This window comes from Dyella sedimenti, from assembly GCF_022760995.1.
GTDB classification, from domain to species: domain Bacteria; phylum Pseudomonadota; class Gammaproteobacteria; order Xanthomonadales; family Rhodanobacteraceae; genus Dyella; species Dyella sedimenti.
On sequence record NZ_JAKWJO010000008.1, the window covers coordinates 1 to 208,859 of the forward strand.

The 208,859-nt window shown below is 65.3% G+C and carries 192 protein-coding genes, 2 tRNA genes and 3 pseudogenes; 86 read left to right on the top strand and 111 right to left on the bottom strand.

Annotated elements, in window-relative coordinates; genetic code table 11:
- Nucleotides 1–21 precede the first annotated feature (21 nt).
- From MJ605_RS15495 to MJ605_RS15505, 3 genes and pseudogenes are all read right to left on the bottom strand, one after another.
- Nucleotides 22–713 (bottom strand): annotated as a pseudogene (locus MJ605_RS15495) (IS5 family transposase); the annotation flags it as partial.
- A gap of 46 nt (nucleotides 714–759) precedes the next feature.
- Nucleotides 760–1,659, bottom strand: a complete 900-nt coding sequence (gene ligD / locus MJ605_RS15500) for a non-homologous end-joining DNA ligase (protein WP_243042451.1) — start codon at nucleotides 1,657–1,659, stop codon at nucleotides 760–762.
- Between the two features lie 67 nt (nucleotides 1,660–1,726).
- A complete protein-coding gene (locus tag MJ605_RS15505; protein ID WP_243042452.1) occupies nucleotides 1,727–1,963 on the bottom strand; it encodes a hypothetical protein in 237 nt (78 codons plus the stop codon).
- Between the two features lie 345 nt (nucleotides 1,964–2,308).
- Here MJ605_RS15505 and MJ605_RS15510 point away from each other — a divergent pair, with 345 nt between their 5' ends.
- The gene (locus tag MJ605_RS15510) at nucleotides 2,309–2,542 is read left to right on the top strand and encodes a hypothetical protein (RefSeq protein WP_243042453.1); all 234 of its coding nucleotides are present in this window, start codon (nucleotides 2,309–2,311) and stop codon (nucleotides 2,540–2,542) included.
- Nucleotides 2,543–2,787: 245 nt separating this feature from the next.
- Here MJ605_RS15510 and MJ605_RS15515 read toward each other — a convergent pair whose 3' ends face one another.
- Nucleotides 2,788–3,372, bottom strand: coding sequence for an FMN-dependent NADH-azoreductase (locus MJ605_RS15515; protein WP_243042454.1), 585 nt, complete (start codon nucleotides 3,370–3,372; stop codon nucleotides 2,788–2,790).
- 119 nt (nucleotides 3,373–3,491) lie between these two features.
- Here MJ605_RS15515 and MJ605_RS15520 point away from each other — a divergent pair, with 119 nt between their 5' ends.
- The 3 genes from MJ605_RS15520 to MJ605_RS15530 are packed head-to-tail and all read left to right on the top strand — an operon-like array spanning nucleotide 3,492 to nucleotide 6,439.
- A complete protein-coding gene (locus MJ605_RS15520) occupies nucleotides 3,492–4,445 on the top strand; it encodes a LysR substrate-binding domain-containing protein (protein ID WP_243042455.1) in 954 nt (317 codons plus the stop codon).
- Between the two features lie 60 nt (nucleotides 4,446–4,505).
- Nucleotides 4,506–5,651 (top strand): pyridoxal phosphate-dependent aminotransferase, encoded by a 1,146-nt coding sequence (locus tag MJ605_RS15525; RefSeq protein ID WP_243042456.1) that lies wholly within the window; start codon nucleotides 4,506–4,508, stop codon nucleotides 5,649–5,651.
- Nucleotides 5,639–6,439 carry an amidohydrolase gene (locus MJ605_RS15530; protein ID WP_243042457.1) on the top strand — a complete coding sequence of 267 codons (801 nt, stop codon included), beginning with the start codon at nucleotides 5,639–5,641 and terminating at the stop codon, nucleotides 6,437–6,439. The genes MJ605_RS15525 and MJ605_RS15530 overlap by 13 nt, the downstream gene beginning before the upstream one ends.
- A 60-nt stretch (nucleotides 6,440–6,499) precedes the next feature.
- Here MJ605_RS15530 and arsC read toward each other — a convergent pair whose 3' ends face one another.
- From arsC to MJ605_RS15550, 4 genes are read right to left on the bottom strand one after another with little or no spacing between them, the layout of a single operon-like run.
- On the bottom strand, nucleotides 6,500–6,847 hold the full coding sequence (gene arsC / locus MJ605_RS15535; protein WP_243042458.1) for an arsenate reductase (glutaredoxin): 348 nt from the start codon (nucleotides 6,845–6,847) through the stop codon (nucleotides 6,500–6,502).
- On the bottom strand, nucleotides 6,847–8,226 hold the full coding sequence (locus tag MJ605_RS15540; protein WP_243042459.1) for a pseudouridine synthase: 1,380 nt from the start codon (nucleotides 8,224–8,226) through the stop codon (nucleotides 6,847–6,849). Before MJ605_RS15540 ends, arsC begins: the two co-directional genes overlap by 1 nt.
- Entirely contained in the window at nucleotides 8,223–9,098 is an 876-nt protein-coding gene (gene scpB / locus MJ605_RS15545; protein ID WP_243042460.1) for an SMC-Scp complex subunit ScpB, read from the bottom strand. The genes MJ605_RS15540 and scpB overlap by 4 nt, the downstream gene beginning before the upstream one ends.
- Nucleotides 9,099–9,136: 38 nt before the next feature.
- Complete coding sequence (locus tag MJ605_RS15550) at nucleotides 9,137–10,042, bottom strand: segregation and condensation protein A (RefSeq protein ID WP_345779542.1); 906 nt, start codon at nucleotides 10,040–10,042, stop codon at nucleotides 9,137–9,139.
- Nucleotides 10,043–10,512: 470 nt separating this feature from the next.
- Here MJ605_RS15550 and MJ605_RS15555 point away from each other — a divergent pair, with 470 nt between their 5' ends.
- Both MJ605_RS15555 and MJ605_RS15560 read left to right on the top strand, forming a co-directional pair.
- Nucleotides 10,513–11,688, top strand: a complete 1,176-nt coding sequence (locus MJ605_RS15555) for a DNA polymerase IV (RefSeq protein WP_243042461.1) — start codon at nucleotides 10,513–10,515, stop codon at nucleotides 11,686–11,688.
- 83 nt (nucleotides 11,689–11,771) lie between these two features.
- Entirely contained in the window at nucleotides 11,772–12,140 is a 369-nt protein-coding gene (locus tag MJ605_RS15560) for a PilZ domain-containing protein (RefSeq protein ID WP_243042462.1), read from the top strand.
- A 27-nt stretch (nucleotides 12,141–12,167) separates the two neighbouring features.
- On the opposite strand, the gene MJ605_RS15565 is transcribed toward MJ605_RS15560, so the two are convergent.
- On the bottom strand, nucleotides 12,168–13,853 hold the full coding sequence (locus MJ605_RS15565) for a long-chain-fatty-acid--CoA ligase (protein WP_243042463.1): 1,686 nt from the start codon (nucleotides 13,851–13,853) through the stop codon (nucleotides 12,168–12,170).
- 134 nt (nucleotides 13,854–13,987) lie between these two features.
- Between MJ605_RS15565 and MJ605_RS15570 the strand changes: the two genes are divergently transcribed.
- Entirely contained in the window at nucleotides 13,988–14,425 is a 438-nt protein-coding gene (locus tag MJ605_RS15570; protein ID WP_345779543.1) for a hypothetical protein, read from the top strand.
- A 146-nt stretch (nucleotides 14,426–14,571) separates the two neighbouring features.
- Here the strand turns inward: MJ605_RS15570 and acnA are convergent, their stop codons facing one another.
- Nucleotides 14,572–17,325, bottom strand: coding sequence for an aconitate hydratase AcnA (gene acnA / locus MJ605_RS15575; RefSeq protein ID WP_243042465.1), 2,754 nt, complete (start codon nucleotides 17,323–17,325; stop codon nucleotides 14,572–14,574).
- Between the two features lie 477 nt (nucleotides 17,326–17,802).
- On the opposite strand from acnA, the gene acnB reads away from it, so the two are divergent.
- Both acnB and MJ605_RS15585 read left to right on the top strand, forming a co-directional pair.
- On the top strand, nucleotides 17,803–20,394 hold the full coding sequence (acnB, locus tag MJ605_RS15580) for a bifunctional aconitate hydratase 2/2-methylisocitrate dehydratase (protein WP_243042466.1): 2,592 nt from the start codon (nucleotides 17,803–17,805) through the stop codon (nucleotides 20,392–20,394).
- A gap of 250 nt (nucleotides 20,395–20,644) precedes the next feature.
- Entirely contained in the window at nucleotides 20,645–21,556 is a 912-nt protein-coding gene (locus MJ605_RS15585; RefSeq protein WP_243042467.1) for a LysR family transcriptional regulator, read from the top strand.
- A 121-nt stretch (nucleotides 21,557–21,677) separates the two neighbouring features.
- Here the strand turns inward: MJ605_RS15585 and MJ605_RS15590 are convergent, their stop codons facing one another.
- Nucleotides 21,678–22,364 carry a DUF2461 domain-containing protein gene (locus tag MJ605_RS15590; protein WP_243042468.1) on the bottom strand — a complete coding sequence of 229 codons (687 nt, stop codon included), beginning with the start codon at nucleotides 22,362–22,364 and terminating at the stop codon, nucleotides 21,678–21,680.
- A gap of 7 nt (nucleotides 22,365–22,371) precedes the next feature.
- Nucleotides 22,372–23,820 (bottom strand): exodeoxyribonuclease I, encoded by a 1,449-nt coding sequence (gene sbcB / locus MJ605_RS15595; protein WP_243042469.1) that lies wholly within the window; start codon nucleotides 23,818–23,820, stop codon nucleotides 22,372–22,374.
- Nucleotides 23,821–23,924: 104 nt separating this feature from the next.
- Here sbcB and orn point away from each other — a divergent pair, with 104 nt between their 5' ends.
- From orn to MJ605_RS15615, 4 genes are all read left to right on the top strand, one after another.
- Nucleotides 23,925–24,485 (top strand): oligoribonuclease, encoded by a 561-nt coding sequence (orn, locus tag MJ605_RS15600; protein ID WP_243042470.1) that lies wholly within the window; start codon nucleotides 23,925–23,927, stop codon nucleotides 24,483–24,485.
- A gap of 20 nt (nucleotides 24,486–24,505) precedes the next feature.
- Nucleotides 24,506–25,417 carry a dihydropteroate synthase gene (gene folP / locus MJ605_RS15605; RefSeq protein WP_243042471.1) on the top strand — a complete coding sequence of 304 codons (912 nt, stop codon included), beginning with the start codon at nucleotides 24,506–24,508 and terminating at the stop codon, nucleotides 25,415–25,417.
- 57 nt (nucleotides 25,418–25,474) lie between these two features.
- Nucleotides 25,475–26,827, top strand: coding sequence for a phosphoglucosamine mutase (glmM, locus tag MJ605_RS15610; protein WP_243042472.1), 1,353 nt, complete (start codon nucleotides 25,475–25,477; stop codon nucleotides 26,825–26,827).
- 98 nt (nucleotides 26,828–26,925) lie between these two features.
- The gene (locus tag MJ605_RS15615; protein ID WP_243042473.1) at nucleotides 26,926–27,861 is read left to right on the top strand and encodes an isopenicillin N synthase family dioxygenase; all 936 of its coding nucleotides are present in this window, start codon (nucleotides 26,926–26,928) and stop codon (nucleotides 27,859–27,861) included.
- Between the two features lie 184 nt (nucleotides 27,862–28,045).
- Here the strand turns inward: MJ605_RS15615 and MJ605_RS15620 are convergent, their stop codons facing one another.
- On the bottom strand, nucleotides 28,046–28,861 hold the full coding sequence (locus MJ605_RS15620; protein WP_243042474.1) for an SDR family NAD(P)-dependent oxidoreductase: 816 nt from the start codon (nucleotides 28,859–28,861) through the stop codon (nucleotides 28,046–28,048).
- 122 nt (nucleotides 28,862–28,983) lie between these two features.
- On the opposite strand from MJ605_RS15620, the gene tpiA reads away from it, so the two are divergent.
- From tpiA to MJ605_RS15645, 5 genes are all read left to right on the top strand, one after another.
- The gene (gene tpiA, locus MJ605_RS15625; RefSeq protein WP_243042475.1) at nucleotides 28,984–29,733 is read left to right on the top strand and encodes a triose-phosphate isomerase; all 750 of its coding nucleotides are present in this window, start codon (nucleotides 28,984–28,986) and stop codon (nucleotides 29,731–29,733) included.
- A gap of 23 nt (nucleotides 29,734–29,756) precedes the next feature.
- Nucleotides 29,757–30,197, top strand: coding sequence for a preprotein translocase subunit SecG (secG, locus tag MJ605_RS15630; RefSeq protein ID WP_243042476.1), 441 nt, complete (start codon nucleotides 29,757–29,759; stop codon nucleotides 30,195–30,197).
- Between the two features lie 11 nt (nucleotides 30,198–30,208).
- A tRNA-Leu gene (locus MJ605_RS15635) sits at nucleotides 30,209–30,293 on the top strand.
- 419 nt (nucleotides 30,294–30,712) lie between these two features.
- A complete protein-coding gene (locus MJ605_RS15640; RefSeq protein ID WP_243042477.1) occupies nucleotides 30,713–32,095 on the top strand; it encodes an ATP-binding protein in 1,383 nt (460 codons plus the stop codon).
- On the top strand, nucleotides 32,092–33,087 hold the full coding sequence (locus tag MJ605_RS15645) for an O-methyltransferase (protein ID WP_243042478.1): 996 nt from the start codon (nucleotides 32,092–32,094) through the stop codon (nucleotides 33,085–33,087). Before MJ605_RS15640 ends, MJ605_RS15645 begins: the two co-directional genes overlap by 4 nt.
- Before the next feature lie 24 nt (nucleotides 33,088–33,111).
- On the opposite strand, the gene MJ605_RS15650 is transcribed toward MJ605_RS15645, so the two are convergent.
- The 12 genes from MJ605_RS15650 to MJ605_RS15705 all read right to left on the bottom strand — a co-directional run bounded on the left by MJ605_RS15650 (nucleotide 33,112) and on the right by MJ605_RS15705 (nucleotide 52,652).
- Nucleotides 33,112–33,534 (bottom strand): very short patch repair endonuclease, encoded by a 423-nt coding sequence (locus MJ605_RS15650; RefSeq protein ID WP_279237616.1) that lies wholly within the window; start codon nucleotides 33,532–33,534, stop codon nucleotides 33,112–33,114.
- A gap of 15 nt (nucleotides 33,535–33,549) precedes the next feature.
- Complete coding sequence (locus MJ605_RS15655; protein ID WP_243042480.1) at nucleotides 33,550–34,680, bottom strand: DNA cytosine methyltransferase; 1,131 nt, start codon at nucleotides 34,678–34,680, stop codon at nucleotides 33,550–33,552.
- A 251-nt stretch (nucleotides 34,681–34,931) separates the two neighbouring features.
- Complete coding sequence (locus tag MJ605_RS15660; RefSeq protein ID WP_243042481.1) at nucleotides 34,932–35,315, bottom strand: hypothetical protein; 384 nt, start codon at nucleotides 35,313–35,315, stop codon at nucleotides 34,932–34,934.
- Nucleotides 35,316–35,763: 448 nt separating this feature from the next.
- Nucleotides 35,764–36,162, bottom strand: a complete 399-nt coding sequence (locus MJ605_RS15665; RefSeq protein ID WP_243042482.1) for a hypothetical protein — start codon at nucleotides 36,160–36,162, stop codon at nucleotides 35,764–35,766.
- 166 nt (nucleotides 36,163–36,328) lie between these two features.
- Nucleotides 36,329–37,027 (bottom strand): hypothetical protein, encoded by a 699-nt coding sequence (locus MJ605_RS15670; protein WP_243042483.1) that lies wholly within the window; start codon nucleotides 37,025–37,027, stop codon nucleotides 36,329–36,331.
- Entirely contained in the window at nucleotides 37,024–46,314 is a 9,291-nt protein-coding gene (locus tag MJ605_RS15675) for a two-partner secretion domain-containing protein (RefSeq protein WP_243042484.1), read from the bottom strand. The genes MJ605_RS15670 and MJ605_RS15675 overlap by 4 nt, the downstream gene beginning before the upstream one ends.
- A 63-nt stretch (nucleotides 46,315–46,377) precedes the next feature.
- Nucleotides 46,378–48,012, bottom strand: coding sequence for a ShlB/FhaC/HecB family hemolysin secretion/activation protein (locus MJ605_RS15680; RefSeq protein ID WP_243042485.1), 1,635 nt, complete (start codon nucleotides 48,010–48,012; stop codon nucleotides 46,378–46,380).
- 414 nt (nucleotides 48,013–48,426) lie between these two features.
- Nucleotides 48,427–48,744: a hypothetical protein gene (locus MJ605_RS15685; protein ID WP_243042486.1), complete on the bottom strand. Its 318-nt coding sequence runs from the start codon at nucleotides 48,742–48,744 to the stop codon at nucleotides 48,427–48,429.
- 14 nt (nucleotides 48,745–48,758) lie between these two features.
- Nucleotides 48,759–49,544: an alpha/beta fold hydrolase gene (locus MJ605_RS15690; RefSeq protein ID WP_243042487.1), complete on the bottom strand. Its 786-nt coding sequence runs from the start codon at nucleotides 49,542–49,544 to the stop codon at nucleotides 48,759–48,761.
- A 95-nt stretch (nucleotides 49,545–49,639) separates the two neighbouring features.
- Complete coding sequence (locus MJ605_RS15695; protein ID WP_243042488.1) at nucleotides 49,640–50,149, bottom strand: cytochrome P460 family protein; 510 nt, start codon at nucleotides 50,147–50,149, stop codon at nucleotides 49,640–49,642.
- Between the two features lie 24 nt (nucleotides 50,150–50,173).
- On the bottom strand, nucleotides 50,174–51,208 hold the full coding sequence (locus MJ605_RS15700) for an alpha/beta fold hydrolase (RefSeq protein WP_243042489.1): 1,035 nt from the start codon (nucleotides 51,206–51,208) through the stop codon (nucleotides 50,174–50,176).
- Nucleotides 51,209–51,308: 100 nt separating this feature from the next.
- A complete protein-coding gene (locus MJ605_RS15705) occupies nucleotides 51,309–52,652 on the bottom strand; it encodes an epoxide hydrolase family protein (RefSeq protein WP_243042490.1) in 1,344 nt (447 codons plus the stop codon).
- Between the two features lie 276 nt (nucleotides 52,653–52,928).
- Here MJ605_RS15705 and MJ605_RS15710 point away from each other — a divergent pair, with 276 nt between their 5' ends.
- From MJ605_RS15710 to MJ605_RS15720, 3 genes are read left to right on the top strand one after another with little or no spacing between them, the layout of a single operon-like run.
- Nucleotides 52,929–56,270, top strand: coding sequence for a PAS domain-containing protein (locus tag MJ605_RS15710; RefSeq protein WP_243042491.1), 3,342 nt, complete (start codon nucleotides 52,929–52,931; stop codon nucleotides 56,268–56,270).
- The gene (locus tag MJ605_RS15715; protein WP_243042492.1) at nucleotides 56,270–56,641 is read left to right on the top strand and encodes a response regulator; all 372 of its coding nucleotides are present in this window, start codon (nucleotides 56,270–56,272) and stop codon (nucleotides 56,639–56,641) included. Before MJ605_RS15710 ends, MJ605_RS15715 begins: the two co-directional genes overlap by 1 nt.
- Nucleotides 56,642–56,673: 32 nt before the next feature.
- The gene (locus MJ605_RS15720) at nucleotides 56,674–57,339 is read left to right on the top strand and encodes a response regulator transcription factor (RefSeq protein WP_243042493.1); all 666 of its coding nucleotides are present in this window, start codon (nucleotides 56,674–56,676) and stop codon (nucleotides 57,337–57,339) included.
- Between the two features lie 162 nt (nucleotides 57,340–57,501).
- Here MJ605_RS15720 and MJ605_RS15725 read toward each other — a convergent pair whose 3' ends face one another.
- The gene (locus MJ605_RS15725; RefSeq protein WP_243042494.1) at nucleotides 57,502–59,871 is read right to left on the bottom strand and encodes a glycosyl hydrolase family 95 catalytic domain-containing protein; all 2,370 of its coding nucleotides are present in this window, start codon (nucleotides 59,869–59,871) and stop codon (nucleotides 57,502–57,504) included.
- Nucleotides 59,872–60,190: 319 nt separating this feature from the next.
- Between MJ605_RS15725 and MJ605_RS15730 the strand changes: the two genes are divergently transcribed.
- Together MJ605_RS15730 and MJ605_RS15735 are read left to right on the top strand one after the other, a co-directional pair.
- The gene (locus MJ605_RS15730) at nucleotides 60,191–61,123 is read left to right on the top strand and encodes an ATP-grasp domain-containing protein (protein WP_243042495.1); all 933 of its coding nucleotides are present in this window, start codon (nucleotides 60,191–60,193) and stop codon (nucleotides 61,121–61,123) included.
- Nucleotides 61,120–62,148, top strand: a complete 1,029-nt coding sequence (locus MJ605_RS15735; protein ID WP_243042496.1) for an LLM class flavin-dependent oxidoreductase — start codon at nucleotides 61,120–61,122, stop codon at nucleotides 62,146–62,148. The genes MJ605_RS15730 and MJ605_RS15735 overlap by 4 nt, the downstream gene beginning before the upstream one ends.
- Before the next feature lie 26 nt (nucleotides 62,149–62,174).
- On the opposite strand, the gene MJ605_RS15740 is transcribed toward MJ605_RS15735, so the two are convergent.
- From MJ605_RS15740 to MJ605_RS15755, 4 genes are all read right to left on the bottom strand, one after another.
- Nucleotides 62,175–62,840 carry a hypothetical protein gene (locus MJ605_RS15740; protein ID WP_243042497.1) on the bottom strand — a complete coding sequence of 222 codons (666 nt, stop codon included), beginning with the start codon at nucleotides 62,838–62,840 and terminating at the stop codon, nucleotides 62,175–62,177.
- Nucleotides 62,841–62,856: 16 nt separating this feature from the next.
- Nucleotides 62,857–64,128: a hypothetical protein gene (locus tag MJ605_RS15745; RefSeq protein WP_243042498.1), complete on the bottom strand. Its 1,272-nt coding sequence runs from the start codon at nucleotides 64,126–64,128 to the stop codon at nucleotides 62,857–62,859.
- Nucleotides 64,129–64,228: 100 nt separating this feature from the next.
- On the bottom strand, nucleotides 64,229–64,870 hold the full coding sequence (locus MJ605_RS15750; RefSeq protein WP_243042499.1) for a hypothetical protein: 642 nt from the start codon (nucleotides 64,868–64,870) through the stop codon (nucleotides 64,229–64,231).
- Complete coding sequence (locus tag MJ605_RS15755) at nucleotides 64,867–65,652, bottom strand: hypothetical protein (protein ID WP_243042500.1); 786 nt, start codon at nucleotides 65,650–65,652, stop codon at nucleotides 64,867–64,869. Before MJ605_RS15755 ends, MJ605_RS15750 begins: the two co-directional genes overlap by 4 nt.
- A 178-nt stretch (nucleotides 65,653–65,830) precedes the next feature.
- On the opposite strand from MJ605_RS15755, the gene MJ605_RS15760 reads away from it, so the two are divergent.
- From MJ605_RS15760 to MJ605_RS15770, 3 genes are all read left to right on the top strand, one after another.
- Nucleotides 65,831–68,560, top strand: coding sequence for a protein kinase domain-containing protein (locus tag MJ605_RS15760; protein WP_243042501.1), 2,730 nt, complete (start codon nucleotides 65,831–65,833; stop codon nucleotides 68,558–68,560).
- Nucleotides 68,561–68,731: 171 nt separating this feature from the next.
- On the top strand, nucleotides 68,732–71,497 hold the full coding sequence (locus MJ605_RS15765; protein WP_243042502.1) for a glycoside hydrolase family 31 protein: 2,766 nt from the start codon (nucleotides 68,732–68,734) through the stop codon (nucleotides 71,495–71,497).
- A gap of 172 nt (nucleotides 71,498–71,669) precedes the next feature.
- Nucleotides 71,670–71,885 (top strand): hypothetical protein, encoded by a 216-nt coding sequence (locus MJ605_RS15770; protein WP_243042503.1) that lies wholly within the window; start codon nucleotides 71,670–71,672, stop codon nucleotides 71,883–71,885.
- 97 nt (nucleotides 71,886–71,982) lie between these two features.
- On the opposite strand, the gene MJ605_RS15775 is transcribed toward MJ605_RS15770, so the two are convergent.
- The gene (locus tag MJ605_RS15775) at nucleotides 71,983–72,162 is read right to left on the bottom strand and encodes a hypothetical protein (protein ID WP_243042504.1); all 180 of its coding nucleotides are present in this window, start codon (nucleotides 72,160–72,162) and stop codon (nucleotides 71,983–71,985) included.
- A 216-nt stretch (nucleotides 72,163–72,378) separates the two neighbouring features.
- Between MJ605_RS15775 and MJ605_RS15780 the strand changes: the two genes are divergently transcribed.
- From MJ605_RS15780 to asnB, 4 genes are all read left to right on the top strand, one after another.
- A complete protein-coding gene (locus tag MJ605_RS15780; RefSeq protein ID WP_243042505.1) occupies nucleotides 72,379–72,657 on the top strand; it encodes a 2-hydroxyacyl-CoA dehydratase in 279 nt (92 codons plus the stop codon).
- A 100-nt stretch (nucleotides 72,658–72,757) separates the two neighbouring features.
- The gene (locus tag MJ605_RS15785) at nucleotides 72,758–73,150 is read left to right on the top strand and encodes a SpoIIAA family protein (RefSeq protein ID WP_243042506.1); all 393 of its coding nucleotides are present in this window, start codon (nucleotides 72,758–72,760) and stop codon (nucleotides 73,148–73,150) included.
- Complete coding sequence (locus MJ605_RS15790; RefSeq protein WP_243042507.1) at nucleotides 73,147–73,314, top strand: hypothetical protein; 168 nt, start codon at nucleotides 73,147–73,149, stop codon at nucleotides 73,312–73,314. Before MJ605_RS15785 ends, MJ605_RS15790 begins: the two co-directional genes overlap by 4 nt.
- Before the next feature lie 97 nt (nucleotides 73,315–73,411).
- Nucleotides 73,412–75,085, top strand: coding sequence for an asparagine synthase B (gene asnB, locus MJ605_RS15795; RefSeq protein ID WP_243042508.1), 1,674 nt, complete (start codon nucleotides 73,412–73,414; stop codon nucleotides 75,083–75,085).
- A gap of 54 nt (nucleotides 75,086–75,139) precedes the next feature.
- On the opposite strand, the gene MJ605_RS15800 is transcribed toward asnB, so the two are convergent.
- On the bottom strand, nucleotides 75,140–76,447 hold the full coding sequence (locus MJ605_RS15800; protein WP_243042509.1) for an aspartyl protease family protein: 1,308 nt from the start codon (nucleotides 76,445–76,447) through the stop codon (nucleotides 75,140–75,142).
- A 165-nt stretch (nucleotides 76,448–76,612) separates the two neighbouring features.
- Here MJ605_RS15800 and prfB point away from each other — a divergent pair.
- The 4 genes from prfB (at nucleotide 76,613) to MJ605_RS15820 (ending at nucleotide 80,163) form a co-directional block, all read left to right on the top strand.
- Nucleotides 76,613–77,738 (top strand): peptide chain release factor 2 gene (prfB, locus tag MJ605_RS15805; RefSeq protein ID WP_243042510.1). Its coding sequence is split into 2 segments (ribosomal slippage): nucleotides 76,613–76,687 and nucleotides 76,689–77,738, totalling 1,125 coding nucleotides; the frame shifts between segments, so codons are not numbered across the junction.
- A gap of 23 nt (nucleotides 77,739–77,761) precedes the next feature.
- Nucleotides 77,762–78,157 (top strand): four helix bundle protein, encoded by a 396-nt coding sequence (locus MJ605_RS15810; RefSeq protein ID WP_279237617.1) that lies wholly within the window; start codon nucleotides 77,762–77,764, stop codon nucleotides 78,155–78,157.
- A 40-nt stretch (nucleotides 78,158–78,197) separates the two neighbouring features.
- Entirely contained in the window at nucleotides 78,198–79,727 is a 1,530-nt protein-coding gene (lysS, locus tag MJ605_RS15815) for a lysine--tRNA ligase (RefSeq protein ID WP_243042512.1), read from the top strand.
- Nucleotides 79,728–79,731: 4 nt separating this feature from the next.
- Nucleotides 79,732–80,163 (top strand): hypothetical protein, encoded by a 432-nt coding sequence (locus MJ605_RS15820; protein WP_243042513.1) that lies wholly within the window; start codon nucleotides 79,732–79,734, stop codon nucleotides 80,161–80,163.
- Nucleotides 80,164–80,241: 78 nt separating this feature from the next.
- Here MJ605_RS15820 and MJ605_RS15825 read toward each other — a convergent pair whose 3' ends face one another.
- Nucleotides 80,242–80,859: a YidC/Oxa1 family membrane protein insertase gene (locus tag MJ605_RS15825; protein WP_243042514.1), complete on the bottom strand. Its 618-nt coding sequence runs from the start codon at nucleotides 80,857–80,859 to the stop codon at nucleotides 80,242–80,244.
- A gap of 175 nt (nucleotides 80,860–81,034) precedes the next feature.
- Between MJ605_RS15825 and MJ605_RS15830 the strand changes: the two genes are divergently transcribed.
- The 9 genes from MJ605_RS15830 to MJ605_RS15870 all read left to right on the top strand — a co-directional run bounded on the left by MJ605_RS15830 (nucleotide 81,035) and on the right by MJ605_RS15870 (nucleotide 90,227).
- A complete protein-coding gene (locus tag MJ605_RS15830) occupies nucleotides 81,035–81,340 on the top strand; it encodes a YciI family protein (RefSeq protein ID WP_243042515.1) in 306 nt (101 codons plus the stop codon).
- Nucleotides 81,337–81,603 carry a BolA family protein gene (locus MJ605_RS15835; protein ID WP_243042516.1) on the top strand — a complete coding sequence of 89 codons (267 nt, stop codon included), beginning with the start codon at nucleotides 81,337–81,339 and terminating at the stop codon, nucleotides 81,601–81,603. Before MJ605_RS15830 ends, MJ605_RS15835 begins: the two co-directional genes overlap by 4 nt.
- Nucleotides 81,604–81,922: 319 nt before the next feature.
- The gene (smc, locus tag MJ605_RS15840) at nucleotides 81,923–85,432 is read left to right on the top strand and encodes a chromosome segregation protein SMC (protein ID WP_243042517.1); all 3,510 of its coding nucleotides are present in this window, start codon (nucleotides 81,923–81,925) and stop codon (nucleotides 85,430–85,432) included.
- An 11-nt stretch (nucleotides 85,433–85,443) separates the two neighbouring features.
- The gene (gene zipA / locus MJ605_RS15845; protein ID WP_425601025.1) at nucleotides 85,444–86,436 is read left to right on the top strand and encodes a cell division protein ZipA; all 993 of its coding nucleotides are present in this window, start codon (nucleotides 85,444–85,446) and stop codon (nucleotides 86,434–86,436) included.
- Nucleotides 86,437–86,623: 187 nt separating this feature from the next.
- Nucleotides 86,624–87,196 carry a TetR/AcrR family transcriptional regulator gene (locus tag MJ605_RS15850; RefSeq protein ID WP_243042518.1) on the top strand — a complete coding sequence of 191 codons (573 nt, stop codon included), beginning with the start codon at nucleotides 86,624–86,626 and terminating at the stop codon, nucleotides 87,194–87,196.
- 51 nt (nucleotides 87,197–87,247) lie between these two features.
- A complete protein-coding gene (locus tag MJ605_RS15855; RefSeq protein WP_243042519.1) occupies nucleotides 87,248–88,108 on the top strand; it encodes an oxidoreductase in 861 nt (286 codons plus the stop codon).
- Nucleotides 88,109–88,118: 10 nt separating this feature from the next.
- On the top strand, nucleotides 88,119–89,072 hold the full coding sequence (locus MJ605_RS15860) for an SDR family oxidoreductase (RefSeq protein WP_279237619.1): 954 nt from the start codon (nucleotides 88,119–88,121) through the stop codon (nucleotides 89,070–89,072).
- On the top strand, nucleotides 89,069–89,740 hold the full coding sequence (locus MJ605_RS15865; RefSeq protein WP_243042521.1) for a Rossmann-fold NAD(P)-binding domain-containing protein: 672 nt from the start codon (nucleotides 89,069–89,071) through the stop codon (nucleotides 89,738–89,740). The genes MJ605_RS15860 and MJ605_RS15865 overlap by 4 nt, the downstream gene beginning before the upstream one ends.
- Before the next feature lie 169 nt (nucleotides 89,741–89,909).
- A complete protein-coding gene (locus MJ605_RS15870) occupies nucleotides 89,910–90,227 on the top strand; it encodes an antitoxin Xre/MbcA/ParS toxin-binding domain-containing protein (RefSeq protein WP_243042522.1) in 318 nt (105 codons plus the stop codon).
- 13 nt (nucleotides 90,228–90,240) lie between these two features.
- Here MJ605_RS15870 and MJ605_RS15875 read toward each other — a convergent pair whose 3' ends face one another.
- From MJ605_RS15875 to MJ605_RS15895, 5 genes are read right to left on the bottom strand one after another with little or no spacing between them, the layout of a single operon-like run.
- A complete protein-coding gene (locus MJ605_RS15875; protein ID WP_345779544.1) occupies nucleotides 90,241–90,636 on the bottom strand; it encodes an addiction module antidote protein in 396 nt (131 codons plus the stop codon).
- A gap of 12 nt (nucleotides 90,637–90,648) precedes the next feature.
- Nucleotides 90,649–90,966 (bottom strand): type II toxin-antitoxin system RelE/ParE family toxin, encoded by a 318-nt coding sequence (locus MJ605_RS15880; protein ID WP_243042523.1) that lies wholly within the window; start codon nucleotides 90,964–90,966, stop codon nucleotides 90,649–90,651.
- 48 nt (nucleotides 90,967–91,014) lie between these two features.
- A complete protein-coding gene (locus tag MJ605_RS15885; RefSeq protein ID WP_243042524.1) occupies nucleotides 91,015–92,613 on the bottom strand; it encodes a PepSY-associated TM helix domain-containing protein in 1,599 nt (532 codons plus the stop codon).
- Nucleotide 92,614: 1 nt separating this feature from the next.
- A complete protein-coding gene (locus MJ605_RS15890) occupies nucleotides 92,615–92,872 on the bottom strand; it encodes a hypothetical protein (protein ID WP_243042525.1) in 258 nt (85 codons plus the stop codon).
- Nucleotides 92,869–93,141, bottom strand: a complete 273-nt coding sequence (locus MJ605_RS15895) for a hypothetical protein (protein WP_243042526.1) — start codon at nucleotides 93,139–93,141, stop codon at nucleotides 92,869–92,871. Before MJ605_RS15895 ends, MJ605_RS15890 begins: the two co-directional genes overlap by 4 nt.
- A 214-nt stretch (nucleotides 93,142–93,355) precedes the next feature.
- Here MJ605_RS15895 and fabV point away from each other — a divergent pair, with 214 nt between their 5' ends.
- On the top strand, nucleotides 93,356–94,561 hold the full coding sequence (gene fabV / locus MJ605_RS15900; RefSeq protein WP_243042527.1) for an enoyl-ACP reductase FabV: 1,206 nt from the start codon (nucleotides 93,356–93,358) through the stop codon (nucleotides 94,559–94,561).
- A 430-nt stretch (nucleotides 94,562–94,991) separates the two neighbouring features.
- On the top strand, nucleotides 94,992–95,168 hold the full coding sequence (locus tag MJ605_RS15905; protein WP_243042528.1) for an FAD-binding domain-containing protein: 177 nt from the start codon (nucleotides 94,992–94,994) through the stop codon (nucleotides 95,166–95,168).
- 6 nt (nucleotides 95,169–95,174) lie between these two features.
- Here the strand turns inward: MJ605_RS15905 and MJ605_RS15910 are convergent, their stop codons facing one another.
- The gene (locus MJ605_RS15910; RefSeq protein ID WP_243042529.1) at nucleotides 95,175–96,350 is read right to left on the bottom strand and encodes a cation:proton antiporter; all 1,176 of its coding nucleotides are present in this window, start codon (nucleotides 96,348–96,350) and stop codon (nucleotides 95,175–95,177) included.
- A gap of 50 nt (nucleotides 96,351–96,400) precedes the next feature.
- Nucleotides 96,401–97,879, bottom strand: coding sequence for an MFS transporter (locus tag MJ605_RS15915; protein WP_243042530.1), 1,479 nt, complete (start codon nucleotides 97,877–97,879; stop codon nucleotides 96,401–96,403).
- Nucleotides 97,880–98,129: 250 nt separating this feature from the next.
- On the opposite strand from MJ605_RS15915, the gene rnk reads away from it, so the two are divergent.
- The 4 genes from rnk (at nucleotide 98,130) to gloA2 (ending at nucleotide 102,387) form a co-directional block, all read left to right on the top strand.
- A complete protein-coding gene (gene rnk / locus MJ605_RS15920; protein WP_243042531.1) occupies nucleotides 98,130–98,540 on the top strand; it encodes a nucleoside diphosphate kinase regulator in 411 nt (136 codons plus the stop codon).
- Nucleotides 98,541–98,643: 103 nt separating this feature from the next.
- A complete protein-coding gene (gene ligA / locus MJ605_RS15925; RefSeq protein WP_243042532.1) occupies nucleotides 98,644–101,034 on the top strand; it encodes an NAD-dependent DNA ligase LigA in 2,391 nt (796 codons plus the stop codon).
- The gene (gene epmA / locus MJ605_RS15930) at nucleotides 101,031–101,987 is read left to right on the top strand and encodes an EF-P lysine aminoacylase EpmA (RefSeq protein WP_243042533.1); all 957 of its coding nucleotides are present in this window, start codon (nucleotides 101,031–101,033) and stop codon (nucleotides 101,985–101,987) included. Before ligA ends, epmA begins: the two co-directional genes overlap by 4 nt.
- A gap of 4 nt (nucleotides 101,988–101,991) precedes the next feature.
- Nucleotides 101,992–102,387, top strand: a complete 396-nt coding sequence (gene gloA2 / locus MJ605_RS15935; protein ID WP_243042534.1) for an SMU1112c/YaeR family gloxylase I-like metalloprotein — start codon at nucleotides 101,992–101,994, stop codon at nucleotides 102,385–102,387.
- A gap of 14 nt (nucleotides 102,388–102,401) precedes the next feature.
- Here gloA2 and aqpZ read toward each other — a convergent pair whose 3' ends face one another.
- Nucleotides 102,402–103,103 carry an aquaporin Z gene (gene aqpZ, locus MJ605_RS15940; protein WP_279237621.1) on the bottom strand — a complete coding sequence of 234 codons (702 nt, stop codon included), beginning with the start codon at nucleotides 103,101–103,103 and terminating at the stop codon, nucleotides 102,402–102,404.
- A gap of 211 nt (nucleotides 103,104–103,314) precedes the next feature.
- Here aqpZ and MJ605_RS15945 point away from each other — a divergent pair, with 211 nt between their 5' ends.
- Nucleotides 103,315–104,643 (top strand): MFS transporter, encoded by a 1,329-nt coding sequence (locus MJ605_RS15945; RefSeq protein WP_243042535.1) that lies wholly within the window; start codon nucleotides 103,315–103,317, stop codon nucleotides 104,641–104,643.
- A gap of 28 nt (nucleotides 104,644–104,671) precedes the next feature.
- Here MJ605_RS15945 and hflD read toward each other — a convergent pair whose 3' ends face one another.
- Genes hflD through MJ605_RS15960 form a run of 3 tightly spaced genes read right to left on the bottom strand, consistent with a single transcriptional unit; the run spans nucleotide 104,672 to nucleotide 106,933 of the window.
- Nucleotides 104,672–105,295, bottom strand: coding sequence for a high frequency lysogenization protein HflD (gene hflD, locus MJ605_RS15950; protein WP_243042536.1), 624 nt, complete (start codon nucleotides 105,293–105,295; stop codon nucleotides 104,672–104,674).
- Between the two features lie 10 nt (nucleotides 105,296–105,305).
- On the bottom strand, nucleotides 105,306–106,445 hold the full coding sequence (gene mnmA, locus MJ605_RS15955) for a tRNA 2-thiouridine(34) synthase MnmA (protein WP_345779545.1): 1,140 nt from the start codon (nucleotides 106,443–106,445) through the stop codon (nucleotides 105,306–105,308).
- On the bottom strand, nucleotides 106,442–106,933 hold the full coding sequence (locus MJ605_RS15960) for an NUDIX hydrolase (RefSeq protein WP_243042537.1): 492 nt from the start codon (nucleotides 106,931–106,933) through the stop codon (nucleotides 106,442–106,444). Before MJ605_RS15960 ends, mnmA begins: the two co-directional genes overlap by 4 nt.
- 132 nt (nucleotides 106,934–107,065) lie before the next feature.
- On the opposite strand from MJ605_RS15960, the gene clpS reads away from it, so the two are divergent.
- A complete protein-coding gene (gene clpS, locus MJ605_RS15965; RefSeq protein ID WP_019466735.1) occupies nucleotides 107,066–107,392 on the top strand; it encodes an ATP-dependent Clp protease adapter ClpS in 327 nt (108 codons plus the stop codon).
- Nucleotides 107,393–107,534: 142 nt separating this feature from the next.
- Entirely contained in the window at nucleotides 107,535–109,802 is a 2,268-nt protein-coding gene (gene clpA / locus MJ605_RS15970; protein WP_243042538.1) for an ATP-dependent Clp protease ATP-binding subunit ClpA, read from the top strand.
- 158 nt (nucleotides 109,803–109,960) lie between these two features.
- Here clpA and infA read toward each other — a convergent pair whose 3' ends face one another.
- Both infA and MJ605_RS15980 read right to left on the bottom strand, forming a co-directional pair.
- A complete protein-coding gene (infA, locus tag MJ605_RS15975; RefSeq protein WP_019466733.1) occupies nucleotides 109,961–110,179 on the bottom strand; it encodes a translation initiation factor IF-1 in 219 nt (72 codons plus the stop codon).
- 158 nt (nucleotides 110,180–110,337) lie between these two features.
- Nucleotides 110,338–110,613 carry a polyhydroxyalkanoic acid system family protein gene (locus MJ605_RS15980; protein WP_243042539.1) on the bottom strand — a complete coding sequence of 92 codons (276 nt, stop codon included), beginning with the start codon at nucleotides 110,611–110,613 and terminating at the stop codon, nucleotides 110,338–110,340.
- 416 nt (nucleotides 110,614–111,029) lie between these two features.
- On the opposite strand from MJ605_RS15980, the gene MJ605_RS15985 reads away from it, so the two are divergent.
- From MJ605_RS15985 to kdsB, 5 genes are all read left to right on the top strand, one after another.
- On the top strand, nucleotides 111,030–111,797 hold the full coding sequence (locus MJ605_RS15985; RefSeq protein ID WP_243042540.1) for an FHA domain-containing protein: 768 nt from the start codon (nucleotides 111,030–111,032) through the stop codon (nucleotides 111,795–111,797).
- Nucleotides 111,798–111,896: 99 nt separating this feature from the next.
- Nucleotides 111,897–112,982 carry a 3-phosphoserine/phosphohydroxythreonine transaminase gene (gene serC / locus MJ605_RS15990; protein ID WP_243042541.1) on the top strand — a complete coding sequence of 362 codons (1,086 nt, stop codon included), beginning with the start codon at nucleotides 111,897–111,899 and terminating at the stop codon, nucleotides 112,980–112,982.
- Between the two features lie 80 nt (nucleotides 112,983–113,062).
- Nucleotides 113,063–114,151, top strand: coding sequence for a prephenate dehydratase (pheA, locus tag MJ605_RS15995; protein ID WP_243042542.1), 1,089 nt, complete (start codon nucleotides 113,063–113,065; stop codon nucleotides 114,149–114,151).
- Nucleotides 114,152–114,187: 36 nt separating this feature from the next.
- Nucleotides 114,188–115,489: a 3-phosphoshikimate 1-carboxyvinyltransferase gene (gene aroA, locus MJ605_RS16000; protein ID WP_243042559.1), complete on the top strand. Its 1,302-nt coding sequence runs from the start codon at nucleotides 114,188–114,190 to the stop codon at nucleotides 115,487–115,489.
- A gap of 142 nt (nucleotides 115,490–115,631) precedes the next feature.
- Entirely contained in the window at nucleotides 115,632–116,408 is a 777-nt protein-coding gene (gene kdsB, locus MJ605_RS16005; protein WP_243042543.1) for a 3-deoxy-manno-octulosonate cytidylyltransferase, read from the top strand.
- Between the two features lie 6 nt (nucleotides 116,409–116,414).
- On the opposite strand, the gene MJ605_RS16010 is transcribed toward kdsB, so the two are convergent.
- On the bottom strand, nucleotides 116,415–116,573 hold the full coding sequence (locus tag MJ605_RS16010) for a hypothetical protein (RefSeq protein ID WP_243042544.1): 159 nt from the start codon (nucleotides 116,571–116,573) through the stop codon (nucleotides 116,415–116,417).
- Between the two features lie 131 nt (nucleotides 116,574–116,704).
- Between MJ605_RS16010 and MJ605_RS16015 the strand changes: the two genes are divergently transcribed.
- The 5 genes from MJ605_RS16015 (at nucleotide 116,705) to MJ605_RS16035 (ending at nucleotide 122,065) form a co-directional block, all read left to right on the top strand.
- The gene (locus MJ605_RS16015) at nucleotides 116,705–117,190 is read left to right on the top strand and encodes a low molecular weight protein-tyrosine-phosphatase (RefSeq protein ID WP_243042545.1); all 486 of its coding nucleotides are present in this window, start codon (nucleotides 116,705–116,707) and stop codon (nucleotides 117,188–117,190) included.
- A 9-nt stretch (nucleotides 117,191–117,199) separates the two neighbouring features.
- Nucleotides 117,200–119,026 carry an excinuclease ABC subunit UvrC gene (gene uvrC, locus MJ605_RS16020; RefSeq protein WP_243042546.1) on the top strand — a complete coding sequence of 609 codons (1,827 nt, stop codon included), beginning with the start codon at nucleotides 117,200–117,202 and terminating at the stop codon, nucleotides 119,024–119,026.
- 124 nt (nucleotides 119,027–119,150) lie between these two features.
- Entirely contained in the window at nucleotides 119,151–119,759 is a 609-nt protein-coding gene (gene pgsA / locus MJ605_RS16025; protein ID WP_243042547.1) for a CDP-diacylglycerol--glycerol-3-phosphate 3-phosphatidyltransferase, read from the top strand.
- Nucleotides 119,760–119,819: 60 nt separating this feature from the next.
- Nucleotides 119,820–119,895, top strand: a tRNA-Gly gene (locus MJ605_RS16030).
- A 226-nt stretch (nucleotides 119,896–120,121) separates the two neighbouring features.
- Nucleotides 120,122–122,065, top strand: a complete 1,944-nt coding sequence (locus MJ605_RS16035; protein WP_009876631.1) for a tyrosine-type recombinase/integrase — start codon at nucleotides 120,122–120,124, stop codon at nucleotides 122,063–122,065.
- 37 nt (nucleotides 122,066–122,102) lie between these two features.
- On the opposite strand, the gene MJ605_RS16040 is transcribed toward MJ605_RS16035, so the two are convergent.
- The gene (locus tag MJ605_RS16040) at nucleotides 122,103–123,071 is read right to left on the bottom strand and encodes a Dyp-type peroxidase (RefSeq protein WP_020924940.1); all 969 of its coding nucleotides are present in this window, start codon (nucleotides 123,069–123,071) and stop codon (nucleotides 122,103–122,105) included.
- Between the two features lie 118 nt (nucleotides 123,072–123,189).
- The gene (locus MJ605_RS16045) at nucleotides 123,190–124,005 is read right to left on the bottom strand and encodes a substrate-binding domain-containing protein (protein WP_017514781.1); all 816 of its coding nucleotides are present in this window, start codon (nucleotides 124,003–124,005) and stop codon (nucleotides 123,190–123,192) included.
- On the opposite strand from MJ605_RS16045, the gene MJ605_RS16050 reads away from it, so the two are divergent.
- Nucleotides 123,963–124,256, top strand: a complete 294-nt coding sequence (locus MJ605_RS16050) for a helix-turn-helix domain-containing protein (RefSeq protein WP_009459591.1) — start codon at nucleotides 123,963–123,965, stop codon at nucleotides 124,254–124,256. The genes MJ605_RS16045 and MJ605_RS16050 overlap by 43 nt on opposite strands.
- Before the next feature lie 22 nt (nucleotides 124,257–124,278).
- Here MJ605_RS16050 and MJ605_RS16055 read toward each other — a convergent pair whose 3' ends face one another.
- The 3 genes from MJ605_RS16055 to MJ605_RS16065 form a co-directional block, all read right to left on the bottom strand.
- Nucleotides 124,279–125,169, bottom strand: a complete 891-nt coding sequence (locus MJ605_RS16055) for a LysR family transcriptional regulator (RefSeq protein WP_023103878.1) — start codon at nucleotides 125,167–125,169, stop codon at nucleotides 124,279–124,281.
- Between the two features lie 483 nt (nucleotides 125,170–125,652).
- The gene (locus MJ605_RS16060; RefSeq protein ID WP_023093406.1) at nucleotides 125,653–126,867 is read right to left on the bottom strand and encodes a glutathione-independent formaldehyde dehydrogenase; all 1,215 of its coding nucleotides are present in this window, start codon (nucleotides 126,865–126,867) and stop codon (nucleotides 125,653–125,655) included.
- A 760-nt stretch (nucleotides 126,868–127,627) separates the two neighbouring features.
- A complete protein-coding gene (locus MJ605_RS16065) occupies nucleotides 127,628–128,275 on the bottom strand; it encodes a LysR family transcriptional regulator (RefSeq protein WP_243042548.1) in 648 nt (215 codons plus the stop codon).
- A 484-nt stretch (nucleotides 128,276–128,759) separates the two neighbouring features.
- On the opposite strand from MJ605_RS16065, the gene MJ605_RS16070 reads away from it, so the two are divergent.
- Nucleotides 128,760–129,191: a DUF488 domain-containing protein gene (locus MJ605_RS16070; protein ID WP_023835768.1), complete on the top strand. Its 432-nt coding sequence runs from the start codon at nucleotides 128,760–128,762 to the stop codon at nucleotides 129,189–129,191.
- A 373-nt stretch (nucleotides 129,192–129,564) separates the two neighbouring features.
- On the top strand, nucleotides 129,565–131,541 hold the full coding sequence (uvrB, locus tag MJ605_RS16075; RefSeq protein ID WP_023657200.1) for an excinuclease ABC subunit UvrB: 1,977 nt from the start codon (nucleotides 129,565–129,567) through the stop codon (nucleotides 131,539–131,541).
- Nucleotides 131,542–131,692: 151 nt separating this feature from the next.
- Here uvrB and MJ605_RS16080 read toward each other — a convergent pair whose 3' ends face one another.
- Complete coding sequence (locus MJ605_RS16080) at nucleotides 131,693–132,598, bottom strand: LysR family transcriptional regulator (protein ID WP_023657201.1); 906 nt, start codon at nucleotides 132,596–132,598, stop codon at nucleotides 131,693–131,695.
- 154 nt (nucleotides 132,599–132,752) lie between these two features.
- Between MJ605_RS16080 and MJ605_RS16085 the strand changes: the two genes are divergently transcribed.
- The 12 genes from MJ605_RS16085 (at nucleotide 132,753) to MJ605_RS16140 (ending at nucleotide 146,526) form a co-directional block, all read left to right on the top strand.
- Nucleotides 132,753–133,160, top strand: coding sequence for a ketosteroid isomerase-related protein (locus tag MJ605_RS16085; RefSeq protein WP_017514126.1), 408 nt, complete (start codon nucleotides 132,753–132,755; stop codon nucleotides 133,158–133,160).
- Nucleotide 133,161: 1 nt separating this feature from the next.
- Complete coding sequence (locus tag MJ605_RS16090) at nucleotides 133,162–133,770, top strand: N-acetyltransferase (RefSeq protein ID WP_043860152.1); 609 nt, start codon at nucleotides 133,162–133,164, stop codon at nucleotides 133,768–133,770.
- On the top strand, nucleotides 133,767–134,657 hold the full coding sequence (locus MJ605_RS16095; protein ID WP_007182547.1) for a carbon-nitrogen hydrolase family protein: 891 nt from the start codon (nucleotides 133,767–133,769) through the stop codon (nucleotides 134,655–134,657). Before MJ605_RS16090 ends, MJ605_RS16095 begins: the two co-directional genes overlap by 4 nt.
- 282 nt (nucleotides 134,658–134,939) lie before the next feature.
- Entirely contained in the window at nucleotides 134,940–135,215 is a 276-nt protein-coding gene (gene frmR / locus MJ605_RS16100) for a formaldehyde-responsive transcriptional repressor FrmR (protein ID WP_007182548.1), read from the top strand.
- A 59-nt stretch (nucleotides 135,216–135,274) separates the two neighbouring features.
- Nucleotides 135,275–136,384 (top strand): S-(hydroxymethyl)glutathione dehydrogenase/class III alcohol dehydrogenase, encoded by a 1,110-nt coding sequence (locus MJ605_RS16105; RefSeq protein ID WP_007182549.1) that lies wholly within the window; start codon nucleotides 135,275–135,277, stop codon nucleotides 136,382–136,384.
- A 43-nt stretch (nucleotides 136,385–136,427) separates the two neighbouring features.
- Nucleotides 136,428–136,826, top strand: coding sequence for a VOC family protein (locus MJ605_RS16110; protein WP_017514589.1), 399 nt, complete (start codon nucleotides 136,428–136,430; stop codon nucleotides 136,824–136,826).
- A gap of 182 nt (nucleotides 136,827–137,008) precedes the next feature.
- Nucleotides 137,009–138,343: a DUF3422 family protein gene (locus MJ605_RS16115; protein ID WP_023106334.1), complete on the top strand. Its 1,335-nt coding sequence runs from the start codon at nucleotides 137,009–137,011 to the stop codon at nucleotides 138,341–138,343.
- Between the two features lie 58 nt (nucleotides 138,344–138,401).
- Nucleotides 138,402–139,232, top strand: a complete 831-nt coding sequence (gene fghA / locus MJ605_RS16120) for an S-formylglutathione hydrolase (RefSeq protein ID WP_023464790.1) — start codon at nucleotides 138,402–138,404, stop codon at nucleotides 139,230–139,232.
- An 18-nt stretch (nucleotides 139,233–139,250) separates the two neighbouring features.
- Nucleotides 139,251–140,558 (top strand): NAD(P)/FAD-dependent oxidoreductase, encoded by a 1,308-nt coding sequence (locus MJ605_RS16125; protein WP_023657207.1) that lies wholly within the window; start codon nucleotides 139,251–139,253, stop codon nucleotides 140,556–140,558.
- A gap of 51 nt (nucleotides 140,559–140,609) precedes the next feature.
- The gene (locus MJ605_RS16130) at nucleotides 140,610–141,923 is read left to right on the top strand and encodes a replication-associated recombination protein A (protein ID WP_023657208.1); all 1,314 of its coding nucleotides are present in this window, start codon (nucleotides 140,610–140,612) and stop codon (nucleotides 141,921–141,923) included.
- A 60-nt stretch (nucleotides 141,924–141,983) separates the two neighbouring features.
- A complete protein-coding gene (gene nhaA / locus MJ605_RS16135; protein ID WP_023657209.1) occupies nucleotides 141,984–143,849 on the top strand; it encodes a Na+/H+ antiporter NhaA in 1,866 nt (621 codons plus the stop codon).
- Between the two features lie 25 nt (nucleotides 143,850–143,874).
- Nucleotides 143,875–146,526: an excinuclease ABC subunit UvrA gene (locus MJ605_RS16140; protein WP_023657210.1), complete on the top strand. Its 2,652-nt coding sequence runs from the start codon at nucleotides 143,875–143,877 to the stop codon at nucleotides 146,524–146,526.
- An 80-nt stretch (nucleotides 146,527–146,606) separates the two neighbouring features.
- On the opposite strand, the gene mobH is transcribed toward MJ605_RS16140, so the two are convergent.
- Nucleotides 146,607–148,445: a MobH family relaxase gene (gene mobH, locus MJ605_RS16145; protein ID WP_023657211.1), complete on the bottom strand. Its 1,839-nt coding sequence runs from the start codon at nucleotides 148,443–148,445 to the stop codon at nucleotides 146,607–146,609.
- A 317-nt stretch (nucleotides 148,446–148,762) separates the two neighbouring features.
- Between mobH and MJ605_RS16150 the strand changes: the two genes are divergently transcribed.
- From MJ605_RS16150 to MJ605_RS16160, 3 genes are all read left to right on the top strand, one after another.
- Nucleotides 148,763–149,389 carry a hypothetical protein gene (locus tag MJ605_RS16150; RefSeq protein ID WP_023657212.1) on the top strand — a complete coding sequence of 209 codons (627 nt, stop codon included), beginning with the start codon at nucleotides 148,763–148,765 and terminating at the stop codon, nucleotides 149,387–149,389.
- 12 nt (nucleotides 149,390–149,401) lie between these two features.
- Nucleotides 149,402–150,034: an RES family NAD+ phosphorylase gene (locus MJ605_RS16155; RefSeq protein ID WP_023657213.1), complete on the top strand. Its 633-nt coding sequence runs from the start codon at nucleotides 149,402–149,404 to the stop codon at nucleotides 150,032–150,034.
- Nucleotides 150,035–150,119: 85 nt separating this feature from the next.
- Nucleotides 150,120–150,485 (top strand): DUF3742 family protein, encoded by a 366-nt coding sequence (locus MJ605_RS16160; RefSeq protein WP_023657214.1) that lies wholly within the window; start codon nucleotides 150,120–150,122, stop codon nucleotides 150,483–150,485.
- An 11-nt stretch (nucleotides 150,486–150,496) separates the two neighbouring features.
- Here the strand turns inward: MJ605_RS16160 and MJ605_RS16165 are convergent, their stop codons facing one another.
- From MJ605_RS16165 to MJ605_RS16245, 17 genes are all read right to left on the bottom strand, one after another.
- Nucleotides 150,497–152,017 carry a conjugal transfer protein TraG N-terminal domain-containing protein gene (locus MJ605_RS16165; protein WP_023657215.1) on the bottom strand — a complete coding sequence of 507 codons (1,521 nt, stop codon included), beginning with the start codon at nucleotides 152,015–152,017 and terminating at the stop codon, nucleotides 150,497–150,499.
- Between the two features lie 15 nt (nucleotides 152,018–152,032).
- Nucleotides 152,033–152,380 carry a hypothetical protein gene (locus MJ605_RS16170; RefSeq protein WP_086247884.1) on the bottom strand — a complete coding sequence of 116 codons (348 nt, stop codon included), beginning with the start codon at nucleotides 152,378–152,380 and terminating at the stop codon, nucleotides 152,033–152,035.
- A gap of 5 nt (nucleotides 152,381–152,385) precedes the next feature.
- Nucleotides 152,386–153,780, bottom strand: a complete 1,395-nt coding sequence (locus MJ605_RS16175; protein WP_023657216.1) for an integrating conjugative element protein — start codon at nucleotides 153,778–153,780, stop codon at nucleotides 152,386–152,388.
- 9 nt (nucleotides 153,781–153,789) lie between these two features.
- The gene (locus tag MJ605_RS16180) at nucleotides 153,790–154,737 is read right to left on the bottom strand and encodes a TIGR03756 family integrating conjugative element protein (RefSeq protein WP_023657217.1); all 948 of its coding nucleotides are present in this window, start codon (nucleotides 154,735–154,737) and stop codon (nucleotides 153,790–153,792) included.
- A complete protein-coding gene (locus tag MJ605_RS16185; protein ID WP_023657218.1) occupies nucleotides 154,734–155,180 on the bottom strand; it encodes a TIGR03757 family integrating conjugative element protein in 447 nt (148 codons plus the stop codon). The genes MJ605_RS16180 and MJ605_RS16185 overlap by 4 nt, the downstream gene beginning before the upstream one ends.
- Nucleotides 155,181–155,342: 162 nt before the next feature.
- Entirely contained in the window at nucleotides 155,343–155,837 is a 495-nt protein-coding gene (radC, locus tag MJ605_RS16190; protein ID WP_023657219.1) for a RadC family protein, read from the bottom strand.
- A 178-nt stretch (nucleotides 155,838–156,015) separates the two neighbouring features.
- On the bottom strand, nucleotides 156,016–156,780 hold the full coding sequence (locus MJ605_RS16195; protein WP_023657220.1) for a DsbA family protein: 765 nt from the start codon (nucleotides 156,778–156,780) through the stop codon (nucleotides 156,016–156,018).
- A gap of 13 nt (nucleotides 156,781–156,793) precedes the next feature.
- Entirely contained in the window at nucleotides 156,794–159,661 is a 2,868-nt protein-coding gene (locus tag MJ605_RS16200; RefSeq protein ID WP_023657221.1) for a conjugative transfer ATPase, read from the bottom strand.
- Nucleotides 159,661–160,101 (bottom strand): TIGR03751 family conjugal transfer lipoprotein, encoded by a 441-nt coding sequence (locus MJ605_RS16205; protein ID WP_009459662.1) that lies wholly within the window; start codon nucleotides 160,099–160,101, stop codon nucleotides 159,661–159,663. Before MJ605_RS16205 ends, MJ605_RS16200 begins: the two co-directional genes overlap by 1 nt.
- Nucleotides 160,082–161,512 (bottom strand): TIGR03752 family integrating conjugative element protein, encoded by a 1,431-nt coding sequence (locus tag MJ605_RS16210; RefSeq protein ID WP_023657222.1) that lies wholly within the window; start codon nucleotides 161,510–161,512, stop codon nucleotides 160,082–160,084. Before MJ605_RS16210 ends, MJ605_RS16205 begins: the two co-directional genes overlap by 20 nt.
- Nucleotides 161,502–162,428, bottom strand: a complete 927-nt coding sequence (locus tag MJ605_RS16215) for a TIGR03749 family integrating conjugative element protein (RefSeq protein WP_023657223.1) — start codon at nucleotides 162,426–162,428, stop codon at nucleotides 161,502–161,504. Before MJ605_RS16215 ends, MJ605_RS16210 begins: the two co-directional genes overlap by 11 nt.
- Nucleotides 162,425–163,114, bottom strand: a complete 690-nt coding sequence (locus MJ605_RS16220; protein ID WP_023657224.1) for a PFL_4703 family integrating conjugative element protein — start codon at nucleotides 163,112–163,114, stop codon at nucleotides 162,425–162,427. The genes MJ605_RS16215 and MJ605_RS16220 overlap by 4 nt, the downstream gene beginning before the upstream one ends.
- Nucleotides 163,111–163,509 (bottom strand): TIGR03750 family conjugal transfer protein, encoded by a 399-nt coding sequence (locus tag MJ605_RS16225; protein WP_023103905.1) that lies wholly within the window; start codon nucleotides 163,507–163,509, stop codon nucleotides 163,111–163,113. The genes MJ605_RS16220 and MJ605_RS16225 overlap by 4 nt, the downstream gene beginning before the upstream one ends.
- A gap of 11 nt (nucleotides 163,510–163,520) precedes the next feature.
- Nucleotides 163,521–163,880 carry a TIGR03745 family integrating conjugative element membrane protein gene (locus MJ605_RS16230; protein WP_012248080.1) on the bottom strand — a complete coding sequence of 120 codons (360 nt, stop codon included), beginning with the start codon at nucleotides 163,878–163,880 and terminating at the stop codon, nucleotides 163,521–163,523.
- A gap of 16 nt (nucleotides 163,881–163,896) precedes the next feature.
- On the bottom strand, nucleotides 163,897–164,130 hold the full coding sequence (locus MJ605_RS16235; RefSeq protein WP_009459672.1) for a TIGR03758 family integrating conjugative element protein: 234 nt from the start codon (nucleotides 164,128–164,130) through the stop codon (nucleotides 163,897–163,899).
- The gene (locus MJ605_RS16240) at nucleotides 164,127–164,510 is read right to left on the bottom strand and encodes an integrative conjugative element protein, RAQPRD family (protein ID WP_023657226.1); all 384 of its coding nucleotides are present in this window, start codon (nucleotides 164,508–164,510) and stop codon (nucleotides 164,127–164,129) included. The genes MJ605_RS16235 and MJ605_RS16240 overlap by 4 nt, the downstream gene beginning before the upstream one ends.
- 239 nt (nucleotides 164,511–164,749) lie before the next feature.
- Complete coding sequence (locus tag MJ605_RS16245) at nucleotides 164,750–165,571, bottom strand: LysR family transcriptional regulator (protein WP_226008419.1); 822 nt, start codon at nucleotides 165,569–165,571, stop codon at nucleotides 164,750–164,752.
- Here MJ605_RS16245 and MJ605_RS16250 point away from each other — a divergent pair.
- The gene (locus MJ605_RS16250; RefSeq protein WP_023657228.1) at nucleotides 165,570–166,580 is read left to right on the top strand and encodes an MFS transporter; all 1,011 of its coding nucleotides are present in this window, start codon (nucleotides 165,570–165,572) and stop codon (nucleotides 166,578–166,580) included. The genes MJ605_RS16245 and MJ605_RS16250 overlap by 2 nt on opposite strands.
- A 102-nt stretch (nucleotides 166,581–166,682) precedes the next feature.
- Here the strand turns inward: MJ605_RS16250 and MJ605_RS16255 are convergent, their stop codons facing one another.
- Nucleotides 166,683–167,591 carry a LysR family transcriptional regulator gene (locus MJ605_RS16255; RefSeq protein WP_023657229.1) on the bottom strand — a complete coding sequence of 303 codons (909 nt, stop codon included), beginning with the start codon at nucleotides 167,589–167,591 and terminating at the stop codon, nucleotides 166,683–166,685.
- Between the two features lie 149 nt (nucleotides 167,592–167,740).
- On the opposite strand from MJ605_RS16255, the gene MJ605_RS16260 reads away from it, so the two are divergent.
- The 3 genes and pseudogenes from MJ605_RS16260 to MJ605_RS16270 all read left to right on the top strand — a co-directional run.
- A complete protein-coding gene (locus MJ605_RS16260; protein WP_023657230.1) occupies nucleotides 167,741–168,436 on the top strand; it encodes a type 1 glutamine amidotransferase domain-containing protein in 696 nt (231 codons plus the stop codon).
- Between the two features lie 3 nt (nucleotides 168,437–168,439).
- Nucleotides 168,440–169,633, top strand: a complete 1,194-nt coding sequence (locus MJ605_RS16265; RefSeq protein ID WP_023657231.1) for an MFS transporter — start codon at nucleotides 168,440–168,442, stop codon at nucleotides 169,631–169,633.
- A 7-nt stretch (nucleotides 169,634–169,640) separates the two neighbouring features.
- Nucleotides 169,641–169,745: pseudogene (locus MJ605_RS16270) on the top strand (LysR family transcriptional regulator); the annotation flags it as partial.
- Here MJ605_RS16270 and MJ605_RS16275 read toward each other — a convergent pair.
- Nucleotides 169,743–170,546 (bottom strand): helix-turn-helix transcriptional regulator, encoded by an 804-nt coding sequence (locus tag MJ605_RS16275; protein ID WP_023657232.1) that lies wholly within the window; start codon nucleotides 170,544–170,546, stop codon nucleotides 169,743–169,745. The pseudogene MJ605_RS16270 and the gene MJ605_RS16275 overlap by 3 nt on opposite strands.
- Nucleotides 170,547–170,644: 98 nt before the next feature.
- On the opposite strand from MJ605_RS16275, the gene MJ605_RS16280 reads away from it, so the two are divergent.
- Nucleotides 170,645–172,099 carry an MFS transporter gene (locus tag MJ605_RS16280; RefSeq protein WP_033894827.1) on the top strand — a complete coding sequence of 485 codons (1,455 nt, stop codon included), beginning with the start codon at nucleotides 170,645–170,647 and terminating at the stop codon, nucleotides 172,097–172,099.
- Between the two features lie 141 nt (nucleotides 172,100–172,240).
- Here the strand turns inward: MJ605_RS16280 and MJ605_RS16285 are convergent, their stop codons facing one another.
- The 38 genes and pseudogenes from MJ605_RS16285 to MJ605_RS16470 form a co-directional block, all read right to left on the bottom strand.
- Nucleotides 172,241–172,990 carry a TIGR03747 family integrating conjugative element membrane protein gene (locus MJ605_RS16285; protein ID WP_023093439.1) on the bottom strand — a complete coding sequence of 250 codons (750 nt, stop codon included), beginning with the start codon at nucleotides 172,988–172,990 and terminating at the stop codon, nucleotides 172,241–172,243.
- Nucleotides 172,987–175,176, bottom strand: coding sequence for a type IV conjugative transfer system coupling protein TraD (traD, locus tag MJ605_RS16290; protein WP_023657234.1), 2,190 nt, complete (start codon nucleotides 175,174–175,176; stop codon nucleotides 172,987–172,989). Before traD ends, MJ605_RS16285 begins: the two co-directional genes overlap by 4 nt.
- Nucleotides 175,177–175,180: 4 nt before the next feature.
- On the bottom strand, nucleotides 175,181–175,720 hold the full coding sequence (locus MJ605_RS16295; protein WP_023657235.1) for an integrating conjugative element protein: 540 nt from the start codon (nucleotides 175,718–175,720) through the stop codon (nucleotides 175,181–175,183).
- On the bottom strand, nucleotides 175,717–176,322 hold the full coding sequence (locus MJ605_RS16300) for a transglycosylase SLT domain-containing protein (RefSeq protein ID WP_023657236.1): 606 nt from the start codon (nucleotides 176,320–176,322) through the stop codon (nucleotides 175,717–175,719). The genes MJ605_RS16295 and MJ605_RS16300 overlap by 4 nt, the downstream gene beginning before the upstream one ends.
- Nucleotides 176,304–177,029: a TIGR03759 family integrating conjugative element protein gene (locus MJ605_RS16305; protein ID WP_033894830.1), complete on the bottom strand. Its 726-nt coding sequence runs from the start codon at nucleotides 177,027–177,029 to the stop codon at nucleotides 176,304–176,306. The genes MJ605_RS16300 and MJ605_RS16305 overlap by 19 nt, the downstream gene beginning before the upstream one ends.
- A 14-nt stretch (nucleotides 177,030–177,043) precedes the next feature.
- Nucleotides 177,044–177,685 carry a hypothetical protein gene (locus tag MJ605_RS16310; RefSeq protein WP_033894831.1) on the bottom strand — a complete coding sequence of 214 codons (642 nt, stop codon included), beginning with the start codon at nucleotides 177,683–177,685 and terminating at the stop codon, nucleotides 177,044–177,046.
- Complete coding sequence (gene pilL2, locus MJ605_RS16315; protein ID WP_023657238.1) at nucleotides 177,682–178,281, bottom strand: PFGI-1 class ICE element type IV pilus protein PilL2; 600 nt, start codon at nucleotides 178,279–178,281, stop codon at nucleotides 177,682–177,684. Before pilL2 ends, MJ605_RS16310 begins: the two co-directional genes overlap by 4 nt.
- Nucleotides 178,282–178,441: 160 nt before the next feature.
- Nucleotides 178,442–179,311: a hypothetical protein gene (locus tag MJ605_RS16320; RefSeq protein ID WP_023657239.1), complete on the bottom strand. Its 870-nt coding sequence runs from the start codon at nucleotides 179,309–179,311 to the stop codon at nucleotides 178,442–178,444.
- A 113-nt stretch (nucleotides 179,312–179,424) separates the two neighbouring features.
- On the bottom strand, nucleotides 179,425–181,704 hold the full coding sequence (locus MJ605_RS16325; RefSeq protein ID WP_033894833.1) for a helicase-related protein: 2,280 nt from the start codon (nucleotides 181,702–181,704) through the stop codon (nucleotides 179,425–179,427).
- 135 nt (nucleotides 181,705–181,839) lie between these two features.
- Entirely contained in the window at nucleotides 181,840–182,145 is a 306-nt protein-coding gene (locus tag MJ605_RS16330) for a hypothetical protein (protein WP_023103916.1), read from the bottom strand.
- Nucleotides 182,146–182,235: 90 nt separating this feature from the next.
- Nucleotides 182,236–182,556 (bottom strand): hypothetical protein, encoded by a 321-nt coding sequence (locus tag MJ605_RS16335; RefSeq protein WP_023657241.1) that lies wholly within the window; start codon nucleotides 182,554–182,556, stop codon nucleotides 182,236–182,238.
- Nucleotides 182,557–182,606: 50 nt separating this feature from the next.
- A pseudogene (locus MJ605_RS16340) lies at nucleotides 182,607–183,731 on the bottom strand (DUF6094 domain-containing protein); the annotation flags it as partial.
- Nucleotides 183,732–183,779: 48 nt separating this feature from the next.
- Nucleotides 183,780–184,427 carry a hypothetical protein gene (locus MJ605_RS16345; protein WP_023657243.1) on the bottom strand — a complete coding sequence of 216 codons (648 nt, stop codon included), beginning with the start codon at nucleotides 184,425–184,427 and terminating at the stop codon, nucleotides 183,780–183,782.
- 76 nt (nucleotides 184,428–184,503) lie between these two features.
- Complete coding sequence (locus MJ605_RS16350) at nucleotides 184,504–184,764, bottom strand: hypothetical protein (RefSeq protein WP_023657244.1); 261 nt, start codon at nucleotides 184,762–184,764, stop codon at nucleotides 184,504–184,506.
- A gap of 16 nt (nucleotides 184,765–184,780) precedes the next feature.
- A complete protein-coding gene (locus MJ605_RS16355) occupies nucleotides 184,781–185,188 on the bottom strand; it encodes a hypothetical protein (protein ID WP_023657245.1) in 408 nt (135 codons plus the stop codon).
- 101 nt (nucleotides 185,189–185,289) lie between these two features.
- Nucleotides 185,290–185,616: a hypothetical protein gene (locus MJ605_RS16360; protein WP_023093457.1), complete on the bottom strand. Its 327-nt coding sequence runs from the start codon at nucleotides 185,614–185,616 to the stop codon at nucleotides 185,290–185,292.
- 94 nt (nucleotides 185,617–185,710) lie between these two features.
- Complete coding sequence (locus tag MJ605_RS16365) at nucleotides 185,711–186,403, bottom strand: DUF3275 family protein (RefSeq protein WP_023657246.1); 693 nt, start codon at nucleotides 186,401–186,403, stop codon at nucleotides 185,711–185,713.
- Nucleotides 186,404–186,460: 57 nt separating this feature from the next.
- Nucleotides 186,461–187,378 (bottom strand): DUF3577 domain-containing protein, encoded by a 918-nt coding sequence (locus MJ605_RS16370; protein WP_023657247.1) that lies wholly within the window; start codon nucleotides 187,376–187,378, stop codon nucleotides 186,461–186,463.
- 366 nt (nucleotides 187,379–187,744) lie between these two features.
- Nucleotides 187,745–188,098 carry a DUF3085 domain-containing protein gene (locus MJ605_RS16375; protein ID WP_023657248.1) on the bottom strand — a complete coding sequence of 118 codons (354 nt, stop codon included), beginning with the start codon at nucleotides 188,096–188,098 and terminating at the stop codon, nucleotides 187,745–187,747.
- A 123-nt stretch (nucleotides 188,099–188,221) separates the two neighbouring features.
- Nucleotides 188,222–189,034, bottom strand: a complete 813-nt coding sequence (locus MJ605_RS16380) for a hypothetical protein (protein WP_023093461.1) — start codon at nucleotides 189,032–189,034, stop codon at nucleotides 188,222–188,224.
- Nucleotides 189,035–189,317: 283 nt separating this feature from the next.
- Entirely contained in the window at nucleotides 189,318–189,596 is a 279-nt protein-coding gene (locus MJ605_RS16385) for a hypothetical protein (RefSeq protein ID WP_023657250.1), read from the bottom strand.
- Nucleotides 189,597–189,692: 96 nt separating this feature from the next.
- Entirely contained in the window at nucleotides 189,693–190,430 is a 738-nt protein-coding gene (locus MJ605_RS16390; protein ID WP_023657251.1) for a DUF5983 family protein, read from the bottom strand.
- Nucleotides 190,431–190,510: 80 nt separating this feature from the next.
- On the bottom strand, nucleotides 190,511–191,197 hold the full coding sequence (locus tag MJ605_RS16395) for a hypothetical protein (protein WP_033894834.1): 687 nt from the start codon (nucleotides 191,195–191,197) through the stop codon (nucleotides 190,511–190,513).
- 174 nt (nucleotides 191,198–191,371) lie between these two features.
- Nucleotides 191,372–191,764, bottom strand: coding sequence for a hypothetical protein (locus MJ605_RS16400; RefSeq protein ID WP_023657253.1), 393 nt, complete (start codon nucleotides 191,762–191,764; stop codon nucleotides 191,372–191,374).
- Between the two features lie 21 nt (nucleotides 191,765–191,785).
- The gene (locus MJ605_RS16405; RefSeq protein ID WP_023657254.1) at nucleotides 191,786–191,998 is read right to left on the bottom strand and encodes a hypothetical protein; all 213 of its coding nucleotides are present in this window, start codon (nucleotides 191,996–191,998) and stop codon (nucleotides 191,786–191,788) included.
- A gap of 329 nt (nucleotides 191,999–192,327) precedes the next feature.
- Nucleotides 192,328–192,885 carry a hypothetical protein gene (locus tag MJ605_RS16410; protein ID WP_023657255.1) on the bottom strand — a complete coding sequence of 186 codons (558 nt, stop codon included), beginning with the start codon at nucleotides 192,883–192,885 and terminating at the stop codon, nucleotides 192,328–192,330.
- 243 nt (nucleotides 192,886–193,128) lie between these two features.
- Nucleotides 193,129–194,736, bottom strand: coding sequence for a DNA cytosine methyltransferase (locus MJ605_RS16415; protein WP_033936685.1), 1,608 nt, complete (start codon nucleotides 194,734–194,736; stop codon nucleotides 193,129–193,131).
- Between the two features lie 519 nt (nucleotides 194,737–195,255).
- Nucleotides 195,256–197,268 (bottom strand): DNA topoisomerase III, encoded by a 2,013-nt coding sequence (locus MJ605_RS16420; RefSeq protein ID WP_023657257.1) that lies wholly within the window; start codon nucleotides 197,266–197,268, stop codon nucleotides 195,256–195,258.
- A 279-nt stretch (nucleotides 197,269–197,547) separates the two neighbouring features.
- Nucleotides 197,548–197,988 (bottom strand): single-stranded DNA-binding protein, encoded by a 441-nt coding sequence (locus tag MJ605_RS16425; protein ID WP_033894836.1) that lies wholly within the window; start codon nucleotides 197,986–197,988, stop codon nucleotides 197,548–197,550.
- A 71-nt stretch (nucleotides 197,989–198,059) separates the two neighbouring features.
- Entirely contained in the window at nucleotides 198,060–198,587 is a 528-nt protein-coding gene (locus tag MJ605_RS16430; protein WP_033894837.1) for a DUF3158 family protein, read from the bottom strand.
- A complete protein-coding gene (locus MJ605_RS16435) occupies nucleotides 198,584–199,363 on the bottom strand; it encodes a PFL_4669 family integrating conjugative element protein (protein ID WP_023093472.1) in 780 nt (259 codons plus the stop codon). Before MJ605_RS16435 ends, MJ605_RS16430 begins: the two co-directional genes overlap by 4 nt.
- A 318-nt stretch (nucleotides 199,364–199,681) precedes the next feature.
- Complete coding sequence (locus MJ605_RS16440) at nucleotides 199,682–200,914, bottom strand: STY4528 family pathogenicity island replication protein (protein WP_243042549.1); 1,233 nt, start codon at nucleotides 200,912–200,914, stop codon at nucleotides 199,682–199,684.
- A 3-nt stretch (nucleotides 200,915–200,917) separates the two neighbouring features.
- Nucleotides 200,918–201,478: a DUF2857 domain-containing protein gene (locus tag MJ605_RS16445; protein ID WP_023093474.1), complete on the bottom strand. Its 561-nt coding sequence runs from the start codon at nucleotides 201,476–201,478 to the stop codon at nucleotides 200,918–200,920.
- Between the two features lie 15 nt (nucleotides 201,479–201,493).
- Entirely contained in the window at nucleotides 201,494–203,152 is a 1,659-nt protein-coding gene (locus MJ605_RS16450) for a ParB family protein (RefSeq protein ID WP_033936687.1), read from the bottom strand.
- A complete protein-coding gene (locus MJ605_RS16455) occupies nucleotides 203,145–203,393 on the bottom strand; it encodes a hypothetical protein (RefSeq protein ID WP_019726333.1) in 249 nt (82 codons plus the stop codon). The genes MJ605_RS16450 and MJ605_RS16455 overlap by 8 nt, the downstream gene beginning before the upstream one ends.
- A complete protein-coding gene (locus tag MJ605_RS16460) occupies nucleotides 203,377–204,252 on the bottom strand; it encodes a ParA family protein (protein WP_023657261.1) in 876 nt (291 codons plus the stop codon). Before MJ605_RS16460 ends, MJ605_RS16455 begins: the two co-directional genes overlap by 17 nt.
- A gap of 42 nt (nucleotides 204,253–204,294) precedes the next feature.
- Entirely contained in the window at nucleotides 204,295–204,507 is a 213-nt protein-coding gene (locus MJ605_RS16465; protein WP_009459729.1) for an AlpA family transcriptional regulator, read from the bottom strand.
- Nucleotides 204,508–204,625: 118 nt separating this feature from the next.
- A complete protein-coding gene (locus MJ605_RS16470; RefSeq protein ID WP_023093477.1) occupies nucleotides 204,626–205,378 on the bottom strand; it encodes a hypothetical protein in 753 nt (250 codons plus the stop codon).
- 1,024 nt (nucleotides 205,379–206,402) lie between these two features.
- Here MJ605_RS16470 and MJ605_RS16475 point away from each other — a divergent pair.
- Nucleotides 206,403–208,199 (top strand): tyrosine-type recombinase/integrase, encoded by a 1,797-nt coding sequence (locus tag MJ605_RS16475; protein ID WP_243042550.1) that lies wholly within the window; start codon nucleotides 206,403–206,405, stop codon nucleotides 208,197–208,199.
- Nucleotides 208,200–208,859 lie beyond the last annotated feature (660 nt).

Below are 208,859 nucleotides of genomic sequence, written 5' to 3' on the forward strand. Positions count from 1 at the left end.
GGCTGTCGCTTGCCTGCTCGATCATCTGCTTACGGAATCTTCCGGAGTTTTGTTAGCGGCTCTTAGAGCCTGTTCAAAATCTTTTAAGCAAGAGAGGGTGAGGAAGGTCAAGTGGATGGACTGCAGGCTGGTGTTGAGCTTGCGCTCGGCGTTCTTCCACAAGCGCCGGTTCTTCTCCAGCCAAGCGAAGCTGCGCTCCACCACCCAGCGCTTGGGCATGGCCTTGAAGGTGTGCAGTTCGCTGCGCTTGGCGATCTGCACCGTGACATGCTTGCCCAAGACCTCTTTCACCCCCAAGGCGAAGGGTCGGCCCACATAGCCGCTGTCGGCCAGCACGCTTTGCACCCGACCCAGACCAGCCTTGCAACGCCCGAACGCCTGCAAGGCACCCCGGCGGTCGGTCACCTCTGCCGTGGTCACCGCGATGGCGTGCGGCAACCCTTGCGTGTCCACCGCGATGTGCCGCCTGATCCCGACACCTTCTTGCCCGCGTCATAGCCCTTCTGACCGGCCGTATCACTGTTCTTCACGCTCTGCGCGTCCACGATCAAGAACCTGCTGCAGCCGTTGCACCCCTGTTTCTCGCGGGCCGCGCCAACCTGATTTTTGAGCGCCCGCTCCGGCAGGCTCACCTCCTCTTTGTCCACCTCGCTCCAGATCTGGAAGTACGCGTGCACCGTGCGCCATTTCGGAAAGCTCTCGGGCAACATCCGCCTAGTTTCGGGCAGAGCAGGAAGATTTTGAACAGGCTCTGAGCAGTCACGCCGTCGCGCCGTAGGTCCTGAGCGCCTTGCCCAGGTCCTGGCGCAAGGAGGCGAAGCCATCCCAGGGATCGCCATGCAACTGCGCCAGCCGCCGCCGCGCGGCGAGCCAATGGAAATCCTGGCCGCCACGGCAGCGACCCAGCTCCTGCCAGCGCAGCGGCATCGCCACCGGCGCGCCGCGACGGGCGCGCAGGGAATAGGACGCCACGCTGGTGGCGCCGCGGCTGTTGCGCAGGTAATCGATGAAGATGCGGCCCTCGCGCTCCTCCATCGCCGCGCGAGAGGTGAATCCCCTGGGCTCGTCCCGCGCCAGCGCACGCGCGAATCCCTGGGTGAAGCGCTTGGCGTCGTCCCAGGCGCAGGCGTGGTGCAAGGGCGTCACCACGTGCAGGCCCTTGCCGCCGGTGGTGCGCACGAAACTCTTCAGGCCCACGCCGGCCAGGCGTCCCCGCACCAGCCGCGCCGCCTCGATCACGTCGCGCCATGCCACGCCGGGGCCGGGATCGAGATCGAACACCAGGTAGTCCGCCTCGTCCGGCGCATCGGCGCGCGCCGCCCAGGGATGGAATTCGAGCGTGCCGAACTGCACCAGCTCGATCACCGAGCCGGCATCGGCGGGACAAAGGTAATCGGCCCATCCGCCGCCTTCCTCGCGCAGGTGGACCGCCTCGGTATGGCGCAGCCCGGGCATGGGATGTTTCTGGAAGAAGCCTTGTCCGCCGATGCCTTCGGGAAAGCGCAGCACCGACGTGGGACGATGCGCGATGCCGGGCAGGAAACGCCGCATGGCCTCATGGTAATACGCCGCCACGGCCTGCTTGGTGATGCCGTCGTCCGGAAAGACGACGCGCTCGGGATGGGTGATGACGATGCCCTCGATATCGTTCGGCGCCATGGAACGGTCGGCTCCATCAATGGATGCGGCATGGTAGGCGCTGGGAAGCGCGGTACGCGTGAAATCGCTAGCTGGACAGCGAGGCGAGCAGGGCCCGCAGGCGCTCCTGCGTGGCCGGGCGCACGCCGCCGTTGACCTCGCACATGCGGCGCTCGATATCGCGTATCTGCAGCTCGCCTGCCGAATGCCTGCGCAACTGGTGGCGCAGCAGCTCGTTTTCCGTGGCGAGCAGGCGGAGCAGGTGCAGCAGTTCGTCCTGGAACGATGAACATCCTTCGCGTGGTTCGCGGGTCGAATCGCTCATGGGTGTTTTCCCATCGTGGGATTCCGACACTGCCGGCGCGGCGGTTAACGACGGGTGACGCATGCGGAAACCGCGCTACGTCCATTCATGTGCGGGCGCGCGCGGGTTAAAGAGAGATCAGTACGATCTGTATCAACGGTGAAACAGTTGCATGACACCGGAAATGTCGGCACCGTATCGCGTGACCAATGTCGCTGTATTCCTGCGCACTACACAGTGAGGGACTAGGTAGGTTCCTCGGTTGGATGAGCGCACTCTTGGTCGGTCCATTCCGGACACTCCTGCAGGTTCTTCGCCTGCTCGGTCAAGCGGTGGCGGGGCTCTCTCTTTTCACAGGGGTGGTACATGGTCACCTATTCGCTCAAGTCGTCCGCCGAAGGCCGGTGGAACGTATGCCGCTCCGGCTTTTCCCTGTTCAGCGACCTGCCGTTGACTGATGCCATCAAGCTGGCGCGCGAAGTGGCGCGCGACGAATACCTGCGTTCGGGTCGCACCGTGTACGTGGAGATGCCGGGTACCGGATCGACCATCCGCCTTGCCCAGTTCGCCAAGCCGGCATCGCAGGTGCAGGCGGCCTGAGTGCTCGTCGTCCCGGCGAAGGCTGGGACCCAGGACCTCAGTATCTGGAAGGGCGATCTGTTGACCGCTATCGCTTCGGGTGAAGATTGACGCTGCTGGATCCCGGCCCTTGCCCCTTTTGTGGGGTGCGCCGGGATGACGGGTCGGGTCGCGCACTGGGTGCGCTCCTACAGCAGCCTAGGGGCAAAGCGAGGGGCGCGCACCGTTGGCACGCGCCCCTCGTCAACCGCACCTTCGTGGCGTGATCAGGCCGCCTTGCGGGCTACGACGCCGATTGTGGCGTGGGCCGACTTCACCGACTCGGCCTTGTTGTCCTCACTGATCGCCACGCCCTCGGCGCGCACGAACTCGATGTCGGTCACGCCCAGGAAGCCGAACAGGGCGCGCAGGTAGGTTTCCTGGAAGTCCATCGGCGCGGCGGTGCTGCCCTCGGTGTAGATGCCGCCGCGCGAGGAGGCGACGATCACGCGCTTGCCGCCGGCCAGGCCCTCGGGGCCGTTGGCGGTGTAGCGGAAGCTCTTGCCGGCCACCGTGATGCGGTCGATCCAGGCCTTCAGCTGGCTGGGGATCGAGAAGTTGTACATCGGGGCGCCGACCACCACTACGTCGGCGGCCAGGAATTCCTCCAGCATCTGGTTGCCCAGCGCCGTGGCCGGGTCGGCGGCATCGGCCACCGGGGTCCAGTGCGGCAGCGGCTGGGCCACCAGATCGTGGTAGATCACCTCGGCGGCCGGCTCATGACGCTTGAGTTCCGCCACAATGGCCGTGGTCAGGCCGCGCGAGACGGAATGGCTGCCCAGCGCGCTGGCATCGATATGCAGGAGTTTCATGGTCCAAGTCCTCGGTCAGGGCCGGGAAGAAGCCCGGCGACAAGGACTAAAGATAATTAACGAACAATTGCTCGATAAGACGGGTAAAATCGAACGTATTGTTCCTTGAGGGAAACGACATGACGGTGTTGGATGGCGCCTTGCAGGATCTGAATGACCTCTATTTCTTCGCCGCCGTCGTGGAACATGGCGGATTCTCCTCGGCGGGTCGGGCGCTGGGCATCCCCAAGTCGCGCTTGAGCAAGCGCATCGCCCAGTTGGAGGAGCGGCTCGGGGTGCGCCTCCTGCAGCGCACCACCCGCCGCTTCGTGGTCACCGAGGTGGGCGAGCGCTTCTATGCCCATTGCCGGGCCGTGCTGGAAGAAGCGCGGGCGGCCCAGGAGGCGGTGGAGGAACTGCGCTCGGAACCGCGCGGCATGGTCCGCGTCAGTTGCCCGGTATCCCTGGTGCAGACCGTGGTGGGGCACATCCTTCCCGATTTCCTGCTCCAGCACCCGAAGATGCAGGTGCGCCTGCAGGCCACCGACCGGCGCGTGGACGTGATCGGCGAGGGTTTCGACGTGGCCATCCGCGTGCGCAGCAAGCTCGATACCGACGCGACCCTGGTGATGCGCACCTTCGGGCAATCGCGTGTACTGCTGGTAGCCAGCCCTGAATTGCTCAAGCGCCATGGCCACCCCAAGGAACCTTCGGACCTTTCCCGCCTGCCCGCGTTGAGCATGCAAGAGCACGAGGGCGCGCAGAGCTGGGAACTGCTGGATGCGCAGGGCGAACGCATCGTGGTGGACATCCAGCCACGACTGATCTGCGGCGACTTCGCGGCGCTGCTGCAGAGCTGCAAGCGCGGCATCGGGGTGACCCTGCTGCCCGAGTTCATCTGCGGCCCGGCGGTATCGCGCGGTGAGCTGGAGCTGGTGCTGCCAGACTGGAACGTGCCCCAGGGCACCATGCATTTCGTCTACCCCAGCCGGCGCGGCCTGCTGCCCGGCGTGCGCGCCTTCGTCGATTTCCTGGCCGAGAAGCTGCCCGACACCGTGCGCGAGAAGCACGCCCAGTGCGGCAAGTACGTCTGACCGGGGCGTGTCATCCCGGCCGTGCTAGCATCGACATTTAGCCATCCAAACCTTCGGACCATGCAGATCGAGACCAAGCTGCCCAAAGTGGGCACCACCATATTCAGCGTGATGAGCCAGCTGGCGCTGGAACACAAGGCCGTGAACCTGGGGCAGGGCTTTCCGGATTTCGAGCCCCCGCAGCCGCTGCGCGACGCGATCACCCGCGCCATGGCCGAGGGACGCAACCAGTACGCGCCCGGCATCGGCCTGCCGATCCTGCGCGAGCAGATCGCGCTCAAGACCGAGCGCATGTACGGCCACCGGCTGGACCCCGGCACCGAGGTGACGGTGACCTCCGGCGCCACCGAAGCGCTGTTCGCCGCCATCGCCGCCGTGGTGCGCGCGGGCGAGGAGGTGATCGTGTTCGATCCCGCCTACGACAGCTATGAGCCGGCCATCGAGCTGCAGGGCGCGCGCGCCGTGCACATCCCGCTGCAGGCGCCCACCTTCGCGGTGGACTGGCAGCGCGTGCGCGATGCGGTCACGCCCAGGACGCGCATGATCCTCATCAACAGCCCGCACAATCCCACCGGCGCTGTGCTGTCGGCGGCCGACCTGGACGAGCTGGCCTCCATCGTGCGCGATACCGGGATCGTGGTGCTGTCCGACGAGGTGTACGAGCACATCGTCTACGACGGCGCGCAGCACCAGAGCGTACTGCGCCACGCCGAACTGGCAGCGCGCAGCTTCGTGGTGTCCTCTTTCGGCAAGACCTATCACTGCACCGGCTGGAAGGTCGGCTACGCGGTGGCGCCGCAGGCGCTGTCGGCGGAGTTCCGCAAGGTGCACCAGTACCTCACCTTCTGCACCTTCCACCCGGCCCAGGTGGCGTTCGCCGAGTTCATGGCGAGCACGCCCGGGCACTACCTGGAACTGCCCGCGTTCTACCAGGCCAAGCGCGACCGCTTCCGCGGGCTGATCGAGCCCTCGCGCTTCAAGCTGCTGGACGTGCCTGGCGGCTATTTCCAACTGGTCGACTACTCGGCCATCAGCGACAAGGACGACGTGGCGTTCTGCGAGTGGCTGGTGAAGGAAGGCGGCGTTGCCGCGATCCCGCTCACCCCGTTCTACGACCAGTCGCCGGGCACGCACCTGTTGCGCCTGTGCTTCGCCAAGAGCGACGCCACGATGGAAGCCGCCGCGGAGCGCCTATGCAAGCTCTGAACGTGAGCCTGGTGCAGGGCGCCACGCGCTGGCACGATGCGCCGGCCAACCGCGACTACTACGGCGCCCTGGTGCGCCGCGTGGCGGGCAGCACCGACCTGGTGGTGCTGCCGGAGACCTTCCTGTCCGGCTTCAGCAATGACACCCGCGCCAGCGCCGAGACCATGGATGGCGAGGGTGTAGCGTGGATGCGCGCGCTGGCGCAGGAGGTGGACGCCGTGCTGTGCGGCAGCCTGGCCATCCGCGAAGGCGACACCGTCTACAACCGCCTGATCTGGGCGCGCCCGGATGGCAGCTACGCGCAGTACGACAAGCGCCATCTGTTCCGCATGGCCGGCGAGCACACCCGCTACGGTGGCGGCAACGAGCGGCTGATCGTGGAGTTGAAGGGCTGGCGCATCCTGCCGCAGGTCTGCTATGACCTGCGCTTTCCGGTATGGCTGCGCAACGGCCGCCGCGCGGAAGCCGCGGGCGGCATGGAGTACGACCTGGCGATCTTCGTGGCGAACTGGCCAGCGCCGCGCCGCCAGCCGTGGCGTACCCTGCTGCGTGCCCGCGCCATCGAGAACCTGAGCTACGTGGTTGGCCTCAACCGCGTCGGCGTGGACGGCAACGACCTGCCGTACGCGGGCGACAGCGCGGTGCTCGATCCGGTGGGCGAGCCGCTGGTGGAACTGGGACCGCAGGAACAGGTGGTGACGGTGACGCTGGACCCCGCGCCGCTGCTGGCCCATCGCGAGCGCTTCCCCGCCTGGATGGATGCGGACCGCTTCACGCTCGACGACTGACCTGGCCCGGACTACGGATGGACGCCCAGTGGTGTCCGCCGTTGGTGCGCCGCGGTGTTTTCAGAGGATGTCCAATACCGCTTCCGGCGGCCGGCCGATGGCGGCCTTGCCGCCGGCGACCACGATGGGGCGCTCGATCAGGCGTGGATGGCTGGCCATGGCCGCGACCAGCGTGGTGTCGTCCAGCGAGGGATCGTCCAGCCCGAGTTCGGCGTACTCGGGTTCACCCTTGCGCATCAGCTCGCGCGGCGTCATGCCGAGCATGTCCAGCAGCCGGGTCAGCTCCTCCGCGCTCGGCGGCGTGTCGAGGTAGTTGACCACCTCGCACGCGACGCCGCGCTGCTCCAGCAGCGCCAGGGTGGCGCGTGACTTGGAGCAGCGGCTGTTGTGGTAGATGCGTACCGGCATCAGCGGTGGCCGTTGCGGTTGCCGCCGCCACCGCCACCACGGCCACCCTGCGGGCGATTGCCGCCGCGGCCCTGCGGACGACCGCCCTGGCCGCCACCGCGCCCCGGCTTGCCGCGTCCGCCAGCGTTGCCGCCGCCGAAGCCGCCATAGGGATTGCCGCCACGGCTTTCGCCGCCGGCGCGGGCGCCGAAGGCCTTGCCGCCGCCGGCACCGCCACGGCGATTGCCGCCGCCGGCAGCGCTGCGGCCGCCATCACGGGCTTCGCCGGCGAACCAGGTGCGTACCGAGGGCAGTTCCTGGCCGGGCGCGATGCCGCGCTTGTTCTTGCGGGGCAGCGCATTGGACGGACGCTCGGGGCGCGCCACGTTGCCATTCACTTCCTTGCCCGGTTTGCGGCGCTTGGCGCCGCGCACGGGTTCCTCGCGGATGCGGTCATAGGCGCGCAGCTCGCGGGCCTCGTCCTGGTGCGCGCTACTCCACCCGCCGGTGGCGCCGCGCTCGGGGCGGTACTCGGTGACGTTGCGCGGCGCGCGGCGCTGGTGCAGCACCGGGCTCAGGGTCAGCACTGGCTGCGGCGCGCCCAGGCCGGTGGTCTTGCGCAGCTCCTTGACGGATTCCTCGTTCAGCGCCTCGCAGTCGCCACGGCGCAGGTTGCGCGGCAGCTCCACGGAACCGTAGCGGATGCGCTTGAGGCGGCTGACCAGGAAGCCCTGCGAATCCCACAGGCGGCGCACCTCGCGGTTGCGTCCCTCGCGGATCACCACGCGGAACCAGCTATGGCTGCCGCCGCGGCTGATCACCGCGATCTCGTCGAAGCGGGCGGGGCCGTCCTCCAGCTCCACGCCGGCCTTGAGCTTCTCGATCACCTCGTCGGGCACTTCGCCGTGCACACGGCACAGGTACTCGCGTTCCAGGCCGCTCTTGGGATGCATCAGCGCGTTGGCCAGCTCGCCGTCGGTGGTGAGCAGCAGCAGGCCGGTGGTGTTGATGTCCAGGCGGCCCACCGCGACCCAGCGCGCGCCCTTCAGGCGCGGCAACTGCTCGAACACGGTGGGACGGCCTTCAGGGTCCTCGCGGGTGGTCACCACGCCCTCGGGCTTGTGATAGACCAGCACCTCGGTCTCGTCGCGGTTGTCGGTGGCGACGACGAACTGCTTGCCGTCCAGCACCACGCGGTCGCCGGAGTGCACGCTGGCGCCGATGGTGGCCGGCGCGCCGTTGAGTTCGACCTCGCCGGCCTGGATGCGCTGTTCGAGCATGCGGCGCGAGCCCAGGCCCGCATTGGCCAGCACCTTGTGCAGGCGTTCTTCCAGGGTGGGGGCGCTTTCGTCGCGCTGGGGGCGTTTCAGGGTCAACAGGGATTTTTGGGGCGCAGTCATGCGCGGTACTCCTCGGTGTCTTGCGTGGCGTCGCCGTGGCCGGCGTCCGCGTGGGTCTCTGCCTCGTCGGCAGTGGCGTCTGGGATATCGGCGTGCGGGGCATCGCCGGGTTCATGGGGGGCGACTTCCGTCGCGGTGGTTTCGTCGGCCGCTTCCCCGACGATGGGCGCTTGGCCCTCGGCGGGTTCGTCGGCGGGTGTTTCGCCGGTGGCGGGTTCGGCGACGGCCTCGCTGGCCTCCTCGCCCGACACCACCAGGGTTTCGTCGGTTTCGTCGGGATCGATCGGCAGGTCGCGCACCACGCGGGCGGGCAGCGGTTCCGGCGCGATGCTCATCTGCGGGTCTTCCATGTCGCGGATTTCCGACAGCGGCGGCAGTTCGTCCAGCGACTTCAGGTTGAAGTAGTCCAGGAAGGCGCGGGTGGTGCCGAACAGGGCGGGCTTGCCGGGCACGTCGCGGTAGCCCACCACGCGGATCCATTCGCGCTCCTCCATCGTCTTGATGATGTTGGAGGACACCACCACGCCTCGGATCTGCTCGATCTCCGGGCGGGTGATCGGCTGGCGGTAGGCGATCAGCGCCAGCGTCTCCAGCAGGGCGCGCGAGTAGCGGCTGGGCTTTTCCGTCCACATCCGCGAGATCCACGGATGCACGTCCTGCCTGACCTGGTAGCGGAAGCCGGAGGCCACCTCGCGCAGTTCCACGCCCCGGCCCTCGCAGTCCCCGGCCAGCGCCTCGAGCGCCCGGGCAACGTCCTCGCGGCCGACCTCGTCCTCTTCGCCGAACAGTTCCAGCAGCTGAGGGATGGTCATCGGCTGGGTGGATGCCAGCAGCGCCGCCTCGATGATGGGTTTGAGTTGTTCGATCTGCATGGCCTCGGGTTGGATGAGGATGAAAGGGAAGGCGCCGCCTATTCGGCGGCGGCCGCATCGTCGCCGGCCGGCAAGTCCGTGGACTCCTCGGCGTGGGCCATCCTGGACCGCACGTAGATCGGCGCCAGCGGGGTTTCCTGCACGATCTCCACCAGCATTTCCTTGGCCAGTTCCAGCATGGCCAGGAAGGTCACCACCACGCCCAGCCGTCCTTCGCCGACGTCGAACAGCGTCTCGAAGCGATGGAAGCTGTCGCCATCGAGCCGGCTCAGCAACTCGCCCATGCGCTGGCGCACGCTGAGCGCCTCGCGCTTGATGGCGTGGTGCCCGAACAGCTCGGCGCGGTGCATCACGTCCTTGAGCGCCAGCAGCAGCTCCTTCAGGTCGAGCGGCGGGGGCAGCCTGACCACCGTGCGCTCGCCCGCGTCCGCGTGGGCCAACGCCACGTCGCGCTCCAGGCGGGGCAGGGCGTCGATGTCCTCGGCCGCCTTCTTGAAGCGCTCGTACTCCTGCAGCCGGCGCACTAGCTCGGCGCGGGGATCCTCCTCCACGCCTTCTTCAGCCGGCGGCCGCGGCAGCAGCAGCCGCGACTTGATCTCGCCAAGGATGGCCGCCATCAGCAGGTACTCGGCGGCCAGCTCCAGGCGCATCACGTCGCGCATCATCTCGATGTAGTCCATGTACTGCCGGGTGATCTCGGCGACAGGGATGTCCAGGATGTCCAGGTTCTGCCGGCGGATCAGGTACAGCAGCAGGTCGAGCGGCCCCTCGAACGATTCGAGGATGACCTCGAGCGCATCCGGCGGGATGTACAGGTCCTGCGGCATCTGCAACAGCGGCTCGCCGCGCACGATGGCCAGCGGCATTTCCTGCTGTTGAGGTACCGACGCAAACGCGTCCTGCGGCGTGGCGACCGCCTGAGGCTCGACTGGCTCAGTGCTCATCAATACATGTCGTTGGGCCGTCCATGACGGCTTGCGTTGCATTCAACACGTTAGGAAACGTTCCGTCCCGCCGGCATTCGTTCCGACGAATGTCCCCGCACGGACCGCGGCCATGGGCTGGCGGTCCGCTGAAGCTACCTGCGCGATACCCAGCCGGTGCGCCTTGCGTCACCGTCGCGGACGAGCATGACGAAAGCGCGCGAGCGGCGTTTCGGTCAGGCTGGCCGTGAGCGACCCTTGGGCGTCTCTGGCGGGGGCGAATCCACGGCAAAGGCGCAAGCCGCAACGTGACGAAACCCGCGTCACTGGCTGTTCAATCGGTCGGCTGATGCATCGGGACGGGTGCCGTAGCGGTCGATCCTGGCCGATCGTGCGCGCACCCTTATGACCCATGCAAGGCCAAGATTAGCCGTTGCACGCCGGCAAGTCCAGTACACGGCAGGGACCGCGTAGCGGCAGAATAGCCGCGCATGCCTTCCGATGAGCGCGCCATCATCCACGTCGACATGGACGCCTTCTACGCGTCCGTGGAGCAGCTCGACCATCCCGAGCTGCGCGGGCGGCCGGTGATCGTCGGCGGGCTGGGGCCGCGCGGCGTGGTATCCACCTGCAGCTACGAGGCGCGCCGGTTCGGCGTTCATTCGGCCATGCCGACCGCCCAGGCACGGCGTCTGTGCCCGGACGCGGTCTACCTGTGGCCGCGCATGGCGCGCTACGAGGAACTGTCGGCCCGGGTGTTCGAGGTGTTTCACGAGGTCACGCCCCTGGTGGAGGGGGTGTCGCTGGACGAGGCCTTCCTCGACGTCACCGCCAGCCAGCGCCTGCTGGGCCCGGTCGAGGCGATCGGCCGGCGCATCAAGCGGGAGATCCGCAAGCGCACGCGGCTGGTGGCCTCGGTGGGCATGGGGCCGAACAAGCTGCTGGCCAAGCTGGCCAGCGAGCTGTCCAAGCCGGACGGCTTCCATCGCATCGCCGCGGAATATGCCGCGGCCGAGCTGGCGCCGCTGCCGGTGGGACGCCTGTGGACGGTCGGCAAGGTCACCGAGCAGGCGCTGCACCGGCTGGGCATCCGCACCATCGGCGAATTGGCAGCATGTGACACGGCGCGTCTGGCCGGTGCGCTGGGGCGTCATGCCGTATTCATGCAGGCACTCGCGCGCGGCGAGGATGATCGCGACGTGCAGCCCGAGCAGGCCGAGCAATCCATCGGCGCCGAGCACACCTACGACACCGACCTGGAGGACCTGGCCCTGGCCGAATCCTGGCTGCTGCGGCACTGCGAGCGCATTGCCGCCCGTGCGCGTGGTCGCGGGCTGGCTGGCCGCACGGTGACGGTGAAGCTGCGCGAGCCGCCGTTCGTCACCCATACGCGGCAGGCCCCGCTGCGCGAGTCCAGCGCGTCGGCGAGCGATATCTATGACGTGGCACGAGGCTTGCTTAACGTCTGGTGGCAGACCCGGACGAACCCGCGCCTGCGCCTGCTCGGGGTCAGCCTGTCAGGTTTCGCGGAGCGGCGGCAGCCGGGCTTGTTCGACGGGTCGCCCGCGCGGCGCGCGTCGGACCAGGTGCAGGACCGCATCAATGCGCGGTTCGGCTCGGGGAGCCTGGTCCGTGCGGGTGTCTTGCGGACGCGTGGGCAGGATTGATAAGTGGCGTGGAAGCGCGCCATATGAACGATGGCGGTGCTTGCAGGACGAGGCAGGCGCCTGGCACGGGGAGACAGGGCAGGATGAGCAAAGCGGAAGACAATGCCAGGAACGGCTCCGAGCCGGAGCAGTTGCGGCCGGCCCGCATGCGGATCGAGACCACGGTGCTGATGAGCCGCGGCAACGAATCGCATCCCACCGAGCTGGTGGACATCTCCGCGACCGGCGTGCTGTTGCGCCGACCGCTGGGCTGGCAGGGCGAGCCGGGCCAGAGCTGGATCCTGGACATGATCTTCGGCCACGACCTGCACATCCACCTGGAGGCGCAGGTGGCGCGCATTTCCGAGCGTCACCTGGGTTTCGCCTACACCCGCATTCCCGAGGACAAGCAGGTGCCGCTGTGGAACCTGCTGGGTGGCTATGCCGACATCCTGGAGATGTGGCACGACTGAGGGCGTCGCGCTCTCCGAAGGAGAGTCTCAACCCGGTGCGGCGGCCTTCTTCTCGTCGCGCAGCTCGCGGCGCAGGATCTTGCCCACGTTGCTCTTGGGCAGCGCATCGCGGAACTCGATGATCCGGGGGCGCTTGTAGCCAGTGAGGTTGTCGTGGCAGAACTTCTTCAGTTCCTCCACGGTGAGGCTCGGGTCCTTGCGTACCACGAACAGCTTCACCACCTCGCCGGAATGCTCGTCGGACACGCCGACCGCGGCTACCTCGGCCACGCCGGGGTGCTGCATCACCACGTCCTCGACCTCGTTCGGGTACACGTTGAAGCCGGACACCAGGATCATGTCCTTCTTGCGGTCCACGATGTAGACGTAGCCGTTCTCGTCCATGCGCGCCACGTCGCCGGTATGCAGCCAGCCGTCGGGACCGAGCACCTTGGCCGTTTCGTCCGGCCGCTGCCAGTAGCCCTTCATCACCTGCGGGCCGCGCACCATCAGCTCGCCTACCTCGCCCAGCGGCAGCGGCTGGCTGTCCTCCGACCAGATCGCCACGTCGGTGGAGGGAATCGGCAGGCCGATGGAGCCGTTGTAGGCCGGCAGGTCCAGCGGGTTGATGCACGCAGCCGGCGAGGTTTCGGTGAGGCCATAGGCCTCGACCAGGGTGCAGCCGGTCACCTTCTTCCAGCGCTCGGCCACGGCGCGCTGCACCGCCATGCCGCCGCCCAGGGTGAGGTGCAGGCGCGAGAAATCGATCTCGGCGAAGCCTGGCGTGTTGAGCAGGCCGTTGAACAGCGTATTGACGCCGGTGAGCGCCGTGAATTTCGATCGCCTGAGCTCCTTGACGAAGCCGGGCATGTCGCGCGGGTTGGTAATCAGCCAGTTCAGGCCGCCCAGGCGCATGAACACCAGGCCGTTCGCGGTGAGCGAGAAGATGTGGTACAGCGGCAGCGCCGTGATGATCACTTCCTCGCCGGGCTTGGCGTTCGCGCCGATCCAGGCGCCGGCCTGCAGCATGTTGGCCACCATGTTGCCGTGCGTGAGCATGGCGCCCTTGGCCACGCCAGTGGTGCCGCCGGTGTACTGCAGGAAAGCGATGTCGTCGTGGCCGAGCGATACCTTGGGCAGCGGGTGCGCCGCGCCCTGCGCCAGCGCGTCGCGGAAGCGCACCGCGTGCGGCAGCCGGTAGGGCGGCACCATCTTCTTGACGTGCTTGATGACCAGGTTCATCACCGCGCCCTTGGCGCCCAGCAGGTCGCCGACGCCGGTGGTGACGATGTGCTTGACCTCGGTCTCGGCCACCACCTGCTGCAGCGTGGACGCGAAGTTGTCCAGCACCACGATGGCCTTGGCGCCGGCGTCTTCCAACTGGTGCTTGAGCTCGCGCGCGGTGTACATCGGGTTGGTGTTGACCACTACCAGGCCGGCGCGCAGCGCGCCGAACAGCGCGATGGGGTATTGCAGCACGTTGGGCATCATGATCGCGACGCGATCGCCCTTGCCGAGCTTGAGCACGCCGGTGAGGTAGCCGGCGAACCGGCGGCTCAGTTCATCGACTTGGCCATAAGTGAGCTGCTTGCCGAAGCTGGCGAACGCGGGACGCTGGCGAAAGCGCTCGAAGGCCTCTTCCACCACCGCGGCTACCGAGGCGTACTGGTTGACGTCGATCTGCGCGGGAACGCCTTGCGGGTAATGGGCCAGCCACGGACGCTCGTTGCTCATGTTGGATCCAAAGCTCCTGTATTGACCGGCCCGCTGGGTCGGACGGCCCCGGTAGGGCATGATGATGACGCGGCATTGGAGCATACGCCCGCGTATAGCGGCAAGCCGCGCCGCAGCGAGATTCCAGGATGACGATGATGCGAAAAACGTGGGCCTGCCTGTTGTTCGGCGGTGCGTTGGCGATGGGCCTGGCGGGCTGTCACCGCACCCCCGACGAAAGTCGAGTGAGGCAGGGCGTCGAGGCGGCGTCCCTGGCGGCTGAGCATGCCGATGCGTCCGCGCTGGGCGACGTGCTCAGCGATGATTTCGAAGGTAACGACGGCACGGCGGAGCGGCGCCAGTTGCTCGGCCTGCTGCGCGCGGCCGCGTTCCGCGGCGAAACCATCCATGCCCTGGTGGGTCCGGTGGAAGTCGAGGCGCGTGGCGATCGCTACGTGACGCGTTTCACCGTCACGCTGACCAGCGGCGGCAAGCTGTTTCCCGCGAAGATCGGCGTCTACAAGGTGGAGGCGGCGTGGCGCAGGGAAGGGCGCGAATGGCATTGCTATACGGCCACCTGGAAACCTGTCTAGCCCTGTGGGAGCGCACCCTGTGTGCGACTGGCCTGCGTAGCGGCTCCACCATCGATCCAGTCGCGCACAGGGTGCGCTTCCACAAGGTGCCATCCAAAAGAATGCCGCCCGGAGGCGGCATTCGTCGGTCTGGTGGCGTGGCCCCCTCAGGCCGCCGCCTTCTTGCCGGCCAGCTGGCGCAGCACGTATTGCAGGATGCCGCCATGACGGAAGAACTCGCGTTCCTTCGGCGTGAGCAGCAGCACCTTGACGGTAAAGGTCTTCTTCTTGCCGTCCTCGCTGGTGGCGGTGACCTTGGCCGTCTTCGACTCGCCGCCATCCAGGCCCACGATGTCGAAGGTCTCCTTGCCGGTCAGGCCCAGCGATTGCGCGTTCTGCCCATCGTCGAACTGCAGCGGCAGCACGCCCATGCCGACCAGGTTGGAACGGTGGATGCGCTCGAAGCTCTCGGCGATCACCGCCTTCACGCCCAGCAGCAGGGTGCCCTTGGCCGCCCAGTCGCGCGACGAGCCGGTGCCGTATTCCTTGCCGGCGATCACCACCAGTGGCGTCTTGTCGGCCTTGTACTTCATGGCCGCGTCGTAGATGGCCATCTGCTCGCCGCTGGGGACGTGGAGCGTGTAGCCACCCTCGACGCCGTCGAGCATCAGGTTCTTGATGCGGATGTTGGCGAAGGTGCCGCGCACCATCACGTCGTCGTTGCCGCGGCGCGAGCCATAGGAGTTGAAGTCCTTCGGGTCCACGCCCTTGCCGATCAGGAAGCGGCCCGCCGGGCTGTCCTTCTTGATCGAGCCGGCCGGCGAGATGTGGTCGGTGGTGATGGAGTCGCCGAACAGGCCGAGCACGCGCGCGCCGTGGATGTCCTCGATGCTGCCCGGCTCCTTGCTCATGCCTTCGAAGTAGGGCGGGTTCTTGATGTAGGTGGAGTCGTCCCACTTGTACACGTCGCCGTCCGGCGAGGCGATGGTGTTCCAGCGGCTGTCGCCCTTGAACACGTCGGCATAGCTGCTGGCGAACATCTGCGGATTGATCGCGCCGGCGATGGTGTCGGAGATTTCCTTGTTTGAAGGCCAGATGTCCTTCAGATACACCGGCTGGCCGTCGCTGCCGGTGCCCAGCGGCTCCTTGGTGAGGTCGATGTCCAGCGTGCCGGCCAGGGCGTAGGCGACCACCAGCGGCGGCGAGGCCAGGTAGTTCATCTTCACTTCCGGATGCACGCGGCCCTCGAAGTTGCGGTTGCCCGACAGCACCGAGGCCACCGCGAGGTCGCCTTCGGCGATGCCCTTGCTGATCTCCGCCGGCAGCGGGCCGGAGTTGCCGATGCAGGTGGTGCAGCCGTAGCCGACGATGTAGAAGCCGACCTTTTCCAGCTCCTTGAGCAAGCCGGTCTTCTCCAGGTAGTCGGTGACCACCTTGGAGCCCGGGCCGATCGAGGTCTTCACCCACGGTTGCGCCTTCAGGCCCTTGGCCGCGGCCTTCTTGGCCAGCAGGCCGGCGCCGAGCATCACGCTCGGGTTGGAGGTGTTGGTGCAGGAGGTGATGGCGGCGATCACCACGGCGCCGTCGCCGAGCTTGAAGGACTCGCCGTCCTTGACCACGCGCACGCCCCCGTCGGTGAGGTCGTTGGCCGGGTTGCCGATGGCGGAGGAGCCGCCCTCGGCGATGTAGTTGGCCGTTTCCGCGTTGCGTGGCTTGCGGTTGGTGGTGAGCGGGCCCACCGCATCGCGGAAGCTCTTCTGCACGCCTTCCAGCAGCACCCGGTCCTGCGGGCGCTTGGGGCCGGCCAGCGAGGGCCGGACGTCGGCCAGGTCCAGCTCCAGCGTGGTGCTGAAGCGAGGCTCCACCGCGTTCTCGTCGTGCCACAGGCCCTGGGCCTTGGCATAGGCTTCCACCAGCCTGATCTGCTCTTCGCTGCGGCCGGACAGGCGCAGGTAGTTCAGCGCCTCCTGGTCGACGGGGAAGATGCCGCAGGTGGCGCCGTACTCGGGCGCCATGTTGCCGATGGTGGCGCGGTCGGCCAGCGGCAGGTGCTTGAGGCCCTCGCCGAAGAACTCCACGAACTTGCCCACCACGCCGAGCTTGCGCAGCATCTGGGTCACGGTGAGCACCAGGTCGGTGGCGGTGACGCCCTCGGACAGCTTGCCGGTGAGCTTGAAGCCGACCACCTGGGGAATCAGCATGGAGGAGGGCTGGCCCAGCATGGCCGCCTCGGCCTCGATGCCGCCCACGCCCCAGCCCAGCACGCCGATGCCGTTGATCATGGTGGTGTGCGAGTCGGTGCCGAACACGGTGTCGGGGTAGGCCCAGGCCTGGCCATCCTTGTCGGCGGTGAACACCACGCGGGCGAGGTGTTCCAGGTTCACCTGGTGCACGATGCCGGTGCGCGGTGGCACCACCTTGAAGTTGTCGAAGGCCTTCTGGCCCCAGCGCAGGAACGCGTAGCGCTCCTGGTTGCGGTGGAATTCGATCTCGACGTTCTTCTCCAATGCGGATTCGGAACCGTACACGTCCACCTGGACGGAGTGGTCGATCACCAGCTCGGCCGGCGCTAGCGGATTGATCTGCTTGGCATCGCCGCCGAGCTTCACCACCGCATCGCGCATGGCGGCCAGGTCCACCACGCAGGGCACGCCGGTGAAGTCCTGCAACACCACGCGGGCGGGCATGAAGGCGATCTCGGTATCCGGCTCGGCCTTGGCGTCCCAGCGGGCGACGGCCTCGATTTCCTTGGCGGTGACGTTCACGCCGTCCTCGTGGCGCAACAGGTTCTCAAGCAGGATCTTCAGCGAGTAGGGCAGGGTCTTGAGGTCGAAGCGATGGCCGAGCTTGGCGAGGCTGGCGATCTGGTACTGGCTGCCGTTGACGGTAAGGGTGTCGCGGGTGGCGAATGAATCCAGCATGGGCTAACTCCTGTTACTTGAGTCTGGCGAACGCACGAGGCGTAGCTTGGGGATCCTAAGGCACGGAACGTGAGGGGAATTGCAAGGGCGGCGCAGATCACCATCCGTGTCGTCATCCTGGCCTGCGCCGGAATGACGAGTAATGGGGTTGGGGCAAGCCTTTCTCCCTGCGATACATGCACTGTCTCCCAGTTTGGGCCAAAAGCCGGGTCACGCAAGAGACCCGGTCAGGGATTGCGCCACAGACCCATTGCAAGATTTCGAACGCAGGCGGAAGCGTTGTCTTGCGTTGCGGCACCAAGGGCCCGGCTGGCAAAATGATGGGCTGTCACGCCGCCCCCGAAGCGGCTGGCGACAAGACCTTGCGCCTTGTCGAGCGCCGGTAGCGGCCCTGCGGAACCTCCCTCGGGCGATCTCCGCTGCGATGGCGAAAGCCACCGCTCGCTGCCCCTTACGTTGTTCACCGGACGAGACCACATGCTTAACGCCTACCGCCAACATGTCGCCGAGCGCGCCGCGCTGGGTATCCCGCCGCTGCCGCTGTCGGCCCAGCAGACCGCCGAACTGATCGAGCTGCTGAAGAACCCGCCCGCCGGCGAGGAAGCCTTCCTGGTCGAGCTGATTACCCATCGCGTGCCGGCCGGCGTGGACGACGCGGCCAAGGTCAAGGCGTCCTACCTGGCGGCCGTGGCGTTCGGCACCGAAAAGAGCCCGCTGATCCCGCGCGAGAAGGCCACGGAACTGCTCGGCACCATGCTGGGCGGCTACAACATCCATCCGCTGATCGAGCTGCTGGACGACGCGCAGCTGGGCGGCATCGCCGCCGACGCGCTGAAGAAGACCCTGCTGATCTTCGACGCCTTCCACGACGTGAAGGAAAAGGCGGACAAGGGCAACGCCAACGCCCAGGCCGTGCTCAAGAGCTGGGCCGATGCCGAATGGTTCACCAGCCGTCCGGAAGTGCCCGAGAGCCTGACCATCACCGTGTTCAAGGTGCCTGGCGAGACCAATACCGACGACCTGTCGCCGGCGCCGGACGCCACCACCCGCCCGGACATCCCGCTGCACGCGCTGGCCATGCTGAAGAACAAGCGCGAGGGCGCGCCGTTCCAGCCGGAGGAGGATGGCAAGCGCGGCCCCGTCGCGTTCATCGAATCGTTGAAGGAAAAGGGCCACCTGGTCGCCTATGTCGGCGACGTGGTCGGCACCGGCTCCAGCCGCAAGTCCGCCACCAACTCGGTGCTGTGGTTCACCGGCGAGGACATTCCCTTCATCCCGAACAAGCGCTTCGGCGGCGTGTGCCTTGGCAGCAAGATCGCCCCCATCTTCTACAACACCATGGAAGACGCCGGCGCCTTGCCGATCGAGCTGGACGTGTCGCAGATGGAGATGGGCGACGTGGTCGAGCTGCGCCCCTACGAGGGCAAGGCGCTGAAGAACGGCCAGGTGATCGCCGAGTTCCAGGTGAAGTCCGACGTGCTGTTCGACGAGGTGCGCGCCGGCGGCCGCATCCCGCTGATCATCGGCCGCGGCCTCACCGCCAAGGCGCGCGAGGCGCTGGGTCTGCCGGTCTCCACCCTGTTCCGCCTGCCGCAGCAACCGGCCGATACCGGCAAGGGCTACACCCTGGCGCAGAAGATGGTCGGCCGCGCCTGTGGCCTGCCGGAAGGCCAGGGCATCCGTCCGGGCACCTATTGCGAGCCGAAGATGACCTCGGTGGGTTCGCAGGACACCACTGGCCCGATGACCCGCGACGAGCTGAAGGACCTGGCCTGCCTGGGCTTCTCGGCCGACCTCGTCATGCAGTCGTTCTGCCATACCGCCGCCTACCCGAAGCCGGTGGACGTCAAGACCCACCACGAGCTGCCCGCCTTCATCTCCACCCGCGGCGGCATCAGCCTGCGCCCGGGCGACGGCGTGATCCACTCCTGGCTCAACCGCATGCTGCTGCCCGACACCGTGGGCACCGGCGGCGACAGCCACACCCGCTTCCCGATCGGCATCTCGTTCCCGGCCGGCTCCGGCCTGGTGGCTTTCGCCGCCGCCACCGGCGTGATGCCGCTGGACATGCCCGAATCGGTGCTGGTGCGCTTCAAGGGCGAGCTGCAGCCTGGCGTGACCCTGCGCGACCTGGTCAATGCCATTCCGCTGTATGCCATCAAGCAGGGCCTGCTGACGGTGGCCAAGCAGGGCAAGAAGAACATCTTCTCCGGCCGCATCCTGGAGATCGAGGGCCTGCCGAACCTCAAGGTGGAGCAGGCGTTCGAGCTGTCCGACGCCTCGGCCGAGCGCTCCGCCGCCGGCTGCACGGTGCATTTGGACAAGGCGCCGATCATCGAATACATCAACAGCAACATCACGCTGCTGAAATACATGATCGCCCAGGGCTACCAGGACGCCCGCAGCCTGCAGCGCCGCATCAAGGCGATGGAGGCATGGCTGGCCAACCCGCAGTTGCTGGAGCGCGACGCGGACGCCGAGTACGCCGCCGTGATCGAGATCGACCTGGCCGACGTGCACGAGCCCATCGTGGCCTGCCCGAACGACCCGGACGACGTGAAGACCCTGTCCGACGTGGCCGGTGCCAAGATCGACGAGGTGTTCATCGGCTCGTGCATGACCAATATCGGCCACTTCCGCGCCGCGTCGAAGCTGCTGGAAGGCAAGCGCGACATCCCGACCAAGCTGTGGGTGGCCCCGCCGACCAAGATGGACCAGCAGCAGCTCACCGAGGAAGGCCACTACGGCGTGCTCGGCACTGCCGGTGCTCGCATGGAAATGCCGGGCTGCTCGCTGTGCATGGGCAACCAGGCGCAGGTGCGCGAGGGCGCCACAGTGTTCTCCACCTCCACCCGCAACTTCCCCAACCGCCTCGGCAAGAACTCCAACGTGTACCTGGGTTCGGCGGAGCTGGCCGCGATCTGCTCGCGCCTGGGCCGCATCCCGACCAAGGACGAGTACATGGCGGACATCGGCGTGATCAACGCCAACGGCACCAAGATCTACCGCTACATGAACTTCGACCAGATCGCCGACTACCAGCAGGTGGCGGAGACGGTGGACGCGTAAGCGGAATAGCGAGAGGGTGATTCACCCCACAAAAAGCCCGGCCTTGTGCCGGGCTTTTTTTGTTTTTCCTTGCTACACCTGTGGGAGCGCACCCTGTGCGCGACGGCGGCATGTCGATATCGCCGCTCCGTAGGTCTGTCGCGCACAGGGTGCGCTCCCACAAGGGGGCTCTCGGTGCTGGCGATCAACCCCGCGCCGCCTGCCGTCGTTTATGCTTGCGCCCGTCACACCACCGGTCCGCAGGCAGCGCATGATTTCCAGCCATCTTTCGGTAGTCTCGCTGCGCGACCTGATGCTGGTGCAGGCGGTGCGCCGCCAGGGCAGCTTCAACAGCGCGGCGCGGGCCATGCACATCAGCCCCTCGGGGCTGTCGCACCAGGTGCAGAAGGTGGAGCAGGCGCTGGGCGCGCCGCTGTTCGAGCGGGGCGGCCGCCGCGTGGTGCCCACGGCGGGCGGCCAACGCTTGCTGGAACAGATCGACGCCGTGCTGGCCGCGGCCGAGCACCTGCAGCAGGTGGCACGCGCCGGCGAGGTGGCCTTCGGGGGCGAGTTGCGGCTGGGCGTGCCGGCCTCGCTGGGGCCCTACCTGCTGCCGCACCTGATCGGGCCGTTTCCCCAGCATTTCCCCGGCACGCGGCTCAGCCTGTCCGAAGGCAAGCCGCGCGGTCTGCTGCGCCGCCTCAACGAGGGCGAGCTGGACGCGGTGCTGGCGCCGCGCGTGGCGCCGGTCAGCGGCATCGCCATGCGCCCCTTGTTCTTCGAGCCATGGGAAGTGATGTTCCGTGCCGATCACTCTCTGGCCGGCAAGCGCAGCGTGGCGCTGGAACAGTTGCAGGCCGGCGAGGCCACGCTGATGACCGAAAGCCACTGCGAGGACGTATTGGGCGGCGGCCACGTGCAGGACGTGAGCCTGGAAAGCCTGGCGGCGCTGGTCGGCTTGCGCGGCGGCTATGCCCTGGTGCCGGCGTTGGCGCACGACAGGCTGGCCTCGATGCCCAATATCGTGCTGGCCAAGCTCAAGGGCCAGGCACCGGGGCGCGAGATCGCGCTGTACTGGCGCGAGGCATCGCCGTGGCATGCCGACCTGCAGGACTTCGCTGTGTTGTTGCGCAGGCTGGCGAAACAACGGCCGGGCTTGCGGCTGGCGGACGAGGCGGGCTGAAGCTTTATAGCCGTCATCCCGGCCTGCGCCGGGATGACGAGCGATGATGTTGCCGAGTGAGCCACTCTCCCGCCGGGAGAGGGAGAGGCGGGTTCGAACTCGCCGTGACGTTCAGGTCGTCTCAGAAATCCAGCTCCTGCGACGCGCACAGGTAATCCATCATCGGCGCAAGACGCTTGAACCGGTCCACTACCCAGGGCAGCAGTTCGGCGGAGCAGGCCAGTTTCTCGTCGAAGCCTTCGCCGCAGGCGAAGTCCTTGCGCTTGAGGTCGTCGATCAGTTCATGCTCCGGATCGAAGCCGCGTGGCGGGCGGGTCAGCGATTCGCCCCAGAACTCGAAATGCTCGCGGAAAGCCTTGCCGCGCGTGGCCCGCTTCCACGCCTCCGGATTGTCGGCGAGGAAGGCGCGGATGCGCTTGAGCGCGTCCGGCTCCGGATGCCACATGCCGCCGCCGGCGAAGCTGTCGCCGGGCTGGATGTGCATGTAGAACGCCGGCGCGGGGATTTCATGCCGGCGCTCGTGGAAGAAACGCGCGCCCTGCCACGGCTTGTACGGCTGCTTGTCGTTGCTGTAGCGCGTGTCGCGGTAGATGCGGAACAGCGAGCCGCCGTTCTTGCGCGGATCGGCGCGGTAGTGCGGGCTGATCTTCGCCAGCGGCGCCTGCAGGTCGGCGATCAGCGCCAGGAACGGTTCGCGCACGTCGTGCTCATAGTCGTCCTTGTGCGCCTGGAACCACTCGCGGTTGTTGTTGCGGGCCAGCGAGCGCAGGAAACGGAAAGCGGCGGGTGTGAAATAGGCGTTCGGCATGATGGCGTCAGGCGGGAAGTGGCAAGGACTCGGCGGCCAACTGCTCGCCCCACAGCTGCAACTGGTCGAGCAGGGCGAGCTTGCCTTGCTGGGCCGGGTCGGCGCGCAGCACGGCGAGGCGGGCGAAGTAATCGTCGAGGGTGAGGTCGGTCAGGGCCGTGTGCCTGGTCAGGCGGTCGTGGCGGAAATGGTGCCAGCGCGCCTGTTCCTCGGCATCGAGCGTTTCCGGCCAGTTGCGCGCGCGGTAGCGGAACAGCAGTTCCGGATAGCGCGGGTCGCGGAACGGAAACGCGCGCTGCCCCAACTGCCCCGGCGGCGTGCCGCGCACTTCGGCCAGCAGGCGCTTGTCGGCGTCGGGCAGGAAGCCGCTGTACAGGGCCAGCTCGGGATCCTCCGGCGGCGGCAGCTCGGCCGCGCGCTGGAACACGCGGCGCAGCTTGGCGGCGAGGCCCTCGGCGGAGGCAAGCATGTCGCGGTGCGCGTGGGCGCGCTCCAGGTCGATCTGCAGGCGAGCGAGGTCCACGCCCTTGAGCACCGACAGTGGCGCCAGCGCGGGCGCCCGGTTGGCGCGCACGGTGCGCAGCGGAATGCGCGAGACGCCTTCGGGCAGGTCAGCGCGCGCGGTGAAGATGCGGTCGGCGATCTCGTCCTCGTCCAGCGCCAGCCAATCGGAGGGATCGGTGGCCAGGTCGTAGGCGATGATCTCGGCGGGCCGGCTCGGATGTGCAGCCAGCGGCACGATCACGGCCAGGCAATGCCGGCTGGCGGGATAGCGCGAGGATACGTGCACCACCGGCGTCATCGCCGCCACGTCCAGCAGCTCGAACACGCGCTGCTTGCGACGCAGGTTGAAGTACCATTCCCACAACCGTGGCTGGCGCACGCGGATCAGCCGCGCCAGCTCGATCAGGGCGTGCACGTCCGACAGCGCGTCGTGCGCGCGCTCCTGCTGCAAGTGGTTGGCTGCCGCCAGGTGTTCCAGCTTGAAGCTCGGCGTGCCGTCCTCGCGCTGCGGCCACACGATGCCCTCGGGTCGCAGCGCCTGGCACATGCGCGCCAGGTCGATCAGGTCCCAGCGCGAGTTGCCGTTCTCCCATTCGCGCCCATAGGGCTCGAACATGTTGCGGTAGAGCAGTTGCCGGGTTACCTCGTCGTCGAAGCGCAGCGAGTTGTAGCCCACGCCGCAGGTGCCGGGCTGGGCCAGTTGCTCGTGCACGCGGGCGGCGAAATCCGCCTCGATCACGCCCTCGCGCTCGGCCTGCTGCGGGGTGATGCCGGTGATCAGGCAGGCCTCGGGATGCGGCGGCATCTCCCGCGGCGGCTTGCCGAAGAACATCACCGGCTCGCCCACGATCTCCAGTTCCAGGGTGGTGCGGATGCCGGCGAACTGCACCGGACGGTCGCGCCACGGATCGGCGCCGAAGGTCTCGTAATCGTGCCAGAAGAAGGTCTGCATGCCGGCGATCATCGCATGGCCACGCGGCGGGCTTCACCCGTCCAGGTCAGAAAACACAGGTCCGGTGGGGAGCCTGCTGCTAGACTTCGCGACCAGGAGGACGCATGAGCCAAGCGAACGACGACAATCTGATCTGGATCGATCTGGAAATGACCGGGCTCGATACGGACAACGACTCCATCCTCGAGATCGCCACCATCGTCACCGACAAGGACCTGCGCATACTCGCCGAGGGCCCGGTGTTCGCGATCCGCCACGCGCTGGAGCGGCTGGAAGGCATGGACGCCTGGAACCGCAACCAGCACCGCCGGTCCGGCCTGTGGGACCAGGTGGTCGCCTCGGCGGACGACCACGCCGCGGCCGAACGGGCCACGCTGGAGTTCCTCAAGGACTGGGTGCCGCCGGGCAAGTCGCCGATGTGCGGCAACTCGATCTGCCAGGACCGCCGCTTCCTGCATCGCCAGATGCCACGGTTGGAGCGCTACTTCCACTACCGCAACCTCGACGTATCCACCTTGAAGGAACTGGCGCGCCGCTGGGCGCCCATGATCGGCAAGGGCTTCGCCAAGGAATCGGCGCATACCGCGCTGTCGGATATCCGCGATTCCATCGACGAGCTGCGCTACTACCGCCAGTTCATGGGCCCGCTGGGCGGCGAACGCTGACCTGCCACCGGAAAGCCGCCATGTCCCTCGACGACTTGTTCGCCCCCGTGCTCGATTGCGCCGGCCGGCCCCTGAAGCTGGACCGGCCGCGCGTGGTGGGCATCCTCAACGTCACGCCCGACTCGTTTTCCGACGGCGGCAGCCACGCCAGCGTCGAGGACGCCGTGGCGCATGGCCTGCGCCTGGTGGAGGAGGGCGCGGACATGCTCGACGTCGGCGGCGAATCGACCCGCCCCGGTGCCGCCGAGGTGCCGCTGGAAGAAGAACTGCGCCGCGTGGTGCCGGTGCTGGAGCAACTGGCCGCGCGCACCACGGTGCCGCTGGCCGTGGATACCTCCAAGCCCGAGGTGATGCGCGCCGCCGTGGCCGCCGGCGCGGGCATGGTCAACGACGTCTACGCGCTGCGCCGCGAAGGCGCGCTGGATGCCGCGGCGGAACTCGGCGTGCCGGTGTGCCTGATGCATATGCTGGGCGAGCCGCGCAGCATGCAGGACGACCCGCATTACGACGACGTGGTGGGCGAGGTGCATCGTTTCCTCGCCGACCGCCTGTTCGCCTGCGAGATAGCCGGCATCGACCGCCGCAAGGTGATGGTCGATCCCGGCTTCGGCTTCGGCAAGACGCTGGAGCACAACCTGGCGCTGCTGCGCGCGCTGGATCGCTTCGCCAACCTGGGCGGTGGCGTCTACGTGGGATTGTCGCGCAAGTCGATGATCGGCGCCCTGACCGGCCGGCAGGTGCCGGCGGAGCGCGCGGCCGGCTCGGTCGCCGCCGCGCTGATCGCAGTGCAGCGTGGCGCGCGCCTGGTGCGCGTGCATGATGTGGCGGCCACGGTCGATGCGCTGGCGGTATGGCGCGCGGTGCATGCGGGCGATATGCCGCCGCGCCGCGACGACAAGCCGTCCGCGCCGCGCTGGCCGGACGACGAATAACCACGAACAAGGACAGGCCTGGCGCGGCCAGTACGACGCCGGCCGGGAGCCAAGGCCATGACACAACGCAAGTATTTCGGAACCGACGGCATCCGTGGCCTGGTGGGTCAGTGGCCGATCAGCGCGGACTTCATGTTGAAGCTGGGGCGCGCGCTCGGCGTGGTGCTGGCGCGGCACGGCCATGAGCGGCCGAAGGTGCTGATCGGCAAGGACACCCGCGTCTCCGGCTACATGTTCGAGTCGGCGCTGGAAGCCGGCCTGGTGGCGGCGGGCGCGGACGTCGGCCTGCTCGGCCCCATGCCGACGCCGGCGGTGGCCTTCCTCACGCGCTCGCTGCGCGCCGATGCCGGCATCGTCATCAGTGCCTCGCACAACCCGCACCACGACAACGGCATCAAGTTCTTCTCCGCCCACGGCGAGAAGCTCTCCGACGAGATCGAGCTGGCCATCGAGGAAGAACTGGCGCTGGATTTCACCACCGTGCCGTCGGAGCGGCTGGGCAAGGCCGTGCGCATCGCCGACGCGGTCACGCGCTATGCCGAGTTCTGCAAGTCCACTGTGGCCGAGGATTTCAGCCTGCGCGGCCTGAAGATCGTGCTGGACTGCGCCAACGGCGCCACCTACCAGGTCGCGCCCAAGGTGTTCGCCGAACTGGGCGCCCAGGTCAGCGCCATCGGCGACCGGCCCGACGGCTTCAATATCAACCGCGAGGTCGGCTCCACCCATCCACAGGCGCTGCAGCGCGCGGTGGCGGAGCAGGGCGCGGACATCGGCATCGCCTTCGACGGCGACGGCGACCGCTTGCAGCTGGTGGACCGCCACGGCGTGCTGGCCGATGGCGACGACATCCTCTACGTGCTGGCCCACGCCTGGCATGCCCAGGGCCTGCTGCAGGGGCCGGTGGTCGGCACCCTGATGAGCAACTACGGCCTGCAACTGGCGCTGGGCGAGCTGGACGTGGCGCTGATCCGCGCCAACGTGGGCGACCGCTACGTACTGCAGCAGCTCAAGGCGCACGGCGGCAACCTGGGCGGCGAGACTTCCGGCCATATCCTGTGCCTGGACCGGGCCACCACCGGCGACGGCATCGTCTCGGCGCTGGCGGTGCTGGAGGCCCTGGGCCAGTTGGGCAAGGACCTGGCCGAGGCGCGCCAGGGCCTGCACAAGCTGCCGCAGATCATGATCAACGTGCGCGCCGAGGGCGTCCGCGAGGCGCTGGGCAGCGAAGCGGTGAAGGCTGCCCTGGCCGAGACCGAGGGCGCGCTGGCCGGCCGCGGCCGCGTGGTGCTGCGCGCCTCCGGCACCGAGCCGCTGGTGCGCGTGACGGTCGAGGCCGCCAATGAGGCCGAGGTGCGCCAGTTGGCCGAGAGGCTGGCCGATGTCGTAAAATCCGCAGCCGAACGCTCGTGAGCCTGTAACACCCAGGTCGCCAAGGATTGGCCCGACGTGCCCCGCCCCTGCGGTGGCGGACAGACAAGTGGACCGCACGCACAACCTGTGGACAAGCCATGAAGAAAGTTCCGACCCTCGACATCCGTCGATACGATACCGACCGCGCCGCGTTCGTGGCCGAGCTGGGTGCTGCCTACCGCGAGTACGGTTTCTGTTGCATCAGCGGCCACGGCATCCCGCGGGAGTTGATCGACGGCGCCTATGACACTTTCCAGCGTTTCTTCGCGCTGCCGACCGATGCCAAGCTGAAGTACCACGTGCCCGGCACCGGCGGCGCGCGCGGCTACACGCCGTACAAGGTGGAGACGGCCAAGGACAGCAAATACGCCGACCTCAAGGAGTTCTGGCACATCGGCCGCGAGATCCCGCGCGATTCGAAGTTCGCCGACGTGATGCCGCCGAATATCTGGCCGGCCGAGGTGGAGGACTTCAAGCAGTACGGCTACGGCCTGTTCGAGGCGCTGGACCAGCTCGGCTCGCGCGTGCTGCGCGCGCTGGCGCTGCACATCGGCCTGCCGGAGCACTTCTTCGACGACAAGATCGACCAGGGCAACTCCATCCTGCGCCCGATCCACTACCCGCCGATCACGGAAGAGAACGTGCCCAATGTGCGCGCCGGTGCGCACGAGGACATCAACTTCATCACCCTGCTGGTCGGCGCCAGCGCCGAGGGCCTGGAAGTGCTCACCCGCGAAGGCGAGTGGCTGCCCATCACCACCGAGGGCGACGCCATCGTGGTGAACATCGGCGACATGCTGCAGCGCCTGACCAACCACGTATACCCGTCCACCACCCACCGCGTGGTGAACCCGCCGAACGAGAACGCCCGCAAGCCGCGCTACTCGGTGCCGTACTTCTTGCATCCGAACCCGGACGTGGTGCTCGACCCGCTGCCACAGACCGTCACGGCCGACAACCCGAGCCGCTACGACACCAGCATCACCTCGCACGAGTACCTGCTGCAGCGCCTGCGCGAGATCAAGCTGATCTAGGGCCAGTTCGCGCTACCACCTTCACCCCCTCCCAGCCTCCCCCTGCGAGCAAGGGGAGGAGCCAAAAGCATGCCGCTTTGCTCCCTCCCCTGCGTGCAGGGGAGGGTTGGGGAGGGGTAACCAGCCGCGCGGAGACCTTACTATCGCACCGGGCGGATGTTTCCCAGGCTGGCATAGCGCGTGTTTACGGCGCCGTTGCCTGCGCCCGGTAGCGCTTCGATTCCCGCGCCGACAGCCATAGCGTCAGCCGGTCCGGCAGCAGTTTCACCAGGGCCTTGATAAAGCGGTTGACCCCACCGGTCACGTGCACCACCTCGCCGCGCTCCACCGCGTCGTGGCCTTCGCGTACCACCGCCTCGGCGGTTTGCCACATGAAGCCGGGCAGCTTGTTCATCAGCTCGCGCGTGCCGGTGACGTCGTGGAATTCCGACCAGGTGAAGCCTGGGCACAAGGCGCACACGTGGATGCCGAGGTGGCGGTTCTCCAGCGCCAGCGACTGCGAGAACTTGATCAGGTAGGCCTTGCTCGCCGCATACAGCGTGTGGCCGGCCGAGCCCGGCACGTGGCCGGCGAGCGAGGCCACGTTGATAATGCGGCCATAGCCGCGCTCGCGCATGCCGGGCAGCAGCCGCCAGGCCAGCTCGGTGGGAGCGGTCATCAGTACGCGGATAAAGGCCTCATGGACGGGCCAGTCGTTCGATTCGAAGGTGCCGGGCACGCCATAGCCGGCGTTGTTGACCAGCCAGTCCACCGCCAGACCACGTGCAGCCAGCGCATCGCACAGCGCGGCCACGGCCTGGGGATCGGCCAGGTCGGCCGGCAACACGGTGACGTTGCGCTGGTAGCGGGTCCGCAGTTCCCCGGCCAGGGCCTCCAGGCGCTCGGTGCGGCGGGCCGTGAGCACCAGGTCGTGCCCGCGCGCGGCAAGATCCCGCGCAAAGGCGGCGCCGATGCCGGCGGAAGCGCCGGTGACCAGCGTCAGGGGGCGGGCGGCGGTCATCAAGTGGTCTCCTTGTGGTTGTTTCGATTTTTGCCCATGCAGCAATGGCTTGTCAGTCATGCATTGCCAGTGGCATGGTCGCTCGCTAAGCTTTCGGGTTTACATGCAAGGGATGTAAAGGCATGCGCAAGAAATTCGTCGCCGGCAACTGGAAGATGCATGGAAGCCGCAGTATGGCGGCTGCGCTGGTCGGCGACATCGTGGCGGCCCTGCCGACCGCAATCGACGTGGCGGTGTTTCCCCCCTTTCCCTATCTCGGCGAACTGGCCAGCCAGCACGCTGGCTCGGGCCTGGGTTTCGGCGGGCAGGACGTGAGCGAGCACGAGGGGCAGGGCGCTTATACCGGCGAGGTATCCGCCGCGATGCTGGCGGACGTGGGCGCGCAATGGGTGCTGGTGGGGCATTCCGAGCGCCGCCAGTACCACCGCGAGAGCGACAAGCTGGTGGCCCGCAAATTCGCCGCCGCGCTGGCCGGCGGCCTGACCCCGATCCTGTGCGTGGGCGAGACGCTGGCCGAGCGCGAGACCGGCCTCACCGAGGCCGTGGTGGCGCGCCAACTGAGGGCGGTGATCGAGCTGAACGGCATCGCCGGCTTCGACACCGCGGTGATCGCCTACGAGCCGATCTGGGCCATCGGCACCGGCCATACCGCCGCGCCGGAACATGCCCAGCACGTCCACGCGTTCATCCGTAGCCAACTGGAAAAAGAAGATGCTATGATTGCCCGTCTGACTCGGCTGCTTTATGGCGGCAGCGTCAAAGCGGCGAATGCTGCGGATTTGTTCGCGCAACCGGACGTGGATGGTGGGTTGATCGGGGGCGCCTCGCTGGCGGCGGCTGATTTCCTGGGTATCTGCGCGGCGGCCCACTGAGCGCTACGGACTCTTAGAGAACCATGTTCGTCATCTTCAGCGTCTTCTACATTCTGATCGCCGCGGCGATGATCGTGCTGATCCTGATGCAGCGCGGCGCAGGTGCGGACGCGGGCTCCGGTTTCGGCGGCGGCGCTTCCGCCACCGTGTTCGGCGCGCGTGGCTCGTCCAGCTTCCTGACCCGTACCACGGCGGTGCTGGCGGCACTGTTCTTCGCGCTCAGCCTCGGCATGGGCATCTACCTTGGCCACCATGGTTCGCAGCAAGGTAGCGGCAGCGATCTCGGCGTGATGTCCGGTCTTGCCAACAAGCCGGCTGCCACGCAGAATGCGCAGCCCGCCGCGCCGGCCAACGCGGAAATCCCGCAGGCCACCAAGCCTGCCGCCGGCGACGTCCCGGCCGCCATGGCCCCGGCCAAGTCCGCGGGCGACGTGCCGCAGGCGACGGAACCGAAGAAAAACTAAGCAAGACACCTGCCCAGGTGGCGGAATTGGTAGACGCACTACCTTGAGGTGGTAGCGCCGAGAGGCGTGGGGGTTCGAGTCCCCCCTTGGGCACCAATCGAAGTTTCACCGAGTCTCAGCGAGTCTCATGAAACGCACTAAACCCCGCTACAGCGGGGTTTTTTGTGCGCGCGAGTCGCAGGGTGTCTCAGTGAATCCCAGAATGTTGTGTATGCTCTTGTGTATGGATATGGATTTCATACACAAAACGGTCGCGTTGAGGGCCAGCGGACAAATGCGTGAGCGTGGTTCCACGCCACCCCATACTTGGCTGAACGATGGAAAATGCTGCAGGATAGGCCTGATTGGCTACACGAGACGATTTTCTATACCAGGCCAGGTGTCACCGTCCACTAATGCTGGTTGGCGGTTAGCGCCGGCGAAAGTAGCTATTGAAGGTGCTGCAGGAGGCAGGCCGATGTTTGCCCAGCTGCAGGTTAGCTAAACCCGGACGGCAAGCGAAATTGGGGGAAGGGATGAGCAACACGATAGAAACTATTTGGGGCGGACCTACCAAACGGTTCTTTGTTTCGATGTTGACCCGCGACATCGAGTTAAAGGATGCGATCCTCGATCTGATTGATAACTCGGTGGATGGGGCTACTCGCCAGCTCAAGGGGAAGGTGAGTAAGGCCAACGCATACAAAGGCTACGAGACTCGCCTGTCTCTTTCATCCAAATCCTTTGATATTGCGGACAACTGTGGCGGCATCCCAAAAGAAGCAGTCAAAGATGCTTTCTTACTTGGTCGTCCCAAGATCGACAAGGATCAAGGTATACCTACGATCGGCATGTACGGCATCGGGATGAAGCGCGCCATCTTCAAGATCGGACGCGAAGCAGAAGTTGAGTCGCGTGCGGATGATGGCGCATTCGCGGTGTCCTACACGACTGACTGGCTGAATCCGGAAAGTGAAGATTGGGATCTACCGATTCGAAATGTACGGAACGCGGCCAAGAAGGGCGTGACCATAGTTATCCCGAGCCTGAAGAAGGAGATAGCCCGGCTCTTTGCGAACGAGTCATTTCTGAACTCGTTGAAAGCTGCCATCGCAGAGCATTTTGGCTATTTGATCCAGAAGGGTTTCTCAATCTTTGTCAACGGCGAAGAAATTCGTCCACAGACACTTCAGTTGTATTTTACCGAACCCTCGAAGAAGGGCGGGATACGGCCGTACGACTTCGAAGCTGACGAGAACGGCGTGCATGTAAAAGTTTCCGTAGGCTTCTTCCGGTCTCTTACTCGTCAGGAAGAGATCGATGAGGCTGCTACGAAACCGGAAACGGTCCATGCTGGCATATCGGTGATATGCAATGATCGACTCGTCCTGCTGAATGACAAAACCAGCAAAACCGGCTGGGGCGATGGTGGCGTTCCAAGGTACCACCCGCAGTTTCGTAGTATTTCGGGCTTCATCATCTTTTCGACGGATGACCCGGAAAAGTTGCCGATCTCTACCACCAAGAGAGATCTTGATGTGGGTGAGGAAATCTACCTCTTCGCACGGCAGTACTGCATGGAAGGCCTGAGAGAATTCACTTCCTTCACCAATAAATGGAAGGGGATGGAGGAAGAGGCGGATAAGTTCTTTGAAGAGGCAAAAAGAAAGGATGCGCGCACACATGTGAGCCTGGCGGCAACACATGGAAGCAAGGTGCGTGGTCGAACGAACGCCAAGAAGTATGTCGCGAATCTGCCCGTGCCTGAAGTGCGAAATCCGTTGCGCAGGATATCCTTCGCAAAGAAGGAAGATGTTGTTCGCGAAGTTGCCAACTACCTGTTTGGTGATAACGACGTAAAGCCATCGGTTGTCGGTGAAGAGTGCTTTGATCGAGTCCTCAAGGAATGCAAGAAATGAGTGGCTCGGACATTCCTTACCAGTTGCGGCCTAGTAAGTTCATCGACCGCCAGATATTCGTAGAGCTTCTTGGGCGACTCATACAATCTCGGGGGCCAGAGGCATACATCTATATTTCGATGGGTGGAAGACATCTTGTTGACCACTACGCTGTATACAAGGACTTGGGAATCAAGGCCCAGTTCTCCTTTGACAACGACAAAAACCAAGTTGCGCGGCAAGCATTCAATCGGCCGACGGACACGACAGTTTGCGCAACCATGGACTCCGCGGATTTGCCATCAAAACTGGATGAAATTGCTGGGAAATTCCCTTCCAAGCGCAATTTCATCATATGGCTTGACTACACGGGGACAGATCACAAGGCTCAGCTACAAGAAGCGGAAGAGGTTCTGGTAAGGCTGCGGCATGGGGACGTGTTCAGAATCACAATGAACGCTAATCTCAAGTGTCTGAAGGAGGGTTCGTCGGGAAATCCAGCGGAGAGGGCCAAGAAGCGGGCGGACACACTTCGGAGTCGGCTCGGAGGAGCAAATGTCCCAACATCTGTCACTGTGATCGATGACGATCCTCTGTCCTTGGCGAGAGTGTTAGCTCAATGTGTGGCGCTCATGGCTAGTAAGGCGAAGCTGCGAGAACCCAGTCTAAACTTTGTTCCAGTTCTCACCACTTCCTATGCTGACGGGCAGCGCATGCTAACCATGACCTGTGTCGTATCCGAGCAGGGGCATGCTGAGATTTTTCCGAATGCAAATTTCAAGCGCTGGGCATTTGCGCGCAGGACGTGGGACGACATTCAAGATATTTCAGTGCCTGTGCTCTCGGCTAAAGAACGTTTTCGACTTGATGCAAATCTCAAAAAATCTGGCAAGAAGATGTTGACAGCACTTCGATTCCTTCCGGCCGAGAACGAAGAACAGTCGTTGCTTGAGCTAGCCAGCTATAAGAAATTTCAACGCTTCTACCCCGCATTTCGCCACGTTGACGACTGAGGCTACTTCTCGGCAGTTGGCTATTCAGTGGGCCCCTTGCGTGCGGAATTTTCGTCGGAGGAGCTTCATTGTCTGCTCAAGGGTCGTAATCTGACATTGCCAGATTATGACCACTTTCCATCCCATCGCTTCTAGCTGAGCATAATTCCTTAGATCTCGCGCGACGTTCGTCTTGAACTTGTTCGACCAAAATTCCTTGTTGGATTTTGGAGGTTGCGCCTTGGGACAGTTGCGATGCTGATGCCAATAGCAGCCATTGACGAACACGACGGTTTTCCATCGAGGAAGAACGAGATCTGGTGTTCCCGGTAGCTGTTTTGCATGTAGACGAAAGCGTAGCCCGAGACGATGAGCGGCGGAACGAACGAGCAGCTCAGGACGGGAGTGCTTGCTGGGCACTGCCCGCATAATTTCCGATCGCTTCTCGGGTGCAACTCTATCTACCATTTCATTGAAGAATCCTTAGTCGAGCATTGAGCGTATACGCTCCAACAAGGTCTCCGCGACTATTGGGCTGACGCTATTGCCGATCTGTCGGAACGAATGCCATTTCGTTCCATGGAACTGAAACCAATCGGGGAAGCCTTGCAAGCGAGCTGCCTCGCGGGGAGTGATGACGCGAGGCGAGCGAAAATGGATTGGTCGGACGGCCTGAAAACTTCCACGGTCAGAGGCGGTTCCTGCTCGCAACGTTGGGCAAAAGCCATTCTCAGCCAGCCTTGGAGCACGGGAAACGGATTCGATCGAGCCCTGAGGTGTGCGCTGGAAGCGTTTAATAACCTCGTCAGTATGCCTCGTTCCCAAATTTCCGGAGACCTCGTTCTTCTCATAGAGGCGTTTGATAGCTTCTGGCGAACCAACACCCAGAGGAACTTCATCAATCACCTTCTTGTAGAAGCGATCAGTTGGGAGAAGTGGGTCAACGTAACGCCACCCTTGAGCCTCGCTTTGCCAATCCGAGCGAACGATGGGCAGGCCGACTAAGGCTTTGCCAACCGTGACAGGAGTGCTCTTCACATTGGCAAACAGCTTTGCTTCATTAAAGCGAGCTACCCTTTTGGGGTCATAGCCAACAAAGAATACGCGTGATCGGAGAGTGGCTGCGCCCAAATTATTTGCAGCAACCTCCCTTGCCTCAAGAACCACATAGTCCGCTGGCACTTGGCTTAGTGCCATCTGGATGGCCGCTTGATTTCGCTCTGCGAGAATCCCTGGCACGTTCTCTGCCACGAAAAATCGGGGTCTCAGGTCGGCAACGAGACGGAAGAAGTCACCAAATAGCGAATTCCTCGGATCATCTGTCGCTCGCTTTCCAATATCGCTGAAACCTTGGCACGGTGGTCCTCCTACGAGGCCATCTAGTTCTCCGCGAACTAGTCCTGCAGCTTCCAACAGGTTTGCTCCTGCCGTGCGACTGATATCCCATCGTAGGTGGTGGGAGTTCGGAAAGTTTATGGCGTGCGTGTTGATAGCTATTTTGTCTAGTTCGACTGCAGCGGCTAGATCAAAGCCAGCCCGAGCCGCACCTAGGCTCATGCCTCCAACACCAGCAAAAAGGTCGATCACTCGCGGGGCATTCTTGGTCTTTTTCATAGATGCAGCTTAAGAAATGACGGATCGTTTGTCGATCGGGCAAATCACTAATTCTGACATGCATATCCTTCCCGGGGCAGGGCTTTGACTCCGTGCGCGCCCCGAGCCGCGAGCTTTGACGGCTTCAAAATGTATACCTTCTGATGGCCCGACCCAAGCATCCTTACCCCCAAGCCATCGCTGACGGGCCTGTGGCGACCAACAATCCGGAAGGGCCTGGTGGGCGTCCGACCGGTCGCGCCACAGCGAAATCAGAAATTGTCCCTGGCGTCTTTTTCTCCTTTCTCTCCGTCGGCGCCTTTTCCCACACTTGCACGCCAAACCTTTTCTACTCGTTGAGCAGACTTCTGCGCAGCATCATCCGATGGATTAAAGAGGAAGGCGATCCAAACGAGCAAAACACCTATGCCCCCCAAACCAATAAGAATAAGCAATCCGCCGTGGGGCATGAAGAACCAACGCACTGAAGTCAATGCCCCATGAAGATCATTTATAAGCCATGTCGAAGCTATCATTCCTATCAAAAATACGGCAACGCTGATCATAAAGACCACTGGATAACGCCAGATCGGCCTCATTTTGCCTGTAAGCGCGGAAACAATAGTCGCATAAAAATAAACGAGCTGGGGATCCATTTTGGAACTCCAATTAATAATAATGAGGCGTTTTATGAAAATGACAAACTTATTCGTTTTTACTGTTTTGTTATTCTGACTTTCTTTCGTTGCCGCTTGTGCCGCCTTTCCTGTGCTTACGCCAGCGGCCGTCTTATTAATTCGTATCACAGCCCCAGCCGGGGTCAACCAATTCGAGAGAGCGTTTGACCAAAACGGGGTCAGATTTACTTAGGCCGAGGCGGGCGATGGGCTGGCCGAATACCGGCGAAGCGTTTTGCCTTGGTTTCGACCATCACCCTGAACGAATCGCGACCCAACGCGCGCTGTTGTTGCAGATAGGCTCGGATGGCATGTAGCTCATAGTCCGATACCGTTTTCCGAAGAAATGTCGGGGGGCTCTACTTCTGATTGGCTCAAATTAACAAGGATGCTTAGGGAAACCCCGGACCTTGACACCAGTTTTTACTTATTTGTGTGGCCCAATGCTTTTATCAATCTCTGCAATAATCTCCTTGTCCCAGTTCTTCTGGCCGGCTATGCCAGCGAGGGACTTGGCGGTACTGACTTTGACTGATGTCTTACTACTATCTATCGCTGACAGCCAGACACCCGCCGACTCGCCGCCCGAACCAACAAGAAGTCCCACCTTATGCGGCCTCGCACCTTCGATATAATCAGCACGGCTGGTGCCGACTACAAAACCATTGGCCATCAAAGCGTCAACGACGGCTTTCTGAACCTCAGCCACTGGTTTGTTATAGACCACGCTGGGCGCGGTATCGCCAGGCTTGGTCGGCATCGCTGAGCAACCCACAAGTAACAATAGGCTAGCGACGATCACCAACTTCCGATAAATACTTTTCATTATAAAACTCTCCATTTCGATAAAAATGCCAAGACATATCTCCGTTATTTATTTAATTAAGATCATGGGTTTGCGCCATCCTCTGTCAGTGCAGCAACGCTGTGTTACTAAAGTAATTAACCGTTTAAGTCTGAGGTCCGAGTTTCGTGGCGCTTAATAGAGATAATCAATGTGACGGCGGTAATACAGGCTCTAGCGATGTAAGACGCTTGAACCGATAAATATTTGCGGACTTCGACGTCCCGCCCGGAATAACGAACAAGAATGTTTGATGGACAGACAGACGATCTTCGGCGATCAGATCACCTTCTGGATTCAAGTAGATGACGTAGCTACTTTCCGAGCGATTGGGCCCCCATTCCGAGCGAAGCACCCTGCTATCCACCCCTCCCCATTGAAGCCTGCCGTCCTTGCAAATATATCGCATAGGGTCGGCATAATCTGAACGGTAGCTTCCCAATACTTGATCGGTATAACCAATGGTGATCAGTATGGAGCGATCACCGAGCTGCCTCACCGTGGCGTAATCCGGTTTCTCATAAGTACTGTGCGGCCCATGTACATGGTAGTTGCTTTGCAATTTTCGCCAGCCGTATTCGTCCGTAATCGGGAACGTGTGATCAAAAAAAATAGTCCGCACGCGTTTCATTTTTACCTCCTCATGTTCGGGAGGCTCGCCACCAATCCGCACACCAACGCCTTCATAAGTCCCGCTAAAGTCTGGACATTGAGCGCTGATGTAATCAGTCGCTTTTACGCTAGAAGCTCGGGTTCCGGGGTAGTTTGCGGGGCTGTGCAAACAGCCACTCAACTCCACGAGAGAAAGAAGCAAGGAAGCCCTCGCAATCCGGTCAACCCTGATCATTTCTTCTCTCCGTCTCGGCCCATCCGCGTTTGCAGCCAGACAGCATCGATGTTCGAGAAACCGTATTGATGCAGAAGCGTCGGAAATGCCAAAACGCTTGCCGGCACCAGGTTGGTCACAGTCGTTGTTTCATTGAACCAGTAGATCCAGGTCGATGGCCCCTGAACAGCGTTACCCAACTCGTTGTATCCGGCGTGACTGCCAAGCCAGTCGTGGGGGCCTGCGAACGATTCCACTAATCGGTCGGCAAAGCTGCCTGGTGTATAAGGAACTTTGGCTATCGAGCCCTGGAGGCCTTGCGAACCACCTGTAAGGCCACCCTGCTTTGCCAATGCTTGCTCTAGCGTATAGACCTTACCGGTGTCGGAATTGATTACCGTGCCTGTGAAAGTCCATGTCCCATCTGGGTTGTCGGTTACTGTGCCTAATGTCTCTAGCAAGTCGCGATTTATACGAGTCCCTCCCAGCTTGAAATTGTCACCATCCACGCCGGTACTTTCGCCACTCCGGTTGCTGTAGCAGTTCCCTCCCTCATCACATACGCCTTTAAAGCGCTCAGAGGACTCAATCTGATCTTTACGTAGCTCCTGCCCGGCCCAAGACAGGACGCTCAATGTGAAAGCGAGCTTTGCACCGTCGCCACAGTTGCCACCAAGTGCCATGCTGGTACCACAGCCAGCCGCCGTTTCGGTTGCCAGACGACCCAAGTTGTATGTTTCGCCGTATACACCTGTGATTCCGCCGGAAATACCCCCGGCAATAGCTCCATTCAGAGCACCCAGCTTCCAGTCATAACCCTGTGCCGCTGCACCTGTGGCTCCGCCAGCGGCTCCCGCAGCGATGCCCGTGAGTGTGGCATTAGCCCAACCAGCGGAAACCGTTGCACCAGTGAGGCCCGGGCCAGCAGCGGCCATCGCGGTGCCTGAGCCCGCTGCCGCGCCCGATGCATTGCCTATCCAGGCGCTCGCCGCACCCGCCGTAAGATAAGCCGCAGCCATGGTGACTACGGCACCCGCCGCTGGCGTCAGCCCTTCATGATGCTGGTGCTCATTGATATGCACCTCATCAATGCTTTGCCATTCGATGTCGGGCTGAGTTTGCGCGTCAGCAATCCAACCCGTGCCGGGTTGCTGCTGACTCGCCCGGATAATGGCTTGCGCCTGTGATTCGCCCTGCTTCTGTCCCACACCAATCGTGATGCCATCGACGGCCGCCATGGCAACAGGGCCGGTGATAGACGTTTGTATCTCAGTGGTGTCTAGACGCTGGCGATGATCGGTCGCCTGGTAGTAGACGTTGTGCTTGCCCGAGTCGCGCGCGTAGCTCTCGCTGTTGGTCGCAGTGACAAAGTTGATCTTGCCGCCGCTGAGCAAGGCCGTGCCGGTATCGCTGCGGATGTTGGCCGCCTGGTAGGTCTGGTCTCCGCCACTTACGACCACGATAGGGCCTTTCGCGTCGAGTGTGCTACCAATGGCGATGACTTGCTGGGTGGTGACTTCCTTCTTCTTGGTGCCGGCGTCGGAACTCAACGCATAGCCCAGGCCGGAGCGAGAGGTTTTCTCGCTGTGATTGGTGATATGGGTGTCGCCAGCGGCGAGGAAGGACACTTTATCGCCAGCCGTCACAGCGATGCCGCCATCGCTGCTTCGCAGGGTGGCACCGATGCCCAGCACGCTGCCGCCGGCGTCCATGGCGATGCCTTGCTTGCCGCTGAAGGTAGTGCCCACGGCGGTGAGGTCGATGGCTTCGTCGTGGGTGGCGCTGGTCTTCTTGGAGAAAGTGCCTTTTTTGGTCGAGGTGCTGTCAGTCGCCTGGGCGTGCACATTCTGGGCTGCCAGCAGGTTGATGTCTCGCTCCGCGTGCGCGATCACGGCCCCCTCACTGCTGACGACATTCGCGGCGACGGCGTTGATATCACGTCCCGCGCCCATGACTACACCTTGGGCACCACTGATGGTGGTACCTACGGCGGTGATATCGATGGTTTCGCCGTGTGTCGTGGTTTTGGTCTTGCCGTGCTTGGTAAAGCTATCCTGGGTTTGACTTGTCGTGTCTTCACCCGCCAGTAGGTTGATGTCGCGGCCGGCGGCCAGGCCGATGACACCGTCGCTTTGCGCGGTGGCGGCGATAAGGGCGATATCGCGGCCGGCCGCCATGCTGATGTCGCCGGCAGAGGCAAAAATGCTGCCACGAGCGGTGTCCTCCATGGTGACGGAGGATGAAAAGTTCTTGCCTTGCTTGGTAAACGTCGCCGAGGCGGTGTGATCGGTCACAGCGTCACTGATGATGTCCTGGCCAGCGACCACGCCGATGCCGGTACCGCCGTGCACGGTGGCTGCCGTGAAATGCGCATCGCGGCCGGCTTCGATGTAGGCGACCTGGCCCGCATTCATCGTGCTTTGGTCGAATACCGCATCACGCCCGGCGACGACGGCAGCGTTGCCTTCTGTGGAGAAACTGCCGGCCGCCGCTTTGGTGCCGCTGGCCGAGGTGGCGGCGTTCTGCACGTAGTCGCGGCCTGCCACGACCACGCCGTCACCCGCGCTGATGATCTTGCCCTGGTTGATGACGTCGATTGCCGCGACGACCTGCACGCCACCGGCACCGGCGGTGATGGTGCCGCCGTAGGCGGCCAGGCCGTCGAACGCAGGAGCGTTGATGACGCTGCCTCCCGCCTGGATGGCAATGGCGTTGGCATCGAGTGCGCCGGCGTTGACCGTATCGCCCCGGGTGGCAATGGCTAGAAGGTCCCCACCGCTGATGCTGCCCCGGTTGATCAGGGTATCCGCACTGATAGCGGTGCTCTGGGTGCCACTGATGGTGCCGTCGTTGCGAACGGTGCCGCTGGATTGCACGTTGACGGTGTCGCCTGCGATCAGGGCACCGCCGGTGCGCATCTTGTCGGCAGTGGCCTTCGATAGGTACACCACGGGTACCAGGACATGCTGACCATCTACCACCTGATCGACCAGCCATACGATGTCCGATGACAGCGAAGCGATCTGCGAGCTGGTGAGCGGCGCGCCTAGCGCCAGACCTAATGACTGCGCTTGTGTGGAGGCGTTGTCCATCAGGGCCTGGTACTGCGCGATCGGGTCTCCACCATCCAGGCTACGACGCCCGGTGAGTTGAAGGATCTGATCCAGCACCAGGTTCTGCTCGTAGTAGCCATCGCCCAGGCGCTTATGGATGGCGCTTGGATCGGAGCCCAGTGCCTGCAGCAGGTAGTCGGAGCTGGTCGAAGGGCCCTTGGCGAATCGCGGTGCGGTGGTGACCAGGAAAGGTGCGCTGGGGTCGGCGTTCTGCCCGTACATGCCATTGGAAGGGGGCATATAGCCTGGCAGCGGCTGGTCGGCGGTACCGACCATTCGGGTAGTTGCGCCATCCACTTGGTCGGTGCCGCTGACCTCATGGCCCTGCGTTCCGGTCACCTTGGTGGTACTGCCGGCCTGCACCTGCGCCGTATCACCCAGGGTGGCGCGACCGGGGCCGGCGAGGCCATCCGCGCCGAGCATGGTCATGCCTCCTGCCACCGCCACGGTGGTGTTGGTGACGTCGTGGCCGGTGATGCTGACGTTCTGTCCTTTGATGGTGCTGCCCACAAGCACCGGACCAGCGGCGGTGAGGATGTCGGTGCTGATATGTGCTGGGAAGTCGGCCATATCGTCTTTCCAGCCATCGGCGCTGAGGTACTTCACGGGTACGGGTGGAAGCACCAGTGCATCGATGTCGCGCTGGAGGGTGTACTGGCCCGTCACGGCGACATTGGCAATGCGCGCATCTGGCGTGCCGTCGTAAGCACGGCCATCGATGATCAGGCCGCCATTGGCGACGATGGTCGATGCATAGTTGGTCAGGTGCGTGCCCAGGTCGATGCCAAGATCACCACCGGTTTGGATCTGGCTGTCTGCGCTTTCGCGGATGATCCGCGTGCCAGTAAGGTAGGTGTCGGTCTGTTTGTATTCGGCTCCAGGGTTGCCGTTGGCACCGATGACCAGATAGCCACCACGCTGGCCGTACTTGTCGATGGCGATCTGGTTGTAAGTCGTGTTGAGGATGGCCAAGTCGGCGTCTGAGACGTGATCGACACGCGACCAACCGGTGCGATGAAGATAGGACAGCAGTTCCACTTGATCGACACTGGTGAGGCCGCCATCGTCGTTCTTCTGGAGCAGCTGCGCTTCTCGCTGTTGCTCGGCCGGTGTCAGCGCACCGTCGTAAGCACGCTGGGAGCCGAGCGCGTATTGCTCGTCTGGATCAAGCACGTATTGCTCGGTTTCGATGAAGCGACGACGGTTGATGGCGACATCCGCAGCGATGAAGCCATGGCCTTCAGCCTGGATACGGCTGGAGACATTGTCGAGAGTGGCGACGCGGGTGCCGTCCGCACGCCCCTCGATGGTGAGATCGCCGCCGCTGTAGATGTCACCATCCAAGTTAGCCAGGTGTTGGGCGACGCGAAGATCCAGCGACTGGCTGGCGCCGATAAAACCTTCGCCATAGGCGACCGCCGCATCTGTGGTACCGAGGTCGTGACCATTGGTTAGTGTGTCGGCCTCGATATGGACGGCATCGCCGGTGATGCCTTGGCTGCTGGCATTGGTGATATCGGTTGCGGCAAGCGTGAGCATATCGCCGGCAATGGAGGCGCCGGCCTGATTGTCGATGCTGCCTGTCGCGATAATATTGGCCATCGCACTGCCATCATCGGCGCTGGCATTGATGGTGCCCTGATTGACCAGGTTGTCGGCGGTGATGTCCAGTTCGCCCGGGGTCTGCAAGGTGCCCTGGTTGGTGAGCGTGCCGTCGATGGCAAGGCCCAGGCGTCCGTCGCTTTCCAGGCGTTGGCCGGCGAGGTGGACGTAGTCGCCGGTGAAGTGAGCGTCGAGCCATTGCGCGCCATAGAGGCGGCCAATGCCGTTCAAGGTGGCGAGGGTGGCGTGCACGGTGGTGCCGTCGATCTCGCCGCCGTCATTATTCAACGTGGGCGTGGTGACCCACAGGGCGTTGGCCTGTAGATGGCCGCTGGTGTTGGTGATCCGCGCGAGGTCGAGCCATGCGGTATCGCCAGCGCCCAATTGGCCGCCGGTATTGTCGAGCGTGGCGTTGCCGTTCTGGTAGCTGAGGGTGCCCGTGGCATAGGCCGTGCCGCCGTGGTTGTCGAATGCGCCCAGGTGATCCAAGGTCAGATCGCGCTGGGCCACGAGCGTGCCGTCATCGCTGTTGTCCAGGGCTGCGCCGCTGAGCAACACATCCCCGCCACGGTTGCCGATCAGACCGCCCCGGTTGTCGATGGTGCCGGTGGTGCTTATCCGCAGGACGGCATCCGCGTCGGCGGCGTTGCCGGCCAACAACTGGCCGCCGATATTGCTGAAGGACGCGGCATCCAGGGTGGCCGCGCTGGTGGCGTCGATGGCGCCACCGGTGTTGTCGAGCCCGCCTTGGGCGGCCAAGCCCAAAATGCCGCCGGCTTGCAGCAGGCCCGCATCGCGATTGAGCACGTTCCCCGTACTGCGCAAATTCAGATCATGCAAGGCGAAGGTGGCGCCGCCGCTGTTGTCGAACGCGCCCACTTGCAGGGTCGCATTGCCTTCGGCGCCGATCAGGCCGCCCTGGGTGTTGTCCAGGGTCTGGGCGAGGTCGATGCTGAGGCTGCCGGCATCGCCGCGTTGGATCAGTTGGCCGCCGGCATTGTCCAGCGTGCTGCCGGTGATGGTGACATTGCCCTGGCCATCCAGCACGCCACCCGCATTGCTTAGCGCCCCACCGCTGATGGCGAGCGTGTCGCGAGCTGCCACCTGGCCTTGCGTGTTGTCGAAGGTATGGGCGTTGAGGGTGACCTGTTGACCGTAGAGGCCCAAGGGTGTGCTCGCGCCGTTGCTCAGTGTGTCGCGATTGAGCAGGGTCGTCGCCTGCACATCCAGGTTACCATTGGCGATAAACGCGCCGCCGGTATTGTCGAGCGTGTCACCTACGCTGGCATGGATCGCCTGCGGGGTTTGCACCAGGCCGCCTCGATTGCTGAGGCGGCCGGCGGTGAGTTCCATCTCGCCGTTGCTTTGCAGGGTGCCGTCGTCGTTGCTGAGCAGGCCATCGATGGTGAGTGTGAGCGGTGTGGCATCCGCCGCTTGAAGCACGCCGGCCTGGTTGATCAACGAACCGGCCTGCACCGTGGTGGCGCCCGCACTGGCAAACGTGCCATGCGTGTTGTCGAACATGCCGCCCACCTCAATCTGGGTGGGTGCCGACCCGGCAGCGATCAGCGTGCCCTCCATGTTGGCAAGCGACGCAGCGGTAAGCCACAGGGCGCCATTGCTCACCACGGTACCCCCGGTGTTATCGAAGGCTCCATGGACATGCAGCGTCAGGGCATCCTCACCCAGGGCGCTGAGTTGTCCAGCGGCCGTGCTCAGCGTATCGGTGTCGATGCGGATGGCTTGTGCCTGGGTAACGCCACCACTCAGGTCGGTGGCGTGGCCGCTTATCGCCAGCGTGCCGTTACTGGCGAGGATGCCATCGCGACCATCGAGCGCGATGGCGTCGATGCGCAGGGTGCCGCTTCCTGCGTGCTGGAGGGTGCCCTGGGTGTTATCGAGCGTGGTGGCGGTTACGGTGAGGTCACCCTCCGCCGCCACGACGCCCTGATCGCTGTTATCGAGCAGATCGTTTACCGCCAGCGTCAATGACGAGCCGTCACCGGTCTGCACGACGCCATGCTGGTTGAGCAGGTTGCCGGCCTGGAGGGTGGCCGCTCCCCGCGTCGCCACCGTGCCGCCGGTGTTGGTGAAGGTATCGGTCACCTGCACTTGCGTCGGCGCACTGCCAGCCGCGGTGAGGGCGCCTTCGGCGTTGATCAGTGATTGCGCCTGGAGTTGGAGGGCGCCATTGGTCGCGATGGCGCCCTGGGTGTTGTCGAATGCACCGCTGACGTTCAATTGCATGGCCTGGTCGCCCACTGCGACAAGGCTGCCCTGGGCGTTGTTCAGGGTGCCGGTGGTGATCGACACCTGTTGCGCCGAGGTGGTGCCGCCGCTTACGTCGGTGGTGCTGCCGGTGATGACCAATCGGCCGTTGCTACCGAGGGTGCCGCCAGCGCCGTGGAGCGTGTTGGCGCTGATGTCCAGCGTGCCTTCGCCGGCATACTGCACGGTGCCGCTGGCGTTGTCGAACACGTTGGCCTGGAGGGTCAGGTCGGCGTTGCTGGCAAGGATGCCGCCATCGCCGTTGTCGAAGTCGTCGGCAACGATGATGTTGTTGACCACGCCCCCCAAGGCGACCTCGTCACCTGAGGCGGTAATAACGCCGCCGCGATTGTCCAGGCTTTGCGCTTCGAGCGTGAAACGGGTTGCATTCAGCGTGGCGCCGCGATGGTCGATGTGGCCCGCGGTGAGGTAGGCCACACCGGCCGTGGCTAAGGTGCCCCCCGCACCCTGCCAGCTACCGGTGTTCAGCATTAAGCCATCCGTGCCTACCTGCGTGATGGTGCCGCGCTCGTTGATAAGCGTATGGCTGGCAAGCACCAACGAGGATGCCGCACTGATCAGCATGCCGTCGGTATTGTCCAGCGTACCGGTGACGGAGAGAGTAGTGGCCTCGGTGCCGGCGTGGGTCAGCGTGCCGCCCCGGTTGGATAGGTTCTGCACATCGAGCGTCAGCGCGTCGCCGACGCTCAACTCGCCCGCGTCATTGATGACGTTGCCGCCCCGGAGGAAGGCGGCACCGTCGATCGCCAACGTGCCGCCCTGGTTGCTGAGGTTGCCGCTGGTCAGGGTGAGCTGGCGCAAGCCCAGTTGGCCGCCGTCGTTGAACAAGCCATGGTCGACGGCCAGGTCGAAACCGGCGGCGGCGCTGATGCGGCCACCGTCGTTGTCGAACAGGCCGGTGATATGCAGCACGCCATCGGCCAGCGGAGCGATGGGCGTGGCGCTTATCGACCCGCTATCCGCTGGCGCGGCGGCATCGCCCGGCGAGGCGTCGCCAGGCGGCGCGGAGGGGGCGCCCGTGGCGGGCGCGCCGTCTATCCCGCTACCGGCGTCGGCCAGCGGCATGCCGATATGGCCGTCGCGGTTGGACAAGCTGCTCGCTTGCAACGACATCGCCTGGGCACCCGTTTGCGCGATGGTGCCACCCGCATTGCGCAGCGCGCCGGCGTCGATGGCGATGCGCCCCGCGTTGAGCAGGCCGTTGCCATTGTCCACATCGGCGGGCGTGGTGATGGCCAGCTCGCGCGTGGCGCTGAGAGTGCCGCTGTTGGCCACGCCGCCGCTCGCGATGATTCGCGCGTTGTCCTGCGATTGCAGACTGCCGGTGTTCTCCAGCCGGCCATCGAGGGTCACCACCAGGTCGCCCGCCTGGGCGCCGATGGTGCCGGCATTGCGCACGCCCACGCCCTGCTCGGTACCCAGCAGGGTGATCTTGTGGGCATACATGCCGCCCAGCGCGCTGACGTCGAGTGCGAAGACGGGCTTGTCGGCCATGCCCTGGATCGCGGCCACCTGGCCATCGGTGGCGCCGACCTGGTTGGCACCGGTGGTCACGTGCAGCTGCGGCGACCAGAGGCCGGCATTGAGGGCCACGGAGCGGGCGATGAGGTCGGTATAGTCCGCGCGGCTGGCATCGAGCCCCGCGCCATTGACCTGGATGGCGCCACCGGTGACGCGGTAGCCATCGAGTGCCCCGCCGGAGATCACCGGCGCGCCGGTGGTCAGCGTGACCCGGTTCGCGTTGATGAAGCCGCAGCCGTCGCAGGCCACGCCGGCCGGATTGGCGATGACCACCTGGGCCCGGTCGCCGGCCACCTCGACATAGCCGTTCAACTGGCTGGGATGGGCGCCGGTCACTTCATTGAGGATGATCTTGGCCGTACCCGTAGCCAGCCAAGGATTGCCGGCGACGGCGCCGGCCAGTTGGGTCTGGGTGGAGGTGCGCGAATTGTTGAGTACCGCGCCCTCGGGGGCGACGTTGAACCGGCTATAGGTGTTGCGCGACACGCCGGCGGCGCTGGGCGTTTGGATGTTGATTAGCGGCGCGGCACCCGGCACGTTGAGCACGGTGGGGCGCTGGTGGCCCGGGGCGTTGGGATCGCCAGTGATCTGCGCGCTTGCCACTGAGGCGAAGCCGATCCAGCCGAAGGCTATCCACAGCCTCCAGCTGACCGGTCGCACCGCCGTGGTGACGATGCCCTCTGACTTGGCTGCCCCGCGCCCCGCCTGGCGAGCCAGTTCCGACACCGCCTGGAACACACCCAGGGCCTGGTTGAAGACGATGTGGTAGCAGTGCTTGTTCATGCGAGTGTTTCTCTGACGGGCACACAACAACAAGACCATGCGTTTGGTGCATGGCCGCGATGGTTAGTAGGACCAGCTGAGGCTGACACCGGTGGTGGAGGTGGTGGTTCGGAAGCCCTTGGGCTTGGCGATCGGTATCCCGACAAAGGCATCCCAGGCCAGTCCGTGCCAGCCGCCGCGCATGCCCAGAACGGTGCCCGCCAAGGTCTTGCCCGGTTCCCATGCGGTGGGTGCACCGCCGACATGGCCGACGTCGGCGCCGAGGTACAGCTCCTGGCCGCCGCCCACGACCCAGCCGATGTCGTTTCGGATCAGCCAGCCGTGGTCGCCGGCGAGTTGGAGTTCGCCATCGAAACCGCGCACGGTGTAGCGGCCGCCGATGGCGAAGCGGTCCTGGGGAACCAGGCGCGTGCGGTTCCATTGCGTGCGCCAGCTGCCGATGTATCGGAAGCGCTGGCCATGCCAAGGGAACGGCACGATGAGCTGGGCATCGGCGGTGATGAGTCCGGCATGCGACGTCCCTTCGCCGAAGGCTTCCTCGGGGGCTGCCAGCGCACGGAAGGCTCCCGTGCCGCGGCGATACGCGGTATTGGCGTCCAGGGTGGCCGCGCCGAGGAACTGGCGGTAGGTGAAGCCCGCTTCCCAGCCGCCTTGCCGGCGGCGCTGCACCTGGACTTCGGTATCGTCGATGAAATTGTTGGCATCGCGCTCCCAGGCCCGGACATACATGCCGGCCTTGAGGGTGGCGTGGCGATACAGCAGCCGGCTCAACCGGACGTCGGCGTTATGGCTGGTGCCGCTGTAGATGTAGTCCTGGACATAACCCGCGATGGTCTGGTGGTAGGTGTAGCTGCCTGCGGTGGCGCCCAGCTGCCAATAGCCATAGGGAACGTCGTAGTGAAGCAGGTAGTTGCGCGTGCCCTTGCGGTGGCCATCGAGTACGTCTTGGCCCAGGTTGGCGTAGAACAGGTCGTTCCACGTCATCGGGTTGTCCAACGACAGGATGGCGCCGCCTTGCCATTTGCCGGTGGCCTCGCTGCCCGAGTCGTCGAGCATGAGCCCCAGGCGTACTGGCGTGGCCTGTTTCCAGGTGATCAGCAGGTCGCTTTCGCCAGGACGGGCATCGCCATCGGCCGGCACGATCTGGATATCCGCCTCCGTCGTCGGCACGCGCTTGAAGTTTTCCAGCGCCTGCTCGATGTCGCGCAGGTTGAGCAGGTCGCCGGGACGGGACGGCAAGGCATCGCGCCAGGAGGTGGCGCGGGCGTCGGTTCCCGGGGCGAAGCGAATGGCGCGGATGCGACCCGGCACAACGGTCAGCGTCAACGTGCCGCTTTGCAGGTTCTGCGGCTTGGCCAGCACGCGCGTGGTGACGTAGCCGCGAGCCACGATGGCGTTCTGGACGCGTCGCATCACAACACGGATGCCGTCGGTACCAAGGCAACGACCGGAAGCGGGATCGCTTGCGGGATCGACGGCCTGCAGGGCCCAGCGGAAGGCGGAGGCTTCCTCGCCATCCAGATGAATGGACCGGATGGGAAAGCACGGCGACTCATCGACCGGCAGGCGATCCGCCACCGGTTTCCCCGGCGGGGTCAAACGCACATCGGGTGTGGCGCCCTGTTGCGCACGCAAGGCGCGCTCGCGTTCCTGCTGGCGCAGCCATTCCTGCGTGGCGCCATCCACCGACTGCGCCATGGCGGATGCCGTGGGGAGGCAACATGCCACGAACATCCAACGTTGCCTTGCCGATTTCCCCACCATAGACTCCCCGTGGACGCAACGCAGACCACCTCCTTGGCGCGCTCACCGTGTGGGAGGTGGCGGCGAAGGAGCGAGTTGCGATGTTTGGCGCCATGTGCGCCACGGGTGCTATCTCATGGAGGAAGACAGCACCGGCGGGCTTGATGGCCAATGGGAAGGCTAGAGACTGCTACCGTACGGCGGCTATCAGGCAAGTCTGTAAGTTGGGCAGGGAAATGGCTGCTAGCCAGGGCGTATCCGATGATGCCGGTGTGGGGCGTGCCCTTGGCGATGTCGGCCGACAGGCTTATCGCCCCTGAAGGGAGACATTCCGGCCGTCTCTGGCTAGGGTGCCTGATAACAATGTCATCAAGGTCGAAGCTTGCGAAGAAGGGTTTCGTTGAGCAAGCCGCTGTAGCCGTGTCTGCTGCCATCGGCGCGGATTACCAGTACGTGTGGCATCTCACCGCCCCAGTCCGGATCCAGCAGGTAATTGAGGCGGTCCGGTGTGTCGTCGGCATAGGCGCGGGCCGGGAATCCGTCCATTCCCGCACGGTGAAGGCGGTGGGTGATCGCTTGGCCGTCAGCGATGCTATCGGTGGCCACGGTGACCAGTTCGATGCGGGGGCGCACGAAACCCTGCTGAATGCGGAGGACATCCGCATCAGGAAAGTCCGCGATGCGCACGCGGGCCCTGCCGCCTATTTCGCGGTCGCGGCTTCTTCGATCAGGTGTGCGACGGCTTCCGGATGGGACACCATCACCACGTGGGAGGCATCCTTGACGACGACCGTATCCCTCGCATGCGCGCGCTTGGCCATGAACGCCATCGCCGCTGGCGGGATGTTCCTGTCCGCGCCACCGTAGATGAACCAGGAAGGGATGGACTTCCAGGCGACGCCGGCCGATTTCTCGTCGAGCGCTGATGCCGCCAATGGACGCTGTGTTGCGGCCATCAGTGCCGCCTGGGCCGCGGGGACGTCGGCCGCGAACTGCGCGGGGAATTTGTCCTGGACGACGTAGAGGTCCTTGCCGCCATCGGCGAGTTCGGCTGGCGGCGCAAGCGCTTGTCCTAGCGTGCCGCCGGGGAACTGGCCGGCTAGTCCGGCAACGGTCTCGCCGGTATCGGGAGCGAAGGCGCTGACGTAGACCAAGGCCTTGACGTTGCCACGGCCGTTGGCGGCCTCGGTGATGACATTGCCGCCATAGGAGTGCCCGACCAGCACCACGGGTCCCTTGAGGTCGGTCACCAGGCTGCCTATGTAGGCGCCATCATTTTTCACGCCGCGCAGCGGATTGGCGGCGGCGATGACGAAGTAGCCGTCTTTCCGCAGGATCCTGATGACGCCGTTCCAGCTCGACGCATCGGCAAACGCGCCATGTACCAGCACGATGAAAGGTTTGCTGGGCATCCGCATCTGCGCAAACGCATCCGCGCCGATGAGCATGGCGGCGGCGAGCGCCAGCCCGGCGAGCAGTTTCTTCATCTCGAATCTCCTTGGGATGGGAAGGACCGGATCGGGAGGATCCGGTCGGGGTGAACCATGGGATTCCGCAACGCCGCATGTCAGATGGCGATGGGTCAGGGTGCGAACCGGGTAAAGACGAAGTCATGGTTCTTCACCCGGGCCTGGTGGCAGGAGAAGCAGGTGCGGTGCTGTGCTTCGTCGGCGGGCTTGCCGTCGATGAAGCGGCCGAAGCCCCAGCCGCCGGTGGTGGCGTACTTCCGCGAGTCCTTGACCATGACCTGGACGGTCGTGGCCGCACCGGGGATGGCGGCAGGCCCGAACTCGGGCGAAGGCACGTGCTTCCATGCCAGCTTGACCAGCACCGTGCCATCCGGGAACGGCAGCGTTCCGGCGCGATAGGCCCTGATGGCCATCGCATTGCCCAGCACGGCGCGCAGCTCGTCCAGCGGCGCGGCTTCCTGCGCGGGGGCGACCAGTTCCCACTGCCGGTATCCCTCGGGAAGCGTGACGCCGTAGATGGGCGACGCCTCCCCATGGCCGGGTTTTTCCAAGGCGGCGGTGGCCGCCGCGAAGGCAGTCGATACGCCGGCCACGGCGAGAACCGCAAGCGGGATTCGTTTCATCGGGATACTCCCGTCGGTGGCGCGTCAAAGGTGGTCGGCGTCGATCACGGCCTGGGTGAAGGCCTGCGGTGCTTCCTGCGGCAGGTCGTGGCCGATGCCGCCGGTGACCAGCCGGTACTGGTATTTGCCGGTGAACTGCTTGGCATACGCCTCGGGTAGCGGGTGCGGCGCGCCGTTGTCGTCGCCCTCCAGGGCGATGGTCGGCACCGTGATGGCCGGGAATGCGGCCAGTTGCTTTTCCAGCGCGTCGTATGCCGCTTCGCCCTTGGCGAGATCCAGCCGCCAGCGATAGTTGTGGATGGCGATAGCGACCTGGTCGGGATTGTCGAGCGCGGCGGCGCTGCGCTCGAAGGTGGCCTCGTCGAAATGCCATTTCGGCGAAGCCAGCTGCCAGATCAGCTTGGCGAAGTCGTGGCGATACTTTTCGTAGCCGATGCGGCCGCGATCGGTGGCGAAGTAATACTGATACCACCATTGCAGCTCGGCCTTGGGCGGCAGCGGGGTCTTGCCCGATGCCTGGCTGCCGATGAGGTAGCCGCTCACGGTCACCAAGGCCTTCACCCGCCGGGGCCATAGCGCCGCGACGATGTCGGCCGATCGCGCGCCCCAGTCGAAACCGCCAAGTACCGCATGCTCGATCCCGAGCGCATCCATGAAGTCGACGACGTCCCTGGCCAGCGCGGCCGGCTCCCCGTTGCGCATGGCGCTGGCGGACAGGAAGCGGGTCTCGCCGTAGCCGCGGGCATAGGGAACAAGCACCCGGTAGCCCTTCGCCGCCAGGGCTGGCGCGACGTCTTCATAGCTGTGGATGTCGTAGGGCCAGCCGTGCAGGAGAATCACCGCCGGGCCATCGGCGGGGCCGAGCTCGGCATAGGCTACGTCCAGCGCGCCGGCATGGATGTGCTTGAGCGCGCCAAGCGGATCACGCGCCTTCGTGCTGGACGCGGATTGCGCGGATTGCGCCTGCGCCGCATCCACCAGGCCGGTTTGGGCGACCATGATCGCGAGGGTTGCCGCGGCCAGGAAGCGGCGGCGGCTGAAGATCGTTTTCCAGGACATGGGTCTTACTCCGGTGAATGGGTGATCCACATGGCGTCCGCATCCGGCCCATGGCCTGGCGGAGCCGTTCCCTACGGTTCACATCGATGCTTGGCCCGCCTCAGCGCAGCGGCCTGAACGCCGTGCGCAATTCCTCGGCGAAGAGTTGCGGTTGTTCCCAGGCCGCGAAATGGCCGCCCTTGCCGGCTTCGTGGAAGTAGTACAGCGAGGGATAGGCTTGCCTGGCCCAGCTTTCCGGCGCGCGATAGATCTCGCCGGGGAACACGGTGATCGCCACCGGCACGGTGATCTCGCGGGTCTTCTGCGCCGTGGCGCTGAAATTGTTGTTGTTGTTTTCCCAGTAGAAGCGGGAAGACGAGGCGCCGGTGTTGGTCAGCCAGTACAGGGTGATGTCGTCGAGGATCTCGTCGCGGCTCAGCACCCGTTCGGGATGGCCGTCGCTGTCGGTCCACGCGGCGATCTTCTCGTACATCCAGGCGGCCATGCCGCTGGGCGAATCGGCGAGGGCGTAGCCGATGGTCTGCGGGCGGGTCACCATCATCGCGCCATAGGCCGCGTTCCTGCCGAAGAAGGTGCTGAGCGCATCGAACGCCCGGCGCTCCTGCGTGGACAGGGTGGCAGGGGCCGGCTCGCCGTCGCTGATGGGCTTGACCAGCTCCGCGGGTATCGTGGCGGGCATGTTGAGGTGGATGCCGAGCAGTCCCCGTGGCGCCTGCCGCGCCAGCGCATCGGAGATGACCGAGCCGTGGTCGCCGCCCTGCGATACATAGCGCGTGTAGCCCAGGCGCTTCATCAGCACATCCCAGGCACGCGCCACGCGGTCGGGCGTCCAGCCGGGACCGGTTGGCCTGCCCGAGAAGCCATAGCCGGGGATGGCGGGAATCACCACGTCGAAGGCATCCTCGGCATGCCCGCCATAGGCGACGGGATCGGTCAGCGGGCCGATGGCCTTCAGGAATTCCAGCGGCGAGCCAGGCCAGCCGTGGGTGAGGATCAGCGGCAGGGCATTCGGTTCGCGCGAACGTACATGGATGAACTGGATGTCCACCCCGTCGATGCTGGTCACGAATTCCGGCAGCGCATTCAACGTCGCTTCCGCCTTGCGCCAGTCGTAGCCGTCGCCCCAATAGCGCACCAGCGCCTGCATGGTCGCCAGCCCGATGCCTTGGGAGCCATCGTCGACCGTTTCCTTGTCGGGCCAGCGCGTCGCCGCGATACGCGCGTGCAGGTCGGCAAGCTGCGCCTGCGGGACATGGATGCGGAATGGGCGGATGCTCTCGCTGCTGGTCGCCGGCCTGGCCGCTGCGGCGTTCTCATCGGACTGCGCGTCGGCAGCCCATGAGGGCCGGGCGTAGCCATCGGCCGTGAGCAGGACGAGGCCGCATGCGAGTGCGGTGGCGTGGAGGGTGGAGGGGTGACGCCTGGGCTGCGCTGCTGAAGACATGCTCGATCTCCGTCGAGGGGAGGAGGGCCGGGACGTGCGAGGCGATAGGCCGGTGGCGATGCACGTTGGCTGGAGCGATCACAGCAGGCGCCTGGAAGGCTGGCGATTGCACGATGGTATCGGTCGATACCTTGGTAGGAGGCGAGGCGCCTTGCGCGAAGGCCCGTTCGCCGGCTCGCGGCGCTCACCTGTGGTGGACCGACACCAAAGTATGATGGGCCGTTACCGGCGGATGGCGCATCCTCGCCCAACGACGACCGCCGAGAGAGGGCCGGTATGGAGAGTGAACTCAGCCGCGTCGTCGATGTGCTTCCCGGATTGATATGGACTGCGCTCCCCGACGGACACGTCGACTTCGTCAATCAGGACTGGTGCGGCTACACCGGTCTCGCCCCTGACGAAGCGCGCGGCCAGGCATGGCAGCGCATCGTCCATCCCGACGACCTGCCGGGCCTGCTTGGATGCTGGCGAACCATCCTGGACTCCGCCGGCCCCGGTGAGATGGAGGCGCGCCTGCGCCGTTTCGATGGCGCCTATCGCTGGTTCGTGCTGCGGGTTCGCCCACTGGCCGGGGACGATGGCAGGGTCGTCAAATGGTGCGGCATGAACATCGATGTCGAGGCATGCCAGCGCACCGGCGAACGCCCGCATGCGCGGGAGGTGGACTTCCGTCCCGTCTTCGACAGCATCCCCGGGTCCGTCACGGTCATGGCGCCGGCCGGCACGGTGGAGTACGTCAACCGCCAGGGGCGTGCCTATCGCGGTGCGACGCTGGAGGAACTCAGGAACTGGAAAGCCACCCGGGTGATTCATCCGGACGACTTGCCCTTGGCCATCGCCCGATGGACGCACTCGCTGCGGACCGGGCAGCCTTACGATGGAGAACAGCGGATTCTCGGAGCGGACGGCGCCTATCGCTGGTTTCGCGTGCGCGGCCTGCCCGTGCGGGATGAGCAGGGAAACATCACCCGCTGGTGTTTCCTGGACGTGGATATCGACGACGGCAAGCTTGGCCAGGCGCTGCTCGCCGGCGAGAAGCAGTTGCTGGAGAAGGTGGCCGGCGGCAGTTCGCTGCCGGAGATCCTGGAAACGTTCTGTCGTCTCGTGGAGGAAACCCTCAGCGGCAGCCGTTGCGGCGCCCTGCTGGTCGATCCGGCGGGTGCGCCTGTCGTGCAGGCGGTCGGGCCGGCCGTTCCGGACAGCGCCATCTTCGTTGCCCAGCCAACGGACGCCGGGTCGGATCCGCGCACGGCGGCCACGCGGCTGAACCGCCAGATCATCGTGGCCGATCTCTCCGCCGGGACGCAGTGGGACACGTGGTCCGCCATGGCGATGGCGCATGGCCTGCATGCGTGCTGGGCCACGCCGATCCGTGCCGCCATGGGCGATGCCATGGGCGCATTCGCGGTGTGCTACGAACGGCCGCGTTCGCCTACGTCGCGGGACATGGCGCTGATCGACCAGCTCACCCAGATTGCCAGCATCGTCATCGAGCGCCAGCGCTCGCAGGTCTCACTCGCACAGGCGCTCGACGACATCCGCGCATCGGAAGACCGCCTGCGCAACATCGTGGATGCCATCCCCGGCTTCGTATGGAGCGCGGCGCCGGATGGCAAGGTCGAGTTCCTCAACCAGCGCTGGTACGAATACACCGGCATGGCGTTGCGCGACGCCCGTGGGTTCGGCTGGGCATCGGCCGTCCATCCGGACGATGCCGACGCCCTGGCGGCTTACTGGCAGGCATTGCTGGAAGCCGGCCAGCCGGGCGAATACGAAGCCAGGCTGCGTCGCTACGATGGCGCCTACCGCTGGTTCCTGATCAGGGCCGTGCCGCAGCGCGACGCGAGTGGCCGCCTGGTGAAGTGGTACGGCGCCAATACCGATATCGAGGTTCGCAAGCAGGCCGAAACCCTGCTGGCCGGCGAGAAGCGATTGCTGGGCATGATGGCGGACGGTTCATCGCTTCCCTCGATTCTCGAAGCATTGTGCGAACTGGTGGAAACGATCCTGGCTGGTGCGCTGTGCAGCGTCGTGCTGGTCGATCCGCGGCGTACCCGGCCATCGCACGATGCCACGCTGCGCCTTCGCCTGCTGCCGGGCGCCGCGCCGCATCTTCCAAGCGCCCTGAAGGAAGCCGAGGAGGGCCGTGCCGCGGACGCCGACGAGGACCCCGTCGCGCTGGCCGCCATCGGCAAGGAGCCGGTGTTCTTGGCGGACCTGGCGCGGGAAGAACGCTTCCGCGACTGGTGCTCCCTCGCCGGGGCGCATGGCATGCGGGCCAGCTGGGCGTATCCGATCGCTTCCTTCGGCGGCAAGGTGGTGGGCGTCCTTTCGATCCTGCACCGTGAGGTGAAAGACCCGGCGCCGGCGCACCATAACCTTATCGCCCAGTTCACCCACCTCGCCGACATCGCCATCGAGCGGGCGCGCTTCGAGGCGGCGCTCAAGCAGAGCGAGGCCTTCCTCGCCAAGGCCCAGCGCCTCAGCCTTACCGGCACGTTCTCCTGGCGCGTGGGTACGGACGACATCACCTGGTCGGAAGAGCTCTACCGCATCCTCGAACTCGACCCGGGCGTGACGCCGACCTTCGAGCTGATCAATACCCGCATCCATCCGGAAGACATCCCGACCCACGACGAAATGCTCAGGCGGCAACGCCGCGAGGGGCGCGATTTCGAGAGCGAGCATCGGTTGCTGATGCCCGATGGCCGGGTGAAATACGTGCACCTCGTGGCCCATGCGACGCAGGACGAAGAGGGTGGGCTGGAATACATCGCCGCCGTGCAGGACATCACCCAGCGCCGGCTTTCGGAAGAAGCGCTCGGCAGGGTCCGCTCGGAACTTGCCCACGTGGCGAGGGTCGCCAGCCTCGGCGCGTTGACCGCGTCGATCGCCCATGAGGTGAACCAGCCGCTGGCCGGCATCATCACCAATGCCAATACCTGCCTGCGGATGCTTGCCTCGGACCCGCCGAACATCGAAGGCGCCCGCGAGACCGCGCGGCGCACGATCCGCGATGGCCACCGCGCCTCCGACGTGATCCAGCGATTGCGCGCACTGTTCGCCAAGAAGGATCTCTCGGTCGAGCGGGTCGACCTCAACGAGGCTGCGCGGGAAGTGATCGCGATGCTGCTGGGCGAACTCCAGCGCAACAGCGTGATCCTCTATCCCGAGTTTGCCGAGGGCCTTCCGCCGGTCAGAGGCGACCGTGTCCAGTTGCAGCAGGTCATCCTCAACCTGGTCATCAATGCCTCGGATGCCATGCAGGGCGTTTCGGATCGTCCGCGGCACATGCGCGTCGGCACCGGCCTGGATGAGGACGGCTATGTGCGTCTTGCCGTACGCGACAACGGCATCGGCTTCGCGCCCCAGGACGCGGAGCGGATTTTCCATGCCTTCTACACCACCAAGAACACGGGCATGGGTATCGGGCTGTCGGTAAGCCGTTCGATCATCGATGGCCACGGTGGCCGACTCCGGGCCAGGATCAATGATGGACCGGGTGCCACGTTTTCCTTCGCCGTTCCGCCGTTTCCCGAACCCGCGGCCGAACTGGCCAATGGCGGAACCGTTCGAGATACCGGGGTGGCTTTCCCCCATCCCTTGGAGAGTTTTTGATGGGCATTGCCTTGCTCGTGTCGGTCGTCGACGATGACGAGTCCGTGCGCGAATCGCTGCCGGACCTGCTGAGGGAATTCGGCTTCACGGTGCAGGCCTTTTCGTCGGCCGAAGCCTTCCTGGCGTCGGGCCATGTCGAGACGACCCGATGCCTGATCCTCGATATCGCCATGCCCGGGATGTCCGGCCCGGACCTGCAGCAGGAACTGGTGCGGCGCGGCCATGAGATTCCCATCATCTTCATCACCGCCCATGGCGATGCCGCCGATCGCCCGCGGCTGATCCAGCAAGGGGCGGTGGACTGCCTGATGAAGCCTTTCAGCGAGGCCGCGCTGCTGAGGGCGCTGGACGCCGCGCTGCCGGCGGCATGAATCTCCGGTCGACACCGGAAAGGAGGCGTGGCATGTTGGACACGAAGGCTTGCCTCGACTGCGAGCCGGGTCCGTTGCCCATGTCCCACGCCATGCCGATCGTATTCATCGTCGATGACGACATCTCGGTGCGGGAGTCGCTGGAGCTGATGGTACGCAGCGCGGGGTGGGAGCCGGTGCTGCTCGAATCGGCCCAGGCATTCCTCGCCCTGGACCGGCCCTTGGTGCCCAGCTGCCTCATACTGGACGTCAACCTGCCGGACCTGAGCGGACTGGAGCTGCAGGCGCGTCTCGTCGAGGATCGCGTCCGCATGCCGATCATCTTCATCACCGGCTACGGCGATGTGCCGATCACCGTGCGGGCCATGAAGGCCGGGGCCGCCGAGTTCCTGACCAAGCCGTTCGACGACCGGGTCCTGTTGCAGGCGCTTGCCGAAGCATTGGACGGGAGCCGCGTGGCGCTTGCCCACGAGGACGATCTGCGCGAATTGCGCCAGGCCTATGCCTCGCTGACGCCGCGCGAGGTCCAGGTGCTGGCCATGGTCATCGCGGGCCGCCTGAACAAGCAGATCGCCGCGTACCTGGGCATCAGCGAGATCACCGTCAAGGCGCATAGGGGCAAGGTCATGCGCAAGATGAAGGCGCGCTCGCTCGCCGAGCTGGTTCGCATGGCCGCCCATGTCATGCCGCGGAGTTAGAGCCTGTTCAACATCTCGGTGTGGCCACAGAGCACCCCTCCCCAGCCCTCCCCTGAGCGCAGGGGAGGGGGCCAGAGCGCGCATGGTTTGACTCCTCCCCCTGCGCGCAGGGGGAGGTTGGGAGGGGGTGGCTGGGATGACACCAAGATTTTGAACAGGCCCTTAGCGGTCCTTGGCTGGATCGTAGCCGGCTGGCGGCGCGCAGCAGGGCGGGCCCAGACCGATGGCGGCGCGGCCCAGCGTTTTCACCGTGGCTTCCGGCTGCGCGGCGAAGGTTGGCGAGGCGGTCTCGCCGGCGAGAGCGAAGCGATAGACGTGTCCCGCCGTGGCATGGAAAGCGAAGCGGCCGCCGTCGAGCTGCCGGTCCGGCTTGCCATCCTGCCATAGCTGCACTTGGTGGCCCTGCCAGGGCGTGGCGAAATTGATCGTCGCGTTTCCGGCATCTTGGAGCGTGAAGGCGGTGGCATGCCCATCCACGGCTTCCACCTCGACCGAGGCACCATGCCGGAGCGCCACCGTGCCGGCCATGCGCCAGCCGGGTGGGATGGCCGGGCCGATACGCACCAGCCCATCCGCGTCCTGGATCGCCAGCATGTCCGACAGCGCCAGCGCGGTGATCGCCGCCTGTTCCAGGTAGAACTCGTTCGGCAGGTCGTGCAGCAGGGCGGCCATGCCGTTGGGATACACCTGGTAGAGCTGCACGAGCTGGAAGATTGCCTGCGCCGCTTCCTTGCCCAGCCCCAGCCGCGCGGCCTGCACGGGGTCGTAGCTCCAGGTCGCGGCGTGCACGAAGGGCCGCGACGCGAAGGTGCGGCGCGCCACCGGAAACAGCGCGTCGTCGGCGCCGATCAGGGTATAGGGCCACACCGCCTCCAGGCCGATGTTCTCGCCGTTGCGGTAAGGCGCATCCGCGTCATGGCTGGCGGCCAGCACCTGGGCGCCGGCGTCGTGCGGATCGGGCATCAGCGGCAGGGTGGGCGTTCTTGCCAGCGCCTGGCGTAGTTGCGCGGCGAGCGCGTCGTCGCGTCCCAGCATTTTCGCGGCCGCGATGGTGGCTGGATACAGCGTGCGGATGGCGGCGATGTCCGTGGCCGGATCGGTCACGTCCATCTGCGTCTCGTGCGCGTTCGAGGGCGCGGTGTGCAGCAGGCCGTCCTGGCCGGGCCGCTGGTAGGCGAGCAAGAAGCGGGCGGCTTCCGCCATCAACGGATAGTTGGCCTCGAGGAAGGCGCGGTCGTCCGTCTGCAGGTAGGTGCGCCACACCCATAGCCCGATCTCCGCGCCGGTGCTCAGCGTGCGCGCGTTGGAGCTTTGCGACCAGGCCAGGTCGCAGCTGTGGGTGACGATGGCGAACGGCCGGAAACGGTCGCTTTCGTATTCCACGCCCTTGCCGTTGAAGCGCATGGTCTCCGGCACGCAGATGCCGGGCCGCCCGCCCGCGCGGTCGCGGGTCCACTGGCGGATGGCGTCAAGATGGTTGCGGTAGAGGGCGAACACCGGCGCGTTGAGTTCGGGCAGGCCGGCGGCCAGGTGGGCGCCGACCTGCATGCGTGTATTCCAGAACCAGTAGGCGGCCGGATCCCAGAAATGATCGTCGCGGCTGGCGGCGTACAGGTCGGCGATGCCGGCCTGCGAGCCCGGGATATCGCCGCCGCCATGCGCTGCGGCGGCGAACAGGTAGAGCGTGCGCAGGGTTTCGGCGTAGCGCGCCACGCCATCGTCCGATTGCGCCTGGATACGATAGGCGCGTGTCCAGTACGCATGCCACCAATCGGCGGTACGGGCCGGATCGATGGCCGGCGCCAGGGCGTCGCGGGCGACGTCGGCCGCCGTCCGCGCACCGTCGAAGGCGGGCGCCGCGATCACCACGCGCAGTCGTCCGTCCTGGCCGGCATGGGCGGCAAGCTCCACCGTGCGTGCATCGAGCACGCGCGCCTGCGCGCCGGTGGCCTGGATCGCCGCCAGCGAACCGAAGCGCCGGCCCGAGGCGCCGGGGCGGCCTTCGTCGCGCCAGGTTTCGGCAAGCCAGGCGACGCCGTCGCCTGCGCCGGCGATGGGCGCGCGCGGTTCCCACAGGTGCAGGCGAACGTGTTGCAGGCCTTGCGCGGGCAGGCCGGCGAGGTCGATCACCACGCGATCGGCGTCACGGTCCACCCAGGCGCGCAACGCGATGCCATCGCCGCTTTCCTCCAGGGCGCCGTCGTAAAGATCGACGCGACCGTGGAAGCCCCGATCGGCGGTCAACGCCTTGAGGTCGGGCAGGCTGACTTGCCCGGGCGAGCGCCGGTCGGGCAGCGTGTCGATGCGGTTGAGCTGCAGGGTCAATCCATCCGCCGCCCAGAACGCCGCGCCCAACCGGCCATTGCCCAGTCCCATCGCCTGGCTGGACAGCACGTTGGGCTGGCCGATGGCGATGTCCGAGCGGGCTATGGCTTGCGCCACGTCCAGTCCGCCGGCGGATACGCGGGCGGCAAGGCAGGCCAGCAGGAGACAGAAAAACCATGTCCGGGATACACCGATCTTGTTGGGCATGCGCAGCTGGCCTGGAGGGAAGGGTTGATTCTGCCCAATGGCGTCGCCTTTGGCAGTCCCTGCGACGGCCACGCGGCAGGACGGTGCTTGCGCGAGTATCGCCGCCATATCTTGCGACATCCGGCAGGTGTCATAACCGATGGTTTCATCGTCATGACGAATAGTCATCTGTCGGCGCATCCATGGGGCCGGCGGCGTCGCGGCGCGCTTCGCCAGGGGCGCGGAAGGGACGTCGAGACGTCCATGCCGCCATATCAAATTGACTTTACGAGCGGCTTGTGTGAACCATGGACGACCCGCTACGAATCGACCTCTCCGCATGCCCGACCAAGCTCCACTGGCCATCGTTTACGAACACCCCGAATGGTTCAAGCCGCTGTTCGCCGCGCTGGACCGCCGTGGCATCGCCTACCAGGCGATCCGCTTCCAGGACCACCGCTTCGACCTGGCGGAAAAACATGCGCCGGCTCCCGTCGTGCTCAGTCGCCTGGCGATGAGTTCCTTCCTGCGCCAGGACGAGCACCCGATCTTCTACGCGCAATCGCTCTACGCCCATTGGGAATTGAACGGCGCCAGGGTGATCAACGGCACCCATGCCCTGGCGGTCGATGCATCCAAGGCGCGCCAGCTGGCGGTGATCCAGTCGCTCGGGCTGGATATTCCCGCCACGCGCGTGGTCCATCGGCAGGCCGACATCGTCGCCGCCGCGCAAGGGTTGCGCTTCCCGGTGATCGTCAAGGTGAACATCGGCGGCTCGGGCGCGGGCGTCTCGCGCTACGACACGGTGGAAGAGCTGCAACAGGCCGTCGCCGACGGCACCACGCCGAAGGGCATCGACAGCGTGACGCTGGTGCAGGAATACGTGCCGGCGCGCGACCGGCACATGGTCCGCATGGAAACGCTGGACGGCAAATTCCTCTACGCCATCTCGCTGAACACCGATGGCGGCACCTTCGACCTGTGCCCCGCCGATGTCTGCCTGATCGACAAGCCGGCGGTCACGGTGCGTGAATACAAGCCCGACCGCCATGAAATACGAGCCGCCGAGGCCATCGCCCGCGCCGCCAGGCTCGACATCGGCGGCATCGAGTTCATGATCGACGATCGCGACGGCGCCCGCCGTTTCTACGACATCAACGGCCTTTCCAACTTCGTGGCCGACCCGCTCAATGTGCTGGGCTGGGACCCGCACGAGACGCTGGTCGACTACCTGGATCGTGCCATCGACGCTACCCGGGAGAAGGCGGCATGAGGTATGGATTCTGGGCGCCGGTCTTTGGCGGCTGGCTGCGCAACGTGCGCGACGAGCACATGGAGGCCAGCTGGGACTACCTGAGCCGGCTGTGCCGGCGCGCCGAGCAGATCGGCTACGACCTCACCCTCATCGCCGAGCTCAACCTCAACGACATCAAGGGCGTCACCGAGCCGGCGCTCGATGCATGGTCGAGTGCGGCCGCCCTGGCGGCGGTGACGCAGACGCTGGAGATCATGGTCGCGGTGCGGCCCAACTTCCACCAGCCGGCGCTGTTCGCCAAGCAGGCGGCCAATGTCGACCGCATCTCGGGCGGCCGCCTGGCCTTGAACGTGGTGTCGTCCTGGTGGGCCGACGAGGCCACGCAGTACGGCCTGCAGTTCGACCAGCACGACGACCGCTACGCGCGCACCAACGAGTGGCTGCAGGTGGTCGATGGGCTGTGGTCGCAGACGCCGTTCACCTTCAAGGGCGAGCGCTACCAACTGGAGAACGCCATCTGCGAGCCCAAGCCGCTGTCCTCGCCGCGCCCGACCATCTACGCCGGCGGCGAGTCGGAGGCGGCCAAGTCACTGATCGCCAGCCGCTGCGACGCCTACGTGATGCACGGCGACGAGCCGGAGTTCATCGCCGCCAAGATCGCCGACATGCGCGAGCGACGCGCGCGGACCGGCTTGCCGCCCATGCGGTTCGGCATGGCCGCCTACGCGATCGTGCGCGATACGGAGGAGGAGGCGCAGGCCGAGGTGGAGCGCATCACCACCCTGGATACGGAGGCGCCAGGCTTCGCCAACTTTGACCAATGGCTTTCCGGCACGCAGCTCGAAAGGGAGCTGAAGATCAAGGAATATTCCGTCTCCAATCGCGGCCTGCGGCCCGGCCTCGTCGGCACGCCCGAGCAGGTACGCGCGCGGATCGAGGAGTTCTCCGCCGTGGGGCTGGACCTGCTGTTGCTGCAGATGAGTCCGCAGCTGGAGGAAATGGAGCGATTCGCGCGGCAGGTCATCGCGCCGGTGGCGGTGTGAGTGTTCCTGTTTCCGCGGGGCGTCGCTCAAGAAAGGTATAGCTGTCCCTGCGAGTCGGTGTTCAACGGATAGTCCCGTGGCGTGGTGTCCATGTGGATGGGGAGGCGTTCGGCCAGCAGCGTTTCCTCGGTCAGTTCGATCCGGCCATCCCTGGCCACCCGTATCAGCGACCTGAACAGCGCGTCCCGGAATATGACGCAGGCTCGGAGGGCGAATCGTCCGTCCCTGTCGGTGCCCATGAACGTCAGCGGCTCGATGGCCGAGGCGGCAAGGGATCGACGCGCCTCGTCGTCCGGCTCCGACCAACGGACGTCAGCCGGCGACTCGACGATCAGGAAGCGGCCCTGCCGGCCCACGACGTGGTCGAGGAAGAAGGCCGCGTACTGGGCCACGTTGCCGGGCGTGAGCCGGATCGGCGCGGTGGCATTGCAGCGATGGATCGGCTCGTTGCTCTTGTTGAGCAGCACGGTCTCGTCCGGTCCCGCCAGCGCGAACCGCTCGTTGGGCAGTTCCTGCCGATGATCGATGATCCGGCAGAAGCGGCGGTTTTCGTAGAAGGGCAGCGCCGTATAGCGTACCTCGGTCAGTTCGGGATCCAAGGGCGCCGGCCGCACGACGGCGTTGATCGTCGCGACGAAACGTTGCTGGTGCGGCGGCAACAACAGCCGCCATGCATGGTCTCTCAGGGACATGGACGAGGTTTCGGCGTCAGGACGCTGCCGGTCGTTCCGCCAGCAGAGCGATGCGGCTGGACCATTCGTTGCGCAAGGGAGCCGGCCAGCCGCGCCCGATGACGAAGCGGCGCTCGGCCAGGTGTTCCGCCCGATAGGCGGGATCGTCCACCTGGACGTCGATGCCGCCATCCACGCTGAACAGCATTGCGCCATGCCAGTTCCCCATCCAGCGTTCCAGCCCTTCGCTGCACACCACGTAGCCGGCGCCGAGGCGGTCCGCGGCGATGGCTTCCAGCAGGTCGCCCTCGCGGGATGCCTTGTGGAACGTCCAGCGCTCGCCAGCCAGGCCGGCCTGGTGCGCCAGGGCATCCAGCGCATCGCGGATCTTTCGCTCGGTGGCCTCGGTGGATTGCCGCGCATCCGCCTCACGCTGCCGTTGGTGTGCCTCGGCGGCCGGCCTGGCATGCCGCATCAGGCGCCGCACGTTCCACTTGGCTTCCCGCGCTTCGGCCGCTCCCAGGGTCACCTGTTGCTTGATGCCGGCCAGCCGCACGTCCTGTCGCGAGGTGGTGACCTTGTATTGGTAGGCGTGGCCCGGGCCGTAGGCCGTTCCAGTCACCATGCCGCCCGACGAGGTATAGCCCGTCATGGTGGTCACGGTGGGGATATGCCCCCACTTCTGCAGCACTTCACGCTCGAACGTCGCATCGAACGCATGCAGGGGCACGCGGGTCGTGGTGGCCTTGCTGCGCCGATAGGGACGCGTATATACCTCCACCTCGGCATCGCCGTGCAGCCACCGGAACGCCAGCGTCCGGGCATAGAAGCCGGTATCGCCCGTCGACAGCCGCCGCATGGCCACCATGGGCTGCGCCAGCAGGGCGCCCAGCGTGATGCCCACCATGCCCGCCAGCCCCAGCACGATCAGGGGAACCGCCACGCCGCCGATCCAATATCCCGTCCACTCCGGTGAACCCGCCGACAGGTGAGGCAGCTCATCCTGGAACGCTCCATTGACATACTGGATCAGGGGAACGCCGCGCTCGACCAGGCACACGCCCGCCAGTGCGCCGAACGGCAGCAGCGCCAGCAGCCGAGCCAGCCCGTAACTGCGCCACCGCCATCGGCGCCGGATGGCGAGGCCGGCACCTATCGCGAATGGCAGCCATGCGCCCCAGAGGGAGAACTCTTCCAGTTCGTAGGCCAGGTCTCTTCGCGGCCACTCCATCCGCTCCACCAGATGGAGAAGGCCGCTCGCCCACACGGCCAGCGCCAGCAGGGCCGCATATGCAAGGAATCGCTTCATGTGCCCGAGCTCTCCATCGGCAAGGACGCCGCCGTTGATGCCGTTCCGGCATCCAGTGGCGATTCGATAGGGTGTTTTTCGCCAGACGTGCCGCTCATGGCTATTTCACTCCCATCGACGTCAACAGGGCTTTGACGTGGGCTGCCGGTATTTCGAGTACGTAGTCCCGCCAGTTGTCTCCACGGCAGGCGAACTTGAAGCGCAGGCCTGAAATGGCGCCTTGCCGCATTTGCGCGAGGCTCAACTCGCCATCGAGTTCGACCCTGTACCAGTCCTCCGTATCCTGCCAATAGTAGAGGGGCAGGGCGCCCACGCCGGAAAGCGCGATGGAACAGAATTTCGCGTCAAGCGGGCCGCTGTCGTACAAAATGCTGCTGTTGCTGCGCACGTCCGAATAGATCACGTAAGTCCTGCTGGTGCCCTCGGTGTATCCGATCAGGCCCCATTGCACATGGTCATAGGGATCTTTCCCGTCGAAGTTGAAGGTAGGGGCGCGATAGACCGTCTTGGGATTGAACTCGTCCCGGACGACCTCGATCTGGGGGGGCGCGGCTTGTGGTGGCGGAGTCGCCGGGCGCTCCTTTTTCGGATCCACGCCGTCCACCTTCTGCCCATCCTTCAGCCGCCTCAGCAGTTCGTCTCGGCTCAGCAGCGCGTGGCCGCTGTCCTGTGCATGCAGCGCACCGGCCAGCGCCATGGCCCATACGGCTGGCAACGCCAGCGGCATCTTCCCGGCGTTCACGCCTCACCCCGCGCGGAAGCGAAGATGGCGGCGATGCGCGCGCGCTGCTCGGGGCTGGAGGTGTAGCCGTTCGCGTAGAGCAGCGCGCCATCGCGCACCCAGAAGAAGCTGGGCGAGGCCATTTGCGTGGACGAGGGCGACAGGCCGTTCTGGGAGAGGATTTCGGCCAGGAGCAGAAAGCTGCCCAGTTGCTTCCTGTGCAGCTCGTCCCACATCGTCAGGAACTGCTCCCTGGTCATCGGCTCGTCCGGCGTCGGCTTCGTTGCAGGCTTGCGCCCGGCACCGGACAGCGCGCGCATGATCGAGGATGTGTATTCGTGCTCCTCGCGCAGCCTGGGTACGTAGGGTGGCAGGCGCCCGTCCAGGTACAGCGACAGGTTCTGCGGCGTCGGGTGCAGCAGCAGCGACACCATGTTGGTGGTAACCCTGGCCTGGCTTTCCGCGCTGTCGTCCCCGCCCAGCGGCTGGGGAAAGAAGTGCGTCTCCACGCCGTCGCCGCGGGTGCCGAAATCCCGGTGGAATGCCGCCATGTAGGGACAGCCGGCATAGCCGGCGACGGTGACGACCGGACCGTTGCCCTGGCGCACGTAGGGCGGCGCGAGCAGCAGCCCGAGCGCCTCGTCGGCCCGTGTGGCGATGCGTCCGGCACTCGGCAGCCCCTGCGGGGTGCGCCGCCCCCTCAACGCCGGCGGAAGCGCACTGCCGGCTTGGGCCAGCGCCGGCCCGATCGCGGCCGCGGCCAGCGCGCCCGCTGCCAGTTGGACGAAATGACGTCGATGCATATTGCCATCCCCTGTGGTGTCTCCGAGCGCTCCCCCGGGCGGCCCGGCATGTCGGCTGGAACCATGTGCCGGTCCTCGCTTGCGTGCCGCCCAGCGGTTGCCGGATGATGTTTGGCACGGCATCGCCGTGTCCTGACGGACTTCTGAAGAAGTTCTGAAGGCGCACCAGGGGGACAACATGAGCGTGACCACAGCCGCGGGCCGGCGCCGGCGACGACAATGGCGTTTCGCCTCGGCCACCTTCGACGAGGGGAGCTGGGCGCTCCTGGTCGATGGCGCCCCGGCCGCGCTGGAGGCCAAGCCGCTGGAGCTGCTGCACGAGCTGCTGCTGCGCGCCGGCGAGGTGGTCACCAAGGACGAACTGCTCGAGGCCGTATGGCCCGGCGTGGTGGTGGTCGAGGCCTCGCTGGCCACCGCCGTCTCCAAGCTGCGCAAGGCGCTGGGCGACGAGGGTGCCAGGATCATCGAGACCGTGCCGCGCGTCGGCTACCGGCTCGCCGTCCAGGTAGCGGTGGAGAGCATCGCCGGCCCCTTGGGCGCACGCTTCGCTTTCCAGCCCGGGGATGCGGTGCCCGGCCGGCCGCAATGGCGGCTGCTGCGCGCGCTGGGCGACAGCGGCGCCGCCGACGTCTGGCGCGCCGAGCACGAGAAGACCGGCGAGTCGCGCATCTTCAAGTTCGCCGATACGCCCGAGCGCCTGCGCAGCCTCAAGCGCGAGGCGGCCATCGCCCGCCTGCTGATGACCTCGCTCGGTGCCGAAGGCCCCTTCGCGCCGTTGCTGGAATGGAACTTCCAGGCCGCGCCGTACATGCTGGAAAGCGTCGATGGCGGCGCCAGCCTGCTCGACTGGGCGGCGGCCCATGGCGGCTTGGCCGCCATCCCGCTGGCGCGCCGGCTCGGCGTGGCCGCCGCGGTGGCGCGCGCGGTGGCCGCGGTGCATGGCGTGGGCATCCTGCACAAGGACCTCAAGCCCGCCAACATCCTGATCGAGGAGCGCGGCGGGGATTTCCGCATCCGCCTCGCCGACTTCGGCAGCGGCCAGGTGCTGGACGACGACCTGCTGGCTGCCTATGCCATTACCGTTCCTGAATCCACCGATGAGCCAGCTCCCGGTGGTGGCCGCTCGGGCACCGCGCTCTACCGCGCGCCGGAGTTGGTCGGCGATGCCGTGCCCACGATGCGTTCGGACATCTATGCGCTCGGCCTGGTCCTGTTCCAGCTCGCCGTCGCCGATTTCGGGCGCAGCCTCGCGCCGGGTTGGGAGGAGCAACTGGCCGATCCCGTGCTGCGGACCGATATCGCCGAGGCGGCCGCGGGCGACCCCGCGCGTCGGCTCGCCTCCGCCGCGCTGCTCGCCGATCGCCTGGATCGCCTGGAGGCGCGGCGCGCCGAAGCGGCGGCGGCCGCCGAGCGCGACGCCCAGCTTGCCGCGCTGCGCCGCGAAAGGGAGCGGCGTGACGCGCGGCGCCCATGGATACGTGCGGCCGCCGTGGTCGCGATCCTCGGCATCCTCGCCACCTCGTCCGCCGCATGGATCGCCACCCGCCAGCGCGGCGAGGCGCGGCGCCAGCAAGCCATCGCCGAGGCGAGCTATGGCTTCCTCGCCGACAACCTGCTGGCCCGCGCCGATCCCGCACGCAGCGATGGCGTGCAGGAAACCCTGGGCGAGGCCGCCAAGCGCGCCGCCGCCCAGATCGACTCGCGCTTCGCCGATGCGCCGCTGGTCGCCGCGCGCCTGCACGCCACGCTGGCCAAGGCCTTCCAGGAACGCGGCGACGTCCCCGCCGCGCAGGCCGAGTACAAGGCCGCCGAGGCGAGTTATGCGGCGGCGGGACAGGCCGATGGCGAGGCGGCCACGCTGGTGCGGCTGGCGCATGCGCAGTCCGAGGCATCCTCGGGCCAGCCCGAGGCGGTCAAGGATGCCCAGGCCATCATTGCCGCGGCGCGTGCGCGGCTGGGGACGCGCGCCGACCGGGGCGCCATCGGCTATGCCTTCGCCAAGGCCGAGGGCACGGCCCACTACTTCGGCGACCTGAAGGTTTCCGAGGCCGCCTTCGAGCGCGCCATGGCGCTGCGCCAGGCCGATCCCTCGCTGGCGACGCCGCGCGATGCGCTGCGCCTGAAGACCATCCATGCGTTGTTGCTGATGCGCGACGGCCGCGCCGCCGAGGCCGAGGCCGAGATGCGCCAGGTGGTGGACCAGGCCACCGCCATGTACGGCGCCGACCATGCCGACACGCTCAACGCGCGGCAGAACCTGCTCAACGCCATCCAGCTGCAGCACCGAGACCGCGAGGTCGTCACCGGCTATGCCCAGTTGCTGCCGCTGTTCGAGCAGCGCTATGGCCCCAACCATCGCCTGACCCTGGCCCTGCTGTCCGGCATGGGCGACAGCCTGTCCCGCATCGGTCGCTATGACGAGGCGGCGGGGTATGCCGAACAGGTCTGGCGGCGAGGCGCCGAGTCGCTGGGGCCGAAGTCGCACCAGGCCCTGGGCGGACGCCTGGACCTGGGCGTCGCCCAATGCCGTGGCGGCAGGACCGGTCCCGGCCTGGACAACCTGCGCGGCGGGCTTGCCGACGTGGAGGCGAGCTTCGGTGCGGATTATCCGTTGGCTCACGTCGCACGCTACTTCGTCGCCGAATGCCTGATCCTCGGCGGTCATCCCGCCGAGGCCGCGCCGATACTGCAGGCCAGCGATCGCACCAAGGCGGCGGCGCTGGTGGGCGATGCCGACTGGGGCGCCAATGCGGACATGGCAGCGGCGGAAATCGCCCTTGCGGCCGGCGACAAGGACAAGGCGCGCAAGCTGCTCAGCGCGGCGACGCCGGCCTTCGCCTGGGCCGATCCCGAGAGCTTCGAGAAGAAGCGCATCGACCGCTTGAGCCAGCAGCTGGCGATGCGTTGATCCGCGCCCCCGCATTTACCTCGCATGCCTGCTGCGGTAGTTTCCCAGGTCATCGGCGTGCGATGCGCGATCGATAACCTTGCGGCTGTGCATCGTGGTGCCCCTCGGATGGCATGCGGGCGGTGGGATGCCTGTGCCGCTGCACGCTGAACCGAGCGGGGGAGAACAGGCATGGGGTTTCATCGTTTCGCGGTACGCATGGCTTGGTTGGTATGGGCGACGCTATGGCTGGCCTCCTGCGCCAGCGCGCCGGGCAAACCGGAAGTGGTCGCGGGGGAGGCACGCTTCCAGTTCCTTACATCGACGCTGGTGCGCATGGAGTATTCGCCCAGCGGCCATTTCGTGGATGCTCCCACCGCCGTGGTGCAGAAGCGCGACTGGGCACCGGTGCCGGTGCACGTCTCGCAGCAGGACGACTGGCTGGTGGCCAGTACCGATGCGCTGACATTGCGCTACAAGCTGCACTCGGGCCCCTTCACGGCGGACAACCTCAAGGTGAGCTGGACCGATGGCGGTTCCCACCAGTGGCAGCCCGGCCAGGATGATCCGCAGAATCTCGGCGGCCTCACCTATTCGCTGGACAACATCAGCAAGGCGAACCTGCCGGAAGGGCAGATGGACCAGGGCAGTCCCGTCAATGACGTGATCCCCGGCATCGAGGTGACGCTGGAGAAGGCCAAGCCGGGCCTGTTGAGCCGCAGCGGCTTCGCCTTCATCGACGACAGCCGCACGCCGCTGTGGAATGCGCAGGCGCAATGGATCGAGCCGCGTGCGGAGCAGGGAGGGCAGGACTGGTACCTGTTCGCCTACGGCAAGGACTATCGTCGCGTGCTGCGCGAGTATGCGCAGCTGTGCGGGCCGGTGCCGATGATTCCCCGCTACACGCTGGGACCCTGGATCACCGATTTCAATTTCGAGTATTTCCCGGGCACCGCCGATGCGAAGCGTCCCGCCTTCCAGCGCTACAACCAGCAGATGCTTGAGGACGAGATATCGCGGCTGCGCGGCGACCATATCCCGTTCGACACGTTGGTGCTCGATTTCGCCTGGCACAACTACGGCTGGGACGGCGGCTACGACTGGAGCCCGCTGATCCCCGAGCCGGACCGTTTCATCACCTGGCTGCACGCGCGCGGCGTCAAGCTCAGCCTCAACGACCATCCCGGCTATGCCAATACCGAGGAGAGCATCCTGTCGCCCGAGGACAGCCATGCGCCGGCCGTGCTGCAGGCGCTGGGCCAGCCGCAGCCGGTGAAGCCGCGCTTCGACCAGGACCTCTCCGGCGCATGGCAATTGGCCCTCGACCCGAGGGACGAGGGCGTGGCGCAGCGCTGGTACGCGGGGAAGGGCGGTGCCCGGTGGCAGTCGATCCAGGTGGGCTCGTCGTGGCAGAAGCAGGGGCATGAAGGTTACCGGGGCGTGGCCTGGTATCGCGCCTCGGTGCGCTTGCCGGAGCAATTGCCGGCGGCGCTGTACCTCACCCTGGGCGAGGTGGACAAGCAGTACCGCCTGTTCGTCAACGGCCAGGAAGTGCCGCATAGCCATATCCAGTGGCCGCAACGCCTGACCTATGCCGATATCCGCGCCTACCTGAAACCGGGGCAGCCCAATCGCATCGCCCTGCGCGTCGAGCCCGGCCGTTTGGGCGGCGGCCTGCTGCGCGGTCCCACGGCCTTGCGCGACGTGGCGCCGCCTGGCCGTATCTACTTCGACCTTGCCGACCGGAAGCAGGCGGATGTGTTCATGCGGTACCTGCACGAACCGCTGATGCGCCAGGGCGTGGACCAGTGGTGGGTGGATGGCGGCGGCGGCGCGACCGCCATGCCCGGGCTCAACCCGCAGTTGTGGACCAATAAGGTGTTCTACGATTTCGCGCAATCCTCGGGCAAGCGCGGCTTTATCCTCAGCCGCTACGGCGACTGGGGCAGCGAGCGCTACCCGGCCTTCTTCACTGGCGACACCTATTCGGAGTGGCCGGTACTGGCCTACGAAGTGGCGTTCAGCACGCGCGGCGGCAATGTGCTGGTGCCCTACATCAGCCACGACATCGGCGGCTTCCATGGCGCGAAGATCGATTTCGACCTGTATGCGCGCTGGATCGAGTTCGGCGCCTTCAGCCCGCTGCTGCGCATGCACAGCGCGCACGCCAACCCGGACGAGGGCAACGTACGCATGCCCTGGGTCTACGGCGAGCAGGGCGTGGCCCTGATGCGTAAATACTTCACGCTGCACACCCAGCTCATACCCTACACCTATACCTACACCTGGCTGGCGCACCGGGATGCGCTGCCCATCCTGCGGCCGCTCTACCTGGAGCATCCCGGGCTGGAAGAGGCCTACCGGCACACGCACGAATACTTCTACGGCGACGAGATGCTGGTGGCGCCGGTGCTGTCGCCCGGCGGCGACCGCACGGTCTACCTGCCACCCGGTTCATGGATCGACTTTTTCCATGGCGAGCGTTTCCAGGGCGGCACCACCTTCACCCGCCACTATGCGGTGGACGACATGCCGGTGTTCGTGCGCGAAGGCTCGATCGTTCCAGAGCAGCCGGCGAGCGATTATTCCGATGCCAGGCCGCTGGATACGCTGATCCTCAATGTGTATGGCTCGGGACAGGGCAGCTTCCAGCTCTACGAGGACGACGGCATCTCGCTGGATTACGGCAAGGGAGCGTACGCATTGACGCCGATGCGGTACGACACGCGCGCCGACGGCAGCCATCAATTGGTGGTCGAGGCGGTGCAGGGCGGCTTCCAGGGACAGCCCGCGCAGCGTAGCTACGCGCTGCGCATCCATGCCCAGGGCAAGCCATCGTCGCTCGCCATCGACGGCAAGCCGGTGGATGACTGGCAGTGGGATGCAAAGGACTCGGTGGCCACGCTGTCCATTCCCAGGCGATCGATCCACGACAAGACGACGGTGACGTGGCGGTGACCTTCGCCGGTTAAGTCGTTGTCTCGCGGGAACCGGAGCCCGGTTCCCGCAGGGTTGGCACGTTCCTTGATTCCAGCATGGAAAGCGGCCTGGCCGCTTTGGCGGCTATGCCGCGGCTTGCCGGGCCGCGGCGCCGGATCGTGTTTGCGGCGCAAGCTTCAAGGAGTCCCGCATGGAACTCGATTTCTCGCTTACCGACCCGCAAGGCGGCATCATCGACGTGTTCTGCGAGGTATTCGAGCGAGGCGAGTCGGTGTACTGGCGCGCCTGGCTGTATGGCGATGCCTCCCTGCGCGAGACGCTGGAGGGGCGAGCCATCAATGAGACGGCCGTGGCCGGCCAGGTCCAGGCGGAGATTCTTCTGCGTGGCCTTCGCGCATGCGATTGACGCTGCGGGTCACTATGGGCCCCATGCGATCACCGGCTGGGAGTGGCATGGCCGGAAGGCGACAAGGAAAGCCCCGCACGAGGCGGGGCTGCGAATATCAGGCGGGAGCGTCCTGGGCGGTCTTGAGACGGTTCTGGTAGGTCGTCTCGGTTTCCTGGTACAGGCCTGACCAGGGATCGAGCACATAGCCATCGACGGGCTCGTGCGATACGCGCTTGGCGTCGGTATGGAGGGTTTCCGCGCTGGCAAATGGCGAGTCAAGGGTCATGGGATCCATAGGCACTCCTGAAGGGGATTGTCGCGTGGAAGTCCAGCCTATCGATGCGCTTGTTCGGGCGCGGTTAAAGAAAGTCCCCGTCCGGGCCAACGCAAAACTTATGCGCGAGGCCGTTTCACGCATCCGCGACGCCAGCGCCGTGGACGTGACCCATTCCATTGAGCCGGATGGCAGACATGCGACAATGGCGGCTGCCTTGACGTCCCCATGCATGCGATGTCCATTTCGAAAGAAGCCTATCGGCGGTTCCAGGAGGAATTGGCCGCACTCGAACGCGAACAGGAACGGCGCCGCCAGGAAGCCAGCGCGCCTCCCATGGAACGCGCCAGACGCGAATTCCTCGCCTTGCGCGAGCATTACGGATTGAGCGTGGCCGATGTGGTGGCCTTCTTCCCCGAGGAAGAAGGCATTGCCTACCTGCAAGGGCTGATTGCCGCAGCGGAGTCGCCGGCGCCCAGGCGCCGCACCCGGCGCAAGGCCGGCGAGGACGGCTAGACGGCCGGATCGTCCCGTCTCCGCGGACGCATGACCCATGACATGCCCCTAACGCGGGTTTTGCCATACAGTCCGGCAAGCCCCACAAGGAGGGTTTGCCATGATCGAACAGATCGCGGGATTGCCGCCGGGCACGCTTGGTTTTCGCGCCAGTGGGCAGGTGACGGCATCCGACTATGAACGCGTGCTGGTGCCGGACGTGGAAGCGGCCTTCGCGGTGAACCGCAAGCTGCGCCTGCTGTACCACGCCGGGCCGGGCTTCACCGGCTTCGAGCCGGGCGCGATGTGGGAGGACGCCATGCTCGGCTTCCGGCACTTCAGCGGCTGGGACCGGGTGGCGCTGGTGACCGACGTGCCCTGGCTGCGGGTCGCCTCGCTGGCCATGGGGTTCGTCATTCCCGCGCATTTCAAGCTGTTCCACGACGCCGAACTGGACGAGGCGATCGCCTGGATCAGCGAGCCCCGGCCCGCCAGCGGCAATGGAAACACATGAAACCATTGCCAGCCGGCGTGGCCTGTGCTGAAGTCGGCGGCATGTCCAGCCCCGATGCCCGCTTCGTTGCCATGCCCGCCGCCTCCGCGGCGAACGGGCGCGCACGTTCGCTGAACAATCGCAACGCCAATAACCGTACCCGTATCGGGTGGGCCGGCGTGTAAGCAGCAAAGTCATACAGACACACGCAAAAAGGCCCGCTTGCAGCGGGCCTTTTTGTTTTTCCGCCACGCGAAAGACTTATTTGAGGAAAGCCTGACCATGTGTTCGATCTTCGGCATGTTCGACCTGCAGCCTGGCGACGACCTGGCCACCTTGCGCCAGCAGGCGCTGGAACTCTCGCAGCGCCAGCGCCACCGAGGTCCCGACTGGAGCGGGGTGTTCGTCGACGCCGGGGTGATCCTGGTGCACGAGCGGCTGGCCATCGTCGATCCCGCCAGCGGGGCGCAGCCGCTGCGTTCCCGCGATGGCGAACTGGCCCTGGCGGTGAACGGGGAGATCTACAACCATCGCGAGCTGCGCGCGGCCAGCGACTACGACTTCACCACCGGGTCGGACTGCGAGGTAATCAATGCGCTGTACCGCGGCGGTGGCGATACCGGCGCATGGACGGCCAGGCTCAACGGCATCTTCGCCTTTGCGCTGTGGGACAGCGAGGCGGCGCGCTACGTGATCGCGCGCGATCCCATCGGCGTATGCCCGCTGTACTGGGGCCATGACGGCGAGGGCCGCCTGTGCGTGGCCTCGGAGATGAAGGCGCTGGTGGGCGTGTGCGCCGACGTGGCGGCGTTTCCGCCGGGCCACGTGTACGACAGCGCCGTGGGCGAACTGCGTCGCTACTACCACAAGCCATGGCGCGACCATGCTCATACCAAGGGGCGCGACGTGTCGCCGGGCGAACTGCGCGAGGCCTTCGAGCAGGCCGTGCATCGCCAGCTGATGACCGACGTGCCGTATGGCGTGCTGCTGTCGGGCGGCTTGGATTCCTCGCTGGTAGCCGCCTGCGCGGCGCGCTTCGCGCGGCGCCGGGTGGAGGAGGACGATCGCCAGGAAGCCTGGTGGCCGCGCCTGCATTCCTTCGCCATCGGCCTGGAAGGCTCGCCCGACCTCGCCGCCGCCCAGGTCGCGGCCGATGCGCTGGGCACCGTGCACCATGGCTTCGTCTATACCTTCTGGGAGGGACTGGACGCGCTGCCCGAGGTGATCCGCCATGTCGAGACCTACGACGTCACCACCATTCGTGCGTCCACGCCGATGTACCTGCTGGCCCGGCGCATCAAGGCGATGGGCGTGAAGATGGTGCTGTCGGGCGAGGGTTCGGACGAGATCTTCGGCGGTTACCTGTACTTCCACAAGGCGCCCTCGGCCGAGGCCTTCCACGAGGAAACCGTGCGCAAGCTCGATGCGCTGCATAGCTACGACTGCCTGCGCGCCAACAAGTCGATGATGGCCTGGGGCGTGGAGGCGCGCGTGCCGTTCCTGGACCTGGACTTCCTGGACGTGGCAATGGGCATGGACGCGCGCCACAAGATGGCGGGCCAGGGCCGGATCGAGAAGGCGGTGCTGCGCGAGGCATTCCGGGGCGCGCTGCCGGACGAGATCCTGTGGCGCCAGAAGGAACAGTTCAGCGACGGCGTGGGCTACGGCTGGATCGATGGGTTGAAGGCGCATGCCGAGCAGGCGGTGAGCGACCGCGAGTTCGCGGCTGCCGCCACGCGTTTCCCGTACAACCCGCCGACCACCAAGGAGGCCTACCTGTACCGGCGTATCTTCGAGCGCTTCTACCCGGGGCAGGCCTGCGCGGAGACGGTGCCGGGCGGCAAGTCGATCGCCTGTTCCTCGCCGGCGGCGCTGGCCTGGGACCCGGCGTTCGCGGCGGCGGCGGACCCGTCGGGACGCGCCGTGCGCGGCGTGCACCAGCAGGCGCTGGCCTGATCGCGTTCTCCGCTTGGCGGCGAAGGCGCGGACAGCCACGCCTTCGCCCGCCGGTCAACGCAGGTTGGGATGAAGCAGGAAGCACTGGCGCTGGTGGCGGAAATCCAGCAGGAAATCCATGTCGCGCAGCGCGCCGGCGCCCAGCGTGATCGGGTACTTGATGTTGGTGGCGTCCGTATAGACCTCGAACAGGATGTCGAACGGCTGGCCCGCGATGGTCAGGTTCACTTTCGCGCTTTCGGCGTTGGCGAACGCATGGGTGCCGCCCACGTCGCGCATCGCGGTTTTCCTGCGGTGCAGGGCGGTGACCTCGTCCAGCGCGGTGCGGGTGCCGATCAGGTAGCGATAGGCGCCGGAATCGAGCATCACCGATTGGGGCTGGTCGTTGACCAGCAAGCGCGGGAACAGCCGGAGCTGGTCGTCCCACAGGCCCGATCCGGCCAGCATGGGCGTATCGCAGGCCGGCACGGTGGAGTCGCGCCCATACACCAGCACCGACTGGCTGCTGATGCGCAGCGTGCCCAGCGGCGCGACCAGGTTGCTGCCGATCAGCGCGATCGGCTTCGGCACCACCGTGACGGGTACGTTGTGCAGGATGATGCCGCCCAGTTCCAGCGTATCGAGCACGCCCGCCTGGGTGGGCACGCCCTTGCTCAGCCAGCCGCTGACCTTGCCGTTGCGATCCAGCGGCTTGACGCCGTAGCGGCGCGCGGCGTCCTCGCCCAGGATCATGTCGCTGGCGCCGGTGTCCAGCATGAGCTCGAACTCATGACCATTGGCCTTCGCCTTGACCGTGGGAATGGCGGCGTCCTGCTTGGTCGGCAGGCTGACGTCGCCGGCTGGCACCTCGTAGGACAGGGGCGGTTGCGCGGCGCGGTTGTCGAGGTAGGCCTGCATGGCGTCCAGCCGGCGGTCCACGCGGTGGCCTCGGTAATGCTCGATCAGCGCCTGCTCGGCCTGCCTCGCCTCGGCCGCGCGGCCGGCCAGCTGCAGGTTGCCGATGCGGAATTGCCCGCACGACAGCGCCAGGCCGGGGTGGGTGTCGAGCAGGGCCTGCTCGCAGGCCTGCGCGGCGGCGCTGGCGCCATCCAGGTTGAAATGCACGCGCTCCAGCGCCATTGCCGACCACACATGCACGATCGGGTCCGCGCTTTCCTGGTACAGCTTGAGCAAGGCGGGCGCATCCGCCACCTGCATGGCCTGCACGATCGCCTTCAGGCCGGCGTTCTCGTCGGCGACGTGCTCGCCGCCCGGCGTCGCGGCCCCGGTCGGGGCTTCCCCGACGGCATGCGCCGTGATCGTCATCGCCGCCAGGGCGCCCATCAGGCCCAGCGCCCACCATCCCCGTCGCGTCTTCCCCATGTTCCTTCCTTTGCCGACTCCCATTCCTGCTCCGGGCCGCCGGGTTCCACCCAACGCCGGAACGGATATGAACGCATGTTCATCATGACCGTTTACACCGGCTCTTAGCGGCCGGCGCGGCGGCTCTGTTATCCTAGCGGGCTGCTGATCCGGAACCGAAACCAGATGATCGAGACCAATCCGATCCATGCGCAGATCGCGGACCTCAAGGGTCGCGTCGAGTCGCTTAGGGGGTATCTTTGACTACGCCACCAAGCGTGAGCGTCTCGAAGAAGTAAGCCGCGAGCTGGAAAGCCCCACCGTGTGGGACGATCCGCCGCGCGCGCAGGAACTGGGCCGCGAGCGTGCCCGCCTGGACACCATCGTCAGCGGCATCGACACGCTGACCGCCGGCCTCAACGACGCCGGCGAACTGCTGGACATGGCTGCCGCCGACGGCGACGAGGACACCGTCAACTCCGTGGTGGCCGACCTGGCCGGCCTCGACGCCAAGGTGGCCAAGCTGGAATTCCAGCGCATGTTCTCCGGCAAGATGGACGCCAACAACGCCTTCGTGGACATCCAGGCCGGCGCCGGCGGCACCGAGGCGCAGGATTGGGCGGAGATGCTGCTGCGCATGTACCTGCGCTGGTGCGAGTCGCGCGGCTGGAAGACCGAGCTGCTGGAAGTCTCCGGCGGCGACGTGGCCGGCATCAAGTCCGCCACCTTCCGCGTGGAAGGCGACTACGCCTACGGCTGGCTAAAGACCGAGATCGGCGTGCACCGTCTGGTGCGCAAGAGCCCGTTCGACTCGGACAACCGCCGCCACACCAGCTTCACCTCGGTGTTCGTTTCGCCGGAAGTGGACGACGACATCGACATCGAGATCAACCCGGCCGACCTCAAGACCGACGTGTACCGCTCGTCCGGCGCGGGCGGCCAGCACGTGAACAAGACCGAGTCGGCCGTGCGCATCACGCATATCCCGAGCGGCGTGGTGGTGGCCTGCCAGACCGAGCGCAGCCAGCACGCCAACCGCGACCGCGCGATGAAGATGCTGGCCGCCAAGCTCTATGAAATCGAGATGCAGAAGCGCAACGCCGAGAAGAACGCGGTGGAGGCGACCAAGTCCGATATCGGCTGGGGCAGCCAGATCCGCAACTATGTGCTGGACCAGAGCCGCATCAAGGACCTGCGCACCGGCATCGAGCGTACCGACACCCAGAAGGTGCTCGACGGCGATCTGGACGAATTCGTCGAGGCGAGCCTGAAGGCCGGCCTGGATGCGGGCGCCAAGCGCGTGGATGCCTGAGCGAGCGAACCACCTAACCAGGGATGAGTGGCGAGGGCGCAAGGATCGTGTCTTACTGCGACTTGGTGGCGTGGCAGGAAGCCATGCGACTCGCCGAGTCGGTATATGCCGTGGTGGCGGAATTGCCGGCCGACGAGCAGTTCGGCCTATCCGCGCAGTTGCGTCGTGCCGTCGTCTCCGTGCCTTCCAATATCGCGGAGGGGCATGCGCGAGGCAGTACGCATGACTTCATTCGCTTTATCGCGATAGCCCGCGGATCGCTTGCGGAAGTGGAAACCCAGATTCACCTGATAGTGCGTTTGAACATGATGTATCCCCGGCAGGTAGCCTCTGTTCTTGAGCGTTGCGATGAACTTGGTCGTATCCTGCAAGGGTTGCGCAAATCCCTGGAAGACAAGCTGGCCGCGGCCAGCCGTTAGTGCGCCCTCGCTACTCGTCCCTCGTCCCTAAGAATCCGACATGACCGATCAGACCATCGAAGTCCCCGCCCAACCCCTCGACGAAAACAAACTCATCGCCGAGCGTCGCGAGAAACTCAAGGCGTTGCGTGGGCAGGGCGTGGCGTTTCCCAACGACTTCAGGATCGACGCCTTCGCGGGCGACCTGAAGGCCGAGTTCGCCGATGCCGGCCAGTGGACGGCCGAGGCGATCGAAGGCCTCGGCCGCCGCGTGAAGGTGGCCGGCCGCATCATCCTCAAGCGCGACCAGGGCAAGGTGGCCTTCGTGCAGATGCAGGACATGAGCGGTCGCATCCAGCTGTTCATCCACCAGGGCACGGTAGGCGAGGAAACGTACAAGGCGTTCAAGGGCTGGGACGCGGGCGACATCGTGGGCGCCGAAGGCGTGCTGATGCGTACCAAGACCGGCGAGCTGTCGGTGAAGGTGGACACGCTGCGCCTACTCACCAAGAGCCTGCGCCCGCTGCCGGACAAGTTCCACGGCCTGTCCGACGTGGAGCAGCGCTACCGCCAGCGCTATGTCGACCTGATCGTCACCGAGGAGGCGCGCCGCACCTTCGCGCTGCGCTCGAGGATCATCGGCTTCATCCGCAAGTGGCTGGAGGCCGAGCCGCGCCGCTTCATGGAAGTGGAAACGCCGATGATGCACGTGATCCCGGGTGGCGCCACCGCGCGCCCGTTCATCACGCACCACAATGCGCTGGACATGGACCTGTACCTGCGCGTGGCGCCGGAGCTGTACCTCAAGCGCCTGGTGGTGGGCGGCTTCGACCGCGTGTACGAGATCAACCGCAATTTCCGCAACGAGGGCGTGTCCACCCGGCACAACCCCGAGTTCACCATGCTGGAGCTGTACCAGGCCTATGCCACCTACACCGAGATCATGGACCTCACCGAGGCCGTGATCCGCGAGACGGCGAAGAACGTCATCGGTACCACCCGGCTCACCTGGGAGGGCAACGAGATCGACGTCGGCCCGGCCTTCCGCCGCTGGAGCATGGAAGACGCCGTGCTGGAGCTGAATCCGGATATCCGCCGCGAGGAACTGCGCGACCGCGAGGCCATGGCGGCCCACGCCAGGCGCCTGGGCATCCCGATGAAGAGCGAGTTCGGCTGGGGCCGCCTGCTGCTGGAGATCTTCGAGAAGACGGTGGAGCACACCCTGATCCAACCGACCTTCATCACCGACCATCCAGTGGAGGTCTCGCCGCTGGCGCGCGAGAGCGACACCAACCCGGGCATCACCGACCGCTTCGAGTTGTTCATCAACGCCAAGGAACTGGCCAACGGCTTCTCGGAGTTGAACGATCCCGAGGACCAGGCCGCGCGCTTCCAGAAGCAGGTGGAGGCCAAGGCATCGGGCGACGACGAGGCCATGCACTTCGACGCCGACTATATCCGCGCGCTGGAAGTGGGCCTGCCGCCGACGGGCGGGCTCGGCATCGGCATCGACCGCCTGGTGATGCTGCTCACCAATGCCTCCTCGATCCGCGACGTGCTGCTGTTTCCGTACATGCGGCCGGAGGCGTAGGCCGATGGCGCCGCGCCGCGCATGGTTGCGCCGGAAGCTGCCCAGCCTGCTCGGGGCGGGCCTTGCCGTGCTGGCGCTGATGGCATGCTCGCCCTCGCAATCGCAGGACGAGCATGCGGCCACGCCGGCGTCGCCGGCCAGCAGCGCCGGCGTGGCGACGGCGCCGGATGGCGACGAGGCGGTGATCGGGCGGATCAGCGCGGTGATCAGGAAACACCGGCTCACCGCGCTGCGGGACGAATGCCTCGACTACCTGGTCGATGATTCCGACGGCGCCACCGTAGCCATCGACGTGCATGAAAAGCACGACGCCAGGTGCGGCGGCGATCCGGAGACCTCGCCGCGCCTTTTCTCGTTCAAGCTCGATCGCGACAGCGGCCAGCTCACCACCGATGCGCTCGACCTGGCGGACGGCGACTTCCAGCCCATCGAGTGATCCCTTGCCGGGATGCGAGGCAAGGCGATGCGTGGCAGCCAAAAGCCCCGGCCGCTGCCGGGGCTTTTGGCTTGACCTTCAGCGATAGGCGCGCAGGCGCCGGCGCAGTAGTCCTGCCTGCAACACGTTCACCACGTTCGATGCGGCCCAGTACAGCCCGAGTCCGGCTGCCGCATGCCATACCACGACGAAGGAGACCAGCACCGGCAGCAGTTGCAGGGCGGTCTTGAGTTGCGGCGACATGGCCGGATTGAGGGCCATGGCGGCATAGCTCAGGGCGGCGACCAGCACGGCGAGGGCCATGTCGGGACGTGCAAGGCGTGGAATCCACAGGAAAGAGCCGGCACCGGCCAGGCCCTGGCGGATGGCGCTGTATACGCCGAGCCCCAGCGGCGCCTGCACCAGCGCGGTCAACAGGCCGCCGCCCATGCCGGTGCCGACGCCATGCTCGCGATACAGCGCGCGCATGGCGCTGGCGTGCGCCACCGGATCGTCCGCATGGCGCTTGGCCAGTTGTTCCAGCCGGGGCTTGAGCGTTTCCATCCTGCGGCGCTGATGCCAGCCCTGCTCGGCGGCGCGCAGCGTCCAGGGCAGCAGCCCCAGCCGCACCGCCAGGGCCATGATGATGATCGCCAGGCCATGGCTGCCGCCCAGGCCGTGGGCCAGGGTTTCCAGCAACTGGGCGATTCCCGCCACGAATGCGTTCCAAGGTGCCATTCACTTCCCCTCGTGATGTGCTCGACGCGCGCCCGCCATTCCCGGGCAACGACCGGGACATGGGCGCGGGCTGGCCGATTCCAAGGACGCGGATGCGCCTGACCAATGGCATAGTCGGCTAAACTGGCGCGCTTTAGCCTTGCAGGAGCCTGCCATGTGGTTCGCCATCACCGCCGTTGACGTCCCCGACTCGCTGGAAAAGCGCATGGCCACGCGGCCGGCCCATCTGGAGCGCCTGCAAAAGCTGCAGGACGAAGGGCGCCTGCTGGTGGCGGGGGCGTTCCCGGCGATCGAGTCGGAGGACCCGGGCCCGGCGGGCTTCACCGGCAGCCTGATCCTGGCCCAGTTTCCCTCGCAGGCCGACGCCGAAGCCTGGGCCAAGGCCGATCCGTTCGTGGCGGCCGGCGTCTATGCCAGCGTCACCGTCAAGCCGTTCCGCAAGGCGGTGCTGGCCGGATGAGCGCCGCGATGGTCGAGCAGATCCGCGAGCGCCTGCGCCAGGCGCTGCAGCCGGCCGAGCTGGAGGTGGTGGACGAGGGCTACAAGCACGCCGGCCACGCCAACGAGGGCAAGGGGCATTTCCACGTGCGCATCGTCAGCGCCGCCTTCGCCGGGCAACTGCCGATCAAGCGCCACCGCCAGGTCTATGCCGCCCTGCAGGGCCTGATGGACAACGGCATCCATGCCTTGTCCATCGATGCCAGGGTGCCAGGGGAGCGGTAGGCACGGGGAGGGGGATAGGCATGGGAGGGGGGGCGCCAAGGCCGCCTACCAGAGATTCGTCCCATCGCTGCGACAACCACCACCCCCGGCGCCTTGTCGTGTCCCATGGGACTAACCTCTGGTAGCCGGCCTTGGCGCCTCCACTACCTATCCCCCATCCCCTCCTTGTCTCAAGAATTTCTTTCCATTACATTCACATAGCATCCAATGCTAAAGTGAAACATCTCCGCCAGAACGCATTGCGGCTCCCGCCCGCGTTTGGCACAGTGACCCATCGCCCGAGCACGTCGGGCTTCACTTATTCGCCGCCGATGCCCGCATGCGCCTGACCACGATCAAACTCGCCGGTTTCAAGTCCTTCGTGGACCCGACCACCTTGCACCTGCCAACCAATATGACTGGCGTGGTGGGTCCCAATGGCTGCGGCAAGTCCAACATCATCGACGCCATCCGCTGGGTGATGGGCGAGAGCGCGGCCAGCCGACTGCGCGGCGACTCGCTCACCGACGTGATCTTTTCCGGTTCCAACGCGCGCAAGCCGGTTGGCCAGGCCACGGTAGAGCTGATCTTCGACAACGCCGACGGCACCATCCAGGGCGAGTACGGCCAGTACGCCGAGATCTCGGTCAAGCGCCAGGTCACCCGCGACGGCCAGTCAGCGTATTTCTTGAACGGCGCGCGCTGCCGCCGCCGCGACATCACCGACCTGTTCCTCGGCACGGGCCTGGGGCCGCGCAGCTACTCGATCATCGAGCAGGGCATGATCAGCCAGATCGTGGAGGCCGCGCCCGACGAACTGCGCATGCATCTGGAAGAAGCGGCCGGCATCTCCAAGTACAAGGAGCGCCGCAAGGAGACCGAGAGCCGCATCAAGTCCACCCGCGAGAACCTCGACCGCGTGCGCGACGTGCGCGACGAGGTGGACAAGCAGCTTGAGCACCTGAACCGCCAGGCCCGCGCCGCCGAGCGCTGGAAGGCACTGAAGGAAGAGCAGACCCGCAAGGAAGCCGAGCTGCGCGCGCTGGAATACCGCGCCCTGAAAGGCCAGCACGACAACGAAGGCTCGGGGCTGTCCGCCGCCGAGGTCGAGATCGAGAAGCAGGTGGCCGCGCAACGCCATGTCGAGGCACAGCTGGAAAGCGTGCGCGAGCGCCACACCGGCGCCACCGAGCACCTCAATGCGGTGCAGGCCGAGGTCTACAAGGTCGGCGCCGAGATCGCCCGCGTCGAGCAGCAGGTGCGCTACAACCGCGAGACCGCCGAGCGCCTGCAGCGCGCGCAAGGCGAGGCCGAGCGCGAGCATGCCGAGCTGGCCGAGCACATCGCCAACGACCGCGCGCAGGTGGAAGCGCTGCGCATGGCGCTGGCCGAGGGCGAGCCCCGGCTCGAAGCCCTGCAGCAGATGCAGGACGACACCGCAGACTCCCTGCGCGACACCGAGACCAAGCTGGCCGACTGGCAGCAGCGCTGGGACGCGCATACGCGCACCGCGGGCGAATCCAGCCGCGCCGCCGAGGTGGAACGCACCAAGCTTAACTACCTCGACCGCCAGGCCATCGACCTGTCGCGCCGCAAGGAGGTGCTGGAGGCCGAGCAGAAGGCCACCGACATCGCCGCGCTCGACGCCGCCGCCGAACAGCTGCACCTGGAGCACGACACCCAGCGCGAGCGGGTGGAATCGCTGGGCCAACTGCTGGACCAGCACAAGCTCGCCCACGAAAAAGTGCAGGACGAGGAACGCCAGGTGCAGGCCGCGCTCAACGAGGCGCGCCAGCAACTGCAGGCCGCGCGCGGCCGCCAGGCCTCGCTGGAGGCGCTGCAGCACGCCGCGCTGGGCCAGGAGGAAAGCGCCGCCAGCGGCTGGCTGGCACGCCTGGGACTGGACAAGTCGCGTCGCCTCGGCGAGGCGCTGCAGGTGGAGGCAGGCTGGGAAACCGCGGTGGAAACCGCGTTGGCCGGCTTCCTCGACGCCGTGCTGGTGGACGAGTCGCACGCGCTCGCCGCCGAATTCGGCGCGTTGGAGAACGCCGACGTGGCGCTGGTCGACGGCGCCGAGGGCGGCGCCAACACGGCTGGCACGCTGGCCGCGCACGTGCGCGGCCCGGCGGCGGCCATCGCCATCCTCAACCATGTGCTGATCGCCGACTCCATCGAGCACGCGCACCGGGTCGTGGCCGGCCTGTCCGCGTTGGCGCCGTACCAGTCGGTGATGACGCGCGGCGGCGAATGGCTGGGTCCGGGCTGGGCCCGCGTGCGCCGCGCGCAGGGCAATCAGGTGGGCGTGCTGGCGCGCGAACGCGAGATGCGCACGCTGGCCGAGCAGATCCTGGCGCTGGAAGAGCGCATCGAGGAAGCCACCCGGACGCTGGATGACCTGCGCACCCGCAAGTTCGAGGCCGAGCGCGCCCGCGACGACGCCCAGCGCGAGCTGTACAACGCGCACCGCCGCCAGTCCGAGCTGGCCGGCCAGTTGCAGAGCCATCGCGGCAAGATGGAAACCGCACGCGCCCGCGCCGAGAAGGTCGCCGGCGAACTCGGCGACCTGGTCAACCAGCTCGACGAGTTGCAGACGCAGACGCGCGAGGCGCGCGCGCGCCTGGACGAATCGGTCGGCCACATGGGCGACCTGGAGGACCAGCGCCGCGACCTGGAGAACGAGCGCCGCGCCCTGCTGGAGGCGCGCGAGGAAGCGCGCATGAACGCGCGCGAGGCGGCCGACCAGGCGCATGCGCTGGCGCTGTCGATGGAATCGAAGCGTTCCTCGCTGAGTTCGCTGGAACAGGCGCTGGCACGCATGGAAATCCAGTTGCGCCAGATCGAGGCGCGCCGCGCCGAGATCGCCGAGCAGCTCGCCGCCGGCTCCGACCCGATCGCCGAGCTGGAAGCCGAGCGCCAGGCCTACCTCGACCAGCGCCTGCTGGTGGACCGGCAACTGGTGGAGGCGCGCCGCGCGCTGGAGGATTGCGACGCCGAGTTCCGCCGCCTGGAAGCCGAGCGCCAGCGCATCGAGCAGGTACTCAACGGCCTGCGCGAGAACCTCTCGCAGAAACGCCTGGCCGCGCAAGCGCTGCAACTGCGAGCCGAGCAACTGGCCGAAGCCATCGCCGCCTCGGGCCTGGAACTGGAACCGCTGCTGGCCGAGCTGCCGGCGGATGCCGATGCCGGGCAGTGGCGCGCGCAGCTCACCGACCTCGGCCAGAAGATCATGCGCCTGGAGCCGGTGAACCTCGCCGCGATCCAGGAGCACGCCGAGCAGAGCGAACGCAAGACCTACCTGGACAACCAGCTCGCCGACCTCACCAGCGCGATGGAGACGCTGGAGGCGGCGATCAAGAAGATCGACCGCGAGACGCGCCAGCGCTTCAAGGAAACCTTCGACCGCGTGAATGCCGGCGTGCAGGAACTGTTCCCGCGCCTGTTCGGCGGCGGCCACGCCTATCTCGAGCTCACCGGCGACGACTTGCTCGACACCGGCGTGGCCATCATGGCGCGCCCGCCGGGCAAGCGCGTCTCCAACATCACCTTGCTGTCGGGCGGCGAGAAGGCGCTGACCGCGGTGTCGCTGGTGTTCGCCATCTTCGGCCTCAATCCCGCGCCGTTCTGCCTGCTGGACGAGGTGGACGCGCCGCTGGACGAGGCCAACGTGGGCCGCTTCTCCAACATGGTGAAGGAGATGAGCGAGAAGGTGCAGTTCATCTTCGTCAGCCACAACAAGGCCACCATGGAGGCGGCCTCGCAGCTGTGCGGCGTCACCATGCGCGAGCCCGGCGTGTCGCGCCTGGTGCAGGTGGACCTGGCCGAAGCCGCTAAACTGGCCGGCGCCGCTTGAGGATTTTCCCCATGAATTCACAACCCGTGCTTGCCTTCGCCTGGGATCCGGCCATCGGCATTCCCATGCTGATCGTCGGACTGATCGTGCTCGCGCTGATCTGGCTGTTCGGCCGGCCGAAGAAGGAGCAGCAGGGCCGCCGCCGCTTTGCGCCGGGAGCGGCCGGCGAGCGGCGCGATCCCACCTTCGGCGAGGAGGGCGAGGCGCTGGACGAGCCATCCTTCAATGCCCGCGACGACTTCGCATTGGACGAGCACCCGCGGCAGGGCGAACTGGACGTGGACCTGCGCGAGGAACTGGAACGCCTCGGCGCCACGCTGGCCGGCGGCAAGGACAAGGCGGAGCCCGTGCCTGCCGCCAGGCCCAAGCCGCAGGGCATCGCCGCCTCCATCGTCGATGCGCTGCGCGCGCCGCCGGAGCAGTTCGAACAGAACCTGGCGCGCCCGGCCAGCGCCGAACCGCCACCGCGCGCCGCTGCGCCGGAACCGGCGAGCACCCCGGCACCCGCGCCGGTGCCGCCGCAGCGCTCGGACCTCGGCCGCCGTCCCGAGCGCATGCCGGTCGAGCGCATCGTCACCCTGTTCGTGGTGGCGCGCGAGGGCAGCGTGTTCCATGGCGCCGACCTGATCGTGGCAGCCGAGAAGGCCGGCCTGGAATACGGCGACATGGGCATCTATCACCGCCTGGTGGACGGCCGCCCGGAGCAGGGGCCGATCTTCAGCGTGGCCAACATGCTCAAGCCGGGCAACTTCGACCTTACCCGGCTCGACGCGCTGCGCACGCCGGGCCTGAGCTTCTTCATGACCCTGCCGGCGCCGATTCCCGCCCTGGACGCCTGGGACACCATGCTGCCCACCGCCCAGCGCCTCGCCGAGCTGCTGGACGGCCAGGTGCTGGACGAGGAGCGCAACGCGCTCGGCCGCCAGCGCGTGGCCCATATCCGCGACGAGCTACGCGGCTGGGACCGCGACCACGAAGGCAAGGAAATCACCTTCGGCCGCTGAGCCGGTTTCCTTTCTGTATCCATTTGTGGGAGCGCACCCTGTGCGCGACTGCGATGGCGCGGTCTTCCCGCGTCACCGGTTTGTCGCGCACAGGGTGCGCTCCCACAACCCAGCGTCGAATGGCCCTTGTGTATGGCTGGCGACGCCCTTATGATTGAGTGCCTACTCAGTCATCATTTGTTCTCTCATGGCCCGCCCCCGCAGCGAAGACAAGCGCAACGCCATCCTCGAAGCCGCCATCCAGGTATTCGCGGAGCAGGGCGCCAGCGCGCCCACCGCGCGGATCGCCAGGCAGGCCGGCGTGGCCGAGGGGACCCTGTTCACCTACTTCAGCAGCAAGGACGAACTGCTCAACCAGCTGTACCTGGAACTGAAGGCCGGGCTGCGCGAGGCCATGCTGACGGGCTATCCGCGCGAGGCAGGCATCCGCGAACGGGCGCGTCATGTGTGGTGCGCTTACATCGACTGGGGCGTGGCGCATCCCCGGGAGCGCAAGGTCATGGCCCAACTCACGGTGTCCGAGCGCGTCACGCCGGAAGTGAAGGCCGCCGGCGCCGCCGCTTTCGCCGACGTCAGCGGCATGCTGCACGAAGCCATGGCCACGGGCCTGTTGCGTGACCACCCGCCGGCTTTCGTGGGCGCGCTGCTGTCGGCGCTGGCCGAGACCACCATGGATTTCATTGCGCGCGAACCGGAGCGGACGGAAAGCTATCGCTCGGCCGGCTTCGAGGCATTCTGGCAGGCGATCGGCAAACGCTGATTCGTTTTGTCTTATTAATGAGCAAGTAATCACTCAATTAAGGAGTCTATCATGTCGAAAGTCTGGCTTGTCACTGGTAGTGCCCGCGGCCTGGGCCGCGATATCGCCGAGGCCGTGCTGGCGCACGGCGACCGCCTGGTGGCCACGGCCCGCGATCCCGGGCAACTGGCCGAGCTGGTCGAACGTTATGGCGACCAAGTGCGCGCCGTCGCGCTGGACGTCACCGATGCCGCCGCCGCGCGCGCCGCGGTGAAGGCGGCAGTCGATGCGTTCGGCCGTCTGGACGTCCTGGTCAACAACGCGGGCTTCGGCCACATGGTCGTGTTCGAGCAGGGCAGCGAGGACGATTTCAGGGCGCAGATCGATACCAATTTCTACGGCGTGGTCAACCTCACGCGCGCCGCGTTGCCGGTGATGCGCGCGCAGCGCTCGGGGCACATCCTGCAGATCTCGTCGGTGGGTGGCCGTATCGGCACGCCGGGACTGGCGGCCTACCAGTCGGCCAAGTGGGCGGTGGGCGGCTTCACCGAGGTATTGGCGACGGAGGTGGCACCGCTGGGCATCAAGCTGTGCTCGCTCGAACCGGGCGGCATGCGAACCGGTTGGGCGGCCGAGGCCAACAGCACCCTGGGCGATGTGCTGCCCGACTATCAGCCGTCGGTGGGTGCCTTCCGCGGCATGCTCAAGGATTACCAAGGCAACGAGACCGGCGATCCGGCACGGGTGGCCCAGGTGGTGCTGCGGCTGGCCTATCACGACGATCCGCCGGTGCATCTGCTGCTCGGCAGCGATGCGCTGCACTTCTTCGGCGAAGTGGAAAAGCAGCGTACCGCCGCGGCGGAGCGCTGGCGCGAGGTGAGCCGGTCCACCGACTTCGATGCGGGCGCGATGCCCGCGTTCCCCAGCCACTGAGGCCGCCGCCATGCAGCCATGGAGCGTACAGGACATGCCCCCGCAGGACGGGCGCCGTGTCGTGGTCACCGGCGCCACCGGCGGCATCGGCTACGAAGCCGCGCTGGCCCTGGCCGGCGCCGGGGCCCAGGTGATGTTGACCGGGCGCGACGCCGCCAAGGGCGCCGCGGCCCTGGCGGGTATTCGTGCGCGGCATCCGCAGGCGCGGATACGCTACGAGCACCTGGACCTGGCCAGCCTCGCCTCCGTGGCTGGTTTCGCCGGACGGCTGGCCGGCGAAGGCCAGCCGCTCGACCTGCTGGTCAACAATGCCGGCGTGATGATGCCGCCCACGCGGCATGCCACCCATGACGGCTTCGAACTGCAGTTCGGCACCAACTACCTCGGCCATTTCGCCTTGACCGCGCAACTGCTGCCGCTGCTGCGGCGGGCCCGGGCACCGCGGGTGGTCAACGTGAGCAGCGGCGCGCATCGCCTGCGGGCGGCCATTCACTTCGACGACCTGCAATGGGAGCGTCGCTACCAGCCCTGGCCGGCCTACGCGCAGTCCAAGCTGGCGTTGCTGATGTTCGCGTTCGAGCTGCAACGGCGCAGCGACGCGGCTGGTTGGGGATTGCTGAGCAATGCCTGCCATCCCGGTTATGCCCGCACCGGACTGCAGACCAGCGGCCCGGGCCTGGGGAGGCGCGATGGCCTGCCGTGGATCGCGAGGCTGAGCCAGCTGCTCGCGCCGTTGCTCTCGCAGTCGGCCGCCGAGGGCGCCTTGCCGACGCTGTATGCCGCCGCCGCGCCCGAAGCGCGTCCAGGCGGGTACTACGGTCCGGTCGGCCGGTTCGAGCTGAAAGGTCCTGTCGGCGAGGCGGTGATCGGTGCACAGGCCAGGGATGCCGGTGTGGCGGCGCGCCTATGGCAGGTTTCCGAGCGACTGACCGGCGTGCACTGGCCGGCGGAGGCCGAGGCATGAGGATCCTGCTGTTCGGCGCCACCGGCATGGTGGGCCAGGGCGTATTGCGCGAGTGCCTGCGGGCGGAGGACGTGAGCGAGGTGCTGGTGGTCGGCCGCACGCCGCTGGGCATGGCGCATCCGAAGCTGCGCGAACTGGTGCATCGCGATTTCTTCGACTACGCCGCCATCGAGCCGGAGTTGCAGGGCTTCGATGCCTGTTTCTTCTGCCTGGGCGTCAGCGCGGCGGGCATGGACGAGTCGCGCTATACGCGGCTCACCCATGACTTGACCCTGGCCGCGGCACGGGTGTTGGCGCGCCTTGATCCGGGCATGGCATTCGTCTATGTATCGGGTGCGGGCACCGACGCCAGCGAACAGGGACGCAGCATGTGGGCGCGCGTGAAAGGGCGCACGGAGAACGCGTTGCGGCGCCTGCCGTTCCGGGCGGTGTACCTGTTCCGTCCCGGCTTTATCCAGGCGCTGCATGGCGAACGATCCAAGACCACGCTGTCGCGCGTGGCCTATGTGCTGCTCCGTCCACTGGGGCCGCTGCTGCGCGCCCTGTTCCCGCGGCATATCGTGAGCACGGTGGACATCGGCCGGGCCATGCTGTCGGTGGCCCGGCACGGCGCGCCCACGATGGTGCTGGAAAGCGGGGACATCCTGGATGCGGCGAGCCGCGCCTGAGTCGCGGTGATGGAGACTTGGCGGAACCGGCCGACGAAAGCCGTGCTGGAAATTCACGCGGATTCAGCATGTGCTTGCGCATGATCGGCCCCGGCGTGCTCCCTGGCTAGGCTCTTAAGGGTAGAGCGAGCCATTCGAGCAGACGGCGTAGGGGGAAGGGAGTGCACGTATGCGCAAGGTTACGATCAGGTTCCAGGACGTCGCCAGCGAACTCGCCCAACTCAGTGCCCAGCGCGACGACCTGATGGAGCGCGCCTTCGGCGTGCTCGAGCAACGGCACGCAACCCTGGCCGCGATGCTGGTGCAATGCCTGGGCGACCGCCAGCGCGCCGTGCGCTGGATGTGCCGCCACCAGAGCGCTTTCGGCGGTCGCTCCGCCTACGAACTGATTGCCGATGGCGAGGAGGACGCCATCTGGGACGAGATCGCCCTGATGAGCGAAACCCCGCTGGCGACCCGCCTCAATTCGGCGCGGATGGCTTATTGAACCATTGGATGCGTCAGGCCGTTGCCCGCTGCTTCGGACCCGGCGAAGGTCTTTTGGATACGATTTTCTTCGTAGCCGCGGATGTCGCCGCTTTCTTCTTGACCGCCGCCGCCGGCTTGGACCGCGCCTTGGGCTTGGCCACGATGCTTACGCCCAGTGCCCCCATGATCCTGGAGACAGTGGAGAACCCCGGTTTGGCACCAGGCTTCAGCGCCTTGTAAAGGCTTGGCCGGGTGAGCCCGGCATCTTCCGCCACCTTGGACATGCCGCGCGAGCGAGCGATATCGTCCAGGGCCGACAGGAGAAGGTCCTGGTCATTTTCGGCCATGACTTCGTTCAGATAGGCGGCAATGGTTTCTTCGCTGTCGAGAAACTCGGCGGCATCGAATGCCGAAAATTTGGTGGACATGAGGTTCTCCCGTCAGGTCTCGATGGATGGCTGCTTGTTCCGTTGCCTGGCGGCCCAGAGCTTCCTGGCTTGCCTGATGTCCTGCTTCTGGCTCGATTTGTTCCCTCCGCACAGCAGGAGATAGACCTTCGCGCCTTCCCGGGCAAAATAGACCCGGTAACCCGGCCCGTAGTCGATCCGCATCTCCGAGATGCCGTCGAAGTGCTTCACGTCGCCCATATGGCCCTGCTCGAGCCGCTTGATCCGGACGATGACTTTCGATTTCCCGACGACATCCTTAAGGCTGCCTAGCCAAGACGCGAACGTTTCGGACTGGACAATCCTTGTCATGCGACAAATGTATCCAACTGGATACATTTGTCAAGCTGGCAAACTTGTTTATTCATATCGCCCTTGCTGACTCAGGCGAGGGTCCTCACGCGATGGGCCATGGAATGCCCACACGCTGTTGGCATCCCCCTCACGGGCGCGGCGGGCGGTGGCGCGGGCGAACAGGGCGAACACGAGGCCCAAGGCGATGCCGGTGAGGTCGACGGCGAGCACGCTCCAGGCGCCTGGCGTGCCGTCGCGGACGATGGCGGCGCCATTGACGGCCAGATCGACGATCGCCACCGCGAGGGTGAGGCCGGCGGTGGCCCACAGCAGTTCCACCGCGGCGCACGCGATGGGGCGCACGCAGGCATAGGCGCAGGCGGCGAGAAACAGCCCGTAGCAGGCCACGCGCTGCGGCACGCCCGCTTCCATGCCCAGCCGCTCCGCGGCCCAGGTGGCGGCGAACGCGCCGGAGATGGCCAGGCAACTGCCGATGCATACGCCGACGGTAGCGCGTGCCATTGCCCGCGTGCGGCGCGGCTGGTCCGGATGGCGGCGCTTGCGGCGCGATTCGATCCACAGCAGGTTGCCCGAGTAGAACAGGAAGGCGCCGGCCAGGCCCAGGATGAAGTACAACCATTGCACCGTACGCCCGCCGAAGCTGCCGAAGTGCAGGCCGAACAGCGAGGCGTAGCTGATGCCGTTGAGCGAGTAGCGCTCGCCCACGTGGGTTTGCAGCACGCGGCCGTCGCGCATGGAGAGCGCCACGGTGCCAAAGGTGCCCAGCGTCCGCTGCGACAGGCCGCGCACCTCGGCCACCGCGTTGTGATCGCCGTAGTGCGTGAAGTGCAGGTAGTCGGGCTTGAAGGTGGTGACGCCGCTGGCCAGGGCCTCGGCGCGGGCACGTTCGACCAGTGCCTGGGTGGGCAGCATGTCGGCTGGCACACCGGTGGCGGCGACCACGGGGGCGGTCTGGGTCGCCTTGGCGAAGGCATCGAACAACTTGCCGTCGAAGGCGAGTGTGTTGAGCGCCGCGAGCATGAGGGTGAACAGGCAGAACAGCGCGCCGGTGAGGGCGAAGATCACGTGGAAGGGCAGGCTGATCACGCCGATGGCATTGTGCGCGTCCTGCCAGAGCCGCTTGAGGTTGCGCCCCACGCGCATGGCGAAGAAGTCGCTGACCAGTTGCGGCAGGTGGATCAGAATGCCCGAGACCAGTGCCAGCCCGTACAGCACGCTGACGATGCCCATCAGGTACAGGCCGACCACCGGCAGGCCCAGCGAGTCGTGCAGGGCGTAGACGAAGTCGGCCAGTTCGTTTTCCGACGCATCGGCGCGCGGCGCGCCGACCTGGCCGGCGGTGGCGAAGCGGGTCTCGCCCTTTTCCACCCAGTAGGCGTAGGCCGCATGCGAGCGGTCGGGCGGCAACACGATGCCGAAGTCGTCGCGGGCGGCGGGATGGGCGGTCAGCAGGCGCTGGATCAACGTGTCGATCGGCACCTCGCTGTCGGCCACGCTGTGCCAGGGCGGGTTCTGCCAAGCCGCGATGTCGTCGTGGAAAACGATGAGCGCACCGGCGTAGAAGGCGACGAACAGCGCGAAGCCGGCGAGCAGGCCAGTCCAGGTATGCACGGTCTGGAAGGTGCGGAGCGTGGCGGCTTTCATGTCAGTGCCACCCCAGGCGTCCCGCCCACAGGGCCAGGAAGGCAGCGGCATTGGCCGCCCCCAGCACCAGCCAGGCGCGCGGGCCGCTGCGGAACAGGTAGGCGCCGGCCATCAGCCCGATCCACAGCGGAAAGAACAGGATCAGCGCGGGAATGAGCAGCGCCGCCCCGTGGTCGGGCAGCCATTGCAACGCGAGGGCGAGCAAGGCGGCGGCGAGGGGAAAGCCCAGCAGGGTACCAGCGAGGCAACGCGCGATCATGGATGGCCGGCGTCCGTGGTGCCGCTGCGCCACCAGGCGAGATAGGGCAGTGCCACCCAGGCGAGCATCAGCGCGGTCAAGGCTGCGGTGAGGCCCGGACCGACGCCCGCCGCATAGCGCCAGGCGATGGCGCCGGCCAGCACAAGCAACCAGCCGGCATGACGCGCCGGCGAGGGCAGTGGCTGCGCGCGAAGTCGTTGTCGGGTACTGGCGAGATAAATCAGCGTCGCGCCAGCCAGGGTCAGCAGCAACGCCGTGAGGGTAATCATGAAGCGTGGATTCCTTGTCGAGGCGAGGTGCCCTGCAACAGGCTAGATATGAGAACAATTCTTATTTTCGAGGCTCCGGCTGTCAACCTGGTGGGATGACGCATGCGGGCTTTCCGCATCGCTGCCGTGACCCGGCGACTCGACCCTACGGGAGCGCATGGCTTGGCGCGCGGGTTAATATGGCGGTTTGCACTGCCTTCCCAGGAGTCATCGCGTGATCATCAACCCCAAGGTGCGTGGTTTTATCTGTGTGACGGCCCACCCGGTCGGTTGCGAGCTCAACGTGCTCGAGCAGATCGAGATCACCAAGGCGCAGGGCGACCTGGGCGAGGGTCCCAAGCGGGTCCTGGTGATCGGCGCCTCCACCGGCTACGGCCTGGCCTCGCGCATCACCGCCGCCTTCGGCTACGGCGCGGCCACCCTGGGCGTGTTCTTCGAGAAGCCGAGCAGCGAGAGCAAGCCCGGCACGGCCGGCTGGTACAACGCCGCCGCGTTCGACAAGTTCGCCAAGCAGGCGGGCCTGTACAGCCGTTCGATCAATGGCGACGCATTCGCCGACGAGACGCGCGAACGCGCCATCGAGATGATAAGGAACGAGATGGGCGGCCCGATCGACCTGGTGGTCTATTCGCTGGCCTCGCCCGTGCGCAAGCTGCCCGGCACCGGCGAAGTGGTGCGCTCCTCGCTCAAGACCATCGGCGAGACCTTCACCGCCAACTCGGTCGACACCAACCGCGACACAGTGGTACAGGCATCGGTGGAGCCGGCCACCGAGCAGGAGATCAAGGACACCGTCACCGTGATGGGCGGCGAGGACTGGAAGCTGTGGATTGATGCGCTGAGCCGCGCCGGCGTGCTGGCCGACCATGCCAAGACCATCGCCTATAGCTACATCGGCACCGAGATCACCTGGCCGATGTACTGGCACGGCACGCTGGGCCAGGCCAAGCAGCACCTGGACAACACGGCCAGGCAACTGGTCGCCGGGCACGAGGCCGAGCACCTGGACGCCTACGTGGGCGTGATGAAGTCGGTGGTGACGCAGGCGAGCGCGGCGATCCCCGTGCTGCCGCTCTACATCGCCATTTCCTTCCGGGTCATGAAGGAGAAGGGCATCCACGAAGGCACCATCGAGCAGATCAACCGCCTGTTCCGCGACCGCCTGTACCGCAAGGACCACCAGGCACCGGCAACCGACGAGGAGGGCCGCCTGCGCCTGGACGACTGGGAGCTGCGCGAGGACGTGCAGAGCGAGTGCAAGGCGCTGTGGCCCACCATCACCACCGAGAACCTCAACCAGCTCACTGACTACGCCGGCTACAAGCACGACTTCCTGCGCCTGTTCGGCTTCGGCCGCGATGACGTGGACTACCAGGAAGACGTGAATCCGGACCGCCGCTTCGACGTGGTCGAGCTGTGATCGTTCATGCCATACGCAACGTGGATGGCGTGCGGCGCGATGATCCACGCGTGAGCTCGCTGCTACTGTGACTGCCGGCAAGGCATTACGCCTGCCGGTCGCTAGCGACGACGATCACATCCTGTGCCAGGGATGCGCCTAAGAGCCTGTTCACGATCTCCCCGTAGCCCGCGTTGAGCCGGTGTGCTCGCCAGGGAATCGAGCGTGGCGAAGCGCCTGACTGGCGGTCAGGTCGAGCCGCGCGCGGCTTCCTGGCGGGCACACCGGCGCAACCCTCCGGGCCGGGTCTGTTTGCCCCCAGGCCGGCGTCATCGCTCGGTCGTGTACGGACGTACACTCCCTCGCTCTTCCTTGCCCTGCGCGCAAACAGCTCCCGGCGCGGGCCACGGGGAGATCGTGAACAGGCTCTTAGCAACGCAGAACGACCTGCATGCCAGCCATTTACCTGCGCCGCTGGCTGCCGGAATTGAAGGATGCGCCGCCGGCGCTGCTGCACGAACCCTGGAAGGATGCCGCGCTGCTTAAACGTAGCGGCTATCCCGCGCCGATGGTGGAGGCATCGCGGCAGGCGGCATTGGCCGCGTTCCAGGCCATGCGCGGAAGGTGAGGAGCCTCAGCGTTCGGCCGTCCGCCGCAGCAGCCACGCCAGCACCGGCGGCGTCACCACCGCGGTCAGCAGCGACATCGCCACGATGATCGCGTAGACCTGCGCGGTGAACACGCCGGCAGCCAGGCCCAGGCTGGCGATTACCACGCCCACCTCGCCGCGCGGCACCATGCCGAAGCCCACCACGGTGGCGCTGCGCGTGCCCAGCGGCAGGGCGCCGAGGAAGCCGCCGATCAGCTTGGACACGATGGCGATCAGGGTGACCACCAGCAGCGCCATGATCGCCTCGCCGCTGGCCAACTGGTGCAGGTCGACCTTGCTGCCGGTGATCACGAAGAAGAACGGCGTGAGCAGCGCCAGCAGCGGCTGGGTCTGTTTTTCCAGCATGTGCTGCTGGCGCGTCTCGGAGGCGATCATGCCGGCGAGGAACGCGCCGATGATCGCGGCCAGGCCGAATAGCGTGGAGACGTAGGCCAGGCCCAGGCACAGCGCCAGCACGATGGCTAGCGCCGAATGCGGGTTTCGCGGCCGGTCCAGCCAGCCAGACCGCCAGCGCATCACCCGCGCGCCGCCCACGCCGATCACCGCGATGAAGCCGACCGCGCCGGCCAGCACCGCGAGCAGGTGGACCACGTCGATGCCCTCGCCGCCTTGCAGCGACACCACCACGCCGAGCAGCAGCATGGCGAGGATGTCGTCGATCACCGCTGCCCCCAGGATCACCTTGCTCTCGGTGCGCTGCAACGCGCCCAATTCCTGCAGTACGCGCGCGGTGATGCCGGTCGAGGTGGCCACGAAGGCCGCGGCGACGAACAGCGAGCGGCTCCAGTCGAAGCCGTTGCCATGCGCCCACACGCTGCCCATGGCGAAGGGCACCAGCACACCGAGCACGCCGACCAGGAAGGCCGGCTTGCCGACCTTCTTGAGGTCCTCCAGCCGCGTTTCCAGGCCTACCGCGAACAGCAGCAGCACCACGCCGATCTCGGCCAGCACATCCAGCGGCGTGCCGGTCGCTACCTGGTCCGGCGCGATCCAGCCCAGCGTGGACGGGCCGAGCACGCAGCCGGCGGCGATCTCGCCGACCACGCCAGGCAGCTTCAGGCGCTGCGCGATCTCCCCGCCGACCTGCGCGGCGAGAAAGACGAGGAACAGCGTCAACAGGATGTCGCTGGCGTGGTGCATGCACGTTCCGTGGGCGAAGCCAAGCGCAGGATGCTACAGGATCACGCCGCTCAGCCGGTGGCCGCCGCGGCCTGCCGCGCAGGCGTGTCCTTGCGCAGCCGGCTGAACACCCAGCTGGCGGTGGCCGTCACCACGCCCAGCAGCAGCACGGCCCAGCGGAAGGCGGGGATATAGTCCTCGTGCGCGCGCCCTTGCAGCAGCGCCTCCATCAGCAGCGAGGCCAGCGCGATGCCGAAGCTCATCGACAGGTATTGCGCGGTGGAGGCCATCGACGAGGCCTGCGAGGCGTACTTCACGTCCAGGTCGGTATAGATCAGCGTGTTCATGGCGGTGTACTGCATGCCCATGAAGCCGCCGTACACGTACACCATCAGCGCGATCAGCCACATCGGCGAGGTCTTGCCCAGCAGTGCGAAGCAGGCGAGCAGGACGGCCACGATCAGCGTATTGGCGAACAGCAGGCGGCGATAGCCGAGGGTGTTGAGCAGGCGGTTGATGGCCCACTTGGCGGTGATCGAACCCAGCGCCTGCGGCACCATCATCAAGCCGGCCAGCAGCGGCGACCAGCCGCAGCCCACCTGCAGGAACAGCACCAGCAGCAGGAACATGCCCGACACGCCCAGGCGGGTGAACAGGTTGCCCGCCAGCGACACCCACACGCTGCGCACACGCAGCAGGCTGAGATCGGCCACCGGGTGGTCGGTGCGGCGGCTATGCCACACATAGGCGCAGCCGAACACGATGGCCAGTACGCCATAGAAGGAGATCGACAGCCACCTGCCACCACCGCCGCTGGCCACTTCCGAGGCGGTCAGCAGCATCGCGGAGGATGCGGCGAACAGCACGAAGCCCAGGAAGTCGAACGGATGCACGTCGTCGAGCCGGTAGTCGGGCATGTTGCGCCGGTTCATCCACAGGCCGATCAGGCCCACCGGCACGTTGATAAGGAAGATCAGCCGCCACGTGGTGTATTGCGCCAGCGCGCCGCCCAGCAGCGGGCCCAGCACCGAGCCGAGCAGGCCCACGGTGGCCACCGTGCTCATTGCCTTGACGAAGTCGCGCTTGTCGATGCTGCGCACCAGCACGTAGCGCCCCACCGGCATCAGCGCGGCGCCGCCCAGGCCCTGCAGCACGCGCGCCGCCACCAGCTGCGGCAGGGTCTGCGCGATGCCGCACAACAGCGAGCCGAAGGTGAAAGTGGCGATGGCCGCGGCGAACACGCGCCGGGTGCCGAAGCGGTCGCACAGCCAGGGGCTGGCGGGAATGAAGATGGCCAGCGTGAGCACGTAGCTGGTCAGCGCCGTGCGCATGCCCAGCGGCGTGACGCCCAGCGCCTCGGCCATGGCTGGCACGGCGGTGTTGACGATGGTGGAATCGAGCGCCTGCATGAAGAACGCCGCCGCCACCAGCCAGATCAGGCCACGGTAGCGTTCGCGCGACGAACCGGGCGTCGGGACAGGAACCTCCGCGTCTTCGCCGGGAGGCGGGACGGGGAGGTGGGCCTCCGTGGCGGGAAGATGCTCTGGCATGGCCTTCCATGATACCTGTTGTGTGAACTTGCTTTTGGGCGACGGCGCGTCCAAAGTCAGTGGCGTTTCATTTTAGGGTTCGCCTGTTCCCGCCGCGTCAAGCGCGCCGGGCATGCACGAGCCCGGTCGCCGGCCCCGTCATGCCGCGACCGCTCAGCGGCCACGCGCGCCGGGACGGTTCCGTCCCGGCGCGTCGTCTTTTGTGGCCACCGGCAACATCGGCGCCCGCGCCGCATCGACAGGAGTCATCATGAGCAGCAAGCCCCCCATCGTCATTTCCCGCCTGGACCTGGAGCGCATCGAGGCGCTGCTGGAGCGCATGCCGCCCGCGCAGGTGTCGCAGTACGAAGCCTTGCGCAGCGAACTGGACCGCGCCGACGTGGTGGAGCCGGCGGCGATTCCCGCCGATGTGGTGACGATGAATTCCGTGGTCACCTTCAAGGACGAGGACGCCAGCGACGAGCTGACCCTCAGCCTGGTCTATCCGTCGGGCGCCGGTGCGCCGGGCACCGTGTCGATCCTGGCGCCGGTCGGCAGCGCCCTGCTGGGCCTGCGGGTCGGGCAGCGCATCGACTGGCCCACGCCCGATGGCCGGGTGCGCAACCTGCGGGTGCTGGACATCGAGTACCAGCCCGAGGCGGCCGGCGACCTGTATCGGTGACAGCGGCGTGATGGCCGCGTGCTTGCCTTCGTCATGGCCGCTGCGCCGCGATGGACCGGATGCCGCCGCGACTCGGTAAACTTCGGCGCATGAGGATACCCGCATGAGCCAGAGCCACGTCCCCGACTGGCGCGCCCGCGCCGCCGAGCTGCGCGAGAAGATCGAGCACGCCAATTACCGCTATTACGTGCTCGACGATCCGGACATCACCGATCTCGACTACGACACCATGCTGCGCGAGCTCGAAGCGCTGGAGCAGGCGCATCCCGAGCTGGCCACGCCCGACTCGCCCACGCGGCGGGTCGGCGCCAAGGCCAAGGGCGGCTTCGCGGAGGTACGGCACGCCATTCCCATGCTGTCGCTCAACAACGCCTTCGAGCAGGAAGGCGAGGGCGACCGCGAGCGTTTCCGCGAGGTGGCCGAGTTCGAGCGGCGCATCGAGCAGACGCTGGACCGGCGCAATCCGGTGTTCTCGGTCGAACCCAAGCTCGACGGCCTGGCGATCAGCCTGCGCTACGAGGACGGCATGTTCGTGCAGGGCGCCACGCGCGGCGACGGCGAGACCGGCGAGGACGTCACCGCCAATCTGCGCACCGTGCGCGCCATTCCCTTGCGCCTGCGCGGCAGGGACTGGCCGCGCGTGCTGGAGGTGCGCGGCGAGGTCATCATGCTGCGCAAGGATTTCGAGGCGTTCAACGAACGCGCCCGCAACCATGGCGAGAAAACCCTGGCCAATCCCCGCAACGGTGCGGCCGGCTCGCTGCGCCAGCTTGACCCGGCCATTACCGCCCGGCGCAAGCTCAGCTTCTTCGCGTATGCGGTGGGCGAAGTGCGCGGCGGCGAACTGCCGCCCACGCATTCGGCCACGCTGGCCAGGCTTCGCGAATGGGGCTTTCCGGTGTCGCCGGAAGTCGGCACCGCGCGCGGCTTCGATGGCCTGATCGCCTATTTCCGCCGCATCGGCGAAAAGCGCGACAGCCTGCCCTATGACATCGACGGCGTGGTCTACAAGCTGGACGACTACGAGGGCCAGCGCGCGATGGGCTTCGTCTCGCGCGCGCCGCGCTGGGCGCTGGCGCACAAGTTCCCGGCGCAGGAGCAGACCACCACGGTGGAGGCGATCGAGATCCAGATCGGCCGCACCGGCGCGGCCACGCCAGTGGCGCGGCTCAGGCCGGTGGCGGTGGCGGGCGTCACCGTGACCAACGCCACGCTGCACAACGCCGACCAGGTGGCGCGGCTGGACGTGCGCGTGGGCGACACGGTGATCGTGCGCCGCGCCGGCGACGTGATCCCCGAGGTGGTGCGCGTGATGCCCGAGCTGCGCCCGCCGCATACGCATTCCTGGCACATGCCCTCGCATTGCCCGGTATGCGGCTCGGCCTTGCTGCGCGAGGAAGGCGAGGCGGCCTGGCGCTGCACCGGCGGCCTGGTCTGCGCCGCGCAGCGCAAGGAAGCCCTGCTGCACTTCGCCGCGCGCCGCGCGATGGACATCGAGGGCATCGGCGAACGCTTCGTCGACGCGTTGGTGGACTTCGGCTACGTGCACACGCCGGCCGACCTGTACAAGCTCACCCTCGACGACTTCCTGGCGATGAAGCGCCGCGCGGACGAGCGCGACGGCACCACCCCGGAGACGGTGAAGCAGGGCAAGATCGCCACCAAGTGGGCGGAGAACCTGATCGCGGGCATCGAGGCCAGCAAGCACACCACCTTGCCGCGCTTCCTGTTCGCGCTGGGCATCATGCACATCGGCGAAAGCACGGCCAAGACGCTGGCCGCCTGGCTGGGCAGCCTGGCGGTGATCCGCCGCGTGCCCGCGCCGGTGCTGCGCGTGCTGCCGGACATCGGCGGCGAGGTGGCGACCTCCATCGCCGGCTTCTTCGCGCAGGAGGGCAACCAGAAGGTGGTCGATGCGCTGCTGGCCGCGGGCATCACGTTCTCCGACGAGGGTCATCCCTCGCCCAAGCTACGCCAGCGGCTGGACCTGGCCGCGCTGCTGGACATGGCCGGCATCCACAAGCTCGGCCCCAAGGGCACCCGACTGCTGGCCGAGCATTTCCCCACGCTGGACAAGTTGCTCGAAGCCGGCCCGGCGCATTGGATCACCGCGGGCCTGCCGTCCGCCGCCGCGGCCAGCCTGGAGGCCTTCCTTGCGCAGGAGGAAAACCTCAAGCCGCTGCGCGAGGCGGACGCGGCCATGCGCGAGCTGCTGGCCGCGATCCCGCGTTCGTCCAAGGCTTCCGAGGCGCCGCTGGAAGGGCAGACCGTGGTGCTCACCGGCACGTTGGGCTCGCTCAGCCGCGACGAGGCCAAGGAACGGCTGGAGGCGCTGGGTGCCAAGGTGGCGGGCTCGGTCTCCAAGAAGACCAGCTTCGTGGTGGCCGGCGAGGCCGCCGGCTCCAAGCTGGACAAGGCGCGGGAACTGGGCGTGCCGGTATGGGACGAGGCCCAGCTGCTGGCCTTGCTGGCCGGACACGGGGACGACGCATGAGCCTGCACCTGGCGGGGCGCCTGCACCTGCGGGCGCGGCTGTATGCGCTGATCCGCGCGTTCTTCACCGAGCGCTCGGTGTTGGAAGTCGAAACGCCGATCCTGTCGGCCGCGGGCAATACCGATCCCAACATCGAGAGCTTTCGCACCGCGTTCCACGGCCACGTCGATGCCGGCTCGCGCGAGCGCTGGATGCGCACCTCGCCGGAATATCCCTTGAAGCGCCTGCTCGCCGAGGGCGTCGGCGACTGCTACGAGCTGGGGCGGGTGTTCCGCAATGGCGAGGCGGGCGGGCGCCACAACCCCGAGTTCACCATGCTGGAGTGGTACCGCGTGGGCTGGAACCACCACCGGCTGATGGAGGAGACCATCACCCTGGTGGAGGCCGCACTGGCCATGGTGGGACGGCGCGCCGAGGTGTGGGTCGAGGGCTATCGCCAACTGTTCATCGACGAGCTGGGCATCGATCCGATGCATGCGCCGATCGGCCAGCTGCAGGTGGCGATGGAGGACTTCGGCATCGACCCGGGCGGCCTGACTCGCGACGACTGGCTGGACCTGTTGATTACCCACCGCCTGCAGCCGTCTTTCCCGGCCAACCGCATCACGGTGATCCACGATTACCCGGCCTCGCAATGCGCCCTGGCCAAGGTGCGGCCCGGCGATCCGCCGATGGCCGAGCGCTTCGAGCTGTACCTGGGGCGCTACGAGCTGGCCAACGGTTACCACGAGCTCAACGATGCCGCCGAGCAGCGCCGGCGCTTCGAGCGCGACAACGCCGTGCGCCGCGCGCGTGGCCAGCATGAGGTGCCCATGGACGAACGCCTGCTCGCCGTGCTCGATGCGATGCCCGACTGCGCCGGCGTGGCCTTAGGGATCGAGCGCCTGCTGATGTGCCTGGTCGGCACCGACGCCATCGCCGACGTGCTCGGCTTTCCCTTTGCCGAGGCTTGACCGGATGAGCGAACCGCTGTTGCCGGCGATCCACCACGTCGCCCTGATCTGCTCCGACTATGCGCGCTCCAAGGCGTTCTACAGCCAGACGCTGGGGCTGCGCGTCATCCGCGAGGTGTACCGGGCCGAGCGCGACTCGTGGAAGCTCGACCTGGAAGTAAGTCCCGGCGTAAGCCTGGAGCTGTTCTCGTTTCCCGCGCCGCCGCCGCGCCCCTCGCGGCCCGAGGCGCAGGGGCTGCGCCATCTCGCCTTCGCCGTACCGGACCTCGACGCGGCGGTTGCCACGCTCGCGGGGCGCGGCGTCGAATGCGAGCCGATACGTGTGGACGAGTACACCGGCCGCCGCTTCACCTTCTTCGCCGACCCCGACGGCCTGCCGATCGAGTTGTACGAGCAGTAGGTTTTCCCTCGCGACTAGTCCCGCGTCTCCAGCAGATGCCGGTAGATCAGCCCACCCACCGCGCCGCCGACCAGCGGCACCAGCCAGAACATCCATAGCTGCTGCACGGCCCAGGTGCCCTGGAACACCGCTACGCCGGTGCTGCGCGCCGGGTTTACCGAGGTATTGGTGATGGGGATGCAGATCAGGTGGATCAGGGTCAGGCATAGGCCGATGGGCACGCCGGCGAAACCGGCGGGCGCGCGCTTGTCGGTCGCGCCGTGCACCACGATCACGAAGAACGCGGTCAGTACGAACTCGGCGACGATGCAGGCCTGCAGCGCATAGCCGCCGGGCGAGTGCTCGCCATAGCCGTTGGAGGCGAAGCCGCCAGCGGTGGCGTCAAAGCCGGTCTTGCCGCTGGCGATGACGTACAGCACCGCGCCGGCGGCGATGCCGCCGACCACCTGGGCGACGATGTAAGGCACCACGTCCTTGGCCGGGAAGCGGCCGCCGGCGCACAGGCCCAGGGAGATGGCGGGGTTGAAGTGCCCGCCTGAGATATGGCCCACCGCATACACCATGGTCAGCACGGTGAGGCCGAAGGCGAGCGCCACACCGGCATAGCCGATGCCCAGCTCGGGAAAGGCCGCGGCGAACAGCGCGCTGCCGCAACCGCCAAAGACCAGCCAGAACGTACCGAAGAACTCTGCACCCAAACGCTTGCCCATGCTCATGGGGACTCTCCTTGCCAGGGTTTCGGGGAAACGCACGTCGTCATGCGTCGCTTTCGCCATGCTCCTGATATCAGTGCCGGTCCCGGGCCATGGCCCGGGCGGCCATAGGCTAGCAAAATCCGTCATGGCAATTGGATGAAGCCTGACGCGCCGGATCGGCCGTCCCTTTGTGTATGCTGCCGCGTTGCCTACACAATCCATGGGAATCCCGATGGCGCAAGTCTTCACGACCGCTTCCCCGCAGGCCTCCACGCGCGGCGCGCTGGCGGGCCGCGACATCCGCACGCTGCTGCTAGCTTCCTTGGGCGGCGCGCTGGAGTTCTACGACTTCGTGGTGTTCGTGTTCTTCGCGCTGCCGCTGAGCCACCTGTTCTTTCCGCCGGGCACGGCGCCCTGGCTGGCGCAGTTGGAGGTCTATGGCATCTTCGCCGCCGGCTATCTGGCACGCCCGTTGGGCGGCATCGTGATGGCCCACTTCGGCGACCGCCAGGGTCGCAAGCGCATGTTCACGCTGAGCGTGTTCCTGATGGCGCTGCCGACCCTGGCCATCGGCCTGCTGCCGGTCTATGCGAGCGCTGGCCTGCTGGCGCCGCTGCTGCTGCTGGTGCTGCGCGTGGTGCAGGGCGCGGCCATCGGCGGCGAGGTGCCGGGCGCGTGGGTTTTCGTGGCCGAGCATGCTCCGCGCGGGCGGGTGGGGTTTGCCTGCGGCTGCCTGACCTCGGGCCTCACCGTGGGCATCCTGATCGGCTCGCTCACCGCGGCATGGATCAATCACCATTTGTCGCCGGAGCAGGTGCTGGCCTGGGGCTGGCGCCTGCCGTTCCTGCTCGGCGGGGTGTTCGGCTTCATCGCCGTGTGGCTGCGCCGCTGGCTCAGCGAGACGCCGGTGTTCGCCGAGCTGCGCGAGCGCAAGGCGCTCAGCCGCGAGCTGCCGCTGCGCACGGTGCTGGCCGGGCACGGCGGTGGCGTGCTGCTGTCGATGGCGGTGACCTGGATGCTTACCGCGGCGATCCTGGTGCTGATCCTGATGCTGCCCACGCTGGTGCAGAAATCCTTCGGCGTGGCGCCCCAGCAGGCCTTCCTGGGCAATAGCGTGGCCGCCTTCTGCCTGGGCGTGGGCTGCGTGGCCTATGGCTGGCTGACCGACCGGCTCGGTGCTGCGCGTGCGCTGCTGACCGGGTCGGTCGCGCTGGTGGCGGTCACCTATGCGCTGTTCGACGACCTGGCCGCGGGCGGTGCGCATTTCCTTGCGCTGTCCGCCCTGGCCGGCTTCCTGGTGGGCTCGGTGGCGGTGGTGCCCACGGTGATGGTGGCGGCTTTCCCCGCGGCCATCCGCTACTCGGGCCTGTCCTTCGCCTACAACGTCGCCTACGCGGTGTTCGGCGCCAGCACGGCCACGCTGATCGGTTACCTGGCCGAGCGTGCCGGGCGCATGGCGCCGGCCCACTACGTGGCGGTGACGGCGGCGGTCAGCGTGGCGGCGGCGCTATGGCTGATGGTCTCGCGCACGTGGCGCGACCGCCTTGCCGCGATGGGCTAGACCACGCCAGTGATTCGCCCGGAAAACCTCAGGGATTGCTGAGCGTCGATCCGGTCAGCAGCCCGCGCGCGAGCATGCCGCACTGCTTGCGGTACAGCAGCAGCTGCCACTGGCGCCCGCCCAGCTGGCGCCACAGCACCGCCGAGCGGATCGCCGCCAGCAGGTTGGTGCGTACCTTTTCGACCACTGCCGGCTGCTGCAACTGCTGCGGGTTGCCGGTGACCATCACACGCGGTTTGAGCGTGGACAGCGTGCCCGCATAAAGCTCGGCCAGGCGCTTGATCACCTGCGGGGAATCCGGCCCGAAATGCTCGACCTGCCGCTGCGCGGCCTGGATGCCTTGCTGTAAGCGATCCAGCAGGTCCGGCCGGCGGGACAGGCTGCGTTCCAGTCGCATCACCGTGAAAGCCATGCGGGTGATCGCCACGTCGCGGTTGTTCTCGTCGAGCAGGGCGATCAGCTGGCGCAGCCCCAGGCGCACCGCCGAGACGTCGCCATACACGGCCACCACCGTGGGCGCGTCGATGCGGAATACGCTGGCCATGCCAGCCGCCATCGCGACGTCGTCGCAGCGGCCGTCGTTGGCCAGTTGCTGGGCCAGGGTGGTGGCCTGGAACAGGCCAGCCAGGGCCAGCACGCGCTCTTCATTCATGGCAAAGGCTTCAAACACCGGTAGGGGACTCGACAAGGGCGGGAAGGGGTGCGGCATCGTTCCAGCCGCCGAACGGCGCGTCGGTGCGGTCGATCACGGCGCCGCCGAGGCAGGCCTCGCCGTCGTAGAACACCACCGACTGGCCCGGTGTCACGGCGCGCTGCGGCTCGTCGAACAGCACCTCCAGGCCGTCGTCGCGCACGACCACCTCGCAGGCCTGGTCGGCCTGGCGGTAGCGGGTCTTGGCGGTGCAGCGGAAGCGGGCCGCGGGCGGCTCGCCGGCGACCCAACTGGGCGGTTCGGCATGCAGGCGGCGCGAGCGCAGCCAGTGGTTCTCGCCGCCCTGGGCGACGTACAGCACGTTGCCGGGCACATCCTTGCCCACCACGTACCAGGCATCGCCGCTGGCGCCCTGGCGCCCGCCGATGCCCAGGCCGTTGCGCTGGCCGAGGGTGTAGTACATCACCCCCTGGTGCTCGCCCACGGCAAGGCCTTCGGGCGTGCGCATCGGGCCGGGCTGGGCCGGGATGTACTGGGCCAGGAAACTGCGGAAGTCGCGCTCGCCGATGAAGCAGATGCCGGTGGAATCCTTCTTGGCGTGGGTGGGCAGGGCGGCCTCCAGGGCTATCCGGCGAACCTGGGACTTCTCGATTTCGCCCACCGGGAACAGCGTGGCCGCCAGTTGCCGCTGGCCCAGCGCGTGCAGGAAATAGGTCTGGTCCTTGGCGGCGTCCCGCGCGCGCAGCAGGCGGTAGCGGCCCTGGTGGAAGTCCACCCGGGCGTAGTGGCCGGTGGCGATCTTTTCAGCGCCCAGGGCGCGGGCCTCGTCCAGGAAGGTCTTGAACTTGATCTCGCGGTTGCACAGCACATCCGGGTTGGGCGTGCGGCCGGCGCGGTATTCGGCCAGGAAGTGCTCGAACACGCCGTCCCAGTACTCGGCGGCGAAATTGCGCGCATGGAAGGGGATGCCCAGGCGCCCGCACACGGCCACGGCGTCCTTGCGGTCGGCATCGGTGGTGCAGGGACCGTCGCGGTCGTCCTCCTCCCAGTTCTGCATGAACAGGCCCTCGACTTCATGGCCAGCCTGCTGCAGCAGCAGGGCGGCCACCGAGGAGTCCACGCCGCCGGAGATGCCCAGCATCACCTTCACGGGTAGCGGTCCTCCGCCAGCAGGCTATGCAGCAGGCTTAACGGATGGCGCTGGCCGGACAGCCAGGCGTCGATGCTCATCAGCACCATCGGGCTGCGCAGGCGGTCGCCCAGCGCGGCGATCTCCTCGCGGGTCAGCCACAGTGCGCGGCGGATGCCCACGTCCAGCGGGCGAGCGGGGTCGTGCGCCACCGCCCGGGCGGCGAAGCTGAATCGCAGCACGCCCTCGCCGTGCTCGGTGCTGCGCCACTGGTGCACGCCCAGCAGGTGCTCGGGCACCACTGTCCAGCCGGTCTCTTCCAGCGTCTCGCGGGCTGCGGCGGTCACCAGGCTCTCCCCGTCGTCCAGGTGGCCGGCGGGCTGGTTGTAGACCAGCCGGCCGTTCACCTCCTCCTCGACGATCAGGAAGCGGTCGCCGTCGGCCACCACGCAGGCCACGGAGACGTGAGGGCACCAGAGGGCATGGGAAACGGGGGAGGCATCGTTCATGGGAGATAGATGGCGGCGCCAGGGGCACTGGAAAAGCATGCATTGTGCCATTACCTGAAGACGATCCGCCCGGGACGGTACCGGCCGGCATGCAGCGTTATACTTTTCCGCAAGGACCATTCGCGTAGAACCATGGCTCACGAACCCGAACACGAACAAGGCAGCGGTCACGGCCTGGCACTGGAAACCTCGCGGCCGGAGGTGGCTCGCCCCCCTCTTTTCCAGGTGGTGCTGCTGAACGACGATTTCACCCCGATGGACTTCGTAGTCGAGGTGCTGCGCAGCTTCTTCAATCTGGACCAGGAACGGGCGGTGCAGGTGATGCTGCACGTCCATACGCGCGGGAAGGGAGTCTGCGGGGTGTTCACCCGGGAAGTCGCCGAAACCAAGGTGACCCAGGTGAACGAATATTCACGTGCTCATCAGCACCCTTTGTTGTGCACTATGGAAAAGCTTTAGGGCTCGTTTAATCTTGCTGCACGGCCCGTGCCGGCGACCGTTCGCCGGCGGACCAGGAACGAGATTGAACAGGCTCGCGGCGGCCCCCATCTGGTAGCCATCGCGGCATAGCCGCCTACCATCTAGAGCGGAGAAGGTCCGGATGTTCAGCAAGGATCTCGAAGTCACCATCGGCCAGTGCTACAAGCAGGCCCGCGAGCAGCGTCATGAATTCATGACGGTGGAGCACCTGCTGCTCGCCCTTACCGAAAACCAATCGGCCCTGGGCGCCCTGCGCGCCTGCGGCGTGGACCTGCCGCGCCTCACGCGCGAGCTGGAAAAGATCATTGCCGAGACCGTACCGGTACTGCCGCACGGCGACGAGCGTGACACCCAGCCCACGCTGGGTTTCCAGCGCGTGTTGCAGCGCGCGGTCTACCACGTGCAGTCCTCCGGCCGCAAGGAGGTCACCGGCGCCAATGTGCTGGTGGCGATCTTCGGCGAAAAGGATTCCCATGCGGTGTATTTCCTGCATCAGCAGGAGATCACCCGGCTGGACGTGGTCAACTACATCTCGCACGGCATCGCCAAGATCGGCGACGAGCCGTCCACCGGCATGCCAGGTGGTGAGCGCGAAGGCGAGGACGGCGAGCCCAAGGGCAATCCCCTGAGCGAGTACGCCAGCAATCTCAACGAACTGGCGCTGGAAGGCAAGATCGACCCGCTGATCGGCCGCCAGGACGAGATCGAGCGCACCATCCAGGTGCTGTGCCGCCGCCGCAAGAACAACCCGCTGTACGTGGGCGAGGCCGGCGTGGGCAAGACCGCGCTCGCCGAGGGCCTGGCCAAGCGCATCGTCGACGGCGACGTGCCCGAGGTGCTGGAGAGCGCCACCATCTGGTCGCTCGACCTCGGCGCGCTGGTTGCGGGCACCAAGTACCGCGGCGATTTCGAGAAGCGCCTGAAGGCCGTCATCGGCCAGCTGAAGAAGCAGCCGGGCGCGATCCTGTTCATCGACGAGATCCACACCATCATCGGCGCCGGTTCCGCCTCGGGCGGCACCATGGACGCGAGCAACCTGATCAAGCCCATGCTGGCCTCGGGCGAGCTGCGCTGCATCGGTTCCACCACGTTCCAGGAATTCCGCGGCATCTTCGAGAAGGACCGCGCGCTGGCCCGCCGCTTCCAGAAGATCGACGTGGTCGAGCCGACCGTGGCCGACAGCTTCGAGATCCTCAAGGGCCTGCGCTCGCGCTTCGAGGAACACCACAACGTCGCCTATACCAACGAGGCGTTGAAGGCGGCGGTGGACCTGTCGGTCAAGCACATCCCCGACCGCCTGTTGCCGGACAAGGCCATCGACGTGATCGACGAGGCCGGCGCCCGCCAGCGCCTGCTGCCCGCCGACCAGCGCACCGGCAAGGTCGACGTGCCCGAGGTCGAGTACATCGTGGCCAAGATGGCGCGCATTCCGGCCAAGCAGGTGTCCGCGTCGGACCGCGACGTGCTGAAGAACCTCGAGCGCAACCTGAAGATGGTGGTGTTCGGCCAGGATCCGGCCATCGAGGCGTTGGCCGCCTCGATCAAGATGGCGCGTTCCGGCCTGGCCGATCCGTCCAAGCCGATCGGCTGCTTCCTGCTGGCCGGTCCCACCGGCGTGGGCAAGACCGAGGTGACCAAGCAGCTGGCCATGCAGCTTGGCATCGAGATGATCCGCTTCGACATGTCCGAGTACATGGAAGCGCATTCGGTCTCGCGCCTGGTCGGCGCGCCTCCGGGCTATGTCGGCTTCGACCAGGGCGGCCTGCTCACCGAGGCGGTGACCAAGCATCCGCACGCGGTGCTGCTGCTCGATGAGATCGAGAAGGCGCACCCGGACGTCTACAACATCCTGCTGCAGGTAATGGACCGCGGCGTGCTGACGGACACCAACGGCCGCGAAGCCAACTTCAAGAACGTCATCGTGGTGATGACCACGAATGCCGGCGCCCAGCAGGCCTCGCGCCGCGGCATCGGTTTCGTGAAGCAGAACCATTCGATGGACGCGATGGAAGTGATCCGCCGCACCTTCACGCCCGAGTTCCGCAACCGTTTGGATGCGGTCATCCAGTTCACCCCACTGGACTTCGACCACATCCTGCGCGTGGTGGACAAGTTCGTGATCGAGCTGGAAGCGCAGCTGACCGAGAAGCACGTCTCCCTGGACGTGGATTCGGACGCCCGCCGCTGGCTGGCCGAGCACGGCTTCGATCCGCAGATGGGCGCGCGCCCGATGGCCCGCGTGATCCAGGAGAAGGTCAAGCGCCCGCTGGCCGACGAGCTGCTGTTCGGCAAGCTGGCCGAGGGCGGCAAGGTCGCCCTGAGCGTGAAGGACGGCGAACTGGTGGTCACCACCGAGGCGGCGGAGAAGTTGCCGGCGACGGTGATCTGAGGCCGATTTGCCAGGAAACGGAAAAGGCCGCGCATCGCGCGGCCTTTTTTGTGAAGCTTCCCTGTGGGAGCGCACCCTGTGCGCGACAACCCGGCGAGACAATGGCGCCGCAGCCCTGCAGTCGCGCACAGGGTGCGCTCCCACAAATTAGGCGGCACTTACTTCATGCGGTAGGTAATACGGCCCTTGGTCAGGTCGTATGGGGTCATCTCCACCTTCACCTTGTCGCCGGTGAGGATGCGGATGTAGTGCTTGCGCATGCGGCCGGAAATATGGGCCGTGATGACGTGGCCGTTTTCCAGCTGCACGCGGAACATGGTGTTGGGCAGGGTCTCCTGGACCGTGCCTTCCATTTCGATGACGTCGTCTTTGGCCATGCGTTCCGGTGGGGGCAAGGGCAGCCGTCATGGCTGCGTAAGCGGTCGATTATGCCACGGAAGTTCAGCGGATGCGCTGTCCGCCTCGGCGGCAGGCCCAACGTATTGATATCAAAGACCGGCGATGTGCGTGGAAGCCGCAGGCCGCGACGGAATCCTCAGCCGAAGTGCTCGTCGAGCTTGCGGCGGATCTCCTGCTCGACCATGCCCTTCAACGGCGCCAGCATCATGCCCAGTTCCGCATTCACCTGGATGGCGTCGTCGCCCACGGCGATGCTGCCGTTCACACCGGGACGGGAGAAGCGCAGGGTATCGCCCTGCCAGTGGCCTTCCATGCCGAACTTCTCGCGCATGCGCGCGGCGACCTGGTCGATGACGGCGCGGGCTTCGGCCACGGGCAACTGATGGGGGCGGCGGATGTCGATCTTGGGCATGCGTGGAAACTCTGGAGCGTCGGGGCGCACATGGTAAGGCAGATGGCGCGCCAGAGCCCGCCGCGGCCGCCTGGCATGCAGGCGGTTCGGCACTAAGAGCCTGTTCACGATCTCCGCGTGGCCCGCGCCGGGAGCTGTTTGCGCGCAGGGCAAGGAAGAGCGAGGGAGTGTACGTCCGTACACGACCGAGCGATGACGCCGGCCTGGGGGCAAACAGACCCGGCCCGGAGGGTTGCGCCGGTGTGCCCGCCAGGAAGCCGCGCGCGGCTCGACCTGACCGCCAGTCAGGCGCTTCGCCACGCTCGATTCCCTGGCGAGCACACCGGCTCAACGCGGGCCACGCGGAGATCGTGAACAGGCTCTAAGAAGCCGTGCGCATCTGCTAGAGTCCCCCACGGCTATTCACCGGTTCAGCGATGCGCATCGAGTTTCCCAATTCGGCCCGAGAGGATTTCCACTGGGACGCCCCTGCCTTGCGCATCGGCAGTGCGTCGGACAATGACCTGATCCTTGCCTCTCACCAGGCCGGTCCCTATCACCTGCGCATCCAGTTGGACCGGCGCGGCTGGGTCTTGCAGGTGCTGCCGCAGGGCGGGCGCATCTACGTCAATGCCCGTCCGGTCCGCGAGAAGGCGCTGCTGCGTCCGGGAGACATTCTCAGCGTGGGCGATTGCCGGATGCTGCTGCGTGCCGAGGAAGAACCTGCACATGCCCCGTCGGCGGCCGTGCCCGCGGAGGGGCGCTGCACGGTGGCGCTGCGTGCGGTGGCCGGCCCGCTGTCCGGGCGCGTGCTGCCGTTGCAGGACAGGCTGGAGCTGGGCCCGCTGGGCCGCATTCCGCTGGAACTGCCGCAGGGCGAGGCCGCCTCGCTGTCGGTGGGCTGGCGCGAGGGGCAATTGCTGCTGGAGGCCGGCCAGCGTTCTGCCCGCTATCCACTGCGCGTCAATGGCGTGCCGGTGGAACAGGTGGCCTTGCGCCCGGGCGACCAGATCGGGCTGGGCATGCACCGCTTCGTGGTGGATGCGCCGGGGCTGGAACCCGAGCCGGAGATCATCCCGCCGGCCTCCGCGCAGCCGCACCTGCCGGAAGAGGATGCCGGCCCGCGGGGCGAGGTGTGGTGGCTGATCGCCACCGCCGCCGTGCTCGCGCTGGGCATCGCGGTGGCCCTGCTGGTGCGGTTCTGAGGCGGCCTCGGGGCCGTCGCGGGACGATGCGCATCGGGTTGGCGCAGCGTTGCTGCGACGCGGCATAATGCGGCGATTCTCCCCGCGAAGGCACCGTCCGTGAGCAGACCCTGGAACTTCAGCGCAGGCCCCGCCGCGCTGCCGCCACCCGTACTCGAACGCGCCCAGCGCGAGCTGCTGGACTGGCAGGGTTGCGGAGCTTCCGTGATGGAGCTGTCCCACCGCGGCAAGCTGTTCATGGGCCTGGCCCAACAGGCCGAGGCCGACCTGCGCGAGTTGCTGGCGATCCCTGGGAACTACGCCGTGCTGTTCCTGCAGGGCGGCGCCACCCAGCATTTCGCGCAGATCCCGATGAACCTGGCGGGCGAGGGCGACAGCGCCGACTACGTCGTCACCGGCCACTGGGGCGAGAAGGCTGCCAGCGAGGCCAGGCCTTACGTCAAGGTGAACATCGCCGCCAGCAGCAAGGACGAGCACTACCTGCGCCTGCCGCCGCGCGAGACCTGGCAGCTCGACCCGCGCGCGGCCTACGTGCACTACACGCCGAACGAGACCATCCATGGCGTGGAATTCCACGACATCCCGGACGTGGGCGACGTGCCGCTGGTGGCCGACATGTCCTCGGACATCCTGTCCGGCCCGCTCGACGTATCGAAGTTCGGGCTGATCTATGCCGGCGCGCAGAAGAACATCGGTCCCTCGGGCCTGGTAGTGCTGATCGTCCGTCGCGACCTGCTGGAACGCGCGGGTCGTCCGATGGCGCGCATCTTCCGCTATGCCGAGCACGCGGCGAACGATTCCATGCTCAACACGCCCAATACCTGGGGCTGGTACCTGGCGGGATTGACCTTCCAATGGCTGAAGGAGCAGGGCGGCCTGGCCGCCATGCAGGCGCGCAACCAGGCGAAGGCACGGCTGCTCTATGGCGCCATCGATGGCTCCGGCGGGTTCTACCGCAATCCGGTGGCGGTGGCCTCGCGCTCGCGCATGAACGTGCCTTTCACCCTGCACGACAGCGCGCTGGACGCGGATTTCCTCAAGGAATCGGAGGCCGCTGGCCTGCTTGCGCTGAAGGGCCACAAGGCGCTGGGCGGCATGCGCGCCTCGCTCTACAACGCGGTGCCGCTGGAGGCGGTGCAGGCGCTGGTGGCCTTCATGGCGGACTTCGCCAAACGTCACGGATGAAACCGTTGCACGCGATCACGTGGATCGGGGAGTATTCCCGGTTCCCTATTTGGACTTCTTTGCTCCCATAGCCGCATGACATGACCGACAAGAAATCCTCGCTTTCCGATGTGCGCGAGCGCATCGACAGCATCGACCGGCAGATCCAGCAGTTGATTTCCGAGCGCGCCGAATGGGCGCAGGAAGTGGCGCGCGTGAAGGGCGAGGGGCTTTCGGCCATCGACTATTACCGCCCCGAGCGCGAGGCGCACGTGCTGCGCATGGTGGTGGACCGCAACCATGGCCCGCTGTCCGACACGGAGATGGTGCGCCTGTTCCGCGAGATCATGTCCTCCTGCCTGGCGCAGGAAGACCCCCTGAAGGTGGGCTTCCTGGGGCCCGAGGGCACCTTCAGCGAGCAGGCGGTGCGCAAGCATTTCGGCCATGCCGCCTATGGCCTGCCGCTGGGCAGCATCGAGGAAGTGTTCCAGGAGGTCGCCGCCGGCCATGCCGACTTCGGCGTGGTGCCGGTGGAGAATTCCGGCCAGGGCATGATCCAGGTGACCCTGGACATGTTCCTCACCTCCGACGCCACCATCTGCGGCGAAGTCGAGCTGCGCGTGCACCAGTGCCTGCATTCGCTGCATGGGCGGCTGGAGGACATCAAGCGCGTCTACGCGCATGCGCAGTCGCTGCAGCAGTGCAAGACCTGGCTGCGCATCAACCTGCCCAACGTGGAGTGCATCGCGGTGGGCAGCAATGCGGAGGCCGCCCGGCTGGCGCGCCATGCCGACGACGCCGGCGCCATCGCGGGCGAGACGGCCGGCCGCGTGTATGGCCTGACGACCGTGGCGAAGGCCATTGAGGACCGCGCGGACAACACCACCCGCTTCCTGGTGATCGGCCGCTCGCTGTTCCCGCCCTCGGGCAACGACCGTACCTCGCTGCTGATTACGGTGAACGACCAGCCGGGCGCGCTCTACCACGTGCTCAAGCCGTTCGCCGAGCACGGCATCAGCCTCAACCGCATCGAGTCGCGCCCGGCGCACTCGGGCAAGTGGCAGTACGCGTTCTTCATCGACGTGTCCGGCCATGTCAACGACGAGCCGATGCAGGCCGCCATGCGGGAAATAGGGGATGCCGCCGCGCAGCTGCGCGTGCTTGGCTCCTATCCGGTGGCGCTGCCCTGACCTGCACGCGGCCGCCCAGGCGGCCGCCGGAGACTTATCGTGACCCGACTCGATTGGACCAGCCAACCCGGCGGCGCGCTGCATGGCAGCGTGCGCGTGCCGGGCGACAAATCCGTCTCGCACCGTGCGCTGATGCTGGGCGCGCTGGCGGATGGCACTTCGCATATCCACGGTTTTCTCGAGGGCGAGGACACCCGCGCCACCGCCGCGGTGCTGCAGCGGCTCGGCGTACGCATCGAAGCGCCGGCCGAGGGCGAGCGCGTGGTGCACGGCGTGGGCCTGCATGGCCTGCGCGGCACCGCGCAACCGCTCGATTGTGGCAACGCCGGCACCGGCATGCGCCTGCTGGCCGGCCTGTTGGCCGGGCAGGCCTTCGACAGCACCCTGGTCGGCGACGAATCGCTGTCGCGCCGTCCGATGCGCCGCGTCACCGAGCCGCTGGCGCGGATGGGCGCAAGGATCGATACCCAGGATGGCCTGCCGCCATTGCGTGTGCATGGCGGCCAGCCGTTGCGCGGCATCTCCTACACCTTGCCGGTGGCCAGCGCCCAGGTAAAGTCCGCCTTGCTGCTGGCCGGCCTGTATGCGCGGGGCGAGACCGAGGTGATCGAGCCGCACCCCACCCGTGACTATACCGAGCGCATGCTGGCCGCCTTCGGCTGGCCGATCACGTTCGAACCCGGCCGTGCGCGCCTCAGTGGCGGCCACGCCCTGCACGCCACGGAGGTCGACGTACCGGCGGATTTTTCCTCGGCCGCGTTCTTCCTTGTCGCCGCCAGCATCGTGCCGGGCTCGACGCTGCGCCTGCCGTCGGTGGGGCTCAATCCCCGCCGTACCGGCCTGCTGAAGGCCCTGCGCCTGATGGGGGCCGACATCCGCGTCGAGAACGAGCGCAGCAGCGGCGGCGAGCCGGTGGGCGACCTGGTAGTGCGCCACGCGCCGCTGCATGGCATCGAGTTGCCCGAGGCGCTGGTGCCGGACATGATCGACGAGTTCCCGGCGCTGTTCGTTGCGGCGTCCGTTGCCCAGGGGCGCACCGTGGTGCGCGGCGCGGCGGAATTGCGGGTCAAGGAGTCGGACCGCATCGCCACCATGGCGGCCGGGCTGCGCGCGCTCGGCGTGGCCATCGGGGAGACGCCGGACGGCGCCGCCATCGAGGGCGGCGTCATCGGCGGCGGGGCGACCGACAGCCATGGCGACCATCGCATCGCGATGAGCTTCGCGGTGGCCGGGCTGGTCGCCACCGGGCCGGTGCGCATCGACGATTGCGCCAACGTGGCGACTTCGTTCCCCGGTTTCACGGCGTTGGCCAACGGCTGCGGTTTCCGGCTCGCTTGAAATCGCGAATCCGTGGGAGCGCACCCTGTGCGCGACCGCAGCGCCAGGACGCGAGCTACGCTTCGCCGGTTTGTCACGCACAGGGTGCGCTCCTACAAAAAGCCGTTTGCGGTTAGGCTTGGCGCCTCGCTTCGAGGTTGCCATGCCCATCGATACGCCGCCCTTCATCGTCGCCATTCCCGCCCGCTACGGCTCCACGCGCCTGTCGGCCAAGCCCCTGCGCAAGATCGGCGGCGTGCCGATGGTGGTGCGCGTGGCCCAGCGCGCCTTACTGGCCGGGGCGGCGCAGGTGGTGGTGGCGGTGGATGACACGCGCATCGCCGAGGCGCTGGCCGGGCAGGGTGTGGAGGTGTGCATGACGCGCAGCGACCACGCCTCCGGCAGCGATCGCCTGGCCGAATGCGCGCTGCACTATGGTTGGGACGACGACGCCATCGTGGTGAATCTGCAGGGCGACGAACCGTTCGCGCCCGCCGCCGGCATCCGCGAGGTGGCCTGCGCGCTGCGCGATGACGACGCCCCCGTCGCCACCCTGGCCACGCCGATCACCGAGGCGCACGAGTTGTTCGATCCCAACGTGGTGAAGCTGGTACGCACCATTCAGGGACGCGCGCTCTACTTCAGCCGCGCGCCGTTGCCATGGGCGCGCGACGCCTTCGCTGTCCGGCGCGACACGCTGCCGGACGGTATGCCTTTCCTCCGGCACATCGGCATCTATGCCTATCGCGCGGGTTTCCTGAAGCGCTATACGGCGTTGTCGCGCACGCCGCTGGAGCAGGCCGAGTCGCTGGAGCAACTGCGCGTGATGGAACACGGCCATGCCATCGCGGTGCGCCTGACGCCGGAGCCGTTTCCGCCCGGCATCGATACCGAGGCCGACCTGGCGCGTGCCGAGCGCTGGCTGGCGCAAGAAGGCTGACCACTCTCAGCGGCGGCGTCTCACCAGAGCGATGAATGCGCCGCCCAGCAGGATGCCGGTGGCCAGCCCGATGCCCGCACCCCATAGGGCGCCATCGACACCGCCCACGGCACGGCCAATCAGGAAGCCAAGCACGAAAAGTATCGGTAGTGGCAGGCAGCCCATGCATACTCCTTTGCCGCCATGGTCGCAGCGGTGTGCATTGAGCCGCAACGCCTGTCTTGCGCTTGTGGATGGGCGTACCCGCCCATATGACCAAGCCTGGCCTTTCAGTCTCAGTCCCCAGGATCCTTTCGATGGCTTCCGCTGACCGACCCACATCCATACTGTTCGTCTGCCTGGGCAATATTTGCCGTTCGCCGCTGGTGGAAGCCGTGGCGCGCCAGCACTGCGCTGCGGCGGGCCTGGATGTGGCGCTGGCGTCCTGTGGCACGGGCCACTGGCATGTGGGCAAGGGGGCGGATGCGCGCATGGTGAAGGCGGCCGCCGCGGCGGGCTACGACTTGTCTTCGCATCGGGCGCGCCAGGTCCATGCGGGCGACTTCGATCGTTTCGACCAGGTGCTGGCGATGGACGAGGACAACCTTGACGCGCTGCTTACGATGCGGCGTGGACGCGGCGCGCCGGTCGAGCTGTTCCTGTCCTGGGCGGGCGTCGATGCGCCCCATGCGTTTCCCGACCCCTACCATGGCGACGCCGACGGTTTCCGCCGGTCCGTGGCCTTGGCCGAGCGGGCGGTAGAGGGCCTGGTGGCGCGCCTGCGCGGCGGCTGGAACGGCTAGAATCCCGCGATGCAGTCCACTATGCCGCAAGCCTTCGACGGCAAGGCCTTCGTCAAGACCCTCACCACCTCGCCCGGCGTCTACCGTTATTTCGACGAAGACGGCGACCTGCTGTACGTGGGCAAGGCCGGCAACCTGAAGAAGCGCGTCGGCAGCTATTTCCTCAAGCCGCGCATGGAGCCGCGCATCGCGGCGATGGTGTCGCAGATCGCGCGCGCCGAGATCACGGTGACGCGCACCGAGGGCGAGGCGCTGCTGCTGGAATCGCAGCTGATCAAGTCGCTCAAGCCGCGCTACAACATCCTGCTGCGCGACGACAAGAGCTATCCGTACATCTACCTGTCCGGAGGCGAGGATTACCCGCGGTTGGCCTTCCATCGCGGCGCACGCAACCTGCCGGGCCGCTATTTCGGGCCGTACCCGAGCGCGTTTGCGGTGCGCGAGAGCCTCAACCTGATGCAGAAGCTGTTCAAGGTGCGCCAGTGCGAGGACAGCTATTTCAGGAACCGCTCGCGTCCCTGCCTGCAACACCAGATCGGCCGTTGCACCGCCCCGTGCGTGAAGCTGGTCACGGTGGACGACTATCGCAACGACGTGCGGCACGCCGAGATGTTCCTCGAAGGCCGCAGCCGCGCGGTGATCGATGAACTGGCCGAACAGATGGAGCAGGCCAGCAAGGCGCTGGAGTTCGAGCGCGCGGCCGCCTTTCGCGACCAGGTGGCGGCGCTGCGCAAGCTGCAGGCTGAGCACCACGTGCAGGGTGCCAGCGCCGACATGGACGTGCTGGCCTGCCGTATCGAGGCGGCCATGGCGTGCGTGAGCGTGCTGTTCTTCCGCAACGGCATCAGCCTGGGCACGCGCGACTTCTTCCCGCGCCTGCCGTTGGACGCGGAACCGGCGGACGTGCTGGAGCAGTTCATCGCGCAGTACTATCTGGATCGCCCTGTGCCGCGCGAACTGATCCTGGGCGAGACCTTGCCGGACCAGCGGATCCTGGGCGAGATGCTGAGCCAGCAGTCCGGCCATGCGGTGGAGCTGAAGTCCAGCGTGCGCGGCGAACGCGCGCGATTCCTGCAGATGGCCGAGCGCAATGCGCAGGCCTCGCTCACCGCCCGGCTGGCCAGTCGGCAGACCCTGGGCGCGCGCTTCGACGACCTGCAGAAATTGCTGGCACTGGAGGAGCCGCCGCGCCGCATCGAGTGCTTCGACATCAGCCATACGCAGGGCGAGCTGACCGTGGCCTCCTGTGTGGTATTCGGTCCGGAAGGAGCGGAGAAGTCGCACTACCGGCGCTTCAATATCAGCGGCATCACGCCGGGCGACGACTATGCCGCCATGCACCAGGCGCTGGTGCGCCGCTTCCGCAAGGTGGCGGAGGGCGAGGGCGCCCGTCCCGACGTGTTGCTGATCGATGGCGGCGGCGGCCAGGTGGCGCAGGCGCTGGACGTGCTCAAGGAACTGGGCGTCACCGGCATCCACGTGGTGGGCGTGGCCAAGGGACCGGGCCGCCGGGCCGGCGAGGAAACCCTGGTGCTGGCCGATTCGGGGCGGGAACTGCATCCCGGCCCGTCCTCGCCGGCGCTGCACCTGGTGGCGGCCGTGCGCGACGAGGCGCACCGCTTCGCCATCAGCGGCCATCGCAAGCGTCGCGAGAAGGCGCGCGAACGCAGTGTGCTGGAGGACGTGCCTGGCATCGGCGCGCGCCGCCGCACGGCCCTGCTCAGGGCTTTCGGCGGACTGGCGGGCGTGGAGGCCGCCGGCGTGGAAGAATTGACCCAGGTGAAAGGCATTGATCGCGGCCTGGCCGAACGCATTTATGCTGTGCTCCATGGCTAGGCCGATGGCTGGTCCTGTCCCGTCGTTCCGGGTATCGCACCCTTTTCGGGCTGCGCGGGAATGACGGGCGCCGGAACGACATGGCAAGACGCCGCCCGCTGAAGGCATCAACCGGAAAGGATCCATGCACATCAACCTGCCCACCTGGCTCACCCTGTTCCGCGTGCTGTTGTTGCCGGTGATGGTGGTGGTGTTCTACTGGCAATTCCCGGGACACAACATCACGGCAGCCATCGTGTTCCTGCTGGCCGCGATCACCGACTGGCTGGATGGCTACCTCGCCCGCCGCCTCAACATGACCTCCGCCTTCGGCGCCTTCCTCGACCCGGTGGCGGACAAGCTGATGGTCGCGGTAACGCTGTTCCTGCTGGTGGAATCGCATCGCGGTGGCTGGCCGGGCATCGTGATGGCGGTGACCGCGGCGATCATCGTGGGGCGCGAGATCAGCGTCTCGGCGCTGCGCGAATGGATGGCCGAGATTGGCATGCGCGCCACGGTCAAGGTGGCCTTCATCGGCAAGCTCAAGACGGCGATGCAGATGGTGGCGCTGGTGGTGCTGATCGTGCAGCACGAGAAAAGCGCCGAGGCACTGCGCCTGTACCACATCGGCGAGGCGCTGCTGGTCATCGCCGGCATCCTCACCATCTGGTCGGGCCTGTACTACCTGCGCGCCGCCTGGCCCAGCCTGAAGGGTGACGGCGCGGGACGCATTCCTCCCCGCGACGAAGGCTGAACCGGCTTATGACAGGTGCTTGACGGCCGGCGTTTAGCCATTAAAATGCGCGACTCCGATGCGGGAATAGCTCAGTTGGTAGAGCACGACCTTGCCAAGGTCGGGGTCGCGAGTTCGAGTCTCGTTTCCCGCTCCAAATTTTGATCCACAGACTTCTACTGGGGTCTGTAGGTCATTGAAAAAAGGAGCTTCGGCTCCTTTTTTCATTCCAGCGAGTGCCACGGAAATCCACCCACAGCTACCGTTTTTGAGTGACCAAATAAGGCACAAGAATACGGGTGGGTCGGCTACCGGATAGTTGCTGGGGCTGAGCGGGGACCATGACGAGCATAGGGCCTAAGTCATTACTTAGGAGTCTCGAAATGGCGCTCTCTGATCTGACCGTCCGGCAGGCGAAGACCACCGGAAAACGCTACACCCTCTCCGACAACGACTGCCTGGGCCTGATGGTCTCAGCCGCAGGCGGCAAGTCATGGCAATTCCGCTACTACTGGCTGGGCAAGCAAAAGCGCCTGTGCCTGGGCGGCTATCCTGCTCTCAGCCTGCGCGAGGCCCGGATCGAGCGAGACAAGGCCCAGGCCCTGCTCGCCAGGGGGATCGATCCTCAGGTCGAGCGCGACCAGAAACGGCACGCGGCCAAGCTGGCGGGCGAATACACCTTCAAGACCGTCTTCGATGCCTGGGTCGAGCATCGCCGCAAGGAACTCAAGGAAGGCCGTCAAAGCACGCTGTCGCAGATCCTGCGCATCTTCAACAAGGACGTGTTGCCCACCCTGGGAAGAATGTCGATCTACGACATTCGCCGCCCCCAACTCCTGGGCGTCTTGGCGGCGATCGAGAAACGCAAGGCGTTCACCACCGCCGAGAAGGTCCGCACCTGGTTCAACCAGTTGTTCCGCTATGCCCTGGTCATTGCCGAGGGGTTGGAAGTCAACCCGGCCGCCGACCTGGACGTGGTGGCAGAGCCCAAGCCCCCCGTAGCCCACAATCCCTACCTGCACCTGCCCGAGATGCCCGAGTTCCTCCAGAAGCTCCGGCTCTACAACCCCCGTGGCTGGCAGACCCAGCTTGGCGTCCGGCTGCTGTTCCTGACCGGGGTGCGCACCGGCGAACTGCGATTGGCCGAACCCGAACAGTTCGACCTCGACAGGGGCTTGTGGATCATCCCACCGCAGATCGTCAAGCAGCTCCAGGATGAAATGCGCAAGGCAGGGAAGCGGCCGCAGGATGTGCCCCCCTATATCGTGCCGCTATCCCTGCAGGCCATCGAGATCGTGCGCTATCTCCTGGGGGTGATGCGGCCGGCGCAGAAGTACTTGCTGTCACACCGCAGCGAACTCAAGAAGCGCATCAGCGAGAACACCCTCAACAAGGCCGTGCAGCTCATGGGCTATGAGGGGCGCCTGACCGGCCACGGCATCCGCGGCACTATCTCGACGGCGCTCAACGAGATTGGCTACCCGAAGATTTGGGTGGACGCGCAGCTTTCCCATTCCGACCCCAACAAGGTGAGTTCGTCCTACAACCACGCCAAGTACGTTGAGCCGCGCCGTCGGATGATGCAGGACTGGGCCGATCGGCTCGACCTGCTCGAACAGGGCGAAGTGGAAGCCGCGAGCGCGCATCTGACCATCCGTATCGACGGGGTGCCGGCGATGGCAGAAGTGGAGGAAGCGGTGGATGCGACCCTCGCGATGGCCGAGCCCACTCCTCCCGGCGTCCCGCCCGTCGTGGCCACGCCTATTGTCGTAACCCCGAGCAACGGCGGCATCACGTTCCAGCGGCTGTCTCAGGTACCGCCGCCTCCGACGCATGCCCCAGAGCCGGAAGTGTCCGCGATCCAGCGCGAGCGCGAGGAAATGCTGACCATCTACGAGTCTCCAAGCAGCTTGCCGGTCCCGCTGTTCGGCAAGCTGGCCGGAAAGTCCAAGGACCAGATCAACCGCGAACTGAAAGCGGGCAAGTTGCTGTCCATCAGTTTGGGCAATCGGGGGCAGCGTGTTCCCGATTGGCAACTGGTGCCGCTCAAGCACAAGCTGGCCCAGGTGCTCATGAACCAGTGCCCGCACGCGGATTCGTGGGATCTGTACCGCATGCTGACCCAGCCGCACCCTGACCTGGGGGACCGCGCGGCCATTGATGCGGTCACGCCGACCAACGTGCCGGCGATCATCCAGGTCATCATGGGCGACTACCAGCACTATGCGGATATGCCCGAGGCCATTGCCCCGTACCCCATCCCCGAGGATGTGCGGCAAAGCGTTCGTCGGCTGGTGGATAGCGCAGTAGTTCTAGACGGAGCATAGGGCTCTCAAACCTTGCAGGGGCCTTGCGGCCCCTGCATTACGCTTGCACCGCCTCCACGAGTTCGCTCAGCGTGCGCGGTGCGGGAGCGAAGAACACGGCGCCGGTGTGCGCCGTCGAGAAATCGAGCAGGCGGTCGTGCATGCCTGGCGGATCGCCGAGGAACATGCGCTCCAGCATCTTCTGCGTCACCCACAGATGCCTGGAGTAGCCGATGAAGTAGGTGCCATATTCGCCCTGGCCGGGGCGGCCGAAGGGCATGTTGTCGCGCAGGATGTCGTGCTCGGTGCCGTCGTCGTCCACGATCGTGGCGAGGGTCTTGTGCGATTTCTGGCCGCTCGTCGCGTCGGGCAATTCGACATTGCTGACGATCTCCCGGCCGATGATCCGCTCTTGCTCGTCCTTGGCGAGCCGAGCCCACGGCTGCATTTGGTGCAGATACTTCTGCACCACCAAGTAGCTGCCGCCGGCGAACGCCTGATCTTCACTGCCGACCAGCGTCGAGGCGCCGATGTCGTGCCCGGTCGGGTTGGCCGTGCCATCGACAAAGCCAAGCAGGTCGCGGGAGTCGAAGTAGCGAAAACCGACCACCTCGTCGGCCACCGTCACGCTGCTGCCCAGTTGGTCCAGCAGCAGGCGCTCGAATTCAAAACAGAGGTCCTCGCGTTCGGCACGGATGTGAAAGAACAGGTCGCCGGGCGTGGCAGGCGCGGTGTGCTTGGCACCCTCGATGGGCACGAAGGGCCGTAGTTCCTTCGGGCGCTTCCCGGTCTGGAAACGGTCCCATAGCGCCGATCCCAGTGCAGTGATGCACGACAGCCGGCCGTTGAGATCGCGGAAGCCCACCGTTTTGATCAGGTCGTCCAGCCCGTCCAAGACGCCGGCGACCGCCTGAAGGGCCTCGTGGCCCTCGGCGACTGTCAACGTGAGAAACACCGCCGCGCGCGACAGCGGCGCATCGATGCTTTGCGAGTCAATTGGTACTCGATCCCAACCACTTCCAACCATTCGTGCCTCCAAAGACCATGTTAATTCATCATATTGCCAGAGATGGAAGCGCTATCACTGGCGCGCTAACAGGCGCGTGCCGCTGCAATTACCCGCACGCAGCCTCGGCGAGAGCGGGCTATGGGGTATTCGAGCAAGCCGCCCTGTCCCTGGCAACCAACATTGCCCTGTGCTCGAACCGCTCAGAAACAACATTGGCTCGTCCGTGGGGCCGCTGCAGATATGTCACGATCTCGTAGGGGCCGTCTGAAAGCGGTCGCATAGTGATCCCCCACGCATGGGCACGCTCAATGCGCGATTGCGCGGAGAGCCCCACTCCGTAGCCAGCGGTCACCCAAAGCGCCATCATCTCGAACGAAGTCACGTGCTGAATGCTCTGCTGGCTCAACGGAAGAAAGGACAGTCGCTGATCCAGCAGTAGGCAAGCCTCCGCCGGCCAGCGAAACACCGGATAGTCCAGAAGCTCGGCAAGCGTGATCTTCGCCTGGGCAACTAAGGGGGACCCCAGCGGCACTGCAACAGCCACGTTCTCCACCCAGAGCGGTTGGCTTTTCACGGCCGGAGCACCAGCGTTCCGAAGCGTCATTCCAGCGTCGTAGCGGCCTTCCTCAAGGCCCGTCAACAGATCATCGGCTGAGGTCTCAAAGAACGTGATGGTGACTTCTGGTTCCTCCGCGCGCTGTAGGGCAAGAAGCGTTGTGAGGCAAGAGGATGGCACTCCGGGCGCGATAGCAAGCCTGAAATGGGAAAACTGGCTGGTGGCGTCATGCATGAGGGCCCCCAATAAGCGATCTGTCCAGAAAGGCAAACCAGCGTTGCAGGAAAGAGTGAAGTTTAACGTCGTTATCTTTAACGTGGTTAATTGTGGCAGATTGTTTGACGCTTCTGCTAATGCAGAAATCAACAATTCAGCCAGGCCGTCCTTCTGGCACATCGACGTATGAATCCGAGTCGGCGTTAGCCTTCGGACAGGCCGTGCGCGCTGCGCGCGTCGCTCAAGGAGTCGCGCAAGACGAGTTCGCATCTCGGGCAAGCATTTCGCGTTCTCACATGGGTAAGATCGAGCGTGGTGAGCACGTGCCCACGCTTCCGCTCATACTGAAAATTTCTACGGCACTTGGAATAAGCGCGGCTGACCTGATGACGGCGACCGAACGCAATCTGCGTGCCGACACTGATCCCTGAGTGTCTAGCCTGCCAGGCTCCGTCAACCGTCCGAAGAGTCGCGAAGGCGAACGATAAATCGCTCCACCGAAGCCGATAAATTGCCGCCGTCGGGCCGAAGCAGGTAGGTGGTGATCACGGCAGAATCCATCGCCAAGGGGCGGATCACCACATCCGGCCGTTGGGAGATGGGAATCTTGGTCGCCGTCATGAAGCCGATGCCGTAGCCGGCGCCGACCAACGTGAGCATCATGTCCAGCGAGGACACTTCCTCGACAACATTCAGCTTGTGCTCCAACGTGTTGAGCAGCCGCTTGAGTTCGCGGCAATAGCCCTCGCATACCTGCGGGTCGCACAGGACAAGTGGATGGCCTTGAAGTTCTTGAAGTGGCACCTCCTTGTAGGTGAGCAATGAGTGACGAGCTGGCACCGCAATCACCAGCGGGTCGTGCCAGATTGGTTCGGCAGCGATACCGTCGCCGACATCGCCCGTGTGCGCGAACCCGATCATGAAGTCGCCCGAACGCAAGCCACGCACTTGCTCTGCCAGAGGCACTTCTGACAAGCGTATTTCGATCTCCGGCTCCTCGGCGCGGCAACGAGCCAGAAATGCCGACAGCCGTGGATCGATAGCCCCATCTGATACAGCGATGCGCAGGCTACCGCGCAAGCCCGATGCCACAGCCTTGGCATTTTCACGAGCCTGTTCCAGCACTGTGAATAGACGGCGAACATCTTGCAAGAAGACCGCGCCCGCCGCCGTTAGAACTGTTCCTCGTCGGTTTCGGTCGAAGAGCACTACGCCCAACTCGTCCTCAAGTTCCTTGATGGCTCGTGATAGCGGTGGTTGTTCGATATGCAGGCGCTCAGCCGCCCGCGTGAAATGTAGCTCCTCAGCAAGAACTACGAAGCAGCGAAGATGGCGCAGCTCCATAGGCCACCCTCCCGTTCCGACTTATCCAACACTGTGCTATCTCCCTATAGAAGTGACTGCCATTCTGGCGGCGGCGAGTTCGGCCACATCATTGGAAACTTCTGGCTGAATGAGCCAGGGCTGGGTTGACCGTGCGATGGCCCGAGGCAGGCACAACACCAGGCGAGCCTGTCAAGTCCGTGGGGTGATAAGGATCAGACGAAGGCTATCTCCAGCCACGCACGTCAATGGATGCCGTGCATCGTCCCCGTCTGACCCTTGGCCGATTGCGAACCAAGCGCTTGAACACGCTTGCGGTTGATCATCACCTGCGGATTGCTGAGGCTCTGCTCCTGGTCCGAGCCAAGGCAAGTACCCTGGGGCAGACGGCAAATGCCGGCGAAAATATTCGCCGGCTCCAGTTGCTGCCCGGAGACTGGCGGGACCAGAATGCCTCTCACCAGAAAGTGTGAGACATCCTGATGCTTAGCCCGCGCCGGATGCTTAATGCCGCACTGAACCATGCGGGTCGATGACGTACTTGTATGCAGAACCCGCGTCGAACTCTTTGTACGCGGCGGGCGCGTCTTCGAGCTTGATGAACTTAGTGTTCATCATCGGCGAAAGGTAAGGCATGCGATCGTTCAGTATCGCCCGCATTAACGCGTGGTTGTAGTTGGCCGTCGGAGATTGACCAGCCGACATTCGCGGCGACTTGATCCAGGCGTTGGACCATTCCAGATCCATATGGCCTTTCTTGGCTTTCGGGTCTTTCGAGATCGGGTTTGCGCAGTACACACCGACCGTACTGGTCATTCCGCCGAAGCGGACATATTTGAGCATTGCGTTGGTAACAGCGCTCTCCACGATCTTGTCAGCCTCCGCGCCAAACCCGCGGCAGTCCACACCAACATAGTCGATGACGCGATCCACCTCCCTGTGCCCGGTAATGCGTTCGAGATGCTCCTCGATCGGCACGCCGTCGGAAAGGTTGATGGTTTCCACGCCGTGTGGCTTGAGAAGGTCCAGCCGCTCTTGAATGTAATCGGCAACGATGATGGCGCCTGCACCCAGAAGTCTGGCGCAGGCGGCACCCGCTCTGCCGACCGGCCCGGCACCGAAGATCAGGATGTTTTCGCCGACGACGTAGGCCGGCGCGGCTGGCCAGTCTGGGCCAGCGAACCCATGGAAAGCTGTGGGTAATACGTCAGAGAGAAGGGTCAGGTCGCGGATTTTTTCCATGGCGGCATCCTTGTCAGGGAAGCGAAGGAGATTGAAATCCGCATACGGTACGAAGAGATAATCACCTTGCCCCCCCGTCCAGCCACCGAGGTTGAACCCGTAGGCTCCGCAGTCGATTTCGGGGTTGGTGTTCTCGCATACATCGGAGCGCATATGCTTGCAGTTGTAGCAACGCCCACACCCCACATTGAAGGGAACGGAAACGATGTCGCCCTTCTTCACGACTTCGACGTCTGATCCCACTTCGATCACTTCGCCGGTCATTTCATGGCCCATGGTCATTCCCTTGGGAACAGCAAACGAACCGCGATAAATGTGAAGGTCGCTGCCACAGATATTTGTGGTAACTATTTTGAGGATAGCGCCATGGGGTGCGCTTTTCCCTTGAGGGGTTATCAGCTCTGGAAATTTGAAGGTGTTGACCTTCATTTCCAAGGGCTTCTCGAAAGTCACGATTCGGTTACCGGTCGGAGTCATTTCGTCACCTCTGTGCGTTAATGTTTCCATCTTCTAAATCGAAGTGGGAAACGAAATTTACCGCTGTCAAGAAGAACGATCGTGGTATTGCCTAGCCGTTGGTCGCGTCTCCTTCTGCGGTCTTGACAGCATCGGATCAAGCTCAGAAGTGGTCAAACTGGAATAATCTATGTGCAGATAGGCACGATCTATCTACGCGGGATCGTCGAGCCGTGCTCGTCTCCTAGCCGGGAGAGGGCAACGATCATCGCTACATCGCGCCTCCTAGCTTGATCTAGGAACAGTCAGCTCGACCCAGCGAGACATGAGGAGGCCGCATGCAGCAGGTACTCCTGCCCCCCGAGTTGCCCCTGGACCTAGTGGCCTTCGATGGGTTGCTCAGCACGTGGCGCCTGTTAGCGGCGCACACGGCATGCCTGCAATCTTCGCCTGGTTGAAGCAATACAGAGTTGCTCTTCAAGACTCGCTATTTCAGGGGGCTTTGAGATGAGTCTGCTTTGGGCTGGAACCGACGATGGATCGATATAACGGATTGAAGAGTGGCGGCGAGTTCGGGGGTGTGCACCATTTCGAGCAATGCACGCGATGACGGTGCCTCGAACGCATTTTTCCCAGCAACGAATCCGACATTTGAGTGCGACATTGGTCCATTGATTGCGATTGCGTGGAGATTTGGAATGTGCGCGAGTTGGCCGGCGAGAGATTGCGGAAGAACTGCCGAATATTTTCCTGTCGCCACGTGTGCCGATAGCACGTCAATTCAATCAGTGCGAATAGTCTGCGCGGTACATTGCATCAGCCTATCTTGAATGGGTTCAGGTACTGCCGAGTTCAGCACGCAGAGTTGTCTATTGAGAACATGGTCCCACGTTGTGCTTCGGGGTTGCTGTGTTCTCGCGGCGTGAAAAAGGAAAATGCGTTCACGGTACAGAAGGTGAGTATCGAAGTCTTCCCCTGGGATATCCTCCAAATGCATGAGTGCGATATCCAAATTGTTTTCTCGAATCGCCTGTAGCAGGGAAGAAGCGCCGGAAACCAGAACTGATTGTTGAAGTAAGGGTGTTTTTTCAGCAAGGGCGATGCTTAATGTGGGCGCTACACCGGCAGTTCCTGGGAGTATCCCTAGCCGGAATTGCCCCTCTATACCTCGCCGTAGTGCGGAGAGTTCTCGCTCCAGCCCTTTGCAGACGTCATACATCTGCTGAGCCCAAGACAGTACGCGCATCCCTTCAGAAGTGAGGCCGTCATAGCGTCGGCCATGACGCACGATCTCGACACCCATGTCTTCCTCCAATTGCTTAATGCCCGCGGAGAGTGTCGGCTGAGAAACATTGCAGCTTTTGGCCGCGTTGCCAAAATGGCCTTCACGGTGCAAAGCAAGCAAGTATTCAAAGTTTCTTACGATCATATATTTTCTTCTGATAAAGTTGATTGGATTTTATACTTTCACGAAAAACCCTGCGCACGCTTCGATCCGCGTCCAACCTTGGGCACGTAGCTGGCACGCATGAAAGGCTGCCGCGCGCAGTGTCCATACAGTAGGTTCGACTCGTCATCGACGGTCAGCACCACAACGCACGGGACAGCCAATAGCGCGAACACAGGTGCTTTGCGCTGTGGGCGAGTCGTCCTCATGTAGCTTAGCAGTTGGCGCGTTCTGGAAGGGAGTAAGCGTGAGTGGTGAGGCACGCAACCGCAAAAGGCGGTGCTAAGCTCTTGAGCTGTTCGGGTCGTGGCCGTTGAAGCGGCGAGAGAATGGAGCCTGCCATGGCCGTTGTGGCGCAGCTAGTACACCATGCCCCCAGCGTTTCCTTAGCTGCGATTGACGGGCATGCCTGGCGGTAGCTCAATAACAGCCATTTATGGATGAAGGAACGAGGGGAATAAGGCAGATGAAGATATTCACGATTGGATTCACTAAGACCTCCGCGCGGTCCTTCTTCACCAAGTTAAGTGCTTCTGGTGCCAAGCGCCTTGTCGATGTTCGCCTGAATAATGTTTCGCAATTGGCCGGATTCGCTAAACGCGAGGATCTTCGATATTTTTCCGAGGCGTTGTGTGGGATGGAATATGAACATCTACCAGCACTTGCTCCAACCAAAGACATGTTCGAGGAATATAAAATAAAAGGGGGAGATTGGGATATCTACGCCAGTAAATTTCTGGATTTAATGTCGTCCCGAAAGATTGAGTCAATCGATAAAGAAAAGATTGATAACAGTTGCCTGCTTTGCAGCGAAGACAAGCCCCATCACTGCCATCGGAGGCTAGTGGCCGAGTACCTTGCAGGCAAATGGCCGAATGTTGAGATCGTGCATCTTTAGAGGGGCGACGTAGCTCCGCGCCCCCAGCACCTCGTCTTGAGGGCTGAGAGCGACAAAGGCACGTATCGACGGGAGCCAGCGCCACACATTTGGCCTACAGAGCAAGCTCGCCCGTCACAGCTCGATGTCGGTGCTCAACAAGGCAAGTGCTTCAGGTGCATTGGAGACGGGCCGCTGGCTGGCGTCGTGGTGCTTGGCCGATATGTACTGGGAAGCCCGCCCATGTGTTGGGCTATCATGTTGGCGACGCCTACGCCCAGGTGGGGCGCGGCAGGATCGCCGTCATTTACACCCCAGTTTGGTACTGCTATAGGTCTTCTGAAATAGCCGATACATCAGGACAAATTGAAGTAGCTCAATTAGGAGATATCTAATGTCAACCGGTATGTTTATTCTGCACTCCAACTATACGCCGGCGGGGGACCAGCCAGAGGCGATAGCGCGCCTGCTGTCGGACATAGAAGAAGGTGCGACGCACCAGACGCTGAAAGGTATCACCGGCTCAGGTAAGACCTTCACCATGGCCAATGTGATTCATCGTCTGAAGCGGCCTACGTTGATCTTGGCTCCTAACAAGACGTTGACCGCGCAGCTTTATGGTGAAATGAAGCACTTCTTTCCTGAGAACGCGGTCGAGTACTTCGTTTCCTACTACGATTATTTTCAGCCCGAAATCTATATGCCGGGCACCGATCGTTTCATTCCAAAGGACTCGGCCATCAATGACCACCTTGAGCGCCTGCGTCTGTCCACGACCAAATCCTTGATTGAACGTCGTGACGTGATCGTCGTCGCTTCGGTGTCCTCAATCTACGGCCTGGGTGATCCAGATGCGTACCGAGCGCTACAGATCGCTCTGTCCCCTGGGGTCAAACTAAACCAGAGAGAGCTAATTCGTCGCTTGGCTTTGCTGCAATATGATCGCACTGAGCGCACCCTCAAGCGCGCAACGTTCCGCGTCCAAGGCGATGTGATTGATATTTTCCCCGCTGATTCCGAGCACAGGGCGGTTCGGGTGGAGCTGTTGGATGACACTGTTGCGTCTGTCCAATGGATGGACCCTGTTACCGGCAAGACGTTGGGAGAGATAGACCATTATTTGGTTTCGCCAAAAACGCTTTTTGCCCCGCCCACGAATAAAATAGATTCCGCATCCAAAAAGATACTCGCTGATATGGAAGAGCGGGTTGACGAGCTGAACAGGAATAATCGCTTGGTCGAGGCAAACAGGCTGTACGAGCGGATCACGCATGACGTGGAAATGATGCGCGAGGTCGGCTATTGCTCGGGGATGGAGAATTACTCCTGCTATTTCAGCGACCGAGACGCAGCTTCTCCTCCGATCACGTTGCTGGATTATTTGCCGAAAGACGGGCTGCTGTTCGTCGATGAATCCCATGTCATGGTGCCACAGATATCCGCAATGTACCGGGGGGATCAGGCGCGCAAGGACACGCTGATCGATTACGGGTTCCGTTTGCCTTCATCGAAGAACAACCGGCCATTGAACTTTGACGAGTTCGAGAAGGTTAAGCCTCAGACCGTCTTTGTTTCCGCTACTCCGGGCGAATACGAGCTGAGGGTGTCGAAAGGCAGGGTTGTCGAACAGGTCATCAGGCCAACGGGACTGCTTGACCCCAAGGTTGAAGTGCGGAAAGCGGACGGATACATAGATGACCTGCTTGCCGAAATATCGAAGTGCGTGAAGAGAAAGAATCGAGTGCTTGTGACTACGCTGACGAAGGTCAGTGCAGAAGAGCTAACGGATTTCTTGACGGACAACGGGATTCGAGCGCGCTACATGCATTCGGACATAAAAGCGGAGGATCGTGTTGAGATCATCAATGGCCTGCGCGCAGGAGAGTTCGATGTTTTGATTGGGATTAGTCTTTTGCGCGAAGGGCTGGATATTCCAGAGGCATCATTGGTTGCCATTCTCGATGCAGACCGTGCAGGATTCTTGCGTTCGGCCCATGCGCTCATTCAGATGATCGGTCGAGTCGCTCGGAATGAGAACGGTAAGGCGATCTTGTACGCCGACGCGGTGACGCCGGCGATGAAACAGGCGATCGATGAGACCAATAGGCGCAGGCAGCTTCAAATTGCCTTTAACGAGGAAAATGGGATTTCTCCAGCCTCGTCTGTGCGAAAACTAGCAGGAGAAGAGACGAATACGGAGGAGCCCACCGTTCATTCCGAGGCTTTCTGCGAGAACTTGTCCGACCTTTGCGATCAGATCACTGCCAAGGAACAGCAGCTACTCGAATTTACCGATACCGGTGACGAGCAGCGCGTCGAAGACATTCGTCGTCAGTTGGATGGGTTGTACCGGCAATTCATTTACATCTAATCGTTCGCCGGCATTGGGTTGCATGGCCGACCGATCTGCATTTGGGGCAAGCGGGCAGACGGTCGGCTCATCATTCCACCGGAGGGGGTGAGCCGCCGAGGCTCAGTGCCCCGCTTTCCAAGGCGTGTGCCCTACAGCCTCTTGCGACGTGTCAGCGCAAAGCTGGCAACGATCCAACGGCGACTAGCATTTCATCAAATACCGCTCGAACCCTTCCCGGAATGGGGCCACGCTGAGGCCGATAGACGTACAACCCCCACGCCGGAGGTTCTTCGTTCTCCAGCACTCGCACGAGCTTCCCGCTGGCAATGTAGGGGGCGGCCATGTAGTCCGCCAGTTGCGCGAACGCGATCCCGGCCAGCGCCGCTCCCATTTCCATGTCGGCATTGTCGGCGACGAGAGTGGGTGCGGTAGGTGTCCACTGGCGTCCCGCCTTGAAGTGCCAAGGCCAGGGACGGCCGGTATTGATATCCAAGGCCACGGTAACTGGCAGGCTGCTTAGCGCATCGATGTTTTCAGGTACGCCCACTTTCTTGATCAGGCGCGGGGCGGCAACGATGGGGAGCCTCATGTCGGCCGCCTTGCGTGCGACGAAGCGGCTATCGCGCATGAATCCGACCCTGATCCCGACGTCAATCCCTTCGTCAACCGTATTGCTGATGCGATCGGACAGGCGCACATCCAGCGTGATGCCGGGATGACGCGCAGCCACGCGCTCCAGTGCCGGCAGCACCGCTCTGGTGCCCAAGCTGTGCGGTGCGGTGATGCGAACCGTACCGGAGAGGGATGCCTGCTGGTCGGAGCCAGGCGTTCGCCACAGATCCTCGAACCGCTCCAATGCCGGGCGCACCTGGTCCAACAGCCCTTCGCCGAAGGCGGTGATGCGCACCTGGCGCGTGCTTCGATGAAACAACACCTCGCCGTAGTGTTGCTCCAGTTGCTGGACGGCGCGGGTGACGCCTTGCGGGGAAGTTCCCAGCCGGACGGCCGCATCGCGGAAGCTGCTGCTTTCGGCCGCCACCCGGAAGATGCGCAGCAGTTCCATTTCCTTGTTCATGACGCACGCCTCATGGCCGGTTTCGCTGCTCGTTAATTGTTCCAGAATTTGGAATTATAAAATCGCAACAATTCCATATACAAGGGAGGCGCGGTTGCCCAGACTGGCAACACCCCGGAATGCTCCGCTCCAAACAACACAACAAGGAACGCGAATGAACGCTGCGACTCTCATCACTGCCTACTACGACGCCTTCAACCGCGGCGACCGCGAGGCCATGCTGTCCATGTTGACCGATGACGTCGCGCACGACTTGAACCAGGGCGCTCGTGAGGTCGGTCGCGAAGCCTTCCGCGCCTTCCTGCAGCGCATGGACCGCTGCTATGGCGAGCAACTGCGCGGGATCGTGGTGATGGTCAGCGCCGACGGCCTGCGCGCAGGCGCGGAGTACGTGGTGCACGGCGAATACAAGGTGACGGACGACGGGCTGCCGGAAGCTCAGGGCCAGCGCTACGTGCTGCCGGGCGGCGCGTTCTTCGAGATCCGCGATGGCAAGATCGCTCGTGTCACCAACTACTACAACCTCGGCGACTGGATCGCACAGGTCGGAGGGGACGCCTGAAATGACCAGCAACGCGCAGGTGCTGGTTCGTCGTGGGCCGGACATTGCCGAATGGTTCGACACCGTGGCACATCTGCGGGCGAAGGTCTTCCGCAGCTTTCCATACCTGTACGAGGGCGACATCGAATACGAGAAGCACTACCTTTCCATGTACGCCCGTTCGGCAGACAGCCTGCTGGTACTCGCGCTCGCTGATGATGTGGTCGTGGGTGCGTCCACGGGGTTGCCGCTCGGCGATGCGGAGCCGGCCTTCCATGTGCCGTTCGCCGATCGAGGAATCCCGGTGGAGGCAGTGTTTTACTGTGGCGAATCAGTCCTGCTCCCGGCCTTCCGGGGCCTTGGCCTGGGCCATCGCTTCTTTGACGAGCGCGAAGCGCATGCCCGTTCGTTGGGCGGCATGCAGTGGGCATCGTTCGCGTCGGTGGATCGTGCAGACGACGATCTCCGGCGTCCTTCCAACTACCGCAGTAATGACCCCTTCTGGACCCGTCGCGGCTACGTGCGGCAGTCGGACATGAAGGTTACGCTGCCCTGGAAGCAGGTGGGTGAGCCGAGCGAAACCGAGCAGACGCTCACGATGTGGCTGCACTCCCTGGAGAACGCGAAATGAAAGTAGCAGTTGCGAAATACTCAGTGGGTCAGCCCGCGGGCTTCGAGGCATTTGCTGCGCGGCAGCGGCTGGTTCTGGAGGAGGCGCGCCGTGGCGGGGCGGAACTGGCCGTGTTGCCCGAGTATCTATCCCTCGAACTGGCTGCAACGTTCGAGCCTGGCATCCGCCATGATTTCAACGCCTCTCTGGCCGCGCTGCAGGCCTTGCAGCCTGCGTGGCTGGCACTGTATGCCGACCTGTCGCGCGAGTTGTGCATGACCATTCAGGCCGGTACGTTTTTGACCCAGGTTGGATTGGACCGCTACCGCAACCGGGCTTGGTGGTTTGCGCCTGACGGCACACGCGACTACCAAGACAAATTGCAGTTGACGGGGTTCGAGAAAGACGCCGGCGTCATCGAGGGTGGCGACGAACTGAAGGTGTTCGATTTGAAAGGCGTGCGTGCCGGCATCGCTGTTTGCTATGACAGTGAGTTTCCATTGCCCGTGCGAGCCCAGCGAGAGGCGGGAGTGCGCCTGCTGCTGGTCCCGAGCTGTACCGACACCCAAGCAGGTGCAACCCGGGTCCGTGTGGGCTGCATGGCGCGGGCACTGGAGAACCGAATGTTCATCGCGCAGGCCGTGACGACCGGAGCTGCTGACTGGAGCCCGGCGCTGGACACGAATACTGGCGAGGCCACGATCTATGCACCCATGGATCGCGGATTCCCGGAGGATGGCATTCTCGCGACGACTTGCGGCACGCAGACATGGGCGATTGCTGATCTGGACGTTGAAGCCCTCGAACGAAACCAGGAACAGGCCCAGGTTGCGGTCGATCGTGACTGGGACGGCCAGATGTTGCCTGCACTGAGGAAGGCTCGGTACTCGGGTCGTCAGGTCGCCTAGCCGGTCTCATCTTGATAGCTTCAGCTCGATGAGTTGGCTTAGATAGGCCATATCTATCTGCGCATAGATTTTTCCAGTTTGACCGGTTTTGAACTTGCCCCGATGCTGTCGATACATGCAAGAAATATTCATTGATTTGAATGTTTTGCGCTTCTTGGGAACAAATCTGTACTAGCCTGTAATAGTGCTCGAAGAGCACAGAATTTGTGGCGAAGTTCGGCCGCATATACTATGGTGGAGTATTGTATAATGCGGCGGTGTACCCAAGTAGAGAGGTGTTCGATGCCACACAGCCCGGAAGAAAAGAAGCAAGCCCTGACGCGCATCCGGCGCATCAAAGGTCAGGTAGCGACTCTTGAGCAAGCGCTCGATGCAGGTGCGGAATGCCCTGCAATTCTTCAGCAGCTTGCGGCCGTTCGTGGGGCAGTCAACGGATTGATGGCAACCGTTCTGGAGAGCTATCTGCGGGAAGAGTTTCCCAGTAGCGAAATCAGGAGCGATTCGCAGAACAAGTCCATTGACGAGACCATCTCTATCGTCCGCTCCTATCTGCGGTAGAGGCACCAGGGTGCCCTCGGTGAGGGCAAATTTAGTTAGCTAGTAAAGGAAGCGACATCATGAAATCACGTGCAGCAGTTGCCTTCGGGCCAGGAAAGCCGCTGGAAATCGTCGAGATCGACGTCGAGCCGCCGCGCAAGGGCGAGGTGCTCATCAAGATCACGAACACCGGCGTTTGCCATACCGACGCCTTCACCCTGTCGGGCGACGACCCCGAAGGTCTCTTCCCGGTCGTGCTGGGTCATGAAGGTGCGGGTATCGTCGTGGAGGTGGGTGAAGGTGTGACCAGCGTGAAGCCTGGCGATCACGTCATTCCCCTCTATACCGCCGAGTGCGGCGAGTGCCTGTTCTGCAAGTCCGGCAAGACCAACCTGTGTGTCGCGGTGCGCGCCACCCAGGGCAAGGGCGTGATGCCCGATGGCACCACCCGCTTCAGCTACAACGGCCAGCCGATCTACCACTACATGGGCTGCTCGACCTTCAGCGAATACACGGTGGTGGCCGAAGTCTCGCTGGCCAAGATCAACCCGGACGCCAATCCCGAGCATGTCTGCCTGCTGGGTTGCGGTGTGACCACCGGCATCGGCGCTGTTCACAACACGGCCAAGGTTCAGCCGGGTGACTCTGTGGCCATCTTCGGCCTCGGCGGCATCGGGCTCGCTGCGATTCAGGGGGCACGCCAGGCCAAGGCAGGTCGCATCATCGCCATCGACACCAATCCAGCGAAGTTCGAGCTGGCTCGTACCTTCGGCGCGACCGAATGCCTCAACCCGAAGGACTTCGACAAGCCGATTCACGAGGTTCTCATCGAGATGACCGGTTGGGGTGTCGATCACACCTTCGAGTGCATCGGCAACGTCAACGTGATGCGCTCGGCACTAGAAGCAGCACATCGTGGCTGGGGCCAGTCGATCGTCATCGGCGTCGCCGGTGCCGGCAAGGAAATTTCGACGCGCCCGTTCCAGTTGATCACCGGTCGCACCTGGAAGGGCTCGGCTTTCGGCGGGGTCAAGGGCCGCACTCAACTTCCCGGCATGGTGGAGGACGCAATGAAAGGCGAGATCGATCTCGCCCCGTTCGTCACCCACACCATGGGCCTCGACGACATCAACAAGGCCTTCGACCTGATGCATGAAGGCAAGTCGATTCGCACGGTGATCCACTACTGACCGCCCACTACCCATTCAACACCAACCACCAAGGAAATTAATCATGTCCACTCCTGTCATTTCTGGCGATGGCATCTTTTCGCACATTTTTATCGGCGCTGCCGACCTTCAGAAGTCGGTCGCGTTCTACGACGCCGCTCTGGGTGCTCTTGGCATCAAGAACCTCGGTCCTTTCAACAACGGATGGGTACTTTTCGGTCGCGAAAAGCCGGCTTTCATCATCGCCCGTCCGGGCAATGGTGAAGCGCCCTCCAGCAACGGCGTGACGATCGGCTTTGCGGCCGCCACTCCCGCCGAAGTGGATGCCTTCCATGCTGCCGGCCTTGCCGCAGGCGGCACCGACGAGGGCCAGCCTGGCGCACGTGGTCACCTGCCGGGTGCCTATGCGGCCTACCTGCGTGATCCGGCGGGCAACAAGGTCTGCTCGTACACCTTCGTCTGAAAGCAAGGAAGCTGAGGGCGTTCTGAAAGGGCCAGCACAAGCCTCTATACGGCGAGCCTATTAGACGGACCGTGTAGAGCGGTGCCTGCTCATGAAGATCGGCCCGCAGCCATGTGCGAAACGCATGGCTGCGGGCATTTGCTTTGAAGCGTGTTTTTCAACCAATGAGAAATGAGGTCGTTATGCAAGAGCCGGCCAACATCAATGCGACGACCGTACAACCCGCCCCGACCGCCACCGTGTACGGCATGCCGGCCTATGCCGATCGTGCTGCGGCCGTGGGTGAAGTGCATGCGCGCCCGCATCTGTTGATTCAGGCCCCCCGCGGCATATTGCAGCTCGCTTTCATGACCGAAGGCGATCAGGCCAGGGATCAGATGGCGATGAGTGAGTTGTCTCATCGCTTCGGCGTTGCCGAGCCCGACCACGCTACGCCGCTTCACGGCATGACATGGGATGAGGGAGACCTGCACTGTGAAAAGCACACCGAGTTCTCAACGTATCTCTGGTGCGCTTCGCTGGATTCCGAGACGGGAGAGCCGTGCGGCGAAAATCCGTTCAAGCATGGATTTGTTCCTCCCGGCCCGGTCGTATCCGGCATCCGTTTGAGACTTCTTCCATGGACGCCGGAAACGGAGAAGGAGGCCGATCGCTTCGATCCTGCCAGCCTGTGCTACTCGCTGGTGGAGAACGGCTCTGCCGCCATCCTCACCGACTTCCGACAGGATGAGGATGGCCTGACGCAGATCCTCGTCCTTGCCCGCGATTTGACCCCGGCGCGGGCGGGTGCGCTGGCTCAACGTCTGCTGGAGATCGAGACCTACCGTACCTTGGCGTTGCTGTCCTTGCCGTTGACGCGGTCGATGACGTCGGAGCTGCGGCGCATGGAGTCGCGCCTTGCGGCGATCACCGACGAGATGTGTACGAGCTTGGTGGAACGGCGCGACAGCGACGTGCTGCTGTCCGAATTGACCGGCCTGGCTGCCGAACTGGAAGCTGGCGTTGCGGCGAATCTCTATCGCTTCGGCGCCAGTCGTGCCTACTACGAGATCGTCGAGGAAAGGCTGGCAGCGCTTTCGGAAGAGGCCGTATCCGGGTACTGCACCTGGGCGGATTTCCTGCAGCGTCGCATCGCTCCCGCCATGCGGACATGCCAATCCGTAAAGGAGCGCCAGACCAAGCTCTCCGACAAGCTGACCCGGGCCATCGCGTTGCTGCGTTCCTGGATCGACGTCGAGCTTGAACGCCAGAACCGCGATCTGCTTGCGTCGATGAACAACCGGGCCAAGATGCAATTGCGCCTTCAGCAAACCGTCGAAGGCCTGTCGGTCGCGGCAATTTCTTATTACGTCGTGAGTCTTCTCGGCTATTTGCTCAAGGGCATTCCGATGGTTCACGACAGCGTGGCGCCGGTGATGGCGGTTCTGGTGCCTGCGGTGATGCTGACGATCTGGTGGATCGTGCGCAGGATCAGACACGCCCACGGCGACACGGCAGCGGAAGAAAAATCTTCCTGACGAGCTGCCGTCCTGGCGCGCGAGAGCTGCGCCGTTCCTTTGAACATAGGAGAACTACATGGAACGCATCGAACATCACGCCAGCTTTGATGGTTGGCAGGACGTTTATCAGCATGAATCCACGACGCTCGGTTGCACGATGAAAGTCGGCGTCTATCTGCCTCCGCAGGCACAACACGGCAAGGTGCCGGTGCTGTACTGGCTTTCAGGCCTAACCTGCACCGAGCAGAACTTCATCACCAAGTCCGCCGTCCAGCGCTACGCCGCCGAGCATGGCATTGCCGTCGTCGCGCCCGATAGCAGCGCTCGCGGCGAAGGCGTTGCCGACGATCCCGCCTATGACCTCGGACAGGGGGCGGGTTTCTACGTCAATGCAACACAGGAACCCTGGGCTGCGAATCATCGGATGTATGACTACGTCGTGCAGGAACTACCGGCGCTGATCGAGGCCCACTTTCCCGTGACAGCGGAGCGGAGCATCAGTGGCCATTCCATGGGGGGGCACGGTGCTCTGGTCATCGCCCTGCGCAACCCGGGCCGTTATCGAAGCGTCTCGGCCTTCTCGCCCATCGTCGCCCCCACCCAGGTTCCCTGGGGACACAAGGCCTTCGAGGCGTACCTGGGCAGCGACCGGGAGGCGTGGAAGCAGTACGACACCGTGGAGCTGATTCGCACCGTGCAGGAGCGTTTGCCGTTGCTGGTGGACCAGGGTTTGGGCGACGAGTTCCTGGAGAGTCAGCTTCAGCCCGATCTGCTGCGCAAGGCCTGCGACGAGACGGGGCACCCGCTCACGTTGAATCTGCGCCCAGGCTACGACCACAGCTACTACTTCATTGCCAGTTTCATTGGCGAGCATATGGCACACCACGCATCGGCGCTGAAACGCTGAGAGAGAGGAGATCAGGTCATGACAAAGACCTCCAAAAACCGACATCACGTCGTCATTATCGGAGCGGGCTTCGGCGGGATCGAGGTTGCCAACCAGCTTGCTGGTGCCGAGGTCGATGTGACGATCATCGACCGGCGCAATCATCACCTGTTCCAGCCGCTGCTTTACCAGGTCGCAGGGGCATCTCTCTCGACATCCGAGATCGCCTGGCCTATTCGCTATCTATTCCGAAATCGCCCGGAAGTGAACACCTTGATGGCGGAAGTGGAAGGTATCGACCAGGACGCGCGTCAGGTCATTCTCAACAATGGCTCGCGCCAAACCTACGACACGCTCGTACTCGCGACAGGTGCTACCCATGCCTATTTCGGACACGACGAATGGGGGGCTTTCGCGCCGGGGTTGAAGACGCTGGAAGATGCCACGACCATTCGAGGCCGAATCCTCGCGGCTTTCGAGGAGGCCGAGCGCACGAGCGATCCTCAGCAGCGTGCCGCGCTGCAGACGTTCGTCATCATCGGTGGTGGTCCCACCGGGGTTGAATTGGCCGGGACCATCGCCGAGCTTGCACGAGACACGCTGGCGCGTGACTTCCGCTCGATCGACCCGAGCACGTCCCGGGTTGTACTGATCGAGGCGGGCCCGCGTCTGTTGTCCGTCTTTCCAGAGGATCTTTCGGCCTATACGCGCCAGGCACTCGAAAAGCTCGGGGTCGAGGTCGTGCTGGGTACGCCGGTCACCGAATGCTCGGCCGACGGCGTGGTGTATGGCGGCAAGCCTCTTTCGGCCAAGACCATCGTTTGGGCCGCCGGCGTCCAGGCGTCTCCCGCGGCTCGCTGGTTGGGTGCTGCGTCTGATCGTGCGGGTCGAGTGGTCGTTGGTCCCGACCTGACGGTGGCCGGTCGCCCGGAGGTCTTCGCCATCGGCGATACCGCCTCGTGCACCATGGCTGATGGGAAGCCCGTACCGGGCATCGCCCCCGCCGCCAAACAGCAAGGCAAGTACGTCGCCAACCTCATTGGACGGCGTTTGCAAGGCAAGCCCGCTGACGGGCCTTTCAAATACCGGCATCAGGGGAACCTGGCCACCATCGGCCGCAGCCTGGCCGTAATTGACATGGGGCGGGTTAAGCTGCGTGGAGCCTTTGCGTGGTGGATCTGGAAGCTCGCGCATATCTACTTTCTGATCGGTACGCGAAATCGTCTCAGCGTCGCGTTGAGCTGGGTATGGAACCATAGCATCGGCTACCGCGGCTCTCGCATCATCATGCATGCGATTAGCGACAAAGAGCCCACGGCGTTGGATAAATCCGGCTCTCTGGATTGAGGTGCCCACCTTATCGGAACGTCAACTATCAGAAATACCAGGGAGAGGAACTTGACCGATCTATTCACGACAAAGCCCAAGCCTCCCTTGGCCGAACTCCTGCGGCCCAAGACGCTGGATGAATTCGTCGGGCAACGGCACTTGCTCGGCCCCGGCAAGTCGCTTCGTCTCGCGTTCGAGGCGGGCAAGTTGCACTCGTTCATCCTCTGGGGGCCGCCAGGCGTGGGCAAGACCACACTGGGGCGCCTGGCCGCCAGTGCGACCGACAGCCGATTCATCGCCATCTCGGCCGTGCTTGCCGGGGTGAAGGACATCCGGCAAGCCATCGACGAGGCCCAGGCAGAACTGGACAACCATGGTCGATCGACGGTGCTTTTCGTCGATGAGATCCATCGCTTCAACAAGGCGCAGCAGGATGCCCTACTGCCCCATGTCGAGTCGGGGCTCCTGACCCTGGTGGGGGGGACGACCGAGCATCCGGGGCTGGCGGTCAATTCCGCTCTGCTCTCGCGCGCGCAGGTCTATACCCTCGAACCGCTGTCCGGCGACGAACTGAACCAGCTCTACGAACGCGCACTGCCGCATCTCCAGGGCGTCACGTTGGACGCGGACGCGCTGGATCTGCTCAAGGGCTTTGCCGATGGCGATGGCAGGCGCTTCCTCAATCTGCTTGAGCAGGTGACGAATGCTGCGTCGGGCGCGGGCAAGGCCGTGGTCGATGGCGAGTTTGCCAAACTGTCCACCAGCCCATCACTGCGCAGGTTCGACAAGGGCGGCGACGAGTTCTACTGGCAGCTCTCCGCCTTCCACAAGTCGCTGCGGGGCTCCGACCCCGACGCGGCCCTGTACTGGCTGGCCCGCATCCTCGACGGCAGCGGCGACGTCAGCCAGGTGACGCGCCGCATGATCGTGGTGGCCAGCGAAGACATCGGCAATGCCGACCCGCAGGCGCTGCAACTGGCGCTCAATGCCGCGCTGGCTTATGAGAGGCTGGGTTCCCCCGAAGGCGAAATACCGATTGCCCACGCGGCGACCTACCTTGCTGCCGCCCCCAAGTCGAACGCTGCCTATGCCGCCTGGAACAAGGCGAAGGCCTTCGTCAAGAACAGCGGCTCCCTGCCTGTGCCTCTCCATCTTCGCAATGCGCCGACGAAGCTGATGCAGCAGATGGGGTATCACGAAGGCTACCGCTATGCCCATGACGAGCCCAACGGCTATGCCGCTGGGCAAAGCTACTTTCCCGAGGGCGTGGCGCGGCCGGGCTGGTATCAGCCAACGGACAGAGGTGTTGAGCGCAGGCTGGGAGAAAGGCTTACTTGGCTGCGCTCGCTGGATGATGGGACGCTGCCAGAGGCGGACGCCTGACCGGTCGCCTCCGAAACCGGCTCATCGCGACTTCACGAACTACAGGAACAGGATAAGAACATGTCAGCCACTTCTTTCGGTGCATCCTCGGCGAATATCAGCCGGGGACGCGTTGCCCGCTATCTGCGCACGGAGTCTGGTGCTGCGGTGCTGCTGGTGATCGTCACGGTCGTGGCGCTGGCGTGGGCGAACTCGCCGCTATCCGATGCCTATTTCGCGTTGTGGCACCTGGACGTCGGGTTTGACTTCGGGCCGCTGGGCCTGCACATGGATCTGCATCACTGGGTCAACGACGGCCTGATGGTGGTCTTCTTCTTCCTGATCGGCCTGGAGGTGCGTCAGGAGTTCGCCCACGGATCGCTCAGGGACCGCAGCCGTGCCCGTCTCGCTCTGATCGCGGGTGTCGCAGGTGTCGTGCTTCCCGCGCTGGTGTATGTCCTGATCGTGGGGCTGGCCGGAAGTGAAGGCCTGCACGGGTGGGGGGCGGTGGTCGGCACCGATACGGCATTCATGCTGGGCACCCTGGCGATCGTCGGCCCGCGGCTATCCGGTCAGTTGCGCGTGTTCCTGCTCACCCTGACCGTGGTCGATGACTTCCTCGCCGTGTCCATCATCGGCATCGTCTATAGCGAGGAGATTCGGATCGTCCCGTTGTTGATCGCCCTCGCCAGTCTCGTTGCGTTGTGGTGGCTAGGGCGCACCCGCCAGTGGCGGGCAATGCCGTATGTGCTGATCGTGATCATGCTGTGGCTCGCAACCGTGTACTCCGGCATTCATGCCTCTCTCGCCGGGATGGCCGCGGGGCTGCTGATCCCTGCCTACGCGACGCAACGTCACAAGGTCGTCGCGGCAAAACAACTGTTCCGCGACTTCTGGCAGTCTCCGAGTGCCGCATCGGCCCGCGCGGTGGACTGCGGGCTGTCCCGGGGTATCTCGGTGAACGAGCGATTGCACGAGTTCCTGCGGCTGCCGACGGCGCTGCTGATCGTGCCGGTGTTCGCCTTGGCGAACGCCGGAGTGGACGTGCGTGGCGGGCTGCTCGCCGAGGCCTTCGGCTCGCCAGTCACGTGGGGCGTCATCGCAGGGCTCGTGCTCGGCAAGCTCCTGGGCATCGGGCTCATCACGCTCGTCGCCGTCCGTCTCGGCCTGGGCCGGCTGCCCGAGGGCGTCGGGGTGGGGAGCGTGTTCGGTGGTGCGGCACTGTCCGGGATCGGCTTCACCGTGTCGCTGCTGATCATCGGGCTCGCGTTCGGCACGACCTCCGACCTGGGCCGCCAGGCGACGGTCGGCGTGCTCGTGTCGATGGTGTTCGCCACGTTGCTCGGGTGGCTGATCTTCAAGGTCGCCGCCAAGCGGTGGGGTGAGAAGACCGCTGACCTGCCGATGGTGCTTGAGCCACCGGTCGATCCGGAGATCGATCACATCCGCGGGCCGGAGGACGCCCAGCTCACACTCGTCGAGTACGTGGACTTCGAGTGCGCGTACTGTGCGCACGCCACCGGTTCCTGGGACGATCTGCGCGCCCACTTCGGGGACGACCTGCGGTATGTGGTGCGCCATCTGCCGCACCACCCGCACGGGCCGATCGCCGCGCGGGCGTCCGAGGCAGCGGCGAACCAGGGGATGTTCTGGCCGTGGCTGGACTTCGTGTTCACCCGTCAGCATGCGCTGGAGCGCGAGCATCTGATCGGCTACGCCGCCGAGCTTGGGCTCGACGTCGAACGGTTCATCGCGGATCTCGACAGCACCGCGGTGATCGAGCGTGTCGAGCGCGACCTCGCCAGTGCGGTCGCCAGCGGTGCGCACGCCACGCCGACGTTCTTCGTCGAGGGTCGTCGTCTGCGCGGCAGCTACGACGCCCGCACTGTCACCGCAGCGCTCGAAGCCAGTCGCCGCGGCCCACGAACTCAGGAAGTCCCGTCCTGAGCGGGACGAACTACAGGATAAGAACATGCCAAACAATTCTTTCGGTGAATCCTCTTGTACCGCTGCGGCCAGCGGCCTCGTGCAGGTGCGCGGGGCGCGCGAGAACAACCTCAAAGAGGTGGACGTTTCCATCCCGCGTAACGCGCTCGTGGTGTTCTCGGGAGTCTCCGGCTCCGGGAAGTCCTCGCTGGCCTTCGGCACCATCTATGCCGAGGCTCAGCGACGTTACTTCGAGTCGGTGGCCCCCTATGCGCGGCGATTGATCGACCAGGCCGGCGTGCCCGACGTCGATGCGATCGACGGCCTCCCGCCGGCGGTGGCGCTGCAGCAGCAGCGTGGCTCCAGCAACGCGCGTTCCTCCGTGGGCAGTGTGACCACCCTGTCCAGCCTGGTGCGGATGATGTATTCGCGCGCCGGCGCCTACCCAGCCAACCAGCCGATGCTGTACGCCGAGGATTTTTCGCCTAACACGCCGCAGGGAGCGTGCCCGACCTGCCACGGCCTGGGCCATGTGTACGAGGTGACCGAGGCCATCATGGTGCCCGATCCCTCCCTGAGCATCCGCGAGCGGGCGATCGCCTCCTGGCCCCCCGCCTGGCAAGGCCAGAACCTGCGCGACATCCTGGTCAGCATGGGATATGACGTTGACCGGCCATGGAAGGATCTGCCGAAGAAGGACCGCAACTGGATTCTGTTCACCGAGGAAACACCGACGGTGCCGGTGTACGCCGGCTTCACGCCCGCCGAAACCCGCGCCGCGCTCAAGCGCAAGATGGAGCCGAGCTACATGGGCACCTTCACCGGTGCTCGCCGGTATGTGCTGCACACCTTTGCCAACACCCAGAGCGCGCTGATGAGAAAGCGCGTGTCCCGGTTCATGGAGGGCAAGCCGTGCCCCACCTGCCACGGCAAGCGGCTCAAGCCCGAGGCGTTGTCGGTCACCTTCGCCGGCGTGGACATCGGCGCGTTCATGCAGATGCCGCTGGACCAGTTGGCGGCCTTGCTCGAACCCATTGCCCAGGGTGATTTCCGCGCCCATGCAGCGGGGGCGGCTACGGACAAGGAAGCGACCCGGCGCGACCGTGCCCAACGCGCGGCCTCCGGTCGTGCCGTACACGCGGTATCGCCCGACGTGCGCCGCACCTCCGCGCTGTCGGAAGAAAAGCGCCTCGCCGCGCAGCGCCTGGCCGGTGGCGTGATGGCACGCCTGCGCCAACTGCGCGGGCTGGGCTTGGGCTACCTGACGCTGGACCGGGCCACGCCGACGCTTTCGGCTGGCGAGTTGCAACGCCTGCGGCTGGCTACGCAATTGAGTTCCCTGCTGTTCGGCGTCGTGTACGTGCTCGACGAGCCCTCGGCGGGGCTGCACCCCTCCGACAGCCAGGCCCTGTACGACGCACTCGATCGGCTGCGCGACGCCGGCAACTCGGTGTTCGTGGTGGAGCACGACCTGGAACTGATGCGCCGCGCGCAATGGCTAGTGGATGTCGGGCCGGATGCCGGGGAGCGTGGCGGCCGCGTGCTCTACAGTGGCGAGCCGGATGGCCTGCGCAAGATTGCCGAATCGCGCACCGCCCGTTACCTGTTCGACGAGATCCCCGCGCCGGGGAGCCGGGCACGCGAAGCGACCGGCTGGCTGGAGCTGCAGGGCGTCCACCGCCACAACCTGCATGGCGTGGACGCACGCATTCCGCTGGGCGTGCTGACGGCCGTCACCGGCATCTCCGGCTCGGGAAAGTCCAGCCTCGTCGCGCAGGCCCTGCCCGAGTTGGTGCTGCTGCACCTGGGCCACGAGCCCGAGGACGACGCGGCCGAAAGCGCCACCAGCGAAGGGCCGGCAGTGATCGAAGCGACTGGCGGTCATCTGGCGGGCGACGTGGACGCCATACAGCGCCTGGTGCAGGTGGACCAGAAGCCGATCGGGCGCACGCCCCGGTCCAACCTGGCCACCTACACCGGTCTGTTCGACCACGTGCGCAAGCTGTTCGCCGCCACGCCCGATGCGCGACGCCGCCGCTATGACGCCGGGCGCTTCTCGTTCAACGTGGCTAAGGGGCGATGCGAGACCTGCGAGGGCGAGGGCTTCGTCAGTGTGGAGCTGCTGTTCATGCCCAGCGTGTACGCGCCGTGCCCGACGTGCCATGGCGCACGCTACAACGAGGCCACGCTGAAGGTGCAATGGAACGGGCGCAACATCGCCGAGGTGCTGCAGATGACCGTGGACGAAGCCAGCGAATTCTTTGCGGGTGAAGACGCCGTGGCCCGCCCCCTGCAATTGCTGCGCGATATCGGATTGGGCTATCTGCGCCTGGGGCAACCGGCCACGGAACTTTCCGGTGGCGAGGCGCAGCGCATCAAGCTGGCGACCGAGCTTCAGCGCAGCCAGCGCGGCCGAAGCCTGTACGTACTCGACGAGCCGACCACCGGGCTGCATGCATCGGATGCCGACCGGCTGCTGGTGCAGTTGCAGCGCCTGGTCGATGCCGGCAATAGCGTGGTGATGATCGAGCACGACATGCGCGCGGTGGCTCAGGCCGATTGGGTGATCGACGTGGGGCCTGGTGCAGGCGCTGCCGGCGGCAGCATCGTGGTGGCGGGCTCCCCTCAGCAGGTGGCCCGAACGTCTGGCAGCCGAACCGCTCCGTTCCTTGCACAGGAGTTGGCGCGGGCCGAGTAACTCAGTTCGCCAAATGTTGCCAGCTTTCGCGGGGCATTGATCGTCGCCAAACGACGGTGGCGATCAATGCCCGAATCGCGTCATCCTTCCTGAGTCAGAGCAAGATAGGGATTGTTGGGCGGTATTTCGGGGAATGCCAAGCACCCATCTTCGAGGAGGTAGCCATGCAGTCGGCGGGACTTCCTCGGGCCCGTGACTTCACAGGTCCAAATGTTCAGGCCATTGGGGTGCTTGCGATGTAGCAGCAGCTTCTCGAAGCGCTTCTGCACCCACTGCCAATCCTGTTGATTCTCCTGCTTGGCGAGCGCGGCCACTTCGGGATGCTCTTGCGCATAGCGTTGGAACACACCCGGGCTGACCAGGTAGGCCGTGTCATTCACCGTATGCACGAGCGCCTTCGCGTCGTTGATGATGAGCCGTCGTGAGGTGATTCCCTGCTTCAGCCAAACCATGAACTGTTCCCCGGATGGCTTCGTTGCCGATGACTCAGGTGTAGGCGCGGGTGCAGGTGATGGAATGGACGTCGCGGCTGTTGCTGGCGCGGGAGGGTGGAGGAACTCTTCGGCATCCTGACCAACGTCGGCCGACTCACCGAGGCCCACCATCGCGAGCAAGTCCTCCATGACGTCGGGCACGGGCTGGGCCGCGGGCGGTGAAACGATGGTGGTGCTGTCGCCCTCCCAAATTGGAGGCTCTTGACCTCCCTGCGCTGGGTTCACCGAGACGGTTGGCGCGGGAGCCGACATGCTGGCGTCGTTTTCCGCGGGCGTCGCGTCGATCTCTACCGTGCCTGCGAAAGGTGCTGGTCGCTCGCCAGACTCCCAGATCAGCGCGGGAGCGAGACGCAACAGGGTGAACGAATGGGACCAGCCGGTCGTGCTGGTCACGGTCGCGCGCCAGACCGCTTTGCCGTCCGAGGTGGGCTGGAGCATGCCGTGGTCCTGCAACACGTTGAACACGGCGGTGTTGTTAGCAGGAATGCCATCGATCCCCTGAGACAGGAGGTGTGCGCGTAGCTTGTCGGAGACCGTCTTGCTCACCAGCCACAAACCATCCTCGGTGAGCCAGCCATCGGAGGCTTCCGGCTGGTTCAGCTTCAACTGTTCCTTGAGCAGGTAGCGCAACCCGTCCAGCAGCTTGCGTTGCAGTGCGTGCTTGGGCGCGGCCATGGCGCGCGCCGGATCGCCGCCCAGCTCCTGGGCCACCGACGCCCGGTCTGCTTGCACGACGAGTTCCCCTAGTACACCGGCATGTTCGTACTGACCGGCCAGCACATAGAGCAGCGGTGCCCAGAGAGCCGGATAGTCGCTGAGCCAGTCCAGGACGTGGCGGTCGAGCAGTTGGCGATAGAGCAAGCCTGTTGCGGCGCTGTGCAGGCGGTATTCGCGGTCGTCACGGTAGCGAAATCGGTACGCCTGGTGCAGCGGGCCATGCCACGGATGCCAAGTACTGCCGTCGGCCAGTTCGACGTGTAGATCGACGGCGATCTTGCCAATATCGTGGAGCAGCGCAGCATAGGCGACGGCGGCGGTCCAGGCTTCGGACTGCGCCGCCTGGTCTTCGGGACTGGCACCGATGGGCAGCAGATGGGACTGCCGCAGTTTCAGGCTGTAGGCCACGATCTCCAGGCCGTGATCGAGCATGCCGCCCGGATAGGCATGGTGATGCGCCTCGGAGGCCGGAAAGGCTTGGACCAGTTCGGCGTAGCGTTCCAGGGGCGTGCGGTACAGGGTGGCGAATTGCCGGCGTGAGAGCGACGTGCGCTGCCAGATGTGCTCCAGCAGCTTCTGCCGGCGTGGGGTGGCCAGCAGCGATGCGGCCGACTCAGGACGCAGCAGCCCTTTCGGGAGGTCGGTGACGGGTGGTGGCGTCGGTGCGGCAGCGACCGGGGGCCGTTTTCGCTGGAACAGGGAGAGCATGTGAGGTGTCCTAATGACGGGCCGACCGGGAGGCCTTTTGGCCTTTTCGAGGTAGGGCCTTTCCCCTTGCACCCCATTCCCTTGCCATTTCGACCCTTTGGCCTTTAACCGTTTCGGTATAGCGGGGCCTGGACCGCGGCTCCACCGTCAATGTGGAACCAGCTCGAATGCATTGGACGGCGACCAGGCGCCGGCCTCGGTCTATGCTGCGAAGGCGCTGCTTCCGCCGGGTAGGTTGCTCTCTAGGCGTCAAAGTTGACAAACGCGACAAAGGCGACTAGAGTGAAGCCTGTGCCTAACCTACTCGGGAGATGACCATGCCCACTGCCATTGAATTCATTGCCGACCGTCTGCCGCGCGTCACGGTGGAAGATGTACGCCGCTTCGCGGATACCGTCGAAATCCGGGATGCCACGGCTTTCGCGGCCGAGTTGCAGGCGTTCGTCCACGAGCGTGTGGAAGCGGTGACACTGCCCGCCAACTTGGAGGGGGAGACCGTTGGGCAGGCCCTTGCACGCAAGGCGGCCGCGCTGCGCGCCGACACGCGCTGGGCACCGAATGAAACCGACGTCCAGCGAGGCCGTGCCGTGCTGCTGGAAACCTTCAACCAGCCGCACAACCTGCCGCCCGCAGAGTTCGCCAAGCTGGCGGACAAGTCGCGCCAGCAGATCTACAAGGACATCCTCGCGCGTCGGCTGCTGGCGCTGAACGTGGGGCCGCGCGGTCAGAAGCTGCCCGACTGGCAGCTCGACCCGGTGAAGCAGCAGTTGACCCAAACCGTGCTTCAGGAGGTCGAGGGTATCGATCACTGGACGATCTACCGCGCACTGTCCGAACCGCTCGAAGGCTTGGGCGGTCGCTCGCCGGTGGACGCGGTGACGCATGGCACGATCGACGACGTGGCCGAGGCCGTGTTCAACGTGCTGGGCGTTCAGGTGCATTGAAGCGAGACTGCCATGAGCCACGAGCTGCCTTCGTTCCTGATCGATGCCGGTGAACTGCTCCAGCATGTGAGCCGCGTCGTCTATCGGGGCAGCCCGCTGTACTATGGCCGCAGCAGCACCAATCGCTACGACGACCCTGCCCAGGCCTACGGCGTGCTCTACCTGGGGCGCGACCTGCCCACGGCGCTGATGGAGTCGGTGTTTCACAAGCATCAGTGGCTTGATGACGCGAAGCGCTCGATCGCATTGAAAGAAGTCCAGAGCAGGATGGTGCGCGCCGTAGGGGTGATGGCCGACGTGCTTCTGGCCGATCTCACGGCACCAGGCGTCATGGCGGGCTACTTTGGCCTGAACCTGGAGCAGTTGGCCAGCCGTGGCTACACGCACACGCAGCAGGTGTCCGCTCATGTGCATGCGATGGTCGGCGACGACGGCCAACCTCTGTTTGACGGGGTACTCTATCCGTCGCGCAACAACTATCCCGCCAAGAGCATCGCCCTGTTCGAGCGTGCGGGAACGAAGGTCAGCGTCATCGAGGACATCGATCTGGTTGACCATGTGGACTGGCCGCGTTTCGTTGCCACCTACCGCATCGGCGTGGAACCCGACCCCGGGCCGATAGAACCGGATGACGAAGCGTCCTGAAGCAGCGGGAAGACACATTGGAAGCCCGAAACGGAATGAAGTGGAGCACACTGGAATAGGCATTCCTCAGTAGCAGGAGACGACCATGAACACCACAACCCGCACCAGCACCGCAGAACGTATCGGCCGCGCCTTTGGCCGTGGATGGCGTGCCTATGCGCGTGGCGAACGGCGGGTATCGAATTGGTTGGTGGCCAAAGGGGTGCCTTCGGTTGGTGCCACAGTGTTGCTGTGGGCGGTCAAGCTGGCTGTGCTGGGCGCGCTGCTCTACGCCGCCTTCTGGTTCGCACTCGTGTTGCTGGGAGTCGTGGTGGCGGGATGGGCGGCGGCTGCCAATACCGCGGAAGAAGACGAGTGGCCGTTCACCGACCTCACCGAACTGCGCAAGACACCCGGCTACGATCCCAATCTGTACAACGATACGTCGCACGAGTTGTACACCGACGACTGATCGGCACCGCGCTACTTCAGTTTACCTCCGGTAAGGGCCCCAGCGCCCTTACCGCCTGCTTGGCCGGCGCTCTTGCTGCCATCTGAAAGCCCCTGGATGACGTGCCCGGCCCGAATCCCAACCCAGGTAAGACTCGCAAGCCAAAAGCCCGGCAAGACCAGGAACATCGTGCCCATGACGAACATCAGGAGCAGGTCGCCAAAGGCATTGTTCAGCCCCACCAGTGGATCGAAGTTAGTGTGTGGCCGGTTCCATCCGAAGCCCCACCCATAGAGCGCATCGAGGATGGTGCTGTCGATCCAGCGTGCGAGTTGGAACCAGAAATCGGTGAAGAACAGCGCGAACTGCACGACGCTGACGGTGACGACCGTCTTCAGGTCATAGGTGCCCACGACTAGCACCAGCGGGATGCAGATGACCAGTGCCATCTTGAGCAAGGCAAGCACCATGGGCAGCGCCTGGCGCACCACGTCCATGGCGGGAAATGCGGCAAGTGCCCCGACCGCCATTCCTGCATCCCCCGTGGCCCGCGTCACGATGTTCGGCAGGGTCTTGTCGATCTGGCCGCCGTAGTCGGTATAGACCGAACCTTGGTTGAGCTTCTGCTGTCGCGGTGACGCGATGGTACGGACCACCGAATCGTCCACCTCGGTACGGCTCAGGAACCCGGCCCAGCCCGCCAAGCGATTCAACAGGCTGGGGTCCACCTGGCTCAGCAACCGTGCCCGCAGGCCGTTGCTGCCATCGGCCCACCACTGCCTGCAGGTCGGGTAACCGCCGCCACTGGCCACCTGCGCAAGCCCTGCGTCGCGGGTGTCGTCATAGGGCCATGACTCGCGCGCCGTGCCGGAACGGTAGCTGTCGTAGTAGCCGCCGGTGTCCGTGAAAAACCTCGAACCGATCCAGGTCACGTCGTTCATTTGAGCTTCGTCCAGCTCCGGCCGCGCCATGAACAATTTAGCGCGTGCAGGTCCGTAGCAGTCGTGTGTGAAATCGGCCACTTCCTGAGCCAGCACCGGGTCGTTGATGCGGGTAGCGTCGATCTCCATGCGCATTTGTCGCAGGTCTGTCCCGCACGGGATTGCCGCCACCGAGGCGCTGGTGACGGCGCGCGAGAGCGCGTGCATGAAGGCCCACCAGACCGGCACCTTGGCACTCTGGTTGTTGATGGTGCTGAAGGACTGGGACCAGCCGGTATCCGTGGGCTGCGGCACGCTGACCTGGCACTGGGCCGACCGCGAGCTGTCGTACTGAATGGTGTTGAGGTCCACGTCGATGAAGGGGATGCCGGCGAACATCACCACTACGATGGCGACGAACACCCGGTTCTCGATGCGTGCGGCCGAGAGCACGCCCTTGTTGCCTTCGTCGGCACCCTCCGCACGGGCCTTGAGCCATTCCTGCACGATGATCGCCACGAAGGGCAGTGCGAATACCCCGCTGGATACCAGTACCGCCCAGATGCCGTTGTTGACGATCCAGGACACCAGGGTCAGGTAGTACTCCAGGTAGTCGGTCGTGAAAAGCGTCATGGCTCGGACCTCCCGTCAACCCTGCATCAACAGGCTGGCTTCAAGCGCCACGATGGCAACGACGCCGGCGATCTCGCTGCGTACCAGGCGGCGCCGCGCTTGCGCGTCGTCCTCACGCGCAAGCAGCCGGCGACGCATCCAGACCCAGCCGTAGGCCGTCGCGCCATACAGGCACAGCCGCCAGACCAGGAAGTAGCCCGCTGCTGCCGCCAGCCAACGCTCCCAGCCCGCGACGCTTCCGACGAGGTAGATGCCAACGATGTTGGCGCTCACGGCGACGGCCGCGAGTACCACCGTCCACAGCAGCGCCTTCGCTGCGCGCCGGCTGAACAGCCAGCGCGGGCGTAGCCAGGTCGCACGCATCAGGCTCATGGCCGGCCTCCCGGATTGCCCTTCTGCAACTGATCGAGGCGGTCAGGCACTGGATCGCCTTCGTAGATGCCACGCGAGCCCGCCGCGCGCGTGCCGTGGCGCTGGATGATCGCCATAGGCGAGTTGTTCGCCAGCTCCCGGCGCAGCTCCAGCTCGGTCTTGAGGTTGCGAATCTCGCGATCGAGCGTGTCGCTCTCGTGGTTCACCGCCTCCACGGCGAGCTGGTTGGCCGCCACGTTGGGCTCCTTCTTGCCGGTCAGCAGCGTGCGTTGCAGCAGTAGCGCCTTCTCCAGCACCGACGCCAGCGCAACCTCGGACGCCAGGCGCTGCGACAGCAGGTGCTGGTCCGGCTCGTCGCGCAGTGCCTCGACCACGCCGCGCGTGATGGGCAGCGACGCGCTGCCGGCCTCCCGCAGGTTTTCGGGCGTCGTGTTCTTCGCCTTGGAGACCAGGTCCTGGAGCGCCTGCAGCTTGGCGTCGTACTCCTCCTGGATCAGGGGCGTCAGCCCGACGCCGGGCACCGTCTCCGTCTTGGTGCAGGCGTCGCAGGTGCGCTGCTCCTTCTCGCCGAGCACCCGTGTTGCCCACTCGATGGCCGCCTGCGGCGTGGTCCAGGTTTGGCACGACAGGCTCGTGCAACTGGCCGGAGCGATTGCCGACGTGTCGGTCACCCCGCGGCCATTGACCAGGTTGTAGCCCGCGCGGGTGACGTCACCGACCACCTTGATCGCGGGCTGACCGGAGCCGCCGGCGTTGCTTCCCCCGACCCAGGGCACGCCATCGTTGCCACGGCGCGTCTCGGCCTGCTCGATGGCCGAGACGGCATCCGTGCTCGACACTGCATCACGCAACGCCATGCCTTCGGCCATCTGGCTCCAGCCGAGTTGGCCGCCCGCCGTTTCGGCCATCTTTTCGGCCATGGCGCGGCACGTCAGCTTCGAGCGGTCGAAATCCAGCCGCGCTTGCAGAACGCCGTTGGTGAGCAGGTTGTAGAGGCCTGGATCTGCCCGCTGGATGATCAACGCCGGCAGGGACGCCACAGCACTCGTAGCACTCTGGATCACCGAGGACATGATCTGCTGAAAGCCATTGGTGACACCGTTGAGTTGATTCTTCAACGTGGTCTGGATGCTCATGTCGCCGCAGATCAGATTGCTGTTCCAGCCGACACCCACGCCGAGCGAGCGCATGCCGGCTGCGCGGCCCATCGAAACGGCGCTGCCGCCGCCGATGGAGTACATGACGTCATCGCCGATGACGTTGCCGCTGGTCTGGTAGCCCAGTTGGCCCCAGGCCACGCCGCTTGCCAGAACCAACGCGCCGGTAAGCGCCAAACAGATCCTCTTGCCACGAGCCGGTGGGGAGAACTGCATAGAGTCGGAACGCTTCATCGCGACACCTCAAAGGAAATCAACGCTGCCAAGGAACACCTGTCCACGGCGTTCGCAGCAGGCATACGGCCGCCACAGCGCCCAGGCGTAGTCGCCTTGCTGGGCCTGGGTCAGGAAGCCGGTGCGTGGGAAAACCGTGCAGGACGAGGACAGGACGGGCGTGAGTTCCTGCCACTTGCCAGTCGAGGCATCACCCTCCATCAGCGCGCCGGCGGGCCAGTAGCCATCGCGGGCATTGGCAAGCAACGGCTGGTACACGTGCAACTGCCCGCGGCGCGTGACGACATCGCCCGCACGCTGGGCCACCACGGCTCCCGATTTGTGGTCGTCGGTCTGGTGTAGGAAGCCGCCGCGGGGATACACGTTGCCCCAAAGGTTCATCGTGGTGCGTGCGCCGACCTCGCGCATGCCGGGAATCAATGCCTCCGGGTAGGCCATCTCGGGCACGTTGTAGCGCCAGGCAAGCGTGTCCAAGGTGCTGAGCAGATACGGCATGAATGCCGTTCCCGCGCCCTCGCAGAAGTAGCCCGAGGACGAAACAAACTGGTTGAACACCTCGACGCCGGGATGGCCGATCACGTCGGCGTTCTTGAATTTCGCGAGATTGTTTTCGTGATCCTCGTTCGTCGTTCCATCGCCGCCCGCTTGGGCGGACGGGTTGGCCGTACTCATCGCCCGGACTTCGACCCACGGGTTCTCGCCCGTGTTGCTGTAGCTGGAGACGACCGCATCGGGAATGTAGTGGTGCACCTTGACAGAGGTGCGCACCGTGCAGCCTCCCCAGGTGCAGTAGAGCCAGTAGCAGATACCCACCACCCGGTACTCCAAGCAATCGGGCGAGGCCACCGAGGCAACGATGGCGGTGGTGTTCAAGGCGTAGCTACCCGTGGCGCTGAGCAGCAGCAAGGAAGCCACGCCAGCCCGCATGCGGCGCATAAGGTCGAATGGCCGCTTCATGGCTGGGCCCTCCGACGCTGCTCAATGCGCGCGACGGCGCGGGCCACATCCGGCTCGCCATAGACCACGTAGCGCTGATCCACCACGACAGCCGGGATGCTGGTGATGCCCAGGCTCCATGCGTCGGTGACGCCTTGGTATGCGGAAGCGATGCGGCGCTGTAGGTCGGCGCCGCCTTGGTTCAGCCGACGCTTGACGGTGGCCGCCGCCTGTTCGGGGGCGGCGGGCAGTTCAGCAGAAAGCTCCGCTTCAATCCGGCGGGCTTCGTCCAGCTCGATCAGCCGCTCGCCGCCCATGGTCTTGACCGGGTGGTGGCTGTCGGTGACGACCAGTACGTCGGCGGCGAAGGTGACGGGGCTGAACACGGCCAGGGACGCCGGCAGCGCCACGACCAGGCCAAGGGTTCGCCAGCCCGGCGCGAACGTGGAAAAGGATGCCGGCATGTCGCGTGCCCCGAAAGTTGATCAGGGCCATAGTCAAACGCGAACCCGATGCCACCCCAACAAACAATGCGCATCGCGGGCTGCCCGCATACCTGCTTGTCCCGCGCCAATAAAAAAACGGAGGCCGAAGCCTCCGCGAGGATCAATGAAGCAATGCGACCGTTACAGCAGGCCTGACTCCGCAAAGGAGAACGGGGAACCTTGGCCTACGATGATGTGATCCAGTACCCGTACATCGATGAGCGCCAGCGCGGCCTGCAGTTGCTGGGTCAGCACGCGATCCGCGCTCGACGGCTCGGAGATGCCCGAGGGGTGCTGGTGCGCGAAGACCACCGCGGCGGCGTTCAACTCCAGCACACGCTGTACGACGACACGTGGATAAACAGAAGTCGAGTTGATCGTGCCCCTGAACAATGGCTCGTAGGCCAGCACTTGGTGCATGCTGTCCAGGAACACAGCGGCGAATATCTCGTTGGGTTCAGCGACCAGTTTCACGCGCAGATAGTCCCGCACGGCGGCCGGCCGGCTGAGGCACGGTCCAGCTTTGAAGATCCGTTTTTCCAGCAGCACGATGGCCTGCCGGATGATCCAGTCCTCGTGCTGGGCAGCTACGGCGGAAAGCGACTCCACACAGGAGTCATTGATGGCGAAAGACATGGCGAACCTCCAGACGGTGAGATCGGAGGGCGCGCGCCCCCGAGGGCAAGCCCTCCTGGGGATGAGAATGAAAAGGTGCATCCATCACCGCGATTGCGGTGACCGTTCGCGGCCAGGATGCAAGGCGAACGAGTCGCGGTCAGCGCAGAGGACTGCGCCGTAGCCTTGAAGACCGGGGCTACCTGGGCATGTCGCCGACGACGTCGGCAGGCATTTCGGATGTGGGTGTGTTGGTCGAACCGTCAGCCGCCAGCATGTCCATGGCTGACAGCAAGGCATCGCCCTCGATCGGCCCCTGCAGCAGGATGGCCTGGCCCGTCTGGCGATCGAGCAGGCGCAGTGATGGCGTGGCGGTTACGCCGCTCTTGGTGGCTTCCGCAGCCTGGGCGCGGATAGCCGCACTGGGTCTTTCGCTTGACATGCACTGCTCGATGGCTGGCGTCGATTCGGGGTAGCGCAAGCCATCCGGCAAGCCCTGGCCGTCGCTGCGCGTGTGGGCATAGACCCATTCGACCGCCTGCCAGAACGCGGCATGCCCGCCAGCTTCGGCTGCGCATTCGGCCAGACGTGCCTCGGCCGACGCAGCCGGCTCGTGCGCGGCCAGCGGCTGGTGGTGCCATTGCAGCGCCACGTCGGCGTTGGTGCCCACCCACCGCTTGAGCTGCGGGAAATACTCCCGGCAGAACGGGCACTCCAGGTCAGCATAGAGCGTCAGCGTGAAACGGCCTTTGGGGTTGCCCATTAGCCAGGGCGGCCCGGCCACCGGTGCCATGCTGACCGGCGTGGGCGGCTGCGGCGGGGATTCGCCGGGCGATCTCGACACAAGCCAGATCAGCAGCAGCGCGACCAGCACAGCAGCCAATGCCCAGGGCCAGCGGGGCCGCCCGTTGCGGCGGCGGAACGCCTGGACCTGCATCGGAATGGAAGGACGTTTCTGTTCCATGGCGTTCTCCGTCTTACGACAGTTCCAGGGCCGGCGACTCGATGCCGCGCGCCTGGTCGATCTTCTCGGCCACCTTGAAGGCCGCTTCCAGTTCGGTGCAGCCGTAGTGCTGCATGAGCTGGTAGCGCTCGGCCTTCTCTTCGGGTTCGGTCTGCGCCAACGCCAAGTACAGGCTGGGCGGCACGGCGCGGAACAGCACTTCCATGCTCTTGGAGAGGATGACGCCCTCGGTGAATTTCCCCGCCTCCTTGCGCGCAGAAAGCATCAGCGCTTTCTGCGCGGGTGAGAGTTCGCGGAAGCGTGCGATCTTCTCGACCTCATCGGGCGGCATCGACAGGCAGATCCACCACTCAATCATGTTGAGCATGGGCTCCGCGGCACGCGGCAGATCGTCGATATTTTGTGTAGCCAGCCAGAACCAGGCCCCTAGCTTGCGCCACATTTTTGTAATTTTTACGACGTAGGGCGCGAGTAGCGGGTTCTTCGTGATGATGTGGCCTTCGTCGGTCACATTGATGATCGGACGGCCCAGGTACTGGTCGCGCTCGGCGATGTTGTTCACCGTGCTGATCAGGCTGATGTAGGCGATGGAGAGCTGCGCGTTGTAGCCCTCCCGAGCATAGGTCGCGAGATCCACCAGGGTGATATCGGCCTCGGGCCACGGCGTGCCATCGCGATCGAACATCTCGCCGTCCGTGCCTTGGCAGAACATGTCCATCGCGTCCGCCATCTCCAGCAGCCGCACGCGCCGCATCTCGGGCAGCGTCGGGTCCTGGCCGCGCGTGCGCAGCGCGTTGCGCACGTCGCGCGTGAGCACCGTGCGTTTCTCGGCCACGCAGTGCTCGGCGGCATCGAGGATGCACTGGCGGATCAGCGAGCGATCGGCCCGCGTCATCCGAGCTTCTTCCTTGTCCTCGCCGCCTGTGATCATCAGCCGTGCCGTGATCTCCAGTTCACCCAGCACGTCGCGCTGCTCGTCCTCCTCCATGACCGAGGAATCGGCTGGCAATTCATCATCCAGTGCATCGGCATCAAGCGTCTGCACGTTGCTGGGCGTTTCGATCAGCCGGCGAGCGTCGGCGAACGGCGCCAGGCTGATGCCTGAGCCAGGAGCCAGCTTGACTCGGTTTACGGTCAGACCCAGGCGCTTGGCGAAGTCGCTGAACAAACCGAAGCTGTTGCCGGCTTCCACGATGAACAGCCGCGGCCGGTAGATGGCCGTGACCTGATTCAAGAGGTTGTTGAGCGTTGCGCTCTTGCCCGAGCCGGTGGGGCCGAATAGGAACAGATGGGCGTTCATCTGCCTGTCCAAGCGGTTCAGCGGATCAAACGTGATCGGCCCGCCACCGCGGTTGAAGAACGTGTTGCCCGGATGGCCCGTACCCTGGCTGCGACCCCACGCCGGCGAGAGATTCGCCACATGCTGGGCGAACATCAGTTGGGTGAACCAGTTCCGCCGATCCTGCGCAGGGTTGTAGCAGCACGGTAGCCAGCGCAGGTAGCTGTTGAGCGGCGCGACTTCATCGTCCTCGCGCACGGGCTGCAACCCCGCGTTGAGCATCACGTTGGCGAGGTCCAGGCCGCGCCTGTCAAGCTCGGCTTCGTCGCGTCCGCGCAGATAGAAGGCCAGCGTGCCGCGGTAGAGCTTGTGCGCGCTGCCGATGAGCGAGCGCGCCTCCTGCACATCCTTGAGCGTCTGCTCCGATGCCAGTGTTTCGCCGACAGCCTTCTTCGCCAGGTGATTCAGGTGCGATTCGAGGATGTCCTGGGGCGTCGCCACCATGGTCAGACACATCGTGGTGTCTTCGGGCATCTGATCGAAAAGCGTGTTGATCGCATCGCCCTTGCGGGTTTCGCCAGTCAGGTGTCCCGTACCGGGCGGCATGCGTAGTCGGTCGGTGACCAGCACACGGTGCGGCATGCCGTCGAAGTACCAGGTGCCGTGCCCGGCATCGGAGCGAGGCTGACCGAAGAACAGCCGTTGGCTGAAATCCCGACCACTCGCCAGCTCGATCTCGCCTTCCTCCACCTCGTCGGGATAGCGGGCCAGCGCATAGAAGCGCTCTCGATCCTCAGCGCTTGGTCCGAGCATCGTTGGCCGTGGGTTGAACCACCGCAGCAACCAGTCGTGAACATCGGCCGCGACCATGCGCCGGGCCTGGATGCCGGCGTTCGCCAGGCCGCCGCAAAGGCGATCGCAGACGATGTTCAGCATTTGCTCGGGTGTCTGGCCACGGCGGTTCGCCTGACCGGTGGCCCGGCGATAGACCACCATGCGCACGCGCCGCGTCTGGCCGCGCCAGCGCAACCGCGTGACCACCGTGTCCTCGAACAGGCCGCCGGGCTTGGCCACCGCGCGCAGGTGGTGGCCGAAGAAGCGAAGATAGAACTCGGTGAAGGCCGTGCCGCGAGCGCGCGGCTGCACGTAGTTGCGCAGGGTCTGCATGTACTGGTCGAAGCTGGGTTCGTCTTGGGCGTAGAGCTGGAGCACCCAGGGGTTCTCGTCCAGCTCATCGAACGAATCCTGGAGCGCGTTTTCGAGCGCGTCGCGGGCATGCGCGAGCCAGCCAGGCTCCCGACCTTCGGTGCCCAGCGGGACCAGCTCGTAGAAGGCTGCGACCGATTGCCCGTCCTCCAGCAGCATGGACTTCGACGGCGGCAGGAACTCCACCCACGGCAGCAGCTCCGCGAACGACTGCGCGACGTCGTACAGCGCCTGCTCGTCCGCCACGGTCGCCGGCTTGCGGCCCTGGATCGTCGCTCCGGGTTCGGCGATGCCGGCCTGGCGCAACGCCTCGACGTGGCGCTGCCAGCCGTCCGGCTGCTCGTCATTGCCACCATCGGATGCAGCCAGCTTCGGCCAAGGGAGTTTCCAGCGCATCAGTAGTCCTCCACGCGCTCGCCCGGCATGGCGTACTGCACGCGCTGGTACAGGGGGAAGACTGTCGTGTAGCCCGGAACCGGCACGGGGTCGGTACCCGCCAGGTGCGGGTACACATACATGACAAGGTCGGGGTTCGGCAGGCGGTGGAACTGGCGATAAACCTCGTTTCGCGCCGTGCGCGTGTAGCGCATCTGTTCGGCGGGTGCGGCCTCCACGTCGGCCTCGGTCAGCGGCCGGCGCAGGCTCTGGCGTGCATCGAGCAATTGCCTGCGCGCCACCTGGCCGGCGCCACCGCTGCCGTCGCCGGCGTTCTGCTGCCAGATGTCCATCATCGTGCTGTCGCCGTGCGGGAGCAGCTTTTCCTTGCTGGTGGCACAGCCGCCGAGCACCGCGACGGCGAGGGCCAGCGCCAGGCCCTTATTCAAGTTCGAGAGCATGGCTTTCTCCTGCGCGGTGATCGACCTTGCGGCCTTCGGGATCGAAGTCGATGGCAAGCGGCTTTTCGAGGTGGACGGCGACCTTCGCGCCGGGCTGGACATAGACGGCGGCGAACGCCTGGCCGTATAGCTTGTTCACCCAGTCGGCCATGTCGCGCACGCCACCGGCCAGGATGCGGCCCACGGCTTCATTGCCCGAGATGCCGACGCTGCCGATGGAGCCGTCGGCGCCGACGTAGGACATCTGGCCGCTGTCGCTGTCGATCAGCGAGGCGACGCCGGCACCGGCGGCGGTAATCAGGGCTTGCGAGCCAAGGTACTGCTGGGCGTTGCTGCGACGCTCCCCGCTGACGCAGGGAATGCCGTATGGGTCGCTGATCCAGCCCAGGCCTCCACTTTGAGAGTTCTGCTGCTGGTTGTTCTGCTGGTTGCCGTCGCGGTCTTCGGGGATGGTGCGGATCGTGCCGTCGTGGAAGACGAAGGTGATGCTGCGTACCTGGCCGCGCACGCACGAGAGCGTCCAGTCGCCCGATGCGGTGCCGCTGAACACGGCACCGGCCACGTCGGGAATGTCGATGCCATTGGCGGTCAGGTTGTCCGATCCGACCAACACCTTGAAGGGGTACGGATCGTTGACGGTTCCGTCGATCGGCACGCGGCCGATCAGCGCCGTCATCGCCACCGACCCCATCAGCGTCGAATTGGTCGGTACGGTATAGACCGCCTTGGCGCTCTTCACGCCTGCGGCGCGTGCGCCCGCGTTCGCCACGGTTTCCGCCGTGGTTTCCAACGTGCTCTGCGCGGGGCCGAAGCTCGTCGGGAAGCTCATGCCGCTACCCGTGCCACGACTGCTGTTGCGCCCCTCGACTTTCCTCGCATCGTCGGGTTCGACCCAGCGCACGCCGCCTTCCATGCCGGCCTCGTCGCCGTCACGCAGCCCCAGACCCACCGGCAGGTCGGCATGGCCGCCGCCACGTCCGCCGATACTGTCCAGGCGCCGTTGCAGGTCGGCAAGTAGCCCTTCGGTCTGCTGGCGTGCGCTGGCTGCCTGCTCTTGGTCGCGACGCAGGTTGGTGCGCTCGGAGTCGAGGGCCGAATTGATGCGCTGGTCAATGGAGTTCTCGCGCTGGCGCAGTCGCTGGTTCTCTTCGCGCTGGGATTTGTTGTCCGAGAGCGCGGTCTGAAGCTCGGTGCGCAACTGCTTCACTTGGGCAACGAGCGTCGCCACGGTGTCGCGCGGGGTATCGCCCTCGATGCCCAGCGCCTTCATTTCCGCTGGAGTGAGCTTGGCGCCGGCGTCCGCGGTCGGTGGTGCCGAAGTGCTGCCACCCGAGAACAGCCGGATGGCGACGAACAGCACCAGCACGGCAACCGGGATCATCAGCCACTTCAGGAGTCCATTACTGCGCATGGCGGACCTCCTTGCGGTCGGTGCCATCCTGGGAACTGGCTTCCGATTGCGGGAGATGCACGGCCGGGTCGAAGCGGTTGACCGCTGGTAGCAGCGATTGCGCCAGGCCACGCCCGCGCGTCACCAGGTACAGGACAGTCGTGTCCTCGGGCGTCCCACGCGGGCCGAGTGCTTCGTGCTGGAAGGTGGCGGTGAGGAAATCGCCCTGCAGCACACGCGGGTCGAGGGTGATCCAGCCGCTGCTGCTGTTGGTCAGTCGCACGGCAGTGACCCACTGGTCTTCCAGACGCCACGACGCGAGCGCGACCGCGCGCACGGGCTGCGTCGGCATCAGCGTGCCGAGGTCTAGGTCACGGCGCAGGTTCACCCGCATGATGCCGGGCAGCGGCTCCACGGTGCGCAGCGGGGCGTAGAGGTTCTGCGCGGCGAAGCGCGTCAGGACAACCGGCACCGGGGTTTCGCGCCGCGCCGCCCTCGCGCCTGCGTGGTCCTGGGCGCGCGCCGTGGCCTCGTCGGCATCGCCGGGCTGATCGCCATAGCGCCCCGGGGTGCTGTTGCCCTCGACGATGCGCACCGGCTCCAGCTCGGCTTCCCCGTCCTTCGCTGGCTCGGCCGCAATGTCCAGCAGGATCAGCGCGCCCGTGTCGGCGTCCTGCAATTGCAGCCGCGTGGGCTCGATCGGCTCGCTGGCGCGCAGGTACACCGCGCCGCCCGCGCTCTGCACCCGCAGGCGCTCGCCCACGCCCGCGGGCACGCCCACGCGGACGTTGCGGTCGATAAACACGATGCGCTCCTGGCCGACCTTCAGCGGCACCGCCAGCGGCATGCGTTCCCAGCGCAGGATCTCCACCGCCTGAACAGCGGGAGCCGCGGCCACTGCCAACAGCCCCAGCAAAGTGAGTACAGGATGCTTCATGGGATTTCTCCTTGAGGCGCTTGCGGAGACAGGCCGCCAGACGCCGGGCGCGTCGGCTCCGGCGTGCTGATGCGCTGGGGTGCGCCCTCATAGCAGTCGAGCGCCAGGCCGAACGGGTTGCGGGCAGGATCGACGTCCACCCGCGTGACCTTCACGGGATAGCGCACCAGAGCGCGCTTGACTTGCTCGGCGCCGTAGTACTCGTCGGCGGTGATGTCCAGCGTCACTACCCAGTCGCGGTCGGAAACCACGCGCACGCGGGCCGTGGGGTCGTCGCCGTAGCCGCGGCCGGGGATTTCGTAGATGCCGCGCACGCGCTGGCGCAGCTCGCCCGTGCTGCGGCGGTAGTCGTAGTCTGCGCGCAGGAAGGCCTGGCAGGACGGGGTGAGGTACGGCGAGAGCGTGTGGAGGTTGCGCGCGTAGTCCTCTTCGCCATTCGTCGGCCAGCGGTTGAGCGTCTGGAACACGTAGAACGTGAACGCATAGACCGATTCGGGCGGCACTTCCCACCACTTCCTGGTACTGCCGGAGCGCAGGTCAGGCGGGACGTGGATGGTCAGATCGCGCGGAGCGCTCCACCAGCCGCCACCCATGACCAGGGCGACGATGACCAGGGCACCAGCCCCCAGGCGAAGCGTCTTGATGTGCGCCTGAAGGTGGGTGATCTCGTTCTTGAAGCGGCTCATCGCGCGCTCCTTCGGGTGGTCCAGAAGCCGGAACGCGAGATCAGCACATGGCCGCCCACCCAGCCCGCCATCAGTGGATGACGTGTCGCAATGCGCCATTGCAGTTGCCGATACAGCCAGGTGTCGGGACGCCCGCGCTTGAGGCGGCGAAGAATGCCGCCGCCGATGAACACGCCCAGGGCCACGCCCAGGACGACGAACGTGGGAGCTAGCGCGATCGTGCGGAACACCCACGACAGCGGCGCGCCGACCAGCAGGCCGGCGGCGCCGGACAAGCCGCAGCAGATCCACAGCTCGTCGGCGGTGAGGCCGCGCACGACAACGGGATGGCGGTTGAGCCGGTGCGGAAGGAACGTCACGGTCCCATCCGCACGGACGTGCTGCTGCTCGGACATACCAGCCTCGTTTACAGGATGCCGGTGGCTTCGGTGAGCAGCCAGATGCCGATCACGAGCAGGACGGCGCCGATGGCGACCGTGAGGCCGAACTGGCCCCACGTCTTGCGGCCGGTGTGGATTTCCGCGTAGGTCCCGTAGGCGTGGTAGCAGACGCCGATGAACATCGACGCCACGACCAGGAGGGCCACGAGCATGATGATGTCGTAGCCGTAGTTCCTGATCGTTTCCATGATGCCGTTGCCCGTGCCGCGGGTCGGGTTCTCCAACTGCGGCAGACCCTGCGCGAACGACAGCGCAGGCAGCGCAGCGGCACCCAGGGCCACGGCGGCGCGCTGGGCAAGACGGGAAGTGAGGATGCGGTTTTGCATGGTCATGCCTTTCAGGTCAGGAGAGGAGGAAGAAAGTCAGGACGAGGTACATCGCGACGAATCGGATGCAGACGCCGAGGAACTGGCGTTGGTTGAGGCGGCTCTCGGACCACCCCACGTAGGCCGTTCGCATGGCCCAGACGCCCCAGACGAGCAGGACCGCGAACACGACGCCGACCAGGACGGTCGCCATCGCTGAAGGTGCGATGCCGCTGTTGGCTTGAAATGCCGAGACCTGGGCGCCGTTCATGGCTTGGCCTCTGCGGTCGTCGGCTGTGATGGCGGGACGACCCGTTCCGTGCGGTAGTCGCCGGCCAGTTCGGAGGGGTCGCGCGGCTGGGCGCGCGACGGGGTGAGATGGGCCTGGATGCCGGCGCGCACGCGCGCCAGGTCAGCCAGCAGCCTCGGGTAGTCGAAGTGGTAGCGCTCGCCCGGTGTGACTGAGGTCTGCGTGGCGCTGTGCGCGACAGTGCGCTCCAGCGCGTCGAGCTGGCGCAACGCAGCGGCCAGTTCCTGGCGTTGTGCCGGAGACTCGGCCAGCGCCATCGAGGACTGGCCCAGCACAAGGGCCGTCACGAGAAAAGTGGGCACGCCGCGATGCGCGGCGCGCAGCCAGATCGGAGCCAACATCGCGCCATTCCTGTGTGATCAGCAATGGCTAGATCGTGGAGAGCAGGGCTGTTTCAGGCCGCAAACAATAGGAACCCAGCCGTGCCCGGATTGATGCGCCGATCCGAGTGGCATGCCTCGATGCGTAGATGCCCGCTGGCGGCCTTCACGCAAATTCGTGGTTATCAGAATTCGGCGGGCTATGTCATTGCTTGCAGTCAGGCCAACAAATTGGCCTGCGGGCTATCCGGCTGCAATGGTTATGGCGACAACAGGCAGTATCGCGAGCCGTCCTCGACAAAGCCCAGCGGCGCCGTCAGCACACCGCTGTCGAGGTCGTCGCGCACCAGATGCCACGGGCCGATGGCCACGCCCAGGCCGGCCACGGCCGCCTGCAAGCTGAAATAGAAGTGCTCGAAGGTCAGCCCTGGCGCGTCCGGCACGGGCTGGCCTCGGGCCACCACCCATTCCGACGACCATGCGCCCGGCCGGGTGCGCGAATGCAGGCGCGGCGCGCCGGCCTTGAGCGCGGCGCTGGCCTTGTTCATGGAGAACCAGGTCGCCACCTTGTCCGGTCGGCAGACCGGGCCGACCTTTTCCGCGAATAGGGGTTCGGCGTGGTAGCCCTCGGGCCAGGGGAAGTAGTCGCGGCGGATGGCTAGGTCGATGCCGCTGGCGAAGGAGAACGGCCCGCCGCCGGCGACCAGATGCACGTCGATCCCTGGATGCCGGGCCTGGAAGTCCGGCCAGCGCGGGATCAGCCAGCGCATCAGCAGTGTCGGCTCGCACGACAGCACCCAGCGCCGGCCCTGGCGGGCGCTGGCGCGCAGCTCGCCGACGGCCTGGCGCATCAGATCCAGCCCGTTGCCCACGGCCCGCGCTAGGGTGCGGCCGGCATCGGTCAGGAACACGCGCCGGCTGCGCCGCTCGAACAGGGCCACGCCCAGCTCGTCTTCGAGCAGGCGGACGGCGCGGCTGACCGCGCCGTGGGTCAGGTGCAGTTCGTTGGCCGCGTGGCTGAAGTTCTCCAGCCGCGCCGCTGCCTCGAAGCAGCGCAGCGCGGCGGGTTTCCTCGCCATCATGACTGAAACCATGCCTGCCGGGCTGCTGCCGCAGATCAGTCATGGCCTGGGTGTCTCCGAAGCCCTGGCCGGGCAACTGGTGACGCTGTATGCCCTGGGTTCGGTGCTGGCGGCCATCCCGGTCATCGCCGCCACACGCGGATGGAATCGCCGCCCGCTGTTCCTGATGGCGATTGGCGGCCTCCTGGTGTTCAACACCATCACGGCCCTGTCCGCCCATTACGGTTTGACGCTGGCCGCGCGCTTCGTCGCGGGCATGGCCGCTGGCGTGGTGTGGGGACTGCTGGCCGGCTATGCCCGACGGCTGGTGCCGCCCCGTTTGCAGGGTCGGGCGCTGGCAGTTGCGGGTGTCGGGCAACCCATCGCGCTGGCGATCGGCGTTCCGTTGGGAACGTGGCTGGGCACGCTGTTCGACTGGCGTGGCGTGTTCTGGATCATGTCGGCGCTGTCGTTGCTGCTGTCCGCGTGGGTGCGGCTGGCGGTGCCGGATTTTGCCGGCCAGTCTGCCGGGCAGCGGTTGCCCATTCGGCGCGTCTTCACGATGCCGGGCATCCGCCCGGTGCAGCTGGTGCTGTTCGGCGTGGCATCCATTGCTGGGATCTGGTTCACCGGCCTGCTGGTGGATCGCTGTCTGCGCGCACTTACCCTGTCGAGTCTTGCCGTGTTCGCCGCCGCTGCGTTGGTGCTCGGGTTCTCGGGCGGTTCTGCCGTCGCGGTTCTGATTGGTGTTGCAGCCTGGGGCCTGACCTTTGGCGGTGCGCCCACCTTGCTGCAAACGGCGCTGGCCGACAACGCGGGCGAAGCGGCGGACGTGGCGCAGTCCATGCTGGTGACGGTCTTCAACCTGGCGGTCGCGGGGGGCGGCGTGGTCGGCGGCATCTTGCTGGAGCGCCAAGGGGCGGCCTCGCTACCGTGGGCTCTGGCCGCGCTGGCGTTGCTGGCTCTGGCCGTGGCGTGGTCAGCCAGGATGCATGCCTTCCGGCCCGGCCATCGGATCGCGGCGGGCTGACGGGAGGCTTCCATGTGCCAGGCGGCGTTGCACGCATGGTTGAGGGCTGCCGTTGCGGTAGCCTGGCGGGATGGCCGTTAGATGATCTGGCGACAACCTCAGTCACCGATCCCACGGCGCATCGCGCCAGCGTTCCAGCAGGAAATCACTGAATGCCGTCAGCCGCCGCGGCACGGGTTCGCGCCGCGCCCGCACGATGCTGATCTTCGAGGGTGCAGCTTCCCACTCAGGCAGCACGCGCACCAACCGCCCGTCGCGCAGTTCTTCGTGAATGTCCCAGGTCTCGCGCAGCGAGATGCCCAGCCCGGCCAGGCACCACGCATGCAGCACGTCACCACTGTCGCTGCACAGCGTGCCGCCGACGGTGACGGGTTTCTCGCGGCGGCCTTTGCGCAGCGGCCAGGTGTTTTGCAGCAAGCCCGGATAGGCGAATACCAGGCAGTTGTGCCGCGCCAAATCTTCCGGTGTTTCAGGGTTTCCCTGCGCTTTCAGGTAGGCCGGAGACGCAGCCAGGACGCGCCGGTTACTGGCCACGCGCCGCGCCACCAGCCGCGAGTCGGCCAGCTCGCCCATGCGGATCGCCAAGTCCAGGTCGCCGCCATACAGATCCTGCACCTGGTCGGACAGGCGCAGGTCGAATCCGACACGGGGATGCAGGCGGCAGAAGTCATGAATCGCCGGGGCCACGAACTTGCGGCCGAAGGGCGTGGGGGCAGTCAGGCGGACGATGCCATTCAGTTCCCGGCTGCCGCCGGTCGCCAGTTCCTGCACTTCATCCAGCACGCCCAGCGCCACGCGCGCGCGCTCGGCGATGGCGCGGCCTTCGTCGGTGATGCGCAGGTTTCGGGTGTTGCGCTCGAACAGCGTGGTGCCCAGCGCCTGTTCCAGCCGGGCGATCTGCTTGCTCACTGTCTTGGGCGCCAGGTGCAGGTCGCGCGCGGCGGCGGAGAAGCTCTGGCGCTCCACCACATGCACGAACACCGCCAGGTCATCGAGGTTGCGCAAGGCCATTTGGGTCGTTTCGTAGAAAGTGTTTGTCTATTTTGGTCATTTAAAGGATATACCGAATCCGCGAGACTGACACTCTTTGTCCCCCATGCTGCCGTCGCCATGCTCCCTTTGGAGGTGCGCCCCGCAGCGCATCCCGACAGGAGTTTCAGATGAACCAGCGCATTCTTTTCGTCCTCACCAGCCACGACCGCAAGGGGCCGGCTGATGCCGCCGACGCGGCACCCAGCGGCTTTTACTTGTCGGAAGTGACGCATCCGCACGCGGTGCTGGCCGCAGCCGGCTACACGGTCGATTTCGTCAGCCCCAAGGGCGGCGCCACGCACGTCGATGGCCTCGATCTAGACGATCCGGTCAATGCCGCGTTCTGGAACGATGCAACCCTGCGCAGCGCCACCGAAACCACGCTGGCGCCGGCACAGGTCGATGCCGACGCCTATGCCGCGATCTTCTATGCCGGCGGCCACGCGACGATGTGGGACTTCCCCGGCAGCACCGAGCTGGCCGCGATTGCCGCACGCATCTACGAGCGTGGCGGCATCGTTGCAGCGGTCTGCCACGGCCCGGCCGGGCTGGTGAACCTCAAGCTGTCCGATGGCCGCTATCTGGTCGAAGGTAAAGACGTGTCGGCCTTCACCAACGACGAGGAGCGCGCGGTCGGCCTGTACGACACCGTGCCGTTCCTGCTGGCCGATGCCTTGCAGGAACGCGGTGCCCGCCACGTGCCCGCGCCGAACTTCCAGGCGCAGGTGGTGGTGAGCGAACGGCTGGTCACGGGCCAGAACCCCGCTTCGGCCAAGGGCGTGGCCGAGGCGATGCTGCCCCTGCTGGCAGCAGGACGGGCCTGAACCATGAACGAGCGCATGCCCTTCGTCATCTATGTCTTCGCGCTCTGCGCGTTTGCCCTGGGCTTCACCGAGTTCGTCACCATCGGCCTGGTGTCCACCATTTCCTCTGACCTGCATGCCAGTGTCAGCCAGGTCGGCACGGCGGTCACGGCCTATGCGCTGGGCGCGGTGATCGGCGCACCCGGCCTGACGGCGCTAGCCACGCGCTGGCCGCGCAAGCGGCTGCTGCTGGTGGCGATGGCGCTGTTCACGCTGGGCAACGCGGTGGTCAGCCTGTCCGATGCGCTGACGCCCATGCTGATTGCCCGCTTCGCCTCGGGGCTGGGGCATGGCGTGTTCCTGGCCGTGGCGTCCAGCGTCGCCACCCAACTGGCGGGACGGCATCGTGCCGGTGCGGCGGTGGCGGTGGTGTTCGGCGGCCTGACGTTGGCCCTGGCGCTGGGTGTGCCGCTGGGCACCTACCTGGGCAGCGTGTTGAGCTGGCAGGTCATCTTCATGGCCGTGGCCGCGAGCGGCGCTATCGGCTTCCTGGGCCTGCTGGCGCTGATGCCGACGGATCGCAACGATGGCTCGGCGCAGGCCAATGCGATGGATGGCCTGAAAGCCATGTTCAACCCGCGCCTGCTGGCCGGGGCCGGCATCACCGTGCTGGCCTATGCGGGGTCGTTCGCGCTTTACACCTACATCTCGCCCATTCTGTTGCAGGTCACGCACGTCACCGAGAGCACGGCCAGCCTGTTGATGCTGGGCTATGGCGTGATGGCGGCCATCGGCAACGTGTGGGGCGGACGGCTCACCGACCGCAAGGGGGCGGATGCAGCCGTGATGACCGTGCTGGTCGGCCTGACGGTGGTGCTGCTGGCGATCTGGCTGTCGGCATCATCCCTGCCGCTGATGGTGTTGTTGACCGGCGTGCTGGGCGCGCTGACCTATGCGGCAGTGCCGGCCTTGCAGGCGCGGGTGATCGGCCTGTCGCACCTGCATGCGCCGCAGGCACCGGCGGTCGCCGCCGGGCTGAACATCGCTGGTTTCAATGGCGGTATCGCGCTGGGTTCGCTGCTGGGCGGCGCCAGCCTGGAGGCGATGGGCCTGACCAGCACGGCGTGGGTCGGCGCTGTTGCCGTGGGGTTGGGGATCGTCTGGATGTTGTGGCAGATGCGGCGCCCCGCCTTCCTGGCCGCAAGGCTTCAAGGGTAGGTGCGTCATGGAGCTACGGCATCTGCGCTGCTTCCTGGCTGTTGCCGAAGAACTCCACTTCGCACGCGCGGCGGAGAAGCTGCATGTCGAGCAGTTGCCGCCGTTCCGATCAGCGATCAGATGCACTACCTTCCTGCTGCCGCGCATAGACCACCAGCCGCAGGTGCCGGTCTTCGTCAACGGTCAGCGAGGTGTGCTCGAACGGCTCGGCCTGACCCTCGACCACCAACTGGCGTACCCCGTTGCAGGGCGCATGCACGTCATGCGTCCGCCACCACGCCTTGAACTCCGGCGACACCCGTTCCAGCTCGTCCACCAGCTTGTGAATGTCGGCTTCCTGCGTGGCGCGGGCGAAGTCGCGGCGGAAGCTGGAGAGCATCAGCGGGGCTTGTGCTTCCCATTCGTGGAAACAGGCACGCAGGGTGGAATCGGTGAACAGCAGCCAGAGCAGGTTGCGCCGCTCAGGCGTATGCGTGTCGAAGCCGAACAGCGCATCGGCCGGCGCGTTGAAGCCCAGCACGTCCCAACGCAGGTTGAGCACGAAGGCCGGGTGCGACAGGTCGTGCATCAGGCGCCGCACCAGTGGCGGCAGCACGCACCACGTCTTGCCCGGCTCGGCGGGCGGTCGTTCGTGGGCCAGCAGGAACAGGTGGCGGCGCTCGGCGGCATCCAGTTTCAGCACCCGCGCCAAGTTGTCCAGAAAGGTGGCCGACACGCCAATGTCGCGCCCCTGTTCCAGCCATGTGTACCAAGTCAGGCCGACCCCGGCGAGCGCGGCGACTTCCTCGCGCCGCAGCCCTGGCGTGCGGCGGCGGCCACCGCTGGGCAGGCCCAGGTCGGCAGGCGACAGGCGCTCGCGGTGCGCGCGCAGGAAGGCCGCCAGATCGGCGCGGGTTCGCTCCAGGGTTCGCATGGCTTATCTCATTGCTTTCAGTAATAGCATAAATGGTTAAATTGTAATTGTTTAAAAGGAATTTGAGAATGATCGCGTCTTTACCCTGGATACGCAAGATGAACTCGAATTCCTGCCTTGCGACGCCGCCTGCGCGCGCCGTCAGCGGCCCGCCGTGGCTCGGTTTGTCCGTGCTGCTGCTGGCCGGTTTCGTCACGATCTTTGACCTGTTCGTGGTCAACGTCGCCATTCCCAGCATGCAGGCCGGGCTGGGCGCGAGCTTCGCGCAGATCGGCTTCATCGTGGCCGGCTACGAGCTGGCTTTTGGCGTGCTGCTGATTACCGGAGGGCGGCTGGGCGACCTGTTCGGGCGACGGCGCCTGTTCGTCGTCGGCATGGCGGGCTTCACGCTGGCCTCGGCCTTGTGCGGGCTGGCGCCCAGCGCCGGCTTCCTGATCGGCGCGCGGGTGTTGCAGGGGCTGGCCGCCGCCTTGCTGTTCCCCCAGGTCTATGCGTCCATCCGCGTCAACTTCGACGGCGACGACAGCCGCCATGCTTTCGGCCTGCTGGGGATGACGCTGGGCCTGGCCGCCATCGCCGGGCAGGTGCTGGGCGGCTGGCTGGTGCATGCCGACCTGTTCGGGCTGGGCTGGCGCAGCATCTTTCTCATCAACGTGCCCATCGGGCTGTTCGCGATCGCGTCGGCGCGCCACATCCCCGAATCCCGCGCACCGCAGCGCCCGGCACTGGACTGGACGGGCGTGGCACTGGTCAGCGCCGGGCTGGCGTTACTGCTGGTGCCGCTGATCGAGGGGCCGGGCCAAGGCTGGCCGGCCTGGAGCGTGGGATCGCTGGGTGTGGCGGCGGCGCTGCTTGCGCTGTTCTACCGGCAGCAGGAACAACGGCGTATGGCGGGCGGCTTGCCACTGGTGGACATGCGCCTGCTGGCCCAGCGCCGCTTCGCGCTGGGCGCGGTGCTGGTGCTGCTGGTCTATTCCACGTCCAGTTCCTTCTTCCTCTGCTTCGCTCTGTTGGTACAGACCGGACTGGGGCTTGACCCCTTCGCAGCGGGCAGCATCTTCGCGCCGTGCAGCGCGGGCTTCGTGATGGCATCGCTGGCCGCACCGCGGCTGGTGGCGCGCTGGGGAGCGCGGGCCATCGTCGCGGGTGCGCTGGTCTATGCGGCTTCCATCGGGCTATTGATTGCACAGGTGCAGATCGCGGGCGCGGTGCTGGTGCCCGCGCGGCTGATTCCCGTGTTGGTCGTGGTAGGCGCGGGTCAGGGTTTCATCATGACCCCGCTGCTGAATCTGGTGCTTGGTTTTGTCGATGAAGCGCAGGCCGGCATGGCGTCGGGTGTGATCTCGACCGTGCAGCAGGTCGGCGCAGCGTTGGGCGTGGCCGTGGTCGGCATCCTGTTCGCAGCGGCGCTGGCTGCCGATGAAGGCGTGGCCGCACAGGCTGGCCAGTACGCATCGGCCTTTGTGGCCGGCATGCTCTACAACCTGGGCGCGGCCCTGATCGTTTGCGTGCTGTTGCTGATGCTGGCGAGAACGCAGCGGTCTGCGGACTGATAAAGGGAGGCATGCGATGGATTTCCGGCATCCGCGTTACTTTCTGGCCGTTGCCGAGGAATCCCCCTTCGCCCGTGCAGCGGAGAGATGAACGACACCTAGTCCTTTCTGCCATGTACGGTTAGGGAAATGGACGGCCAACTAAAGGTACTTCTTGAAGCTGCCCGCAGTCAGGCTCACGGCCAGTCCCAGCAAGGCGGCGCTCGGCAACAGGATCAGCAATGGATGCACCGAGATCGGCAGTGCCAGGTATGTGATCCACGGCAGCACGGCCAGGGGCATAAGGCTGGCTTTCGCGCGGTGGTAGATGAACCCGGATTCGCGGCCCGCGCCGAACCTGCGCACGTCGCGTCGCACCAGACCATCAATCAGACCGACGAAAGCGGCCGTGAAGATCAGCGGCAGCGTGAGCACCAGGACCAGCAGGCGCACTAGGAAGGTCAGCGTCGTGAAGGCCGCGGCGATCAGGTAGCTTTCGGCCCAGACATAGACTTGGCTGATGTAGTAGCGGAAGTTGCGCGCCTGCTCGTGGCTGGGCGCGCGGACGCGCTCGGCGGTCTGGCTCATGCGCGCCAGCAGCCCGGAGCGAACAAACACCCATTCGTAGCCTGTATCCACCAACTCGTGCGCTGTGCGCCCCGGCTCCTGCACGACCACGCTGCGCGTGAAGTGGCTGGACAGGTGTCCAAGCTCGTACTGCAACATCTGCTGGGAATGGCGCCAGCCCTGGTCCTTCCAGAACAGGTGCATGCCGACGCACTCCACCACGATCGAGAACAGCAGCGAGCCGATCAGCACTCCAAGCAAGCGAAACGGCAAGGTGACGGTGCCGACGATCAGGCCCTGGCGCTGGTTCTGCTCCCGCTGCGCGGTCGATGCGGCGTCCTTCATGGCGCGGCCTCGTCGGCACTGTGGTCGGTGGCGGTGGCCACCGCAGCAGACTCGGCTGGAGCCGCATCATCCAGCAGGTCATCGGGCAAGGCCGCATCCTGCAAGGCCGGGGAACTGGTGAACTCCCACCACTGCGTAGCCTCGCTGTAGCTCTGGCGCATGTACCCCGCCAGTTGTTGCAGGTCCGCCGGCATCACTTCATCCGGGTCTGGTATCGGCAGCGGCATGCGAACCTTCCAAAGCTGGCCGCCCTGCAGCAGCGCGAAGCACTGGCCTTTGGGCAGGCCGACTACGTGCGATGGCTCGATCATCGGCACGCTGGACATGCTGATGCGGTCCTGGGTGTTCGACGTGAAATCCGTCGCGCCGCGGATGTCCGAACTGTCGGTTGCCCCTGAGACGATGGTAGTGGTATAGACCTCGACCTTCGGCAACTGCCGCGTCAGCAGTTCGGCGGTGGCCGTCTCGCGCACGCGCAGCATGAACAGGTTGTTGAAGTTGCCGATCACCTGGCCAGCTTTCGCGCGGTTGCCGATGCGGGCCTCGATGTCCGAGAGGGTCTGCGTGTACGCGGTGACTTGCAGCCCGGCGCCGCCGCCTTTGTTGATAAGCGGCACGAATTCGTCGCCCATGAGTTCATTGAATTCATCCGCATGGACGTTGATCGGCACGCGCGCGCCAGCAGAGGCGTCCGGCAGGCCATCGTCGATCCCGTGCTTGTAGATATGGCCTGCCACCGAAACCAGGTCGGAGAACATGGAGTTCCCGACCGCTGCGGCAACCTCGGCGTCGGACAGCGCGTCCAGTCCCACATAGACGATGGCGCGCTTCCTGATGACTTGCATCCAATCGAAGATCGGGCGCGGGTCGGCCAGGTCGGAATAGTTCGGTGCCAGGAGCTGCGCGATCTTGCCGCTCGTGAGCTTTTCCAACAACGGCAGCAATGACGCGACGATCTTGTCGAAGTAGGTCTTGTCGTACCGAACTGCCGAGCGCAGTCCGTCGAGCACCGGGTCGTAGTTGCGCGCCTGGGAGAGATACTGCTCCAGCGCAACCACGCGCTTCTCGCGCCCTATCATGTTGCGCGGAATGTTCTTCTCGTTGAGCTTGGCCTCGATCTGGACGATCACCTCCCAGGCCTTGGGCTCGGTCTTGGCGAAGTAGTGCTGGGCGTACTCGATAAACAGCGCGTCGATGTTGATGACGTGCCGCTGAATCAGCATGTAGTCCGGGCGCTGTCCCAGTTCCACTAGGGCACGGGCAATGATGTTGACGAAGCGCCACGCGAACTCCCTGAAGGCCGCGCTATTGCCTTCACCGGAGAGTTGCCCTGCGATACGGGTGGCGACTTCCGAGATGCGACCGAATCGGCCCACCGCGTTGTAGCGGGCGCTGATCTCCGGCCAGCCCAAGTGAAAGATGTAAAACTCGCCTTCACGGCCCGCGCGCTTGGCCTCGACATACATGCGCTTCAAGAGGTCCGCATCCCCTTTGGGGTCGATGACGATCACGACTTCGTGCTCGCCGGCAGCGCTCTTGCGGCGGATGTCCTGGGTCACGAACAACTCGGCTAGTCGCGTCTTGCCCACGCGCGTGGTGCCCAGCACCAGTGAGTGCCCGACACGCTCGCCGAGCGGTAGGCTGACGTCCACTTCGTCCGGTTCGATGCCGTGCAGGCGTGGCAGGCCGCCCACAGACGGCAGCGGACGCACCGGGTTGAAAGGCACATCCCAGCCCGTGAGCGTGGACAGCCGGGATAGCGGGAACGGCGCGAACTCCAGCCGCTCCTCCAGTCGCCGTGCCAGCCGGTAGGCAGGCGTCGGCTCGACGTATCGGCGGAACTCCGGCCGGTACGTCTGCATCAGCCTATGGGTGTGTTTTTGTTCCCACAGGAACCCGCGCCCGATGAAAAGCCGCTGCTGGCTGACGGGCACGTCCTTGCTCGTCATCACGTAGCGCGACAGGCGGCGGATGTTGCGTCGGTAGCGAAGGATCACGCGGGCATCGCGGTAGCGGATCGCGCCATAGGCGCCAAACGCCAAGGCGCTGCCGACGCCCATGGCCGGGCTCAGCGCGAGCGACCATGGGGCCACCAGGGACAGAAACGCGGCGCCTGCACACGCTGCGACGGTGTATAGCTCCACCGCTGGGCGTAGCAGAACCTCGACCGGCTGTTTCCCCGACATGGTTTCATTGCTCGATGCCGGTGGCCGTGATCAGCGCCGGGTAGTGCCGCAGGCCCAGGCGATCGGCCAGGTCGTCTCCGGCTACGGGCGCGAGTGGCACGCCCGGCACCAGGGCACGCAGCCGTGCCAGCCCCTGCGCGGTCTCGACGTTGACCACCAAGCCGACCGCGCCGCGTTCGCGCAAAGCAGCGCCGCGGCGCTGCAACCAGGCCCGGGAGGCGTCGTCGTCGCCGATGACCACGAACGGCCGCAGGCCAGGCGCTTCGATCACGCGCCGCGCGACGGTGCCGGGCGTGAGCTTGGCGCTGCGCACCGGCAGCATCGCTGCCTCGTCCGCGGGTGTGGCGGGAACCTGGGGCGTCGGAATGGGCGGCCGGGCCGGGACATCGGCGCGCGGCTGGAGGTTGAGCGCCTCGTAGTACGGCAGCGCCGACGTGCCACCGCGATCTTCGACCACGATCAGCGGATCGCCGGCACGCGCTGCCAGCGGCAGACCTGCCAGCAGCACAAGCAGGCCCCGCAAGGCCAGATGGGATTTCGTCATGGGGAAGTCTCCTGGCGCGCGGCGAGCACCGCGGCGTTTGGACGTGCGCCCTGCACACGCGCGAGATGGCGCGACACGCTGCGCCGGTAGCGGGCGGCGGGCTCGCCGCCCGCAGGACGGTGGTAGCGGCCGATCGCGAGCAGCCAGTCTTCGCCGGACGTGTGCTGCTCCTTCAGGATTTCAGCGGCGATGGCGAGGTTGCGATACGGGTCCAGCAGGTCACACGCGCTGGTGAAACGGTGCTTGTGGTAGCCGAGGTTGATCTGGCCCAGGCCTGCATCGATGCGCGTGTGGGGCGTGGCGCGCATCGCCTGTTGCAAGCCCGAGCAGGCATCGGCGCGCGTGGCGAAGCGGCGCGACTGGCCGGCGACATTGAGGGACCACGGCCACGGGACGATGCGCCCGTTGCGTCGAACTCCGCTCTCCTGCAAGGCCACGGCGTAGAGCACGGTCGAGGGGATGCCCGCCCGCTGGGCGGCGAGCTGGTAGGCAGGTGGCGGAATCTCCTGGGCATGGACGGCGCAGGCGCACAGGCCGGTAGCGAGCACCAGTGCGCGCAAGAGCTGCGAGACGGAGGTGGCCGCTACGGCTGGCGCTGCCATTGGCCGTTCACCTCGCGCACAGCCGCGGGCAAGTCACCGGGCAGGCCCAGCGACAGCCAGCGGCCGCCGTCGTGGTTGAGGGTAATGCTGCCGCTGCGCACGCGCGCCGGGTCGATCTGCGCGCGCTTGGCCCAGTCGCGGATGCGTGCGTCGTCCTGGCGGCTGCCCACCATATACAGGTCGAACTCGGCACCCGAGGATTGCAGCCGCTGCACGAGCTGCCCACAGGCCGCGCAGCCGTCCTTGACGAACACCGCTATGCGACCGCTGCCGCGCGCGGTGCCGGTGCCCGGCCCGTCGTCGGGCAGGTTCACGCGCTGCATACCAGGATTCAGGCGCTGCCAGGCTTCGTCGTAGGCACGTTGGTAGGCGAGCAGCTTCTCGACGCGGCGTGCCTCGACTTGCACCTGCAGCTCTGCATAGCGCCGCCGTTCTTCGTCGGTGCGTGCTTCGATGCCTAGGGCAGACAGCGGGTCCAGGTTTGGCGAGTAGATGCCCAGTGGCCCATCCATCAGCTCGCGGTAACGCGCCCATTCCTGGGGTTGGAGGCCCCAGTTGCTTGCTACTCGGTCGTCCAGGACGCGGGCGGCCAGCGGGCGCTCCTGGCTCTGCGCATTGCGGGCGGGAGCTGTGGCTGGCTGCTGCGCCCACGCGGGCCACTGGACTGAAGCCAGCAGGAGTGCGGAAAGGATGATCGACGGCTTCATGTCGTGTGCTCCGATCAGGGAATCGCCACGCGACGGGTCTGGTCGCCGGCTTGGAACACCGCGGCGCTGCCATCGATTGCCTGCAAGCGCCATGGACCGACCGCATCACCGGGCAGCAGCACCTGAAGCTGGTCGGGCGTAAAGTTCCCACTGCTCGGCACGACGGACACGCTGAGCTGGCCGGCGCGCAGTTCGGCGCCGACGATGCGGAACGGCAGTGGCGGCGGTTCAGGCTTGGCGGCGGGCTTGCTCGATGTGCGCGGCTGGGTGGGTGTTGCTGCACGCGCGGCGGTCTGGCGCGTCTTGATCTGCTCGATCTCCGCGCGCAGCGCCTGAAGGTCGTCGGCGGCTGCGTAGCTGCTCAATGTTTTCTCAACCTGGGAAGCGCGTGCTTCCAGGATTTGGCGGGTGTCTTTGAGGTCCGCCGCCGTTGCGACAGGCGGACGCTGCTGGATGGTTCCGATGGTCTCAGCCAGGGCCACCGTCTGCGCTTCGAGGCGTTGCAAACGGGAGTCGAGTCGTTCCTCGTCGGCCTGGTCGCTCATAGCCTGGTAGCCGAGGGCCACGATGACGCTGAGACCGAGCAGCCAGAGCCAGAGCAGGCTTTGCACCACCACGGCGACAGCCGGGCGCCGCGAAGATTGGGGAGTGTTCATGGCTGGCCGCCTGGAATGGAGGGCATCAGTGGGAAGGTCTGCACCGCATCGGCGGCGGCCGGTTCGGGCATGGGTTCGATGGTCATGCTGTCGCCGGGCCGCTCGAAGCAAATCTGTCGTGCGCGGTCATCCGCGTGCAGTTCCCAGGCCGGACCAGCCAGGGTGAGCAGCGCGTCGCGCAAGGTCATGGGACCGAGATGCAGGTGCGCCGCCGGCAGAGGCAGCGCATACAACTCGATCACGGCATGTGCCGTTTGACACAGGCTGTAGCCGCTGCGCTTGAGCACATGCCGCAGCCCATCGCCGACCGTGACGCGGGCATCCGCCGGCATCGAAACATCGATGGTCTGCAACAGCAGGTCGCGCTGCGCCGCCGTGGGGGCCAGCTCGACCAATGTGTAGCGCCCGTAGCGCACAACGGGGATGTACTCGGGCGCTTCGGGTTCGGGCGCGGTCGAGACTTCCTCGAAGGCATCGGGTGCGTGCGGCGCAGTCGTTGTCGCGCAGCCGCCAGCCAGTACCGACCAAAGCAGGCCGAGAAATCCCGTCAGCAGGCGGCGTTCGGGATGGTGAAACCAGGGTGGAGAGGGGCACATGGCGCGTCGTCCTGAAACATCGAGCCCTCACCATCGCCGCTCGGGTCACGAGCAGCAGCAAACAATGCGAACCAGGCAGCGCCCGATTTCCCGACAGCCTCACTCCAAAGAAAAAGGCCCCCGAAGGGGCCAGTGAAAGCGCAGATCGGACCCTGCCGAATCAATCCCGAGCCAGCTTCAAGCCGGGATCGACCTGTGCCAGTTGGGCATGCGCCCAGCAGCGCACGAGCTGGCCGTTCTCGCCGAGGGGCCGATCCGCCACCGCCGCCGAATACTCGTCGGTATCGCGGGTGTCGTAACAGATGACCTTGATCTCGCCGGCATCGCAGCGGATGGAGTGGATCTGGCCGTCGGTCATATCGACCACGACCACCTGCCGGACGAGGCCCAGTTCGCGGGCGGCTGACAGGATGGCTCCTTGTTCGGCAGCGTCGAAGCAGACGAATGGCCATTCGTACCCGGCTTCTTCGGCGAGGTCTTTGGCCTTGTCGCGGTGGATACCCAGGTCGTATTCCTCCTGGGTGGTCCTGACGGTGAAGATTGGCATCTCGGACATGCCCGAAGCGTTGATGCAGGCGATGGCGACTTGGCTTTCGATCTCGCCTTCATCGGCTGGGTCGGCCGAAGGAATGAGGGCTTGGCCCTGGGTTTCTTCGTTGGCCATGTCCATGCGTTCGCGCATTTCGGCGACGAATGCATCGGAGGCCATCAGGCCATAGCGCGCCAGGCGCACGGGGATGTCTTCAGCGTCCAGACCGCCATCCTCAATGCGCTGTTGCATGAAGGCGGCGATCTCGGCTTCCAGCGCATCGCGGTCAGTCGCCGGCTGCGCCACGGACACGTCGATCGACCAGGCATCCACTTCCGCGGCGGTGTCGCCGGTCAGCAGACCCTCGCCGATGGCGCGTTCGCACATGCCGCGCAGCCGGGCCAGCATCTCCGGTGCGGCCTCGTCATTGAGCAGGTAGGCCACGTCCAGCGTGAGGCGAGCGTTAGCGACTTCGTGCGTAGTTTGGGTATGGGTGTTCATGGAAATCTCCTTGGAATGAAAAGAGCGCAGCCACGTTCACGGAGACCGTGGACGTGGCTGCAAGGTGGGAACAACGGAAAGCCGGCGGCGCTAGGCCGGCGTTGGCGTGGGGATCAGGCGGCGACCAGTTGCCGGGCCAGTGCGACCTCGACCGAATCACCATCCTGGTTCAGGACGTCCAACCCCGATTCGGGCACGTCGCCCGAGGTGGACTGCGAGACCATGATCTTCTTGGCCATCAGTTCGAGGCAGGTCATCTGCGAGGAGCCGGCGTAGCCGAGGTAGATCACGCGCACGGGGTGCTTCTGCCCGATGCGCCAAGAGCGGCGTGCCGCCTGCTGGAGCGAATAAACGTTGTAGCCGGATTGCATGAACACAATCGTGGGAAAGTCCAGCAAGTCCAACCCCGTCTTGACAAGCTCGGGATTGGTGATGAGCACGTCGATGCCCCGGTCCAACTGCTCGGCGATCCAGTCTTCGCGACGGCTGGCATCCACGCTTGCGCGCAGCACTGCCACCCGAAAACCTTCCTGCTCCAGCAGCACCTTCAGGCGCGACGTGGTATCGCGCGTGCCGGTATAGACCGTGTAGGCCAGCACCTTGCGGCCCTGTGCCTTCTCCTGTTTGCAGATGTCGATCAGCTCACGCTCCTTGGGGCTGATCTCGAACTCGTTGAACTGAGCCGGGACGAACGCCAAGGTGTTGCGCGTGCGCGGATGCACCACGGTCTCCGACCGGAAGCAGCAATCTGGCCAAGCCAGCAGCACATTGAGCACCACACCCAGCAAGGTCGTATCGCGTCGTGCAAGAGCCTGTTTCAGCTCCGCGGTCAGCCGACCCGCCAGATCGCGGGAGGCCGCGGCTTGCGCCGTGTCCATCGCGACTTCGCGGAACTCCTCGTCATACGGCGGCAGGACGTTGCCGCCGATGTCCTTGAGCTTGAGGAAGATCGTGAACGGCAGGATGCAGCGCAAGACGCCCTTGGGGCCGAAGCCCGGGGCCTTGACCGTGCGCACCGATACCTTGGTGCCCTTGGCCGTCTTGTGCGCCGTGCCGGTGCTCTCGGAGTAGATGTCCTTCAAGACCCCGTGATCGCGCATGAACGCCATCGCGGCCGAGGTCATGCTGCCGCTCGTGGTCGGGCGGTAGCCATCTTCGATCATCCGCCCCGGAAGGGCTCGGAACAGCAGGTAGAACAGGTCGTCCCCGTAGCCGCCCATCAGCGTGCCAGTCAGCAGCAAGGTCTTGCGAGCCTTCGCTGCCAGCACGCCCATGGCCTGGCCTTGGGCACTGCCGCCGTTCTTGTACTCGTGCGCCTCGTCGGCGATGAGCAGGTCGAACGTGCCTTGCGGCAGGTAGCGTTTGATGAACTCGGACGGCTGGTAGCCGCCTTCGCCAAAGCCGAACTCCATGTTGGCCATCGCACGTTCCATGCGGGTGGCCTGACGGTCGGAAAACACCAGCTCGCCGTTGCCGTCCATGAGGTTGATGAACTCATGGATGTTGTCGCCGAGCATCGAGGCCAGGAAGCCGTCTCCGAACTTCTGCATCAGCTTCTGCGCGGTGACTGCCCCGATGGTCGGGATGCGCTTCAAGGCTTTCAGCACGGCCGAGGACTGGTCGCTGCCGGACAGGCTGCGTGGGCGGATCAGCGTCCACAGGGGCGCTGCGCAATGGCTGCACTTCCTGCGGTACTCCTCGGCTTCGAGCGCGACCGGGTTGACCGGCTCGCCGTCGAGGTCGGTGATGACCGTGCCGCAGTCCGGGCAGGCCGCCACGTCGCCGTGGCGGGTGAGCCGCTGGGTGAAGACAGGCTTCCAGTGGAAGCCCATTCGCATCCTCACGCGGCCAAGGACGAAGAACTCCTGACCCGTGGGCTGGACATCCAACTGCTCACGCAGCTTGATGAGCTTGACGAGCGTATCCGGCCCGTTGAGCACCCACACTTTGGCGCCCGCTACCGTCTCCTGGATCTCGCGCCGCCACTTGTAAACAAGGTGCGGTGGCGAAAGCACCAGGGTGCGGCGGTAGCCTTCGGCGTTGAGCACGGCGGCCGTGGCGATGCCGACGGTCGTCTTGCCGCAACCCATTTCGCCATTGACGATCGCGGCGCGTTCGCCACGGTCGATCAGCAACTCGGCGGCGGCGTGGACGACTTCGGCCTGGGCCTGGAACAGCTTGCGCTTGAGGCTGGCGACGACGAGTTGCCGGTGCGCCTGCGGTTGGCCGGTATAGACCGGCGGATTGGCGCTGTTGAGGGCGTCGAGCAGTTCGTCGCCGAACTCGCTGACGAAATCCTGAAGGCTCAGGGTCAGAGGGGAAGATTCCGCGTCGAGCAGCTCGCCCTGTACGGGTGCGGCTTCAGCGGCATTGGTTTCGAGATCGAGGGACATGGTGATGCTCCAAAGAAAATGGGGCATGCACCACCCCCAGCGGGGCAGTGGCATGCCCCGTGGTGGGAAGAGAATCGGCGCTTGGCCGAAGGTGATTGAAGGTGCTGGCCTGGGTGGTCAGCGGCTGAACCGTGCTCAGTCCTCGGACGGCAGAACGATGACGGTGGCGTGGCGCTCCGCGTCGGTAACGATGCGAATGGCCAGCCCCGGATGGATCACGTAGTGCGATGCCAGCGATGCGCCTGATTGAAGCGCGGTGCTGTTGGCCTGCCATTGCTGGACGTTGACGTCGCCCCAGTCGCCACGGGTGTGGCGCCTGAAGTACGGGATCGGGTCGAGGCGACCCGAGCGGACCAGGCGGTCAATGCCTTTGCTGAAGATAAGCGCCCCGATGGGGAACGCCAGGTTCTGACAGTAGGTTTCGATGCGATGTGATGCCATGGGCTCCTCCTTGATGAGTCATTGAGCCACGACACCCCTGCCGGAGTGAAGTGGCTCCGTCAGGAGAATGAGGATGACGATGTGGGGACGTCAGATCAGGTCCCGCTCTTCGGGAAGCTGGATCACCGTGGTCTGGTGGTCCTCGCTGGTCTTGACGATCAGCGCCAGGTCCGGCGTGATCCTGAACTGCGAGATCATCAGGTTGTCCTGTTGGATCGCCACGTCGTTGGCTTGGCGTGTGGCCTCATCGATCTCGCCCCAGTCCCCGCGCACATGGCGCTGGACATAGGCTAAGGGGTCGATCAGGCCTTTTCGGGCCAGCCAATGCACCTTCTCGCTCAACTTCAACGTACTCGGTGCGAACAACGGTTGCTTGTGCGGCGCTGGCCGCTTGAACGGATTGGGGAACATGGTGTTTCTCCTTCGATGTGGTACAGCAGGACGGCAGCGCGTCCGGTGGATCAGCGGATGGTCAACACTTCGCCCCGTGTCGCGGAGCCAGGCGTCATGTCCCACGCGCGGATGACGGGCACAAACTTGTCGGTGAGGATGCGGGTCTCGGCGATGGAGCCGTCTTCGCGTTCGGTGAATTCCCGCTGGAGCGTCTTGTCCTTGTGGGTGTCACCTTTGACGACGAGCACGCGCCCCGTCTGGGAGCGCACAACGCCGGAGATCGCGCCCGCGGCCAAGGCCAGGGCGAGATGCCAGTGGGACAAGGCTCGCGCCGGTGGACGCAGCGACTGCTGCGCGGCCCCCAAGTGCGTGTCCAGCGACGGCCAGAGGCCCTGCAGCCTGCCAACCTCGTCGGCGAACTGTTCGGGCTCCATCGTCACGCGGAAGAAATGCTCCGGCTCGGCCGGACTGGCGGGGACGATGTATGGCAGGAACGGCCACTCGCTCGGAAGTTCCTCGGCTTCGACTTCGCCAAGCCCAACCTGCAGCAGCAGGTTGCGCACGGCCTTGACGCCATCGGGGGCCTGCTCGCGCTGGCGCACCCTTCGGCCAAAGATCACCACCTGCTTGAACTGCGTTTCCACCGCTCGGTAGATCCGCAGATCGATGTAGTGGCGTGTCAGCCAACCAACCAGCTCCGCGTCGAGCACGTAGCCGGGGACGATGAAGATCAGCATGCCGCCGTACTGCAGCAGCGACAGCGAACGCTGATAGAACAGCTTTTCGAGGCGGGCACGGCCCTGGCCTTGGTAACCGATGTTGCCGTTGACATCCTTGGACAGGTCGCCATATGGCGGGTTGAGCCAGAGCAGCCCGAAGGACTGCTTGGAGACCATCGTGTCCATCAGGTCCGCGTGCAGGCAGTGATCGACCAGGCTGCGGGCATGGCGTGCCCGCTCCGCGTCGAACTCGACGGCGAACGCCTTGGCCTGCCCGCGCCCGAGGGCATGGGCGGCTTCGGCGATCGCCACGCCTTCGCCGGCGCAGGGATCGAGGATGCACATCGGTCCGTCGCTGGGCATCAGTGCGTTGAGGGCTCTTTCGAGCGTGGGTTCGTCGGTCGGGTAGTAACCGTTCTTGGCGAAATTGCGGGCGAGCCGCGGGAACATGAGGGCCATGGAAGTCTCCTGGTTGGCGGGGGATGAAAGACGGAAGCACGCCGAGACGTGCCTCCGAGGGGGTCAAGCCGCTACCGCTTCCGGCGTCCAAATCTTGGTCGGATAGGGATAGGCGGTGAGCGCGTCACTGCGGATCAGGGAGCCCAGCGCCAGGGTCAGCGCCGGCACGTCGATGGCGAGCCGATGGCCTTCCAGCGGCCCGAGGGCGAACGGAAGGCGGGCCAGCATCTCGCGGCTTTGCAGCAGTTCCAGCACGGTCTCGCGCCAGTGGTCGAGCAGCGGCAACGGGCAGGTGTCCCGCACCAGCATCCACAGGCGGTCAAGCCGGTGGGCGCTGTCGCGCGGCAGCAATGCCAATGCGCTGGCGTTGGCCTTGTCGGGCTTGACGCAGCGCCGGTCGAACAGCCACACGTTGGACAGCGAACCGAACAGCGTTCGCCGATAGGCGCGCGTGATGCGCTTTTCCAGCCGATCGACGTTGCCGATGAACACCGGGACGCTGCCGCCCTGGTCGGTGATGACGTGAAACTGGTCCAGTCCCTGCTCGTCGCGCCCGAGGGTCAGGCGAGCGAGGAACTGCTGGACGGCGGTGTCGCGTGCCCAGATGGACAGGAAGATCAGGTTGCCCTGGTCATCGCCGACGCAGGCGTCGGCCATCACGTCCGGGCATTCGTCGATGCGGTACAGCGTGGAAGAAGTGTTTGCGGGCATGGTGGTGTCCTCGGATGAACGGGAACAGCACCGCCCGCTGGGGCAGGTACTGCCCCAGGGGGTGGAAGAAAATCGCTCAGTCCGGCTCGAACTGCCGGGTGTGCGGGTTGAAGTGAAGCGCCTCGTCCACCGCGGTGATCGGCGTGAAGCCGTCCAGGTAGATGTTGTTGAGGTACTGGTCGCGGTAGGTCAGAGCCTGCCGTGCCTGTTCCTCGGTGAGGCCGTTGCTGATGAAGTACTCCTGCATTTCCTCGTCGGAAGACACTTCGTCGTTGGACAAACTTCCTTCAACGACTGCCAGCAGCGAGGGTGAGAGCGCAGCCAGGATCGGGTCCATGTCGGTTCCTCCTGACTCAGGCCATCAGCGTCGCGGCGGGAGCCGTGACAGCCGTGGGTGTGCGCCGCCGTGCGTGGTAGGCGCGAACGCCTGCACGCCAGTCGGCGGACTGCTCCGGTGCGAGGTCCAGATAGGACAGCGGGCACGAGTAGTAGTACGGGTGCATGGACTCTTCCAGCGGTTTGTAGCCCCACTGGTTGCCGCTGCGTTCCAGCAGATCGCAGCGGATGTAGCGCAGGGACTGGCCCGGCGCGAGATCACGATGCACACCCTCGACCTTGGCGGTCATTTCGACCACGGACCACAGCACGTTACCGCGCAGTGCGTGAGCGATGACCTTCGCGCTGACGCGCTCGGTCTCCTGCGGGGCGATCAGTTCCGCGATCAGTTCAGACCGCGATTGATGAGAGAAATACCAGCCCATGAGAGGCCTCCTGGAAAAAGTAGAGTCGGAGGCCTCCCGCAGGGGGAGAACCCCGACGGGTGGTGAAAATCCGATCAAGCGGCGATGACGTGTGCCGGACTTCAGTAGTCCGAATCGCAACCGGCCGGGCAATAACCCAGTTCGATTCCGTGCGAGCAATAGCCGTGTTCAGCGTTCCAGTCCTGGGCTTCCTGCCTTTCGGCCGGTGTCGCGTAGTCCCATTCCTGTGCGATCTGCAGCGCTTGTGCGCGTTGGTCTTCGGGCAATCGAGCAACTTGCTCGTCGATCGCCGAACTGAAGCGTTCGACGTAGTAGTCGTGAGACAGTCCGCACCCCTTGGTGGCTTGTGCGGCTTCCGTCTCGCAGAGAGCCCGCCAAGCGGGTTCATCCAGAGCGGAGCGAGGGGAATCGCAAGCGATGGTGGACATGATGGAGACCTCCAAAAAGGAGCCGAGGCCTCCCCCGCATGGGGAAGGAACCCCGGCGGGTGGATGAAGGACACCGCGGATGCGGCGCCCATGGTCACGCAGGTTGCAGTTCGGCCTGGCGGCTCCACTCCTGCGTCTTGAAGTCCAGCGCGTAGCCCAGTTCGCCCAGGCGGGCGATCTGCGCGCGCAGGGCGCGGCGGTCGATGGTCGAATCCAGCTTCACGGACTCGCCCAGCGGCCACAACAGGCCGAACAGTGCGGCGTCGCCATCCTCGGTGCTGCCGGGGGCAGCAGCCGTAGCAGGCGGCGGCGCGTCCACGCCGAAGGGCGTCGTATCGATCAGCGGGTCCGCGGAGGCCTGCACGGGTGCAGATTTGGCGGACCTGGATGCCTTGGCGGCCTTGACCGGCGTTGTCGCAGACGGCGGCCCTTGCTCTTCATCGAGCGGATCGACTTCCTGCGGGGCGAAGCTATGTGCTTCGGCCTTGCTCAGCTTGTCGATGCCGAAAAGTGTCATGCCGTCCAGGTTGGCGCGCATCTCGAAACGCATGCTGCCGTCGCTGATCGGATAGCCTTTGAGGAAGATGTAGCGGAGCACGAATTCCCCTTGGTACTTGCCCTCGGGGTACTGCTCCAGTTCGGCATCTTTTATCGTGAACTTGCCGAGTTGGCATTCGAGCTTGCCAACGTTGAACTTTCCGTTGCGGCCGTGAATGGTGCGCAGCGCGAGCTGGCCCGGGACGATGATGGGCGTGGCCGATTTCTCGGGTGCCGATGTGACTGCCATGATGCTTCTCCTTGAGAAATAGGAAAAAGGCAAGGCCCCGTGAGGGGCCATGCCGGATCAGAACGAAGCAGCCAATGCCGGCTCCTGCTCCTCGACTTCACCTGCGGGCTCGCGCTCGGCGGCCGCGGCAGGCTGCTCGGCAGCGGTGTCGGCAGCGTCCTCGGCTTCGGGCGCGGATGCGTCCTGGGCCTGCGGTGCCTCGGCTTGCGCCTGGCTCGTGGGATAGACCTGGGTGCCATCGATCTTGATCAGACCGATGTGGACCAGCGTCGATTCCAGACTCGCGGCCGGTTCCCCGGCGTGCTCGCCCTTGGTGCGGATGTACGGATCGATCTTCATGTCGTTCAGACGGAAGGCGACCAGCACTTTGCGATCCGCTTCGATGGCCTGCACGCACCGGCGAACCAGGTGCTCGGCTTCAGGGGTGGCGACGATCGTGTCGAAATACCGATACTCCGGTTCATCGACAGGGCCGGTCAGCGCTGCGATGCAGCACGACAGGAAGGGATCACCGTCTTTGGGAGTGACGTCCTTCGGGCGGCTGAGGTAGCCGATGCCGCGGGTGATCAGCTCGTGCTGCTTGATCGAGGCCAGTTCGGCCCGGTCAATCAGTTCGGTCTTGAGCAGCCGGGCCTTGAGAGACCCGCCTACTTCGCCCTTGCGTTCACCCTTGTCGCGGATGAAGGGATCGGCGCGCAGATCGCCAGTGCGGAAGCGCACCAGTGGGCGCTGCTTGGGATCGTCAACGCCGATGTAGCGCTGGACGAGCTTCTTGGCCTCGGCACCCGAGACTTTGACGTCGAAGTAGCGGTAGCTGGGGTCCCTGGCAGGGCCGACCAGCGCGGCGATGGTGCATGCCAGGAAAGGCTGCGCTCGGCGGCCGCCCCTGACGGGCACTTCACGGACACGCTGGATGTAGCCGATGCCCGAAGTGTGGAGGTCGAAATACGATTTCTCGTTTGAAGTGGTGTTCATGGTGAATCTCCATAGGGATGAAGCGGAGACACACCAGCCCACGCATGCGGGGAGAGGTGCGTAACCCCGCGGTGGGTTGATAAGGCGAAAGCATCCGCCACCAGAGACTGGTGGCCGCTCGCGAATGGATGCGGTGCGAGCTGGCTCGGTCACGCAGTCGAAACTGCGCCGCAACCTCGAAGACCGATGGTTGCCTGGCATGTCGCTGACGACGTCAGCAGGCATGGGGGCAGAATGGCCGGGCCTCGCGCGTGCGACAGCAATCAATCGGCATCCGGGCGCTTCCCATTTTTTCCAGGCTGCCCAGTTCCGCCCAAAAAGAAGCCCCCAAAATGGGGGCTTCAAAGGGTATGCGGACATTTTTGACTACGCCGATTCCACCGCCGCCAGTGACAGATGCGTAGCGGTGGCGGACAGCTCCAGATCATCTGAGCTTTGCAGAATGCGAGTGAAAACGCTGTCTTTCGGGTCGAAGAACTCGCCGAAGTCGTCGCCTCCAAGTTCGGCGCGTGCCAGTTCCCACCAGTCAGCGAACGGGTCGGTATCCGGGTTGCAGCCGACGGCATAGGCCAGCAGCTTCACGCGGCCATCGGGGCGGCGCTCTCCGCGCTCGGCGAGGAAGTACACGCCCTGGTCCTTGGCCAGGGCGACGCGGCATTGGTTGGCGATGGCCTCGGCAAGCACTGGGCGCAGGTCGGAGCCTCTGAATCGCAGTGACATGGTTGAAATCTCCTGTATGGATGAAGAAAAAGCCCTCCACCCAAACGGATGGAAGGCTTGTGGGGCAGTCGCCGGTAGGCTATGGACTGGTCAGTCGTGCCGCTGGGCTTCCTGTCTGGCATGTCAGGCTGGAACCGCCTGACGTCGCCGAGGAGCTTTGGCGTCGATCACGCTGACGTCGATCAGGCGCCAGCGCCCGTCGTCGATGAGCCGCTCTAGCACGTCACCGAGCATGTCGAAATACACCTCGTCGTGCCGATCGATCAATTCACCGTCGCGATGCAGCTCCACCACGTAGGTGTCGCCGCCACGGTCGTAGAGGATCGTCACCTGACCCTCGAACTTGGTGGTTGAAACCGTGAAGCTGATCGCCGGCGGGGTCTCGATGATCTTGGAGGGCTTGGGATCGACCCAGACGAAGTCGCGGGCACCTGCATCGACCAGCATGTGGGTGATGCACCGGAACCCGTCGGGCGCGGGCATCTCCTCCAACTGCTCGATGAGTTGGCCCAGTTCCATGCACTGCGGCTCGGGAATGGGCAGCTTGGCGGGCGCTTTGCCGAGGATATGCCTCGTGATGGTGTAAGGCGTGCCATCCGAAGTCTTCTCGGTGACGACTTCCGGGGTGTCCGCGCGCAGGCCGTCGAAACGTCGCCGGGCGTAGGGTTGGACATGAACCTTGGCGCCCTCGCTCGGGACGGTGGTCACCAGGTTGGGGTCGAGCACCGCGAACTCGCTGGGCTTGAGCTTGACGACGATGGCATCGTCATTCGCCGCGACCACCTTGCCGTCGAAGGGTTGGGGATCGATGGCGAAGCCCAGCGTCGAGGATTGCGGCTGATCATCGAACACGCGGTACTTGAACGACCGCACGTTGCGGGGCACATGGCCTGCGACAAGCGAAGGCATCAGGGTCTTGATGAGAGAGCGATCCATGGGAATCTCCTTGAGAAAGAACAAGGGATTCCCCGCCCACAAGGGAGAGGTCCCTTGTGGGTGGATGGACGCGGTACGTCCGTAGGAAGAATCGACCAGCACGGTGTCCCGCACTTGCAGCCTTGAAGGCCTCGGCTGCCAGGGCATGTGTCGGCAACGCCGACGAACATGGAGCAAGGATGGCTCTGAAATGGGCGGCCTGCCCGCAAGAAATCGCACAGCGTCGCACCCGATTTCCAGCGCTTCGGACAAGAAAAAGCCCCTCGAAAGGGGCTTGGTTGGGTCAGGCTTCGTACACGAAGTAGTGTTCTCGCTGACGTGGGAAGAAGACATGTTTCCATGTATCGCCGCTGGTGTTGCCACCGTCGAAGACGACCATTTCGTAGTCGTCAATGTCGGTGTCCACCAGTTCGGCGCTGGCGACATGGCGCATGTGCAGCGTGCCGCTCATGCGCTCGAATACCAGGATCTGGCCGATGGCGTCGTCCTGGCCCATGGCATTGACGCAGGAACCGAGCTGGTACTCGAAGTCGGACGTGCTAGGGATGAGGTCGGGGAACATGAGGTTGCTCCTATGAAAATGAACCAGCCCGGCTCCGGGAGGGAGACGGGCTGGTATGGGGAGAACAAAGAGGAAGGATGTTGTGTCGCGTGGCTGCTAGGACTCGGCCAACGGCAGGCCCAACAGCACGGGCGCGTCGGCGTCGAGAATCAGGATGCGCACATCGGCTTGGCCAGCCAGTTCAATGACGTTCGCCAGGTCATCCGGCATGCCTTTGCTTCGGTGCTCCTGGCGAAGCTGCTCCGCACTGATCCCCTCGACGTGCTCCAGGTTCTTGCCCGTCCAGGGGGTAGAGATCAGCTTGATGCCGATCGCCGGGCTGTAAGGAACCCGGAACGCGATGAACAGGAAGGCCTCCGGCGTGGCGAGGTCTGCCAGGTTGGCGAGGTATTGGCCGGTTTCCTCGCTTATGTGTGCACTGCTGATTTCCCAGCACCGGCTGTAGTAGCCGGTCTCGAAACTCAGGCGCTGCACGACTTTCCGTGCTGCTTCAGCCGAATAGGTGTCGGCGACGTGGACGGGGCGGCCGTCGAAGTCATCGCCATGGATGGCATAGACCACGGCGCCGATTATGCCTTCGCCGCTGACACCTTCACCGGCATCGCATTCGGCCAGCACCTCGGCACTCACGGGTTCGGGACCATTCCTGACCACGGCGAAATCGCTTGTGACGATGCACGAGGATGAAATCAGCTCCTCGTCGGAAAAGTGCTGTTGGCTGGCGTGGATGATTCGCCAGACATGCGGGCTTCCGTCGTCGTAGCCGATGCACAGCGTGCGGACGATTTTCAGATTCCAGTAGCCGCGGAGAAAGGGATTGGGTTTCAGGGACATGGGAACTCTCCAGAATTGAATAATGGAGCCAATCCCCGCCACCGGGAATTGGACCCGGTGGGTTGAAAGTGGAAAATGCGTCAGTCGGCGCTGATCGTTGGCGTCTGGGCCAACCGTTCGGCGATGCGATGGCGCACATTCAGGCGGAAATGCTCGTCGGTGATGCCGGCAAGCAGGTTGGCGGCCTCCAGCGCGATCAACGCCGAGGCCTCTTCGATGTCGGTGGCCACGATGGTCTTGCGCAGTTGGTCGCCGAGTTGGAGTGCCTGCGAGGACGTTCTGAAGACCTGGGCCTCGCGGCTCAGGTAGCAGCCGTTGCCGCCGAACTCGAACAGCCTCGGTTTGCTGCAATGCCAGCAACCCTCGAACTGGATGGCGGTCAGGTGATGACCGTCATCGAGGCAGGAGGCGATCAGAAACAAGGCTTCCAGGTCGGCGCTGTCCTCGAACTGGTGGTGCTCGATGAGGTTCTCCAGCTCCCAGTCCTGGTCAGCACCGAAGTGCCCGGTCAGCCGTTCAAGCAGAGGTGGAATCGACAGTTCTTCGTCGTCGGGCATGGGGATGCCGAGTTGTGTGGCCAGGTCTTCCAGGCCATCCAGCACATCCGTCCAGCGCGGGTCATTGGTCTCGGCGATCTGGGCGATGTAAGCCTGTCCATTGCCGGGATGGTTTTCATCCAGCGCAAAGGCGCCGAACAGCGCCTTGATGACGGGAGTAACGCGGTCGAGCACGAGAACGCCCGTGCCTTCGTAGTAGTTGTTTGCCATGGTGGCTCCTTTCGGGGAAGTGAGCGGAGCCAGCCCATGCGGACGATGGCATCCGCGGGAATAGCCCAAGGCCGTTGGCGCCGGGCGATGGGTAAGAAAAATTGAGGGACATGGCCTCATGGGCGCATGTCCCTCACGTGGGATCGAGAGGACAGTGGCGTGCCGGAGACCGGCTCACCAACCGCTGTAGTTCACCAGCAGGTCGGCGATGACTTTGCGGCGTTCCAGGTCGAGACCGTCGAAGTCCGACAGCCCGTCGAAGTGGCAGCGCTTGAGCATGGCACCGCCCTCGCGCGCGTTGTAGAAGCTGACCATGGCGGACAGGAACATGCGTTCGCCGCTGCTCAGGACGCCGAGGGCATCGTTGAGCCGCAGCATGTCGGGACGCAAATCCCACTTGGTGTTGGCCTGGTTCAGGCCTTCGCGGGTGCCGTCGCCGAACCATTGCGGGCCGGCGATCTCGACACCACGCTTCCAGGTCTCGAAGAAGGCTTGGGGCGCGGCAGCGAAATGCTGCTCTTCCCGCATGATCTGATCGACGACTTCCTGCGGCAGAAGCTGGTTCATGACGTGATTCCTCCAGTTGGATCAGGGCGTGGCGAGCTGGGTCCAGCCGCCTCTTTCGAGCGCACGTTGAGCTGCGGCGTAGCTGCGGAAGTACTCGCGGGATTCCCGCGAAACGGGACCTTCGGTATCGTGCGTGCCGATGTAGTGACCGGCGGCGCTTTGCAGGACTTCGAGCGGCAGGAACTTGCCGCAGTAGGTCGAGGCCAGTTGGCCGAAAGAGGCTTGCTGGGACATGGACGGACTCCTTTGAAAAGCGGGGCCTTGTCCCTCACGGGATGGCAGCTCCCGCACGCGGTTGATAAAAGGCATCGACGTCACGAGGACGCGCGTCCGCAGACTTGATGCGATGCGGACTGGTGGGCAACGCGGGAGAGACCCGCGGCAGCCTGGAACCCTGGCTGCTGGCATGTGCTGACGAATCAGCGAACATGCGGGCAGCTTCGTGCGAGGGCCGCTCGGCGTCAGTGGGAAAACGGCATCCGACCCAGCCCCGATTGATGGGCGCAGAAAAGAAAAGCCCCGCATCGAGTGCGGGGCTGTCAGGAGGGTGCGGTGGCGCTGGGTCAATCGGGCTTGTCGCCCAGGACATGCTGCTTCCACAGGTCGAATGCCTGCTCGGGCGGAAGCTCGGCGAGGATGACGATGGGCTGGGCCTGCCGGGCGCGCAGCGAAGCGAAGTACGCCTTGCGGTCGGCGATGGCCTTGAGCTTGATGCCCTTGATGAACAGCAGTTTGCCGTCCTTGATGAACAGCACCTTGTTGCCGATGTCGCGGTTGAAAGCGGATCGCACCTTGCGTTCCGCGTGCATGGTATCGGCCAGCTCATCGACCAGGAAGTCGAGCGTCATGTCGATGTAATGAGGGTCTTCACCCTCCTTGCCGAGATCGAGAGGCGAAGGCGGCAGGCCCTTGGCGAAGGCTTCGGCCTGAGCCAGCAGCGCCGCCCTGCCTTCGAGCGCGCGGATGAACGTCGAGCCGCCGTGGCCGTCGTTGCGGGCCTCGGCGATGGGAGTGCCGTCGAACACGACGGTCGCGGTGAAGCACAGCGTTTCCTCGCTGGCGAAGTCGGCGACCTTGAGGTTCTTCAGCATGATGCGGTCTTGCTTGGTGATGGTGTCCATGGGAAGTCCTGAAATCGACCGGGTGACGACACGTCCCTGACGGGACGTGGCGACCATCCCGTGGGTTAGAGAAAGGAGGCATCGATGCCCCGGTGGGCAGCGTTCGCCGGTGAGATGCCGAAGCGAACTGGCGGGTGGCGTGGGCGGAACCCACGGCAGCCTTGACACCCTGGCTGCGGGCTGCTGCCGATACATCGGCAATGCAGGGACGAGAATGGCGCGGCGCGCAGGCTGCGTCGTCGATCAATCCGAAGCGGTCGAGCCCGTCTTGTGCAGGCACTGCACCAGCCGGTGGCCCAGCCAACCCATGCATGGGACGGCCATGGAGTTGCCGATCGCCTTGTAGCGCGGAGCGTCAGCGGCAGGCTTCCCGCGATACGGGATCAGCGTGTAGTCGTCGGGCATGCCCTGCAGCCGCTCGCACTCCATCGGCATCAGCCGCCGCACCCGCCATTGCGACCAGTCGCCGGGGCCGGGGTCGTTCCAGTCGTAGCGGAAATGGGCCTCGAAGTCGGGGGCCAGCACATGGGGCTTGTCAGCACCGCCGCCGCTGGTACGCAGCGCGGCCGCTACGCTGCCGCCCAGCTCGGCGGCAAGACCCTGCGGCCGTCCCCGGAGGGCAACGCAGGCCACCATAGGCACGCCGTAGCCCGGCTTGCCGTTGGACAGGACGGTGCAAGCTACCTGTCCATGGCCTGACTCGAAGCGCACTTCGCCGCGGTTGTTCTGCGCGAAGGCGATGGCGGGTACGACGCCGGCGTTTGCATGACTGTTGCGATGCCCGCCGGCACGCAGCGTTGGCGTCAGGTCGATCGTGGCATCCGCGCCGCTGCCCTGGGCGGTGAAGGCGATGATCGGCACGCCCTTGCCAGTGCCGTCCTCGCTGCTGCCCTTGCCGTTGTTGGCGGTGTCGAGGGTATGGGCGATGCTGCCGGCGACGGACTGCACCATGAACGTCTCGGTGCGGATGTCGTGCTTGGGACCCGCGGCCATCAGGCATGCCGCAACATCGACGGGGCCGGTGCCGCCGCTGAATCCGGCCATCGTGGTGACCTTGCCGTAGGGCTGCGTCAGCCCGGCGAATCCTGCGTATCCGCCTGCTGCTGCAGCACCTGGTTCAACAGCGCGGGCAGCTTCTTGCCACGGCGCGCGGCCCGCAGAAGAATCCCCGAGCAGGCCTGCGCGCTCAAAAAGTACTTCGGTGGGATCGAGACCATCTCCACCACTTGCCACAAGAAACACGCGCTTGCGGCGTTGGGCGACACCGAAATATTGAGCGTCGAGCACGCGCCAGGCGATGCGGCGGCGGGGTCCAGACACACAACCAGCGTGCGCCCATTTTTCCCCTGGTGGCTGGAGCGCACGGCCTTCTCCGGCCAGTGCCCCCAGGAAATGTCCGAAGGCATTGCTGCGGTCGTTGAGGACGCCGGGGACGTTTTCCCAGACGAGCGTTGCCGGCGGGCGGCGGTCTTGGTGGCGGGTTTGGTCGATGGCATTTGCAAGCTCCACATAGGCAAGGGTCAAGGCGCCGCGCGGGTCATCCAGTCCCTGGCGGGCGCCGGCAACGCTGAACGACTGGCATGGCGTGCCGCCGACCAGGATGTCGGGCGCCGGCACGGTGCCGGCGCGCACCTGACGGGCGATCGCGGTCATGTCGCCCAGGTTGGGCACGTGGGGGTAACGGTGAGCGAGCACGGCGCTCGGGAACGGGTCGATCTCGGCGAACCACGCGGCTTCAAGGCCGAGGGGTTGCCAGGCGAGGCTCGCGGCCTCGATGCCGCTGCACACGCTGCCATACAGCAGTGGCGCGGCCTGGGGCGCACCGCGAAGGGTGCAAGGTTGCGGGTTCATGTCGGGTCTCCTGTTCGTGTGGCCCGGGGCGGGCCGGGACGTTGATAGGCAGGAGAAAGGCGCCGAAGGCCTTGCGGCCTTCGGCTCGGGAGGAAAGAACCACCCGTGGGCTGGTGCAGGCCCGGTCGTCGCTAGAACCGTCTGCTCATCAGCAATCACACCCGGCGCATGTCGTGGTTCGCGTCGGCATCGTCTGGCGCACATCCGCGCACAAAGGGAGCCCGTTTTTGCGCCGGCGGGCACCGGCACCGAATACCGCTGACCGCGAAGGGTCTCCGGGTGGCTCGCGCAGCTTGGCAAGCCATCGGGGGACCCTTCGCAGAGGCGGGAGAAATGCAGATCAGCAGAACGCGCGGGAGGCGGTTCGCGGAGAAGCTACCTTCAGGTCCCGCGGCCGGGGATGACCAAGCGGGACGCGCACACGGACAAGAAGGCGTTGCGCGCTGGGTGTCCCGCAGGGCATGCGGGACACAGGCCGCGCCGCCGATGGCGGGCACGGCTCACGGGGAACGGGGTCGGTCAGGAGCCTTTGCGGCCGCCACTGCGCGGACGCGAGGCACTACGCTTGGACGTGCCGGATTCGACCGGCAGAGTGCCTTTGCAGTCGGGGTAGCGGCTGCATGACCAGAACGGGCCGCTCTTGCCGGTGCGCTGGCGCGTGGGCGCACCGCACTGCGGGCAAGCCGGCCCTTGGGGAACCTTGATGGACAGGGACGTGTTGCCGTACTGCGCTATCAACTGTGAGATCCATGCAGCCTGCTTGCTGATGAATACGTCCAGCGTGAGCTGCCCAGCTTCGATCATGTCCAGCGCCTGTTCCCAGACGGCGGTTGTCCCTGGGTCGGCAATCGCTGTGGGTACCGCGTCGATCAGGGTGAAGGCCGCATCCGAGGCACGGATGGCGCGGCCCTTCTTCACGAGGTAGCCCCGCGTCAGCAGGCCACTGATGATGTTGGCCCGCGTCGCTTCGGTTCCGATGCCGACCGTATCCTTGAGCTTCTGTTTCAGGCGCGGGTCCGAGACCAGTTTGGCGACGCCCTTCATGGACTTGACCAACTCGCCTTGCGTATAGGGCCGAGGGGGCAGCGTCTTGAGCGCCTTCAGATCGACGTCGGCCACCTGACATGCCAGCCCCTCGCGCAGCGCGGGCAGTACCTGGCTGCGCGCCGCAGGGGCGCCATCCTCCTCAATTTGCGGTTCGGCCAGCACCAGGCGCCAACCCTTGACGACGACCTGCTTGCCGGTGGCCGCCAGCGTCTGCTGGCCGCAGGAGAGGTTCGCCACGGTGCGGTCGAACTCGTGGTGAGGAAGGAATTGCGCCAGGTAGTGCGCCCGGATCAGCCGATACACTGCCAGTTCCTTCTCACTCATGGTCGAGAGGTTCGCCGGTTCGAGCGTCGGGATGATGCCGTGGTGCGCGGACACCTTTGCGTCGTTCCAGGCGCGTGAGCGTTGAGTGCGGTCGAGCTGGTCCATGATCGGTCGCAGCGACGGATCGGTCTTGACCAGGCTGTCGAGAACCGTTGGCACCTCGGCGAACATGCTTTCGGGCAGGTATCCCGAATCGGAGCGCGGGTACGTCGTGGCCTTGTGCGTCTCGTACAGGGCCTGAGCAATGTCCAAGGTCTCCTGCACATCCAGCCCAAGCTGCTTGGAACACACCTCCTGCAAGGTCCCCAGGTCGAACGGCAGCGGCGGGCCTTCCCGCACGCGCTCAGTTTCGACCGACACCACCTGGGCGCTGTCCGCGACGCGGATCTGCTGCGCGGCGTGCTGCGCGATGGGCTGCTGCAGGCAGCGGCCGGCGTCGTCGGTGCATGCTTTCGGGGGAACCCATTGCGCGGTGAAAGTCTGGCCACCAGCGGACAGGGACACGTCGATGGCCCAGTACGGCACGGACACGAAGGCGGCGATCTCGCGGTCGCGGTCCACGACCAGTTTGAGCGTGGGGGTCTGGACGCGGCCGACCGACAGCACGCCGTCATAGCCGGCCTGTCGTCCCAGCACCGTGAACAAGCGGCTGAGGTTCATGCCGACGAGCCAGTCCGCCCGAGAGCGCGCCAGTGCCGAGTAGTACATCGGCAGGGTCTCGGCCGACGGCCGGAGCTTGCCGAGCGCGGCGCGGATGGACGCATCGTTGAGCGCCGACAGCCACAGCCGTTCGATGGGACCGCGGTAGCCGCACAGATCGATGATCTCGCGGGCGATCAACTCGCCTTCGCGGTCGGCATCAGTGGCGATGACAAGCTGGGTCGCCTTCGCCAGAAGCGCCTTGACGACCTTGAACTGCGTGGCGGTTTTCGGTTTGACCTCGACCCGCCAGTGCTGAGGAATGATGGGCAACTGCTCCAGCGACCAGCGCTTGAGCGCCGCGTCATAGACCTCGGGGGCTGCCGCTTCGACGAGATGGCCGATGCACCAGGTGACGGTGACGCCGGAACCGTTGAGGCAGCCTTCACCGCGCTGCGTGGCACCGAGAATCCGGCCAATGTCTTTGCCCTGGGAGGGCTTCTCGCACAAGAACAGCCGCATGTCCGTCCATCCCGATTCCCGTTGTTCATGGAGTTGCTGGAATCGAGGATGCCGAGCGCCGCCTGGGGCAGCAGCAAACAAGCCGCATGCGGCGGCGACCGCTTTCACGGGATGGAATCGCTTGTACGGGAGGCGCGCGTGGCCGCAGGTGTGCGGATCGGGAGCTGCGATTTGCGGGAGCGCGTGGAAGTCAGTGGACGCTGGTGGAGCTATCCCCTGGGGATAGCTCCACCAGCGCATGGAGGGCGGCGAAGACGTGCCACCGCCCTCCAAGCTGGTTCACTTCCTGCGTTTGGATTCTTTCGGCGCAGCCGGTTCCTGCGCGGCCTGGGGCTTGGGCTCTGCCTCCTGCGGCTTTGGGCTGAGGGTCACGGATTCGATGCGGAACGGCAGGATGCCGACGCTGCGCGCATTGATCTGCCAGGTCTCGCGCGGCTGATCCTCGTTGTCCGTCCAGGGTTCGCGCTCCATGCGGCCGACGACCAGCACGCGCATGCCTTTCTGGTACAGGTCCTTCCAGTGCTCGGCGTCGCGGTGCCAGATTTCCACCGGCGCCCAGAAGCCGCCCCGATCCTCAAAGGTGCCATCCTTCTTGGGTACGGGGTTATCGAAATAGACGTTCAGGCGCAGCAGGCGGCTGGGTTCGTCGTTGCCGTTGGGGAATTCGCGGTACTCCGGTGGCGAGCCGATGTTGCCTTCGCCGGAAAAATGCGTGCTCATGGTGTGATCTCCGTGGTGGTCGAATACCCGTGCCTCGTCGGCGTCGGGAGCGTGCTGGATGCCCGGCGCAATCATCGATCGCGCATTGGGGCGGGAATGGGCGTGAGTCGGCGCAGGTAGGCGTCGTCCGCCTGGGCCGCCTTGCTGGCGCATTCCTGCGCCTGCCTGCCCAAGGTGTGCAGCAGGCTGATCTGCATGTTCAACGTGATGCGCTGCAGCTCGATCGCGTGCAGGTCGGCCAGCAGGTTGACGGGCGTGCTGGTGCTGGCGATCAGCTCCCGCCACAGCGCCACGCCCATGGCCGACCTGTCGTGCCTGCGCCAGCGCAAGAAGACGGTTCCTGCGCCGGTTGTCTGTTGGGCCAGTTCGATGGACAGCAGGTGGAAGGGGTGCCCGCATGCCTGCTCCAGCACCTGTCGCTGTGCCAGGGCAATCAACTCGTCGCGCATGGCGAAGCACTGGCTGGCCCAGGCCTCGAAGTCCCCTTTACCCTTAAAAGGCTTTAAAAGGCCTTTTAGAGAGGCTGCGTGTTCCAGCCGCATGAAGGCACCCTGTTGCAGGCCTCGGAAGTAGCGGGTCGGTTGGTTCGGATCGCTCATGCCGGCTCGTCCTCGTCGGCTGCGGTTTCGGGCGGCTCTGCGGTGGTGGCTTCATCTCCGGGCGGAGGTGCTTCGGCAGGACCGTCGCTGCGCTGCTGCAGGCCACGGCGCACGATGGGCGGCGCAAACTTCGAGCGGCGAGTGCCTTCCAGCACGTCCTGCGGCAGTTCGCCGTACTTCTCCAGCGCGGCCCGCGCTGCGGCATTCTTCGACGCGAAATCATCGCGTGTGCAGCCCGAATAGCGGTACTGCTGGGCCAGCGAGAACAGGCTGCGCAGTGAATGTGCGCCCTCGTTGAGCCAGCGTTCCAAGGTGCTGCGGTCAATGAGCGCGGTGTGATGGGCGAGGATCAGCTTGCGGGCGATGTCGTCGTAGTCGGCCAGAAGATAGACCGCGGCAAAGCCGAGCTGCGCGTTGACGAAGAGCGGCAGCTTGACCGGCTGCACGTTGAGGTTTTCGCCCAGGCTAAGCGCTGGCGGCACGCTCGCCAGCGCCTGGTCAACCTGCTCGCGCAGCGATTGCAGCGTGGCCTTGGTGTGGTCGAGCTTTTCCTCAATGCGCAGCATCCAGAAGTCGCTGTATGGGTCGTCCTGCTCCGAGCCCCGCCGCATCTTGTTCATCTGGGCGATGTAGCCGTTCAGGCCGACGATGCCCGGTCGCCCCTCGGTGGCGGCGCGGCCGTGCCAGATGCGGGAAGCGTGGTGGGTGTGCAGGGTCAGCGACATCGCACTGCGCAGGGAGCCGAGATTCAGTTGCAGAGGTTCATTGGTTGCCATGGTGTCCGCTCGTTGTTGGAAAAGGAGCGGCCAGCTTCGGCAGGAAGCGGAAGGCAGTCAGTCAAGAATCCGAATCCCGGCCGGCCCCGGTTTAGGGCGTGGCGGTTGCATGCGGCATGAGCTATCCCCTGGGGATAGCTCCATGGAGCGCCAACGAACGCTGCACGCCGGGATCAGGGGGGACAACACCGATGCTGCGGCAGAGGGTCGATCCCAGGCCTGCGACAGCCTGGCGTTGTGCCCAGCAGCGGAACTATCCCCAGGGGATAGCTCTACTGGCGGCCATGGACATCTACTTTCACCGCCTTGCATGACGACTCACTTGCTGGCGAGCAGATTGCGTAGCCGCTCGATGTGCTGCTTGGCGACTTCCGGCGGCACTGGCTTACCCTGCGGCTGAGGTGGCGGTGCTGGTGGTGGCCGCTCGTTTGGCGGGACGGATGCCGATGGCGCGTCTTTCTTGGCCCAGGCATTGAACTCGCCATGGATGGCGCGCTGGATGATGCCGAACAGATACCCCGCAGGATTGCGGATGCCATGATTGCTGCATCGCGTGGCCCATTCGTCCAGCACGGCCTGTCTCAGCGCGGCATCGACCTGCTGCAATGCCACCCTGGCACCTGTCTGCTGTTCTGCCTTCAGTTCCGTGAAGCGCTTGGGCCATTGCAGATCGCCCAGCGCGCGCGCCTGCGCGGTAGTACGTACTTCATTAATACGACTACTACGTACTGTACGGGCCTGCTTCGGATTCCGAAGATAGGCGTCTGGCGCAGGTTTCGCCTCTGCTTCGGATTCCGAAGACGGGTCATCCGCATTCCGAAGAAGGCTCGATGCTCCTTCTTCGGATTCGTGGGCGGCATCCTCCTGTGGATAACTCTCGGCGGCCGTGATGCCTTGGCTGGCGAGGCGTTCTGCCAGGACCTGCAGCCGCGACGGCAGTGTGCGCCCGGAGAGCAGCGGATCTTCCGCGATCTCCTTGAGGGTGTTCAGGCCGACCATCTGGACGGCCTTGGCCGAATGGCCAAGGGACTGGCTGACCAGTGCCAGGTAGTCGGCGTCGAGCTGCATGGCCTCGAAGGGCGTCAGCGGTTCGTCGTGCAGAACATAGAGGTTGCCGAGGATGCGGCCGGTCTTGGGGTCACGCCGTCGCCGCACCAGGCTCAACCATCTGGTGAGGCGCAACAGCGTCAACGCTCGGGCCACGGTTTCATGCGAGGCCTGCCCGGCGCAGGGCATCGACGCCAGCCATGGTCGAAGCTGCTCATACGTCGGGAAGGCGGTCACGCCATCGTCGTTGAGCATCAGCCGGAACACCTGCCAGGCGTTGCGCTCCAGCGGCGTCAGGCGACGGTCGAGGAACAGCCGCCGCGGCACGGTCTCATGCCGGTTGCCGCTGAAGAGGAAGGCATCGCCGGACGTGGCGGGCGTCGGCGCAGGCATGGGTGCTGGCGCACTGGGGTTGGGCTTGGGCACGAGGTCTTTCAAGGCGGCGTCGAACAGGTCAGCAAGTGCGACGGGGCCACGGCGTGGTGCGGTGTCGTCCACGGCCATGGCTCAACCCAATCCCTGATCGACCCAGCTTTTGATCGAGGCCCAGACCACCGACAGAGGCAGCGACATGCCTTCGGCCAAGTCCATGGTGGCGTCGAGGATGGAGGTTTCGTCTTCGAGATCGACATTCCTGCTGCCGGTCACGGCCTTCCATTGCCGCCACAGCTCCGTGTCCTGTTTCTCGTCCAGCACGGGGTGGCGGCCCTTGCGCTTCGGCAGGCCGAGGATTTCGCGGCGAAGCGCCACCTCCTGGTGGGTCAGGCCATAGAACCGACTGACCATCTCGGTGCTCGCGCCCAGCCTGAGCATGCGATCGACCGTGGCGATTTCCTTCTCCACGTCCTGCGCCTGCTTGAGCAGTCGCCGGAGCACTTCGCGGTTGACCGTCACCGAGCACCAGGAGACGTTAGCGTTGGCCAGCACGCTGATGAGCGCGGGATGCTTGAGGGCGTCCAGTTCTTCCTCGCCAAACCCCATCAGTTTGCACCGGCGCAGTTGCCCATTGCGCAAGTCATAGAGGGCCTGGGCGATGACGGCCTGGTTGAGTGGGTGTGGTGCGGACATGCTGGCCTCCCTCGCTCACATTCCAAGGTCCGCAGCGCCGGCTTCAAGGTCGAGCAGGCGCCGGGCCAGCCGCAGCAGCCGGAACAGCTTGACCAGCGAGGTGTCGCTCAATCGCTGGGTCGCATCACCCTGGCCGTGCAGCAGCGCCGGCAGGTCGATGACGATTTGCCCGTCGTGCAAGCCGACGTCGGCGGGACGCTGACCGGCCAGGCACGCCAACAACGCGAGGACGGCACGGCCCAGCGGCGCGGGGCTTTGGGTACGGGCCCGGCACGCGAAACCGATACCCTCTGCACGATCATCAATGCACTCGTCCAGGTCTGCCTCGCCCGCGATTTCGCGGGCGAACTGTGCGATGTGGATGCGCAAGCGCTCGGCTGTGTCCAGGCCGGGATCGATGTACCAGACATCGGAGATCGGATAGAGCCCGCCAGCCTGTACGGGGATGGACTGCAAGACGCTCGCCGAGAAGTCGGGCGGCAGCGCATCACCCAACTGATCGGCGACCATGCGCTGAATGGACTGGAGCCGTTCGGTCGTCGGTGCCGGCGAGACGATGTGCTCGCGAAGCAGATCGCCACCCGCCGCAGGGTTGGCTGGACTTGCCTGGCTGGCATCCGTGTCGCTCTCGCGCGTCGAGGGCGTTGCCGCAGGTCGGCCTGCAGGCGGCGCTGCGGATGCAGCCCCTGCGATGGGTGGCGCAGTGTTTGCAGGTGGGCGCGCGATGGTTCCCGGCTCCGGCAACGCAGGCGGCGTCGAGGGCGGCGTTGGGTCGCTGACCAATGCGCGCTGCCGGCTCTCGGATTCGGTCATGTCCAGAGCGAGCACGTCGTAATCGACACCCAGCATCTCGGCCATCTGGCCGATCAGCTCGTCCTGTACACGCTGCGCGGAGAACTCGTCGGCCTGGACGTCGAATTGCGACAGCACTTCCTGGAAAAATTCGTCGAAGTCCTGAACCAGTGGGTGGCCCTTGGCGTAGCGCTCCCACGCGAGCATGCAGGCTTTGCGCATGACCGACAGGCGTTCGACCTGATGGCGACCGAGACCGCCATAGAGCACGGTCGGGATCGCGGGCAGGAGATACTGCACCGCGTCGTTCATGCGGCTGATGTGCGACTGTTGTACCGGGAAGCCATCGGCGGCGAGGCGGCGGGCCAGCTCGGACTGGCTCAAGGCAGTGCCGCCTTCTTGCTCGTAGAACTCGCGCGCCTTCTCGACGCCGAGGGCGCGCTCGATGAACGTGAGGCCCCCGCGCAATTCGTTCTCGGCCAGGTGGCCGGTCAGCATGACGACTTCGCCGCGGCTGGGCCACGGCCGGAACAGGCACGATACACGGAAAAACCGCTCGTCCTTGGTCTCTGACCATAGTTCGCGCAGGATCGCCAGCCGCGTATTTCCGCCGTTGCGGATGATGTAGTGGTCCTCACCTGGTCGGCGAGTGATGGCCGGCGCCGCGTCCAGACCGCGCTCGCGGATGGACGCCTTGATTTCCTCGTAGGCCGGGTTGCGTTTTTTCCTGGGATCGTGGTCGTAGGGGCGCAACTGATCTAGGGTCACGACCATGGGTGTGTCGGCGATCGGGTCGCTCAAGGTCGAGGTTGACGGGCCGCTACGCTCGAACCCGGCCGCGAGTAGCTTGCCGGCCATCTGCTGGGAGGTGATCTCAGCCATGGCCGCCTCCCTGCGCTTGGTATCGGGCCTCGCGCTCGGCGCGGCGGATTTGCGCACGGGCATTCAGGGTCGCCCGGTGGTCGCTGGCCGTCGAGCTGGTGTAGATCGCGGCGCAGCCAGGCTTGGTGAACTTGAGGTGGCCGCCAGGCGTGCGTTTGACGTGCCAACCTTCGCCAACCGCGAACTCGATCAGGGCGCGAAGCCGCTTGTGGCCACGGGCAAGCTCATGTGCGTTCGCCATGGGACCTCCCGGCATCAAGAGGGTGTGGCGGACGGCCGGACACCATGGCAAATCGGTGCCGCCATTGCGGAAATAGTTCGTCTGCGAGGCCGCGCATGGTGTCGAGCGCGGCGGGGGCGACTCTGCCCGGCGGCTGGCGGTATTCGACCCGATGCACTGGCAATCCGCGCGTAGCTGCACGCGGATACGCCTCGATGGCCGGCACGTCGGTAGCCAGCACGCGGATGCCGGCGTGGTCCTGGAAAAGATCGCGCAGGGCCTGCTGGATCAGCCGTGCATTGGCTGACACAGGGTGGACACGATTGATGAGCAGATGCAGAGGTGGAGGCTCGATGCCCAGGTGCCGGTAGGGCGCAATGTCTTCGAGCAACTGCATGGTGCCGCGCCGCAGCTCGCGCGCCGCGAGGATTTCCGGGGTCACGGGCGACAGCGCGAGGTTGGAGGCGAGCACCGCCATCTCCAGCAGCACCGAGCGCGCACCTTGGGTGTCGATCAGCACTAGGTCATAGAGAGGCGCCAGGATCGGCAAGAGATGGCGCAACCGTAGGCGCCCATCCGGCGCGTGCAGCAGCAAAGTGTTCAGCTCGCCTCGGTGGTCGTTGGAGAGCACCAAGTCCAGGCCCTCGATGATCGTGCGGGACACAAGCAGCCCGAGGTCGCGCTCGTTGAAGGCCAGCAACTCGTAGATGCCACCAGGTGCGCGGTGGCCTAGCTCGTAGTACGAGGACAAGGTGGGCTGCACGTCGAGGTCGAGCAGCAGTACACGCAGCCCCGCGTCCGCGGCAAGCCCGCCGAGGTTCGCGGCTGTGGTGGTCTTGCCGACGCCACCTTTGGTTGAAATGATGGATACGACCTGCATGGCGTTCTCCGTGTGAGGATGGGAAGTCCGCTGGAGAACGGGTCAGGCCCGGTTGTTGACGCGCTCGGCGATCCACTGATCGATCTCGATGGAGTCCCAACCGACCGCGCGCACGCCCAGGCGCAGCGCCTTCGGGAACAGGCCTTTGCGCATCAGGTTGTAGATGTGGGCGCGTTTGAAACCCGACTTGGTTTCGACTTCATCAAGCCGCAGGATGCGGCGCTCGCTTGCGGGCAGTGCAGGGGTTTGCGACATGGCGGTCACTCCTGAACGCTCAGTGGCGTTTGTTGGCGTGACCTCCATTCAATAGACATGGATGGGAAAAGACATTGCAAATGCAATCTCCGCGATTGCACATACAAGATGGAAAACCTCAGACTGTTGCGCTACGCAGCCGGCGTCTGGCAGTGGCGAACTTGCCGTTTAGCGTCCGCTCCGCGATCCCCATTGCGCCGCTGTGATGGGCGACCAATGCACTGACCACCGCCTCCTGCGTCTTGAAGCTGGAGTACGGCACGCCCGAAGGCGACTGGCCGAGCATCAGGTCCAGCATGCTGCCGATAATGTTCAGGTAGGTGGCTTCGGCGCGATCACTGATCAGGCACTGTGCGCCAGTAGAGGGCGCCATCTGCTTGAGAAGCGCCCCGTGCTTTTCCTGCAACTCATGCAGTTGGCGTTTGTACTGGTCCAAGGTGGACTTCAGGGCCAGGCGCTCGACTAGCATCGCCTGCCCAGTTTCCACCGAGATGAAGGGATGGGCGATGCGCTCGCTCCGGGAGAAGAGGAAGCACGGTCGTTGCTCGGGATAGTGCTGGCGCATCCAGCTCTTCAGATCGACGTGGCGCACCGTCAGATCAGGGGAGTCGATCAGCGCGGAATCGCGCGTCGTGATGCCGTTCCGTCCGAAGGGCAGTTCTCCATTGAGGATGCCGTCGAAGATGCGTTCGGTGCAAAGCCGCAGCTCGTCACAACGTGGACAGTCCAACGACTGCGGCAGGCGCCTTGGCGACGAAATCGAAGCCAGGATCACCTGCTCGTATCGCAGCAGCCCGGCCCAGCGGATGGACGCTTCGATCGGGCGATAGAACACCTTTGATGTTGGTGCATCATTCTTGTTCTCGTGCATGCTCCGTCTCCTTCCAGGAGAAGAACTACATGACCGACTCCTTTGTCGCCGACCTCATGGTCGGCCTGTCGCTTGTGTAGGAAGTGGGTCCCGAAGGCCGCTTCGTCATGTGGTTTGAATACTTCTCACCAGTTCGCGCAACTGGTAGTCGTCGTGTGTTCGATGTGTAAAAATCATCGATTAGAAGGTCGAGCATCGGGACGTAGGCTCGACAGCGACGCTCACGCTATCAGGGTCGTGAGAAGTTACGGTTTCTGCAAAACCGTCTAGGTATGACCTGATATGCCAGCGGTCTTAGGAAGCGCGAGGGGGCCGCAATCGTCGCCCAATGTCCAGCCGGACGCAGCAAACCCGCACCTGTCATGCTTGCCCCGTCATCCTGATATATCGATAAAGAATCGTGTGTGGGAACGCGGTGGCCAGCGTGAGCGTTCTTCCAAAGGAGCTTGGACAGAAGGTCGCCTGTGAGTTGTGGTGCTGGCGCTTCCAGGTGGCATCCGACTTGTGCCATCACCAGAACCATCTACCTGGGTTGTCTTCGCGATGATGGATGCGGGCAGACAACCGGGCGTGGGTGATGAGTTCGAGGCAGTCGCCTACGACGATGTACCGATCGTGGGTGTGGTGTGCTGAGTGCAGCTCTATGGACGTCCGTGGAACTCTTTGGACGAATTTGTTGCCGAGGACGAAAAACAAGGCTACAATTGAGGTCTTCGCTGGCCAGCCCAACGAAGAAAGTGTTTGGGAAACAACGACTTACTGTCCTAGTACACGTCTCGTTTCCCGCTCCAATGAATAGCGTCCATGGAACTCCACAGAGAGCCATGGAACGCACGAGAAAAGGAGCTTCGGCTCCTTTTTTCGTTGGGGATCGTCCACGGAAGCTCAAGGACGTCCACCTACAGCCAGCCTTTTTAAGGCCCTTTTTGAGGCTATCATCTGCCCCGCAATAGGGCGGTACTTACGGAGGTGGCGCTGGCTGTGGGGCTACGATCCGGGCCCCTGCCCTGAGAAGATGGGCGCCATGCCACCCACGGATATCGCAGTCCGGCAAGCCCGGCCCAAGGACAAGGTCTACACCCTCAGTGATGGTCGTGGACTGGGGTTGTGCGTGAAGCCCGGTGGCGGCAAGAGCTGGCATTTTCGCTACTACTGGTCAGGTAAACAAAAGCGCATCGCGCTGGGCAAGTACCCGGAGATCAGCCTGAAGGAGGCGCGCGGCCGCCGCGAAGCTGCCCGCGCCTTGGTTGCACAGGGAACCAACCCGCTCAAGCGTCGGCAGCAGGAGGTTCTGGTCAAGCGCCTGGCCGAAGACCGGCTGTTCCAGAGCGTCTTCGAGCAATGGCTCACACACCGCAGCCTCGTCCTGCAACCGGGGCGCCAAAGTACGCTCGACCAAATCCAACGGATCTTCCGCAAAGACATCCTGCCCATCCTAGCCAAGCGGTCGATCTATGAGATCACCCAAGCCGACCTGCTACAGGTGTTGTCCAGGATTGAGGAACGCGAGGCACTCACCATCGCCGAGAAATGCCGCTCATGGCTCAGGCAACTCTTCCGGTTTGCCATGGTCAAGGTTCCTGGGTTGGACAAGAACCCGGCGCGGGATCTGGTCGTGGCGGCCATGCCCAAACCGCCAGTAGTCCACAACCCCTTCCTGCAGATTGAGGATCTGCAGGATCTGCTTCAGGCACTACGCAACTATCGGGGAACCCAAGCCGTTCAAATGGGGCTTCGCCTGCTGCTGCTGACGGGCGTTAGGACCGGCGAGTTGAGGCAGGCCACGCGAAACCAGTTCGATTTGACCCAAGGACTCTGGACCATCCCAGCGGTACATGTGAAGCAGCTGCATGCCAAGATGCGAAAGGAGGGCCTCACCCCCCAAGATGTGCCTCCGTATCTGGTGCCCCTGTCAACACAGGCGCTGGGGGTCGTCCGCCAATTGCTGGAAGCAATGTGCCCAGCCCAGCGCTATCTGCTGCCACATCGTGGCGATCTCAGGAGACCCATCAGTGAGAGCACCCTGAACCAGGGTCTCAAGACACTCGGGTTCGACGGGTTGCTGACCGGACATGGCATCCGGGCGACCATCTCGACCGCTCTGAACGAATTCGGGTACCCGAATGCCTGGGTGGCGGCTCAACTGTCGCACGTGGCTCCTCAAGGAGACCAGGATGCCTACAACCATGCCGCACATATCGAACAGCGTCGCCACATGATGCAGGACTGGGCGGATCGCCTGGATCTGCTGGAGCAGGGTAACGTGGACGCAGCGCGTGCGCCTGCGCGAGGCGTACCTGAAGAGCTACCCCAGTGGAAACAAGCCGAATCCGCCTCCGCTAATGTGGTCGAGTTGGATGGCGGCACCACGGTGACCATCACCATCTCTGCGGGCCATGCGAAGAACAAGGCCGGGTTGAAGGCTCTCACACCGAAGCCGCCAACAAGGGCATCCCTCCTGTCAGAGAGCGAGCAGTTGAGCATCTATGAATGCCCGACTAACCTTCCGCTGTCGATATTCGCTAGTTTGGCAGAGAAGCCCGAGGAGCAAATCCTCCAAGACATCCGCGCTGGCCGACTATTGGCCCTGCATCTGTGCGATAGGGGGTATCGCATCCCTGACTGGCAGTTGGACCCCACGAAGTATTTGCTGACCTTGGTCGTGCTGACTCACGCGGAAGACGCAGATGCTTGGGTAGTCTATCAGGCCCTCGCTACTCCAACGGCTCGGCTGTTTGACCGTTCTCCATTGGAGATCGTGACGGCGGGGACGATCTTGGATGTTGGAGGCATCGTCTGTGAGTCGTTGGTGGGACAATAGAGAAGGCGAGGGGAGTTGGCTGATGCCCGGTATTGTTCGGCATGAGTGCATCACAGCCTAGACACGAAGAGGATACTTCAGGCTGATATCGGACATTTGGTGTTATCGCCTAGCCGGCTCCAAACGACCCAAAGCGGACAGCTGCCGGAGCGCACGCTCTGCACCCTGCTGGGTCCGGTTATGCCTCGGCTTGTTAGCCGGACCCAGTCGCCCTAAGATCGAGTCGTATCAAGGGGATAGCCCACCACATGGTGCGCTGAGGATAAGTCGTATAACCGGACCCAGGGATCCGGCTATTGGGTAGTTAGCTCTCAGGGGGAATCTGCGTGAGCACTCATTACTTAGGGATGGGCGGCCAACTGGCTGTAATGGCCGAGTTAGCTGCAAGGGGCTACAACGTAGCTATTCCACAGATTGATGTTGGTGACGACGTATTCGTAGTGAATGATGCGACTGGAGCAATGTGGAGGATTCAGGTAAAGACGGCTACGGCCACTGAATCAAGGCGAGGGTTCCGCGCTCAGTTTCGCATCCGCGCCAATCAGGTAGAGCGCCCAGTGAGCCCGGAGCTCCACTATGCGTTCGTAATCCGCTTTAAGAGCCGCTAACAAAACCGGGTTGAAGGCTGGTTCGCGGGTGGCAAAATTGCAGCATGGCCCG

Bases quoted from the DNA above. Each gene is read 5' to 3' on its own strand.
- ligD (WP_243042451.1), bottom strand. From the start codon at position 1,659: ATGGCGCCGAACGATATCGAGGGCATCGTCATCACCCATCCCGAGCGC.
- MJ605_RS15505 (WP_243042452.1), bottom strand. From the start codon at position 1,963: ATGAGCGATTCGACCCGCGAACCACGCGAAGGATGTTCATCGTTCCAG.
- MJ605_RS15510 (WP_243042453.1), top strand. From the start codon at position 2,309: ATGGTCACCTATTCGCTCAAGTCGTCCGCCGAAGGCCGGTGGAACGTA.
- MJ605_RS15515 (WP_243042454.1), bottom strand. From the start codon at position 3,372: ATGAAACTCCTGCATATCGATGCCAGCGCGCTGGGCAGCCATTCCGTC.
- MJ605_RS15520 (WP_243042455.1), top strand. From the start codon at position 3,492: ATGACGGTGTTGGATGGCGCCTTGCAGGATCTGAATGACCTCTATTTC.
- MJ605_RS15525 (WP_243042456.1), top strand. From the start codon at position 4,506: ATGCAGATCGAGACCAAGCTGCCCAAAGTGGGCACCACCATATTCAGC.
- MJ605_RS15530 (WP_243042457.1), top strand. From the start codon at position 5,639: ATGCAAGCTCTGAACGTGAGCCTGGTGCAGGGCGCCACGCGCTGGCAC.
- arsC (WP_243042458.1), bottom strand. From the start codon at position 6,847: ATGCCGGTACGCATCTACCACAACAGCCGCTGCTCCAAGTCACGCGCC.
- MJ605_RS15540 (WP_243042459.1), bottom strand. From the start codon at position 8,226: ATGACTGCGCCCCAAAAATCCCTGTTGACCCTGAAACGCCCCCAGCGC.
- scpB (WP_243042460.1), bottom strand. From the start codon at position 9,098: ATGCAGATCGAACAACTCAAACCCATCATCGAGGCGGCGCTGCTGGCA.
- MJ605_RS15550 (WP_345779542.1), bottom strand. From the start codon at position 10,042: ATGAGCACTGAGCCAGTCGAGCCTCAGGCGGTCGCCACGCCGCAGGAC.
- MJ605_RS15555 (WP_243042461.1), top strand. From the start codon at position 10,513: ATGCCTTCCGATGAGCGCGCCATCATCCACGTCGACATGGACGCCTTC.
- MJ605_RS15560 (WP_243042462.1), top strand. From the start codon at position 11,772: ATGAGCAAAGCGGAAGACAATGCCAGGAACGGCTCCGAGCCGGAGCAG.
- MJ605_RS15565 (WP_243042463.1), bottom strand. From the start codon at position 13,853: ATGAGCAACGAGCGTCCGTGGCTGGCCCATTACCCGCAAGGCGTTCCC.
- MJ605_RS15570 (WP_345779543.1), top strand. From the start codon at position 13,988: ATGATGCGAAAAACGTGGGCCTGCCTGTTGTTCGGCGGTGCGTTGGCG.
- acnA (WP_243042465.1), bottom strand. From the start codon at position 17,325: ATGCTGGATTCATTCGCCACCCGCGACACCCTTACCGTCAACGGCAGC.
- acnB (WP_243042466.1), top strand. From the start codon at position 17,803: ATGCTTAACGCCTACCGCCAACATGTCGCCGAGCGCGCCGCGCTGGGT.
- MJ605_RS15585 (WP_243042467.1), top strand. From the start codon at position 20,645: ATGATTTCCAGCCATCTTTCGGTAGTCTCGCTGCGCGACCTGATGCTG.
- MJ605_RS15590 (WP_243042468.1), bottom strand. From the start codon at position 22,364: ATGCCGAACGCCTATTTCACACCCGCCGCTTTCCGTTTCCTGCGCTCG.
- sbcB (WP_243042469.1), bottom strand. From the start codon at position 23,820: ATGCAGACCTTCTTCTGGCACGATTACGAGACCTTCGGCGCCGATCCG.
- orn (WP_243042470.1), top strand. From the start codon at position 23,925: ATGAGCCAAGCGAACGACGACAATCTGATCTGGATCGATCTGGAAATG.
- folP (WP_243042471.1), top strand. From the start codon at position 24,506: ATGTCCCTCGACGACTTGTTCGCCCCCGTGCTCGATTGCGCCGGCCGG.
- glmM (WP_243042472.1), top strand. From the start codon at position 25,475: ATGACACAACGCAAGTATTTCGGAACCGACGGCATCCGTGGCCTGGTG.
- MJ605_RS15615 (WP_243042473.1), top strand. From the start codon at position 26,926: ATGAAGAAAGTTCCGACCCTCGACATCCGTCGATACGATACCGACCGC.
- MJ605_RS15620 (WP_243042474.1), bottom strand. From the start codon at position 28,861: ATGACCGCCGCCCGCCCCCTGACGCTGGTCACCGGCGCTTCCGCCGGC.
- tpiA (WP_243042475.1), top strand. From the start codon at position 28,984: ATGCGCAAGAAATTCGTCGCCGGCAACTGGAAGATGCATGGAAGCCGC.
- secG (WP_243042476.1), top strand. From the start codon at position 29,757: ATGTTCGTCATCTTCAGCGTCTTCTACATTCTGATCGCCGCGGCGATG.
- MJ605_RS15640 (WP_243042477.1), top strand. From the start codon at position 30,713: ATGAGCAACACGATAGAAACTATTTGGGGCGGACCTACCAAACGGTTC.
- MJ605_RS15645 (WP_243042478.1), top strand. From the start codon at position 32,092: ATGAGTGGCTCGGACATTCCTTACCAGTTGCGGCCTAGTAAGTTCATC.
- MJ605_RS15650 (WP_279237616.1), bottom strand. From the start codon at position 33,534: ATGGTAGATAGAGTTGCACCCGAGAAGCGATCGGAAATTATGCGGGCA.
- MJ605_RS15655 (WP_243042480.1), bottom strand. From the start codon at position 34,680: ATGAAAAAGACCAAGAATGCCCCGCGAGTGATCGACCTTTTTGCTGGT.
- MJ605_RS15660 (WP_243042481.1), bottom strand. From the start codon at position 35,315: ATGGATCCCCAGCTCGTTTATTTTTATGCGACTATTGTTTCCGCGCTT.
- MJ605_RS15665 (WP_243042482.1), bottom strand. From the start codon at position 36,162: ATGAAAAGTATTTATCGGAAGTTGGTGATCGTCGCTAGCCTATTGTTA.
- MJ605_RS15670 (WP_243042483.1), bottom strand. From the start codon at position 37,027: ATGATCAGGGTTGACCGGATTGCGAGGGCTTCCTTGCTTCTTTCTCTC.
- MJ605_RS15675 (WP_243042484.1), bottom strand. From the start codon at position 46,314: ATGAACAAGCACTGCTACCACATCGTCTTCAACCAGGCCCTGGGTGTG.
- MJ605_RS15680 (WP_243042485.1), bottom strand. From the start codon at position 48,012: ATGGCGCAGTCGGTGGATGGCGCCACGCAGGAATGGCTGCGCCAGCAG.
- MJ605_RS15690 (WP_243042487.1), bottom strand. From the start codon at position 49,544: ATGAAGAAACTGCTCGCCGGGCTGGCGCTCGCCGCCGCCATGCTCATC.
- MJ605_RS15695 (WP_243042488.1), bottom strand. From the start codon at position 50,149: ATGAAACGAATCCCGCTTGCGGTTCTCGCCGTGGCCGGCGTATCGACT.
- MJ605_RS15700 (WP_243042489.1), bottom strand. From the start codon at position 51,208: ATGTCCTGGAAAACGATCTTCAGCCGCCGCCGCTTCCTGGCCGCGGCA.
- MJ605_RS15705 (WP_243042490.1), bottom strand. From the start codon at position 52,652: ATGTCTTCAGCAGCGCAGCCCAGGCGTCACCCCTCCACCCTCCACGCC.
- MJ605_RS15710 (WP_243042491.1), top strand. From the start codon at position 52,929: ATGGAGAGTGAACTCAGCCGCGTCGTCGATGTGCTTCCCGGATTGATA.
- MJ605_RS15715 (WP_243042492.1), top strand. From the start codon at position 56,270: ATGGGCATTGCCTTGCTCGTGTCGGTCGTCGACGATGACGAGTCCGTG.
- MJ605_RS15720 (WP_243042493.1), top strand. From the start codon at position 56,674: ATGTTGGACACGAAGGCTTGCCTCGACTGCGAGCCGGGTCCGTTGCCC.
- MJ605_RS15725 (WP_243042494.1), bottom strand. From the start codon at position 59,871: ATGCCCAACAAGATCGGTGTATCCCGGACATGGTTTTTCTGTCTCCTG.
- MJ605_RS15730 (WP_243042495.1), top strand. From the start codon at position 60,191: ATGCCCGACCAAGCTCCACTGGCCATCGTTTACGAACACCCCGAATGG.
- MJ605_RS15735 (WP_243042496.1), top strand. From the start codon at position 61,120: ATGAGGTATGGATTCTGGGCGCCGGTCTTTGGCGGCTGGCTGCGCAAC.
- MJ605_RS15740 (WP_243042497.1), bottom strand. From the start codon at position 62,840: ATGTCCCTGAGAGACCATGCATGGCGGCTGTTGTTGCCGCCGCACCAG.
- MJ605_RS15745 (WP_243042498.1), bottom strand. From the start codon at position 64,128: ATGAAGCGATTCCTTGCATATGCGGCCCTGCTGGCGCTGGCCGTGTGG.
- MJ605_RS15755 (WP_243042500.1), bottom strand. From the start codon at position 65,652: ATGCATCGACGTCATTTCGTCCAACTGGCAGCGGGCGCGCTGGCCGCG.
- MJ605_RS15760 (WP_243042501.1), top strand. From the start codon at position 65,831: ATGAGCGTGACCACAGCCGCGGGCCGGCGCCGGCGACGACAATGGCGT.
- MJ605_RS15765 (WP_243042502.1), top strand. From the start codon at position 68,732: ATGGGGTTTCATCGTTTCGCGGTACGCATGGCTTGGTTGGTATGGGCG.
- MJ605_RS15770 (WP_243042503.1), top strand. From the start codon at position 71,670: ATGGAACTCGATTTCTCGCTTACCGACCCGCAAGGCGGCATCATCGAC.
- MJ605_RS15775 (WP_243042504.1), bottom strand. From the start codon at position 72,162: ATGGATCCCATGACCCTTGACTCGCCATTTGCCAGCGCGGAAACCCTC.
- MJ605_RS15780 (WP_243042505.1), top strand. From the start codon at position 72,379: ATGTCCATTTCGAAAGAAGCCTATCGGCGGTTCCAGGAGGAATTGGCC.
- MJ605_RS15785 (WP_243042506.1), top strand. From the start codon at position 72,758: ATGATCGAACAGATCGCGGGATTGCCGCCGGGCACGCTTGGTTTTCGC.
- MJ605_RS15790 (WP_243042507.1), top strand. From the start codon at position 73,147: ATGAAACCATTGCCAGCCGGCGTGGCCTGTGCTGAAGTCGGCGGCATG.
- asnB (WP_243042508.1), top strand. From the start codon at position 73,412: ATGTGTTCGATCTTCGGCATGTTCGACCTGCAGCCTGGCGACGACCTG.
- MJ605_RS15800 (WP_243042509.1), bottom strand. From the start codon at position 76,447: ATGGGGAAGACGCGACGGGGATGGTGGGCGCTGGGCCTGATGGGCGCC.
- MJ605_RS15810 (WP_279237617.1), top strand. From the start codon at position 77,762: ATGAGTGGCGAGGGCGCAAGGATCGTGTCTTACTGCGACTTGGTGGCG.
- lysS (WP_243042512.1), top strand. From the start codon at position 78,198: ATGACCGATCAGACCATCGAAGTCCCCGCCCAACCCCTCGACGAAAAC.
- MJ605_RS15820 (WP_243042513.1), top strand. From the start codon at position 79,732: ATGGCGCCGCGCCGCGCATGGTTGCGCCGGAAGCTGCCCAGCCTGCTC.
- MJ605_RS15830 (WP_243042515.1), top strand. From the start codon at position 81,035: ATGTGGTTCGCCATCACCGCCGTTGACGTCCCCGACTCGCTGGAAAAG.
- MJ605_RS15835 (WP_243042516.1), top strand. From the start codon at position 81,337: ATGAGCGCCGCGATGGTCGAGCAGATCCGCGAGCGCCTGCGCCAGGCG.
- smc (WP_243042517.1), top strand. From the start codon at position 81,923: ATGCGCCTGACCACGATCAAACTCGCCGGTTTCAAGTCCTTCGTGGAC.
- zipA (WP_425601025.1), top strand. From the start codon at position 85,444: ATGAATTCACAACCCGTGCTTGCCTTCGCCTGGGATCCGGCCATCGGC.
- MJ605_RS15850 (WP_243042518.1), top strand. From the start codon at position 86,624: ATGGCCCGCCCCCGCAGCGAAGACAAGCGCAACGCCATCCTCGAAGCC.
- MJ605_RS15855 (WP_243042519.1), top strand. From the start codon at position 87,248: ATGTCGAAAGTCTGGCTTGTCACTGGTAGTGCCCGCGGCCTGGGCCGC.
- MJ605_RS15860 (WP_279237619.1), top strand. From the start codon at position 88,119: ATGCAGCCATGGAGCGTACAGGACATGCCCCCGCAGGACGGGCGCCGT.
- MJ605_RS15865 (WP_243042521.1), top strand. From the start codon at position 89,069: ATGAGGATCCTGCTGTTCGGCGCCACCGGCATGGTGGGCCAGGGCGTA.
- MJ605_RS15870 (WP_243042522.1), top strand. From the start codon at position 89,910: ATGCGCAAGGTTACGATCAGGTTCCAGGACGTCGCCAGCGAACTCGCC.
- MJ605_RS15875 (WP_345779544.1), bottom strand. From the start codon at position 90,636: ATGTCCACCAAATTTTCGGCATTCGATGCCGCCGAGTTTCTCGACAGC.
- MJ605_RS15880 (WP_243042523.1), bottom strand. From the start codon at position 90,966: ATGACAAGGATTGTCCAGTCCGAAACGTTCGCGTCTTGGCTAGGCAGC.
- MJ605_RS15885 (WP_243042524.1), bottom strand. From the start codon at position 92,613: ATGAAAGCCGCCACGCTCCGCACCTTCCAGACCGTGCATACCTGGACT.
- MJ605_RS15890 (WP_243042525.1), bottom strand. From the start codon at position 92,872: ATGATCGCGCGTTGCCTCGCTGGTACCCTGCTGGGCTTTCCCCTCGCC.
- MJ605_RS15895 (WP_243042526.1), bottom strand. From the start codon at position 93,141: ATGATTACCCTCACGGCGTTGCTGCTGACCCTGGCTGGCGCGACGCTG.
- MJ605_RS15905 (WP_243042528.1), top strand. From the start codon at position 94,992: ATGCCAGCCATTTACCTGCGCCGCTGGCTGCCGGAATTGAAGGATGCG.
- MJ605_RS15910 (WP_243042529.1), bottom strand. From the start codon at position 96,350: ATGCACCACGCCAGCGACATCCTGTTGACGCTGTTCCTCGTCTTTCTC.
- MJ605_RS15915 (WP_243042530.1), bottom strand. From the start codon at position 97,879: ATGCCAGAGCATCTTCCCGCCACGGAGGCCCACCTCCCCGTCCCGCCT.
- rnk (WP_243042531.1), top strand. From the start codon at position 98,130: ATGAGCAGCAAGCCCCCCATCGTCATTTCCCGCCTGGACCTGGAGCGC.
- ligA (WP_243042532.1), top strand. From the start codon at position 98,644: ATGAGCCAGAGCCACGTCCCCGACTGGCGCGCCCGCGCCGCCGAGCTG.
- epmA (WP_243042533.1), top strand. From the start codon at position 101,031: ATGAGCCTGCACCTGGCGGGGCGCCTGCACCTGCGGGCGCGGCTGTAT.
- gloA2 (WP_243042534.1), top strand. From the start codon at position 101,992: ATGAGCGAACCGCTGTTGCCGGCGATCCACCACGTCGCCCTGATCTGC.
- aqpZ (WP_279237621.1), bottom strand. From the start codon at position 103,103: ATGAGCATGGGCAAGCGTTTGGGTGCAGAGTTCTTCGGTACGTTCTGG.
- MJ605_RS15945 (WP_243042535.1), top strand. From the start codon at position 103,315: ATGGCGCAAGTCTTCACGACCGCTTCCCCGCAGGCCTCCACGCGCGGC.
- hflD (WP_243042536.1), bottom strand. From the start codon at position 105,295: ATGAATGAAGAGCGCGTGCTGGCCCTGGCTGGCCTGTTCCAGGCCACC.
- MJ605_RS15960 (WP_243042537.1), bottom strand. From the start codon at position 106,933: ATGAACGATGCCTCCCCCGTTTCCCATGCCCTCTGGTGCCCTCACGTC.
- clpS (WP_019466735.1), top strand. From the start codon at position 107,066: ATGGCTCACGAACCCGAACACGAACAAGGCAGCGGTCACGGCCTGGCA.
- clpA (WP_243042538.1), top strand. From the start codon at position 107,535: ATGTTCAGCAAGGATCTCGAAGTCACCATCGGCCAGTGCTACAAGCAG.
- infA (WP_019466733.1), bottom strand. From the start codon at position 110,179: ATGGCCAAAGACGACGTCATCGAAATGGAAGGCACGGTCCAGGAGACC.
- MJ605_RS15980 (WP_243042539.1), bottom strand. From the start codon at position 110,613: ATGCCCAAGATCGACATCCGCCGCCCCCATCAGTTGCCCGTGGCCGAA.
- MJ605_RS15985 (WP_243042540.1), top strand. From the start codon at position 111,030: ATGCGCATCGAGTTTCCCAATTCGGCCCGAGAGGATTTCCACTGGGAC.
- pheA (WP_243042542.1), top strand. From the start codon at position 113,063: ATGACCGACAAGAAATCCTCGCTTTCCGATGTGCGCGAGCGCATCGAC.
- kdsB (WP_243042543.1), top strand. From the start codon at position 115,632: ATGCCCATCGATACGCCGCCCTTCATCGTCGCCATTCCCGCCCGCTAC.
- MJ605_RS16010 (WP_243042544.1), bottom strand. From the start codon at position 116,573: ATGGGCTGCCTGCCACTACCGATACTTTTCGTGCTTGGCTTCCTGATT.
- MJ605_RS16015 (WP_243042545.1), top strand. From the start codon at position 116,705: ATGGCTTCCGCTGACCGACCCACATCCATACTGTTCGTCTGCCTGGGC.
- uvrC (WP_243042546.1), top strand. From the start codon at position 117,200: ATGCAGTCCACTATGCCGCAAGCCTTCGACGGCAAGGCCTTCGTCAAG.
- pgsA (WP_243042547.1), top strand. From the start codon at position 119,151: ATGCACATCAACCTGCCCACCTGGCTCACCCTGTTCCGCGTGCTGTTG.
- MJ605_RS16035 (WP_009876631.1), top strand. From the start codon at position 120,122: ATGGCGCTCTCTGATCTGACCGTCCGGCAGGCGAAGACCACCGGAAAA.
- MJ605_RS16040 (WP_020924940.1), bottom strand. From the start codon at position 123,071: ATGGTTGGAAGTGGTTGGGATCGAGTACCAATTGACTCGCAAAGCATC.
- MJ605_RS16050 (WP_009459591.1), top strand. From the start codon at position 123,963: ATGCAGAAATCAACAATTCAGCCAGGCCGTCCTTCTGGCACATCGACG.
- MJ605_RS16045 (WP_017514781.1), bottom strand. From the start codon at position 124,005: ATGTGCCAGAAGGACGGCCTGGCTGAATTGTTGATTTCTGCATTAGCA.
- MJ605_RS16055 (WP_023103878.1), bottom strand. From the start codon at position 125,169: ATGGAGCTGCGCCATCTTCGCTGCTTCGTAGTTCTTGCTGAGGAGCTA.
- MJ605_RS16060 (WP_023093406.1), bottom strand. From the start codon at position 126,867: ATGACTCCGACCGGTAACCGAATCGTGACTTTCGAGAAGCCCTTGGAA.
- MJ605_RS16065 (WP_243042548.1), bottom strand. From the start codon at position 128,275: ATGATCGTAAGAAACTTTGAATACTTGCTTGCTTTGCACCGTGAAGGC.
- MJ605_RS16070 (WP_023835768.1), top strand. From the start codon at position 128,760: ATGAAGATATTCACGATTGGATTCACTAAGACCTCCGCGCGGTCCTTC.
- uvrB (WP_023657200.1), top strand. From the start codon at position 129,565: ATGTCAACCGGTATGTTTATTCTGCACTCCAACTATACGCCGGCGGGG.
- MJ605_RS16080 (WP_023657201.1), bottom strand. From the start codon at position 132,598: ATGAACAAGGAAATGGAACTGCTGCGCATCTTCCGGGTGGCGGCCGAA.
- MJ605_RS16085 (WP_017514126.1), top strand. From the start codon at position 132,753: ATGAACGCTGCGACTCTCATCACTGCCTACTACGACGCCTTCAACCGC.
- MJ605_RS16090 (WP_043860152.1), top strand. From the start codon at position 133,162: ATGACCAGCAACGCGCAGGTGCTGGTTCGTCGTGGGCCGGACATTGCC.
- MJ605_RS16095 (WP_007182547.1), top strand. From the start codon at position 133,767: ATGAAAGTAGCAGTTGCGAAATACTCAGTGGGTCAGCCCGCGGGCTTC.
- frmR (WP_007182548.1), top strand. From the start codon at position 134,940: ATGCCACACAGCCCGGAAGAAAAGAAGCAAGCCCTGACGCGCATCCGG.
- MJ605_RS16105 (WP_007182549.1), top strand. From the start codon at position 135,275: ATGAAATCACGTGCAGCAGTTGCCTTCGGGCCAGGAAAGCCGCTGGAA.
- MJ605_RS16110 (WP_017514589.1), top strand. From the start codon at position 136,428: ATGTCCACTCCTGTCATTTCTGGCGATGGCATCTTTTCGCACATTTTT.
- MJ605_RS16115 (WP_023106334.1), top strand. From the start codon at position 137,009: ATGCAAGAGCCGGCCAACATCAATGCGACGACCGTACAACCCGCCCCG.
- fghA (WP_023464790.1), top strand. From the start codon at position 138,402: ATGGAACGCATCGAACATCACGCCAGCTTTGATGGTTGGCAGGACGTT.
- MJ605_RS16125 (WP_023657207.1), top strand. From the start codon at position 139,251: ATGACAAAGACCTCCAAAAACCGACATCACGTCGTCATTATCGGAGCG.
- nhaA (WP_023657209.1), top strand. From the start codon at position 141,984: ATGTCAGCCACTTCTTTCGGTGCATCCTCGGCGAATATCAGCCGGGGA.
- MJ605_RS16140 (WP_023657210.1), top strand. From the start codon at position 143,875: ATGCCAAACAATTCTTTCGGTGAATCCTCTTGTACCGCTGCGGCCAGC.
- mobH (WP_023657211.1), bottom strand. From the start codon at position 148,445: ATGCTCTCCCTGTTCCAGCGAAAACGGCCCCCGGTCGCTGCCGCACCG.
- MJ605_RS16150 (WP_023657212.1), top strand. From the start codon at position 148,763: ATGCCCACTGCCATTGAATTCATTGCCGACCGTCTGCCGCGCGTCACG.
- MJ605_RS16155 (WP_023657213.1), top strand. From the start codon at position 149,402: ATGAGCCACGAGCTGCCTTCGTTCCTGATCGATGCCGGTGAACTGCTC.
- MJ605_RS16160 (WP_023657214.1), top strand. From the start codon at position 150,120: ATGAACACCACAACCCGCACCAGCACCGCAGAACGTATCGGCCGCGCC.
- MJ605_RS16165 (WP_023657215.1), bottom strand. From the start codon at position 152,017: ATGACGCTTTTCACGACCGACTACCTGGAGTACTACCTGACCCTGGTG.
- MJ605_RS16170 (WP_086247884.1), bottom strand. From the start codon at position 152,380: ATGCGTGCGACCTGGCTACGCCCGCGCTGGCTGTTCAGCCGGCGCGCA.
- MJ605_RS16175 (WP_023657216.1), bottom strand. From the start codon at position 153,780: ATGAAGCGTTCCGACTCTATGCAGTTCTCCCCACCGGCTCGTGGCAAG.
- MJ605_RS16180 (WP_023657217.1), bottom strand. From the start codon at position 154,737: ATGAAGCGGCCATTCGACCTTATGCGCCGCATGCGGGCTGGCGTGGCT.
- MJ605_RS16185 (WP_023657218.1), bottom strand. From the start codon at position 155,180: ATGCCGGCATCCTTTTCCACGTTCGCGCCGGGCTGGCGAACCCTTGGC.
- radC (WP_023657219.1), bottom strand. From the start codon at position 155,837: ATGTCTTTCGCCATCAATGACTCCTGTGTGGAGTCGCTTTCCGCCGTA.
- MJ605_RS16195 (WP_023657220.1), bottom strand. From the start codon at position 156,780: ATGGAACAGAAACGTCCTTCCATTCCGATGCAGGTCCAGGCGTTCCGC.
- MJ605_RS16200 (WP_023657221.1), bottom strand. From the start codon at position 159,661: ATGCGCTGGAAACTCCCTTGGCCGAAGCTGGCTGCATCCGATGGTGGC.
- MJ605_RS16205 (WP_009459662.1), bottom strand. From the start codon at position 160,101: ATGCTCTCGAACTTGAATAAGGGCCTGGCGCTGGCCCTCGCCGTCGCG.
- MJ605_RS16210 (WP_023657222.1), bottom strand. From the start codon at position 161,512: ATGCGCAGTAATGGACTCCTGAAGTGGCTGATGATCCCGGTTGCCGTG.
- MJ605_RS16215 (WP_023657223.1), bottom strand. From the start codon at position 162,428: ATGAAGCATCCTGTACTCACTTTGCTGGGGCTGTTGGCAGTGGCCGCG.
- MJ605_RS16220 (WP_023657224.1), bottom strand. From the start codon at position 163,114: ATGAGCCGCTTCAAGAACGAGATCACCCACCTTCAGGCGCACATCAAG.
- MJ605_RS16225 (WP_023103905.1), bottom strand. From the start codon at position 163,509: ATGTCCGAGCAGCAGCACGTCCGTGCGGATGGGACCGTGACGTTCCTT.
- MJ605_RS16230 (WP_012248080.1), bottom strand. From the start codon at position 163,880: ATGCAAAACCGCATCCTCACTTCCCGTCTTGCCCAGCGCGCCGCCGTG.
- MJ605_RS16235 (WP_009459672.1), bottom strand. From the start codon at position 164,130: ATGAACGGCGCCCAGGTCTCGGCATTTCAAGCCAACAGCGGCATCGCA.
- MJ605_RS16240 (WP_023657226.1), bottom strand. From the start codon at position 164,510: ATGTTGGCTCCGATCTGGCTGCGCGCCGCGCATCGCGGCGTGCCCACT.
- MJ605_RS16250 (WP_023657228.1), top strand. From the start codon at position 165,570: ATGACTGAAACCATGCCTGCCGGGCTGCTGCCGCAGATCAGTCATGGC.
- MJ605_RS16245 (WP_226008419.1), bottom strand. From the start codon at position 165,571: ATGATGGCGAGGAAACCCGCCGCGCTGCGCTGCTTCGAGGCAGCGGCG.
- MJ605_RS16255 (WP_023657229.1), bottom strand. From the start codon at position 167,591: ATGGCCTTGCGCAACCTCGATGACCTGGCGGTGTTCGTGCATGTGGTG.
- MJ605_RS16260 (WP_023657230.1), top strand. From the start codon at position 167,741: ATGAACCAGCGCATTCTTTTCGTCCTCACCAGCCACGACCGCAAGGGG.
- MJ605_RS16265 (WP_023657231.1), top strand. From the start codon at position 168,440: ATGAACGAGCGCATGCCCTTCGTCATCTATGTCTTCGCGCTCTGCGCG.
- MJ605_RS16275 (WP_023657232.1), bottom strand. From the start codon at position 170,546: ATGCGAACCCTGGAGCGAACCCGCGCCGATCTGGCGGCCTTCCTGCGC.
- MJ605_RS16280 (WP_033894827.1), top strand. From the start codon at position 170,645: ATGAACTCGAATTCCTGCCTTGCGACGCCGCCTGCGCGCGCCGTCAGC.
- MJ605_RS16285 (WP_023093439.1), bottom strand. From the start codon at position 172,990: ATGAAGGACGCCGCATCGACCGCGCAGCGGGAGCAGAACCAGCGCCAG.
- traD (WP_023657234.1), bottom strand. From the start codon at position 175,176: ATGTCGGGGAAACAGCCGGTCGAGGTTCTGCTACGCCCAGCGGTGGAG.
- MJ605_RS16295 (WP_023657235.1), bottom strand. From the start codon at position 175,720: ATGACGAAATCCCATCTGGCCTTGCGGGGCCTGCTTGTGCTGCTGGCA.
- MJ605_RS16300 (WP_023657236.1), bottom strand. From the start codon at position 176,322: ATGGCAGCGCCAGCCGTAGCGGCCACCTCCGTCTCGCAGCTCTTGCGC.
- MJ605_RS16305 (WP_033894830.1), bottom strand. From the start codon at position 177,029: ATGAAGCCGTCGATCATCCTTTCCGCACTCCTGCTGGCTTCAGTCCAG.
- MJ605_RS16310 (WP_033894831.1), bottom strand. From the start codon at position 177,685: ATGAACACTCCCCAATCTTCGCGGCGCCCGGCTGTCGCCGTGGTGGTG.
- pilL2 (WP_023657238.1), bottom strand. From the start codon at position 178,281: ATGTGCCCCTCTCCACCCTGGTTTCACCATCCCGAACGCCGCCTGCTG.
- MJ605_RS16320 (WP_023657239.1), bottom strand. From the start codon at position 179,311: ATGAACACCCATACCCAAACTACGCACGAAGTCGCTAACGCTCGCCTC.
- MJ605_RS16325 (WP_033894833.1), bottom strand. From the start codon at position 181,704: ATGTCCCTCGATCTCGAAACCAATGCCGCTGAAGCCGCACCCGTACAG.
- MJ605_RS16330 (WP_023103916.1), bottom strand. From the start codon at position 182,145: ATGGCATCACATCGCATCGAAACCTACTGTCAGAACCTGGCGTTCCCC.
- MJ605_RS16335 (WP_023657241.1), bottom strand. From the start codon at position 182,556: ATGTTCCCCAATCCGTTCAAGCGGCCAGCGCCGCACAAGCAACCGTTG.
- MJ605_RS16345 (WP_023657243.1), bottom strand. From the start codon at position 184,427: ATGCCCGCAAACACTTCTTCCACGCTGTACCGCATCGACGAATGCCCG.
- MJ605_RS16350 (WP_023657244.1), bottom strand. From the start codon at position 184,764: ATGGACCCGATCCTGGCTGCGCTCTCACCCTCGCTGCTGGCAGTCGTT.
- MJ605_RS16355 (WP_023657245.1), bottom strand. From the start codon at position 185,188: ATGGGCTGGTATTTCTCTCATCAATCGCGGTCTGAACTGATCGCGGAA.
- MJ605_RS16360 (WP_023093457.1), bottom strand. From the start codon at position 185,616: ATGTCCACCATCGCTTGCGATTCCCCTCGCTCCGCTCTGGATGAACCC.
- MJ605_RS16365 (WP_023657246.1), bottom strand. From the start codon at position 186,403: ATGGCAGTCACATCGGCACCCGAGAAATCGGCCACGCCCATCATCGTC.
- MJ605_RS16370 (WP_023657247.1), bottom strand. From the start codon at position 187,378: ATGAACACCACTTCAAACGAGAAATCGTATTTCGACCTCCACACTTCG.
- MJ605_RS16375 (WP_023657248.1), bottom strand. From the start codon at position 188,098: ATGTCACTGCGATTCAGAGGCTCCGACCTGCGCCCAGTGCTTGCCGAG.
- MJ605_RS16380 (WP_023093461.1), bottom strand. From the start codon at position 189,034: ATGGATCGCTCTCTCATCAAGACCCTGATGCCTTCGCTTGTCGCAGGC.
- MJ605_RS16385 (WP_023657250.1), bottom strand. From the start codon at position 189,596: ATGTTCCCCGACCTCATCCCTAGCACGTCCGACTTCGAGTACCAGCTC.
- MJ605_RS16390 (WP_023657251.1), bottom strand. From the start codon at position 190,430: ATGTCCCTGAAACCCAATCCCTTTCTCCGCGGCTACTGGAATCTGAAA.
- MJ605_RS16395 (WP_033894834.1), bottom strand. From the start codon at position 191,197: ATGGCAAACAACTACTACGAAGGCACGGGCGTTCTCGTGCTCGACCGC.
- MJ605_RS16400 (WP_023657253.1), bottom strand. From the start codon at position 191,764: ATGAACCAGCTTCTGCCGCAGGAAGTCGTCGATCAGATCATGCGGGAA.
- MJ605_RS16405 (WP_023657254.1), bottom strand. From the start codon at position 191,998: ATGTCCCAGCAAGCCTCTTTCGGCCAACTGGCCTCGACCTACTGCGGC.
- MJ605_RS16410 (WP_023657255.1), bottom strand. From the start codon at position 192,885: ATGGACACCATCACCAAGCAAGACCGCATCATGCTGAAGAACCTCAAG.
- MJ605_RS16415 (WP_033936685.1), bottom strand. From the start codon at position 194,736: ATGAACCCGCAACCTTGCACCCTTCGCGGTGCGCCCCAGGCCGCGCCA.
- MJ605_RS16420 (WP_023657257.1), bottom strand. From the start codon at position 197,268: ATGCGGCTGTTCTTGTGCGAGAAGCCCTCCCAGGGCAAAGACATTGGC.
- MJ605_RS16425 (WP_033894836.1), bottom strand. From the start codon at position 197,988: ATGAGCACGCATTTTTCCGGCGAAGGCAACATCGGCTCGCCACCGGAG.
- MJ605_RS16430 (WP_033894837.1), bottom strand. From the start codon at position 198,587: ATGAGCGATCCGAACCAACCGACCCGCTACTTCCGAGGCCTGCAACAG.
- MJ605_RS16435 (WP_023093472.1), bottom strand. From the start codon at position 199,363: ATGGCAACCAATGAACCTCTGCAACTGAATCTCGGCTCCCTGCGCAGT.
- MJ605_RS16440 (WP_243042549.1), bottom strand. From the start codon at position 200,914: ATGGCCGTGGACGACACCGCACCACGCCGTGGCCCCGTCGCACTTGCT.
- MJ605_RS16445 (WP_023093474.1), bottom strand. From the start codon at position 201,478: ATGTCCGCACCACACCCACTCAACCAGGCCGTCATCGCCCAGGCCCTC.
- MJ605_RS16450 (WP_033936687.1), bottom strand. From the start codon at position 203,152: ATGGCTGAGATCACCTCCCAGCAGATGGCCGGCAAGCTACTCGCGGCC.
- MJ605_RS16455 (WP_019726333.1), bottom strand. From the start codon at position 203,393: ATGGCGAACGCACATGAGCTTGCCCGTGGCCACAAGCGGCTTCGCGCC.
- MJ605_RS16460 (WP_023657261.1), bottom strand. From the start codon at position 204,252: ATGCAGGTCGTATCCATCATTTCAACCAAAGGTGGCGTCGGCAAGACC.
- MJ605_RS16465 (WP_009459729.1), bottom strand. From the start codon at position 204,507: ATGTCGCAAACCCCTGCACTGCCCGCAAGCGAGCGCCGCATCCTGCGG.
- MJ605_RS16470 (WP_023093477.1), bottom strand. From the start codon at position 205,378: ATGCACGAGAACAAGAATGATGCACCAACATCAAAGGTGTTCTATCGC.
- MJ605_RS16475 (WP_243042550.1), top strand. From the start codon at position 206,403: ATGCCACCCACGGATATCGCAGTCCGGCAAGCCCGGCCCAAGGACAAG.